This window comes from Haloferax sp. DFSO60 (assembly GCF_046557615.1).
GTDB lineage: Archaea > Halobacteriota > Halobacteria > Halobacteriales > Haloferacaceae > Haloferax.
In genome coordinates this window covers 443,096-666,244 of sequence record NZ_JBKIII010000002.1, presented here as the reverse complement: position 1 = coordinate 666,244, position 223,149 = coordinate 443,096, and the positions used below count along the sequence as shown (strand labels likewise).

The following is a 223,149-nucleotide window of genomic DNA, read 5'->3' as shown; positions in this document are numbered from 1 at the left end:
GTCGTGACGCTCACACTCCCGGTCTTTCCGGCCAAGCGCGTCCCAAAATCGACCATCGCGTGTGCAGTGTCGCCGGGGCGGGCGACGAGGACGAGTACCCGTCGCCACTTTTCACGGTCCTCGACCGACCGAAATGCGACCGTGTCGTACTCGCCACCGAAGAGGCCGCGAATATAGTCAGAGAGAAACCCTCTATCCTCTTCGTACGGACACGCCACGAGGTCGCAGTTGGTCCCTTTCGCGGTCTCGAGTGTCGTCGGCAGTGGTTCGCCGCGAGCGACGACGACTTCGACCGGGACGCCGATTCGCGTTCGAATCTGATGTGCCACCGTGTTCAAGCGTTCAACCGCGGCGTCGGCAGTTGGGTTTCCGGTGCTTTCGGTCGCAGGTTCGTCCGGAAGTCTATGCACTTCTTCGCTGGGGTCGATTGGTCGTGCGCCTTCAGTCTCGCGTGGCTCGAGTACGTCGAGGAGGACGACTTTTCCAGCCGTGTGGGCGGCCGCGAGCCGGGCCGCAAAGAAGGCAGTCCGGCGGGAGGTATCGCCCCGCATCGGCACGAGTACGTGGTCGTCACCGCGGACGGTCTCGTAGAGGTACTCTGCCCGTCGTTCGTAGAACTCGTCGCGCCACACCCAGAAGAACAGGGCGATGACAACGCTGGCGAAGAAGATACTCACCACGTACTCGACGGGTTCGACATCACCCGTCACCAGCGTCAGCAGTGCGGTCGAAAACGCCGAGGGCGCTTCCACGTCCAGTGCCCAGGTCGCCGCTCCGGCGAGGAGAATTGCGAGTGCGGCAGATGTGGGATGGACAATGACCGTCTCCGTGGGCGCGTAGGCCCACTGGGTGAACGCGAAGGCGACGAGTCCACACAGTGCGCCGACGGTGAGTGCGACGACGAACCGAACCGGCGATGCATAGCGACCTTCTGGGTCGGCAAAGAGCGTGTACGTCCCCGCCGCGAGCGGTGGAAACAACAGGAACGACAGTTCGGTAATCGCGTTCGAGACGAACGTCACCACCCCGATGAGGAGCGGAATGACGAGCAGACTCGTCAGGTGAAGGAGGTTGTTCGTGTTCTCTATCCAGCGTCGAAACGCCGACAGTTCCCGTCGCTCTGCCCGTCGAATTCGGGTGCGAAGCGATTTCGCGCGAGCGATGAGTTTCACGGGAATGCGGCGCAGACGCATCGCGGAGTTAGTTCAGGTCGGCGACGGCGTCGAGCGAGATTTTGATGGCGCGCTCGACGTTGTTCTTCGCCTTCTCTGGGAGTTCTTCGTCGGAGTCAGCACCCTTCTGCGTGCCAGCGACGAGGTTGCCATCGACGGTGCAGATGGCACCGGCGCGGAGGCCCTTGCGGCGAGCGAGCGAGAACACCGTCGCAGCCTCCATCTCGATAGCGAGCAGTCCGGCGTCGTTCCAGTCTTTGACGTACTCGTCGGACTCGTTGTAGAACGCGTCGTCGGAGACGATAGGGCCGACGTGTACGTCTTCGTCGTTGGCTTCCGCCGCGTCAACGAGCGAGGTGAGGACGTTGTAGTCCGGGACAGCAGGATAGACTTCGGACTCGTAGCGCTTCGAGGTTCCTTCCTCTTTGGCCGCGCCGGTTGCGACAATCATGTCGCCGATTTCGATGTCCGCTTGGAGTGCGCCGATGGTGCCGACGCGAATGAACGTCTCGACGCCGACCCGAGCGAGTTCTTCGAGCGCGATAGCGGCCGACGGACAGCCGATACCTGTCGAAGAGATAGTGAGTGGGACGCCCTCGTACTCCGCGTTGACGATTTTGTACTCGCGGTTTTCTGCGACTTCTTCGACGTTCTCACACTGCTTGGCGATGCGGTCCACACGACCCGGGTCGCCGGGGATGAGCGCAATGTCGTTTACGTCGCCTTCTTCAACGAGGAGATGGGGCTGTTTCGCCATAGTCGAACGTCTCGTGTCGCGGTGAAAAACGACGCGGTTCGATGGGTTCGGGTGTTACAGAATTGGTGTGTATTCTCGACGCATCCTACCTGACGGGTCACTCTTGCGTACGACGGTCAGGCGATGCCCGCGAACACCGCTGGAGCGAGCAGAAACATCGTTACGCCGAAGACGAGCGACGAGCGAAGCCACTGGCCTCTAACGGCAGTCGCCCGCTCCTCGTAGATACTGCGCCCAGCACGAGGCAAGACGAGGTGGGCAAACAGCAGGTAAATCCACACCATCACGAACAGCGACGAGATGATGTGTGGGAGCGCGTCGGTGCCGAACAGGGGCAACTCTGGAAGAACCCAATCGCTCAGGAGGAAGACAAACGCATACAGTATCCCGGCCATGGCTCCGGCGAGGTGGTGGACGACGTTCGCGTCGATGAAACTCACCTCGTCGGGGCGTGCTCTCCGAAATACCGATGCGGCGATATACGCGGGCGTAAAGCCCTCGTCTTGGCGCCACATCGGGATGTCCATCACCACCGCGGCCGCGACCCCGACGAGTGCGCCGAGTACGACCTTCATGGTGAAAGTCGCCCCCGTTGCAAGCGCCCCGAGTGCGACAACTCCCAAACCCACCAGCGTCAGCATTGTTCCGACGAAAGCAGGGAGGGACTAAAATGTGTGGGGTCGAACTGACCCACTCGACTACGTCGCTTCGAGCAAGTCATCGAGCCGTCGCCAACTGAGTTGCGTTCGTGCGCCGGGTTCGGCAGCAGTGAGCGCGCCGCAGGCGTTTGCAACTGCCAATGCTCGCTCGTAGGTCGCTCCATCGAGCCGTGCCGCGATGAATCCGGAAGCGAATGCGTCACCTGCGCCGGTCGTATCGACGGCATCGACCGGATAGCCGGGGTGGGCGTACTGGTCGTCTCCGTCCCGAACTTCCGCACCCTTTGGCCCGTGTTTGAGGACGAGTGTCGTCTCGTTCAGTGCGTCGCTGATATCGCCGTTCCCTGCGGCCTCGTCGAGTGCGGTTGCCGCTTCACGGTCGTTGAGAAAGACGAAATCGACGTTTCGAATCGCATCGGCGTAGCCGCGGTCACCGATTCGTCGGCCAGGGTCGAAACTGACGGTCGTTCCCGAATTGGAGGCGCGCGACGCGAGAAGCGCCGCCGTCTCGGGAGATTGGCTCGTCAAATGTAGATGGTCGGCCTCGGCGAGCGCACTCTTCGGCAAGTCGTCGGCGCGGAAGGATTCGTTCACGCCCGGCGACCCGAGGACGAACACGTCGCCCGCGGCATCGACGACGATGTACTTGACCGTCGTCGGGCCAGTATCGACGTTCATCACGTAGCGGCAATCGACGCCCTTCGAGGCCAATTCGGCGACTGCCCCACGCCCGTGGCTATCGTTTCCGACGCTTCCGAGCAGTGCTGCGGGAACGTCTAATCCGGTGAGTCCACTGGCGACATTGGCGGCGCTTCCACCGCCCGCTCCGACGCGGGATTTGACTGTCGCTTCGCCATCTGGGTCGGGAAGTGAATCGACGCGAAGCGTCACGTCCCAGTTGACGTGACCGGCGCAGATAACTCGGGACATGCGTCCGTAAGTGTCGGATGGGCGCGCAGATAACTCCACGGGTCTCTTTCACAATCCAGCAGTAGGCTGTCGAACCCCGTCAGACGCCCGAGACGGCGAACAAGAGCAAGTTGTGGACGCCCGGGCCGAGGCCGACGGCGGCGACGAATCCGAGAAGGAGCGAGCCTTCGGTCGGTTCTTCGCGCACGTAATCGGCGAGAAAGACGACGACGAGGCTGGCGATGGCGATTTTCACGAGGACGAAGAACCACCCGACGCCGAGAACGTCGGCCGTCGGGAGCGCCGCGCCAACGTCGAGGATGACCTGTGAGAGCGGCGTTCGCTCGCCGAAGCCGAGAACGTCGATGCCGACAGCGGTCGAAACGGCGTCGAGGGTGTGGCCGAAGAGTGCGAGTACACCTAACGGCCCGGCCACGCTCACCTCGGGGTCGATTCGCTGAAGTACCACCCACGCGACGGGCGCGAGGACGACGGAGACGGCGAATCCGACTGCTGGCCAAAAGATGGCGAGCGTTCCGGCTTGGAAGCCCGCAACGAGGGTGACGGCGACGAGCAGGCCCGCGAGCGCGACGCCGAGTATCGCCAGCAAACGAGCCGAGAAGGCACCGACAGCGTCGAGGCCGAGCCACGTCACTCCGGCGAGAACAGCAACAGAGAGATACACCGCGGGTGTCCCGGCGAATGGCCTGATAAGGGGTGGGAGAAGCCCGGTCACGTACTGAACGTGAAGTGCAGAACCGGCGACCATCCACGGGACGAGCGCGAGGACGTGGTCGGCCGAAACGTCCGGGCGGCGACGGCTGAACCCGACACCGACGCCGACGAGTCCGGCGACGAGGACGAACAAGTAGGGAAGCGGCGGAAGCGCGAATCCTTCGGGGAGGATGGCCATGCAGGAGGCGCGGCCGGGCACAGTGAAAGCCTTACGTTCTTTAGCCCGCCCGGATTTGAACCGGTATGAACCAATCTGACCTCGCCGCCCGTATCGACCACACCGTTCTCGGACCCGAGACGACGATGGCCGACGTCGAAGCCGTCCTCGACGAATCCGACGAGTGGGGCATGAACGCCTGTATTCCGCCGTGTTTCGTCGAAGAAGCGTCCGAGTATGCACCTGAGGTCATCCTCGCAACCGTCATCGGCTTCCCACACGGCCAGAACACCACGGCCGCAAAGCGCGAAGAAGCAGTCGATGCGTGGCGAGCAGGCGCGGACGAACTGGACATGGTCATCAACATCGGTCGTCTCAAAGCAGGTGAAGACGAACTTCTGACAGAGGACATCTCCGAAGTCGTCGCTGCCGTGCCGATTCCCGTGAAGGTCATCATCGAGACGGCACTGCTCACAGAAGAAGAAAAACACCGCGCCTGCGAGGCGGCCGCCGAAGCCGACGCCGCGTTCGTCAAGACCTCGACTGGGTTCGCCGACGGTGGCGCGACTATCGAAGACGTGGAACTGATGGCCGAGTACCTGCCCGTCAAAGCCTCCGGCGGCGTCGGTTCCTACGAAGACGCCGTGGCGATGTTCGAAGCCGGTGCCGAGCGTATCGGTGCCTCCTCGGGTGTCGAAATCGTCTCGGGCGCACCTGAAGAATAACCGGTCTGAATTCGTCGGTCCTCGCTATTCTGCGCGAAGCGCGACGAGTCGTGCTGACTCGTTTTTATCACCTGATTCGACCACGAAGAGCGCATCGTGGGCGGGTGTCGGGCCAGTCTCCGCACCACCATCGAGAGCGTAGCGCCAGCGACGTACACCGAACCGAAGGCTATCGACGCCGACGCCGCCCGAACGGTCGAAGGCGATGACGCCGCCGTCTTCGCTCGTCTCGGAGACGAAAATCGTGTCGCCAGCACCGGCGGGCGGGGCGAAGAAGTCGCCCTCGGCAAACCACGAGTCCTCACCCGTCCGTTCGTTGTAGGCATGGAGTCCGAGACCATCGGTTGCAAAAACACGCTTCGGGCCGACGACGACGGATTTGTGAGGGGATGGTTCTTCTTGATGCCACCGAACCGCTCCCGCATGGAGGCCCTCTTCGAGACGAGCGACGCCGCCACCGAACGCCCCGGCAAACACGTCTCCGGCCCTGCCCGCAGAGAGTGCTTGAATTCCGCCGGGGAGTTTCGTCCGCCAGAGGCCAGTTGGCTCTTGGTCGGGGCCTTCATCGAGGAACATGCTGACTTCGCCACCTTCGGTACCCACGGCGAACGCGCTGTGGTTGCCTGCTAACGCACGGATTGGACCGAACACGCGGGTCTTCCAGTCGATTCTCCCGTCAGTGGTGCGAATTCGAAAGATGTAGCCATCTGTGTCGGCGGCGAACAGATGGTCCGAATCGGGGGCAGATTTAATAATCGGTGCCCACACGCCCGATTCGGTCGGTGCGTGCCACACTTCTTCGCCGTCGTGTGACAGCGCGAGGACGCCGGGTCGAGTCCCTGTTTGTCCGATGTAGACGTGGTCGCTATCGACGGTCAGCGGCGAACGAAATCCGTAGTCAATTTCGGTTTCGAAGGCCCACAACTCGGTTCCGTCTTCCACGTCGAACGCACGGATTCGCCGGTCACTTGCGTAGTAGACTGTCTGCCCGTGGACAATCGGTCTTCCCCTCGAAAAGCCGGTGACTTCGACGCCCCACGACTCACTCGGTTTCGACCGTGGACCAACCAATGCAGGGTTGTAGCTCGTCCCCTTGGCGGAAAAATGAGGATATGGCCAATCTTGTGGGCCTGCCTCGCTGTTGCCCCGCGGTTTACTGACACACCCGGCTACACCGGCGAGCATACCTGAACCGAGTGTTTTGAGGAGGACACGCCGCCGAAGCGAATTCGATGCAGCGGCCATCCGAGAGCCTGACCGCTGGCTGGGTGAACCGTCTTGGGAGGGCATTTATTGGCGATTCTCAATCGGGTGACAAGTACCTTGTCGTTACCACGGAGCAGTCGCTCGGTGGCGGTGACAAAATCGGAAGGTCAGGAGGAACGAGACGTTTAAGCCACGGGTCTGCTGCGCCGGGCTTCGGAGCGGTCGTGGAGCATGCTTCCGAGTGCGCCACCGACGACACCGGGAATACCGGCGAGGGCGATGACGACGATCGAGGCGGCGAGTGTCGTCAGGCCGAAGAACACGCCTGTGAACAGGACGTTGAACACGACGAGACCGATGGCGACGATAATCGCACCGAGCATCGTTGCGACGAGGCCGTTAATCGCACCGTCTGCCATGCCTGTTGCAACCATATATCCAGCCACGAGGCCACCGAGAACGCCAACGAGGGCGTATCCGAGGACCGGGAGGGTGAGGTTCGTGAATGGAATGGTGAGTCCGCTAATTATCCCGAGAAGGATTGTAGCACCGAAACCGTATGCTATTGCACGCATGTTAAGCTCCATAGCAATTCTATATTCGCTTTATAAGGTGATGAATTATATTCGTGAAAAAGAGTACAATACGCCCGCCGAGAGCGTCCTTATATTCGTTTTATCCGGTTTTCAGACCAATTAGATTCCAATTCAAGTATCCGTGTCACTCCGGAGTTTCGATTGCTGAGTCTGCAACGACGGTCAAACCGACACCCGCCCCGTCGCGCATGACCGGACAGAACACCCGCCGGTCGGTGGAGGCGAGCGAGTTGCCGACGTAGGTGCCGAGCGAGAGCGACCAGCGTTTCTGTTCGTCGAATAAACCGCCGCCGGTTCGGTCAAGTGCGGCCAATTCTCCCTTGCTCGTGCCGACGTACACCGTGTCGTCAACAACCGCCGCTGCCGAGACGGTTCCCGATTCAATCGAGTACTTCCACTGTTGTTCGCCGGTTTCTGCGTCGAGGACGCGGAGATTCCCGTTCGAGGCGTAGATTCGCTCGCCGTCGAAGGCGAGCCGGTACCGTACGCCAGTGTCGTCCTCCCAGACGAGACGTCCGGTTTTTCGGTCGAACGCGGCGATTCGGTCCCGTCCGGCAACATAGACTCGCTCTTCGCCGACGACAGGCGCGACCGGTCCAATCGTTTCCAGCGCCGCCTCCCAGATTCCGGTGCCATCCTCGGCGAGCGAGTAGAGTTTCTGTCCGGAAGTCACAGCGAACACCTGTCCGAGATTGATCGCGAGCGGTCCCACGACTTCGCCGAAGAGGTCACGAGTCCACAGTACGTCGGCGGAATCGACATCGACGGCGCAGAGTTGTTCGTCTCGAAGGCCGACGAACATCGTCTTTCGGTCGTTGGAGAAGGCAGGTGATGTGGTTGGAAAATCGGGAAGGCTGGCCGACCAGAACGTCTCACCAGTTTGGGCACGGACACCGCTGATATCCTTTGCATTCGGCCCATAGGTCGTCGCGTAGGCTGTGTCGTCGAGTACAGTCGGTGGTAGTTGGCCGGTGGCTGAACGTGCCCACTTCAGTTCCTTCGTCGTGTAATCGACGGCCCACACGGGGTTACCCGCCATGAACAGCACGTCGCCGGAGACGGTTGGTTCCCTCGGCGGCACGTCTGGGTGGGTGTTGGCCCCGGTCCACCTGTCAAAATCAATTTCGTACTCTACCACTGGCTCAGAAACGGCACGTCCCTCTCGAAGAAACGCCGTGTTCGCGTCGTCGTGGGCGTAACTCGGCCAGTCCACGTCGAAGCGGACGCCTTCGGGAAAGTCGTCGCCTGCTTGGCCGCCGCTTCTGGTTCTTCCAAGACACCCCGCGAGCGCGACGACACCGAGTCCGCCAGCACCAGCGAGAAACGCGCGACGATTGCACCGCCAATCTCGATTCCGAGACGAGGGAGAGGGCATTATCTGTGAAATTATCTTTGTGCTGACAAGTCTTTTTGGGCGAGAGACGACCGATACCGCGGCCCTTTTGGCCGCCCAACTGGTACGTGGGATAACCGAATGGCCCGATACCACATCGAAACGTACGGCTGTACCTCGAACCGCGGCGAGAGCCGAGCCATCGAGAGCGCGCTCCGCGATGCTGGGCACTACCGCGTCGACGGTCCCGAGGAAGCCGACGTTGCCATCATGAACACCTGTACGGTCGTGGAGAAGACGGAGCGCAACATGCTCCGACGGGCCAAAGAACTCGAACAGGAGACCGCGGACCTCATCATCACGGGGTGTATGGCCCTCGCGCAGGGCAACGACTTCCAAGAAGAGGGCATCGACGCCCAGATTCTCCACTGGGACGACGTACCCACCGCCGTCACCAACGGTGAGTGCCCGACACCCGGACCCGGCGTCGCGCCCGTTCTCGATGGTGTTGTCGGCATCCTCCCTATCGCCCGCGGGTGTATGTCGAACTGTTCGTACTGCATCACCAAGTTCGCGACTGGTCGTGTCGATTCGCCGTCTGTCGATGAGAACGTCGAAAAGGCTCGCGCACTCGTCCACGCCGGAGCGAAGGAACTCCGAATTACGGGACAAGACACCGGTGTCTACGGGTGGGACAAAGGCGAGCGAAAGCTTCCCGAACTCCTCGATAGAATCTGTACCGAAATCGAGGGCGACTTCCGCGTTCGTGTCGGCATGGCCAACCCCGGCGGCGTCCACGGTATCCGCGACGAACTCGCCGCGGTGTTCGCCAAGCACGACAAACTCTACAACTTCATCCACGCCCCGGTCCAGTCCGGGTCGGACGAGGTACTCGAACACATGCGCCGCCAGCACCGCGTGGACAAGTTCAAGCAAATCGTGGACATATTCGACCGAGAGTTGGAGTACTGGACGCTCTCGACGGACTTTATCGTCGGCTATCCGACCGAAACCGACGAAGACCACCAACTCTCGATGGACCTCTTGAACGAGGTTCGCCCCGAGAAGATCAACGTCACGCGCTTCTCCAAGCGACCCGGCACCGACGCCGCCGACCTGAAGGGTCTCGGTGGGACTCTCAAGAAGGAACGCTCGAAGGAGATGTCCGAGGCGAAGATGGACATCGTCGCCGCCGCCTACGAGGAGATGATTGGCACCGAACACGAGGTTCTCGTGGTCGAAGAGGGCCACGGCGACTCGGTGAAGTGCCGCGACGAAGCCTACCGCCAAATCATCGTCCAGAACGCCTCCGAATACGGTCTCGAACCCGGCGACTTCACGACTGTCGAAGTCACCGCCCACCAGACCGTCTACGCGTTCGCCGAACCGGTCGAGACGAAGAAGAAACAGGCCGCCTAACTCGGCAGTTAGCGTCTCTGACTACTCCCTCTTTTCAGGGTCGAATCGACCACACGAGTTCGTCCTGCGTCGATTTCGGAACCTCACCGTCGAAGTTCGTCAATCTCCACGACGACGCCCCGACGAGTCGCAACAGCAGTTCGAACTCGCGTTTCGTAATCGACTTGATTCGATAGCTCTCGGAGACGACGAGTTCGTCGCTCGCATCGAACAGTGCCTTCTCGCCGCGGACGATGCTTTCTATCTCGTCTTCGAAGTCGGCGCGGTGCATGACTCGATACTGCTCGCCCTGGATTTCGACCTGCTCGGTCTCTTCGCTACCGTAATTCTCCACGACGAACTCGCAGTCCGGCGCGTAGAAGTTGAGTACTAACTCACCGTCGTCCGCAGTCGCCGCGAACAACGACTCGAGTGCCGCCAACTGGTCGTCGATAGTCAAATTGTGGAGGAACGCCCGAAACGGAACGATGACCAATTCGTAGGGGTCGTCCACGACGAAGTTCCGCATGTCGGCGTGCCACACTTGCGGGTCGAGTCCTTCGCTCGCCGCGTTCGTTCGGAGTTGTTCGAGCATTCCAGTCGAGAGGTCGATACCTGCGGCATCGACGCCCGCACGGAGGAGTTCGAGATAGATTCGCCCCGTTCCACACCCGATTTCGAGGACGCGACCATCGACCTCGCGGGCGCGCTGGAGGTAGTACGACACGTCTGCTGTCGGCGACGATTCCGCGTCGTACACCGAGGCCCACGTGTCGTAAAAGTCGGCGACATCGCTCGAATCCATAGACGGACTGTGGCCGAATCGTGCTTAAACTTTCGCACGGCTTAGAGGAATAGAAGTGGTAATCGAAGTAAAAGGACAGGTCTCGATTCCCTTCTTGGGAGAAGTTCGACTCACGCTCGAAACGCTACGCTAGGATTTTCCGTCCCCGCCATCCGGCGTGAACGTCGTGAATCGCCCCGATTCGGTGTCGTCTTTCCACTCACCGAGTTCTTTGGGGTCCACGTGGACGAACACGTCGTCCACCTCGTCGATATTTCGAATCGCTTGGACGACCCACGTCTCGATATCGTGGGCTTCGGTCACCGTCATGTCACCTTCGACTTCGATGTGGAGGCTCACGTCCACCTCTGGTCCGACGTAGTGGGCGACTACGTCGTGTGCGCCTTTCACGTCGGGGTGCGACAGCGCCGTCTGGATGATGAGCGCCCGAAGGTACTCCGGCGGGGCCGCACCGACGAGGTAGTTCACGTTGTCGCGGACGATTTCGTAGCCCGTGTAGACGATGCCGATAGAGACGACCATCGCCGCGAGCGGGTCGAGGATTGGATAGCCGACTTGCGCGCCGATGACGCCGACGAGAGCGGCCCCAGCAGTCAGGATGTCGTTGCGGTTGTCGAGTCCCGCGGCGACGAGCGCGGGTGAATTTCGAGTCCGACCGACTCGTTCACAGTACCGGTAGAGACCAAACTTGATGACGGCGGCGGCGACGAGGACGAGGACGCCGTAGACGCCTGCGGGACTCCCATAACTGCCTTCGAGAATCCGCACCGTACTCTGCCAGAGGATTGCACCACCGGCCGCGAAGACGCCGACAGCCACGAACAGCGAGACGAACGGTTCGATTCGCTCGTGCCCGTGTGGGTGTTCGAAGTCCGGTGGTTTCGTGGTGAGATAGAGTCCTGCGAGAATGATGATGCTGTAAATCGAGTCAGAGACACTGTTGACCGCCTCGGACCCCACCGCGAGACTGCCCGTCGACCACCACACCGCACCCTTCCCAACGGCGAGCAGGAGGTTCGCTGCGAGGACGACAAATCCAACCCGACGAATCGCCTGCTTTCGTTCCATTACTCGTCATTCGGGGGAGGGATTGAAATGCGCTTCGGGCGAGAGCGACCGTTTAGACGCGGTTTACAAGAGTTTTAGACTCAATCAAAACTAAATCGAACGGCAGTCTGGTCGTCGTCGAAACCTGCGCCCTCAAGCCCTGCAAACGCCTCGTGGAGTTGGTCGTACGACTCTTCGAGTGCCTGGACGATGACCTTCGTATCCGAGAGGACCGGCATGAAGTTCGTATCACCGTTCCACCGCGGGACGACGTGGGTGTGGAGGTGGTCGTCGATAGAGCCACCTGCTGCCGACCCGCCGAGGTTCTCGCCCGCGTTGAATCCGGCAGGGTCGAACGCCGCATCCAGTGCATCGATAGTCAGTGACTTGAGTCGGGCGTGGTCGAGGAGTTCTTCGTCCGTGAGGTCGGTGAAATCCCCGGTGTGTGTATAGGGAATGACCATCACGTGCCCGGGCGCGTACGGGGCGTTGTTGAAGATGACAAAGGAGTGTTCCGAGCGCGCGACGATTTTGCTCGCTTTGTCGTCGTCCTGTTCTGGGAGGGCACAGAATGGACACGAGTAGTCCTCGTCGTCGCGGTCGCGGGTCACCCACTCGATACGCCACGGGGCGAACAGTTGGTCCATGCGTGTTCGAAGACCCGAGAGGTGCAAGGCGTTTCGGTCGATAGAAAGCCATCTTCATGCATCGGGGGCCCAGAGCCAAGACATGGTCCTCAATGATGGGATGTTGGTGTATCTCTTTGCGCTCGTCCCCGCCGTCATTTGGGGCTTTACTCCCGTCTTGGATAAGCGGGGGATGTCATACGACGGCACTGCCTTACAGGCGTCGCTCGTCGTGGTCGTCGTCGACCTCACGCTGGTCACCTCGTTGCTCGTGCTTCGAGGTGGGTCTCTCCTCGCAGGAATCGACGTTTCCCTCGCGGGGCTATTCCTCTTCGCGGGCGCGACGGGGACGGCACTCGGTCGGTTAGCTATCTTTATCGGCGTCGACCGAGTCGGCGCGAGCATCAACAGCGCAGTTGTGAGCGCCCGACCGTTGTTTGCGACGGCGTTCGCCTTCGGTCTGCTCGGTGAACCAATCTCGCTCGAGACGGGCGTCGGCATTGTCGTCCTCGTCACCGGACTCGTCGTCCTCAGTCTCGCAAAGGGCGGAGACCTCTCCGGGTGGGAATCTCGTGACCTCATCTACCCACTGGGTTCGGGCGCACTCTTCGCCTTCGGGAACGTTCTCCGACGGTTCGGACTGGAGATGGGCGGCGCAGACGTGCTTCAGGCCGTCGCCCTCAACGAAGCAGGCGCACTCCTCGTCTTTCTCGGCTACGCCGCCGTCCGGGGGACCAAGGGCTTTCGCTCGGCCGACCGTCGGTCGTATGGGTACTTCGCCGTCAGCGGTGCGCTCACCGCCATCGCCTTAGTCTCACTCTTCAGTGCACTCGCGCTTCCAGCAGGGCAAGTGGCAATCGTCGAATCGCTGGCCTCGACTGCGCCGCTGTTCACGACCGTCTTCGTGTACTTCCTCCTGCAAGACCTCGAACGAGTCACCCGCGGCGTCATCGCCGGAGCGGTTCTCGTGGTCATCGGAACCGCGTTGGTGACGCTCGGACCAGCAGGTGCGCTCTGAAAAGCGAAGACGAGAAGAAAAACGAATCCGAGTGCTGAACTACTCGGTCAGATTCACGTAGCCATCTTCGGTGACGATGACGGTGTGTTCTGCTTGGCCGACCATCGCACCTTCTTCTTCCTTCAAGACGGGGTAACCACGGAGGACGCCCTGTTGGACGAGACGGCGAATCGCCATCTCGGAGCGGCCGCCTTCGAACCAACGGGCTGAGAAGGGAAGCAGTTTGTAGTCTTCTCGAATCTCGTCGAGAAGCTTTCGGGACATTCGGTCGCGGACCGAGCGGTCGTTAACGAGGCTGTAAATCTCGTTCTTCGAACCTTCAGTGACTTTTCCAGACCCGTCGGTTGCGAACGGCTCGATAGCGATGACGTCGCCGACTTCGAGTTCGACGCCGCGGTCTGCGCCGCGATTCGGAATGCTCGGGTCGGTGTGGGCGTCCCACTGCTCGACGCCGTGACCAGAGAGGTTGAGAACTGGCGTGTAGCCGTAGCCGCGAACCACGTCTTCGATTTCTGCGCCGATTTTCCCGGTGTGTGCGCCCGCTTCAACCATATCGAGTGCGGCATCGAGCGCCTCTTCGGCGGATTCGACGAGTTCGTCGTTGCCCGAGAGGTCCACCGTCACGGCGGAGTCGGCGATGTAGCCATCGACGTGGACGCCGAGGTCCAGACAGACCATATCTTCGCCAAATTCGGTGTCGTCGTTGCGACCCGGACTCGCGTGAGATGCCTCTTCGTTGATGCTGATGTTGGCCGGGAAGGCACAGCCATCGGCGAGTTCGCAGATTCGCGCTTCGGCGTACTCGGCGACTTCGAGGTGTGTCACGCCGGGTTCGACCATCTCGGCAGATTCGTCCATCACCGTGCGGAGGACCTCCCCTGCTTTTCGATACTTTTCGACCGTCTCCTCGTCGAGGGGTCCGATACTCATGGCCGCGAGTTAGTCACCCCGCGGGAAAGCGGTTGCGGGATACGAGGGCTCACTCTCGACCCTCTCCGACCTCTGTCGCGTGACTATATAGCACATACAACATCTACTAGCAACGTTTTCTAAAGTAGAGCGGTATCTTACAGGAAGACTGACTGATATGAGCGCACTCACATTCCACCCTGACGTTGCCGACAAGCACCTTCGTGTCAACCTCAACGAATGGGACGATGTCTACGTCGTCGGCGACGTTCACGGGTGTCTCTCGGCGCTCGAACAACTCGTCGAACGCCTCGACCCCTCGCCGGAGGACTTGGTGGTCTTCGTTGGTGACCTCGTGCGCAAAGGTCCCGACAGCAAGGGAGTTATCGACTACGTCCGCGAACGCGACAACTTCCTCTCTATCCGCGGCAACAACGAAGAGAAACTCATCCGCGGGAATAAGGAAATCGACGCATTGACCGACGACGACCTCGAATGGATCGAGAACCTTCCCGTGGCCATCTCGTGGGAAGGCGGCCTCGTCGTCCACGGTGGCGTCCACCCAGAAAAGCCACTCGCTGAACACGATATCGACGACCTCGAAAACACCCGCGCGATGAACCCCGGCGATAGCTACGACGGCCCGTTCTGGTTCGAACACTACGACGGCCCACAGCGCGTCTTCTTCGGCCACTCTGTCATGGCCCGCCCCGCAGTCTACGAGTACGCCATGGGTCTCGACACGGGTGCCGTCTACGGCGGTGCGCTCACCGCCTACGACCTTCGTGCCGACGAACTCGTCGCCATCGACATGGACGTGACCCACGAGGAACGCTCCGACTCGAAGATTATCGAACCCCGCCAACCGGCCCTCGTCTGAGCGTTTCCTCCTCGATTCTCGTTTTTCGCTCGTCTGTTCCAGCGAGCGTCGCAGTAAAGACCACCCGTGACCCACTTCTGAGTACGAAATGTCTGAGGAAGATGGGGTACCCGACGAACACCCACGGCTCTCACTCGATGGCGGCGTCACAGACCCCGTCAGCGTCGAGCAATCGACGCAGGCAGTTGCGACTCCCGATATCGACCTCTCGGATTCGTCGCTGTATCTCAACCGCGAACTGAGCGAACTCGCCTTCCACGAGCGCGTGCTTCACGAGGCTATCGACGACCGAAATCCGGTACTCGAACGGGTGAAGTTCCTCTCGATTCTCACCTCGAATCTCGACGAGTTCTTCATGAAACGCGTCGGCGGCCTCAAACAGCAAATCGACGCGGGTGTGACCGAACTCTCACCCGATGGCCGAACACCGAACGACCAGTGGCGTCTCGTTCTGGACCGAACCCGCGACTTGCTCGACCAGCAGAGTGAGTGCTATCACGAACTCGTCCACCCCGCGCTGGAAGACGCAGGGATTCACCTCGTCGAATACGACGACCTCACCGCGGAGACACAGACCGCGCTCCGCGACTACTTCGAAGCGTCCGTCCTCCCGACACTCACGCCGCTGACGTTCGACCCGACGCACCCGTTCCCGTTCATCTCGAATCTCTCGCTGTCGCTGGCGGTTCTCACCCGCGAACGCGACGACGACTCGCTGAAGTTCTCACGGGTGAAAGTTCCCGGCAATCGACCGCGACTCGTTCGCGTCGCCGACCACGTCGAGAGGGATTCTGAAGGCGAACAGTTCGTTCCCCTCTCTCGCGTCATCGAAGCCAACCTCGACTTGCTCTTTCCGAACGTCGAAATCGTCGATACCTCGCTCTTCCGAGTGACGAGAAACGCCGAAGTCAGGCGCAACGAGGAGGTCGCAGAGGGCCTCATCGACATGATAGAGGACGTGCTTCGACAGCGCCGGTTCGCAACCGTGGTTCGCGTCGAAGTCGAGGAGACGACTCCCAAGCGAGTCCGCGACCTCCTGGTCGAACAACTCTCGTTGTCTCCCGACGAACTGTTCGAGCGCGACGGCCCGCTGGATTACACCGGCCTCATGCCACTGCTCGACCTCTCGCGACCCGACCTCACACTCGACCGCTGGCGGCCCCAGCCTCACCCACGGTTCGCTGGACTTTCGGCGGAGAAACCCGGTGAACTCTTCGCCGAAATCGCCCGAAAAGACGTCCTCGTCCACCACCCGTACCACTCCTTTACGGGCACCGTCGGCACGTTCCTCGAAGCCGCCGCGAACGACCGGAACGTCCTCGCTATCAAGGCCGCAATCTACCGCACTGCCCCCGATTCGGAGGTCATCGAGACACTCATCGACGCCGCGAAAAACGGCATCCAAGTCGCCGTCATGGTCGAGCTCAAAGCCCGGTTCGACGAGGAGAACAACCTGCGCTGGGTCCGCCGCCTCGAAGAAGAGGGTATCCACGTCGCCTACGGGACGCTCGGCCTCAAGACCCACTCCAAGACGGCACTCGTCGTCCGCGAGGAGTCTGATGGCGTTCGACTCTATTCGCACGTCGCCACCGGCAACTATCACTCGCAGACGGCGAAGCTCTACACGGATTTGGGACTCTTCACCGCCGACCCCGACGTGGGCAACGACCTCGTGCGCCTGTTCAACTACTTCACCGGCCACTCGCGGCACGATACGTACCGAAAACTGCTGGTCGCGCCCACCAACCTCCGCGAGGAGATGACGCGACTCGTCCACCACGAGGCTGAGAACGCCCGCAACGGCAAGCCAGCGCGCATCGTCGCCAAACTGAACGCACTGGAAGACCCAGAGATGATTCGAGAACTCTACCGAGCGTCGATGGCAGGCGTCGAAATCAACCTCGTGGTTCGGGGTATCTGCCGACTTCGCCCCGGCCTCGATGGGGTCTCGGAGAATATCTCCGTCTCCAGCGTCGTCGGGCGGTTCCTCGAACACTCGCGTATCTTCTACTTCGAGAACGATGGTGACCCCGAATACTATCTCGGCTCTGCCGACTGGATGGTGCGAAATCTCGACCGCCGTGTCGAGGCTATCACCCCCGTCGAAGACCCCGAACTCCGCATCGAATTAGAGGCTGTTCTCGACGCCCTCCTCTCGGACAATCGCAAACGCTGGGTGATGGACGCAGAAGGAAGATACGAGCAACTCCGACCCGAGGGCGACGAGCAAGAAGTCGAAGCCCACCAAGTCTTGATGGACCGGGCGCTCGCGGCGACCCATCGGGCCGAGTTGTTTGGTGAAGTGGACGACGACTGAGAACTCACTGACAGAAGACATTTATCGAGACTCCTCACAGTCCAGACGATGCCCTCCTTCGAATCACGGCGACGGATTCTCGCTCGCGCTGGCGGTACGCTCGTTTTCTGTGTCTCGCTCGCAGGCTGTCTCGGTGGCGCACCGAGTGCGAGTGACGAGACGACTCGAACGACCGTCAGGGAGACGACCGAGGAGACCCCAGCGACGACTGCGACGGCCACCGAGACACCCGTTCCATTCGCCGAAATCACCAACGGAACGGCGGCACAGCGGGCGCTCGCCGCAGAAGAGTCGTATCTCAAATCACAGCTCCAGAACGCGTCGTGTCTCACCAGTTGGGGGACGCTCTCAACGACGGGGAGCAAGGAGGTGAACGTCGTCAATCGGACGAGCGACGGAATCGCCGTCGAAGTGCAACACCCCTACTCGTACGGAAAAGAAGACCCGCTCGTGGAAGCAGACGGTTACTCACGAGCGACCTACCTCGTCACCGAGGAACGTGTCGAGCGAATCGCTGGCAGAGAGATATCCCCCTGCTAACTCTCTCTAGTCACTCGGTTCGATTCGAGCGAGTACGTCACCACGGTCGAAATCCCCGCCTTCGGCGACCAGAACTTCCGAGATAGTTCCGCTCGCTGGCGCGGGCACATCGACGCTCACTTTCTCGACTTGAATCTCGCAGACGGTCTCGCCTTCGGAGACCGATGACCCTTCGTTGACGAACCAGTTGGCGAGGTAGCCTTCGTCTACATCCGCGGCGTCGTCCGGCCAAACCGACGCCGAGGTGACCTCGACGCCGTGGTTCATTCGTGGAGTTCCCGAATCGCTTCGGCGATGTCCGCGGTGCCGGGGTTGATTTCGTCTTCCAGCGAGCGGGCGTACGGAATCGGCACGTCCGGAATCGCCAGTCTGCGAACCTCTTTCAGGTCGTCGAGAGCGTGTTCGGCGACGCGAGCGATGATTTCGCCGGTCACGCCGAACGACTGGTAATCTTCGTCCACGACGAGGAGTTTGCCCGTCTTCTTCACCGATTCGAGGATGGTCTCGGTGTCGAGTGGGACGAGCGTCCGCAGGTCGATGACTTCGGCTTCGATGCCGTCTTCTGCGAGGTCTTCTGCGGCTTCCAGTGCGCGGTGGACGTGCAGGCCGAGCGAGACGACAGTCACGTCGCTGCCGACGCGTTTCACGTCTGCTTGGCCGAACGGAATCGTGTATGCTTCCATCGGGACACCGGTCTTCGGGCCGCTGGGCGAGGGCATCCAGCCGAGGCCCATCAGACGCTTGTGGAACATGAAGACGACCGGGTCGTCGTCGCGGATGGCGGTGTGCATCAGGCCCTTCGCGTCGTAGGCGTTGCTCGGGACGACGACTTTCATGCCCGGCAGGTGGGCAAAGGTCCCATAGAGCGTCTGGGAGTGCTGACCGGCGTCGTTGTAGGTGCCGCCAACGGCCGTCATGAGAACCATCGGAACGGAGACGGAGCCGCCGCTCATGTAGGTGTTCTTGGCCATGTTGTTGTAGATCTGATCCATCGCGACGCCGAAGAAGTCCACGAACATCAGTTCGGCAATCGGGCGCATGCCGGACATCGCCGCGCCGACAGCGGCACCGATAAAGGCCGTCTCGCTGATGGGAACGTCCATCACGCGGTCACGGCCGAACTCGTCGAGAAGACCGGTCGTACTGGAGAAGATGCCGCCGTAGTCGGCGATGTCCTCGCCCATGAGGAACACCTCGTCGTTGTCGCGCATCTCCGTGGCGATGGCTTCGACCATCGCCCGGCTCATCGTCAGTTGTCGCTCGGTCTCTTTCGCTTTGCTCGCGTCTTGTGGTTCAGTGGACATTATTGCTCACCTCCGTCGGTTATGGCGGGTGCCGGTGGGTTCGTGAATACGTCTTCGTAGGCCGTCTCTGGTGCTGGTTCTGGCTGGTCTTTCGCCCACTCGATTGCTTCTTCGACCTTCTCGTGTGCACGCGCTCGAATCTCGTCTATCTCGTCGTCGGTGACGTCGTGCGCGCGCAGGTCGTCTTCGAGGCGCTCGATAGAGTCGAGCCTCTTCGCGCGTTCGATGTCGTCTTCGGGGCGGTAGGCTTCCGCGTCGCCCATGAAGTGACCCATCCGGCGGTGGACTTGGACTTCGAGGAGTGTCGGGCCGTTGCCGTCGCGGGCGCGGCCGATTGCCCGTTCGGCGGCTTCGTAGACGGCGACTGCGTCGTCGCTGTCGATGCGTTCGCCGGGCATGTCGAAGCCCTGTGCGCGCTTCGACCCGTCTTCGACGTCGGTCACGCGGTCTTTGGGCATGCTGATGGCCCAGTCGTTGTCTTCGATGACGAAGACGACCGGGAGTTTGTGGACGGCAGCGAGATTGAGCGATTCGAAGAAACCACCTTGGTCGATTGCGCCGTCGCCGAGGAAGGCGACAGCGACGGCGTCCGTGTTTCGTTTCTTCGCGGCCATCGCCGCGCCGACGGCGGGGGGACAGCCCTGAGCGATGATACCCGAGCAGGCGAAGTTCACGTCGGTATCGAACAGGTGCATGTGCCCGCCTTTCCCGCGGCACAGCCCTGTCTCACGCCCGAAAATCTCGGCTGTCATCTTCTTGAGGTCTACCCCTTTCGCAATAGCGATGTGGTGCGGTCGATGCGGGGCAGTGACGGTGTCGTCGTCTCGCAGGTGAATACACACACCCGCGCCCGACGATTCGTGCCCGGCGGCGAGATGAAGTTCACCCGGAATCGGTCCTGCTGAGATGTCGAATGCGGGCTGTTTTCCGACGAGGTACTCTTCCATCAACCGCTCTTCATAATGTCGAGCAGTCACCATGTTTTCGTACATCGTCTTCAGCTCGCTCACACTAGGCATAGCACTGAAAGTGTTCTCTAGAAAATCTATTAACATTAATTGTGATAATTATGAGTGTCACAAATGCTGAAATACTGATTCACGGCATCTGAAGGGTTGTAGCGCACGAAACTAAGTCGCTCAACGGAGTATTTGCAGGTATGACTGACACGATTGTGGCCCCGGTCATGATACCCGCAGATGGGGTCAAACTCGAAGGAGAGTTGGCCTTACCAGCAGACGCCACCGGACTCGTCGTGTTCGCACACGGGAGTGGAAGCAGTCGCAAGAGTCCGCGCAACAACTACGTTGCGAGCGTCATCCGGCAGTACGGCGTCGGGACGCTTCTCTTCGACCTGCTGACCGAAGAAGAAGACGAGACGTACGAGACGCGGTTCAACATCCCACTGTTGACCACGCGACTCCTCGCTGCGACCGAGTGGTTACGCCACCGAGAAGACACGAAAAGCCTCGAAATCGGCTACTTTGGGTCGAGTACGGGCGCAGGTGCCGCACTCCTCGCGGCGGCCGAACTCGGCGACGAAATCGGTGCTGTCGTCTCCCGCGGCGGTCGAGTCGACCTCGCTGAGTTACGACTCGGTGACGTGATGGCACCGACGCTGTTCATCGTCGGCGGTGCAGATTCGGTCGTCCTCGAACTCAACCGCGACGCGTTCGAGTACCTCACGTGTGAGAAATCGATTGAGGTCGTGCCCAGAGCGGGCCACCTCTTCGAGGGACCGGGACAGTTGGAAGCGGTCTCTGATGTGGCCGCCGAGTGGTTCGCTGGACACCTCTCGAAAGCCGCTATCGAGCGAACTTGAGGTCGCGGGCGGGGTCTTCGACGACGACCCACCACCGAACGTCGTCTTTCGGATGCCGCATCTCGACGTGACGGTTCAGTTGGTCGCCCGTATCGAAGTCTTTTCCACAGAGATTGCAGCGGTGATGTCGCTTTGCCATAGTTTAGAGTACGCTCGCAGAGGGCAAGAATTAGCACGCGGCCGTCTTCGAAGATACGCCCAAAACCAAGATGTTTCGGGGCGGAACGAATCGCGTTAGAAGCCTTCGACCAGCCGTTCGAGTTGTTCTGGTGGAACTGCACCCCGCGCAGCGTAGCCGTCGTAGGCGAACGTCGGCACACCCGTGACGCCGTGTTGTTGTGCCTCTGTGAATCGCTGGCGAACTTCTGCCTGCAATGCGTCGTCCGACAGCGCCGACCGAATCTCGTCGCCGTCGATTCCGGCGTCTTCGGCGAGTTCGACCAACAGGTCTTCGTCACCGATGTCGTTGCCCTCCTGCCAGAGTGCCTCGAAGATGGACACGTCGAATTCCAGCCACGTGTCGTTGTCGTAGTGCTGTTTGACGTAGTAGGAGGCGATTTGAGCGGGCAGTGAGTCGATGTCGGTGGCGATGTCGAGTGTCATCTCCACGCCGTATTTTTCTTGCAAGCGGCGGACGCCTTGCTTCGCCTGCTCGTAGTATTCGTCGTCTTTGCCGTCATCGACTGAGAAGTCGATGCTTCCGTCGGGGCGGCGCTTCTGACTTCGGAGGTCGAACGGATGCCAGTCGATATCGAGTGTTTCCTCGCGCGAGTCCTGATAGCGCTTCAGCGACTCGCGGCCGAGGTAGCAAAACGGGCAGACGTAATCTGAGTAGACCGTGATTTGCTCTGGTTGAGACTCGCTCATACACACTCGTATCGACTACGGTTACAAAAGAGCATTGGGTGGCTGTGCGGCGCTTCTTCTCACCCGACGACGCCCCGCAACATCTGCCGGATGGCGACTTCCATCTCCTCGAACTCCGAGAGTTCGAGTTCGTCTGTCGTGACGAGGACGCCCTGGGCACCACTGACGACGCGGCCAATAAAGCCCTCGGAGAACACGCGAAGGGTGAATTCGTAGTCACCGAAGTCGGGCCGTGATTCGGCTTCGTACGTCTCCTTGTTGTAGTGTTCGTCCGGGCCGAACGCGACGCGCTCTGCTTCGACCAAGGCGGCTTTCGCGTCGTGAGTCTGTTGTGTGTCTCCACCGTACAGGTCGCGCCGGACGTAGAGTAACTCGAACTCGTCGGGCGTGAAGTACACCACGCTCCGGAGGGAGTCGCCCAGTGTCGCTCGGCACGTGCTGACGAGCGCATCTGCAAAGGCTGGTGTGTTAATATCTGACGCAGAGGACATGACTCAGATAGCACTTCGGACTACTTTATTTCTCCTCTAATTTGGAGAAAGAGACAGAGGATGGAAAGAAAGTCAGGCGAGACGGAATTGAGTCTCAGTCAGGTCTTCGGAGACCGACCAGAGTTTCTCCGCAGCGGTCTCGTCTTTCGAACGCTCGCTCGATTCGGCTTTGCCGGGGTAACCACGCATACCGAAGGCACCCTGCGGGCCGATGTAGTCGCCACTTTCGACGGTGGATTCGGTCGCGGCGTAGAGTGTGGGCAGTGCCCCCATCTCGGCGGACTGAGCGATAACGGTGTTTGCGAGTTTGTTCATCAATAGCCGAATTCGAGAGCCAGACGCCTCGGGTCCGCGATACTGGAGGTTCGTAGCGGCGTAGCCGGGGTGTGTGCCGATGCTGTGTACGTCGTCGATTCCGGCCGCGTCGAGTCGGCGGTCGAGTTCGTAGGTGAAGAGGAGATTCGCCAGTTTGCTCTGCGCGTAGGCCTCCCACTTGTCGTAGTCGCGCTCACTCTGGAGGTCCTCGAAGTCCATCTTCCCGCGCTCGTGGAGGCCGCTGGAGGTGTTTACGATGCGCGTCTCGCCCGGTGTGTCGCGGATGCGGGCGAAGAGGTCGGCAGTCAGCGCGAAGTGGCCGAAGTGGTTGACGCCGAGTTGCATCTCGAAGCCCTGTTCCGTCTCGCTTCGGGGAATCGCCATCACGCCCGCGTTGTTGCAGAGGACGTGGAGTTCGTTGTGATTCTCTTTGAACTCCTCGGCGAACGAGTGTACTGAATCGAGGTCGGCAAGGTCGAGTTCCGAGACGGTGAGCGACGCCGCCGAAACGTCCGAGCGAATCTCGCTTGCCGCGCTCTCTGCACGACCGAGGTCGCGGCAGGCCATGACGACGTGCGCACCGTTCTGTGTGAACAGTTTGGTCGCCTCGAACCCGAGACCACTGTTCGCGCCAGTGACGACGACGGTCTTGCCCGAGAGGTCGGGGACGTTTTCGGCAGTCCAGTCTGTCATAGGCTTGGCAACGAACGCGGGCGGCTAAACAGTGGTGCTGGCTTCGAAAACTGCTGGTTCTCGCTATTGCTCTGCGGTACTCGTCTGCATTCCTTCGGAGTTGAACGCCGACCCGAAGCCTTCGTCGTCGAGGAGGATGATACCCGCATCGGAGCCGGTGAGTTCGCCGAACTCTTCGATTGCGAGGTCGGCGGCAGTCTGGGCGTCACATCCGCGTTCGAGGTGGCGAACTGCTCGGCGTGCGAGCGTGACGCGAGCGATGTCTTCGCCTGCACCGGTCGTGGAAGCCGCGCCAGCAGGGGAGGCGTAGAATCCAGAACCGACCTGCGGTACGTCGCCGACGCGGCCTGCGAGTGCGAACCATCGCCCGCCCGTGGAGGTTGCCGAAGCGAACGTTTCGCCGTCGGTGGCGACAGCGCCGACCGTATCAAAGCCCGGCAAGTCGCCCGAAGTCAACGTCCCGTCGCTCGCCTTCGCCGTCGGGTCGCTCGTACTCCCACCGAATCGGTCGGCGAGCCAGTCGAGATGCTCGGTTGGTGAGCCAGTCGGTGCATCGGCGTTCTCCCAGCGCTCGCGCGTCTCGTCGGTGAAGAGGTCAACGTCGGTTTCGACGCCAACGTCGGCCGCGAAATCCACTGCTGGCGCTCCGGCGAGGAGGATATGTGGTGTCTCTTCGAGAACTGCACGAGCGACCGAAACAGCGTGTTCGACGCCATCCATGCCGCTCGCCGCACCGACTGCTCGGTCGCTGATCATCACGCCCGCGTCGGTTCGGACGACGCCATCCGATTGGACTGCGCCACCGACACCGGCGTTGAATCGGCGGTCAGATTCGAGATGTCGAACCGCAGATTCGACCGCAGAGAGGGGGTCAGACTGCTCAACGCCACGTGCTGCTGCATCGTCGAGTACTCCCTGTCGTGGGGCGGGTTCGTCGGGGACGCCACCGGCCCCGCCGTGGACGATAATTCGCATACCAGTGGCGATTCGGTGGGTGTGGGTAAACGTACCGAACCGCAGTGAACGCGGTGATACTTGCGCCTCTGGGGCGAGAACGGCAGGACTTTTACCCCCTATTCAAAACCCCTTATTGTTCATGAGCTACGACCAGATCGAGGTCCCTGCAGAGGGAGAAAAGATCACGCTCGCTGACGAGGAAACCGGCGAGCTTTCTGTACCGGACAACCCGATTATCCCCATCATCTACGGCGATGGCATCGGTTCTGACGTTGGTCCGGCCGCACAGAAGGTCCTCGACGCAGCCGCAGAAGCCACAGGTCGCTCCGTCTCGTGGATGCGCGTCTACGCTGGCGCATCCGCCCGTGACAAGTACGACGAGAACCTTCCGGAAGACACCGTGAGCGCCATTCGCGAACACCGCGTCGCAATCAAAGGCCCGCTCACGACGCCTGTCGGTGCAGGCTTCCGCTCGCTGAACGTCGCGCTCCGCAAGAAGCTCGACCTCTACGCGAACGTTCGCCCGACCTACCACCTCGACGGCGTTCCGTCGCCCGTCAAGAACCCCTCGGCGATGGACATGGTCACGTTCCGTGAGAACACCGAGGACGTGTACGCTGGCATCGAGTGGGAAGCAGGCACCGATGAAGTCCAGGAAGTCAAGGAGTTCATCGAAGACGAGATGGGCGCAACGGGCGTCATCCACGACGGCCCTGTCGGTATCGGCATCAAGCCTATCACCGAGTTCGGGACGAAGCGTCTCGTCCGCGAGGCAATCGAATACGCCCTCGAAAACGACCGTGACTCCGTTACCCTCGTCCACAAGGGCAACATCATGAAGTTCACGGAAGGCGCATTCCGTGACTGGGGCTACGAACTCGCCGAAGAGGAATTCGGCGACGTCACCATCACCGAGGACGAACTCTGGGAAGAGTACGACGGCGAGAAGCCAGAGGACAAGGTTGTCGTCAAGGACCGCATCGCCGACAACATGCTCCAGCAACTCCTCACCCGCACCGCCGACTACGACGTCATCGCCACGATGAACCTCAACGGCGACTACATGTCCGACGCCGCAGGCGCACAGATTGGTGGCCTCGGCATCGCACCCGGTGCGAACTTCGGTGAAGGTCTCTGTCTCGCAGAACCCGTCCACGGCTCGGCACCCAAGTACGCCGGTCAGGACAAGGTCAACCCGACCGCAATGATTCTCTCCGGCCGTCTCATGTTCGAGTACCTCGGCTGGAAGGACGCCGGTCTCCTCATCCGCGACGCAGTCGAGAAGACCATCTCCGACGGCGACGTGACCTACGACCTGCACCGTCAGATCGAAGGCGGCAACAAGCTCGCAACGAGCGAGTTCGCCGAGAAGATCGTCGAGAACATCGAAGAGCTGGCGTAAGCCAATTAGTGAGTCTGCCGAGCATTGCTCGGCACTATTCAGGAACTCGCGTAAGCGAGTCACCCCTCACAGGGATACTATCTGAGGCCATCTGGCCTCGTTTTTCACACCGTGAGCGACGGCGCAACGCTCGGTGGTCAGCATGTGTCACCTACAGACTGTTCAATAGTCGTATTTTTGACCTGTTCACACGACTGGACTGTTGGAATGGGAAGTTCAGTGTGGGGTGCGGTCGAAGTGAATATCTCTCCAGAAAGTGGTGTAGACCCGTGGAGTCACGCGCTTTCAGTGTACCCGTTCGTCCACACGGGGTGGTTGGGATGGCACACGCTGTTCGGACGGTTCCCGAACGACGACTTCAGTGCGGTCGCACCTGAAGAACGAGGGCTCCCTGAGGAACTGTCGTATACAGTCGAAGCGATGGTTCCCAACGATGCATACAACGAGAGCTATCTGACACTGACTGAACTCCTGACTGTCGATTGGAAGGAGGTGACGCCAGATGGAACACGCGTGTGGCAGTACCGCGAAGGCTCAGAGACCGGTTCACGCATGTCATCTAGGGAATTCGACGAACTGCCGACCGAACACCAAGAGAAAGTGATGAACGGCGAACGCGTGCAGTGGGAAGACCACCTTGGCCGCGATATCGAAATCAGAGAGGAACTGCACACGCGGGAGTTCGTCTGCCGACAGTCCGGGTGGTGGTGGGTGATACACGAGGTGATGGGAAAACTGCAACAAAAACACTATCCAACGGACGGGATTCGAGTCGTCACGTGGGAGTGGTAAGCGATAGAATCAGATTTTACGCTTCCCGAAAGTGCCGAGGAAGTCGACAGGGGACTTACTCCTCGCAGTCGAACCGCTGTGTTCCTTCTTCGATAGTGACGCGCTGATTCGTCGTCGCCACTACGTCTCCCGACGTTCGAACTTGCGCAGTGAGAGTCGTCGTCTCCCCGACCGAGAGCGTCTCGTCGTCCTCGACGAGCCAGGACGCGTCCCACTGCTCTTCACCCGTGTCGCGGAATGTCTCGGTTCGGGTCTCTTCGACACCATCCAGACTCACCTCGAGTGTGTACGGTGTGTCTCCGTCGCGGTCGAAGCCAGTCGGCAAGCCGAGCGTTCCTTCCACCCGAATGTGCAGACTGTCGCCGGGTGTCCCGAACGACATACACGAGTATGTCTCTCCGGATTCGGCACCCTCCGGGTAGTCCATCTCGTCGTTGAGTTTGACGGAGGCGTCTGCTATCTCGACGGTCACCTCGTCGGTCGAAAGTTCGTCGGTGACCGGAGCGAAGAGGATGAGCGTCCCGACGCTGAAGGCCGTCAGAACGACGAAGGTGAGAATCGACGCGGGACGCGGGGGCCAATCGAGTAACCACGGGAGGAGGTTCACAGCCGACAACTCTCGAAGACGGCCCTAAAATTGTCGGCCTTTCATCACTCCTATTCCTGCCAGTCGGCGAAGTCTCGGGGTGGCGAAAACACGTCGATGCCGGTCACCGTTTCATCTCCTCTATTTTCGGCGCTGTGCGGTTCGTTTCCGGCGAGTGAGTAGGCGTCGCCGGGGCCGAAGACGAGCTCTTCCTCGTCGTCGCCGACGATGAAGGTCAACTCGCCAGCGACGATGTAGCCGACCTGTTCGTGGTGGTGGTCGTGCATGGGGACGACTGCGCCGGGTTCGATTCGGAAGTGCTGGACGTTCATCTTCTCGCCGCCAGCGAGTACACTCAGGAATACGTCGTCTACGGCTTCGGTCGCTTCTACGTCGTCGAGGGATACGCGGTCCATGATGACAGCGCGCGCGGGAAGTGGATAAAACCGACCCCCAAAAGCGAACCTCAGTTCGTCCCTCGAGCGATTCGTCCAAACGTTCAAACCCGATGCCGCAAAACTCCCAGACATGTACGCGGTGGTCGGTTGTACGAACTGTTCGAACATGTGGCTCCTGTCGGACCCGAAGGCGTCGAAGACGGCGACGTGCCCCCGGTGTGGCCGTCGCCATCAGACGAAGAAACTCCGGCACTTCTTCGAATCCGACGACAGGGACGCGGCACGACAAGCCCGCGCCGCACTCCTCGCCAAGAAACACGGTGACAGCGCGGAGTTTGCACAGGTCGAACACGTCTCCAAATTAGGTCGCCAAGCCGACGAATCGGGTATCGACGACCGCGAGTATCTGGAAGCGTCGGGTCTCGACGCCGACGAGGTGTTCGACGCGGGCGACCGTGTCAAAAAAGAAAATCAGAGCGGGTCGTCTGACCGCGTGACGATTGTTCGAGACGCAATTCGTGACGGCGACCGCCCGACCGAAGACGAAATCGTCGAAGTCGCGGTCGAGCGCGGCGTTCCTGACGAAAAAGCGCGAGATGTCCTCGAAAAACTCCGACGCCGAGGAGAGGTGTCGGAGTCTCGCGGACGGTATCGGGTACTCTAACGCGCTTAGAGCGCGCCGAGTAGCTTCGCAATCGAGAGCGCCGCGGCGACGACACCGAGCGCCAACTTGAGCAGTTTGAGGGCCAGTGCAAGTCGGCGCATCTTTGCTTCGCTTTCAGCCTCGGGGTCAGAGCGGTACAGGGGGACGTTCATAGCGGGTTGGAGCGCTCGCGGATGCTCTCCAGACGAGCGCATTACAGTCATACTTTGGAAAAGTGAATAAAATCGAGCCATGGGTGCGCGGTGAAAGTGAAATTCCACGTCAGTTGTCTGAAATACAGTAACTGCCATCGAGGTCCGCCCTGTCACCCGATTCAGTCTATTTGCCGCCGCGAAAGTGGTCTGAAAGTAGTCTGTGCTATCGACCGTGTTCAGCGTGCGCACTCGCGAGGTGCCGCGAGGCGAGCGCCGAGAGGAGCGAGAGTTCGCCCGCGAGCGAGCCGACAGCGATACACTCTGCGAGGGCGTCGGCGTTCGAACCGGCCGGGTCGCCGCCACCACGGACGCCGATGATGTCCAGCCCTTCGGACTGCGTTGGGAGCTTCGTGCCGCCACCGACGGTACCGACTTCGAGCGACGCGAGCGAGACGGAGACGTAGAGGTCGCCGTCCTGTACGTCGGCGGTCGTGATGGCGTTCGAGCCTTCGACGACCTGCGCTTCGTCCTGCCCGGTTGCGAGGAACATCGCGGCGACGACGTTGGCGACGTGGGCGTTGAAGCCGAAGCTTCCAGCCTTCGCAGAGCCGATGAGGTTCTTTCGCGTGTTGAGTTCGGAGATGGCTTCCGGCGTCGTGTGGAGTCGTTCTTCGACGACTTCGCGGGGAATCAGCACGTCGGCGGTGACGCTCCGACCGCGGCCTTCGACGGCGTTGATAGCGGCGGGCTTCTTGTCCGTACAGAGGTTGCCCGAGAGGGCGACGAGGTCTGCGGTGGTCTCTTCTTCGACGACTTCGCAGGCCGCACCGGTCGCAATCGTCGCCATGTTCATTCCCATCGCGTCTTTGGTGTCGTAGCGGAAGCGCAGGTAGACGGAGTTGCCGACGACGTACGGCGTCACGTCGAGGAGTTCGCCGTGGTTCGTCGTCTCCTCGGCGGCGTCTTTCAGCGTCTCGAAGTTGTTTCGCGTCCACTCGACGAGAGCCTGGGCTTCGGCGACGTCCGCGACGCGGAAGACGGGTGCGCGGGTCATCCCCGATTTGAGGACGCGAGCGGTTGCACCGCCCGCAGAGTCGATAACCGAGCAGCCACGGTTGACACTGGCGAGGAGCGCGCCTTCGGTAGTTGCGAGCGGGAGGTACTTGTCGCCCGAGACGGCCCCACCGTCGATACTCACTGGTCCGACGACACCCATCGGCACCTGAATCGCCCCAATCATGTTCTCGATGGCCGAGTCGGCGACCTCGGCGGGGAAACCGTAGTTTCCAACGGCGTCGAGGGAGGCACCCGACTGCTCGTTCACGAGAATCCGGCGTGCTTCGGTTGCGACGTCGGCGTCGGCGTGTGCTTCGAGTTCGTGGAATCGGAGTTCGCCTTCCCGAACGCGGTCGGCGAGAGACGCGGCGTCAGTCATGTCTCAGGCTACCCAGTCGCGGCCCTAACGATTTCCGGTTCCTGTTCAACCGAGCCGCTCGGGAGAGACCTTCGACCGCTCATCCGACCTTTTTTGCTCTCCCGCATCGCGGTCACAGGTATGACTGCGGCAGCGGACCTCGTACTCACGAACGCCGAGGTTCACACGCTGGAATCGCCTGACGAGACGTACGAGGCACTCGCCATCCGTGACGGGCGTATCGTTCGAGTCGGTCGTGCCTCCGACGTGGAACTCCTCGCGGGCGTCGAAACGAAGGTCATCGACTGCGAGGGGCGCGTCGTCCTCCCCGGATTTATCGACGCCCACACGCACCTCCCGATGGTCGGAAAGTCGCTCGTTCACGCCAATCTCTCGGGCGCGAAATCAGTGGATGAGGCGCTCTCCCGTCTTCGAGAGCGGGCCGAAGCAGTCGAAGAAGGCTGGATTATCGGCTTCGGCTACGACGAGAGCGCGTGGGACGAGACACGGTATCTCACCCGCGACGACCTCGATTCGGTCTCCGACTCGGCCCCCGTCGTCGCCTTCCGTGAGGATATCCACACGGCGGGCGTGAACTCGGCCGTCCTCGAAGCGTACATCGACGAACTCCCCGTGGACGACGTGCAGAAAAGAGGCGGTGAACCGACCGGCGTCATCGTCGAAGAGGCGGTCGATGTCATCCGAGAGGCAACAGAACCCGACCGCGAGGAGATGGAGGCCCTCGTGCGTGCCGCCCAAGACGATGCGACCGCAAAGGGCGTCACCGGCACCCACGACATGATTCGCGGGTCGTACGCACCAGAAGTGTACCGTGACCTCGCCGAAACAGGTGAGTTGGACCTTCGAATTCGAACGAACTACTGGTCGGACCACCTCGACGCCCTCGAAGAGGTCGGCCTCCGAACCAACCACGGCGACGGACTCGTCCGGATAGGTGCGATAAAGTCGTTCACCGACGGGAGTTTCGGCGGTCGAACGGCGAAACTCAGCGAACCGTACGCAGACGCTCCCGACGAGACTGGCCAGTGGGTAGTCGGACCTGCGACCTTGAAACAACTCGTCGCCGAGGCCGACGGCGCGGGCTACCAACTCACCACTCACGCAATCGGCGACGAAGCAATCGACGCCGTCCTCGACGCGTACGAAGACACCGAAGCCCGCGACGCTCGCCATCGGGTCGAACACGTCGAACTCGCATCTGACGAGGCGATCGAGCGCTTTGCCGACCTCGGCGTCGTCGCCAGCGTCCAACCGAACTTCCTGAAGTGGGCAAGCGAAGACGGCCTCTACGATGCACGACTCGGCGACAGACGGTTGAAGACGAATCGCTACCGTGACTTCCTCGATGCGGGCGTTCCACTCGCGTTCGGGAGCGACTGCATGCCGCTCGACCCGCTGTTGGGTATCGACCTCGCGACCGACCACCCGAACCCCGACCAGTCACTCACGGTCACCGAAGCCCTCCGTTCCTACACGAGTGGAGCCGCCTACGCTGGATTCGACGAAGACCGACTGGGAACCATCTCGGTCGGGAAACTGGCAGACCTCATCGTCCTCGACGAGTCACCGTGGGAGTCGGATTCGATTCGGGCTATCGACGTGTCGATGACTGTCGTAGATGGCCGAGTCGTCTACGAGGCAGCCCGCTAAATGGAGAGCGGCCTCCGCTCGCCGGTCGCGAAATACTACGCCTACAAAGCGACCGAGTTCGTCTCCTTTACCGCCGCGATTTGGATTCTGTTCGTCCGGTCTCGGGGACTCACGTTCGCCGAAGTGGGGGCGCTCAACAGCGTTTGGTGGGTCGCACTCGTCGTCAGTGAAATCCCGACTGGTTACCTCGGTGACCGAATTGGCCGCCGGTCGGCGATGGCGTTGGGGACTGGAATCATCGCAGTTTCGACCGCTGCAATGGGCGTCTCATCGACCTTTCTCCAACTCGCAATCGTCTATGCGACGTGGGCGGTCGGCCAAACGTTCCGAAGTGGGAGCGACGACGCGTGGCTCTACGATTTACTGGGTGAGACGAACGAGACGAGCGAATTCGCGAACATCAAAGGTCGGGCCGCTGGCATCGGCCTCGCAATCGGCGCGCTAACGACGTTCGCCGGTGGGGTGTTCGCCGACTGGGCGAACTACTCGGTGCCCTTCTTCGCCACCGCTATCGTTACCGCACTCGGCATTCCAATCCTCCTGTCGGTCCCCGAGTCCAGCGATGGCGGTAGTGATTTCTCGCCTCGGATGGCGGTGCAGGTCATCCGCGACAAACCCGCAAAACCGCCGCTTCGAAGCTTCGTACTCTACTTCGCGCTGCTCTTCGGCGTGGTCAACATGGCATACATCTTCGACCAGCCAATCATCCGCGACGTGGTACTCGAGTTGGGAGTTCCCGAGGCGGCGACGAACACCGCTGTCAGCGCCTCGTATGCCGTCTTCTCGCTCTTCGGTGCGGCCGCAAGCTATCGCGCTGGATGGATTCGAGAGCGAGTCGGGACTCGAAATTGGTTCGTCGGCGCACCAGTGTTGCTCGGTCTTTCGTACCTCACGCTCCCAATTTTCGGCCCGCTCGCGTTTCCCGTCTTCATGCTCGCTCGCGGTATCACGAACGTCTCGACCGCACTCGGTAACCAGTACGTCAACGACCACGTGGACTCGATTGGCCGGGCGACAGTTCTTTCGGCCGCTGGGATGCTCTACTCACTCGCCGTCGTCCCGTTCGAACTCGCGGGAGGCGTCGTCGCCGACGTGATTTCGCCGACTGGCGCGCTCGCGCTCTTTGGTGGTGTCTTGCTCGTCGGAGTCGGCATCTCGTGGGTCGTCGAGCATCCGGTCTGACTCTCGTTCCCAAGCCGAAGGGAAAACCCCTTACTCCCGGTCGTCGCACTCGGGTTCAATGGGCTTCTTCGACGACGTTGCCGACCGCATCGAGCAGGTGGATAGTGTCGTCTGTGTCGGTCTCGACGCCGACATGGACCGGATTCCCGAACACCTCTTAGACAAGGACCTCCCGCGCTGGGCGTTCAACCGCCGCATCATCGACGCGACCCACGAACACGCGGCGGCCTACAAACCGAACGCCGCGTTCTACGAAGACGCCGATGGCTGGCGCTCGCTCCGCGAAACTATCGCCTACGCCCATGGGAAAGGTGTGCCCGTCCTCCTCGACGCCAAGCGCGCCGACATCGGAAACACGACGCGCCAGTACGCCCAACTCCTCGACGAAGCCGACGCGATAACCGTGAACCCGTACATGGGACGCGACTCGATTCAGCCCTTCCTCGCCCGCGAAGACAAGGGTGTCTTCGTCCTCTGTCGGACCTCGAACCCCGGCAGTGCCGACCTCCAGTCACTCACGCTCGAAACCGGTGAACCGCTCTACGAGCGCGTGGCCGCGCTCTGTGACCTCTGGAACGAACACGGAAACGTCGGTCTCGTCGTCGGCGCGACCGGCCCCGAAGAACTCGAATCACTCCGCGAGCAGGTTCCAGACCTTCCCTTCCTCGTCCCCGGAATCGGGGCACAAGGTGGCGACGCCGAGGCCGCAGTCGAGTTCGGACTCGCAGACGGCGTCGGTCTCGTCAACTCCTCACGCGGCATCATCTTCGCGGGTGAAGGCCAGGGCGAAAACTTCCACAAAGCCGCCGGACAGGCCGCCAAGAAGTTAAAGAATCGGCTGAACCAGTACCGCTGAGCCGAGTTCTGCATTTCTTACCCTTCGGCGAGACGTTTACCCGCATCGACTCCTAATCTCGGTCGTGGACCGCGACCGACTCGTCTTGGGCCTCGCGGCGGTGTTTGCGGGTCTCACCATGCTCCTCGTCGTGTTGGCCTTCGTCTATCAGCCCTTCTTGCTGGCGTTAGCTCTGCCATTCGGCGCGACGACCTACTTCATGTACTCCTCGGTGAGCGGTCGCCTCGAAGAGCAGTTCCGACGCCAGCGTGCCAACGCCGACGAATTTGGCGGATTCGGCGCGCGACGACAGCGCGAATCCTCGACCGGGGGGTTCGGTGCAGGCCCACGCGGCGACCCGCGAGAAGGGCCGCGCGCCGGTCGCTATCGCAACGTCGGGGGTCGAGAGTACCAGTACGAATACCAGCGTCGCCAGCGCCCGCCACAGCAACCCCGAAACGGCATGAGTCGAAAAAAGGCGCTTCGAACACTGGGGCTCGACGCCGACGCGACCCAAGAAGAGATAAAAGACGCCTACCGGAGACTCGTCAAAGAGACGCACCCCGATTCGAAATCGGGCGACCAAGAGGCGTTCAAGCGCGTCTCGAAAGCCTACGAGCGGCTCTCTGAGTGAGCGAACGACCTCGTTTTCGCCGAAATTTACATCCCACTTACTTGTGTGTTCTATAGTACCACGGGTATTGGTACCGCGGAAAGCGTTTTCACGGTTGGTTTCCTACGCCCGCCCATGAGCGCCGATCGGGCCATCCTCAACGAGGCCCTTGAGCGTGGTGAACAGGAAGGTGGGAACGTCGAGTTCAAAGAGCGTCTCACCCGCGCCGTCCACCTCGCAGATGGTCGCATGGAGTCGCTCGCCGCCCAACTCCGACACCGAGTTCTCTCCGGAGACGGAGTCGCAACCTACGTCGTCGGCGTCACTGACGACGGCGGCATCGCCGGAATCGCTCCCGAAGACTTCTCCGAGACACTCGATGTACTCTCGTTGCTCGCTGAAGAAGCGGGCGCACACATCGAAGACGTCGAGACGTGGGGCGTCGGCGACGGCGCAGAGCGCGGACTCGTCGGTCTCGCAACCATCCGCGAAGGCGGCATCCTCGACGTGGACGACGACCACATCGTCGTCGGTACCGCAGGCCACGTTGACCACGGTAAGTCCACGCTCGTCGGGTCGCTCGTCACCGGACAACCCGACAACGGCAACGGCAGCACCCGCGCCTTCCTCGATGTACAACCACACGAAGTCGAGCGTGGCCTCTCGGCTGACCTCTCGTACGCAGTCTACGGATTCAACGAGGACGGGCCGCTGCACATGCAGAACCCCCACCGAAAATCCGACCGGGCGAAAATCGTCGAAGACGCCGACCGACTAGTCTCCTTCGTCGATACTGTCGGGCACGAACCGTGGCTTCGAACGACGATTCGAGGGCTCGTCGGCCAGCGACTCGACTACGGCCTGCTCGTCGTCGCCGCGGACGACGGCCCGACGCGAACGACGAGAGAACACCTCGGTATCCTCCTTGCCATGGAGTTGCCGACGGTCGTCGCCATCACGAAAGTCGATGCGGTCACGACCGAACGCGCCGAAGAAGTCGAGCGTGAAGTCGAGCGCCTGCTCCGCGATGTTGGACGAACGCCGCTTCGAATCGAACGGTACGGCGTCGAGGCCGCTATCGAAGAGATTAGCGAGTCGGTCGTCCCCATTCTCCGGTCCAGCGCGGTGACGATGGAGGGCATCTCCGAACTCGACCAGTTGTTCGAATCGCTCCCCAAGCGACAGGCCGACGAAGGCGACTTCCGGATGTACATCGACCGAACCTACTCGGTGACCGGTGTCGGGGCCGTCGCCTCGGGGACGGTCAACTCCGGAGCAGTCGAAGTCGGGGACAAACTCCTCGTCGGGCCGATGACCGATGGCTCGTTCAGAGAAGTCGAAGCCCGCTCTATCGAGATGCACTACTACCGCGTGGACCGAGCAAACGCCGGTCGAATCGTCGGTATCGCGCTCAAGGGCGTCAGAGAAGAAGAACTAGAGCGCGGGATGGTACTCGTCCCCGCCGACTCGAAACCAACTCCAGTGTACGAGTTCGAAGCCGAGGTGATGGTCCTCAACCATCCGACTCGAATCCGAGACGGGTACGAACCCGTCGTCCACCTCGAAACCATCTCCGAGGCATCAATCTTCCACCCAGAGGGTGGTCAACTCCTCCCCGGCGACACGGGCACCACGGCAGTAGAGTTCAAATTCAGGCCGTACTTCGTCGAAGAAGGTCAGCGATTCGTCTTCCGTGAAGGTCGGTCGAAGGGCGTCGGCACCGTGACGAAAGTCCGGTAATCGAGAGCTGAATTAGGCGTCGGCAACGACGTAGCCCGATTCTTGCTTTTCTGCGAGTTCGAACAACACTGCCCACTCGAGCAGTCGCTCGACTCGCGTCCGCCAGCGGAGTTCCCAGCCTTCGGGGTCGCGGTGACGCTCCCACCGTGGTACGTACTGCTCGAACTGTTCGAATATCTCGTCTGTAGACTGCGGGTCGTCACCCAGTATCTCGATGGCCTCCCGTGCGCCGAAGACGTGTTCGACGAAGGCATCCCGAAGGTCGCCGGTCGATTGCTCGTCGCGGATGCGTTCGAACCCGCGACTGGCCTCCCGAGCGAGCCCGAGTGACTGGCAGAACACCAGCCAATCGCGACCCTCATCGCGCGACACGTCCAGTCGGTCGGCGATGCGACTACAACAGTCGTCTTCCGACCCCGGAATGAGCGGCACGCCACTGTGTGCGTCCTCCAAGCGGTCGAGCGACTCCGGTGCTGGCGGGACGGGCTTGCGTCTCACAGGTCGAACGAGTCGGCGAGAATCGCTTCGTCAGTCTCGCCGAGGGTGTAGGTGGGGCCGTCGATAACGTCGATTGTGGCCTGTGCAGGACCGAAGACGCTCGGGTCAACCTCCGAGAAGTCCCACTCCGCATCCTCGAAGAGGTCCACGAAGGGCACGCTGTATTCCGACCCAGCACTGGAGACGACTTCGTCGAAGTGGTCGAAGTCCTCGCTGACGGTCATGTGGACCTTCCCGCCGTAGGCCACGGCGTCGTTGGTTCGACCCATGGCAACGCTCTCGTTGTAGCTGACGGGCGCGAGTGGGGCGCTTCCACTGATGGAGACCACGTTGGTTGGGTCGTACCCGACTTCGAAGAGGTTGAACATCGCCAGTTCGGCGGTGCGAGCGGCACCCGTGACGCTGCCGACGAGCGAGCCAGTCGCGTACGTCGGAAGGAACAGGGCGCTCGGTTCGAGGTCCGTCATCTCGGCGACGTGTTCGGCAACCTCGTCGGTCGGCAGGTCGATACTCTCGACAGCGAGGACGCTCAGGTCGAACTCGTCGTAGTAGCCGAGTTCGTGGAACTCTGCTTCCTCGCCGACGAGGGCGCGGGCGGGACCGGAGCCGAGTCCGTCGAAGTCGTCGAAGACGAGTTCCCAGCCTGCTTTCTGCGAGCAGAGGAGTGCGAGCGCCGGTCGGTCGGTCGAAACTTCGACGTAGGGGCGGGGTGTGTCGGCAACGTCGCCCATTCGAGTCTGGACCGTCGCGAGTCCAGCAGTCTGAATCTCCGTGAGGAGCATCCCCGCTTCGACACCGCCGTCCGCATCGACGCCGAAGTCGATGACCGTCGCTCCGGAGTCGAGTTCGTAGCCCTCGATACCGAGTTCCGCGGCGAAATCGAGCGCCTCGTCAACCAGTTCGATGGCCATTCGATTGATGCTGTCCATGCGCGCCGATTGCGCGTCTTCGCCTAAAGGGTTTGTCAGTCCCCGTTGGCTTGGTTGGCCTTCTCACCCCCTAGCGCTCGCGTTTCGCGGCCCGACCGAGGTGTTCTTCGACGGCCGCCACTTTGTCGCTCGCCGACTGACTCACGGTTCGCTTGTCGTCGATTTTGAGGAACGTACTCACTCTGTCGCCATCGACTGCTTTGTGTGCCGCGCCGACTGCGGCGAGCAACTCGTCGATGTCGTCGGCTTCGATAATCGTCCCCATCGGATTCGTCTCGTAGGAGACGTCGAAGTCGTCGAGCGCGGCCACGGCCTTGGCGACTTCGCCCGACATGCTCGTTTCGATGACCGGTGCGACACTCAGCATTGCAATGACCGTCATGACTCACTCATCGAGGCCGAGTGAGGTAAAATCGAGGTGTGAGAAATTCAATATTTCGTGAAGAAAATCGATGCGGATATGAGTGGGATTACCCTCGAAACACGATATGTTCCGCTCGACATCATCCCGCCGAACACTCTTTGCACTCTCTGCTGTCGCAACTGCAGTTGGTGTCTGTGCCCTGATTGGTGTACTCGTCGGCTATCGCATGGAGTGGACGGCGACTGGCGCGCTCCTCGGTGTCGCGGTTTTTCTTTTCGTCTCACAGCGCTAACGTGCGGTTCCAGCCGGGTTTTTCTCGTTGGCTGATGTATGTGAGATATGAATCCACGCGTTGAGCGAGCGCTCATTTACGGTCGAGCAATCGCGTTTGAGGTGCGTACCGAGCGGTTGACGTTCATGGCCGGTAGCATCGCCTACGGCGCGTTCGTCTCACTGCTCCCGCTGTTCCTTCTCGTCCTCACGGCCGTCTCGGTGACCGGTAACGTGGGCCTCCGTGACAGTGTTCTTCGTCTCATCCAGTCAGTTCTCACACCCGGTGCGAGCGAAGTCATCGTCGCTGAACTCGAATCTTCGAGTCAGCTCACTGGTCTCTCAATCGTCGGCATACTCGTCCTCATATGGGGGACGCTCCGCATCTTCCGCGGCCTCGACACCGCATTCTCTGATATCTACGAGTCGGAGGCCGCTAACACCTTCACCGACCAGGTATCGGACGGCATCGTCGTCCTCGTCGTCGTTTCAGTCACCGTCGTCGCTGCCGCCCTTATCGACTCAGTACTCACGTCTTTCGGTGGCCCAGTCGGGTGGATTCTCCACCGGGGTGTCCTGATAGCCGCGCTCGTGGCGACGCTCTATCCGATGTACTACATCTTCCCCGACGAGGACGTGACGTATCTCGAAGTTCTCCCCGGGACGGTCGTCGCTGCCGTCGGATTGGCGGTTTTCGAGGGGCTCTTCCGATTCTACATCGGGGTTAGTAGCCAATCGACCGACCCCAGCGTCATCGCTGGCGTACTCGTCCTCCTGACGTGGCTCTACTTCAGCGGCCTGGTCATCCTCTTCGGCGCAGTCGTCAACGCCGTCCTCTCGAATCGCTCGCAGGACGTGAACGTTCCACCACTGTTCGGTGGTCTTCCCCCGCGAGAGAAAGCTGTCCTCGCCGACCGAACGACTGTCTCGGATGCCCTCTTCCGAGCGAACCGTCTCATCGAGTCGTCGAACGGTGAAATATTCGTCCGAGTCGGTGACGAAGAGGTACCCATTCCGCGGCCGGAAAAGGTCGTCCTCGATACGGATACGAACACATTCCTCCCTGACGGGCCGGTCCGTCTCGAACTCAGATGGTCGTCGTGGCCTGACAATCAGGAAAAGTGAGAACAGCGATTATGCGTTCGGCGCGCGAACGTTCGTCTATGGCAATTAGGACATCTTCCCAATCGACCAAAACAGTCGTTCCAGAACGCGAGTCGTGGGACGACGTTGAAGTGAGCCCGACGACAACGTCGCGGGCAGTGCGACCACCGACCGTCGTGGAAAATCGGCGGATGGTTGACCATCGCCTCGCCGAGTCCCGTCTCACCTGGCGGTGTGACGACTGCGGCGAACTCGGGATGCTGACTGCATTCCCCGCCTCCTGCCCGAACTGTTCGGCCCCACGAGAAGCACTGTACTACTTCAGAGAAGATTGAATCGCCGACCGCGACCGTTTTTTTCCTCCCCCACGCACCACAGGTATGTATCTCTCTCACCCCGTTCGGCGCATGCGTGACGACCCCTTCGAAGACGAGCGAGCGGAACTCCGAGTTCATCCGGAGACCGACGAGGCCCAGTCGGAACTGACCGCACTCGTCTCCGAACTCGGCGGGACTGTCGGGCGCGAACTCCAGTTCGGCGGCGTCATCGTCGTCGTCGAGGAGGCCGATGTCTCGGCACTGTGTGAACTGGATGCCATCGAACGAATCGAAACGTCGGACACACTCGGTTACTAGTTTCTACTTCGCTCGCACACGTGTGGCAACAACAGATATGTACGTTCAGCCGAGAGCGACGCGTATGGCATCTGCACCGCTACCACTCTCGCGACTCGTCGGCCTCGTGATGGCCGTCGTCGCAGTCGGTGTCGTGGTCTCGCGCAATACCCTCGAGACGGGTTCCAGCACTCGCACCAACCCGCTCGAGTTGTTCTTGACGACCACCGAAACGCAACCACTCTTCATCGTTGGCGTCGTCGCCGCTGTCGTTGGTATCCTCGCAGTCGTTCGATTCAGGGTGTGAAGGAGGGTGGTACAGGCGATGAAGTCTCTCGAAGAGTCCTTGGTGAACCGTTGGTACGGGATTTGAACCTCACTCACAAATCGGAGATTTGCTCGCTAGTTCAAATCGCCAGCGGGCACATTCACTCACTCAGAAGGAGCGACGCGACGAGACGCGTCGCTTGGTGAGTTGAGTTCGAGAGAAGTGCGTCGGCTGGGATTTGAACCCAGGTTGTGACCATGGCAAGGTCACGTGATACCACTACACTACCGACGCGTTCCGAAAGTGCGCTGGCTGGGATTTGAACCCAGGTTGTGACCATGGCAAGGTCACGTGATACCACTACACTACCAGCGCGTATCGCGGCGTTTGCTGCGTTTTTGGATAATGCCGGGTTGATAAATAAGACTTGCGAATCTGGGGGAGAAATCGGGCGACAGCGCGCCAACTGCTACCACATCAGTGGCATCCAATTGGATGTTTCAGATTTCCTGTTAATTTGTACCATGGGTCATTCGCTAATTCCTCACAAACAGGTGCGTGGGAGGCTCTATCACCCCAGAAACGATTCGCTACTCTTTTAGGTTGCCCCCCGGTACAAACGCCACAGTCTAGATGAGACGAGGATGAATTCGGCATGACACACAGCGTACTCGTGCCGTCCTCACTCGTCCGGGAAGCCGAAGACCAACGCGAGGCAACTCGCAAACTCGGCTACATCGCCCGTGCGGCGGTGATCTTCCGGGCAGACCGACTCGTCATCTTCCCCGACGAAGATGGCGAGACGCGATGGGGCGGTGAGTTCGTCGAAACCATACTTCGGTATGCCGCAACGCCACCATACCTCCGAAAAGAGGTGTGGGGCAAGCGGGACGAACTTCGCTACGCTGGTATCTTGCCGCCTATGCTCGTGTCGTCTACGACCGCAGGTGACTCAGACGAGTTGCCTGCGTTGCGAGAAGGAATCGTGACCGAGGTCGGACCTGACGACCGCGTTCGGGTCAATTGCGGAATGCAACACCCGATCTCCCTGTTCGTCCCGCCAGGGATGGACGTTAACGAGGGAGAGCGCGTCGCTGTCAGGATCTCTTCGCGAGAACCGGTCCGTGCGAGGATTGTCGATGAGCCCCTTCCCGGGTTCACGGTCTCCCGCATGGACCTCACGGAAGCACTCGGCCTGCCAGATGCTGGCGTGCGAATCGCCACGTCTCGCTATGGCGAGTCGCTGTCGGTCGCCCGACTGGGCGAACTGACGGCCCGCATCGCCGACGCCGACGGAATGACCGTCGTCTTCGGTTCGCCGGGCCGAGGCCTTCCGGACATCCTTGGGTTGGACCCCGAGGGTGTCGCAGACGTCGAACCTTCCGGTGGTCCGGGGTTCGACCTCTGGCTCAATACGATTCCGCGACAGGGCAGCGAAGTGGTGCGAACTGAGGAAGCGATGTTCGCGTCGCTCGCGTCCCTGACACTCACGGAGTGAATACATGCCACAACCAAGCAGACCACGAAAAGGCTCGATGGGCTTCAGCCCACGCAAGCGCGTGACCAAAGAGGTTCCGCGCATCAAGTCGTGGCCAAGTGACGATGGCTCCCCTGCACTGCAGGGCTTTGCTGGCTACAAAGCCGGTATGACCCACGTCATGATGGTCAACGACGAGGCCGACTCCCCCCGAGAAGGGATGGAGGAAGCCGTTCCGGTGACCGTCGTCGAGACGCCACCGATGCGTGCTGTCGCCATTCGTGCCTACAAGCAGACGGCGTACGGACTCAACCCGGAGACTGAGGTCTGGGCGAGCGAGTTCCACGACGAACTCGACCGCGTCCTCGACCTTCCGGCAGAAGATACGTTCGAAGAAGATGCCGACGAACTTCGCGCAGCCGTCGAGGCTGGCGAGGTCGATGACATTCGCGTCATCACGCACACGGTTCCGTCGGACCTCAAGAACGTCCCGAAGAAGAAACCTGACGTGATGGAGACGCGCGTTGGCGGTGGCTCGCTCGCAGAGCGCGCCGACTTCGCACTCGAACTCGTCGGTGAGGGTGGCGTCCACGAGATGTCGGACGTCTTCCGCGCTGGCGAGTACCTCGACGCCGCTGGTGTCACGAAAGGTAAGGGTACCCAAGGTCCCGTCAAGCGATGGGGCGTCCAGAAGCGGAAGGGCAAGCACGCCCGTCAGGGCTGGAGACGCCGTATTGGCAACCTCGGCCCATGGAACCCGTCGCGCGTTCGCTCGACGGTTCCGCAACTCGGTCAGACCGGGTACCACCAACGCACCGAACTCAACAAACGCCTGATCGACCTCGGTGAGGACGACGAGGCATCCGTCGAGGGTGGCTTCGTCAACTACGGTGAGGTCGACGGCTCCTACGCGCTCGTCAAAGGCTCGCTTCCGGGCCCCAACAAGCGCCTTCTGCGGTTCCGACCGGCCATCCGGCCGAACGACCAACCGCGCCTCGATCCCGAGGTGCGCTACGTCTCTACCGCATCGAACCAGGGTTAAACCATGCAGGCAACTATCCGCGACCTGAACGGCGACGACGCAGGCAGCATCGACCTGCCTGAGGTCTTCGAGACGGCTTACCGTCCGGACCTCATCAAGCGCGCAGTCATCGCCGCACAGGCCAACCGAAAACAGCCGTACGGTTCCGACCCCTACGCTGGCATGCGTACGCCAGCAGAGTCCTTTGGGAGCGGCCGCGGCATGTCGCACGACCCACGTCAGAATGGTGTCGCTCGACGTGTTCCGCACGCCGTCTCCGGCCGCCGCGCCCACCCGCCGAAGGCCGAGAAGGACCAGGGGAAGAGCATCAACACGAAAGAGCGCAAACTCGCAGTCCGCTCGGCACTCGCCGCAACGGCGAATCCCGAACTCGTCGCAGAGCGCGGCCACCAGTTCGACGACGACCTCGAACTGCCGCTCGTCGTCTCTGACGACTTCGAGGACCTCGTGAAGACGAAGGAAGTCGTCGAACTCCTCTCGTCGCTCGGCGTCTACGCCGACATCGAGCGCTCGGAAGACAACAAGAAGGTCAAGGGCGGTCAGGGCAAACTCCGTGGCCGCAAGTACACGCGTCCGAAGTCGATTCTCTTCGTGACGTCCGAGGAGCCATCGAAGGCTGCTCGCAACCTCGCCGGTGTCGACGTCGCAACCGCGGCGAACGTCTCGGCCGAGGACCTCGCACCCGGTACCCACGCCGGTCGCCTGACCATCTTCACCGAAGGTGCACTCGCAGAGGTGGCTGACCGATGAGCACGCTCATCGAACACCCACTCGTCACTGAGAAGGCGATGAACATGATGGACTTCGACAACACGCTCCAGTTCATCGTCCACATCGACGCGAACAAGCCCGAAATCCGTGAGGAGATCGAGTCGCGTTACGATGTGACCATCGAAAACATCAACACGCAGATTACGATGAAGGGGAAGAAGAAAGCAACCGTCCGTCTCTCTGAAGACGACGAGGCGCAGGAAGTCGCCTCCCGAATTGGGGTGTTCTAACGATGGGACGCCGAATTCAGGGCCAGCGTCGTGGTCGCGGTTCCTCCACGTTCCGTGCACCATCGCACCGCTACAAGGCCGAACTGTCCCACAAGAAGTCTGACGACGATGGCACCATCTCCGGTACCGTCGTTGGCATCGAACACGACCCCGCTCGCAGTGCGCCTATCGCACTCGTCGAGTTCGAAGACGAACAGCGCATGATCCTCGTTCCTGAGGGAGTCAGCGTCGGTGAGGAGATCCAGATCGGTGTCTCCGCCGAAATCAAGCCCGGCAACACGATGCCGCTGGCTGAGATTCCCGAAGGTGTCCCCGTCTGTAACGTCGAGCGCCAGCCCGGCGACGGCGGGAAGTTCGCCCGTGCATCCGGTGTCAGCGCACAACTGCTCTCGCACGACCGCGAGGTCGCAGTCGTGAAGCTCCCGTCGGGCGAGGTCAAGCGCCTCAACCCCACGTGCCGTGCAACCATCGGCGTCGTCGCCGGTGGCGGTCGAACGGAAAAGCCGTTCGTCAAGGCAGGGAAGAAGTACCACAAGATGAAAGCGCGTGGTATCAAGTGGCCGCGCGTCCGCGGTGTTGCTATGAACGCCGTCGACCACCCGTTCGGTGGCGGCGGACGGCAGCACCCCGGTCAGCCGAAATCTGTCTCGCGGGACGCCCCGCCGGGACGGAAGGTCGGTGACATCGCCTCTAAGCGCACCGGTCGCGGTGGCAAGGGAGGTAAGTAATCATGAGCACGCAATACCGTACCGGCCGCGAAGGTGACTTCACCTACCGTGGCTACACGCTCGAAGAGCTGCAGGATATGGAGCTCGACGAAGTCGCGGAACTGCTCCCCGCTCGACAGCGGCGAACTATCACCCGTGGCCTCTCGACGGACCAAGAGAAACTGGCTGCGAAGGCCGAAGACAAGACGGAAGAAGGAACGGCGAACGCGCCAATCCGCACGCACCTGCGTGACATGCCGATTCTCCCGTCCTTCGTCGGACTCACCTTCGCTGTCTACAACGGCCAGGAATTCAAACGTGTCAAGATTCAGCCCGAGATGATCGGACACTATCTTGGCGAATTCCAGCTTACTCGGTCGTCAGTGACCCACGGGCAGGCCGGTATCGGCGCGACCCGGTCCTCGAAGTTCGTGCCGCTCAAGTAAAACCATGGGAATCAACTACAGCGTCGAGGCCGACCCGGAGACCACCTCCAAGGGGATGCTCCGCGACCGGCCCATCAGCCTCAAGCACAGCAAGGCCGTCTCCAAAGCGATCAAGGGGATGTCCGTCGCCGACGCCGAGGAATACCTCGAAGCCGTCATCGACGGCGAGCGGTCGGTTCCGTTCAAGCAGCACAACTCGGGTGTTGGTCACCGGAGCGATATCGATGGCTGGGACGCAGGACGATACCCCGAAAAGGCGTCCAAGGCGTTCCTCGAACTCCTCGAAAACGTCCGGAACAACGCCACCGAACAGGGCTTCGATGGTCCATCGATGGAAATCATGCACGTCGCAGCCCACAAAGTCGGAGAACGACCAGGCCGGAAACCCCGCGCATTCGGTCGTGCCGACCCGTGGAACACTCCAATCTGTGACGTCGAACTCATCATCGAAGAGGTCGAGGAATAATGGCTGACGAACACCAATTCATCGAAAACGGACTGCAGCGGTCCCAGATCGACGAGTTCTTCGCAAAGGAACTCGGTCGTGCAGGCTACGGCGGCATGGACGTCGCCAAGACGCCGATGGGCACCCAAATCGTGCTCAAGGCAGAGAAGCCTGGTATGGTCATCGGGAAAGGCGGGAAGAACATCCGCAAGGTTACCCGCGAACTCGAAGACCGATTCAACCTCGACGACCCGCAGATTGACGTACAGGAAGTCGACGAGCCGGACCTCAACGCCCGAATCGTCGCCGACCGCCTCGCCAACGCACTCGAGCGTGGCTGGTACTTCCGCAAAGCAGGCCACACGACCATCGACCGTATCATGGACTCCGGCGCACTCGGCGCCGAAATCGTCCTGTCCGGCAAGGTCACTGGCGCTCGCTCGCGCGTCGAGAAGTTCAACCGCGGCTACATCAAGCACAACGGCGAACCCGCCCAGGAAATCGTCGACGAAGGCCAGGGCGTCGCCGTCATGAAGCTCGGCACCATCGGTGTCACGGTCAAGATCATCCCGCCGGGAGCGCGACTCCCCGACGACTTCGAAGTCGAAGAAGGCGCAGAGCCTGAAGCGGTCGAACAGATCGAAGAGACCGAGAGCGTCGAAGACCTCCTCGAAGAGGAACCGGAAGAAGTTCCGGACGTCTCCGAGGATGCCGACGCCGAAGTCGACCTCGAAGAGGACCTCCTCGAAGAGGAAGCCGTCGAGGAAGATGCTGACTCCGACGAAGAGGAAGCAGTCGAGGAAGAAGTCGTCGAAGACGACGAAGAACTCGACGAAGAAGTCGCTGAGGAAGCGGCCGACCTCGTCGCCGAGATGGAAGCAGAAGACGACGAAGAAACGGAGGAAGAATAAATGGCAATCCTCTACACCGAAGAAATCCGCGACATGACGCCCGCAGAGCGTGAAGCCGAGCTCGAAGAGCTCGAAACTGAACTGCTCAACGCGAAGGCTGTCCAAGCGGCAGGTGGCGCACCGGACAACCCCGGTCGTGTCTCCGAGCTGAAGCGGACCGTCGCCCGAATCAAGACGATTCAGGGCGAAGAAGGCGACTTCGACGACGAATAATGTCACTCACACCCGAGACCCTCACACGACACGAACTCAACGGCCTCCACGTCGAGGTCGTCGACGCGGCGAACCCCGACTTGGTCGGGATAGCCGGTCGTATCGTCGTCGAGACGATGCAGACGTTCCACGTCGATGACGGGACTCGGGTGCGACAGGTGCCCAAACACGGGGCAACATTCGAATTCACGATTCAACGCACAGATGAAGCCGCCGACGCCGAGAAGGCGTCGGGGACCACGTCCAAACTTCGGTCGGATACTACTGGCGGATTAGATGCCAGTCAGTCTGGTCGGCGCGCCGAGACATACTCGGCGGCTTCTCGGGACTCCGAGAATTGCGAGGGCGTGGCCTACGTTACGGTGGATGGCTCACAACTGCTCTCACGACCCGCATTGCGCACCGAAACAAGAGGTAGCTCGAAATGGCAATAGGACTTGACGTTCCAACGCCTCCGGAACCCGAAAATCCGGAGGACTACGACTACGATAAATGTCCGTTCTACGGCTCGCTCTCCGTCCGGGGTCAGACCCTGGAAGGGACAGTCGTCTCGACGGACATGGCAAAGACCGTCATCGTCGAGCGGGAGTACGACGTATTCGTTCCGAAGTACGACCGCTACATGAAGCGACGTTCCCGCATCCCGGCACACGTGCCGGGCGTGCTCGACGAACTCGCTGTCGGTGACGAAGTGAAGATTGCGGAGACTCGCCCGCTTTCGAAGACCAAATCCCACGTTGTGGTGGAGGTCATCGGAGGTGACGACTGATGGAAGCTCTTAAAGCAGACATCACGAAAGGCGTCGCCCGCGGTTCGCTGATCACGTGCGCTGACAACACCGGCGCACGCGAACTCAAAGTTATCAGCGTCGCAGGCTACTCCGGCACGAAGAACCGCCACCCCAAAGCAGGCGTTGGTGACAAGGTGACCGTCTCGGTCACGAAGGGTACGCCCGAAATGCGCCGCCAGGTACTCGAAGCCGTCATCGTTCGACAGCGGAAATCCATCCGCCGTCCGAACGGTACGCGCGTCAAATTCGAGGACAACGCGGCCGTCATCATCGACGAAATGGAAGAACCGCGCGGGACCGAAATCAAGGGTCCTGTCGCGCGTGAGGTGGCCGAACGCTTCGGAAGCATCGCTTCCACCGCGACGATGATCGTATAGAATGACTCGACAACCACGCAAACAGCGAAACAAGACTCGCGACGCACCGCTCCACGAGCGGCACAAGCAGGTCCGCGCAACGCTGTCCGACGACCTCCGTGAGGAGTACGGACAGCGCAACGTCCGCGTCAACGCGGGCGACACCGTGGAGGTTCTCCGCGGTGACTTCGCCGGAGAAGAAGGCGAAGTTACCGAGGTTGACCTTACGGACGCCGTCATCTACGTTGAAGGCGTTACCGTTGCCAAGGCCGACGGTGAAGAGGTCCAACGACCCCTTCAGGCCAGCAACGTTCGCGTGACCGAGCTGGACCTCGAGGACGACGTCCGCGAGGCCCGACTTGAGGAGGATAACTAATGACTCGACACCAGAAACGACTGTCCGTACCGAAATCCTGGCCGGTCGAGCGCAAGGAAGGCACGTTCACGGTCAAAGCCGGTGCCGGACCGCACGGCGAAGCGGGGGTTCCCCTGCTCATCGTCCTGCGCGACGTTCTCGGCTACGTGGACTCCAAGAAGGAAGCGCAGTACGCGCTCAACCAACAGAGCGTCCTCGTGAACGGTGACGTCGTCTCCGACGTCCGCCGTCCCATCGGGATGTTCGACATCCTGGCGTTCACCGAGCGTGAAGACTACTACCGTGTCTTCCCCGACGAAGGTGGCCGCCTCGCGCTCACCCCCGTCGATGCTGATTCGGCATCCAGCCGGCTCGGGAAGATCGTCCGCAAAAACCAGGTCAAAGGTGGCAAGTTCCAACTGACCCTGCACGATGGCTCGACGCTCGTCATCGACGACGCCTCGGAGTACAACAACAAGGACTCCATCGTCATCGACAACGAGACGAAAGACATCGTCGCTCACTTCTCCTACGAAGAGGGCGCACTCGTGACGGCTATCGCCGGCTCCCACGCTGGCGAAATCGGAGAGGTCTCCGAAATCATCGTCACCGCAGGCAGCGGAAACAACTCGGTCGTCGTCGACACGGAAGACGGCGGCTTCGAGACCATCGAACCCTACGTGGTCACCATCGACGAGAAGTTCGCAGGTGATGACGAATGAGCGAGAGTGAAGTCCACGAGATGCGCCAAGCGCGTATCGAGAAGGTCGTCGTCCACATGGGCGTCGGCGAAGGTGGTCGCACGCTCGCCAAAGCCGAGGACATCCTCGAAGAAGTCACGGGCCAGCAGAGTGTCCGTACGGTCTCTGGCCGTGCTTCGCAGGACTTCGGCGTCCGCCGCGGCGAACCCGTCGGCGCAAAGGTCACGCTCCGCGGTGAGAACGCAGTTTCGTTCCTTGAGACTGCACTCCCCATCGCAGACCTCTCCACGTCGTCGTTCGACGACACGGGGAACTTCGGATTCGGTGTCGACGAACACACCGCATTCCCAAGTCAGGAGTACGACCCACAGATCGGTATCTTCGGGATGGACGTGACGGTTAACCTCGTCCGACCCGGCTACCGTGTGAAAAAGCGCGACAAGCGCGCTCGTCAGATTCCGGCTGCACACCGCATGACCGTTGACGACGCCGTTGCGTTCCTCGAATCCACGTTCGACGTGGAGGTCACAGAATGAGCGACAGCGAAACCGAACAGACGGGCGAGCACGCAACCCAGCGCACCGGCCAGGAGAACGAGTGCCGACGCTGCGGTCGGAAACAGGGACTTGTCGGCAAGTACGACATCAACCTGTGCCGCCAGTGCTTCCGAGAGATTGCCCGTGAAATGGGATTCAAGAAGTACCGATAATTCATGGCTGACAACGACCCACTCAGTAACGCACTCTCCGGCGTGGACAACGCCGAGAGTGTCGGACACCTGTCCCACGAGATCCAGCCCGCTTCGAACATCATCGGCTCCGTCCTCGAAGTCTTCTACGACCGAGGATACATCGACGGCTTCGAGTTCGTCGATGACGGCAAGGCCGGTCTGTTCGAAGTCGAACTGAAAGGCGCTATCAACGAATGTGGCGCAGTCAAGCCCCGCTACTCTGCGGGTGCCGACGACTTCGAGAAATGGGAGAAGCGATTCCTCCCTGCCCGTGACTACGGCGCTCTCATCGTCACGACGAGCCACGGCGTCATGAGCCACTACGAGGCCCGCGAAGAGGGCATCGGTGGTCAGATCATCGCCTACGTCTACTAGAACAATGAGCCGAATAGAAATCCAAATCCCGGACGACGTATCCGCCGAGGTCTCGAACCTCGAACTCACCGTCGAGGGTTCCAACGGAAGCGTCACCAAGCGCCTCTGGTACCCCAACGTCTCGGTTTCCGTCGAGGACGGTTCCGTGGTCATCGAGAGCGATGTCGAGAACGCGAAAACGAACGCGACCATCGGCACCTTCGAGAGCCACGTGAACAACATGCTCTACGGCGTTACCGACGGCTGGGAGTACAAGATGGAAGTTCACTATGCTCACTTCCCGATGCAAGTGAACCTCGAAGGTGACGATGTCGTCATCAAGAACTTCCTCGGTGAGCGCTCTCCCCGACGGACTCCCGTCCGCGGAGACACCGACGTACAGATCGACGGCGAAGAACTGACCCTCTCTGGCCCCTCGAAAGAGGACGTTGGTCAGACCGCCGCTGACATCGAACAACTCACGCGCGTCAAGGACAAGGACACTCGCGTGTTCACCGACGGCGTGTACATCACGCAGAAGCCAACGACTGGTGATGCCTAATGTCTGAAGAAATCACTGAACTCGAAGACATCAGCGGTGTCGGCCCATCGAAGGCCGATTCGCTCCGCGATGCTGGCTTCGAATCCGTCGAAGACGTCAAGGCCGCAAGCCAGTCCGAACTGGCCGAAGTCGATGGCATCGGCAACGCGCTCGCTGCGCGTATCAAGGCAGACGTCGGCGGCCTCGAAGTCTCCGAAGAGACGGAGGCAGAGGTCGAAGACGAAGCCGAAGAAGCCGAAGCCGAAGAAGCCGAAGCAGAAGACGTCGAAACCGAGCTTCAGGCCCGCGGTCACGCGGACAAGAAGCCCGAGCTCGACGCCGACACTGCCAAAGCACTGACGCAGAAACTGCGCGAGGGTAAGCCGCAGTTCAACCGTCAGGACTACCACAAGAAGATTCGCACGCCCACCTCGTGGCGTCGCCCCCGTGGTGGTCTCTCGAAGCAGCGTATCGGCATCAAGGGCAAAGGCCCGAAAGTCGAAGCAGGCTACCGCACGCCGAAGGCGGCACGCGGTCTGCACCCGTCCGGCTTCGAGGAAGTCCGCGTCCACAACGTGGACGACCTCGAAGGCGTCGACGGCGACGTTCAGGCTGTACGCATCGCATCGAAGGTCGGCGCTCGCAAGCGCGAGCAGATCGAAGACGAGTGTGAGGACCGCGAGATTCGCGTCCTCAACCCCACCTACGTCGAAGTTGAGGTGGACAACTGATGACGGACCTGAAAGCACAAAAGCGAATGGCTGCTGACGTCCTCGACGTTGGCAAGGGTCGTGTTTGGTTCGACCCCGACGCACAGGCCGACATCGCGGAGGCCATCACGCGCGACGACATCCGTGAACTCGTTGACGACGGTGTCATCGCCGCCAAGGACGCAAAGGGTAACTCCAAAGGCCGCGCCCGCAAGCGCGCTGCCAAGCGTTCCTACGGTCACCGCAAGGGTGCTGGCTCCCGCAAGGGTCGCTCCGGCGCTCGACAGAACAAGAAAGACGCATGGGTCAGCCGAATCCGCGCCCAACGCCGTCGCCTGAAGGAACTTCGTGACGAAGGTACGCTCGACCGTACCCAGTACCGCGAAGTCTACAACAAGGCGTCCGGTGGCGAATTCGACAGCGTGGACCGGCTCGAAGCATACATCCAGAACAACTACCAGGTGGAGATTCAATAATGGCGACCGGACCACGATACAAGGTGCCGATGCGTCGTCGCCGCGAAGTCCGAACTGACTACCATCAAAGGTTGCGCCTGCTGAAATCGGGTAAGCCCCGCCTCGTTGCTCGCGTGAGCAACAAGCACATCAGGGCGCAGCTGGTCACGCCGGGCCCACAAGGCGACGAAACGCACGCTGCATCGACCTCTGCCGACCTCGCTGAGTACGGCTGGGAAGCCCCAACGGGCAACCTCCCAAGCGCGTACCTCACGGGGTACCTGGCAGGCAAACGGGCACTGGCCGCCGGTATCGAGGAAGCAGTCCTCGACATCGGCCTGAACACGGCCTCGCCCGGTAACAAGGTCTTCGCAGTGCAAGAAGGTGCAATCGACGCTGGCCTCGAAATCCCCCACAGTGAAGCTGTACTCGCAGATTGGGACCGCAACCGCGGTGTCCACATCGCAGAGTACGCAGAGCAGCTCGACGAGCCGCTCTACAGTGGAGACTTCGATGCCACGAACCTTCCCGACCACTTCGACGAAGTGCTCGGGAAACTTCAGGAGGACGAATGAGCAGAAACAACAACGGCTGGGAGCCGCGAACGCGGCTCGGCCGCATGGTGCAGAACGGCGACGTCACGTCGATGGACCAGGCGCTCGAATCCGGGCTTCCCCTCAAGGAACCCCAGATCGTCGACCAACTCCTCCCCGGACTGGAGGACGAAGTACTCGACATCAACATGGTTCAGCGCATGACCGACTCTGGCCGCCGGGTGAAGTTCCGGTGTGTCTGTGCTGTCGGTAACCGTGACGGCTACCTCGGCTACGCTGAAGCCCGCGACGACCAAGTCGGCGGCGCAATCCAGAAAGCCATCGAGGTGGCGAAACTGAACATCATCAAGGTAGACCGCGGCTCTGGGTCGTGGGAAGACCGCGCAGGCGGTGTCAACTCCCTCTCGCGCAAAGCAGAAGGGAAGGCTGGCTCCGTGACGGTCAAAATCATCCCCGCCCCGCAGGGTCTCGGCCTTGCGGCAGCAGAGACGGTCCGTAACATCCTCGAACTCGCAGGCGTCCAAGACGCTTGGACCAAGAGTGACGGGAACACCCGGACGACGGTCAACCTCGCCAAGGCAACGTACAACGCGCTGAAGAACGCTTCGCAGTCTCGGACGCCGCGCCGCGCGCGCGAAATCCGACGAGAGGTGAACGAATAATGCAAGCCATCGTCCAACTTCGCGGTGAAGTCAACATGGCACAGGACGTTCGAGACACGCTCTCGATGCTCAACATCAACCGTGTCAACCACGCGACGTTCGTTCCCGAGAACGACGCCTACCGTGGCATGATCACGAAGGTCAACGACTACGTGGCACACGGTACGCCGAGCCTCGAAGTCGTCGAGACGCTCATCAGCACGCGTGCAGAGCCCGAACAGGGCTCGGCCACGATTGACGATGAGTGGGTCTCCGAGAACACCGACTACGACGACGTTGCCGCGCTCGCGCAGGCAGTCGTCGACGAGGAGACGACCCTCCGCGAACAGGGCGTCTCTCCCGTGCTCCGTCTGCACCCGCCACGTGGCGGTCACCGCGGACAGAAGCACGTCACCAAGGAAGGTGGCCAGCTCGGTAAGCACGAGACCGACCAGATTGACGAACTCCTGGAGGCAATGCGATGACGTCGAAGAAACGACGACAGCGTGGCTCGCGCACCCACGGCGGTGGCACTCACAAGAACCGGCGTGGTGCCGGTCACCGTGGTGGCCGCGGCCGTGCCGGACGCGACAAACACGAGTTCCACAACTACGAACCCCTCGGCAAACACGGCTTCACGCGCCCCGACGTCCTTCAGGACGAGGTCGCCGAAGTCAAAGTCCAGAAGCTCGACGAGGACGCCGCACTCCTCGCTGCTGACGGAGATGCTGAGAAGGACGGCGACGCCTACACCATCGACGCTCGCGACGTGGCAGAAGACGGCCACGACGTCGACGTCGTGAAGGTACTCGGTGGCGGACAGGTCCGCAACGAACTTCACGTCGTTGCAGACGCGTTCACCGCAGGCGCCGTCGAACGTATCGAATCGGCTGGTGGCAGCGTCGAACTTACTGAGCGCGCTCAGGAAGCAGAGGCAGCCGCCGAAGAAGCCGAAGACGACCAGGAAGACGAGGAATAACTCATGGGATGGAAGGACGCCGCTGAACCTGTGCTGACGCGGATGCCCGCAGTTGCGCGACCGGAGGGACACGTACCGTTCCGCCGGAAGCTCACCTGGACGGGTGGCATCCTCGTCTTGTACTTCTTCCTGACGAACGTGACGCTGTTCGGCCTCGATGCCGGTTCCGCGAACGACCTGTTCGGTCAGTTCCGGTCCATCTTGGCAGGCCAGCAGGGGTCGGTACTCCAACTGGGTATCGGTCCCATCGTCACGGCGAGCATCGTCCTGCAACTCTTGGGCGGTGCTGACCTGCTCGGGCTCGACACGAACGACCCGCGTGACCAGATCCTCTACCAGGGTCTCCAGAAACTGCTCGTCGTGGTCATGATTGTCCTGACGGGCCTCCCGATGGTGTTCGCTGGCGGATTCCTGCCGGCAGATACGCAGGTCGCCCAGTCGCTGGGTATCGGCGTCGGTGGCGTGAAAACGCTCATCTTCGCCCAAATCGCCGTCGGTGGTGTCCTCATCCTGTTCATGGACGAGATTGTCAGCAAGTGGGGCGTCGGCTCCGGTGTTGGTCTGTTCATCATCGCCGGTGTCAGCCAACAGCTCGTCGGTGGGCTGTTCAGCTGGCAGGGACTCGGCGGTGCGTCGGGCTTCTTCCCGACGTGGCTCGGCATCATCACTGGTGCGGTCCAACTGCCATCGTCGCCGACTGATCTCGCATCGACGCTGGTCCTCGGTCAGGGCCAGTTGCTCGCGCTGCTCACCACGGTGCTCATCTTCGGCATCGTCGTGTACGCCGAGAGTGTCCGCGTCGAGATTCCCCTCTCGCACGCTCGTGTGAAGGGTGCTCGCGGACGCTTCCCGGTGAAGCTCATCTATGCGAGCGTTCTGCCGATGATCCTCGTCCGCGCCCTGCAAGCGAACATCCAGTTCCTCGGGCGCATCCTCGACAGCCAGTGGGCGGGTATGCCCGCATGGCTCGGCCAGTACACGCAGGGTACCGTCACCGGTGGCCTGTTCTACTACCTCGCGCCGATTCAGTCGCGTGCCGACTGGATGTGGTTCCTCGGGCTCACCTCGGCCGACCCGTTGGACATCATGATTCGCGTCGCCATCGACCTCATCTTCATGATCGTTGGCGGTGCAATCTTCGCAGTGTTCTGGGTCGAAACCTCGGGAATGGGTCCCGACGCAACCGCACGGCAGATTCAGAACTCCGGGATGCAGATTCCCGGGTTCCGCCGTAACCCGCAGGTCATCGAGAAGGTCATGGAGCGGTACATCCCGCAAGTGACCGTCATCGGTGGCGCACTCGTCGGGCTGCTCGCCGTCATGGCGAACATGCTCGGCACCATCGGAGCCGTCTCCGGGACGGGGCTGCTCCTTACGGTCTCCATCACGTACAAACTGTACGAGGAGATCGCTGAGGAACAGCTCATGGAGATGCACCCGATGATGCGCAACATGTTCGGTTCGGAATAACCGACACCTGCCTTCTTTCATTTCTCGCACTCGGTGAGAGGCATCACTCTACGAGCCGCCTCACCATTCCCGGTAACACCCACGTCAGCGGATACTCAAGTCCTTCCAGTCCCTACATCCGCCCAATGACGACACCCACACCGGGCATTCACCACGTGACCTGCATCGCCAGCGACCCGCAGGAGAACCTCGACTTCTGGGTCGAAACGCTCGGTCTCCGATTGGTCAAGCGCTCCATCAATCAGGACGACCCGAGTACCTACCACTTCTTCTTCGCCGATGCGGAGGGGAACCCCGGCACGAGCATGACGTTCTTCCCGTGGGAGAACATGTCCAGCGGGAAGGTCGGCACGGGACAGGTCTCCCGCACGGGATTCCGCGTCCCCGAAGGCAGTCTCGGCTACTGGGAAGACCGATTCGACGAATATGGTGTCGAGTACGGCGACCGAATCGAGCGATTCGGCGAGACAGTCCTGCCCTTCGAAGACCCTGACGGCCTGCCAGTCGAGTTGGTCGAAGTCGATATTCCCGACGACGACCCGACGGTACCGTGGACCGAGTTCGTCCCCGAAGAGTACGCCATTCGTGGGTTCCACGGGGTGACCTTGTGGCTGGCCGACCCGCACCGCACGAAAGAACTCCTCGAAACGATGGGCTTCGAAGAAGTCGGCACCGAACAGACCGAAGGTGACGTTCCCGGCGACGAACGAACTCGGTTTGCGGCCGCTGGAACGGTCGGCAAGTACGTCGATATCGTCCCGACAATCGAGAGCGGGCGACAGGGCCACGGCACGGTCCACCACGTCGCCTTCCAGACGCCGACCGACGAAGACCAGTCTGCGATGCGGAGTGCGGTCATGTCGAAGGGCCTGCGTCCGACCCAGCAAATCAACCGTCACTGGTTCCGGTCGGTCTACTTCCGCGAATTTGGTGGGGTGCTGTTCGAACTGGCGACGAAAGACCCCGGCTACGACAGCGACGAGCCCATGGACGACCTCGGTGGGCGGCTCGTCCTTCCCGGCAAGTTCGAAGGCCAACGCGAGCAAATCGAAGCGGGGTTGACGGACGTGACGATTCCACGAGCTGAGTCGGCAGAAGCGGACGACTAAACCTCGCACGACTCGCCGAGTTCTCGGCGACGTATCCGTCCACTTTTTGAGGTGCCACGCGCACGCCCGGAGTATGAACACGGGACGACTCGCGCTGGATATCGAAACCGCCAGCCCTCACGGCCCGCCGCGCGACTTTCAGAACACAGAAAAATTCGAACTAGTCGCCGTCGGCCTCGGCTACTGCACGGACGCGAGCGACGTCGAAGTGACGGTGTGTCGCCGACAGGGCGATTGGAGCGTCGAGTACACCGCAGACCTCCTCCGTGAGGTCGTCGAGTGGTGCGACGCGCGCGACGGCCCGCTTCTCACCTACAACGGGACACACTTCGACGAACATCACCTTCGAGCGTGGGCAGACGACGTTGCCGACGCGGGTGTGTGGGAAGACGCACCCGCTCGCGTCGATGACCTCTTCTCGTCTCATATCGACCTCGGCCCACTCGCCGCGACAGCGTTCCCCCACACGGTCAATCCCGGCCGCGACATCCCTGCGCTGTGGAAAGCTTGCGACGAAGCGGGAATCGACCAACCGAGCGTCTGGTACGACGACTACGACCTTTCTGTGGACTACCTCGAAAATTTGGGAATCGACGACTCGGCGGTCAAAGGCGCACACATCGGGAAGGCGCTCGGCGAAGCCTACGTCGAGGGTGTCGCTGCTGGAATCGACGGGACACAAACCTACGACGAACTCGTGCGGTTGCTCGTAGACTACACGTCGGGGGATATCGCTCCGCTGTTCGAGTTACACGACGCACTGGAGCGAGCGACGCCAGAGCAGTAACTGAGTTCTCTGTACTCTCATCGGTGACGTGTCGCGCGGTAAACGTTTAGCCAACGGGTGCCGTATCATTTCGCATGAACGACCTCAAACCGAAAGCCGCGGTGGAGGAGGAACTCCGTGGCAACGGTATCAGCGTCGAGTCGGTGTCGCTCGGCGAATCGGTGTCCATCGTCTATCTCACCTCGTTTCCCGACATACACGCCGACCACGGCGAAATCGGCCGCGCCGTCAAGGCATTTCTCGAACTCTCGCAGGGAGAGTGGGAACCGACGACCGTTGAGGCGACGGTACTCCGTAGCGACGACGACGTGCAGGCGATGTGGGAACTCAAAGAAGCGTGGGTTCACGGCTACAACGAGTACCGACTGGACGACTACGAGCTGACCGACCTCGTACTCGACACCCTCGTCGAGGAGGACGCACCGTGAGCGCGTGGCGTCACCGAGGGCCGGTCACCCGCGAACGCGGGCCTCGACGCCCCTCCCACTTCGATTACTCACGGGTGACGCTCACCTTCGACAGCGAGGGAGTAGCGTGTACTGGATGGCTCTACCGTCCGGACGACGTGGAATCACCACCAGTACTCGTCTTGGCTGGTGAGCTCGCCGCCGAGCGTCGGTTTGGTCTGCGGCGGTACGCAGAGCGCCTCGCAGAAGCCGGGTTCGCGGTCTTCCTCTTCGACTACCGAAATACCGGCGACTCCTCGGGCGACCCGCGCAACCTCGTTGACCCCGACTCACAGGTCGCAGACTGGCACGCGGCCATCGACGGCATCCGCGAGCAGGCAGAAATTGACACTTCACAGGTCGTCTTGATGGGCATCGGTCTCTCCGGAGGCTACGCACTTCGTACCGCCGCCGAAGACGGAAACGTCGCGGCCGTCGTCGCCCAGCATCCGATGCTCGATGGGAGCGCAGTGTTCGCTGGCCGTGGCCCGAAAGGAACGCTCTCGGCGCTCGTCGCGGGCGTCCGAGACAAACTCCAGTCCCGAGTACTCGGCCCGTATCGTGTCCCCGTCGTTGGGGATGGAACGACCATTTCGGTCTTCGAAGACCCGGGCGTCCGGGCCTCGTTCCGCCAACTCGTTCCGCCGGGGAGTACGTGGAAAGACGAGACACCGGCGCGAATCTTCCTCTCGCTGTTCCGGTATAGCGCTGTCTCGGACCCCGAGGAGATTCACTGCCCGACGCTGCTCATTTCGGGCACCCGTGACGACGTTGCGCCCGCGGACGGCATCGCTGACCTCGCCGACGACCTCCCCGATTCGACCCTCGTCGAACTGCCAGTCGGCCACTTTACGCACTACGACCGTGGCTTCGAACAGACGTTCGGCCACCTCGTGACGTTCCTGCGGGCCAACTTGTAGTTTCGAATTCGAGTCGCCGCGTCCGTAACCCACTTGACCCCCTCGGTCAATTTTCCGTCAATGACGAAGACGCGCACCGTCGAACTCGAAGGCCACATCATCGACTCGGGGATGATGCAGCAGGCCATGGGTATCGTGATGGACCTCGGTGGGAACTTCGACATCGAAGAGTTCGATGTTGGCCGACAGAAAGACAAGACTTCCTACTGCCGGATGGCGGTTCACGCCGACGACGACCGGGAGTTGCAGGAAATTCTCCACGAACTGCACCAAATCGGTGCGAACCTCACCGACCCGGTAGACGCACACGTCGAACCCTCGCCCGCCGACCAGGTCGTCCCGCTTGGCTTCTATTCGACGACCAACCACCCGACTGAAGTTCGATACGACGGTGAGTGGCTCCCGGTCGAAGATATCGAGATGGACTGCGCAATCGTCGTCGAGCCGGGTGACGACGACGAGCCAGCCCGCGCCTACACGAAAGTCCTCAACGGCATCGAAGAAGGCGACCTCGTCGTGACCGACGAAGCAGGTATCCGCGTCAAGCCCCCGGAACGCCCCCGCGACGCATCTGGCCCATTCGGGTTCATGCAAGGCGGTGTCTCCTCTGAACGCCCATCTGACTCACTCATCGAGCAGGTCGCAGACGCGATTCACGAGACGAAAGACGAAGACGGTAACGTCCTCGTCGTCGCTGGCCCGGCACTCATCCACTCCGGCGGCGGCGACGCACTCGCCGACCTCATCCGTGAGGGCTACGTGGACATGATTTCGGCAGGCAACGGCTTTGCCACCCACGACATCGAACGCGGTCTCTACGGAACTTCGCTCGGCATGGACATGGAGACGATGGAACACCCCCGAAAAGGCCACAAACACCACATCTACACCATCAGTGAGGTCATCCGCGCGGGCGGTATCGCCGAGGCCGTCGAGGACGGACTCATCAAAGAAGGCGTGATGTACGAGTGTGTGAAAAACGACGTACCGTACGTCCTCGCGGGGTCGATTCGTGACGACGGCCCACTTCCAGACACCATCACCGACACCATCGAAGCCCAGAACGCCATTCGCGAGCAGGCACACGAGGCCGACATGGTCCTCATGCTCTCGACGCTCTTGCACTCTGTCGCCGTCGGTAACTGTCTGCCCTCGACTGCGAAGACGGTCTGTGTCGATATCAACCCCGCAACGGTGACGCAACTGCTCGACCGTGGGTCGTCGCAGGCGATTGGGATGGTCACCGACATTGGTACCTTCGTCCCGACGCTCGCCGAGAAAGTCCTCGACGGCGAGTAAACAGCGACGAAATTCTATTTTGCCTGCCAGTTCGCGATGGGATTATCTAATCGAGTCCCGATGAGCGCGTATGAACCGACTGTGGAGCATACTCGCCGTGTCGCTACTCGTCCTCCTCGCAGGGTGTGGCGGTGGCGTCGGTGGTGGACAAGACCAATCGGCCGCGACGACCGCGGTCGATGGGACAGCAACCGAAACAGCAACTGACGCTGACGGTGGCTCGCAAGAGGCGATGAGTACGACCGAGTTCGATTTCAATCAGTCGTGGGAAACCCAGTACCGTGCGGGCCAGTACTACCGCTACGAAATCACGAGTCCGAACATCGAAGAGACAGCGACCTACGAGTGGGAAGTCATCGAGGCGAACGAGACCTCGGTCACGATTCGAACGACCGTCGTCACGTCCAACCAGACGACCGAACAGACGGTGACGGCCTCGCGAGACGAGTTGTACTCGGAACTGTCGGGGACGCCCTCCGGGTCGATTGCGACGCTCGGGTTCGACTCACCGTACTACACGAGTGTCGAGGGTGAGACGCTCGAAGTCGGCGACACGTGGGAACTGTCGAGTCCGAATGGGAACGTGTCGGTGACTGTCGACGAAATCAACACGTATGCCGACCTTCGGTGTGCGAACTTCGTCGTCACGATGAACGATAGTCTGTTCTGGGAGAGTTGTGTGACGCCAGAAAGTCCGCTTCCGGGTTACGTCGCGTTCTACGACGAGGACACGACCGAACCCGCATTCGAGATGACGCTCGTCGAATACCGCCGCGGAAACTAAGCCCTACACTTTTTCGAGCGGAACGACGGCCATCGGGACGTTCGAGTTCAAGAGGATATCCTGTGCGGTACTCCCGAAGACGATTTTCGAGGTGGGATTGCGCTTGCGGATACCGATGACGAGTTCGTCGGCATCGACCTCTTTGACGTAGTCGAGAACGTCTGTCGCCGGTTCGTTCCCGCGAATCAACTGGTGTGTCTCGACGGTTACGAGGTCACCGAGTCGTGAGGCGACCACGTTGAGCGCGTCGTCACCGTCGCGAACGTCGTCGCTGTTGGTTTCGTCTCCGCCGAAATGAGAGTTCACAGCGTGAACAACGTCCCCGTCCTTGATACGTCGAGTGAGGTAATCACAGAGCTTTGCGCTGTTGGTGACCGAGTTGGTTGCGACGACGTACGTTGCCATGCCACACATCCTCAGCCAATGAATAAAAATGCAACTCTACAGCCACGGTGTTCGAGTTCGACTCGAGAACTGTCTACCACTCTCGTCGCTCACTAGTCAGACACAAAACATATACATTATCCACAAATTTTCAATCTATGGATAGGAATGCCCTCCTCGCGGGTGGTGCGATTGGCATCGTTGCCATCGCCCTCGTCACCGCCCTCGTCGTCCCCGGCGTCCTCGCAGACCCGACAGACGACGGCCCGGTTCGACCGGGGCGAATCTCCGTCTCTGAAGTCTCTATCGCCGCCGGAGAGGCGACCGGAGAGACCGCAACACTGGATATCGAGACACGAATCGACCACGCCGGAAATCCGACCCACAACGTGACCGTCCTCGTCCGCGCCATCGACGCGGAGTCGGGACTTCGAACCACCACAGAGCGTGTCTCGGTCGGCAATCTCACCAGAGATGGTGAGGTATCCGCCGGGGCGAACCTCACCGTTCCGCGTGAAGGTGGCTACGACATCGACGTGATTCTCTACCGAAACACCGAGCGCGTCGATACGACACAACAGCGTATCCGCGGCGTCGAGGCAATCAAGCCGCCATATCTCCGGACGAACACGGAGTTCACCGAGAGCGAAGCCCTGCCACCCGTCTCGTTCTCGATTATCGAGGCTGACGACGAGCAGACGACGCTGGACGTGGGTGCGACGCTCACGAACACTGGCGACACGCCGACCGACGACCTGAGCGTTCGATTTGTGCTTCGACAGGCCGAGTCGAACATCGTGGCGTCGCAGACGACGGTCGATGTCGGCGAGGTCCGACCCGGCCGAACAGCGACGGTTGACGCACCCGTCACCGTCCCGAACGACTACAACTACTACATCGACGCGGTGCTGGTGCGCGATGGCGTCGTCATCGACACCGCCCGCGGCGCGGCAAACCTGAACCCAACGAGGACGATTAGCGTGAACGAGACGACAGAAGAAGTGGAACTAGAAGTGAGCGATTTCGAAAACAACGGACAGACGGACGGTGACGATGACTACCAGAACGAAGAAGCCAGCAGTAGAACCGGCACGGCCGCACCCGGCTTTGGCCCAGTCGTCGCGCTCGTGGCACTCTGTATGAGTGTCCTCGCCATTCGGAGGTGGAACCAATGAGCGACGAAGCCACGACGAACACTGGCTCACAGCCCACGAAGCGCCAGCACGCACCAGACCCCGATGCCGACATCGACGACGACAACCGCGCGTTTGCGAACCGTCTTCGTCGCTATCTCGACTACGCGGTCCTCGCAGGCCTGTTACTGCTCGCGCTCATCGCAGTGTTGCAGTTCTACCTGAACGCCAGCCAGACGATTTCGACGTGGGTCACGCCCGAGTACCGCGCGCCCTTCCAGGCCGTTTTCAACCTCGTGATACTCCTCGTCTCGGGTCTCGGCATCTCGATTCAACTTCGGCGACTGACCTGAACACACTGCGAGAGTCAATCAGTCAGCGTACATTTTTCACGCTCCCCTGAGAGTAACAGTCTATGAATTACCTCTTCGTCTCGATAGACGGACTCATCGGCGATATCGCGTGGCGCGTTCGCAACGAAGGCCACGAGGTGCGCTACTGCATCGAGAACGAAGACGAAGCCGAAATCGCTGACGGCTTCGTCGAGAAAGTCTACGACTGGCAGGAACACACAGAGTGGGCCGACACCATCGTCTTCGACGACATCTTCGGCTACGGCACCCACGCCGAGCGACTCCGCGAAGAAGGGAAGGCAGTCGTCGGCGGAACCGCCTACACCGATCGTCTCGAAGACGACCGAAACTTCGGCCAGCGTGAGTTGAAGAAAGCCGGAATCGACGTGCTTCCGCACGCGGAGTTCACCGACTTCGACGAGGCCGTCGAGTGGGTTCGACAGAACCCCGACGCCTACGTCATCAAACCCAGCGGAAACGTTCAGAACGTCAAGCGCCTCGTCTTCGTCGGCGAGGAAGACGATGGCTCCGACGTGGTTCGCATCCTCAAATCCTACAAGCGTTCGTGGGGCAACAAAATCGAGCGATTCGAGATTCAGCGCCGCGCCGACGGCGTCGAAGTCGCGGTAGGCGCGTTCTTCAACGGCGAACAGTTCGTCACACCCATCTGCATCAACTTCGAGCACAAGCGCCTGTTCCCCGGCAACGTCGGCCCGTCCACGGGTGAGATGGGAACCAGTATGACGTGGATTGGAAAGAACGACATCTATCGCCGAACGCTCGAACCCCTCGAATCGAAACTCGCCGAAGAGGGCTACGTCGGCTACATGGACCTCAACTGTATCGTCAACGCCGAGGGCGTCTATCCGCTGGAGTTCACCCCACGATTCGGTTATCCGACGATTTTCCTCATGGAAGAGGCGATGAAGACGCCGATTTCGAAGGTATTCGCGGATATCTCGCGCGGACGCGACCCGGGAATCGAGGTTCACTCGGGCTTCCAAGTCGGCGTTCGCGTCTGCCTGCCGCCTTTCCCCTTTACCGACCCGCAGACCTTCTCGGAGTTCGCCTCGAACGCGCCAATCGGATTCGAGTCCAAACCGCCGCGTGAATGGACCGAACGTCACCTCCTCGAAAACGCATCCGAAGGTATCCACATCGAGGACGTAAAATGCGTCTCCGACCAGTGGCGGGTCGCCGGAACCTCGGGCGTCGTCATGCTCGTCGCCGGAATGGGCGAGACGATGGCCGACGCGCGGACACAGGCGTACGAACGCATCGACGACATCCTGCTTCCCAACATGTACTACCGCGACGACATCGGCGAGCGTTGGATAAACGGCGAGGGCGACAGACTCCACTCGTGGGGGTACTTCCGAGGCTGACTGCCGAACGAGAACGCCGTCCTATAATTTTCTGTGAATTTTACAACAAGTTCCTTGACCTCCACGTCGTAACGGGAGGGTATGCAGGCAACGTCCCACCACGCACGTGTTCGTGCGGTCGTCCGACCGCTCGGTGCGATTATCGTTGGTGTCGTCGCCTTTCTCCTCTCGATTCGCTTGCTGAGCGGGGCGTCTGCGGCGCTCGTCCCCGCGTTCACTCCCATCTTGAATCGAGTCATCATGGGACCGTTGTCCGCACTCGGCTCGAGTTGGTTGGCGACCTATCCGGTACTCAACGGCACGGCCATCGCCGCGCTCGCCATGGTCTTGTTCACCGACGCGCTGGTGACGCCACTCGAACTATTTCTCATGATTTGTGGGTCGCGGTTCGGGTCGGTGACAATCGTCCTCCTCGTCGGGTCAGTCGAGTACATTCGTCGGACTGATGTTTCACTTCGAGACGCGATGTGGTTCGGCGTCCTTTCGTTTCTCGTCACGTGGACCATCTATATCCCGGTGACCGTACTCGGCTACGCCGCCCTTGGCCCCCTCATTCCCCGTCTCTCTGCGGTGGCTTCTCGATTCACCATCCGATTCGCCGCACTCGATTCGCTCGAACCAATCATCCGAAGCCTCGTCGAAACGGTCGGCCCACTCGGGGCCGGTGTACTCGCACTCGGACTCCTCTTGGGGAGTCTTCGACTGTTCGACTCGGCGTTCAACGCCATCGATGGTGACCGGATTCGTGAGTCGCTCACACGGCACGAGAGAGACCACTGGTTCTTGTTCGTCCTCGGGTTCGCGGTGACGGCACTGAGTACGAGTGTCGCGTTCTCACTCGGTGTTATCGTTCCGCTCTCGGTCCGTGGCTACGTCGACAGAGACGATTTGCTCCCGTACATCCTCGGGGCGAACGTTGGGACGCTCATCGACACTGTTGCCATCGCGGTGGTTCTCGACGAACCGGTTGGGCTTGCAGTCGTCCTCTTTACTGCCGGACTCGCCACGCTGATTTCGGTGGTGTTCGTCGCCATGTACCCGTGGTACGAGACCACAGTCGAACGTCTCTTCGAGATGGCGGTCAAGACCCGTCGGCATTTTATCGTCTTTCTCGGCCTCTTGGTCGCACTGCCGGTACTCCTCCTCGTCGTCGAGCGAATTCTCTGAGAAAATCGAATGTATTCAGCCGAGTGCGAGCCACGCCGCAAAGACGACGAATCCGCCGACGAGCGTACTCGCCGCGGCGTGGAAACGAAGTCGGTCGAGGATGCCGTGGGCGTGTTCGTCTTCCACAGAGAGCATGTCGTGAATCTCGCTGCCGATTTCACACCGTGGCAGGAAGTCCATCGCCACGTGGAGGAAGACACCCGATGCGAAGCCGAAGACGAGACCTCGAACGGCACCTGAAGCAGGGACCGAAATCGCACTGGAGATGATGGCGGCGATACCGAGACCCGCCGCAGGGAGCAACAACGGCGCGACTGGGCGATTGTTCGCTGTGAGTCGGCGGGCGGCGGCGTAGCCAGCAGGACCCTTGTGTGAGACGATTGCGAGGCCGAGACCGACGCCAACGTCGATGTTCCCGTAGATGAGACCGATAATCGCCCCTGCGGAGATGGCGTGGGCGGCTAGTTCTGTCACCGTCCGGTCGATTGGGAGGTCCATGTGTGCAAATCGGTGTCCCACAGTGTGAGACCCGAACCCAGCGAGGATACCGAAGGCAATCCCAAAGCCGCCGTACTGTGGGTGGTGACCGAGTGCCTGCGGGACGAGAAAGACGGCGGCACTCGTCACCATCGCACCGCTTGCGAGCCCGTAGCTCCAGACGAGTCCCTCTGCGTGGTCGCCACGGGAGCGAACCCCGAGGGGGGCGGCGAGCGCCATCGCAGCAAACGCGGCCCACGAGACGACGAGCAGTTTCCATGCCTCCGTGGTCAGCGCGTACGCAGACAGCGCGAGGAGAACGACGACGCTGCCGACGCCGATGGCTGTTGACCGATTCATGTTATGAACAATCTTGTTGTCGTTAATAAGTTACCCGATTCGAGTTCTCTCGTAGCTCGACAGGCGATTCTGTGGCTCGAATCGAACTTACCGAGTCGCTTGCTTCCACGCTTTCAGGTCGATGACGTCGCCATCGAGGGCGTCGGCGTCGGCTTCGACGCCAGCCCACACGAACATCGGTGCAACGTCGTCTGGGTCGCGGCCGTTGCCGCCGGTGAGTTCTGTCGCAACGAGGCCGGGGTCGACGATCCCCACTGGCTGGTCGAGTTCGACCGCAAACTGTCGAACGACCGCTTCGGCGGCGGCTTTCGAGACGGCGTACGCGCCCATTCCGGGTTTCGCGTCGCGGGCGATTCCGCCCGAGGGGACGAGAATTCGGCTGTCGTCGGCCATGTGTGGAAGGGCTTCCTTGATGGCGGTAAAGACACCCCGAACGTTGGTTCGAAGCGAGTCGTCGAAGGCCGCATAGGAGTCGTCGGCCAGCGGCATCTCCCCGGGCGACCCGTGGATGACGGCCGCGTTGGCGACGAGTACGTCTATCGGGCCACCGAGACGGGCGGCCGTCTCCATCAGGCGCTCCATGTCGAACTCGTCGCGCACGTCGGAGCGCAGGCAATGGGCAGTCCCGCCTGCGGCTTCGATATCTTCGAGAACCGCGTCGAGGGCGTCTGTATCGCGTGCGCAGGCGACGACAGTCGCTCCTTCTGCGCCGAATGCGCGGGCGACTGCGGCCCCGATACCGGAACTCGCGCCCGTAACCACGACGGTGGTGTCGTCCATACGCGCCATTGGGAGTGGCCGTGCTAAAGCTATACTACTCGGAACCCCGCTTTGGTCAGTCGATTTATGTGAACGTCGTTCTTACACTCTTGCATGAATTCTGTCTCGGACCTTGACTCTCTGTCAGGCGAATCGGTCGTCGTCATCGGCGGTGGGTTTGGCGGCCTCTCGACGGCCTGTTATCTCGCCGATGCGGGTGCCGACGTCACCGTCTTGGAGAAAAACGAGCAACTCGGTGGCCGTGCCAGCACCCTCGAACGCGACGGCTTCAAGTTCGACATGGGTCCGTCGTGGTACCTCATGCCCGACGTGTTCGAGCAGTTCTTCGAGTACTTCGGGAGGTCTCCGGACGACTACTACGGGCTGACGCGACTCGACCCACACTATCGCATCTTCTTCAAAGACGGCGACCAGGTGGATATGGTCCCCGACCTCGACAAAAACAGAGAGGTGTTCGAGTCCTACGAACCCGGTGCGGCCGACAAGTTCGACGACTACCTCCGAAAGTCCAAGCGCAACTACGAGATTGGCATGGAGCATTTCGTCTACACCGACCGGCCAAATCTGCGCGACTACATCGACCTCGACGTACTCAGATACTCGTGGGGCCTGTCGCTCATCGGGTCGATGCAGGACCACGTCGAGAACTACTTCGACCACCCCAAACTCCAGCAAATCATGCAGTACACGCTGGTGTTCCTCGGCGGCGCACCGGACAACACCCCGGCGCTCTACAACCTCATGAGTCACGTCGATTTCAACATGGGCGTGTACTACCCCGACGGCGGACTCGCTGGCGTCGTCGAAGCGATAGTCGAACTCGGCGAAGAGTTGGGCGTCGAATACCACACCGACTCACCAGTGACGAACATTTCGGGGCTCCGCGGTGGCTTCGCTGTCCGAACCGAAGACGGCCGCGAGTTCCTCTGTGACCAGGTCGTGAGCGACGCCGACTACGCCCACACCGAGCAGGAACTCCTCCCCGAGCGCAAACGCCAGTACAGCGAGGACTATTGGGAATCGCGTACGTACGCGCCCTCGGCGTACCTCCTCTATCTCGGCGTCGAAGGCGACGTGGACGAACTCGCCCACCACACGCTCGTCCTCCCCACGGAGTGGGACGACCACTTCGAGACGATTTTCGACGACCCCGCGTGGCCAGAGGACCCCGCCTACTACCTGTGTGTTCCCTCGAAGACCGACGACAGTGTCGCCCCCGAAGGCCACAGCAACCTGTTCGTCCTCGTCCCTATCGCGGCAGGACTCGAAGACACGCCAGAACTCCGCGAGTCCTACCGTGACCTCGTACTCGCAGACATCGCGGAGAACACCGGCGTCGATTTACGAGACCGTATCGTCCTCGAAGAATCCTTCTGCGTGAACGACTTCGCCAGTCGCTACAACAGCACGCAAGGGACGGCGCTCGGCCTCGCCCACACGCTCACCCAAACCGCACTGCTCCGGCCCGGTCACGCCTCAAAGAAGGTCGATGGCCTCTACTTCACTGGGTCGTTCACGACTCCTGGAATCGGCGTGCCGATGTGCCTCATCAGCGGGCAACTCACGGCGGAGAAGATGGCTGAAGACGCGCGATGACGGAGACAGAGATGGCATCGACTTCGACCGGCGGCCTTCGTGACCGACTCGCCTACCTGTTGGTCCTCTCGCGTCCTCGATTCTGGCTCTACTTGGCCGGTCCCGTCATCGTCGGCGTCGTCACCGCCGCCACCTCGATTTCGGACCTCTTCTCGGTCGAAGCCATCGCACTCTTTGCGTACTTTCTCGTCCCGGCGAACGTCTTTCTCTACGGCGTCAACGACGTGTTCGACGTAGACGTAGACGAAGCCAATCCGAAGAAAGACGACCGGGAAGCGCGCTGGCGTGGTGACCCACTCAACCTCGCACTCGTCGTCGGAAGCGGCCTGCTCGGCCTCGGCCTCTTCGTACTCACGCCGCAACTCGCGTGGCCGTGGCTCGTCGCCCACTTCTTCCTCGCTATCGAGTACAGTGCCCCGCCGTTCCGATTCAAGACGACGCCGATTCTGGATTCGGTTTCGAACGGTCTCTACATCCTTCCGGGTGTGGCCGCCTACGCGACAATTGCAGGCGTGAATCCCCCTGCGCTCGCTATCGTCGGCGCGTGGCTCTGGACGATGGGGATGCACACCTTCTCGGCGATTCCCGACATCGAACCCGACCGAGACGCAGGGATTCAGACGACGGCGACGATGCTCGGTGAGCGCCGGACGTACTGGTACTGCGCGCTGGTGTGGGCGGGTGCCGCGCTCGCGTTTGCGACGGTTGATATCCGCCTTGGTGCCTTACTCGCGGCGTATCCGCTGGTCGTCCTTGGAATCGCTCGTTCGGACATCGACGTCTCGAACGCCTACTGGTGGTATCCCGCACTGAACACCGTCGTCGGCATGCTCATCACCTTCGGGGCACTCTGGAGCATCGTGTATGGTTGAGGGACTTCGACTTCCTCGAACGCGTCGAGCCGCCGAAGCGGCACTCGACCGACTCGTTCGAGAGAATCGCTTTACGATTTCCGTGTTCTTCCCGTTGAACGGTGCGGTCCTCCTCGTCGCGAGCGCGATGGGGTGGCTTCCGGACCCACTGGCGTTCAACGCGTTTCTCATCCTCCTCGGAACCGTCGTGATGCGCTCGCCGCTCATCGTCGGCGTTCTCCCACTGTTCACCCGCCGGGCCGTCGTCGGCGTCGGCGCACTGACCGCCTACGCCTACGTCATCGAGTACACCGGTATCACGACTGGCTGGCCCTACGGGTGGTTCTACTACGGCATCGACCTCGGGCCGACTGTCGCGGGCGTCCCCATCGGCTTGCCGGTGTTCTTCATCCCACTCGTGATGAACGCCTACCTGCTGTGTCTCTTGTTGCTCGGAAGTCGCGCACAGAATACAGTGGTTCGACTCGTCGCCGTCATCCTCACCGTCTTGGCGATGGACGTCGTCCTCGACCCCGGTGCGGTCGCACTCGGCTTCTGGGAGTACTACAGACTCGGCGAAGGTGCTACCCTGTTCTACGGCGTTCCCCTGTCGAACTACGCCGGGTGGGTCGTGAGTGCGACGATTGCTGTTCTCGCACTCGACTGGGCGTTCGACCGGACGGCCTTACTCACGCGCCTCGATTCGACCGAGTTCATGCTCGACGACTTGGTGAGTTTCGTCATCCTCTGGGGCGGTATCAACGCGTGGTTCGGCAACTGGGTTCCCGTCGTCGTAGCCGGACTCTTCGGCATCGGACTTCTCAAAACAGACCGCTTCGACTCGCGTCTCCTCCGGATTCCACGGCGGTTCCCGTGGCAATCCTAGCGTTCCACGGACGACTTCTGTGGCAGCCCTGACGTTCAGTCCCAGCCCCACCGACTCAACGCACGACGCCAGCCAGCGAACCGACCACGACTCCGGATTCGTGCGGTGGGCGTCGAACCCGGTCCAGCCTCCGCGTCGAACTCTTCGTCTTCCGGATATGGGACGACACTCACGGCTTTGAACACCGCAACCGGGTCGCGCCACACGGCCCAGTAAGCCCCAGTTTTGAGGAGGAGGGCAACTTTCCGTGCGGAACTCAGTTCCGGCGTCGTCGAGAGCGTGTCGTAGCCGAGTTTGCGAATCGACCGATGGTGGTCGGCGTAGAGAATCGCCGAGAGCAACACCGGGAACTGGCAGTCCGCCGGGAGGTACTCGATACCGGCGACACCCTTGCGGTAGAGCGACTCCGTTCGGCGGAGTTCGTCCTGCATCACGTTCATCATCCGATAGTCGAATTCGAGGTCGAGTACCTCGTCGTGAGTGAGGTTGTAGCGCTGGAGCGTCGTCTCCGGGAGGTACACCCGGTCGCGCTCGATGACGTCCTCGCCCACGTCGCGGAGGAAGTTCGTCATCTGAAACGCCTGTCCGAGTGCCGTCGCGTGCGGGAGCGCACCTTCGGGGTCGGCCGGGCGCATCACACAGGTCATCATCCGCCCCACGGCGGATGCAGACCCGTCCATGTAGGCTTCGAGTTCCTCGTAGGTCGCATATTGCGCCTTTTCGATATCGGCCTCCATCGCGTCGATGAAGACGTTTACGTCGTCAGGGTCGATGCCGTAGCGCTCCCGAAGTTCGGCGAACGCCGACAAGACAGAGTCGTCCGACTCGACTTCACCCAGTGCTTCCGCACGGAGGCGTTCGAGTTGTTCTCGCTGTTCTTCTGGGGGTGCAGTCTCTGCTGCATCGACAACTTCGTCGGCAACCCGGAAGAACGCGTACAAGACGTACGTCGCGTGCCGAACACGCTGTGGGAGGAGGCGCGTCGCAAAGTAGAACGTCTTGCCAGTTTTCTGTTGGATTTCTTTTCCGGCTTCGACCTGTGATTCATCTACCATCGTTTCGTTACTGAGAGACCTGTCGGTCCAGCGCCGACAGTGTACTCGGATTCGTGTTCAGTTCTTGGGGTGCAATCGACATAACACTTCGTGCCGTCGTGAAATCAACCGGGAAACCCATAGCCAATGAGACTACGCTCACGCAGTGCTAACGTGTCAGACATTCTCACCAGAACGTGTCGCTACAGTCGTAGACGACGCCGTGTTCGGGACACACGTACTTGCAATGGCGATGGTCCATCGATGCACCACAGAAGGGACACGGACGGCCTTGTGTCACTTCGATTGTGCATGCGTCGCCATCGGCCTCGTCTTCCATACATGTCGTTCGTAGGACGCGATTGGCATATGGTTTACTGCCGTTCCCCACCGTCTGCTGCCGATTTTGCCGGATTCTACCCAGATTTGGAAGTGAAGTGGAACAACGCTCATACGCGACGAGGACTGAGATTCAGCGGATAGCGAGCAACGAACCCGTGGGAATATTACGCACCCCGACAAATCAGCAGCAAGAAGCGTCGATGGAAAAGGCCCTCTGGTATTTACTCACGGCAACACGGGGCGGGGCGAACCGCGTTCGCATCATCCGATGTCTCTCTGACCACCCGATGAACGCGAATCGACTCGCCGAAGAGCTTGACGTCGGCTACAAGACCGTCAGGCACCACCTCGACATGCTTGAATCACACGGCGTCATCGAAGGCGGCGACAACAAGTACGGGCGGTTGTACTTCCTGACCGACCAGTTCGAGTACAACCGAGAGACGTTCGAGAAAATCGCACAACAACTGGAGTAACACGATGGCAATGGGAACCCAAATCATGGCAGCAAGCGCCCTCTCGGGCGTGAATATCGTCTTTCTCGCCGCACTCTGTGTGGTGTGGATACGAAACTACCGCACCTTCCGGACCGCACTCGTCCTCGGTCTGCTCGCGTTCGCAGTGGTAATGCTCCTCGAAAACGCCTTCGCGCTCTACTTCTTCTTCACCATGCAGAGTTTCTACTCGGGTGACCCACACGTCCAGCAAGCCGTCCTCGTTCTCCGTGGCTTGCAACTCGTCGCGCTCGCTACGCTGACGTACGTGACACTTCGATAACGACGACGTCAATCACGTTCCGAGAACTGTCTCACCTTCTCACACCGAGTCGACGAGTGTTGACTGCCGAGTCGCTCGACGACCAATCGATGAGAGAAAAGAGCGGAAAAGAACCGAAGAACGCTACGGTGTTAGTCCCGTGCGCTTAGCACTCGGACCAACCGCAGCTCTGGCAGGTCTTACACCCTTCAGAGTAGTAGAGTTCCATTGCACCGCACTCGGGACATTCGGGGCTCTCACCGGCCGCGAGCAGGTCGGCGATTGCATCCGAGTCGTCCTCGGCGTCGGCGTCGGCGGCCTCGTCAGCCTCGACTTCCGGGCTCTCTGCGGCCTCGGCTTCGACTTCGGTCAGGTTCTTCTGACGCGGGTAGCCCTTGTCGATGTCGCTATCGAGGTAGCGGCGCATGGCCGTGCCGATGGCGTCCGGGATGGAGTTAATCTGCTCGCCTTTGTCCCAGGCGACCTTCGGGCTCCGAATGCCCTTCAGCTCGTTGGCGATTTCCTCTGGGTCCACACCGGAGCGGAGCGACGTGGAGATGGTCTTGGCGAGCGCCTCGGTGAAGGAGGCGGTAAAGCCACCGGAGTTACCGATGTTGGCGAACAGTTCGAACGGTTCGCCGTTCTCGTCCTCGTTGATGTTGACGTAGAGCTTCCCGTAGCCCGTGTCGATGCGCTGGGTAACGCCGTACAGCACGTCGGGGCGTGGGCGCTTCTTGCCAACCTCACTGGGCGAGTCGGCGAAGGCGAGTTCGAGTTCGCCACCGATGAGGTCGGCGACTTCCTCGGATTCGAGGAAGGCCGACACGTCGCCGAAGACGTCGCGAATCTGCGAGACGATGGCCTCTGCGGCCTCTTCGTCGTCGGAGAACTCGGCGTTCTTGGCGCGGGTCGTGAGAACCTGCTTCGAGCGGGTGCCGTCGCGGTAGACGGTCACGCCCTTGCCGCCGTGGTCGTAGATGTAGCGGTAGACCTCGTCCATGTCGGCTTTCGAGGCCGAGTTCGGGAAGTTACAGGTCTTGGAGATAGCGGAGTCAACACCCTCTTGGAGGGCGCACTGGACACCCGCGTGTTCGAGACCGGTCAGGTCTGCGGTGACGACGAACAGTTCGGAAATCGCGTCCGGAACCGACGAGAGCGAATCGACGCCGTCGAACTCGTTGTTCGCCATCTGCTCTTGGGCTTCGCGCTTGACCGACTCGACGTCGATGTCGTTGGCCTCCAGCGCGCGGAGGAAGTAGTCGTCGAACTCGACGAGCATCTCGTCGCCCTGCACGTCGTCGGAGACGTTCTTGTAGTAGGCGACGTTGTAAATCGGCTCACAGCCACCGGTGGTGTTGGAGACCATCGAGGTGGTTCCCGTGGGCGCGATAGTCGTCGTGTTGTGGTTGCGGATGGGGAAGCCGTCTTCCCAGTCGTCGGCGGACTCGCCGGTGTGGTGTTCGAACCAGTCGCGGTACTCGGTCGGGTTCGCGTACTTGGAGTCTTCCCACGCGTCGAAGGGACCGCGCTCTTCGGCGAGTTCGTGGGAGGCCCACTTCGACTCGTGGTTGATGTGGGTCATCAGCTGTTGGGCGATTTCGTTCCCTTCGTCCGAACCGTAGCGGACACCGAGCTGGATGTAGAGCTGTGCGAGACCCATGATGCCGAGGCCAATCTTACGAAGTTCGCGGACCTTCTCCTCGATCTTCTTCACGGGGAAGTCCGACATCGTGACGACGTTTTCGAGGAAGCGCGTGCCGTTCTCGATGCGGTGGTCGAACTCCGACCAGTCGATTGCGTCTTCGAGGAAGGCATCGACGGCCGCCGACATGTCGTCGTACTCGTCGCCGTGCTGGTCGTACCAGACGCGCCAGTCGGGCGAGTCCATCGCGACGAGCGTCGAGAGGTTGATGTGGCCGAGGTTACACGCCTCGTACTCTTCGAGTGGCTGCTCGCCACACGGGTTGGTCGCGAGGATGCGGTGGTCGGGGTGCTTCTCGACGTCGAAGGAGTGTTCCTTGTTCGCGCGTTCGAGGTAGACGACGCCAGGCTCGCCGTTCTCCCACGCACCGTCGATAATCTGTTCCCAGAGTTCCTCGGCAGGTACAGAGAGGACTTCGCCGACTTCGACGTGGTGGCCGAGACCGAACAGGTCGTAAATTTCCTTGGTCTGCGGCGTGGCGACGTGCGGTTCTTCCGTGCGCGGGTTGGTGAAGACGAACTCTTCGTCGTTGTAGAGTGCCTCCATGAAGTCGTCGGTGACGCCGACGGAGATGTTGAAGTTCGAGAGGTGGCCTTCGACGGCGTTGCGGAGGTGCTTGGGGACGCGTCCGTCCTCGTCGATGAGTTCGCGCGCTTCGTCGAGCGCGTCGGCGAACTTGGTGTGCGTGAAGTCGTCCGGGTCGTTCAGGCGAAGCGTGTGTGCGAGCGAGACGTCCTTGTTCTTCGCGTGGAGGAACTGGATGACGTCGGGGTGCGAGACGCGCATGACGCCCATCTGGGCACCGCGTCGGGCACCGCCCTGTGCGATGGTCTCACACATCTGGTCGAACGTCCGCATGAAGGTGATTGGGCCGGAGGCGATACCGCCGGTCGAACCGACTGCGTCACCATAGGGACGGAGGTTCCAGAAGGCATAGCCCATGCCACCGCCGGACTGGAAGACCTCTGCGGCCTCCTTCGCGGTCTGGTGGATGTCCGTGATGTCGTCGCCCGGAGAGTCGACGAAACACGCCGAGAGTTGCTGGAGTTCGTCGCCAGCGTTCATCAGGGTCGGCGAGTTGGGCATAAAGGAGAGTTGGTTCATCATCTCTTCGAACGTCTCGCGCTTCTCGACGACGACGTCGGCGACAGAGTCGGGAAGTTCGGGTACGAGCGTCTCGTACGCGAACTTGTTGACGTTGTAGATGGAGAGGGCCGCTTCGGCGTCGTCGGCGGCGGTGACGCCCGTACCGAAGACTTCCTCGGCGAGTTCGTCACGGCGTGGGTGGTCGGGCTTGATGAGGTCCGGCGTGACGGTGATTTCGAGGCCCTGTTTCTCGGCTTCGAAGACGGCTTCGGCGAGTGCGATGTTCTTCGCAACACGGGGGAAGAGGTCCTCCTGGGTCTCGATGAGGTCCCCGTTTGCGTCTTTGCGCAGGTAGCGCGCGGGCAGAATATTGTTGTATGCGTTGCCCGTCATGCGCTCGGCGAGCGTGTCGCCGTCTGTGCGTTTAATCGGGAGGACGAGTTCGTCCGCAGAGAGTTCAGCGTCGCTCATAGACTATTCCTCCTGCCCGAATCGTGTTCGGGCAGTGTTGGGTTCGTAGGTTCGTGAAAGTCCGCTCATTTGTGACGATAGTTGTGTGTGTGATGTGGTCGGTTAAGGCTTCGGACTCTGCGCCAATTGCGCCCCAGAAGTATCAGATTGAGTTTGTATATTTCTGAGGGGCCTGCCGTTGCCCATTACGTACAATTTCAATGGAGGCACGCTGGCCACATAACGGTAGTTAGAGCGGAGTGGAAGTGAAATTAAACACCGAAAAACCGCTAGACGTGACTGTCTTATCCAGTAGAATGTGAGGGGGGACTAGCACACGCTGAAACACTCTCATGGGGCGCTGTCTCGCATTCCATGGGACATTATAAAGGAATCACGTCAAAATATAGTCTGTAAATGTGTCAGAATCCATATGTTGGATAAAATGCCCACAAAAAGGGAGTGAAATTCGCCGATTTCGGGCGCGCTGAGCCAACTGTTCTCGGTGGTCGATAGCGTGCCGCAAACTTATTCGCTCCCCCGGTGTCATATCTAGATATGGTACTGACTCCACTGCTCCTCGTTATCCTCCAAGCTGGGGGGCTTCTTGCGACACCGCTCGGGCAACTTCTCGCCGTCATCGTTGGCATCGCAATCGTCGTTCTCGTGGGCAGAGTCGTTCTCAAAGTCGCATGGCGACTCGTGACCATCGCGGCCATCGTCGTCGGGGCGCTGTTGCTCCTGTCGTTCTTCGGTATCAACGTCATCTAACGGCCGCGACGACGGATTTTCAGAAAAGCCTTCGAAGTGTTAGTGAGTGGCGACTTCGAGCCCCGCAACCGACGAGAGGAAGTTGCCAACGATACCGTGTCCGGACCCAGTGAGTACGCTCTCAGGGTGGAACTGGACACACTCGATTGGGTACTCTCGGTGACGGACGCCCATGACCAGGGCCTCGCCGTCGTGATTCGTCGTCGCCGAGACTTCGAAACAGTCGGGGACCTCGGTTGCGACGAGCGAATGGTAGCGCCCGGCGGGGAAGCCCTGTTCGAGCCCGGAGAAGACGCCGATGTCGTCGTGGTCGATGGGATAGGCCTTCCCGTGGATTGGTTCAGGTGCGTGGCCGATGGTTCCCCCGTAGGCGTAAACGGCAGCCTCCAGCCCGAGACAGACGCCGAGTGTTGGAATCTCAGTCGAGAGTTCACGGAGGACGTCGTTCGTCACACCCACGTCGCGGTCGTTTTTCGGGTGACCGGGGCCGGGCGAGATGACCAGTGCATCCGGTTCCAGAGCCCGAATTTCGTCGAGCGAAGCAGTGTTCTTCCGAACTTCGATATCGAGACTATCGCCTGCGACCGTCTGCTCGGAGAAGTACTCCACGAGGTTGTACGTAAACGAGTCGAAGTTGTCGACGATGACGAGTCGGGTCATTGGCGTGGCTCCTGTGGTTCGTACTCGATGCGGCGGAGTGCGTCCAACACGCCGCCCATCTTCTGTTCTGTCTCTTCGTACTCGGAGGCTGGGTCGGAGTCGGCGACGATGCCCGCACCTGCACGAACCGTGATTTCGTCTTCGTCACCCGCGGTATCGACTGTCGCCGTCCGAATGACGATGGCCGTGTCGGCGTCACCGGTCCACGAGTAGTATCCGACGCCGCCGCCGTAGACGCCGCGCGGGGAGGATTCGAGGTCGTCGATAATCTCCATGGCGCGGACCTTCGGTGCGCCGGTGAGCGTCCCCGCAGGGAACGTCGCGCGGGTGGCGTCGAACGCGTCGAAACCGGCATCAAGAGAGCCCGTGACCGTCGATTCGATGTGCTGGACGTGGCTGTACTTGACGACGCTCATGAACTCCTCGACGCGGACGCTCCCGGGCGAAGAGACACGGCGAACGTCGTTGCGACCGAGGTCCACGAGCATCGTGTGTTCTGCGCGCTCTTTGTCGTCGGCGAGGAGTTCGCCCGCGAGTCGGCGGTCTTCGACCGGGCCCGACCCGCGCTGGCAAGTTCCCGCAATCGGGTTGACGACGACTCGGTCGCCGCGAACGGAGACGAGCGTTTCGGGACTCGCACCGACGACGTGTCTGTCGCCGTGGCGCAGGAGGTACATGTACGGCGAGGGGTTGACTTCGCGGAGTGATTTGTACAGGCCAACTGGGTCGATTTGCCCCCGAAGTCGCCGCGTGCGCGAGAGAACACCCTGATAGATGTCGCCGTCGCGGACGTGTTCTTTGGTCTTTCGAACCGTCTCTTTGTACGACGCACTCGATTCGCTCTCTTCAGCAGTTCGTTCGAACCCACCGAGCGTCGGCAGGTCGGCGTCTTCGAGTCGTTCGGCGACGCGCTCTGCTTCGGCGACGACCGAATCGTACACCTCACCGGGGTCGTCGTCGGGAGTGATGACCGGGGTGCAAACCAACTGCACGGTGTCTTCGCGGTGGTCGAACGCGAGCGTCCGTGTGGTCAGCACGAACTCGGCGTCTGGATTTTCTGTCTCCGGGCGAGTTCGACCGACTTCTTCCAGCCAGAGGTCGTAGACGGCTTCGTAGGCGAGAAAGCCGACCAAGCCGCCGGTGAGCGTCTGTCGGTCGTGTTCGGGGAAATTAACTCTGGGGAGTGCAGGAAGCGCACCGCGGAGCGAGTCGAGTACATCTCCTTCGGTTTCGCGGATGAACTCGGTCGCAGGACCGCCGAGGTCGGTCACGTCGAAGCCGTCGGGGCCGACCGTCACGACCGCTTCGGGGTCGTAGCCGACGAACGAGTAGCGAGCGTGTGATTCTGCGGCTGTATTCGCCGACGAAAACGCACCCTGTGGGTTACTCGAAGAGACCTTCTCGGCGCTCTCCAAGAGGAATCCGTAGTCGCTTCGGTCGGTGAGCGTCGTGTACGCCGCGAGCGGTTCGGCGGTGATGTCGAGGTCGGTTGCGAGGTGTGCAACGAGTGGTTCGTCGTACGCTTCGACCTGTTCGACGAACTCGTTTCGAAGAGTCTCCGGCGTCATGCGAACACTCCTGCGTTCTTGAACACGTCTGCCTTCGAGGACTCGTCTTTCGCCCGTGAGACGAATTTCGAGACTGCACTCTGGTCTTTGATTCCTCCCTCTCGTTCGACGCCACTGGCGACATCGACACCGTACGGAGCGGCCGTTTTCACGGCGTCGGCGACGTTCTCGGGTGTCAGGCCACCGGCGAGGATGACCGGTGTTTCGACTGCTTCGACGAGTTTGCGGGCGGCGTCCCAGTCGTGGGTCTCGCCGGTTCCGCCCGCACCGGATTCGGAGGGCGTGTCAACGAGGATGGCATCGGCGACCGAATCGACTTCGCGGGCACGTTCGAGGTCTGTGGCGGCGACGACGGGAACGACGCGAACGCCCACCTCGCTGATGGACGCGAGTTCAACGACCGAGAAGTCAGCGTGGAGTTGCAGGATGTCGGGGCGGACCTCGCGAGCGAGTTCACGAGCGTGTTCGACCGAATCGGGCATGGTGACGAGCGTCGTCGCGACGAACGGCGAGACTCCTGAAACGAGTTCACGGGCGCGCTCGACTGAGACTTCTCGTGGGGTATCGACTGGCACGTCGGCGATGACGCCGATAGCGTCCACACCGGCGGCCTCGGCAGCGTTCAGGTCTTCTTCGCGAGTGAACCCGCAGACTTTCACGCGGACCATTCAGGCCTCCCGGAGTGCGTCGAGCTTTGCGGCAGCCGAGCCGGAGTCGATAGCGTCGCGTGCGGCGCACACACCGCCTTCGAGCGATTCAGCGAGTCCCGCAACGTAGATTGCCGCGCCCGCGTTGGCGAGAATGAGGTCGCGTTTTGGGCCGGTCACGTCGCCGTTCAGGATGCCTTCGAGGTCGCGGGCATTCTCTTCGGGAGAACCGCCCGAAACGGCGTCGATTGGGGCGGCTTCGAGCCCGAGGTCAGCGGGGGTCAGAACGTATTCGGAGATGTCGTCGCCATTGACTTCGGCGACGGTGGTCGCATCGTGGAGGGCGATTTCGTCCATGCCGGAGCCGTGGACGACGAGGGCGCGCTCGACAGGCATGTGAGAGAGGGCGCGCGCGATGATTGGGACGAGGTCAGGGTCGTAGACACCCAGTACTTGGGCGTCTGCGCCAGCGGGGTTGGTCAGCGGGCCGAGGACGTTGAAGATAGTGCGCATGCCCAGTTCTTTGCGCGGGCCGATGACGGCTTTCATCGCTGGGTGGAACACCGGTGCGAGCATGAAGCCGACACCGTTGCGCTCGATGGATTGCTCGACAGCATCGGGTTCGGCCTCGACGTTGACGCCAGCGACTTCGAGTACGTCCGCACTCCCGGAGGAAGAAGAGACGGAGTAGTTGCCGTGCTTGGCGACTGCCGCGCCCGCGCCTGCGGCGACGAGTGCACTCGTGGTCGAGACGTTGATAGTGTCGTAGTCGTCGCCGCCGGTCCCACAGGTATCGACGAGTGGTTTACGCGACGGCGAAATCGTTCGGGCGGCGTCGCGCATGCCCTGTGCGAAGCCTGCGATTTCTGCTTCGGTCTCACCTTTCGCACGGAGGGCCGTCAGCAACCCGCCGATTTGCGCCTCTGTCGCGTCCGAAAATACTGTACGGGAGACCGTTCGCGCCTCTTCGACCGTCAGGTCAGCGCCAGCCGTTACCCGTTCGATATAATCCTGCATTGGTAGTCACCGATGTACGAGTTCGTGTTATGATGTACAAATATGCACATCGACTTAAACATGTCGGGGTGGTGAATTTCGCCGCGACTCAGAGGTCGTCTCACAGAGGAGAGTCAGAAGAGGCGTTTTGCAGCGTCTACGCACATCGTGTCGAGAATCGCCACACAGGGTTTGATTCGAAAGCTTAAATTGTACCCCCGGACAACTGAGAGATACGTCCGAACGGGCGTGGGAAGCAACACACCGGGTTGGTGGTCTAGTCTGGTTATGACACCTCCTTGACATGGAGGAGGCCGGCAGTTCAAATCTGCCCCAACCCACTCACTTCTCACGTAATGCGGGTTTGGACGAGTTTGCACAATCGGGTTGGTGGTCTAGTCTGGTTATGACACCTCCTTGACATGGAGGAGGCCGGCAGTTCAAATCTGCCCCAACCCACTATCTTCTACCGACGAACTACACTTCGAGCACCGCGTAGCGTGTGTTCGACACTCGTGAGTCGCGTGAGTCGTGCCGGTGGGGTAGATTTGAACCAGCGAGCAACGCAGAAGCGTTGCGAGTGAGGTTCAAATCTGTCTCAACCCTCTTCAGAAGCTACACTGTACGTGAGAGTGATGCACCGCTGGACCCGCTTCTTTCTCCCCTGGAAACTCCTCTTCGGCGTGTTTCTTCCGGCCTGCTTCCTGGCGGTGGCTCTTGCATTCGATACTCCACTTCGAGCAATTGGCGCGGTCGCGTTGGTCGCAGCCGCTCTCAGCGTTGGCTACCTGTTCATCCGTTTTGCAAACGAGGGTGCCTAAACAGAACTCCCCAACCGCCCTACCGAAATCGCCTATTCGACTCCCACTTCTTCTTTAAATCGATCATCTCGCCGACGCCGCGAGCGACATCAGACACGTGGAAGGCGATATCAGTCGCGGTGATGACGCCGACCATCTTCGCGCCATCGACGACGACGAGTTTCTTCACGCGTTCGTCTTGCATCTTTTTCGCCGCAACACGAACTGTCGAGTCGGGACGAATCCACTTGATTGGACTCGACATGACCGCCCGTGCTGGAATTTTGTGTAGTGGACGACCGCTTTTAACACCCGCTCGAAGCGCGTCTGACTCAGTGATGATGCCTGCGGGCGTCTTGTCGATTTCGACGACGACACTTCCTGCACCGTGTTCGAGCATGGTGCGGGCACAGTCCGCCACGGAGGCGTCATCTCCGACCGTGGCGACCGGTTTGCTCATTATCTCCTCGACTTGCATCTTAGTGTTCCACCGCCACTGGGTCGAACAGGTGTGCGTCGGTGTCCACCTCGGTCGATTCTTCGTGCGTCTCAACGGACGAAGCACGAACTCCATCGAGCGATGCGTCGGCCACCTCGTCACTCGACACGTCGAACTCGTCGAGGAGGTCATCGAGGTGCGTGACGTAGCTCGACAGTTCGCGGACGTCGTTGTTGACGCCGAGGAGTGCAGCACTCTGCTGTTGGGCGGCCGCCGAGACGTTCTCCGCTTCGGCCGTCGTCTCTTCGGAGATACCAGCGATTTCGTCGGTCATCGACAACACCTCTTGTGAGGAATTCGCCTGACTCTGCGTCGCATCGGAGATCTCGCGGACGCTCGCGCTCGTCTCTTCGACGCGCTCGACGATGCCGTCGAAGGAGGCGAGCGCATCATCGACGGACTCTGCACCCTCTTCGACGCGGGTTTGCATGCGTTCGATACGCGCGATAACGGCATCGCGCTGGACTTCGATTTCGTCGATGAGCGACTGAATATCTCCAGCAGAGGATTTCGTCTCCTGTGCGAGCGATTTGACCTCGTTGGAGACGACAGCGAACCCTTCTCCTGCTTCGCCTGCGCGGGCGGCCTCGATGTTGGCGTTGAGCGCGAGGATGTCCGTCTGCTCGGCGATTTCCGTAATCACGTCCACAATTTCGCCGACGCGAGAGAGTCGCTCGTCGAGTTCGTGGACTTCTTCGACGGTGGCATCGGTTTCGGAGCGAATCGTCTCGATGTCGGAGAGTGCCTCGGTTGCCGCGCCCTGTCCGTCACGCGAGCGTTGTTCTGCCTCTTCGGTGAGTCGGACGAGTTCGTCCGCAGAGGAAGCGATTTGCTGGACCGACGCCGAGAGGCCGTTGACCTCGTTGGTGACCGCGACGAGGCTATCGGTCTGTTCGCCAGCACCGGCAGAAATCTGCTGGACGGATTCGGACACCTCTTCGCTCGCGGTGGCCACTTCGTCGGCGCGCTCGGCGACGCGATTAGCGAGTGACGAGACGTCTTCGCCGAAGGCCGTGACGGTTGCAACGGTCTGTTCGATATCGTCCATCATCTCGTTGTAGGCGTCGGCGACCATGCGCATGTCCTGGCTGTCGGAATCGTCGGGGAGGCGAACCGTCAAATCACCATCGGCCGCCGCCGACATCGACTCGCTGTATCGACGGGCGTCCTGTCGCTGGTCTTTGAGGTCGTTCCGGAGGTTGTCGATACCGACAATGACCTGTCCGAGTTCGTCGTTTCGCATTGTCTCCACGTCGACGTCCAAATCACCGCTTCGGAGCGACGAGACGGTTTCAGAGAGGTCGATAAGTGGGACGGCGGTGCCCACACGGATGAGGAGCGTAAACGCGACGAAGCCGAGGAGACTCAAGATGATGAGCGTCGCAATTTGGATACCGACAGATTGGGAGAGGGCGTACACGTTGCTCGCGGGTGCGTGAAGAAGCAATACGTCGCCTCCTTCGAGCGGGACGTGCGCGACGACGTGCGGTGACGAAACGAACCCCTCGACGGGAGCGAGACGCGAGACGTCCGTGCTTCCGGCAAATGCGCCTTGTAGTCCTGCCGAACCGAACGCCGGGTACATGACACCGGCTTGTCCGCCGCCGCCATCGTAGAACACGTTACCGTCGGACGAGACGATTTGCGTGAATTCGCCTTCGATGCTCCCCTCGAACGCAGTGCCGAGCGAGGATGCTTCGGCGACTAACACGATTGCTTGCGGTTCGACAGACGAGAGCGGGGCAACGAAGCCGATGTACGCGACGCCATCCGAGACGTAGACGTTCGTCCTATCGACTTTGTCGTCTTGGAAATTCGTCCCGCCGGAAACGGGGAGCGACCCGCTTTCGAACAACTGCGACCCGATGGCCCCGTCTTCCGAGGAACTGATGACTTCCGTCGTCTCGGTGTTGATTAGATAGAGACCAGCGACGTCTGCGGGCATGTCCGCTTTCGCATCGGCGAGTGCGCCAGATGCACGCTCTTGGACCGCACTACTAGTCGAGGGGTCGTCGGCGACGATCGTTGCGAGTCGCGTGCGCGTCTCGAACCACGACTCGACCTGAACCGACTGGCGCTCTGCTTCGGTCAGTAGGTCTTCGCGAGCGTTTTCGTCTAACGTGGTCGCAGTCTGCTGGTACTGAATAATCCCAATACCAGCAACGAGAATTGAAACGAGAAGTAATATCGAAACGAGCTGTCTCATGTAGCTCTGTGTAATCGCATCTGGAAGCCGAATTTGGGCTTCATCGACGAGATTTCTACTCATTAGCAAACGGTCCAGAATCCGCTCCATAAATCCACGGCCTCGAATATCAGCACCGATAATCAACTACGGGGTCGAAAAATCGAATAGTTATCAGAAGCGTCACACATAGGTTCGCTGGGCGCTAGCAACCCCCATGGAAGTCGAACTCCGCCTGTTGGTGGCGGGCTTCTGTATCGTTGCCCCATCCCTCCTCTTCGTCGGCTTCGTTCGCCTCCTCGACGGCATGCGAGAAGGCGACTTCGTCGAGCGAGTACTCGACCGGCTGGACGAGAATGTCGATGAGACGGGTACCACACTCGACCCGACGCTGTTTCTCAGAACTGCCCAAGAGAAGTCGCGTCAGCGGATGGTTCCCTGTGCAGACTGCGGCGCGCCGAACGTGGCTGGAAGTGCGCGTTGTGGGTTGTGCGGGATGAAGTTGCAGTCGTAAACTGTGGACCTGTCCGACGAGCTATTCAATCAGCAGCTCACTGGGTCGTTCAGGATGTACCCCATGGAAGAGCGGTTGAAATGACCCCGCTTCTGTCGGGTCTTCGAGGAGCGTCTCCATCAGTTCGTCTTCGAGGTCGTGGAGTGGATGTGTCGAATTCGCCCGTGCCTCGATGAGTTGTTCCATATCTTCGGCTTCGAGGTACCAAACCAGATAGTCCGCATCGTCGCCGTACTCCACGAAGAGAGAAATCGTATAGAGCGACTCGGCACGCCAGATATCGAGAACGCCGTCAGTGTCGGCTTCGGCCACCGTTCGAAGTTCATCGACCCACTCGACGAGTTCGTCGGTCTTGCCGGGTTTGATACGCTGTTTTCTGACGAACGTGTCAACCATATGTGATGGTTGAAGACGGCGGAGATAACACTACTGGCAGAGTGAGTACTGAAAAAACGAAGGCGATTCCTCGAAGCTTAGAGGAAGTCTTCGATGTAGTCGGCGACTTCGTTCGGGGTGTCGCCGACGGGGACGCCTGCGTCGTTGAGGGCGTTAATCTTGGACTCTGCGGTGCCCGTACCGGAGCCGGAGACGATTGCGCCAGCGTGACCCATGCGCTTGCCCGGCGGTGCCGTGCGGCCTGCGATGAAGCCAGCGACCGGCGTGTCCATGTTCTCTGCGATGAACTTCGCGGCCTGCTCTTCGTCCTCGCCACCGATTTCGCCACACATGACGACGGCGTCGGTGTCGGGGTCGTTCTCGAACGCTTCGAGCGCATCGACGAACGACGTGCCGATAATCGGGTCGCCACCGATACCGATTGCGGTGGTCTGGCCGATACCGCGCTCGGTCAGGTTGGAGACGACTTGGTAGGTGAGCGTCCCAGAGCGGGAGACGAGACCGACGTTACCCTCCTCGAAGATGTTGCCGGGGAGGATGCCGAGTTTGGCCTCACCGGGGGTGATGATACCCGGACAGTTGGGGCCGATGAGACGGGTATCGACCTCTTCGAGGCGCTTGTTGACCTTCGCCATGTCCTGCGTCGGGACGCCTTCCGTGATGGCGACGACGAGGTCGAGGTCCGTATCGAGTGCCTCGAAGATAGCGTCAGCGGCGAACGCTGGGGGCACGAACACGACGGATGCGTTCGCGTCCTCTTCTTCGACTGCCTCGCTCACGGTGTCGTAGACGGGAACGCCTTCGACTTCCTGACCGCCCTTGCCGGGGACTGCGCCCGCAACGACGTTCGTTCCGTATTCGATCATCTGCTGGGTGTGGAACTTACCTTCCCCACCCGTGATGCCCTGTACAACCACGCGCGTATCGTCGTCGACGAAAATGCTCATTGGGAGACCTCCTGTGCGTTCTCAACAGCCTGTGAGACTGCGTCTTCCAGCGTACTTTCGACCTGAACAAGGTCCGTGTTCAGAATCTCCATGCCCTCTTCGGCGTTCGTCCCTGCGAGACGCACGACGACAGGCTTTGGAATCTCGTCGAAGCTTTCGAGTGCTTCGTTGATACCCTTGGCAACTTCGTCGCCACGGGTGATACCACCGAAGATGTTGAACACGACGGAATCGACGTTCTCGTCGGAGAACACCATGTCCAGTGCGTTTGCGACACGGGACGCCTTTGCGCCGCCACCGATGTCGAGGAAGTTGGCTGGCTTGCCACCGAAGTAGTCCACGAGGTCGAGTGTCGTCATGACGAGACCGGCACCGTTGCCGATGATACCGACGTTACCCGACAGACGGACGTAATCGAAGCCGTACTCGCCTGCTTTGGCTTCGAGGTCGTTCTCGTAGGAGTCCTCTTCCATCGCCGCGAGGTCGTCGTGGCGGAAGAGTGCGTCGTCGTCGATGTTCATGACTGCGTCCGCGGCGATGATGTCGCGGTCCGACGTAATCATGACAGGGTTGATTTCGATGTCAGACGCGTCGTTTGCCTCGTAGAGGTCGTAGAGCGTCGTGAGGAAGGATGCGACGTCGAATGCAACGTCGCGGGGGATGCCTGCTTCGAAGACGACCTTGCGGGCCTGGTATGGGTGCAGACCGAACGCGGGGTCGATATGTTCGCGGGCGATTGCGTCGGGGGTCTCTTCTGCGACTTCCTCGATGTTGACGCCACCTTCCGTCGAGACCATGGCCACAGGCTTGCCCTCGCTGCGGTCCATCGTGATGCCGACGTACAGTTCGTTCTCGAAGTCGACGCCTGCTTCAACGAGAACCTTCTCGACCGTGTAGCCTTTGAGGTCCATTCCGAGAATGTCCTCGGCCGCCTGCCGAGCCTCGTCCTCGTCCATGGCGATCTTGATACCACCGGCTTTGCCACGCCCACCGACGTGAACTTGTGCCTTGATAGCCGCGGGGTATCCGATGTCCTCGACCGCCTCCATGACCTCGTCGACGGACGACGCGAGACGGGACTCTGGAACTGGAATCCCTGCTTCTGCGAAGATGTTCTTCGCCTGATATTCGTGAAGCTTCATTACCATCCGTGGGAGGGGAAGGCACGCGCTTAAATCCCATTCATCTTCGTTCACGAAGAACCGGCACAAACGGCCGAGAGAAGTTTACTCGAAGCCGAATTAACACACGTCCAATTTTGGTTATTCGGCGTAGAAACGAATCAAACCGCACGACCCACAGACGTACGCCTGCGCGTAGGAACCCTTGAGGTTGAGTGCCCCAAGTATGCCACCGTCGGTGTCGATGCGAACGCCGTCGCCGCTGTACGTCGTCATGTGTTCGACTGCTTCGAGAGATACGTCACAGTCAGGACAGGTTCGGGAGGGCATGCCTGAAAGTTGACAACACTCAGTAAATGCATTCCGGTGGAATCGACGCCGACCACTGGGTATCAAAACACCGCGATTCTCTCCGAGTCGTCCGAATTTATCACGAATGAAGACACACCACACACCATGCGCGCAGTCAGATTTCACGAACACGGCGGACGCGACGTACTCCAAGTAGACGACATCGACACGCCCGAACCACAGTCGGGCGAGGTACTCGTTGAAGTCGTCGCGGCGGGCGTCAACCCCGTGGACACGTACTTCCGCGAAGGCTCGTACACGCCGTTTGCGATGCCGATGATTCCCGGCGTCGATGTTGCGGGTGAAGTCGCCGCCGTCGGCCCCGGCGTCACCGGATTCGAAGTCGGCGATTCAGTGGTCGGAACCGGCATCGGAAAGGACCACTACGGCGGCTATGCCGAGTTCGCCGCCGTGCCGACAGACCGACTCGCCGTCGTTTCCGACGACGTTGACCTCGTTGCTGCGGGCGGTGCGGGCGTCGCTGGCGTGACCGCGTGGCGCGCGCTAGTGGACCACGGAGAGATGCAACTCGGCGACACCGTACTTATCCACGGTGGGTCCGGCGGCGTCGGCCACGCTGCCGTCCAACTCGCTTCGGCCGCAGGCGCACAGGTCATCACCACTGCCGCCCCGAAGTACCACGACCGAGTGGCCGAACTCGGCGCAGATGTCGTCCTCGATTACAACCGCGACGACCTCGCAGACGCAGTCCTCGAAGCCGCGAAGGGCGACGGTGTGGACCTGACGCTCGACCACCGACTGGACGACTACCTCCAGTTCGACGCCGACGTGGCGACCACCGGCGGCCGCGTGGTCGGTATCGGCGAGAACGACCCACAGGTCGGCTTCGACCTCTCCTCTTCGGCTCGTGGAAAAGACCTCCAGATTACGATGATGAGCATGTTCAACACGCCCGACCTCTCGGCCCCGCTACGCGAATTGGCGGGACAGATGGGTGTGGGTGAGTTCGAAATCGACGTGGCCCGGACCTACGACCTCGACGACGCCGGAGAAGCACACCGCGCCGTCATGGAAGATAGCTTCCTCGGCAAGTTGGTCATCACACCCTGAACGTCGGATACGTCGCGGTCTCGGTCCCGTATTTGCCCCGCGAATTATGTGACGTGACAACGTAGTACCATTCTATGAACGTCGAGTTCGATTTCACCGACCGAGTTGCACTCGTAACCGGTGCCAGCGGCGTCCTCGGTAGTGCAGTCGCGCGAGCATTCGATGCTGCGGGCGCAACGGTCGCGGCCGCGGACGTGGTCGAACCGGACGAGGACGACGATTTCTTCCAGTTACAGCGAGTCTCGTTCTACGAGGGTGACTTTACCGACGAACCGTCGGTCGAAGCGGTCGTAGAAGCGGTCATCGCAGACCACGGCGAAATCGACTTTCTGGCCAACATCGCAGGAACGTGGAAGGGCGGGACGCCGCTCCACGACACGGACGTCGAGACGTTCGACTTCCTCTTCGACGTGAACCTGAAGACGATGTTCCTCGCGTCGAAGTACGCGATTCCGTCGCTCCGTGAGACGGAAGGAGCAATCGTCAGCGTCTCTGCCCGGTCCTCACTCGAAGGCGGTGAGGGCGACGGCATCTACCGTGCCTCGAAAGCGGGCGTTCGCCTCCTCACCGAAACGATTGCCGAGGAGCATCGGGGCCGGATTCGCGCGAACGCGGTGATGCCGAGCGTCATCGACACGCCCGCGAACCGCGAGATGATGCCCGACGCCGACTTCGACCGATGGGTAACACCCGAGGAGATAGCACAGACAGTGCTGTTCCTCTGTTCGGACGCTGCCGCCGCAACGAGTGGTGCGGCAGTTCCGGTGTACGGTGAGGCCTGATAGCGTTCGACGTGTGAGATAATTTCATACATGCGCGCACAGATTTTTACACACCACGTGAGCGATTCACGAACACGACACACGTTAGAAAATAGAGGATACTTTGGACCGAGATTCGGACAACCGTGCTATCATATAAGAGGGGTTGGAGAAATGTGTGAATTTTTCATCTGTTATGCGACGACGTACCGCGTCATTTATCACACCCCTATCTGCAAGACGTGATAGACATGAGCGAACGTGAAACATGGGCGACTCGGGCAGGGTTCATCCTCGCCGCCGTCGGCAGCGCCGTCGGCCTCGGGAACATCTGGCAGTTCCCCTTCAAGACCGCACAGTTCGGTGGGGCATCCTTCCTGATAGTCTACCTCATCGCCGCACTCGGCATCGGCCTCCCGGCCATCCTCGCCGAGTTCGTCATCGGACGCAAAACCAACCTGAACACCATCGACGCCTTCGAGAAACTCGGGTACAAGAACTGGCGCATCGTCGGGGCGCTCGGACTCTTTACGGGCTTCTGGATTCTCTCGTACTACAGTGTCGTCGGCGGCTGGGTGCTTCGCTACATCGGCGGGAGCCTGACTGGCGCGTACTTCGGTGCACCTGCTGAGTACTTCGTGGAGATTTCTGCTGGCATGGACGCCCTCGTCCTGCACGCCGTCTTCATGGCGCTCGTCGTCGGTATCGTCGCAGCCGGTATCGAGGACGGTATCGAGAAGGCGACCAAGCTGATGGTCCCGAGTATCATCGTCATCCTCGGCGCACTCGCCGTCTTCGCCTTCACGCTCCCCGGGGCGTCCGAAGGCTACGCGTACTTCCTCTCGCCCGACTTCGACGCACTCGCCGCGAACTTCGGCGACATCGTTCCGTTCGCTGTCGGTCAAGCGTTCTTCTCGCTCTCGATTGGGATGGGCGCGATGATTACCTACGCCTCCTACATCGACGGCGACCAGAGCCTGTTCGGTGACGGTATCACCATCGTCTTCCTGAACAGTTTCGTCGGCATCCTCGCCGGTCTGGTCGTCCTGCCGCTGCTGTTCGCACAGGGTATCGACCCCAACACGAGCGGCCCCGGAGCGGTGTTCATCAGCGTCGCTGGCGCGTTCGGCAACCTCCCGGCTGGCCAGATTCTCGGCTTCGTCTTCTTCGCGGTGGTCCTCATCGCGGCACTCTCTTCGGCGATTAGCCTCCTCGAAGTCGTCGTCTCGTGGGCTATCGACAACTACGACGTGAGCCGTCCGCAGATGGCAGTCGGCCTCGGTGGAGTCATCTTCCTCCTCGGCATCCCGTCGGCCATCGACACGGCGTGGCTCGGTTGGTTCGACACGCTCGCCTACAAGTTCCTCCTGCCGGTCGGTGTGCTGGGCATCCTCATCTTCGCGGCGTGGGTCTACGGCGCACCCGCAGTGAACGAACTGATGAAAGGCAGCGGACTGGGCGACGGCATCGGCCTCACGTGGCTGTGGCTCGCGCGCACCCTCGTCCTCATCGCAGTCGTTGCGACCCTCGCACTGGGTCTCAACACGTTGTTCCTCGGCGAGAATCCCGCAATCATCCCGCCTCTCTGAGGCGGCGAGTTAGTCTCCATTTTTGAGAGGTTACGAATCGTAGGTAGCCGCGCATATTTTCCGACCAATCATTAGCAAATCCCACGTTTTAGGCCTTTCAAACCGTTAAATTTCTGCGATGACGTTTCGTTGGTTCGAAAGACCTTTTAGGGGGAGACTGGCAATGGCAGTCAATGGCACGAGAAACATGGGCAACACGGCTTGGATTTATCCTCGCCGCTGTGGGAAGCGCGGTCGGCCTCGGGAACATCTGGCGTTTCCCGTGGCAAACCGCTGAAAATGGCGGCAGCGCCTTTCTCATCGTCTATCTTGCAATCGTCCTGCTCGTCGGTGTCCCTGGACTCCTCGCTGAGTTCGTCATCGGGCGCCGCTCGAACAAATCACCTGTCGGCGCGCTCCGCGACCTCTCGGGGTCGAAAACGTGGGGGGCTGTCGGCGTCTTTTCGGTCGTCACCGGCATCACACTCCTGTCGTTCTACAGCGTCGTCGGCGGCTGGATTCTTCGCTACCTGCTCGAAAGTGGCGTCTCACTCGTCGGCTCGAATCCCGCGTACTTCGCTAACCCCGGCCAGTACTTCGGCGGCGTCTCCGCCGGTGTTGACGCGGCGCTTTACCACCTCCTCTTCCTCGGACTGACCGCACTCATCGTCTTCGCAGGCGTCCGAAAGGGCATCGAATTCGGCACCAAAATCATGATGCCCGCCGTCGTCGTCCTGCTCGTCGGCCTCGCCGCGTGGGCCGCAACCCAACCCAACGCCGCCGCAGGCTACAGCTTCTTCCTCCGATTCGACCCCTCCGTCCTCTCGGAGAACTTCTTCGCAATCCTCGGCCCCGCCGCCGGACAGGCGCTCTTTACGCTCTCGCTCGGCGCAGGGACGATGATTACCTACGCATCCTACCTCGACGAAGACCGTTCGCTCCCCTTCGATGGGAGCGCCATCGCCGTCCTCAACACGAGCGTCGGCGTCCTCACCGGTCTCGTCGTCTTCCCGCTCCTGTTCTCGCAGGGCATCAACCCGGCTGAGACGGGCACTGGGCCGGGCGCACTGTTTGTCGGCCTCGCGGGCGCGTTCTCACAACTTCCCGCTGGGACGCTCATTGCGACGGCATTCTTCGCCGTCGTGACGCTCGCGGCGCTGTCGAGTTCCATCAGCATGCTCGAAATTCCCGTCGCGTTCCTCGTGGACGAGTACGAAATCGAGCGCCGAAACGCCGTCATCGGCATGGGCGTCCTCATCGCCATCACCGGCTCTATCTGTGCATTCCGCCCCGACATCTTCGGCTTCGTCGCTGGCACGCTCGTCAACGCTCTGCTCACCGCTGGTCTCGCCGCCTTCCTGCTCTTCGTTGGCTGGGTCATGGGCCGCGATGCAATCGACGAGTTCACTTCGGGTGTTGGCTCGTTCGGCGAGTCGCTCGCCACGCCGTGGCTCTTCGCCGTCGGCGTCATCCTGCCGCTCTTCCTCGTCTTCACACTCCTCTCGCAGTTCGGCGTGGACGCAGCAATCGGCTTCTGGAAGACCGTCGGCATCGCCGCTGTCGCAAGCGTCGCCGCCTTCTTCGGCCTGCGAAACGCAAACTCCGTCATCTAACGGCGGAAATTCTCTTGTTTTTCCCTCGCAGAGAGGCGTCGCTATCGAGCCCATGACCCACGATTATTCGACATGATTTACGTCGAATGTCGAAACCAGGGTTGCGAGATTGCGGAACTCCTTTGTTCCCGGACTGCGCACCGATGTTCCAATGAGTGAAGGTGGTCTGTTGTGACCATGGATGACCGGATTGACGAACTCCGGGAGAAGCGCGAGGAAGCCCAAAAGGGCGGCGGCGAAGAGCGAATCGCCTCCCAGCACGACAAGGGCAAGATGACCGCCCGCGAGCGCATCGAGTACTTCCTCGACGACGACTCCTTCAACGAGTTCGACCAATTCCGCACCCATCGGAATCACAAGTTTGGCATGGAGGAATCGAAACTCCCCGGCGACGGCGTCGTCACGGGATACGGAACCGTCGATGGAAGAACTGTGTTCGTGTTCGCCCACGACTTTACTGTCTTCGGTGGCTCCCTCGGTGAAGTCTTCGCCGAGAAGGTTTGCAAAGTCATGGACAAGGCGATGGAAGTCGGCGCGCCTGTCATCGGCCTGAACGACTCCGCCGGTGCGCGGATTCAAGAGGGCGTCCAGTCGCTCGGTGGGTTCGGCGAAATCTTCCGCCGCAACACCGAAGCGTCTGGTGTTATCCCGCAGATTTCGGCCATCATGGGACCGTGTGCAGGCGGTGCGGTGTACTCCCCTGCCATGACGGACTTCACGTTCATGGTCCGCGACACGAGTCACATGTTCATCACCGGCCCAGACGTCATCAAGACGGTCACGGGCGAAGAGGTGACTTTCGACGAACTCGGCGGCGCGACGACGCACACCTCGACCAGTGGGGTTGCGCACTTCGCAACCGACACCGAAGAGGAGGCACTCGACGACATCCGCCACCTGCTCTCGTACCTCCCACAGAACAACGTCGAAGACCCGCCCCGCGTCGAGCCGTGGGACGACCCTGAGCGCGTGACCGACGAACTCGCCGATGTGGTTCCCGACCAACCGCGCAAGCCCTACGACATGAACACCGTCATCGGTGGCGTCCTCGACGAACACTCGTTCTTCGAGGTGCAGGAAGACTTCGCCAAGAACATCGTCGTCGGCTTTGGCCGCCTCGATGGACACTCGGTCGGTATCGTCGCCAACCAACCGCGCGTGAACGCGGGCACGCTCGACATCGAATCCTCCGAGAAGGCCGCACGCTTCATCCGCTTTTGCGACTCGTTCAACGTCCCGATTCTGTCGTTCGTGGACGTGCCCGGATTCCTCCCCGGAACCGACCAAGAACACAACGGCATCATCCGTCACGGCGCGAAACTCCTGTACGCCTACTCCGAGGCGACCGTCCCTCTCATGACGGTCATCACGCGCAAAGCCTACGGTGGCGCATACGACGTGATGGCGTCGAAGCACCTCGGGGCAGACGTGAACTACGCGTGGCCGACTGCCGAAATCGCCGTCATGGGCCCACAGGGCGCGGTGAACATCCTCTACCGCGACGAACTCTCCGAAGCCGACGACCCGGACGCCCGGCGTGACGAACTCATCGAGGAGTACCGCGAGGAGTTCGCCAACCCCTACACTGCCGCCGACCGTGGCTACGTTGACGACGTCATCGAACCGGGTGAGACGCGCTCGCGGCTCATCGCCGACCTTCGCATGTTGAAGTCGAAGCGCAAGTCGCAACCCGACAAGAAACACGGCAACATCCCGTTATGAGCGACGACATCGTCGAGAACCTCTCGATTCCCGACGACGCGGACCCCGAAGAAGCGGCCGCCATCGTCGCTGCCGTCGGCGCACACATCCGCGACCAACTCGCCGTCGCGGCGGCGAACGGAGAGAAAGAGCCGACGTGGAACGACAAGAAGTGGCAGTACGCTGGCCGTCTCGATTCGGTCACCGGATGCGCACAGCGCGTCCCGAACGGCGCGCCGACGAACGCGTGGGCCGCCTCTGGACGTACTGACCGGTTCTAACTCTCCACAATTTTCGGGTCGTCTACGATGACCCCATCGACGCCCCACTCGCTGAGCCGACGGACCACTCTTCGATTCGGGACGGTCCACGCATTGATTTCGAATCCCCTGTCGTGGGCCGCCGCGACGCGCGTCCGAGAGAGCAAATCGTAGTGGGGATGAATCGCAACACAGTCCAGTTCGTCCGCCATGCGAAGCGACTGGTTCCACCACTTGCTGAACAACACCGCAATCGGAAGCGGCGATTCGGCTCTCACCTCGCCAAGCGCGTCGCGCTCGAACGACGATATCAAAACCTCGTTCGGAGCGTCGGCGACAACGGCTTTCAAATCAGATGCCATCCCCGCGTGCTTCAGTTCGATATTGACGCACGTCGAATCTGGAATCGCGTCGAAGACGTCTTCGAGCAGGGGAATCGACTCGTTTGAGTCGCCGATAGTGAGCATCTTCAACTCCGAGAGCGGCGTGTCGGCGACGCGTCTTTTTGTTCCGGTCAACCGAGAGAGTGTCTCGTCGTGAAAGACGACGAGTTCACCCGTTCCACAGCGCCGAACGTCCAGTTCGAGACAGGGGAGAACCTCGGCGGCGGCCTCGAACGCCGCGAGGGTATTTTCGGGGGCGAGTGCGGGACACCCGCGATGGCCAAAGACGCGCATAGTCGTACCTAGGCGTGCGGAATGTGATAGAGAGAACGGAGAATCCTGTTCGACGAATTACGCGGCCTGCCCGCCTTTCTTGCGGGTGATGTAGCCTGCGATGCGGTTGCGGACGCTCTTGGACTCGACGGTGGTGAGCTTCGAGACGCTTTCTTTGTTCGTGTCGAAATCCGTGTTGAACGCTTCCGGGTAGCGCTCGAGCAGGATGGTGCCGAGCTGCTTGACGTACTTGGGCTTGATTGCCATGTCGGTGATTTCCTTCGACGCACACTAAAACGATTCGTTCCGTCTCTCTGCGGCCCGCTCTCTCCACCCCGTTATCTCACTGATATGCTCGAACGCCTCACGCTCGATAGCCCCTCCACACTTTTCGACTGTCTCGTCGAAGTACGCGAGTCTCGCAAGTAACTCGTCAGTGTCGAACGCGGGCACGTCGAGTCGTGAGGCGGCCACCGTCGCGTCGATGACCGCGCCGAACCCGCGGTTGATGGTGAACGGTCGAGTTCGTTCGATACCCGAATCGACGACCGAGAGTTCCCACGCCTCCCACTTCGTTCCACCATCTTCGCCCGAATCGACTAACTCGGCTTCGACTTCTGCCCACGCGTCGGCCGATTCGAGAACAGGACTCTCCTCCTCTCGAATGGTCATCGCCGCCGAGACGAACGTTCGGGGGTCATTGACGAACTGCACGACACCACCCCCCTGTCGGTGAAAGTTTCGGCGCGTTCGGGTGTTCCCCCACGTCGTCGCCGTCACCGGCTCGCCGGGGTCGTCGGGCGCGTGGAGTCCGAGCGCGGCCATGTTCCACAGGTCGTTCGGGCCGAGTGTGGCGACGACCGATTCGGTGACGCCGCGGAGTTCGACGGGCCACTCGTTTTCTCCTGTCACAGTCGAACCCCCTTCTCCAGTGCGATGAACGTGGCCGCACAGACGATATCCGCGGTCGTTCCGGGGTTGATACCCTCGGCAACGAACTCGTCTGCGAGTGCTTCGGCATCGTCGCGGTCCGATACCTCGGCCGCGCGCGTCATCACGTCACGGGCGACTTCCTCGCCGTGATTCGTGACGACGAGCGTGTCTGGTTCTTCGGTCAAGAGGTCGATGAACGCACGCGCGACACGGTCGGTGACGGGGCCTTCGTCGTCCAAAATCGACGCTGCGGCCCGGAAGGAACGAGCGAAGCCGTCAGTCCACTCGCGAGCGTTCGCATCGCGCTCGGCACTGAGTACCATCACGTCGTACAGCGTGAGTTCGCGCTCTCGGAGTGCAGACTCGGCATTCGACCCTCGGCGTACATCCAATTCGTGCGCGTCTTCCGGTGGGTCGCCAACCGCGACATCGACGTGTTCGAACGCGCGGTAGAACGAGACTGCATCGTCGATAGTCGTTTGCTCCACGACTGTTCTCCCACCACCGGGCGAGAGGTCGCCTGTGGCCGCGGCTTTGACCAGCGGAACGAGCAAGAGCAGACACCCAAACTGGGTGTTGCCGCCGCCTTGCTTGCCCATCCCTTCGACTGCGGTTTCGAACGCCTCGCCGACTGAAGCGCCTTCTTCGGCGAGTCGAAGACCCTCGGCAGAACCGACCGCTCCGGTGAGAAAGTGTTCGAAGTGGAGGTCAGACAAGTCGTGACGGCGGTCCACGTTTCCCGGTTTTGGCGTCCCGGCGACTTCCAAGAGAAGCGCGAGTTCGGCGTGTCGTGCCGGGCCGAAACCACGATTCGAGACCGGAGCAGGCATCAGACTGGCACCTCCCGGTCGTCGTTGTCTCTCTCGGAATCGGCATCGAACCACTCAGTCGTCGCCGCCTCGACTCGGCGGAGTACGGTCGGGTTGTCGCTCGGACGACCAACGCTCACGGCATCTGCGCCGTAGTCGAGGTACTCGTGGACGGTCTCTCGGTCCCGAACCCCGTTGTTGGCGACGAGATAGAGGTCAGATTCGGCGTCGGCAATATCGGCGACGACAGACTCCGAATCCATCGCATCGACGTGGAGCCACGTCGCCCCGGCGTCGGCCAGTTTCGAGGCCAGTTTCGGGAGTTCGATGCCTTCGAGTTCTGCCCGGGCTTTCACGCCGACCGGCGTTCCCGATTCGGCGGCGGCCTCGACGTACGCACACAGTCGTTCCTCGTCGCGGAGGAGTGTCTCACCACAGCCAATCTCCCGAAGTTCTTCTTGCCGACAGTGGGCGTTTATCTCGATGCCAGCGCCGTATTCGGCGCAGACCGCAGCGGCCTTCCGAATCGGGTCAGCATTCGTCGCGCGAACGTTGACTGCGACGAACAGGTCTGAGTCGCGGAGTTCAGCGAGTTGCGAGTCGATGAAGCCGAATGGGTCGTCGGTGAGAAACTCCGAGCGCCCGCGGGCGACGAGTGCCTGTGCCGCTTCTTGGGACGCGTCGTCGAGCGCGACGCCGCCGAGGATTGCCGCGCCGACGTACGATTCTGCCGCAGTGGCCCACTCCGCGTCGGATTCACCGCTGAGGCTAGCGATGGCGACACGTGGCTGGAACATCACGACACCTCCTGAAAGGCGTCTGCGACTGCCCGTGCGACGCGAGCGGCGTCTTCCGGGCCGTCGATTTTCGTGTCCGTCTTCACGACCGGTCTGTCGAGGTCTGTTCCGTCGTCGGTGTCGAGGACGAAGGCGTCCGCGAAGGGATAGGCCTCGGCGACGCCCGCGGTCGATGCGTCGTAGCCGACGCCTTGCATCAAGTCTGCGGCGGGGCCGGAGAATACGGTATCTTCGATAAAGGGCGAGACGGCGACGACCGGCGTCTCGTAGAGCAATTCTTCGAATCCATCGAGTGCGAGCATCGGGCCGATGCTGGTGATTGGATTCGAAGGCCCGATGACGACTGGGTCGGTGAGTGCGTCACGGACGTGGGGCGTGATGAGTGCGTCCTCTGCACCGCGAAATTCGACTTCCCTCACGGTCGGTTCGGCCCGTCGGTAGACCCAGTACTCCTGAAAGTGCATCACGCCCTCGTCGGTGTGAATCATCGTCGCCACCGGGTCGTCACTCATCGGCAAGAGAGAGATATCGAGGCCGAACGCGTCGGCGAGCGTCTGAGTGACTTCGGTGAGTGAGTGGCCCTCGTCGAGAAGTGACGTGCGGGTGATGTGGACGGCACGGTCGCGGTCGCCGATTTCCATGAACTCTGCGATACCCGAGAATCGACGCCAGCGGGCGATTTCTCGCCCCGTCGTTTGGGCGTCTTCTGCGAGGTATCGAGGCCCGGATTCCAGGTCTGCGGCGTCGGCGAGGCGATGGAGTTCGTCGTCCGTCTGGGTCGTGTCGTCGGCGATGCCCCACCATCGCTCTGTGTCGAGGACGCCGCCGCCGTGAAAGAGAACCGTATCCACGTCGGGACAGACGAGGTGGCCGCCGAGTTCGACGTCGTCACCCGTGTTGGCGACGACGGTCGTTTCGGCGGGGTCGAACACCTCCGCGGCCCCATCGAGGAGTTTGGGGGTGCCCGTGCCCCCGGCGAGAAACGTAACCATACTCGGCCTATGACGAGAAGCGGTTTGAAAGTTCTCTCACAGGGAAAAGGGACCGGTGTTACAGGCCGCCTTGCCCACCGCGATACGCGATAGACCGGTCGAACGAACTCGGCATCACTTGGCCTGCGAGCGCCTTCCGGATGAAGTAGCCAGTGAACCCAGTTGACAGTGCGCGAGGCCGAAGGTGAACATGACCGCCATCACGCGGAACGCGGTCACACCGACCCAGATGCTCTCGACTATCAGCCACAGGCCCCAGAGTGTAAGGAACCCCGCGCTGAGGAAGAGCAACGACGCAAATGCGTTTCCGAGCGTCGATTTCAGACCCATACAGGCCGTCTGGCCGCTTCGAGGAAACCATTTGGGGGCACTCATCCTGTCACTCGAAGCAGATAACTCGCTCCGCACTCGATTCGAGTCAATGACTGCCGTCAAGGATAGCGTCCACGACTACATCTCGCTCGACCCCGTCGCCGCCGACCTTGTGGACACCCCGGAGTTTCAACGCCTCCGCCACATCAAACAGCTCTCGACGGTGCGCCTCGTCTATCCCTCTGCGAACCACACCCGGTTCGAACACAGTCTGGGTGTCTACCATCTCGCGTCCCGTGCCCTCTCGCATCTCGATATCGACGGTGACCGTGCAGCACACGTCCGCGCTGCCGCGCTCCTCCACGACATCGGTCACGGTCCCTACGGTCACCAGACCGAGGACCTCATTCGCCGACGAACCGGTCTCGACCACGACGAGATTCACGACCTACTGGCAGACTCGCTCGCTGGTGACGTCCTCGAATCGCATGGCCTCGACCCGGTACGCGTCGCCGACCTCGTGGACGGAAACGCCGGTCTTGGCCAACTCGTCTCGGGGGAACTCGACGTGGACCGCATGGACTACCTCGTCCGCGACGCCCACCACAGCGGCGTTCCCTACGGCACTATCGACCACGGACGGCTGATTCGAGAACTTCGCTATCGAGATGGAAATCTCGTCCTCGCCGAGGGGAACGTCCAGACCGCAGAGTCGCTTTTACTCGCGCGAGCGCTCATGAACGCAATCGTCTATCGGCATCACGTCTCGCGTATCGCCGGGGCGATGCTCGAACAGGCATCTGAGCGCCTCGTCGAAGATGGCCTTCCTATCGAAGAGTTCGCTCGAATGGCCGACCACGACTTGCTCGTCGCACTCCGCGAGCGCGTACCCGAACTCGGCGAACGAATCGAGCGCCGAGATCTCTACAAGCGCGCCGTCTGGGCACCTCTCGAGGCTGTCCCTGCCGACGTGGTCGAACTCACACACGCCGAGACGCGTGCCGCCGAGCGCGAGATTGCAGATATCGCGGGCGTCGAGTCGCGCTCGGTACTCGTGGACGTCCCGCCCCGCCCCGGAATCAAAGAGTCGCGGAGTCGCGTCGTCGTCAACGGCGTCATGCAACGTCTCGAAGAGACGTCGGAACTCGTCGGCGCGTTGCGGTCGGCCGAGCGAACACAGTGGCGACTCGGCGTCTACGCGCCGAGTGACGTGCGCGACGAGGTTTCGGTCGCCGCGGCCGACGTATTCGACCTCTCGGCACACAGACTCGACCAGTGGGCGCTCTCCTGATTGCTCGATTGGTCTCATTTACTGACCACCAAGAAACGGGGACATATCGATGACAGAAATATTATTCTTTTTCTGGTCAATTCCTAGAAAGTGCCCTTTACCCCCAAAATGAAGGAGTTTGATGGAGATTCGGTACTGTCTTCGGTTCAGTACGTTCTGACAAATTGTGAAAGGTGATTATCCCTTTACACACCGTCATTATCCAGTGTAATGGATATCAATTGGCGCGCCGTCCTATACGGACTTCTAACCAGTATCGTCATCGGAATCCTCAGCGGTCTCGCAGTCCCGTATACAGACCTCTCGCTGCCAGTCGTAGGAGCGTCGCTGACGGGTCTCATCGCGGGCGCAGTCGCTGGATACTACAACAACCGTTCGACGACGAGTGATGCCACGCATGGCGCACTCGCAACCGTAATCGGTGCCCTCGTTATCGCAGTCATCCTGACCGTGGTCGGGACGCTCCTCGCGGGTATCTTCGGCCTCGGCCTGGGACTGGGACTGCTCGTCCTGGTCGTCGTCGCCGGTATCCCCGGTGCAGTCGGCGGCATCATCGGTGGCTACCTCCACCGTGGCCGCGAAGACACCGTTGGCCGCCCCGCCACGTGAGCGGGCGAACCACATTCATCTTATCTGGAATCGAGTACTGAGACCACAGTCTCGCCCCGGAACCCCCGTTGGCTTTTATTCGATGACGGCCGAACGTCACCTATGACAACCATCAAGGACAGCGTCCACGACCACATCGAGGTCGAGGGCGTGGCCGAGTCCCTCCTCGATACGCCGGAGATGCAACGTCTGCGGCGAATCAAGCAGTTAGGGACGGTCCAATTCGTCTATCCCTCTGCGAACCACACTCGGTTCGAACACAGTCTGGGTGTCTACCACCTCGCGTCTCGTGCCCTCTCACACCTCGGTGTCGAAGGCGACGCCGCCGCCCACGTCGAGGCCGCCGCGCTCCTCCACGACGTTGGCCACGGCCCGTACAGCCACAACATCGAAGACGTGACCCACCGCCACACCGGAAAGTACCACGATGACGTTGCCGAACTCGTCACTCGTGGCAACGTCGGCCAAGTCCTCGAAGACGAAGGATTAGACCCAAAGCGAATCGCTGGACTGGTCTCTGGTGAGGGAAAGTTCGGCCAGTTGGTCTCGGGGGAACTCGACGTGGACCGCATGGACTACCTCGTCCGCGACGCCCACCACACCGGTGTCCCCTACGGCACTATCGACCACGAACGCCTGATTCGCGAACTCACCTTCGTCGACGGCGAACTCGTCCTCGGCGAAGGCAACGTCCAGACCGCAGAGTCGCTCTTGCTCGCACGGGCGCTGATGAATCCGACCGTCTACGCTCACCACGTCGCCCGCATCTCGAAAGCGATGCTCAGACGCGCGTCGGAGCGCCTCTTAGAGGAACCCGACATTGGCGCTGAGAAACTCCGCCGCATGGACGACGCCGACCTGCTCGTCGGTCTTCGACTCAACCCCTCCACGTCCGAGTTCGCCGAACGACTGGCGACGCGAAATCTGTTCAAACGCGCCGTCTGGGCCGAACTCTCTGACGTCTCCGAAGAGATTCTGACCGCCGACCACGAGGAAATCAGCGAACTCGAACACGATATCGCCGACGACGCCGACGTAGACCCAACGTCGGTCATCCTCGACGTGCCTTCTCGCCCGTCGATGAAAGAATCCACGTCGCGGGTGATGGTCAACGGCGAGATTCGACAGTTAGAGCGCGAATCGCCGCTCGTGCAGGCGCTCCGAACCGCACAGGAACAGCAGTGGCGACTCGGCGTCTACGCACCCCAAGCGTCCACCAAGCGCGTCGGCCGCACCGCCGCCAATCACCTCGGACTCGATATCGACGGCGCACTCGTCAAAGACGTTCGCCGCGGCATCCACGCGACACTCGACGAGTTCGAATAATCCAGACCGAGATTCGGGGGCTTCAAGGCCGACGGACTCTGATTCGTGGGCAATGAGGTTGGAGGGAACTGTACTTCGTGGGCCGGAACTGGAGCCAATCCGCGGGCGTGTCGTCGTCGAGGACGGCGAAATCGTGTCTGTCGAGGAGACCGACACCGATTCGACCGATATCGTCCTCCCGGCGTTCATCAACGCGCACACACACATCGGCGATTCGATAGCCAAAGAGGCCGGGGAGGGACTTTCGCTCGACGACCTCGTCGCCCCACCGGACGGACTCAAACACCAACTCCTGCGCGCGGCCAGCACCGACGAGAAGGTCGAAGCGATTCGCCGCTCGCTCTGTATGATGGAGAACGCCGGGACTGCCGCGTGTCTCGAATTCCGCGAAGGCGGCGTCGATGGCGTCGGTATCATCCGACAGGCACTCACCGGCCGCGATATCGAGGCCGTCGTTCTCGGTCGTGAGACCGAAAGCGCGATGGAAGTCTCGGATGGCTTCGGTGCATCCGGTGCCCGAGACGCCGAGTTCGGCGCGCTCCGCAATGCGACCGAGAAGGCTGGCAAACTCTTTGGTATCCACGCAGGCGAGCGCGACTCGCTCGACATCAACGCGGCACTCGACCTCGACCCAGACTTTCTCGTCCACATGGTGCATCCCGAGTCGCTCCATCTCGAGCGCGTCGAGGACAGCAAAATCCCCATCGTCGTCTGCCCGCGTTCGAACCTCGTGACCGGCGTCGGCGTCCCACCGATTCGCGAACTCGTCGAGCGAACCACCGTCGCACTCGGCACGGACAACGTGATGCTCAACAGCCCATCGATGTTCCGCGAGATGGAGTTCGCCTCCAAACTCGCTGACGTGCCCGCAAAAGAGGTACTCAAGATGGCCACCGTCAACGGTGCCGAGATTGCAGGACTCGACTACGGCGTCGTCGAAGAGGGCAAAGAGGCGAAACTGCTCGTCCTCGATGGTGAGTCGGACAACCTCACCGGGACGAAAGATATCGTCCGCGGCGTCGTTCGTCGCGCCGGAATGGCAGATATCAAAGACGTCTACCTCTGAGAAACGTCCGGACGCTCGGTTTTTCACTGCACCGTCGCAAACGGTTATTACACGGGGAGTAATACGTTATCATGTGTCATGGTAATGTACGACCGGATTATCGTCCCAATCGACGGGTCTGATGGGTCCGAACGCGTCGCGACCCACGCCGCCGCCCTCGCCGCAGTCCACGGTGCGGAACTGCACGGCATCTACGTGGTGAACGCCGGAAGCTTTGCAGGGCTTCCGATGGAGTCCTCGTGGGAAGGACTCGACGACCTCTTGCGCGCCGACGCAGAGGCCGCCGTCGAATTGGTCGAACGCGCCGCCGAGGCGCAAGACGTCCCGGTCGAAACACACATCCTCGAAGGAACACCCAGCCGCGAGATTGTGAAGTTCGCCGAGCGAGGACAGTGCGACCTCATCGTGATGGGTACACACGGTCGCGGCGGTATCGACCGCCTCCTTCTCGGCTCTGTCGCGGAAAAAGTGGTCCGCGCATCGAAGGTTCCAGTGCTTACTGTCCGTATCGAAGGCGACGACACGGAGTCACCTCGACTCGACGTCGAAGCCCCGGCTACCGCAGACGCGACTGACGGCGCTGAGGTAACAACCGAATCAGAAGCTGTCACCGCCGACGGCGACGAGTAGTTACGCCGGTCGGAGGTGTTCGCAGTCGCCCGCGTGGACTCGTTCTATTCCATTCTCAGTCTCGACGACGAGCGTGCCCGGATGTTCCACATCGACAGCCTCGCCTTCGATTACTCCCGAGGCTGTGTGGACGCGAACTCGTTGCCCCAGTGTGTCTGCTCTGTCGCGCCACGCCGGAAGGACGGATTCGAGGTCAGAAGCGAGTTCGCTGAATCGTTCGAGTACGCGCTGGACGAACACACGGCGTTCGACTTCGCCCGCCTCTGCTGAGATGCTCGTCGCACCCTCGGGGAGTGTCGCCGGGTCGAGGTTGACGTTGATGCCGGTCCCGATGACGAGCCACGAGACTCTGTCTGCCTCGCCTTCCATCTCGGTGAGGATGCCGCAGAGTTTGCGGTAGCCGCGGTTTGATTCGTCGGCAGTTGCAGACGAGTTATCGCTCGCTTCGCTCACGATAACATCGTTCGGCCACTTTATCCCCACATCCACACCTGCTTCTCGCGCCGCATCACACACCGCCACAGCCATCGCCAAGGTGTACAACGGCGCGTAGGCTGGTGGTTCGTCGGGCCGGATAAGCAAACTCATCCAGACGCCGCCGTCGGGAGCGGTCCACTCGCGGTTTTTTCGCCCACGACTGGCCGATTGTTCGCGGGCGACGACGGCGACGTTCTCTCTCCCGTCGCTGGCGAGTTCGCGAGCGCGGTCGTTCGACGACCCGAGAGCCTCGTGAAACTCGATATCGAAGTCGGCATCGAGTCCGTATTCGATTGCGCGGCCGCCGTACTCTGGGACTGCGGTGACGGCGTACCCGTCTCCCGTACTCTCGATTTCGAATCCCTCGCTGCGGAGGGCTTCGACGTGTTTCCAGACCGCCGCTCGGGAGATGCCGAGTCGGTCGGCGAGGCCTGGACCGGAGACCGGACCGTCGGCGAGTGCAGAAAGCAGGGCGCGCCGGCTATCGCTCATACGCTGGCTACTCAGGCGCGCAAAAAGAGGTTCGCGGTTCGCGTCTTATTCGAGGACGAGCAGCACGTCGCCCATGTCCACGCTGTCGCCTTCGCCGATGAGAACCTGCGAGACGGTGCCACCGCGCTCGGAGACCACGTCGTTCTCCATCTTCATCGCTTCGAGGACACACACCGTGTCGCCGGGTTCGACTTCGTCGCCCTCTTCGACTTCGACAGAGAGAATCGTTCCCTGCATCTCGGCGGTGACCTGCTCGCCATCGCCTTCGATGACTTGCTGGCTGTCGTTGCCGGATTTGTTTCGCTTGCGCGGACCGGACGGCTTCGAGTTACCCGAGGCGTTACCGAGTGGAATTGCAGGCGCACCACGCTCTTCGAGGTTGACCTCGAATCGCTTGCCGTTGACTTCGACGGTGAACGTGCGCTCGGTGACCTCCTCGTCGTCGTCCGACGAGATGTCCTCGGACGACCAGCGTTCGACAGCGGCCTGAATGCGCTCGGATTCGAGTTCTTCGTCGAGGTACTTCGTCGTGTGCGTACCGTTTCGGAACTCCTCGTCGGTGAGCATGAGGCGGTGGAACGGAATCACGGTGCGAAGGCCTTCGATGTCGAACTCGGCGAGTGCGCGCTCACCACGGATGATGGCCTCTTCGCGGTCCGACCCGGTGACGATGAGTTTCGCAATCATCGAGTCGTAGTCGCCACCGATTTCGTCGCCCTGACGCACGGCGTCGTCCATGCGGACGCCGATACCGCCCGGCGGGTCGTAGGTGACGAGTTTGCCCGTTGCGGGCGCGAAGCTCTTCTCGGGGGCTTCCGCGTTGATACGGAACTCGATGGAGTGGCCTTCGATTTCCACGTCGTCCTGCTCGAAGTCGAGTGCTTCGCCAGCGGCGACGCGAATCTGCCACTTCACGATGTCGAGGCCGGTGACCTGTTCGCTCACCGTGTGTTCGACCTGAATCCGCGTGTTCACTTCCATGAAGTAGAACTCGCCGTCCTCGACGAGGAATTCGACCGTCCCCGCGTTGGTGTAATCGGCGGCCTTGACGCCGCGGCGGGCGGCCTCACCGATTTCCTCGCGGAGTTCGTCGGTGAGCGCCGGAGAGGGAGCCTCCTCGATGACCTTCTGGTGACGGCGCTGGAGCGAGCAATCACGCTCACCGAGGTGACGGACGTTGCCGTGTTCGTCGGCGAGAATCTGGACTTCGATGTGGCGCGGCGCTTCGAGGTACTTCTCGACGTACACAGAGGCGTTGCCGAAGTAGGCTTCACCCTCACGCTGTGCCGTCTCGAACTGGTCGTCGACTTCCTCTTCGGAGCGAACGACTTTCAGACCGCGGCCACCGCCACCACCTTCTGCCTTGATGGCGACCGGATAGCCGTACTCGTCGGCGACGTCTTTCACTTCGTCGGCGGACTCGGCGGGTTCGGTCGTGCCGGGGACGACAGGCACGTCGGCATCCTGCATCAGCGCGCGCGCCTTCGTCTTCTCCCCGAGACGCTCCATTGCATTCGCACTGGGACCAATCCAGACGAACTCGCTCTCTTCGACCTTGCGCGCGAACTCCGCGTTCTCCGCGAGGAACCCGTAGCCGGGGTGGATGGCGTCTGCGCCTGCTTTGCGCGCGGCCTCCAAGACGGCCTCGTGGTTGAGATACGAGTCTGCTGCACGAGCGGGACCGATGTTGTACGCCTCGTCGGCGTAGCGTACGTGTCCACCGTGTTTGTCAGCCTCGCTGTAGACTGCCACGGTTCGGACGCCTAACTCCTCGCAGGCCCGCATTACTCGGACTGCGATCTCGCCTCGATTGGCGACGAGAACCTTGCTGAACATTTGCGGTAGTCTTTCAGGGAACTACACGTTATTCTATCGGTTAACAACGCACGTCGGACAGCCGTTCGACGATTGACGTTTCACGTGTTCGACCATGAGGAAATACCTGAAAATCGTGACGCTCAGCCGCGATATCCTGCGATTATCGGCAATTACTGCGCCGCAAACCCAAACGGCCTTATGTGTGTGATACACTACGTCACGGCTAATGGCAGTACGAGTCGGAATCCTCGGCGCGACCGGCGCAGTCGGACAGCGATTCATCCAACTACTCGAAGACCACCCGGTCTTCGAACTCGCCGCGCTCACCGCGAGCGACGCGAGCGCAGGAAAGCAATACAAAGAAGCCGCGAAGTGGCGCGTCAATACGCCAATCCCAGACGAGATTGCCGAGATGGAAGTCGTCGGCACCGACCCCTCGGCAGTCGGTGACGACGTTGACCTCCTCTTCTCGTCGCTCCCCTCGTCGGTCGCCGCCGAGGTCGAACCCGCCTTCCTCGAAGCAGGCTACGTCGTCTCTTCTAACTCTTCGAACGACCGCATGGCACCCGACGTGCCGCTGACGATTCCCGAAATTAATCCTGAACACCTCGACCTCATCGAAGTCCAGCGCGACGAACGCGGCTGGGACGGCGCGCTCGTGAAGAACCCGAACTGTTCGACGATTACGATGGTTCCGACCCTCGCCGCACTCGACCAGTTCGGCCTCGACCGCGTCCACGTCACGACCCTCCAAGCCGTCTCCGGTGCTGGCTACGACGGCGTCAGCTCGATGGAAATCATCGACAACGCTATCCCACACATCGGCGGCGAAGAAGAGAAGATGGAGACCGAATCGCGCAAGCTTCTCGGTTCCTTCGATGGTGCAGAAGTCGCGCTTCACGACGCCGAAGTCAACGCCTCCTGTAACCGGATTCCGACGCTCGACGGCCACCTCGAAAGCGTGTTCGCCGACCTCGCTGAGGACGCCACGCCCGAGGATGTCGCGACCGCGATGCGCGAGTTCCCCGGTATCGACCTCCCGAGCGCACCCGAGCAACTGATTCACGTCTTCGAAGACGACTTCCGACCACAGCCACGTCTCGACCGCACCCGCGGCGACGGCATGCAGATTTCGGCTGGCGGCATCCAAGAGACGCCAAACGGTGTCAAGTACAACTGCCTCGCCCACAACACGATTCGCGGCGCGGCAGGCGCGTCTGTCCTCAACGGCGAACTACTCGTCGAAGAAGGCTGGATTTAGACTATATCCAACTGTCGAGGCCGTCTTCGGTCTGAGTGTTCTCCTCCATCCACTCGTCCACGAGCAGGCCGTATCGCAGCACGTCGATGTGTTCGCCTTCGACGAACCCTTGCTCGCGGTGGACGCCCTCTCGTTCGAACCCTGCGTTCTCTAAGACCGCCGCGGAGGCTGGGTTCGTCTCGTAGACGTTCGCGTACACTTTGTGGAGTCGGCGCTCTTCGAACGCGTAGCCACACATGGTTCGCAGGGCGTCGGTGGCGTAGCCATTGCCCCACTGGTCTGGTGCAATCATGTAGCCGACTTCGGCGACACCCGCATTGTTCGGCGGCTTGAGTCCTATCGTGCCGACGGCCTCGCCTCCGACGCTCACGATGAAGTTGATGCTGTCGTCCTTTCCACGGGTTTCGACCCACTTGCGCTCCTGGCTACGTGTGATTGGGTCGAGTGCGGCGATTCCACGCCGAATCTGTGGGTCGTTGACCAGTTCGTGGAGAAAATCGACATCACTCCCATCGACGGTTCGGAGTTCGACTTCGTCGCCTTCGAGGAACACTGCTCCGGGCATGCCCAACCTGTTTCGCGGCCGACTACTTGAATCAGATAGCCACCGTTTTTATCCAGTACACACAGACACGCAGGTGTGTCACGTCGAGGCGTCGAAACAGGAGTCGTTGCAGGCGGCCTCTTTGCCGTTCTCGGTGTACTCGCGTGGGCCACAGGCCAGCCCTTTATTTTCCCGAGCCTCGGCCCCTCGGCGTTCGTACTCGCGTTCGAAACACAGCGCGAGAAGGTCCGCCCTCGACGCGTCATCGGCGGTCATCTGATTGGTGCGCTGGCGGGGTTTGTCGCCTACTCGGTGCTTGCGTCGGGTGTTTCGCTCACTGCTGTTCCGCCAGCTCTCTCGATTGAAGGCCTTCGTTTAGTTCTCAGCGGCATCGTCTCGGTTGCTGTGACTGGATGGGGGATGCTGGCGACGGATACGGTTCACCCACCCGCGTGTGCGACGACGTTGATTGTGTCGCTCGGGTTGCTGTCGTCGGTTGCGGAGGTTGGGGTGATTGTGGTGAGCGTCGGTGTGTTGGTTGCGGTGAGCGAACTACTCAGATAAAAATAGGCCGTCACCGAGTCTCGACCAAATTGTACGGATTGCCGTACAGGTCTACGATATTGGCGTGGACGCCCCACGGGACTTCTTCTGGCTCTCTCGTTATCTCGACGCCACGCTCTTCCAATTCTGCAACGGTCGCTCGGCAGTCGTCCACGGCGAGAACCGTGGTCGTGCCCTTTCCGATTCTGTCGCGCATCTCGGCGGCCATCCCTTCGCCGTATTCGTCGCTCGGTTCTTGCAGTGCAACTTCAACGTCGCCACCTTCCGGCGCGACAGTCACCCAGCGCATTCCGGGTGCGAACTCCTCGTCGTCACGGAGTTCGAAGCCTAATTTGTCGGTGTACCACTCGATTGCGTCGTCCACGTTTTCGACGAGTACTGTCGTGTGTGTCAGGTCTGAAATCATCGAGATAGTGTAGGTTGGCTGAGAGGGTAAGGTGGATGTAGGGAGTGAGAGTGAACGAGATGTCACCCACTATGAGATGCATTAATTCAAACAAGGGTAATTGAACAACAGAAGCCAGTTCCACTTGCTCCGCTCATGGACTGCGACCTCCTGGCTCAATGCTCAGCGTCCATCACCATACACGCAACACAGTGTGTCTCGCCGAGGTCCTAACGGACCCACGGCTCGAAGAATTGTGTTGCGAGAAATGTATGGGACCGCTGAGAATTGAACTCAGGTCCTACCGACCCCATCGGCAGAGGATACCACTACCCCACGGTCCCGGGGTTGCATTCAAAGCGATGCGTGTCTCGCGGTTAAGCCCTTCGTTTCGTCGCAAGAGCGAGACGCCATAGCGTGCGATTACATTTCACAGCGGGTAGGCGACAACACTGATACGCACACCCCACGTCGTGACAAACGAATGCCACTCGTGCCCGAAGCGATTCCGTTCGACCTCCTCTACATCGTGGGTGCCGTGATACTCGTCGGTGCAGTTGGGTACGGTGTCGTCAAGTGGCTCGTCAGCGACGACGACTCGCCGCCACCAGAGTCGAAACCGGCCGAGTCGTACGGCTACCCTCTCGCCTCGTGGCGATACATCTACGACCTCGACAAAGCAGGCGCAAACCGCGAGATTCAATCGGTTCACGAGCAGGCCGAAACGCTCGCAGAAGCCGAGAAAAATCGACGGTAACTAGATTAGAACGCGTTCGAGCGAGACGACCTCGCCTTCTTCTTGGTCGGCGTCACCGACGAGGCGACCCAAACAAACGACAGCGCCATCGTCGGTGTAACAGGCCACGAGGTCGCCGCGAGATGCGCCCGCTTCGACATCGAACACGCCGGGGGCGTAAATCGGCGCGCCGTGAGCGACTTCGCGGGCGGCGCTTCGGGCGATGGTCACCGAAGGAAGGTGCGTGAGTGCGCGCTCGGCGGGCGAGACAACGTCTCGAATCCACGACTCGTCGCCCTCTTCGGCGAAGACGAGTGCGTCTTGCAGGTCGTAGAGCGTGACGAGCGTGGAGTCGTCGAACGGGTCGGTCGCGGTGCGGCGGAGGTGACCCATGTGGCCGCCGGTGCCCAGTGCGAGGCCGATATCGTGACACACCTTGCGGATGTAGGTTCCAGATTCACAGCGAATCCGAAGGAGTGCCTGTCGGTCCTCGACTTCGAGCAAGTCGAGGTCGTAGATTTCGCGGGCGCGGAGGCGACGCGAGACGGCGGATTTGCGAGGCGGCTTTTGATAGAGTTTGGTCTCGAATTCCGCAACCGTGGATTCGATATCGACGGGTGCCGGGCCGTGGAGTTCGAGGACCGAAACGTACTCTTTGGTTCCTTCGAGGAACACCTGTGCCATGCGGGTGGCATCGCCGAGGAGAATCGGCAAACAGCCCGTGACTTTGGGGTCGAGCGTGCCGGAGTGGGCGGCGCGGTCAACGCCAGTCATATCGCGGACCCACCCGGTCACTTGGTGGGCCGACGGCCCCGGTGGCTTGTCGAGATTGACGACGCCGAACGAGAGCAGGTCGTCGAGCGTCCGTTCTTCGGGTGGGTCACGAAGCATGGTTAGAAGTCGTATCGAACGCCTTCGACTGGATACTTTCCTTCGTCGTCTGCGGGGTCGTAGGATTCGACCGCGGCGGTGATGATTGCGGGCACTTCTTCTTCGCCCCAGCGTGCCGTGTTGAGCGCGATATCGTAGATAGAGAGGTCGGTGATGTCGATGCCGTAGTACTCCTGATAGCGCATTCCTTCGCTCTTTTCGCGGGTCGTCGTCTCCTCGCGGGCGAGTTCGACCGACTTGTTCTCGCGGTCGGCGATACGCTCGGCGCGGACAGAGACAGGAGCGTCGAGCCAGAATCGAAGGTCTGCTTCGTCGCCAGCCAACCAGCCAGCGAGTCGAGATTCGAGAAGAACGTCGTCGCGTTCGACTGCGATAGTGCGAAGTCGGCGGTCGAGGTCGCGGTCGATTTGGTCGTCTTCTTCGGCGAGTTTGTTGAACTCGACGGCCGTCATATCGCGCTCAGCGGCAAGTTCTCGGAAGATATCCCCACCGCTGATGTGTTCGAGGTCGAACGCCTCGGCGAGGGCGGCGGCCGTCGTACTCTTTCCGCTTCCCGGTGGCCCGGAGACGGTCAATAACATATGCATGCTGAGAGCGGTCGGCTAAAAGGTGTTATCGTTAGCGTCTACCCCTGTGGGGGCTTCTCACGGCGGTCTTCGAGAGCCGACGCGTCAGTTCGAGAAAGAGAAAAGCGAGTTTACGCGCTCGTCGGCGTCATATCGATGTTGAGGCCTTTGCGGATGATCTGGGTGAAGCCCATCGAACAGAGGAAGTACCAGATAATCCACGCCTGCATGGGTCCGAGGACCGCGTCCTTCCACGCGACTTCACCGACCATCGGGAGGACGAGTGGGTCGAGTGGAATGTGTGGGTCCGACCCGCCGACGCCGATGGCCCAGTACATCCAGAGGAACACCGGAATGGTGAGGAACATAATCCACACCATCGGGCGGAACTGCTCTTTGAACATACCCATCTGGTCGCCCATGGCTTCCATCTGCTCTTCTTGAATCTTTTCGAGCGCTGCGTCGTCGCCGCGCTCTTTGGCGTCTTTCTGTCGCTGCTGGATTTCCTTCATCCGCTCTTGGTACTTGCCCATCTTCTCCATGTCCATGAGGTTCGCCTGCAAGAGCGTCGAGTAGAGACCCGTCGCCAGTGCGAGGACCATCACGACGGCGTAGAATGGGAGCATGCTCGCCAGCGGGCCGAGGAACACGTCCATGATATTGCCGATGACGTCCCGAACCTCGGAGACCGAGTAACCGAGGAAGAGTCCGACCGTCACGACCGCCGCACCCTTGTCGTACTTCGACCACGAGGAGTCGCCGGTATCGACGGACTTCGAGGAGGAACTCGAAGCAGAGTCCGAGTCGGTGTCGGGCGCTTCGAGTCCAGCGCGGGTCGCATCGACATCAGCCAATTTGAAGCCTTCGTCGCCATCGACGAGGATGCCCTTCTCAATGAGGCGGCCCCACTGACCGCTCGTTAGCTCGTCGCGGACGTCCGCCCACGCGACTTCGCCGTCGTCCGCCCGTTCGAGGACGGTTTCGACCGCGTTGCGCATGTCGGCGTCCGAATCGATGAGCTCGCGCACCTTCGATTCGATTCGTGCCATTACCAGCCCTTGGCAACCGGGCGTTATCAAGTTTTTACTCTGCGGATGGCGCCTCCGCACGGCTACGAAGCGGGTAATCGACCCAAAAAAAACGGACGTCCTCGCTCGATTACGCGTCGTCGACGACGGTCGCGATGTCGTCGAACACGTCTTCAGGAGTCTGCTCGCCGTCGATTTCCACGAGAACACCCTCGTCGCGGTAGTGTTCGATGACGGGTGCCGTGTTCTCGTCGAAGACCGAGAGCCGCTCGCGGACGGTCTCTTCGGTGTCGTCGTCGCGCTGGACGAGTTCGCCACCACACTCGTCACACACGCCCTCTTCTTCGGGTTGGTTGAACTTCACGTGGAAGTTCGTGCCGCACTCCGAGCAGACGCGGCGGCCGGTGAGGCGCTCGACGAGTTCGTCTTCGGCGACCTTCAGGTAGAGTACGGCATCGAGGTCCGTGATTTCGGTGAGGTACTCCGCCTGCGAGAGGTTGCGCGGGTAGCCGTCGAGGACGTAGCCGTCGGCGTCTTCGAGCGCGGCTTCGACGATTTCGTTGACCATGCCGTCGGGAACGAGTTCGCCCTTCTCCATGAACGAACGCGGCGTGCCGTACTCCGTCTCCATGTCCTTGTTCGCGCGAAGCGCGTCACCGGTCGTGACGTGCTCTACGTCGTACGTTTCGGCGAGTCGCTTCGACTGAGTGCCCTTGCCAGCGCCGGGTGCGCCGAGCAGAAGGATGCGCTTTCCCATACCCGACCCGTCCCGGCGAGAGCATATAGTGTTGAAGAAAGCAACTCACATCTGCGAAACCTTGTCCGAGAGAAAGAAGAAATGGTTGCCGCATCTTCGCACATTGATACGTTCCTTCGCCGATTCGGTGGTGATTTAGGAGCCAATATTGCTGATTCTCCCGACAAAGAGCGACACGTTCAACGCATCGGGTCTCTTGGCACCAATCGATGCGTGATACATCGACGGACTTGGGCACCCTCACGCAGATGTGTGCTCGGTGGTGTGTACTGGAGCGAGGGTGGCGAGCGACGCTGCTTGGACTCGTACTCGTGACCATCGTTGTCGTAGGGACGCCGTGAGCGTCGCCGGACCCACTCGAATCCGGCGTCTGCTCCCCGGCCTCGGTCTCCTCGTCGCGCTCGCGGGCGCGTCGATGCTCGTCGCTGGTGTCGTACCCGGTGTCAACGCCCTCCTCCTCGGTGTCTTCTTCGGCGCGCTCGTCGCCAATACGGTCGGTGTCCCCGACTGGGCCGAACCCGGCGTCGGAACACAGAAACTCCTCCTCGAAACGGGTATCGTCCTCCTGGGCGCGCGTATCGCTCTGGACGAACTCGTCGCCTCCGGCCCGGTCGTCCTCGGACTCGTCGTCGCAACCGTCATCGGCGGCTTGCTCTTCGTCGAAGTTCTCGCCGGGCGGGTATTCGGCATCGCCGAGAAGACGAGTTCGCTCCTCGCCGCGAGCGCGAGCGTGTGTGGTGTCTCGGCGGCCACTGCCATCGCTGGAACCATCGAGGCCGACGGCGAATCGCTCGCACACGTCGTCGCCGCAGTTCTCCTGTTCGACGCGGTCACGCTCGTCCTCTTTCCCATCGCTGGGGACGTGCTTCCCCTTTCGAGCCAACAGTTCGGCGTCTGGGTCGGATTGAGTATGTTCAGCACCGGGCCAGTCACCGCCGCCGGTTTCGCTCACTCGGCAGTCGCAGGCCAGTGGGCGACCGTAACCAAACTCGCTCGCAACTCGATGCTCGGCGGCGTCGCCCTCTGGTACGCAGTGCGATACGCGGGCGGCGAAACCGACAGCCTTCGCGGACTCCTCGACGGCGTTCCGCGTTTCTTGGTCGGATTCGGTCTCGTCGCCGCTCTCGCGAACAGTGGTCTGCTCTCGTCCAGTGCGCTCACCGCCATCGACACTGCGGGCGACACACTGTTCGCACTCGCCTTTGTCGGACTCGGCCTCGAAGTCCGCCTCGCCGCGATGCGCGATACCGGTCTCGCCCCGGTTGCCATTCTCGCCGCACAACTCCTCGTCGTCAGCGCCGTCTCGCTCGCACTCGTCGTGACGATGCTCTGAGCCCACTCCCGGCGACGACGCGGGTGGCTTTTGTACCGAGACGGAGTACCCGCCAGTATGACGAGATTCGAGGCGGCCACTACCCGTGAACGACGAAAACTCTTCGCCGACGCCGTCGTTGCCCACCGCAACCGCGGCAGCGCGTTTCTCACCGTCGAAGCCGAGTACGACCCCGAAATCGACGGCGAAGACGCACCTGCTCCGTGGGTTCAGTTCGCCGACCGCACGTTCAACATCGACGTAACCGACGAGGAACTTTCGAAATTAAAGGAGATGCTGTCGTCCTACCCTGAGTTCCGCATCGACCAACTCGAAAGCCCAGAAACGGCAGAAGGGACGAACGTTCGAATCACCGCACGGTCCGATGCGAACCGACTCGCCGGATTCATCGACACCGTGTTTCAGCGTGTCTACGGCCGCGACGAGGACTATCGCGCGTGGGTCGTCGCGGTTTGAACTGAGAATCTAACGAACGTCTATTTTCTCGCCGAATTTCCCCGACGCGTCCGGCAGGTTTGCGAACTTCTAAAGCATTTCACGTTCAAGCCGACAGTATGAATTCCCGACGGTCACATTGTATTTGTGGGCTACACGGCACCGTGCGGTCCGCTTCCGCCGGGTTGAATCGCGCGATGAACACCAACTGCGACCGCTCTATAGGTAATGACTGAGGCAGTCGAGCCACTGTTCGAACGACCGTTGCTCCCGCTTGCGAACGAAGCGGATGCGACAGCGACGTGCCGGGCAGCATTTCCACGTATCGTCGCCCAAGAGGGGCAGGCAACTGTCGTCCACGTCATCGAAAAAGCGGGCGGCGCGCCGGACAAAGCCGGTGTCGAACAACGCGAAGAACTCGCAAACGACGTGTTCGATATCGTCGGTCGAATCGCCGACGAGTTCGACCTCGACGTCGATACCGAGCTTCGATTTGCGACCGACGTTTCCGAGGCAATCATGGGCGTCGCAGACGAAATCGACGCAACGGCCATCGTCTTCTCACCCCGCGAGGGGCGCGGATGGTGGGACCTGTTTTCGGGCGAGACACGCAAACACCTCGTCCGAAACGATGAGTGGCCGGTCGTGATTCTCCCCGGTGCCGACGCATCAACTGACGGTGAACGATGACTGACGAAGAACTCGCCAAAGACCTTGGTCCGCTCGCGGCGCTGACAATCGGCGTCGGGACGATGATTGGTGCGGGAATCTTCGTTCTCCCACGCGAAGCCTACGCTACTGCCGGACCCGCAATCGCGCTGTCGTTCGTCGTCGGTGGCATCATCTCGCTCTTTACTGCGCTGTCGGCGTCTGAACTCGGGACTGCGATGCCGAAAGCCGGTGGAAGTTACTACTACGTCAATCACGCATTGGGGCCACTCTTCGGTTCTATCGCCGGTATGGGCAACTGGATGGGCTTGGCCTTCGCGTCGGCCTTCTACATGATTGGATTCGGTGACTTCCTCGTGAAGCTCGTCGGTGTTCCCGCTCTCAGCCTCGGGTTCTTCACCCTCTCGTCGGTCCAAGTCGCCGCGATTCTCGCTGGACTGCTCTTTATTGGTGTGAACTACGTCGGGGCCAAAGAGACGGGAGCGATTCAGGTCGTTATCGTCGTTACCCTCGTGTTGATTCTCACCGCGTTCTCGATTCTCGGCTTCCTCCAAGCCGACTTGACGACACTTCGCCCCTTCGCACCGAGTGAACTCGGTGGGTACGGTGCCATCCTTCCGGGGACCGCACTCGTGTTCGTCTCGTTCCTCGGGTTCGCGAAAATTACGACCGTCGCAGAAGAGATTAAAAACCCAGGCCGAAACCTCCCGCTGGCAGTCGTCGGGTCGGTACTCATCGTCACGACGATGTACGCAATCTTGATGGTCGTCATGGCGTCGGTGAAGCCGTGGCAGGAACTCTCGGCGATTGGTGCCGACCCTGTCATCGAAGTCGCGGAGTTGTCGTTCGAAGCGGCCCTCGGACTGGGTGGCGTGGGTTTTGCTATCATCGTGTTCGGTGGCCTCCTTGCGACCGCATCGAGTGCCAACGCGTCTATCCTCGCCTCCTCTCGAATCAACTTCGCGATGGGCCGGGACAAACTCGTGACGACGTGGCTCAACGAGATTCATCCGCGGTTCGCCACCCCGTATCGCTCGATTGCAGTGACGGGGTCCATCATCGTCTTTCTCATCGCAATCGGCGATATCAAGACACTTGCGAAGGCAGGAAGTGCCCTGCACCTCATCGTCTATGGTCTTCTCAACCTCGCACTCATCGTGATGCGTGAATCGGAAGTCGCCGAGTACGACCCCGCGTTCACCGTGCCGCTGTATCCCCTTACACCCATCCTCGGTGCGGTGTTCTCCTTTGGCCTCCTCGCGTTTCTCGCACCAATCGAAATCGCCCTCTCGGTGCTGTTCGTTGCCTTCGGTATCGTCTGGTACTTGGTCTACGCACGTGGGAGGACCGAAAAAGTCGGGATTCTCTCTCGGTACATCCTCAGGCGCTCCGACGAACTCCCGGACGCCGCGGTTTCGGCCGCGAGCAGTGTCCAACCCGACGGCGGCTTCCGCGTCTTAGTCCCGCTTTCGAACCCCGAGAGCCAACGTGACCTCGTGCAACTCGCCGGGTCGCTCGCGAAGAACCGTGGTGGCACACTCGTCGGCGTCCACATCGTACAAGTGCCGGACCAGACGGCACTCGCCTCGGCGAAAGCCGAGTACGACTTCTCCGAGGCCGACCAACTCCTCGAATCCGCGCGATTGAGTGCCCAAGAGTTGGACGTGCCGTTCGAGACTCACACCGTCCTCTCGCACCGCTCGTTCGAGGAAGTGTTCGACGCCGCAGAGACGTACAACGCCGACCTGATGGTGATGGGTTGGGGTCCGACCCACGGCTCTCCCGGTCGCGCAGAGAGCGCACTCGACGAGATTACGAGTTCGCTCCCCTACGACGTGCTGGTGCTGAAAGATCGTGGCTTCGACCCTTCGGACATCCTCGTGCCGACCGCAGGCGGGCCGGACTCCGACCTGTCTGCCTCGATTGCACACGCCTTCCGCGAGGTGTACGATTCGAACGTGACGCTCCTCCACGTCGCCGACGACGTGCAAGCGGGTGAATCGTTCCTCAGTGAATGGGCCGCCGAGCGCGACTTGGCCGATGCACGACTCGCTGTCGAATCCGGCGACGTCGAACACATCATCGAGTCGTACGCGGAAGACTCGTCGCTCGTCATCATCGGTGCAACCGAGCGCGGACTCCTCTCGCGTCTCCTCAGCGGCACCCTCGTCATGGACGTGGTGGACGACGTGTCCTGTTCGGTCCTCCTTGCCGAACAGACGCGAACGCGCAAGCTGAGCGAACGCCTGTTCGGCTAACTCGTCGCCGGACCGCCATTTTTACTCAATTTTTCTTTCATTTTTCCGCGGCACATTTGACGCCTGGCGACGTACCGTGTTGCATGTCAACGTCATTGGGGCTAGGGTGCAACGATATCGCACTCCCGACGGAGGCGACCGGACGCACAGTCGACGTCGGCGACGTCTCGCTGTACGTCGTCGAAGCGGGACCGAAAGACGGAGAACTCGTCGTTCTCCTCCACGGATTTCCAGAATGTTGGTACGCGTGGGCAGATTACGTTCGCCCGCTCACCGAAGCAGGCTATCGGGTCGTCATTCCCGACCAGCGCGGCTACAACCGAAGTGACAAACCGGACGAAATTAGCGCCTATCGTATCGACGAACTGTCAGACGACGTCGTCGGCCTCATCGACGCCCTCGACCGAGAACGCGCACACGTCGTCGGCCACGACTGGGGTGGTGCAGTCGCGTGGTGGACTGCACTCCATCACGAAGACCGTCTCTCCTCACTCTCGGTTATCAACCTCCCTCACCCGAACGTATTCGCCCGACACCTTCGCCGCGACCCGCGTCAACAACTTCGCAGTTGGTACGTCCTGTTCTTCCAACTACCCAAGATTCCGGAACTCCTCGCGCCACTCCGAAACTGGGAGACACTACATCGCGTGATGGCCGACTCGGCACTCCCTGGAACGTTCTCACCGTCGGATTTCGACCACTACCGAACAGCGTGGGATACCCCCGATGCCTACAACGCGATGGTGAACTGGTATCGCGCAGTCGTCCGAGACCGACCAAAGCCACGCCGCCAAACAGTCTCCGTCCCGACGCTCATCCTCTGGGGGGCGAAAGACAGATTCCTCTCTCGGCAGATGGCTCGCGAGAGTCTCGGCTACTGCGAAGATGGCCATCTCAGAGTCTTCGACGACGCTACTCACTGGGTACACCACGAAGAACCAGTCGCCGTTGCCCACAGCCTCGTCGAACACCTCGACGACCGATGGCGGACCCCTAACAACACTCCCGACGAGACTGGCCACCACGTTATTTAATCTAAGTAAGAAACTAGCAAACTGTTTCTTTGGTATGATTTTCCTATAAAGGTCCATCGAGAAAACTTAGCGAGTTACTTGTACTCCGAGCGAAATAATGCAATTGACGCGGTATCAGTCCGGTGGTGGGACTTTTCATACCCCTTCGAACCGAGTCCGCGTCGTTCTTCATGAGCATGGGACGGGGGACCGTCCCATCTTCCCACACACGTAGCGAGGCGTAGTACTGTCTCGACCTCGAAGTCGATGAGTACGTTCTTACTCGCCCGTCACCGAACACGCCTATGACAGACCTCGGAAAGGTCGACCGCGACTTCTTCGCCGAATACATCTTTCCCAGACTCGGCGCGTCCCGCGACGACGTGGCACTCGGTCCGACACACGGCGTCGATTTCGGACTGCTCGACCTCGACGGTACGGCCGTCGCACTCGCGACCGACCCCGTCTCGATTCTTCCCGAACTCGGATTCGACAGAGCAGCACGCTTCGCCCTCGATATCATCCTCACCGACGTTGCCGTCTCGGGGCTCTCACCCTCTCATCTCGCTATCTCGTTCACGCTCCCGCCCGAGATGACCGACGAGGAGTTCGCAACCCTCTGGACCGCCCTGCACGAAGAGGCCGACGACCTCGGTATCTCTATCGTCACTGGTCACACCGCCCGCTACGGCGGGTGTTCGTACCCGTGGATTGGCGGTGCAACCGCGCTCGCCGTCGGCGACCACGAAGACGTGATTCGCCCGGACGGTGCCCGCCCCGGCGACGATATCCTCATCACGAACGGCCCCGCCGTCGAGACGACCGGCCTGCTCACGACGCTCTTTCCCGAGGGCTTCGACGGCCTCGACGCCGAAACGCTTGCAACTGCCCAAGAACGATTAGACGAAACTGGTGGCGTCCGCGACGCGATGACCGTCTCCGCGGCGGGCGGGCGTGGCGTTCACGCCATGCACGATGCCACCGAAGGCGGTGTCCACGGCGCACTCAACGAAATCGCCGCTACCGCCGGTGTCAAACTCGACCTCGATTCCTCGAGCATTCCCATGCGTCCGGGCGTCCGCGAAGTGTGCGACTATCTCGATATCGACCCGTGGCACTCGACCACTGCCGGGACACTCATCATCGCGACCGACCCCGACGTGACCGACGACGTGTGCGATGCACTGGCCGAACACGGAACGGCGGTCGGCATCGCCGGAACAGTCACCGACGGCGCTGGTGTCGTCATCGACGGCGAGGAAATCGAAGTACCGAGTAGCGACCCGTCGTGGGACGCCTACGAACGACTCGCGCACAAAACTGAGTAATTAGAGCCCAGTTTTCATGGCCGCCGCAACGCGGTCGAGGGCGGCGTCTGCGATATCCACGTCGGCGGTCAAACTCAGGAATCCGTGTGGCATCGCTGGTTCGTGGTCGTGGACGACTTCGACGCCTGCCTCGCTGAGTGTATTCGCGTAGGCCGCGCCTTCGTCTCGAAGCGGGTCGAACCCCGCGGTGACGACGTAGGCTGGCGGCAACCCCGTGTGCGACGATGCTCGAAGCGGTGCCGCGAAGGGGTTGTGTCGATGATAGGGAGACTCCAGATACGTCTCGTGGGCCCACGCCACGTCGCGGCGGGTGAGAAGCGGCCCCTCCGAATTTTCTTCGAGCGAGGGATGTTCCAGTGAAAGGTCGGTCATCGGATAGAGGAGAAATTGGCTCGCAATCGCTGGCCCGTCGAACTCACGTACCGAGAGACACGTCGCGGCCGCGAGGTTGCCACCGGCACTCGTCCCCGCGACGGAAATCGAATCGGTATCCGCACCAATCGACGACCCGTGTTCTGCGACCCATTCGACCGCAGCAACGCAGTCTTCGAGACCGGCAGGAAACGGGTGTTCGGGGGCGAGTCGATAATCGACGGAGACGACGACGCACTCTGCGCGCACGGCGAGTCGCCGACAGACTCCGTCGATGGAGTCCAGCGTTCCCATCGCCCAGAGGCCGCCGTGGAAGAAGACGAGAGTTGGACGGTGTGCTGCGGGAGCCGGATGGTACACCCGAATCGGAATTTCGTCGTCTGGTCCCGGGATGGCGAGGTCGGTGATGCGGGCGACTTCCGGGGCATCGCTCGCCGAGAACACCTCGTCTTCGATTCGTCGGGCACTCTCGACATCGAGCGCAGACCACTCGGGGATACCCAACTGCGAAACCTCGTCTACCACCGCTTGTGCCTGTGGGTCGAGTGCGTCCACCGCAGGTGCAGATGCGAGACCGAAACCCTCGTCCATACACGTAGCGCGGAGCGAATACAAAAAAGCGCGACGGCGCGGGGTACAAAGCTACTTCTCGCGCGCATCCGTTGCTCGACCATGGACGGCGAGGACGGTATTTCTCTCAGCGATGCCCGCGAGCGCGACGCATCAGACCCGCTTTCTGACCTCCGCGAGCGGTTCTCGATTCCGGACGGCGAGTTGTACATGGACGGGAACTCCCTCGGCCTGCTTTCAGACGACGCCGAAGCGGCACTCGACCGGGCGGTCGAACAGTGGCGCGACCTCGGCATTCGCGGGTGGACCGACGCCGACCCCGACTGGTTCACCTACGGCGAGCGACTCGGTGAGCGACTCGCACCGCTCGTTGGGGCCGACTCCGAAGAAGTCGTCGTCGCCAACTCCACGACGGTCAACATTCACGCCCTCGTCGGCACCTTCTACGACCCCGAACGCGGCGAGAAAATCGTCGTCGATTCACTCGACTTTCCGACCGATCACTACGCGATTCGCGGGCAACTCCGGAGCCACGGCGTGAACCCCGACGACGCCCTGCGCGTGGTCGAGAGTCGAGACGGTCGAACCATCCGAACCGAGGACGTACTCGACGCTATCGACGGCGACGTGGGGATGGTGTTTCTCCCCTCCGTACTCTACCGGAGCGGCCAGTTGTTCGATATCGAGGCCATCACCAAAGCGGCCCACGACGCGGGCGCACTCGCCGGATTCGACCTCGCGCACTCGGTGGGCGTGATTCCACACGACCTCTCGGATATTGGTGTGGACTTCGCCGTCTGGTGTCACTACAAGTATCTCAACGCCGGTCCCGGCGCGATTGCCGGTCTCTACGTCAACGAGCGTCACTTCGGAACCACGCCCGCACTGGCCGGGTGGTGGGGCAACGACAAGGAGACGCAGTTCGACATGGCGCTCACCTACGACCCCGCGCACTCGGCGGGCGCGTTCCAAGTCGGGACGATTCCGATTCTCTCGTCGGCACCGCTCGACGGCGCGCTCGACATCGTCGAGGACGCTGGCGGCGTCGGCCCACTCCGCGAGAAATCGCTCGAACTCACCGACTACCTCATCGAACTCGTGGACGAACGATTGCCGGGGTGCGAAGTCGGCACCCCGCGCGACCACGACGCCCGCGGCGGCCACGTCGCCGTCGAACACGACGAGGCCTATCGCATCAGTCTGGCGCTGAAAGAACGCGGCGTGATTGTGGATTATCGCGTCCCCAACGTCGTTCGAATCGCCCCGTCGCCTGCGTACATCGGGTTCGAAGACGTGTACCGAACGGTCGAACATCTCCGCGAGATTCTGGACGGGGAGGAGTACGAGGAATTTGAGAGGCGCGGTGCTGGCGTGACGTGAGAGGCCGCAGGGCCGCCGGGGATTTCACACCAAACGACGGTCCCATTGGAATGGCTAGCAACGAATGGTGTGACAAGTAACGGATGGTTTCATGCGTCTAGGTAACGTATTACGTGGCAGTCATGTTACGCACCGTACTTAGGGTAGTCGGTATCGTCGAACTCTTTCGACCAGGTGCGCTCGTCCGGACTGCAGAGCGACTGGCGCTCGAAAACCCAGACGAGTGTGAGATGCGACCCTGGATGACCCCCGTGATTCGGAGTGAAGGAGCGATACTCATGGTCCTCGCGCGTCGGGGTGGGTCGTTGTCGTCGTTCAAGAAGTTCGTCGGCGTCATCGGAGTACTCGCCATGCTGTTCCCACGCGCGTACGTCGATTACGGGAGCAAAATCGCCTACACCGACGCAGAACACTGCGAGTGGAAACCGTGGGTGTACCCGGCGACACGACTCGTCGGCGTGTACTACGTACTCGTCGCGCTGAACGAATTCAGAAAGGGCACTGCTGAACCCGCTGTGGACGAAGATTCGAACGACCGCGAGTTCACGAATCGACTCCGAAGCGCCGTACCGCTACCGATTACCAGTCGATAACCTGCTTCTTCCGCCAGAATTTGCCCGAGGGACTGCCTGGTTTGAACCGCGAGAGCCACGTCGGCGTCTCCGCACCGTCTTCGACCGACCGAGATGCGTTTTCGCCGCCCATGTCGGTCCGAACCCAACCGGGACACACCGAGTTGGCAATCAGGCCGTCGTCGCCGTACTGGCCTTCGAGATACGCAGTGAGACCGTTGATTGCAGTCTTCGAAATTCGATACGAGGGCGACCCACCGGACTGTTCCTCGCCAATCGCGCCCATGCCGGAGGAGACGTTGACGACTCTTCCGCCGTCGTTCTGGAGGAGAAGTGGCACGGCGTGCTTGCACATGAGCATCGGCCCGCGGACGTTGACGCTCAGGGTTCGGTCGATGGTTTCGGTCGGTTCTGCGACGATGTCGTCACCAAACTCACCGATTCCGGCGTTGTTGACGAGGATATCGAGACGGCCCTGGTCGGCGAAGATACCGTCTACGACCTCTTCGATGTCGCCTTCTTGGGTTACGTCGAGGATGACGCGCTCGGTTCCCTTTGGCGTCTCGTTCATCATGCTTCGAGACCCGGCGTAGACGGTTGCGCCGAGGTCACGGAGGTTTTCGGCGATTTGGCGGCCGATACCTCGATTTGCGCCCGTGACGAGGGCGACCTGTCCCGTCAGGTCGTCGTAGAGTTCGGGTTCCATAGGGGTGTGTGAGAACTCGGGGCGGTTATTCTCACCGAAGGCGGGCGAGGTCAGGAGAGGTGGATTTGCTCGAAGTCGTCACCGGTCCACTCGTACGCATTAATCCGCCCATCTGGCGAGCAGATGAGATACACGTAGCCCCGCCACGACGCCTGTGCTCTGTCGGTCGCACTCGGAAGCGGAGCCGTCTCGGGGTGTGAATGGTAGAATCCGACCACAGAATCGCCCGACTGCTCCACGTCTTCGATTATCGAAATCGTCTCTTGGGGGTCGAGTTCGTACGCGACGCGTGGCTCGTCGGCGACGTTCGAAACGGGGAGAGTCTGAGAGATAGTGTTCGCACTGCCAGCGAGGATGCCGCAGACTTCTGCTGGAGGCTCCCGAGATGCGCCCTCGCGGACGTGTTGGAGGAGTTCCTCGCGGGCGCGAGAGTCGAGTGTGAGTTCAGTCGAAGTCACGACGCATGGCGATTTCGAACCACGGGCACAGGCGCAGTTGACGGTACCACTTGGGGTGGTCGTTGAGGTGTTCGTAGTCCACCCAGAGCATTCCAGCGATTTCCTCTTCGTCGGGGTTGAGCGTGGTGTCTTCGAGGGTGACCTTCAGGACGGCACAGACCTCCCATTCGAGACCCGAGTTGCCGTAGTAGCGCTTGTACTCGAACTTGTCCGTCACACGGAGGTCAGAGTACTGGTCGGGCGTGATGCCGAGTTCGTCTTCGAGGCGCTCTTTCGTCGCGTCCTCTTGGCTCTGACCTTCGACGGGGTGAGAGGCGACGGTGCCGTCCCAGTAGGTGTCCCACAGGCGCTTGTTGGGTGCGCGCTGGGCGAGAAGAAGTTGCCCCTCTTCGTTGAACACGAGACACGTGAAAGCGCGGTGGCGGATGCCGTCGCCCGTGTGGGCGTCGAGACGGTTCACCATCCCCTCTTTGTTGTCGTCAGAGTCGACCGCGATGACATCTTGCATGGCGTTCTTGTGGAGTTCCGTGGCCTCGTCGGCCTGTGCGTCGCTCATGTGCGTTTCGTCGGAGGCGGGGGTCAATTATGCTTCGATGCGAACCGGAACCTTACCCGAGTCGCTCGTCGAGAATGAGTCGCGTTTTGGTACTCTTCACGTCGTCGTGTTCGCGCGCACGCGTAATGAGGTCGTTCACGGCACGCGTGTCGGCGGCGTCGACGACGAGGACAATGTCTTCTTCACCCGAAACCTGCCACACGAAGTCCACATCTTTCCACTCGGCCATCAACTCGGAGACGTTGTTGGTGTCCACGTCCACCGCGACGGTCACCTCTATCATCGCTTTCAGATTCCCGGTTCGGGTGGAGATGGTAAAGCGCTCGATGACCCCACTCTCGACCAAGCGTTCGACACGGTTTCGAACGGTCCCCTCGGAGGTCCCGACTTCGGCCGCAATCTCGGTGTTTGGCGTCCGAGCATCCCGTCGAAGGATATCGAGGATACGCCGGTCCAGGTCGTCCATATTTCATTTGCCACCTCAACACTCTTACCGATTACGAATTTCGTAACTCGGCTTCGAAAGTAACACTTATGCGCCCGCCTTCCGTTCGTATCTCGTAATGTCGGACGCCTACCTGGCTCTGGAGGATGGTCGCGTTGTCGAAGCGCGTGGCCGTGTTCCGGGACGCACACGCGGTGAACTGGTGTTCACAACTGCATACACTGGCTACGAAGAAAGTCTAACTGACCCTTCGTACGAAGAACAAGTTCTCACCTTCTCGTACCCCCTCATCGGTAACTACGGCGTCCGAGCCGAGCGATTCGAGTCCGACCGAATCCACCCCCGTGCCGCTATCGCTCGTGAGTTCACCGACGAAGTGGTCGAATGGCTCGCCGACGAAGGCGTACCCGCGGTGGACCACATCGACACCCGTGACCTCGTGACCGCGGTCCGCGAAGAGGGTGCGATGAAAGTCGGTATCGTCGTCGGCGACGACGCGACACCCGAAGCCGCAAAGGAAGAACTTGCGAAGTGTAAGGGCATGAGCGAACACACCGACATCGGCGCGCAGGTCACGACGACCGAGCCTGTGACCTACGAAGGCGACGGCGACACCACTGTTGCACTCGTGGACTGCGGTGCGAAGAAATCCATCGCCGACTCGCTCGTCGAACGCGGTGCGACCGTTCACGTCCTCCCGTACGATGCGACTGCGGACGACGTGTCGGCACTCTCGCCCGACATCCTGTTCATCTCGAACGGCCCCGGCGACCCCGAGAACTACATGGCTGCACGCGAACTCGTCTCCGAGTTCGCAGGCGAAATCCCGCTCGCAGGCATCTGTCTCGGCCAGCAAATCATTGCCAGCGCACTCGGTGGCACTACGGAGAAGATGGCGTTCGGCCACCGCGGCGTCAACCAACCCGTTCGTGACCTCGATACGGGTAAGGTCATCATGACGACGCAGAACCACGGCTACACTGTCGCCGACCCCGGCAACCTCGACGTGACGCAAGTCAACGTCAACGACGGCACTGCCGAAGGACTGGCTAGCATCGACCTCGATGTCATCACACGCCAGTACCACCCCGAGGCACACCCCGGCCCCCACGACTCGCTTGGCTTCTTCGACGACGTCCTCGAGATGGCATCGGCGGGAAATGGACATAAGCGGAAAGCCATCGTCTCGGACTAACCGCGTACCAACCTCGGTTTTCGATACGAGAGTGACCTTCTAGCGACGTGTCTCTCGTTTTTTTCGCCTGATGGTAGATATCCGGTCACGTCGTTTTTCAGAAGAAAGCGTCTATTCGTTGTAGTGCGTATGGGTGCGCATGTCAGAGGTGTCGCTCATCGAACGTGGGTTCGATGAACTCCCGACGGAGGTGGCACTTCTCAACACCTCCGGCGATATCGTCTACACGAACAGAGCGTGGCGGACCTTCGCCGAGGCAAACGGCTACGAAGGCGACGTCGACTCGGTCGGGGTCAACTATCTGGAGGTGTGTGATGCCGCTCGTGACGAAGACGAACTCGCGGGCGTCGTGGCCGATGGTATTCGGTCGATACTCACCGGGATGCAGGACATCTTCACTGCCGAGTACCCCTGCCACTCGCCGTCTGTCTATCGCTGGTTCTTGCTGATTGCAGTTCCCTTTACGACCCAGCGCCACGGCCAGTTCGCTCTCGTGATGCACCTCGATATCACCGACAGGCGACTTGCCGAACTACAGGTAAACGAGAAGAACCAGCATCTCACGATGCTCATGCAGTTGTTCTCGTCTGAACTGAGCGAAGAACTCGACAAGGCCCGAAAACTGGCTGAAAAAGTCGCCGAGGGCGACGGAGAGGATGCCGAAGCACTCGCAACCATACTCGAACACATCGAGGCGGTACTCGGACGGAGTATCGCGCTCGCCGACCAGACGCGGACGGTCGAATTAGAGCCAATAGACTTCAGAGACGCCGCCACATACACGTGGAGCGACATCGAGAAAACGGACGACGTTTCGGGTCACATCGTCGGAAACGGCACGTTCGCTGCGGACCGACACCTGTTTGGGCTTCTTCTCACGTCGATTCTGGTCAACCGAATCGAAGGGACACCAGTATCGAGCGCCCCATCCTACATCGTTATCGGAACGACCACAGACGGAATTTTCGTCGAAGACAACGGCACGCCACCATCGAAAGAACAGCGAACGATAGCAACGCCAGAAGGGCAGTTACTCGGTGTCGATTACGAATCGGTCGGTCTCTCGATTGCAAGCCGAATCGCCGACCTCCACGGGTGGTCGTTCACGGTTTCGGACTCGGAACTCGGCGGAATTCGCGTCGAAATCGGTGAAATCACGTGGGAATGACGCCGATTACGGCAACTCGGCGACCTTACGACAGTTCGGCGTCCATGACGAACGTCGGTTCTTCGGCAAGCCCACTGTACGTGTAAGCGACGTCGGATACCCAGTCGATACCTTCCGGTACGAGAACACGAGTTCGGTCTGCACCGACTGCTGCTGCATCCTTTCGAACCGCATCCATGAGTGCCTGACACGCGGGTTGTGAGTCCCACGCCGCGACGGCGTACTCGGCCCACGTCACCGTCTCGCCGTCGATTTCGCGCGAGTAGGTTCGGTTGCGGTAGGTCATCCCCGAGACGTGGTCGTCGCCGACGACGAGCAGGCGACCATCGTCGGCCACCTCGTGCAGGCGTTCGCGCGTCAGTTCCGAAACGGCCCACGACTCGACCGGGTCGAGCGCGAGTCCCTTCAGTTCGTGGCGCGTGTCGCTGTCGGTCCAGAACGCCCACGCGGCGTCGGCATCGGCGCTGACGCGCAGGTCAGATTCGGACTCAGCATTCGGTTCGGGCGTCGCCCACCGGAACTCGATTCCGGGTTCGAATCCCGCGGCACGCGCGGTGGAGAGACTCGGGATGTTCCACGAGTGAATCATGTTGCGGACGCGCTTTGCACCCCGTTCGCGCGCCCAGTCGAACAGCGCGTCGTTGAGCTTCGTCGCGTAGCCCTGTTTGCGGTGGTCGGATGCGACACGCATTCCCTGTGCCCATGCCTCGTACTCGGAGAGCATGACTATCTGCGCGATAGCGACAACCTCGCCAGATGGCGTCTCGTCGCCGATATCGACGAGAAGCGTCACTTGCGTCCGCTCGCCGGGGTCTATCCAGTCGTGATAGATGTCGGGGATGTAGTCCGACCCGCCGCGGTCGGACCACGTATCACTCGTGAAGGCCACGACGGCGTCGTAGTCTTCGGGGCGTGCGGGTCGTATCTCCATCAGGTTACTCCCAGGGAACCGACCGCTCGGTCAACTCGCCTTCGAGGTTCCGACCCATCGCATCCGTAGGATTGGCGAGGTTCGCAAGCGCCCACATGAGCTTGACCTTGGCCGTCCCCGGAAGCGTGTCGCCCGCTTCGACGACGCCTGCATCGAGCAGGTCGCGGCCGGTGTCGTAGACGCGGTCACAGACGCGGCCTTCGAGACACTGCGAGGTCATGGCGACGACCGTCCCGTCTTCGATGAGTCCCTCGATGCGGGGAATGAGGTCGGTGTGGATGTGTCCCAGACCGGTTCCTTCGATGATGAGGCCCGACTTGCCGTCGAGGTAATCGAGTGCCGCAGGGTCCATCCCCGGCGTGAACTTGATGAGTTCGACCTCGCTGTCGAGGTCGGCGTGGAGCGCGAGGTCCACAGACCCGCGCTCGGCGTAGTCACGGCGGTAGGTGACCTCCTCGGACTCGTAATCGACTTCTCCCAGCGGTTTCGCGCCGATGGTCTCGAAGGCGTCGCGCCGCGAGGTGTGATTCTTGCGGACGCGCGTGCCTTCGTGGAGCGCGCAGGCGTCGTCGGACTCGGAGGCGTGCATGCAAATCATGACCTCTGCGGCGTCGGCTTTCGCGGCTTCGACGGCGCAGACGGCGTTCATCACGTTGTCCGAGGACGGTCGGTCAGCCGAGCGTTGACTGCCGGTGAAGACGATGGGAACCGGCGTGTCGAGCATGTAGGACATGGCAGACGCAGAGTACTGCATCGTGTCGGTGCCGTGCATGACGACGACGCCGTCCGCGCCTGCTTCGACTTCTTCGACGATTGCTTCGGCGAGGTTCACCCAGACTTCGGGCGTCATGTTCTCTGAGAGGATGTTGGCGACGACGCGCCCGCGGTAGTTCGCGCGCCCGGCGAGGTCCGGCACGGCGCGAAGGACGTCTTCGGCGTCGAACTGCGCGGTCACCGCGCCCGTCCGGTAGTCGACCGTCGATGCGATGGTGCCGCCGGTCGAGATGAGCGAAATCGTCGGGAGGTCGTCGTCGAACTCGATTTCGGATGCGCCGCCCGTCTCAGACTGTGCGTCTTCGACGTCGTACACGTCTGTTTCGAGTACTTCCACGTCCGCATCGTCGCGGTCGATACCGATGTTGTAGCCACCTTCTAACTTGATGACGAGATGGTCCTCGGTCGACGACGGCATCAAGACGCCTTCGTTCGTAACGTCTCCGCGCGTGGCGCGGACACGGTCGCCTGCATTCATATCGCGGGATAGCGTGGCGGCAGACTTCAAACCCACCATTCCACCTTTTTCCTCCACGGGGTCGCTACGCGACCCGCTCACGTCATCAGAACGCTCTGCGTTCTGATTGGCTAACGAGACGCTTTGCGTCTCGTGAACGGCAAAAACCTGTCTTCGTGAGCGCCAGCGAGCGAAGGCTCGTGAGGCGCGAAGCGTCTCACGGTGGACCAAAAAGGCCGAGAGGTTCGATACCAGACCGCGACTGTGACCACTTCCAGCACAAGAGCCATCCTCTTCGCCCACGATTCGTAACGCATGCAACGGTCCGACCAACGCGAGTCCGAATCGTCCGTGGACGACATCCTCGCAGGGCTGAATCTCGACGACGACGAGTCGGCCCCAACGAAATCAAAATCGAGTAGTGGTCGCCTCGGCGGTCTGTTCTCGGTCAGGACGTTCCTCGTGGCGCTCGTCCTCTCCATCGGCGGGGTCATCGTCGGCGGGGCGATTCCACTCATCGGATTCATCGGCAACTTCCTCGGTATCGCCATGGCCGGGTTTCTCCTCGGCATCCTCGGGTCGAACCGACGGTACGTCGAAGTCGGTCTCGCCGGAGCGATTGCCGCCGGGTTCGCGTTCGTCCTCTCGACGCTCCTCTCGGTGTTCGCACCCTTCGCCCTCCAGTTGCTCGCCGACTACGGACTGGCAATCGCTGGCGTCGGCTCTGTGACTGGCGCGCTCGCCGGACTCGTCGGTCACTACTTCGGCAGAGACCTGCGCGACGGGTTGACGCGAGAAATCTGATTAATCGATGTGCCAACCGTCGGTTCGGCGGCTCACGAGACCGCCTTCGGCGAGGTGGTGGAGCGCCGCATCGACGATTCCGGGGTCGGCGTTCAGCTCTTTTGCGATGGTTCGAACCGACCGCGACCCGTGGGCGATGGCGGCGAGAATCTGCGCGTAGAATCGACTGTCTGCATCGACACCGAGTCGGTCGTTGATTCGGTCGAGAACGTCGGTGAGACGGCCCTGAACCCACCGCTGGGCGAGCGAGAGTTCGTTATCGAGTTCTTCTAAGTTCCCGAGTTCGCGCGCGAGGTCGGCGATGTCGTTGGTGTCTGTCTGTTCGACTTCGAGCGAGACGTGCGGGCAGCGACCCTTCATATCGAGCGACGGACTCGGTGGATACGCGCTCTTGGCCCCGAATCCGTAGGGAGAGACGTTCACCTCCAATCGAAGGTTGCGCGAGATGTGGAAGTACTTGCGCCGCTGGTCGTCGGTGTGTGACTCGATGAGCCCCGCCTCTTCGAGTTTTCGCAAGTGGTCGATAACGGCTTTTGGGCTGACGCCGAGGTACTCGCTAATCTCGGTGACGTAGCACGGTTTGTGCGAGAGTAGCCGCAGAATGCGACGGCGGTTTTCGTTCCCGAGTAGGTCAAGCAGTACCGCGGAATCCATTACCCAACCATAGTCGGTAGGTGGGGAAAAGCCTGACTCATAGTGAATGCTACGCAGTCGCCCGATTAGCGTTGCGACCGCTCACTCAAGGGTAAAAACAGTTGCGCGGCGAGGTAGACCGAGAGGAACGAGAGTCCGACCGTGATTCCGGCCAGCAACAGGCCCGCGTCGTACTTCAGTGGCGGATAGAACCCGAATCCGTAGTCGTACACGTCGTTGACGAGCGCGAGGACGAGCGCGAATCCGAGTGCGCCGCGCGTCGTCGCGCCGTACTTCGGGATGAGGAGTGCAAGCCCGATGAAGCCGATGTGGGTGAGCATGATTCCCCAGTAGTCCCAGAGGAGCGACCCAGTGAATCCGAAGTACAGGTCGGGTCTGAGATTGAGCGCGACGGCCGTCCAGATGCCGTACTTGACGAGCCAGACGAACGCGAGCGTGTGAAGGTACGCAAGTGGGCGATTCACGGGCGCGTCCGCGACGCGGCGGCCGAGGTTCGGGAGCAACGTCGCCGCCGAGAGCGTCATCAACGCGAGCGCAGTCGGCGAGTCGCCGAAGAGTGGGTAGAGAAACGTCGGAATGTCCGCGAGCGACGGGTCGGAGTGGACGTAGAAACTCACGCCGACGAGAAAGGCCGAAGCGTTGAGCAAGAGAAACACGACGAGGCTGGGCCCGTTGCCGAGGTAGTACTCTACCCAGTCGTCGAGTTTCGAGTCGAACTCCTGTGCGATGTCGCGGAGACGCATCGCCGAGTCGAACGGTGCCCCCGGAGAAAAGGCCGTCGGGACGGTATGCGCCAGATTCACACGGCCAAACGGGCGAATCACTGCCGAGAGCAAAGGACAATTACCGCGGGACGCCGAAGCACCGAACATGGACGCAGCACTCATCATTCTCGATGGCTGGGGACTCGGCGAACACGACCGCCGAAACGCCATCGAGGCCGCAGAGACGCCGAACTTCGACCACTACCGTGATTCTGGTGCGTTCGGAACGCTCATCGTCGATGGCAGACGCGTCGGTCTCCCCGAAGGACAGATGGGAAACAGCGAAGTCGGCCACCTCAACATCGGCGCTGGCCGGGTCGTCAAGCAGGCTTACACCGAAATCGGAGATAGCATCGAAGACGGGTCGTTCGACGAAAATGAGGCAATCACCAACGCGCTCGAACACGCCAAAGAAAACGGTGGGCGCGTCCACTTCATGGGCCTCGTCTCCGACGGCGGCGTCCACTCCGACCAAGAACACCTCCACTCGCTCATCAGACTCGCCGCAGAACACGATGTGGAAGCCGTCACCCACGCCTTTACCGACGGCCGCGACACGAGCCCGACCGGCGGCGAGCAATACCTGACCGACCTCGAAGCCGCCATCGACGAACACGGGACGGGACAAGTCGCCACCGTATCCGGACGCTACTACGCGATGGACCGCGACCAGAACTGGGAGCGCACCAAGCGCGCCTACGACGCCATCGTCGAACGGGAGGCTGAGTGGACCGCCGACAGCGCCGTCGAAGCCGTCACCGACTCCTACGACCGCGACGACACCGACGAGTTCATCGAGCCAACGCTCATCGACGACGCGCCCGCGCTCGAAGACGGCGACAGCGTCGTCTTCTTCAACTTCCGGTCTGACCGCGCGCGCCAACTCGTGCGCATGCTCTGCGACATCGAACCCGCGTGGGACTTCGAGACCACGCCACCGGAAATTTTCATGACGACGATGACGCAGTACGACAAGACCTTCGACATCCCGGTCGCGTTCCCGCCGAACCAACCCGAGGATACGCTCGGCGAGGTACTCTCGAATGCCGGGAAGACGCAGATGCGACTCGCGGAGTCCGAAAAGTACCCGCACGTCACCTACTTCCTCAACGGTGGCCGCGAAGTCGAATTCGACGGCGAAATCCGAAGTATCGTCAAGAGTCCGGACGTGCCGACCTACGACCTTCAACCCGAGATGTCGGCCGAAGAACTCACCGACACCGCCATCGACATCATCGAATCCGACGACCCGAACGTGATGGTACTCAACTACGCCAACCCCGATATGGTCGGTCACACGGGAGATTTCGACGCCGCAATCGCCGCCGTCGAAGCAGTTGACGACCAACTGGGCCGTCTCGTCGAAGCGGTCCAATCCCACGGCGGGCACGTCTGCATCACCGCGGACCACGGCAACGCCGACGACATGGGCACCGAAGACGACCCGAACACTGCCCACACCTACAACCCTGTTCCGTTCACCTATCTCACCCCAGAAGCGACCGACACCGAGAGTGAACACCCGTTCTCGGGTGGCCGCACGATTCGAGCAGATGGCTCGCTGTGCGATATCGCTCCGACGATGCTCGAATTAGTCGGCGTGGACCAACCGTCTGCGATGACCGGCGAGTCGCTCTTGGATTAAGACCGAAGTACGCCCTCTCTAACTGTTTCTGTCTGATTTTACTGGTGCTGACCGCGGTTCGGCTGACGGGTTTCTCGATAGTACCGATACGCAGGCCCGACGAGCAACGCGACACCACCGAGTGCGATGAGTGCGATGAACTCCGGTCGCAAGACCGCATCCAGCGACTCGGTGGTGAGCGTCTCGACTGACGCGCCCGCGACGACGCCTGCGACTGCCCACGGGATTTCTCCGAGTGCAGTCCCGACGACGAACGCACCGAACGGAACGTTCGCAACTCCGGAGGCAATCGAAACCACGTCGGAGGGGAGCGGAAACAGCCGACTCGCGGTCACGCCTCGGACCGTCCCCGTCACTGAGATAGCTTCTTCACCAATCGCTGCGAGTCGCCCGTCGCTTCCGTAACGGCGCGCAACCAAGTAGGGTGGAATGCTCGTCGCCACGATGAGTGCGAGCGCGAACGGGATACCAATCGGTCCGAAGCCGTAGCCAATCAGCAAGGCGAGAATTGTCGTCGGCCACGCCACAAATGGGCGAACGACGGCGAGGCCGACGGTGACCGCAACGAGTCGAACCGGGTCGGCAACGACCCACGCCGCGTGCGCAGTGACCGCGGCCGGTGAGACGAGAAATGCACCGATACAGACGGCGGCAATCACTGCTCCGAACGCGAAACGAGTGCGAGACACGGCGATGACTGTCCATGGATGTGCGGTCGTCAAACGCTTTGTGCTTCGGAGCGTTTTAGCCGTCTGCGCCTCGATTGTGTGGCGAGTCGTGACTGAACGAGAGCCCGCGCGCGTCGAACTCGCGCTCGAACTGCTCGCCCACCTCGAAGCCGACGAACTCTCGCTCGCAGAGGTCGTGGACCGTATCGAGACGGTGACCACCGACCCGACGCTCACGCGAGACATCCTCGATACCGCCGAAATGCGCGGCATCATCGAGCGCGACGGTGCGAACGTTCGCCATCGGCGCGGTGGCACGTTCGTCAGGTTCGAGAGCCAGGTCGTTCAGCGTGAAGGCGACTTTTCGTGTCGTCGGTGCGGCACGTCGATTTCGACCGGCCACTTCGTGAAATTCGAATCCGGCGAACTCGGGCCGTTCGGCTCGTCGTGTATCAGAAAAGTACTCGGGCGCGAGTGACGAGCGAGGACGGCATCCCACCTGTCTCGCCGTGAATGATTCGCCGTTGTCGTTAGCGCCCGCGACGAAGTTCCTCGATGAGTTGTTCGAGAAGCTTCTGCTGCTGTTGAATCTGTTCGGTTTGTGCCTGGACGACGTCTTTGAGCGCGTCGATTTCGGCTTCGAGGTCGGTGTGGGTTGGCTCGGCCGCAGATTCGAATCCAGAATTTTCGAATCCGAGGTCCGCCGCATCGGCGATGGCCTCTTCTGGTGCTTCGGTCGCTTGCGCCGCACTCCCGCCGGATGTAGCGGTCGCTTCGACCGCTTGGCCGACTGCTTGTGACTGTTCGGCTTCTTCTGCGCGCGTCGCGTTCTGTGGCTCGTCAGCGAGTTCTGCGGGGTTCGCACTGAGTGGGTCCGGTCCAGCACCGAAGTCGGTGTTGTCGCGTTCCGAGTCGGCTTCGTCTTCCTCGTCAGGCGCGACACTCAGGCGGAACTCTTCGAGACTGCTGACGCCGTGATACTCACAGAGCGCCGACGAGAGGCTCTCACGGACGAGACGTTCTTGTTCGTTCGGCGTCTTGAATCGCTCTTGTCGGCCGTTGGTGGTGAGTACGACCGTCGTTGCGACGCTTCCGGATTCGAATTCGAGGTTGGTGACGTCGTCGTAGTGGTACGATTCGTAATCTTCGTCCCACACGGCACTCCCGATGTGGCGAACGACACGGTTGTCGGTGACAATGAGTGTGAGTTCGCTGAAGCGGAACGCCTGAACGACACCTTCGCCTTCGTCGAGGACGCCCGCGCTCGTGAGGACTCCTTCGAGAATCGGCTGGAGGGCCTCGTCGAGACGCTTTACTGAGAGTCCGAACTTTTGACTCCCGTCGAGTCCGTAATCGAGGAGAATTTTCCCCTTGCGACGCCCCTCACTCACCGAGAGGCGCTCGGCATTGTGCGGAAATTCATCGACTGACTCGTCGGAGAGCAGGCCTTCAGCGCGATAGACCAGCGTTCGTGATGGGGTCACGAACAGTTCGTCCTCACCTCCGAGATGGATGCGCGAAACCACGGTCTCGCCGTCGAGGGTCGACTGGACGATCTCCGGTTGGCTCATGCGTGGGACCACCCAGTGTTAGGGCATAAATCCGTGGGTGATTCATCCAATCGAGCACTGTGGTGACGCGGCCCGAACTCAGACAAGATGAGAAGGTTAAATACTACCACCGCACAACGCCAAGTTGAGCCCGGGTGGCTTAGCTGGACATAGCGCCGCACTCATAGGGTTTCACAATCGGTGCGGAACGCCTTGGAAGCCTCCGCCCCTCGCGAAGTCATGCCGGCTTCGCACCTGGGACATGCGGAGATCGTGGGTTCGGAGCCCACCCCGGGCATTACTTTGATTTTACAACGACATTAGCCAGATATCTAGTTGCGTTACAGTCTACTACTTCTGTGCTGAAATCGACACAGTCTGCTCAATCAGCAAGCATCGAAGTGGTTAAGTGTTTGATTGAGTCGAACTCTCCCACTTCAGTACTGACCCCGTCAGAAAATATGATTCCGCGTATCTCTGGAACATTGACCTCATTAGAACCATACAGAAACTCTGCGTTGTGTTGAAGGAAGTAGAGATACTCGCATAGTTCACGAAGCCCGCGTGCAAATGTTTGTTTCGACCTTGTATATTTGACTTCACCAATGGTTATCTTCTCAATACAATCGTTTGGCCCATACACAATCGCGAGCAAATCTGGTCTTCCCGAGTAGAGTCCACTATTCGACGACTTGTCCAGAAATTCACTAACTACCCCCTGATATTCCTCATAAGCCAAGACCATACGCTGGAGTGGTTCAGGAGTTCCACGCTGTCTCAAAGAATCGCTATCTGGGAACTGTTCTGAAAAGGAGAGCGGACCTGTCCGGTCGTAATAGACTTCTACCCGTCCATTGGTTGCTTCGAAGGTCGCAAATGCACCCATACCGGGTTGAATTCGTTGAATTTTGTACCCCTGAACCGTATCAAACCGTCTCAAGTACTGAATAACACAGTATAGTTCGAACAGTTTAGCATCTGAAGCCGGGGTTACGAGCGTCTCGACAAACAGTTTTTGCACATCTGTGTTCTCATATCGGTCATTCACGAAATCATCAAATAGTCGATGTAATTCGTAGCAATCAACGTAGAACTCGTGCCGAGAGCACCTTGCTGCGTTGAGGTCCCGAGCTGAAAGAGTGATCTCGCTAACTGAAGGAAGTCTGCTCAGGTACACATTCTCTTCTAGCTGTCGGATGACCCACTCTGGACTCGGGTCGTCCCATCCTTTCCACCACGGTTGGTCAACCTCTTTGAGGAGTTTAATTCCATCAGCGAGTACAGAGAGTACGCATTTGAGAACACGGTTTTCAGGAGTGTTGGACTCTACTGCAGGCGTATTAATGGTGAATAAGGTGGGGTCATCGTAACCGCGGGCGGCACGTGATTCAAGGGTTTGCTTCCAGTCAATCTGACCCCGCACCTCACCCTGCGTCTGCACCGTTTGGCTTCGAGTTGTTGTAGAAATACGCCGGAGACGTTCTGGAAGTACAGACACGAAATTTTGGACTCTTTCGGACAACACAAAATGCAGCGTCTTTAACTCGGTGACAGTATCCAAACTTTCAAACTGTGGCGTATGTGTCTCTGCAAGTTGGACCGCGTTAATTTCTCCATTACCAAGATATGCTAATAACTCATTGGCTACTGAAGACTCCAAATCTGCACGGGGTGTTTTTAAGGCCATGCGTTAGTCAGTTAAATCCAGATTTTGGATATTGAATCGGTCACTCGCTTGCCGTTCAAGTACAGTTCGGTCAATATCCAGTGAGACAGTAGTTTGCTCACCATCACTCTCGATTGGGTGTGGTTTCACTAGTTCTTTCAGTAGCTCACGTTGCTTAGCCTGCCTCAGGCCCTCCAACTGCGGGAACACGTATGTCGTAATAGCAGACGTGAGAGGAGAGTCCCGGTCGCCACCTTGGTAGGCAGCAAGGTGTTGGAAAATATCGAAAATAATCGCTGGACCAAGCTCGCGGTGATTATTCACCACTGCCCAGAGCACGGATACTTGCTCGTGGTAGGTCTCAAATGCATCCCTCATTTCCTCTGTCGCATCTTCAGCGAGCCATTTCTTGGAATAATTTGTCATTCCGGAGGGATCTAATAGAGTCACATCAACAACTTCTCCGTCGTACAATTCCGGTACTGGAACATGTACAAACGCAAAGCGGCGCATGAAAGCAAACGACAGGTCGTATAAACTGGACTTATCTTTGGTATTCATCGTGGCGAGTAGTCGCCAAGATGGTGTTACAGGGTAGCGATCTCTAGACTGAACTATTGACGCAATCTGCTCACCAGAGCTATTGCTGTCCACCCACTCTATTTGAACTGGTTCGTCTCGTTCAAATGGGAGTTGTACTGAGTCTCCTGCGAGAACCGAGAATAGTTGGCCAAATGCATTGTCGATGTTCGCCCGGTTCATCTCATCGATTACCAGCCACCGGTTTCGGATAGTATCGTTAGTTGGGTCGCGGAAACACGACAAGAAGAGCCGTGGGTCGAACTCCAATGCGTTAGCAGTATTCTCTCGGCTTGGAACGTACCCACCAATGGTGTCAAAAGTCGTCCACGAGTCAGTCGCAGTGGTGAAGATGTGATCTCCAATGAGATCTGACTGTTCAGAGCTTTGTTCAGCGATGGACGAAGCAATCTTACTTTTTCCAGTCCCCGGTGGCCCAGTCAAAATCAAATGTTTCCCTGCATTCAATGCTGCTTGAATCTCTCTTCTGAGACGTGCCTCATCACCCCCAGGATAATAGAGTTCTTCGGGGAACTCTATGTCAAACGATGGTTGCTTGAGGAACGCGCCAAGGACTGGTTCGACGTGGTTTTCGAGTAGCTCATAGTACTCCCGGACTGCGCCGCTCTGATGAAGTATATAATCTCCACCGGCCTGAGACATGTTAAACAGGTACCGTGGGTTGATTCCGGACTTATTGAACGGGTAGTACTTGTCAAGTCTGACTTCGGGGCGGTACAGCGATTTAAAGATGTCTGCCATTTCCAGCGGTTCATCGAACGGATAGACATCGATATCGACGTTTAGTGAGGTTCCTTCGTCGACAATATAGGCTGACTTCGAGACAACAGAGAATCCACGAACTGCCCCATCGATGTAATTGAATACGATATCACCCTCCTGTAGCTTTGCAAGGTCGTGCGACGGCTGAGAGTCATTGGGTGCCGAGAGGAATCCCTTATCGAACTCTTCGAAATTATGAGTTACCCAGTAGTATGGTGCAGGCTCTGTGGTACTCTCTATATTTCCATCTACGTCATCGAGAATGTCACTTACATTGAACTCGTACTGTTCACCAGTAATATACTCAAAAAGTGCGTTCCAATTATCAACAAATCCGTTGAAAGGTGCGTCATATTGTCCTGGTTTATCTGTATCTATGTGTACATCACCGTTTGGTGTTAGTTCAGTTCGAATCAAGTCCTCGGTGACAACAATAAAATGGTCGGTACTGAGATTGAATTCGTCCTTTGAATTTACATCTAATTGGATTGCGAATACGCGTTCTCCTGTATCTTGGTCAACTCTGGACTGCTCCTGGTCGAACCGTACCCAGATGTGGTTCTCTTTTCGCGGGTACACGGAGTGGTGAACTTTTGCAATTACTGGCGGATCGCCGTCGTAAGTGAAATGGAATATCTCAGTCGAGTTGATTTCGACATACACACCAATTGAGTCGGCTATTTTCTCAAAATAAGCAAGCCAATCTTTCACCGTTTGAGAGGGCATGCAAACTGGTTTGTTTACTTATATTTGAATGTGTCTCTGAATCTATATTGTCACACAACCCGTCACGAAATTGGTCCGATTCTCTACTACTCGAAAATCAAACTATGCCTTGGCTTCCGCCAAAGATTCTTCACATCCCTAAGTCAATCACACCTGAATCACGTAGGCCGACGAATCTCGATATTCGTTCGGTAAGTCACCGATTCCCCAGCCTTCGCCGGTCGTCTCGATGTAGTAGTATTTGCGGTCCTCGTGGGTCCAGTAGTAGCCCGGGAGGTCCGACCCGTAGATGCCGACGGCCATGTGTCCCGGCGGCTGAATCAACACCATGTCGTAGCCGAACGGTTCGCTCTGGAGGATTCCGGCGAGCATGATACTCGTGTCTTCGCAGTCGCCACCGAGTTCGACCAACGTCTCGATGCTGAACTTCGTAAAGTCGTCGTAGCCTGTGGAGACGCTATCGGGAACGTAGGGGAGGCGCTGGACGAAGTCGATGACGAACTCGATTTTCATCCGTTTTTCTGTGAAGCCGATATCCTCCGCGATGCCGTCCAATAGGTCTGCGAACTCTGCGGCGAAGCCGTTCTGCATCTCGTACTGGACGAACTCTGGGCGACTCCGTCCGTGGTCTCGTCTCCACGCCTGCGCGTAAGCACTCTTGAAGATGTAGTAGGACGCTTCCCAGTTTTGCCCTTCTGTACGGCCATAAATCGTGAAGTCGAAGATTCCCTCGGCGCTGGTTCGCGTGTACTCGTCGGTTTCCTCGGTTCCCAAGCCCGACAATTCGTCCGGTGTCACCCGCGAAATTTCGGTGTCGCCTGACCCAAGCGTGAACGGGTCGCTCTCGCCGACGTGCTGAACGTCGCTCGAACTGAGGCTATCGACTGATTCGCCTTCTGGGACGAGAAGCGCGATGTAGTGGAGGGTTCGGTCTCTTGCATCCTCTGGGAAGTCGATATCGACGGTTATCGACTTCGAAACGTCGTTTCCCATCTCGACACGTGTCCGCCCAGACGCAAACGAGCCAGAACGGGGGAACTCGACTAACGAGACGTATAGGTCCGTTCCCGACGAGGTGTACCCTTCGACGCTTTCGGCCCACAGTTGCACGGTAACCGAATGCTGTGAGTACGCCGAGATGTGATTTTGCCGCTCGAAGACGTCCGAATTTCGTGCGGTCAACCCTTGAACGTCTTCGGAAGAAACTGTCGTCGGTGCCGTGGTCTGCTCGGGTGTCGATGTTGGCGTTGCAGTCGCCGTCGTCGTGGTCGGTGCAGTCGTCGTTGCGGTCGTCGTCTTTGCCGCCCTCGTCGTCGTTTCGAGGTCTGAACGGCGTGAGACCGACGAATCTCGGGGTGCGTAATCCTTCGAGTCGATGACGCCATCGCCGTCGGTATCTTGAATCTGTGAGCCCCCACCGCCAGTACAGCCTGCAAGCCCCACCAGTGCGACAGACCCAATCCCAGCGAGAACAGACCGTCGTGAGGGTCCGACTGTCTCCTCACCTGTTCTATCCGTCATACCTACTATTTCGTCTGTAATCGTGTTGAATCCTCCTGCTCTTCAGCAGGCGACATCTGGGCCAACTAGTGTGCGAAAAACAGCGCTGCCGCTCACCAGTCGAGCGTCGAAAGAAATGAAAAAGCCGGGAAAATCCCGGTGGTTAGCTATCGTCGTTAGTCGCGACGGATCGCGAGGAGTGCCGCAGCGACGAGTGCGACGAGGGCAACAGCGACACCGAAGCCGGGCGTACCGGTCGAGGTCTCGCCGTCACCAGTCGTGGCTTCCGTGGTTGCCTCAGTCGTGGCTTCCGTGGTTGCCTCAGTCGTCGTCGTTTCGGTTGGCTCCTCAGTCGTCGTCGTGGTGTCAGTCGGCTCCTCCGTCGTGGTGGAGGTGTCGACAGACTCGACAACGTTACCGTCAGCTTCGACGTCAGCAGCGACGCCGCCGTCAGCGGTCACGGTGAACGTGTCGTCGACAGCCTGCTCGCTGAAGTCGAACGTGCCGGAGAACGTACCGTTCTCGGTCACGAAGACGGTTGCCGTCTTGAGGAAGCGAGGCTGGGTGTCACCCGAGGAGCGCACGCGGAGCGTGATCTCCGTACCAGGTGCCGTGTTCGACGTACCCGAGATGCTCACGTCAGCCGTGTTGGTGACGTTGATCGGGTCACTGTCGAAGTCGTGTTCAGCCTCGACGTTCTCGTAGGACGTCGATGCCGAGGAGTTGTCCTCAACGAGCGCGGTACCCGTCGATGGGTCCTCGAACATCACGAACTCAACGTCGTACTGGTCGTCGTCGGCGGTCGAGACGCTGTCCGTCTCGCTACCGTCGATGACACCGTTGTCGTTCTCGTCACGGATTGCCGGGACGTCTTCCGAGTTGAAGACAACGAAGTACGTGTCGTTGCTGCCGTCAGCGACGACGGTTGCGTTCGTCAGGTTGAGGATCTTGGGGTCGCGGTTCGGGCCAGGGTTGCTCTGGTTGACCGTCAGGCGGTAGGAGTCGCTGTCGAAGAAGTTCGACACCGTCTCGTCACCTTCTGGGTCGACCGTACCTTCGAGACCCGATGCCTCGATCTGGATGACAACCTGGTCGCCGTAGGCGATTTCGGAGTCTTCGGTCAGGTTGGCCGTTTCGAGTGCTTCAGTGACCTCTTCGAGGTCGCTGAGGCTCTCTCCGTCAGGAGCGGTCCACGTGCGGACGGTCTGGACGCCGCCATCCTCGAGGACGAGGGTTGCGACGTTCTCAGCGTCACCCGCGGAGGCGCCGGTCTGGACTTCGAGGTCGTAGTCGCCAGCGTCGATGAGGTCGCTCGTTGGCTCGGTGACGTTCGTTACGCCATCGTCGCCGGTGAGGACGTCATCGTCGCTGTCTTCGACGCTGAAGACGTCGTCGACGTTCATCGAGGTGGACTCTGCGGAGTTCCAGAGGATGACGACTTCGCCGTCGTCGTTACCGTCCTCGACGGTGACGTTTGCTTCGTAGCCCTGACTGTCCGAACCGATCGTGACGGTTGCGGTGTCAGCGTTCGAGAGAGTCACCGGGATGGCGACGACGTCACCACGCTCGTCGGTGACGACGCTCTCGGTGAAGTCTGCGCTACCGTCTTCGGCTTCGGAGACGGTCACCGTGTCGGAGGTGACCGTGACACCGGAGTTGTCTGCGGTGGCTTCGACGGTGTAGTCGCCAGCGTCGATGTCTTCAGCAGCAACGTCGAAGGAGAATTCGTATTCACCCTGTCCGTTGAGTTCAGCATCGTCGTCGCTTGCGACTTCGTCACCATCTTCGTCGACAATTGCGACGTCGATGGCTTCACCGCCAGCGTTGGCGGAGACCGTACCTTCGATGGTTTCTTCGGTCGTGACGTTCAGGTCGTCGACCGTAAGTTCGAGACCGAGGTCGAGAACGTCAATCTGTCCCGTGGTACTGCTACCAACGGAGTAGTTGTACGTTTCGAGTTCGCGGTTCTCGGTGTTGAAGACGAAGACTTCAGAGTTAGGACCGGTGGAACCGGAGAACTGGAAGTTTTCGCTGTCGTCCTGACTGTCGTCGGACTCAACGCTAACATCCGCGTCAATCGTACCATCCGTGATGGCGACGACTTCGCCCTGGTATGCGTCAACAGAGCCACCGTCTGCGGTGACCGTTGCGACCGTCACGGATGCGTTGTTATCGCTGTCGAGGCCGTCGGAGACAGAGTTGCCGTTTCCGTCCTGAACCGATTCAGGAACCTCAACGACGATGTCGCCAGTGTAGACGCCGTTGACACCGAGGACAACCTGGCCGTCGGCAGTTTGGCTACGGTTCTGAACGATCGAGGTCGCGTCACTATCGTCTTGGTAGACGTTGATGTTACTGATGTTCGAGACCTGTTCACTGAATGCAAGTTCGATGACCGGAACGCCGGAATCGTTCACGTAGTGAACAGCCGAGTAGAGTTCAGGAGTTTCGCCGTTGGAGACGCTGACAGAGTTGCCAGTGACAACAGTGGTGCCGTTCGTCTGAACAGCAACAGTGTACGTGTCGTCACTAAGAGAACTCACGTCAACGCTCTCGTTGAGCTGAGTCGCTCCACTGGGTGAATTGTTGGTTGCATTCGGTTCGCCTGTGTCGAATTGACCGTCGCCGTTAACGTCAACGAAAGCAGTATAGCTCGTTTCGTTGCCGGCGAGCGTCGCGTTGATGAGTACGTCGTTACCGTCGACAGTACCATCAACGTTAGACGCATCGGCAGCGGCAGTTCCCGTAAACGCGATGGACCCGGCGAATACCGAGAAGACCATCAGCGCAGCGAGAAGTACCGCGCGGATTTGCTTGTTACGTGTCATGGTTTGATGGGTGTTGCAGTCGGGGACATCGTTTTCGTCTTTCCTCGCGTTAAACCACTCCGAGCAGAACTCGGGCCGAGGGAGAGTTACTCACTGATGCCTCCATGGGCAGGGGTACAGTTCGTCTTGTTGACCCTTTCCGGTAAATACTTTGTGTGATTGACGCGATTCAAATCATTTAGAATCGGGACATATGAGCCTCGTAATACCGGTCTGTCCCACAAAGGTTTTGTATGGTTATTGTGTTGTCATCTAGCGCGTGCGCACGCCACCTTGGGTAGAAACGGCGTCCCCCATTTTCGGGGGACATCTCCGTTTTCAGTGACGATTAATCGACGAGTGACGAGTGCGCGCGCGAATTTTCGGATGCTTTCTCTCGGTGTTCGAATAGACTTAGTTCTCGAAGCAGACCTCACGATACAGTCCGTCTACTCGCGTGCGTACGTGAACGCGCAACGTCACATGGAACTCTGGCTCACCTCGACCTGCCAAGGAAACGACGAACAACGTCTTAGTAGTTCTAAAGGAACCACCCAAATTGGGTGACATTGCCTACTTAAACAAGGTATAAAGACTATATTAATGACTAAATTAACCCCCTAAATCTGTTACTAAATTGTCACCCACATTTAAGTTAGTTGGGAGATACGTGGCGAGTGGATACACGAGACGGATGCCGGGCAGGGACGGGGGAACCCCCCACCCACGCGCTGTGCGCGACGGCATGCGACCCCGTCATGCGTGTTCGGAATACAAACTATGCAACTCAAACAGCTCTTCACGGAAGACCGTGCAGTCAGCCCAGTTATTGGGGTCATCCTGATGGTGGCCATCACAGTCATTCTCGCCGCCGTCATCGGCACGTTCGTGCTCGGCCTCGGCGACCAGGTGAGCGAAACTGCACCGCAGGCGAGTTTCAGCTTCGACTACGACGGTAATGGTGCACTCACTATCACTCACGAAAGTGGTGAGGCTATCAACGCTGGTCAAGTGACCATCACGGGAGATATCAACAACTCAACTGACACGTGGGCCGACTTCGCTGCTGGCACACCCACTGACATTTCTGCAGGTAGCAGTGTTGTTGTCAACTCTAGTACGGGCGGCGGCTTCGCTGAAGGCGAAGGTGTCCGCGTCGTCTGGGAATCCGAAAGTGGCAGTTCCTCTTCGACTCTCCAGAAGTGGACTTACAACGCGTAAATGAACTTCAAACAGTTCCTCGCTGACGACGACGCGGTGTCGCCGGTCATCGGGGTCATCCTGATGGTAGCTATCACGGTCATCCTCGCCGCAGTCATCGGCACGTTCGTACTCGGTCTCGGAGACCAAGTAAGCACGACCGCGCCTCAGGCGAGTTTCAGTTTCGACTACGTTGATGGTGCGTCAACGGACAACCTGACTGTCACTCACGACAGTGGTACTGCAATTAACTCAGACAACCTCAACCTCACTTCAGGTACTTCATTTGAAGTCATTTCCGGTGGGGTCCCTGTTGGAGCCAGCAATCAATCGAAGTCGTTCACAGATATGGGTGTTTCAGGCGACGTGACCGCAGGAACGTCTGTCCAAGTTGGAAACAGTAGCTTCAACAGCGCAACCGTCCGCATCGTCTGGACCGACGAATCCGGTTCCAACTCTGCTACCCTGCAGAAGTGGAGCGGTCCTGACGCGTAAGTAATCAACCGCCCTTCTTTCCAGCATCTTTCGACAGCCCCGATAGTATTACAACCAACCCGCGAGACACATCAGTCTGTAGTACATTCAGAAATTATGAAATTAAAAGCCCTACTCACAGACGACAGTGCTGTCTCGCCGGTTATCGGCGTCATCCTGATGGTGGCAATCACCGTCATCCTCGCTGCAGTCATCGGTACGTTCGTACTCGGTCTCGGTGAGCAAACCGCGACTGCACCGCAGGCGAGTTTCGGATTCGACTACAACGGTAGCAACGACAATCTGACAATCACTCACGAAACTGGCCAGACGATTACTGCAACGCAACTGAACGTGACGGCTGGAACCGCCTTCTCAGGTGGAAGTGAAAGCCCAGCGGCAAAAACGTCGCTCTCTTGGAAAGCACTGACAAATGATGACGAAGTTTCTGCAGGCTCGACAGTGGGCATCGAAGCCGACTCAGGCAATCTTGATGCGGAAACTGTCCGCCTCGTCTGGACCGACGAAGCCGGTTCCACATCGGCGACGCTCCAGAAGTGGAGCGGTCCTGACGCATAATCCGCAGAATTCGATTTTTTACGTGAGTCAGACTTCAGACAGCTCGGCCGCCTTCAGACGTACCGACCATCCAGGTTCCGAGGACGATAGCGGCGGCAGCGGGCACGAGCGCGTAGGTCAGAACTTGCGTTTGTGCGACGCTGGGAAGCGCGCCGGGAAGGAGTCCAACCGTTCCGATGATCATCAATACGAGGCCAAGGAGTACTTGGCGCGAACTGAGCAGTCCCATGTTGTCTCACTCTGAGGAATGAGGGAATATGGAACTTGCGCTTTTCGTCGCTACGGCGACTCGTACTTCAGTTCACCCGCTTGGACGACGACCGGGAGCCAGTTTTCTTCCGGCGGGAGTGGGCAGTCGAAGGCTTCGGAGAACGCACAAAACGGATTGTAGGCGAGGTTGAAATCGACGACAATCTCGTCGAGGTCCGAGAGTGGACCGCTGGGCGTCAGTTCCATGTACCGTCCACCGGGGTAGGTCTGTTGTCCCGTCGTCTTGTCGCGGAAAGGCACGAAGAGCGTGGGCGACTCGTCGTGTTCTTGTCGGTAGGCACCGAGTTCGAGCGATTGGTCGCGCAGGTCGAAGTGGAACGTCGCAACTCGAAGATAGCGCACTTCTCGGTCGGCAGAAGTGTCCATCGTGACTGGTTCGGGGTCGGTGTGGGTCTCGACGCGTGCAGTCACACGGGCGTCGGGATTTGGCTCGAAGTAGTCGAGGCCGTCGAAGTCGTCTCTGTCTTCCGGTGGAATCGGCGACTGCGGATGGCTTCCGAAGAAATCGTCTTTCTCTTGGCGCTTTGCCCGGAGTTCGGAGACGTACGCGTCGGAGTCGAACGCGTCAGCGTCGGTCATGGGCGGTCGTTACGCTCCCGGACACCTACACCTGACGGTTCAGACCGAACGGCGATGTTTGGCGCTGGCGATGCGTTCGAACTGGTCGTTCGTGAGGTCGATTTCGGCGGCGACGAGGTCTTCTTCGAGTTGCGTGGGGGTCCGCGCACCGATGATGGGGGCCGTAATTTGAGGATGGTGCATGAGCCATGCGAGACTAACCTGTGCGGGCGAGGCACCGACGTCCTCGGCGACAGATTCTACGACATCGAGTACGTCGAAGTTATCCGAGACCAGATAGGAGTTCGCAAAGCGCTGGTCGTTCGCGGCGCGGGATTCGGCTGGTGGCGCTTCGTTTCGGCGGTACTTTCCGGTCAAAAAGCCGCCTGCGAGTGGCGACCATGGAATAACGCCGATATCGTAATCTGCACACATTTCGAGGTAGTTTCCTTCGACCTCTCGGTTGACGGCGTTGTATCGGGGTTGGGCGAGACGAAAGGGTTCGTAGCCGCGTCGGTCGGCGAGTTCGTTCGCTTTCACCACCTTCCAGGCGTTCGGTTCGAGCGTCGAGGTGCCGAGGTAGTTGACTTTCCCGTCGCGGACGAACGAGTCGAGCGTCCGCATGAACTCTTCGACGGGGGTTTCGTCGTCCCAGCGGTGAATGTAGAGCAGGTCGATGTAGTCGGTCCCGAGTCGGTCGAGAACGAGGTCGATTTGGCGACGGAGGTGTTTACGATTGAGTCCGCGGCCGTTCACGTCGTCACGGGTCGGCCAGAAAATTTTGGAGGCGATGACGAAGTCCTCGCGGTCACGCGTCTCCAACCACTCGCCGATGTACTCCTCGCTGGCACCGTCGCCGTACATGTCGGCGGTGTCGATGAATGTACCACCTGCATCGGCGAACGTGTCGAGCAGTTCGTGGGCGCGCTCGGCGTCGACTTCGATATCTCCGGTGTCGTTTCGGCGGCCAAAGCGCCACGTTCCGAATGCAATCTCCGAAACTTTCGTCCCGGTGTGTCCGAGCGGGACCGTTTCGAGCGACATACGTCAACTCACTCGGTGGCGATGATAAAGCGCCTCGATTCATCGTCGAAGCCGCGTCGCTCGAAAATCGAACCAAGAAAAATGAAAAGCGGGGACTGAGGGGCCGTGAATACGAGACGAGTAGTCTACGCGCGTGCGTGGTTGTGTCCGACGACGAGTGCAACGACGTTGAGCGCGACGAGCGCGGTGAAGACTGTGATTTCGCTATTCCCGAGGCCGTTAAACAACAATGGAAGGTACAAGAACGGCAGTGCGACGGCGGCCCAGAATCCAACGAATCTGAAAGGCGCAGTCACAACCTTCATACTGCTGTTTATGTGCTGTTCGTTCAACATTTCTCTGAGTTCGACGAGGCGCTCACGTGGGAGCGTGGATGGGGAATTCGACATGGGTGGGGGGCACACCTCTACACACAACATGGACGTGAGGGGTCATAACTACACCTGAGGATTAGCATCATTTCATACTCCTTTACCCATGATATTCAATATAATTTGAATTTTTATTTTCATACATGCGGCAATTTAACCCTTTATTTCCACACCTGACGTTTTTATTCCGGGCGACAACACGTGATTTTTGATTATCTTATTGACAAGATAGTCAGTGAACTCTTGTTTTCTGGCTAATAAGTTTGTTAATCCAAAGATTCGACACGGATGGACGGTTAATCTCTCCATATGACCCACATTCGCGTCGTCAGTTGCGGCGGGACCATCGCAAGTGAGCCAGGTTCGGCGGGGGCCGCCCCCGCAAAGTCAGCGAACGACCTGCTCGAACGGGTCCCATCGCTCGAATCGCACGCGACACTCTCGACAGTCGATGTCGCATCTGTCCCGGGATTCGACGCCGATTTCGACTCGATTTTCGCCGCTCGAGACGCAATCGACGCGGCATTCGAGGCAGGTGTCGATGGCATCGTCGTCACCCACGGAACCGATACACTCGCAGACGTCGCATTCGCTCTCGAACTGCTCTGTGACCCAGAGGGGCCGGTCGTCGTCACCGGTGCGCAACGCCGCTTCGACGAACCCGGAAGCGACGCTCCATCGAATCTATTGACAGCAGTTCGGGCGGCCACGGATTCGTCGTTCGACGGAACCGTGACAGTGGCGTTCGACGACGAACTCCACCGCGCCCGCGACGTGGTGAAAACCCACACGAACGCCCTCGATACGTTCCAATCGCCGGGAATCGGTCCAGTTGCGACGTTCACCCGCGAGACGGTTCGCTATCACCGCCCCGCCGAGAGTGACCTTCCACAGTTCGAATCGCTCTCGTTCCCGGTCGAAGCATCGGTCCCGGTCCTCCATTCGGGCGTTGCAGTAGACAGCACGCTCTTCGACCACGCACTCGCCGATGCTGATGGTATCGTTATCGAAGGTACTGGTCTCGGGAACGTGACTGGCACACTCGGCGAACGAATTGCCGAAGTAGCGGACGAAACACCCATCGTCGTCTCCTCGCGGTGTCACGCCGGACCGACAGAACCTGTCTACGGAACGCCCGGTGGCGCAGTGTCACTCGAACGCGCGGGTGTTCACTTCGCTGGAGACCTGCCAACGTCGAAAGCCCGGCTCTTGCTCGCGCTTTGTCTCGCAAGCGGTTCCGAACCAGCCGACGTCTTCGAGTAACTGCGCGCTTCCCGTAGCGATTTATCTCCCGGGGACGACGGTCAGATTATGGCAGACCTCAATCGCACGGCGAAGCGAATGTACAACATTCACCCGAAGTCGATGCACCTCGTCATCGGTGAGGGCATCGACGGGACATTCACACTCCGGAGTGCCGAGTTCTTCCAGACCGAATTTCAGGCAGAAGGCACGCGAGCAGACGACGATGCGACCTACCGATTCACGACGACAGAAGACAACGAGGCGGTCATCGTTGGCCGACAGAAGACAGGAGAAAGTGGCTGGAAGATGGTCGGCGAAGTCGAGCGTGTCGAACGCGTCGGCGACGTAGACGATTAGTCGTTCGTTCGCTCTACGCGGCTATCGAACTGATGTCTGAGTTCTTCTCGAATCGCATCTCGTTTCAGCAAGACGAAGCCGAGAAAGATGAGTACGAATCCACTCGCGGTCGATGCGTTCGGCACTTCACTCAAGAACAGCCACCCCGAAAGCGCGGCGAAGATGGGTGCAACGTAGGAGACGAGGCTGATTTCGACCGCCCCGAGTCGCTCCAAGAGGTCGAAGTAGATGAGGAAACCGAGCGCACTCGCACCGAGCGCGAGATAGCCAAGCGCGAGAACCGCTTCTGTGGAGAGTACAACATCGCCAATCGACTCGCCGAGGCCGACCGACACGACGTGCATCAAGAGCGCGCCGAACAGCATCGACCACGCCTCCATCGTCTCGATAGGCATCTCAGAGTCGATACGCCGAGTGAGGACTGCTCCGAAGGCGAACGCCGCCGTCGCACCGAAGATGAGGAGTTTCGAAACGGTCCCACCGGCGAGGAGGTTCGACGGGTCGAGTTCGGAGAGGACTGCGACTCCGGCGAGGCCGAAAAGCAAGCCAACGATGCCAACCGCAGTGAGTCGCTCTTCGGGGAGGAGTCCTTGGGCAAACCCCGTCGTGAGAACGGGATTGAGACTCACGATGACGGCGGCGGCGGCGCTGGTCACCGTCGGGTCGGTCTGGCCGATAAACAACAGTGCGTGATAGGCCGCGATGAGCAGCACAGCACCGATTCCGACTTCCATCCAGTCTGCACGACTTCGTGGGAGTGGCGCGCTCGTCGCGTAGAACGCGTATGCGAGCATGATGATACCCGCGATGTCGTAGCGAACCGCGGCGAAGAACACCGGTGGGAAGTACGCCAATCCAGCCTTGATAGCCATGAACGCCGACCCCCACACTGCCGCGAGGACTATGAACAGTCCAACGTTTCGATACCGGGTCACAGCGGTGATGCGCTGGCGGAGTGTGTCAACGTTTCGTTATGCGGACCACTCGCTGGAGTACTCGAATAACAGTCGGTGAGAAAAACCGAGTGGCGGTCAGTCGTCTGCTTCTGCGACGACGCCGTTCGTCTCGATGACCGTCACCTGATCGGTTCCTTCGTAGAGGTGGCACGCGGCGGGGTGTTCCGTGTCGCCGACGGCGGGGCGTCGAATCTCACACGGACTGGCGAAATGCTCGCGGAGGACTTCCTGTGCCTCCTCGCTGTCTCCCTCTGCGAGGTGACTCAACGCGGTATCGACGTAGCCTGCAATCGCCCCTCTGAGTTCGACGTCGACGAAGCGTGACCGGGCTTCGTCGATGAACGCTTCTTCGTCGATGCGCTCGGGGTCTGCGGCCTCCCAGATGTGTTCTGGGTTCACGTCGCCCGCGGCGAACGCGTCGCGGAGGTCCATCACTGCGCGATAGGTTTGCTGGTCGATATCGAGGCCGTCCGGTGCGATGACTTCGGGACAGCGCGTCCGGAAGCGACACCCAGATGGCGGGTTTTTCGGCGATGGAACGTCGCCGGACAGGGCTTCGACGCGCCGACCGTGTTCTGCCATCCCTGCTCGCGGGACACTTTCGAGAAGCGCCTGCGTGTAGGGGTGTTTTGCCGAGTCGAACAACTCGTCGGTCGGTCCGAGTTCGACGATGTTGCCGAGGTACATCACGGCCACGCGGTCACAGATGTGGCGAACGACAGAGAGGTCGTGGGCGATAAAGAGGTACGTCAACCCGAACTCGTCTTGCAAGTCGTCGAGGAGGTTGAGAACCTGCGCTTGGACACTCACGTCGAGTGCCGAGACCGGTTCGTCGAGGACGATGAATTCGGGTTCGAGTGCGAGCGCACGGGCGATGCCGATGCGTTGGCGCTGACCACCGGAGAACTCGTGTGGGTAGCGGTCGAGGTGATTCGCCGACAGGCCCACGCGTTCGAGTAGGTCGCTCACTTTGTCTCTGCGCCACTCGCGTTTCGACTGCTCGCCGGACTCTTCCGGAACCCCGTGAATCTTGAGCGGTTCGGAGACGATATCACCAATCGTCATCCGTGGGTCGAGACTCGAAAACGGGTCTTGGAAGACGATTTGGACGTCTTTGCGGAACTGCTTGAGTTCGGACGAGTCCATGTCGAACACGTTCTCGCCGTTGAACAGCACCTCCCCGTCAGTCGCCTCGCGGAGTCGCAAGAGTGTCTCACCGGTCGTAGACTTCCCACAGCCGGATTCGCCGACGAGACCGAGCGTCTCGCCCGGTTGAATGTCGAACGAGATACCATCGACTGCCTTCACGCTCTTGGCGTCGCGTCCGAGGAGGCTGTCGATGAACGTGTCGCGCTCGAAGTAGTACTTCTGCAACTCACGCACTTGGAGGATTGGCTCAGTCATTGGCCACCTCCGGTGCTTCGACGGCGTCCGTCGGGTCGTATTCACGTTTTGCGAGTACACACCGGACGCTGTGGCGGTCGTCGACGTCGTACTCTGGGATGCGGGTGAGACAGTCGTTCATGGCCTTCGGACAGCGGTCTGCGAAGTAGCAGGCGTTGGGCATCTCGGATTCGAGCAGGCTCGGGACGTTCCCCGAAATCGGTTCGAGTCGTGCCGAGGGTGCATCGAGGTCGGGAATCGACCCGAGCAATCCTTCGGTGTACGGATGAACCGAGTTCTCGAAGATATCTTCGAGCGTCCCGCGCTCGACGATTTCACCGGCGTACATGACGCCGACGCGGTCACACATCCGGGCGATGACGCCCAAGTTGTGCGTAATCATCAGGATGCTCATGTCCTCTTCTTCTTGGAGGTCACGAAGCAGATTCAGAATCTGCGCTTGAATCGTCACGTCCAGTGCCGTCGTCGGTTCGTCGGCGATGAGGATATCAGGTTCGCCAGCGAGTGCTTGGGCAATCATCGCGCGCTGGAGCATCCCACCGGAGAACTGGTGTGGATACTCGTGTGCGCGGTCTTCTGGGTCAGGAATGCCAACCTGCTCGAGCAGTTCGACGGCGCGGTCCATACTCTCGTCGGAGACGTAATCCTGCGACGGCACGAGCGTATCGAGGATGTACGACCCAAGTCCGTAGCCTTGTGTCCGCGAGCGCGTGCTTCGCGGGTTCGACCGAGCACGTTGTTGTGCCTCGACTGCTTCGGCGATTTGCTCGCCAACGGTAATCGAGGGATTGAAACTGCTCATCGGGTCTTGGAAGATCATACTGAACGACGGTCCGCGGAGCGACCGGCGGACTCCCTTGGGGAGTTGCCGGATGTCCACGAACTCGCCGTCGACCGCGTCTGGTTTGCTCTCGCGGAACTCTTCAGCGAGTTCGGTGTTCCGGTACCAGATTTCGCCGCCGGTGATTCGTCCCGGCGAGTCGATGAGGTCGATAACCGACAGTGCCGTCACCGACTTGCCGGAACCCGATTCGCCGACGATGCCGAAGATTTCCCCGTCTTCGACGTCGAACGAGACGCTCTCGACGGCGTTGACCTGTCCATCTTCGGTGAAGAAACTGGTCGAGAGATTGCGAATCTTGAGGATTGCGTCTGCCATATTAGACACCCCCTTCTCCTTCGATACCGGGGTCGAGTGCGTCACGCAGCCAGTCGCCGACGAGGTTCAGGCCGATGACGGTGATGACGATTGCGAGACCGGGAACCGTCGAAATCCACCACGCGGTCGATTGGTACTGCCGACCGAGTGCGATGTCGAAGCCCCACGAGACGCTTGCTCCCGAAAAGCCGAGGAACGAGAGTGCGGATTCGAGGAGGATAATCGCGGCCACCTGAATCGTCGCCAGGACGAGAATCGGCGTGATGGCGTTCGGGAGGACGTGTCGAAGCAGCGTCCGACCGTCGCTCGCACCGAGGGCGCGGGCGGCTTTCACGTACTCTTCTTGCCGAATCGAGAGTGCTTCGCCGCGGGCGACCCGCGCGAACCACACCCAGTTGACGAGTGCGACGACGAGAACCACGGTTCCCGGCAAGATGATGTTACTCGGCATTCCCAACTGGAGGCCGAGTGCCGAGCGGAATGCGCCTGCAATACCCGTCACCACGAATGGGTCGGGAATGGCCACTTTCGCTTGTCCCCACACTCCGACGAGGGCGATTGCGAGAACGAGCGATGGGAACGCGAGCATGATGTCGGCACCGCGCATCAGCACGTCGTCCACGCGTCCACGGTAGAACCCGGCGCTGAGGCCGACGGTGACGCCGATAAGTGCGGCGAGTGTGGTCCCGAAGAGACCGACGAGAATCGACGTTCGCGCACCGTAGATGACGCGCGAGAGGATGTCTCTCCCGTTTGCATCAGTCCCGAGCGGATGGGCGGCACTAGCGTTGGTGTAGACGGTTCGCTCTTCGGTTTGAACCACACCGTTCTCGATGACGACACTGCCATTCTCCGTGACTGTGACCTCTCGGGTCTCTTGGGTACTGAACCCGAGCGGTGGTTGGCGTGCGTTTTCGAGATTCTGTTTCATTGGGCTGTACGGCGAGATAAACGGTGCGAAGATTGCCATCGCTAGGATAAGGACGACGACGACGATGCCAATCTTCGCGAGGACGCTCCGCTTGAGTTCCCGGCGGAGATTCCGAATTGTGCGTTCTGATATCATCAAATAACGACGGGGTTAGTCGTAGGCCACCTGTGGGTTGACGTACGCGTACAGGGCGTCTACGAGGATGTTCACGAGGACGAAACCAACAGCGACGATTATGAGCGACCCTTGCAGGACCGGCCAGTCGCGTGCGTTGATGCTGTTGATGATGAGCGTCCCCAGTCCGGGCCACGCAAAGACTGCTTCCGTAATCACTGCCCCCCCGATGAGCGTCCCGAGTTGTAACCCGATGACGGTAATCACGGGGATGAGCGTGTTACGGAGTGCGTGTTTGTACCGAACGAGCGTCTCCGGGAGTCCCTTCGCGCGAGACGCTCTGACGTAGGTCTGCCCGAGTTGGTCGAGCATCCCACTTCTGGTCAACCGCGTAATGAGTGCGGTAAAGTACGTCCCGAGTGTGATTGCCGGAAGGGTAATGTGCCACACCCAGGTTTGAAAACCATCGACTGCCGCGCCGAGGTTCCCACTAGCTGCTAGCCCTAAGATACCATCCAGTCCGATGGGGCGCTGACTCGTCGGGAAGACGTTGAATTGTACCGCGAACACGATGATGAGCATCACGCCTAACCAGAAGTTCGGCGTACTGATGCCGACGAGCGAGAACACCGTCGAGCCGTAATCGGCGGGTTGGTGTCGCCGCGTCGCCGAGATGACGCCGAGCGGAATCGCGATGATGACTGCCACGACTGTCGCCGCAATGGCGAGTTCGAGTGTCGCTGGCAGTTTCGTCACGACGCGTGATGCAACTGGTGTCCGGGTGACGAGCGAGACGCCCAAGTCACCGACTGGAATTCCGGAAATGAAATTCCAGTACTGGACGTGCAGAGGTTGGTCGAGCCCGAGTTCGGCGATAACCTGTGCTCGGACTTCCGGTGTCACGTCCGGTGGTAACAGGACGTTTGCCGGGTCACCCGGGGAGATAAACCGCAGTCCGAAGACCACGGTGATGACCCCCCAAATGACGAACAGCCCTTGGAGCGAGCGTTTGATGAGGAACCTCGAGAGTGACATCGACTACTTCTGACTCATGTCGTACACGTCGATACGCTCGTCAGAGCGGGCTTCCCACTCGATAGCGTCGTTGACGCCGTAGACACTGAACTGCTGGTTGAGGTAAATCCACGGTGCCTGGTCGTGTGCGTAGGCGTTTGCCTCCTGAAGCGTGGCATCGCGCTCGTCGCCGGTCTGGTTGCCCGCATCTTCGAGGTAGGAGTCGAACTGCTCGTCCTGCCACGTAGTGAGCGTACCTTCCGAAGCGAGGAGTGCTGCCATGACGAGACCGCCGTCGAACGTGGCTTCACCCCATCCGATGAGGAACCAGTGCGGACGTGCTTCGATAGAGCCTGCGAGCAGTTCGTCGACGAGCGAACCGAAGTCACGCTCGCGGACCGTCGCAGAGACGTTCGGCAGTTCGTCGATGTAGCCAGCGACTGCCTGTGCGATTTCGAGGTCTTTCAGGTATCGACCGACTGGCGTGTTGAGTTCGATTTCCGCGCCTGCGTAGCCGGACTCTTCGACGAGCCGCTCGGCCTCTTCGGGGTCGTATGGGTAGTCTTCCAGACTGTCGTCGTGGCCGACGAACTCGGGGAGGGTCGGTTGGTTCGTCGTCGCACCGAAGCCACCGAGGATGTTCTGGACGATGCTTTCGAGGTCGATTGCGTAGTTCATCGCCTGACGGAACTCGACGGAGTCGAACGGCTCGACGTCGTAGCGCATCGCGTTGTAGATGATACGCGTCGATGGTGCCGCGGCGACACGGGTGCCTTCGTTGTTGTTGACACGTTGGACTTCCTGCGGTGGGACGTTGACGACGACGTCTGTCTCACCGGCGAGCAGTTGGTTGACACGCGTACTTGCTTCGGCCGCTGCACGGAAGGTGAGCGTCGAGACTTCGGCGGGTTCCTGCCAGTAGTCTTCGTAGCGCGTGAGGACGACTTCCTCGTCTTCGGTGTACGATTCGAGTTGGAACGGACCGGTACCGTTCATCTCTTGGCCGACTTCGGCCTTGCTGCGCTCTTCGACCCACGACTGCTGCATGACGTCGAGGTAGGTCGCGAACTCGGAGAACACGATTGGGTTCAGCGAGGAGTTGGTGACCGTGACGACGCCCTCGCCGGAGGCTTCTGCGCCTGCGACGCCTGCGAGCTGGTCGCTCTGTGGGCTGGCGAAGCTCACTTCTGGGTCAACGACGCGGTTGATGCTGTATGCGGCGTCTTCTGCGGTCAGTTCGTCACCGTTGTGGAAGGTGACACCTTCGCGGAGTTCGAACTCGACGGAGTTCTCGCCGTCGACACGCTCGTAGTTCGTTGCGAGTGCGGTCTGAACGGCACCCGTCGCGTCACGGGTCAGCAGACCTTCGTACGCGTGAAGTACGACGATGTCAGTCGGCGTTTCACGGTGGTCTTGTGGGTCGAGACCCGAGGGCATCTGGCCCTGCGTGATGGTGACTTCGAAGTCGCCCATCGTCTCGCCACCGGACTCGGTGGTCGTCGTCTCTTCCATGTCGGTCTCTTCGCCACCGGACTCGGTGGTCGTCGTCTCTTCTTCACCACCACCGCTGGTACACCCTGCAAGAGAAGCGGCGGCCGCCGCGCTGCCTGCTAGCTTGAGGTAGGACCGTCGGTTAATATGAGAATCGCTATCACTCATCGAAGGTAGATTGCGGCCACCATTTATATAATCTTTGCAAAATCCTAGCATATTGAATTTTAATCTACATATATACCAGTATGGTGTGACAGATTGCCTGTCCGAATGGTACCCGGGGTACGTTTATTACCACCCCTGACTGAATGTCTGGTATGGCCGTTACCGGCCGTCCAACGCTCAGAAACCTGTTCGATGAGTCGCCCACCCCTCACATTGCGCATCCTCCGCGCACACATCAACGGCACTTCTACGTTGCCACAGATGGGTCATATCGACCCGATGGTGGCGGTTTGGGCGTCGTCATCGAGGCCCGCGATGGCGAACGAGTTGCCCGTCTCTCACTTCCGGATGTCGCGCCGAACAACAACGTCTCAGAGTATCGAGCCCTGCATCTCGGTCTCGACGTACTCGCAGACCGCGCGCCACCGACCGCACGAATCGGAATTCTCCTCGACCACGACGACCTCGCGGCGAACGTGAACAACGCGGTACTCGCCAGTGCGCACCCGAACTGGAAGCCACCGAAGCCGATTTCGGTGCCCGAAGGGAGCGAACACCACTGGCGCGGCATCCGTGCGCGGATTGCTGGCTTCAACGAAGTTCGCGCTGCCCGCCTCGACAGTCGAGAGAACCCTGCACACCCGCTCGCGAACTCGCCGTACGAGTACGAACACGTCAACCGCCAACCCGCGCGGTGTGTGCTTCCCGACCCACTTGAGTTCGACACCGAGCGCGATGCGAGCTATCTCCCGCCCTCGCGGTTCGAAGGCCGCGCAAGCGACTGAACCACTGCATCGTCTCCATCCAGAGTTGGAGAGCGGACCCTCGCACGCGGAGTAAATTACTTAGTGGTCTCTCACTCACCTAGCGTCTCCCCCCTCGACAAAAGATTGACAACAAATTCGAGTGAGTGACGGCTATGGACGCCACCAGTGAGACAGTTGAGGGGGCCGCCCCACGTCAGTCCGGCCTCTCACCGCTCGGTGGCACACTTCGTCGCCACTGGGCACGTCTCGCGTTCAATGGCCTTTTGATAGGATTTCTCGCGTATTACGTTCTCCAAGACCCCGGAATTTTGTCGCTAACTGTGGGCCGACAGCAAGATGTCGCGTTCACAAAGACCGATTACCTCGTCCGATTCGAACTCGGACTTCTCGTCGGGATTCTCGCCAGTGGACTCCACCTTCTCATCTTGACCAGTCGCCATCCGCGCGTCTCGTTCCGTGGTGAAACTACCTCTCTGGCCGCCGCCACCGTGCTTGCCGGTGGTGGTCTCTTGGTCGGACGAGCGATTGCACCGACACTCGTCTCGACACTCGTCGCCGCCGACCGACTTGCACCCGGTGCGCGGCAGTCGATTCTCGAACCCGAACTGTTCTTTCCGGTCGCCGTCGCACTCGGCCTCGCGGCGGGGCCTGCACTCGTTGCACTGACGCGCTCCCGGACTGTTGCCCCGCGGCTCAGCGGGCAGGCACGAGGAGTGTACGTCCTCTTGACCGTCGTGTTCGCCTCGCTGTGTTCGCCACCGGACCCGACGACCTTTGCACTGTTCGCCGTACCGCCGCTCGCAGGGCTTGGCGTGGCTATCGCGTGGGTCGAGTTCAGATAAAAGAAAGGCCGTTGCCTGAACGAATTATTCGTTCTGTGCGTCCACAACCGCCGTCGCCGCCAGATTGACGATGTCTTTCACTTCGTCGCCGCGCTGGAGGACGTGAACTGGTTTGCTCATGCCGACGAGCATCGGGCCGATTGCCTCTGCGCCGCCGAGACGCTGGAGGAGTTTGTAGCCGATGTTGCCTGCTTCGAGGTTCGGGAAGATGAGGACGTTCGCAGGCGTTTCGAGGTCGGCGAAGTCGTAGGTGCCTTCGAGGATGTCCTCGACGAGCGCCGTGTCGGCCTGCATCTCACCATCGACGGGGAAGTCCACGTCGGGGTCGTTCTGGAGCATCTTCACGGCGTTTCGGGGTTTCGCGGTGCCCTCGTTGCGAACACTGCCGAAGTTTGAGTAGCTGAGGAGTGCCGCGCGGGGTTCGACGTTGAACCGGCGGGCGACTTCGGCGGTGTGCTTCGTGATTTCGGCGAGAATCTCCTCGTCGGGGTCGAGGTTGACCGTCGTGTCGGCACAGAAGACGACGCGGTTCTTGAACGTCAGCATGTAGACACCAGCGGCGTAGTTGGCGTCTTCGGCGGTGCCGATGACTTGCAGTGGCGGGCGAAGACCGGTCGGGTAGTGGTGGGTCAGACCGGTGAGCATCGCGTCGGCGTCACCGATTTCGACCATCACACTGGCGAAGTAGTTGGTGTTGCGGCGGATGGTTTCGGCCGCTTCGGACTTGGTGAGGCCCTTGCGCTTGCGGAGTTCGTACAGCCGGTCGGCGTAGTGGTCCCACTCGCCATCGCGGGGATTGGCAATCGTCGGGCTGAAGTCGAGTCCGAGTTCTTCGGCCTTCCGGAGGATGGTCTTGGTGTTGCCGATGAGGATGGGTTCGGCGATACCTTCTTCCTGCATCTGGTAGGCCGCACGGATGATTTTCTCGTTCGTTCCTTCGGACAGCGCGACGCGCTTGGGGTTGGACTTCGCCTTGTTGAGGACGACGCGCATCATCTCGCGCGATTTTCCCAGACGGGCTTCGAGGCGTTCGCGGTACTCGTTCATATCGAGGCGGCGTCGGGCCGCACCGGAGGTCATCGCGGCCTGCGCGACAGCAGGTGCGACTTCGAAGAGGACGCGGGGGTCGAGGGGTTTGGGGATGAGGTAGTCGGGACCGAACTGGAGCGGGTGGTCGCCGTAGGCTTTGACGACGGCATCGGGAACGTCTTGGCGGGCGAGTTCGGCGAGCGCCTCGGCGGCCGCACGTTTCATCGCCTCGTTGATTTCGGTCGCACGCACGTCGAGTGCGCCACGGAAGATGAAGGGGAATCCGAGGACGTTGTTGACCTGATTCGGGTAATCGGAACGACCGGTTGCCATGATGACCATGTCGTCGCGGGCGTCTTTGGCGTCCTCGTAGGTGATTTCGGGGTCCGGGTTCGCCATGGCGAAGATGATGGGGTTGTCGGCCATCGACTGGACCATCTCTTGGGAGACGATGCCGCCGATAGAGAGTCCGGCGAACACGTCTGCGCCTTTCATGGCGTCTTCGAGCGAGCCCTCTTCGACGGGTTGGGCGAACTCGGCTTTGTACTTGTTCACGTCGCCCGCTTCGACGCGGGATTCGGTGATGATGCCCGAGGAGTCGCACATGGTGATGTTCTCTTTGCTCGCGCCGAGTGAGACGTAGAAACGAGCGGTTGCGAGCGCCGAGGCACCTGCACCGGAGAAGACGATATCGAGTTCGTCGATTTCCTTTTCGACGATATCGACGGCGTTCAGGAGGGCCGCACCGGAGATGATTGCCGTCCCGTGTTGGTCGTCGTGGAAGACGGGAATATCCATCTTGTCACGGAGTTGTTGCTCGATTTCGAAGCACTCCGGCGCTTTGATGTCTTCGAGGTTGATGCCACCGAAGGTCGGTTCCATCGCCTTCGTCGCGGCGACGAACTCATCGACGTTCTCCAAGTCGAGTTCGATGTCGAAGACGTCGATGTCGGCGAATCGCTTGAAGAGGACACCTTTGCCCTCCATGACGGGTTTACCCGCCTGTGCGCCGATGTTGCCGAGTCCGAGGACGGCCGTTCCGTTGGAGACGACACCGACGAGGTTCCCTTTCGAGGTGTACTCGTAGGCGGCTTCTTCGTCGTCAGCGATATCTAAACATGGTGCGGCGACACCCGGCGAGTACGCGAGACTCAGGTCACGCTGTGTGTTCGTCGGTTTTGTCGTCGCAATTTCAATCTTACCCGGCGGGTCTTGCCGGTGGTATTCACGAGAATCGTCGTCCAATCCCATTGTCCTGTGATGCAGTCTGCGTAGGCAAAAAACTATGCAACGGCGTCGAATTTGGTTTCGACGATTGCCGAACTGTCGCAAGACGGAATCGAGGTGTGTGTCTGAAAATTACTCCACTTCGAGGTGAAGAATTCCGTGGCGTTCCAGTTCGACCTCTCCGGACTCGTCGCTTACTGTCTCGGTCGGCCACGTCCCCGTCGAGGTCATGATTTCGATATCGGCGGTCGTCACGAGCGCGGTGTCTTCGCTTTTTGCACCCTGAATCGTCGGGTTGTAGGCGTAGCCCATCGGCGAGTGAACCTCGTGTTCGACCTCGGGCGTGGCGAACCACTCTCGGCCTGCGAATCCAGCGGCCCCACCTTGGTGGTGATTCAGCCACTCGTCCGATTCGCCGACTGCGTCGTAGGCGTCGCGGATGTCGTCGAAGACGTCGACGCTCGTTCCACCGTGGCGGGCGACACGCTGGGTTCCAGCGAGTGCGTTGACTTCGACGCGCATCGCCTTCTCGTGTCGTTCTTCGAGCCACTCCGGGGCGTCGAAAGCGACCGTTCGCGTACAACTGGCGTAGAGACCGTTGCGCTGTGCAGTCACCGAGATGAGCGCGTAGTCGCCGAGTTCCTCCTGCGTGGGCGTGTAGTGACGATACTTCTGTGCGCGGCGTGCGCCGCCGACGAGTGCGACGGGGACTTCGATTCCCATCGCGTGAAGGGTGACGCGAAGGCCCGAAGCGACCTCGTGTTCGGTGTCAGTCGGTTGGACCTGGCGCGCAACGCGTTCGACGGCGCTGGCGACGTCGCTACACAGGTCGCGGTAGGCGTCGATGTCGTCGTCGGTCAGTGGTTGCCTGACCTCGGACGCGTCCACAGATTCGAAGCCCGGAACGTCGAAATCGGCCGCCGCAGGGGTGGGCGAGACGGCTTCGACGCCACTCGCAAGTGAGCCTTCGTACCACTGGAATTGGTGCATTCGCACGTCTTCGTGGGGGACTTCTTCGTGGAGCAGTCGCTTTGCTTCGATGTTGTCGGTCACGACGTGAAATTCGTCGCCGTCGTACCCAGCGGCCGCGATACCGAGTGGCGAGTCGCGGGAAACGACGTTGTCGCCGCCGACGAGCCACGCAAACGAATTCGGGCGAGCAAACCAGACTGCTTCGAGGCCGCGTTCGTCGAGGAACGCGTCGAGTCGGTCTGCCCGAGATGCGAGTCGGTCGTCCATACCTCGGCCTCAGACTGAATCGACTTGAATCGGACGGCTTGGGGGGCGCTCCCACGTTACTCCGGTGACACCTTCGACGCTCGTACCTGCGAGATATAAGTTTGCGCAGGCCTGAGCATCGCGTATGACACCACGGCTTCGCCGCCTCCTCGTCGGGGCCGCCGCGATGACTGGCGTCTTGATGGTATTAGGCGTCTACACGGCTGCCTCGGGTGCTGGCCTGACGTGTGCCGGTCGTTGGCCGTTCTGTGATGGATTCTTGGGACTGTTCCCCGCCAACTGGGGGAGCTTCATCGAGTGGTTCCACCGCCTCGTCGCCATGATTACTGGCTTCGTCATCCTCGGAACGACGGTTCTCGCGTGGCGCGAAGGCGTCGCCGCACGCATTCGCTACGCACTCGTCGTCGCGACGGTCATCCTCCCGTTCCAAATCGTCCTCGGCGCGCTCACCGTCACCGAGTACGAGTGGATTATCCTCACTGCACACTACGTCGTCGCCACGTCCATCTTCACGGCCGTCGCCGCCGCCGCGTCGTGGGGCGTCATCGACCGGGGCGTCTCACACCTCAGAGAGACGGTGACGGTCGCTGCACTCGGGATGCCCGTGTTGGTCCTCCTTGCCCCGCACAGTTTCGTCTCCTTCGGCCCAACCACGCAGGCAATCTACTACACTGTCGGTCTCACGACCTACGCCGCGCTCATCGCAGCGACGTTGTGGGGTCGCACGACGCGTGCGCGTGAGAAACACAGTTCTCGTCTCACACTCTTGACTGCCCCTGCGAGCGTCATCGTCGTCGCACTACTCATCATGGGCCGACAGGTGTACGGTCCAGCCCTCGAACTCGTCCACCTCGGTGGGACTGTCGTCGCCGCTGTACTCGTCGTCACCGCAGCAGTCCTCGTTCGGAACACGCAATCCACCCAGCGCGTCCCTGTTAACGACGCCGATTGAGAGAGGATTTGCCAGATTCTCTGACTCCAGGGAGTTTTGACAAACACGAATTCAACAACTTCGGTTTTTCTTAGAGGAATATTTCAATATTCACTAATTGTCCGCGATAGTCTCCGTGCGGCGTTCATTCCACAAATTCTGTGGCAAATTTCACGGAGAATGCTCGATAATCCCACGCGCGTACCGAAGGAGTGTTATACGCCCGTGAATTAAGAATCGCTTGTTATGAAACGACGTACCTACCTCAAAGGTGCCGCAGGTGCCGGAGCAGCCTTCACGCTCGCTGGCTGTCTCGGTGGCGGCGGCGACAGCGAAACGATTACCATCGGTTCGGACATCCCGTACCGCCCGTTCGAGTACGAGACGACCGAAGGCGAACTCGTCGGCTTCGACGTGGACATCGCACAAGCCATCTTCTCGGACCAACTCGGCTACGAACACGAGTTCCAGCAGACGAGCTTCGACGGTATCATTCCCTCGCTCAACAACGGGAACTTCCGTGTCATCATGTCGGCGATGACCATCACCGAAGAGCGCGCAGAGCAGATTGACTTCTCGGACCCGTACTTCACGGCGTACCAGACCATCGTCGTCCTGAACGACAGCGAGATCGCCGCGAAAGAGGACCTGCAGGGCAAGACGGTCGGTGTCCAGAAGGGTACGACGGGTGCAGCGGCCGCTGACGAACTCGCAGAAGAGTTCGGTGGCGACCTGAGCATCCAGCGCTACGACCAGATTACTGGGGCGTTCGACGCGCTCATCAACAATCAGGTCGTCGCAGTCATCAACGACAACACGGTCAACGCCGAGTTCGTCGAGCAGAACGAGAACGTGAAATTCCTCGAAGGCGAGGGCGCAGCGGCCGAGCAGGGCAAGAACGCCCCGCCGTACCTCACGCTCACCGTCGAAGAGTACGGTATCGGCTTCCGCCAAGACGACGACGACCTCCGCGAGGAAGTCAACGGCGCACTGCAAGCAATCCGCGACGACGGCACGTACGACGAGATTTACTCCGAGTACTTCTCCGGATAACTCGTCCCGCCGCGCGTTTTTATACCAACACCGTGATAATTACTACCAATGGCTGAATCATACTCGGAGGCGCAGTCCACTGACGACTACCGAGAGAGCTTTCTCAACGACAAGACGCTCAAACTCGTCGGCGCGACAGTCGCGGGACTGTTCACACTTGCTGTGGGTACTTTCATCGCCGCGATTGTCTTCACGCAGGTGGATTTCGAACTCTTCGTCGAAATCATCTACCCGCAGTTCGTCTTCGCGTACCTTCGGGTACTCGGCATCTTCCTCGCGGGGAGTGTCCTCTCTATTATCGCCGGTATCTTCGTCGGTCTCGGACGTGTCTCGAAAACTCGACTCACGAATACGGTCGCAAGTGGATACGTTGAGTTCTTCCGTGGGACACCGTTGCTGTTCCAACTCATCGTCATCTACTTCGGTATTCCTGCGTTCTGGCCACCGGGTCAGTTCCCCATCTCTAACTGGGCAATTCCGGCCGCGATCATCGGCCTGACGCTGAACCACGCCGCCTACGTCGGCGAGGCAATTCGTGGCGGTATCAACGCCGTCCCCGATGGGCAAATGGAAGCCGCGCGTTCGCTCGGAATGTCCTACGTGCAATCGATGCGCGAAGTCGTCCTGCCGCAGGCGTGGCGCAACGCGCTCGCCGCAATCGGGAACGACCAAGTCATTCTCGTGAAGGACACCTCGCTCTTGACGGTTATCGCCGTGCCCGAACTCATCAGTGCATTCCGGCAAATCAACTCCGCGACGTTCGACCCGTGGACGCCGATTCTGCTGGTCGCTATCGCCTACCTCGGCATCACGCTGCCGCTCGGACGGGTCGTCAGATATCTGGAAGCCCGCGCCGAATGGGGAGGTGACCGCCAATGAGTCTCGTAGAGTTCGACGAGGTAGACAAGTTCTACGGCGAGACGCACGTCCTGAAAGACGTCGACCTCAACGTCGAAGAGGGCGAAGTGTGCGTCATCGTCGGTCCATCGGGATCCGGCAAATCGACGCTCCTTCGCTGTGCCAATCGCTTGGAGGAGATTCAAGACGGAGAGATTCGCCTCGAAGGCCAATCTATCTCCGACCCCAAAGCCGACATCAACCGACTGCGCCAGCGCATCGGCATGGTGTTCCAGAGCTTCAACCTCTTCCCACACAAGACGGCCCTGGAGAACGTAACGCTCGGGCCCATGAAAGTAAAAGGTGAGAGCGAAGAGTCCGCGAATAAGCGCGCACGCGCACTCCTCGACCGAGTCGGTCTCTCGGCACAGGAGAGTTCCTACCCGAACCAACTCTCGGGTGGACAACAACAGCGCGTCGCTATCGCCCGCGCACTGGCGATGAACCCGCGTGTCATGCTCTTCGACGAAGTGACGAGCGCACTCGACCCCGAACTCGTGGGCGAGGTTCTCGACGTGATGCAAGGGCTCGCCGAGGAAGGAATGACCATGCTCGTCGTCACCCACGAGATGGGCTTCGCCCGTGAAGTCGGTGACCGCGTCGTCCTCATGGCTGATGGTAAGGTCATCGAAGACTCGCCGCCCGAAGAGTTCTTCACCAACCCGAAGACCGACCGCGGCAAGCGCTTCCTCTCGAAATTACTCTGAGTAACGAGTTGGGCACACGCCCGACGACGTTCTTTTTTTAAAGCTACGAGCGACAGCACTCCGACCGAACAATCACGTGAGACGTACGGCTGAACTCAAATCCACAGTAAGTATCTAATTTCAAACAATATTCTGTTGCGAATGAGTCGCTGGTGGATGCACCGAATTAATTCAGCAATTGCCAGCACACAGACATTCTTCGAAACTATCGTTCGCTCATCCATACTGTGGGAATGCAGACACCCTCGTTTGACATTTCGGGCGTCTTGGCGACATACGTGATAGAAGTCTAATGTTTCATGAGGGTCAAGAAAGTCATATGAGGGAACAATTCATAAGCATCCTCTGAATATCCAGAGGTGCGCATGGAACAGTGGCTCACTCCAGAAATTGCAATTCTTCTGATGTATCTTGGAGTGGCGCCATCGATTGCGATTTGTTACTTCGTCTGGGACGACCGCCGCAAACCCGGTGTCCTCTGGTTCATCATGTCGATGGCGACTGGTGGTGCGTGGGCGTTTTTGTTTGCGACGTTCACACTCGTCAAAGACCCCGGAATCACGCTCGCGCTTGCGAACTTCTTCTGGGTAATGATACCGACGGCGGCAGCCACGATGTTCTTGCTCGCCTACGAGTTCGTGTTCAAACACAACGTCTCTCGTCGGGTCGCCGCCGTCGTGTTTTTCCCAATCGTCGTGTTGTTCGTCCTGTCGTGGTTCAATCCCGACAACCTGGTGTTCACCCCAGAATACCACGTTGGCGCAGACGGATTCCTCTATTTCCCGAACTTCGGTGGCCCAGTCAAAATATTCGTCACGAAGATATACGGCTACCTTCTGGTCTTCTTGGCCGCGGGGATGTTCGTCGGCGAGATGCTTCGAACCAATGGCGTCCATCGACGACAGACGCTCTATCTCTTGGTTATCTTCTCGATGCTCATCCTCTCGACGATGGTCAAAGTCGCAGGATTGGTTCCGGTGTACTTCGACCCGACGTCTGTCGTCTATTCGCTTTCAGGAGTGTTGTTCGCCTTCTCTATCACCAAACACGGGTTGATGAAGTTCGTCCCAGTCGCGCGCGAGCAGACGTTTCAGGAGGTCTCTGATGCGATTTTCGTCATCGACACCGAAGGGACGGTCGTCGACCTCAACCACGCTGCAACCGGACTGTTCGGGCGGAAAATCATCGGGTTGCAGATAGCAGATGTCTTGTGCGGCTACGTGACCACGACCGAGGGCGGGTCAACGAGAACGCTCGAAATCGAACACAACGACGAGATGCGCTACTTCTCGATGCAGACCTCGACGATGGCCTACGGCAGAGGCCTCGAAGGTGAGATACTGGTGCTGAGCGAAATCACCGCGCTGAAAAAGCGAGAAAGCGAGTTAGACCTCCTCAAACAGATTCTCTCTCGCGTGTTTCGGCACAACATCCGAAACGACCTCAACGTCATCGCTGGACACGCACAAATCATCAGAGACACTGGCGATAGCGATATCGCTGCGTGGGCAACACGAATCCACGAGCGGTCGATGAAAATCGTCAATCAAGCCGAAAAGGCAGGGAAAATCGAGTCGGTATTTTCGTACGACGGGACTATCCAGCGGTCGCTCAAAGACTTCGTGGAGAAAGCAGCAGACAACTACCCAACTGACCGGATGGGCCGCATCATGTTCGACGTTGCTGACATCCCCGTCGATGTCCACCCGCGTTTCGACCTTGCAGTACAGGAACTCATCGACAACGCACTGACTCACCACACCGGTCCCGCGGCACCGAACATCGCCGTCTTCACTGAAGAGACAGATACCAGTGTCACCCTCGTCGTCAAGGACGATGGCCCCGGACTCCCACCCGGCGAAATCAACGTGCTGAAAGCCGGAGAAGAGACGAACCTCAAACATGGGTCCGGAATCGGGTTGTGGTTGGTCCACTGGATTGTCATCCGCTCGAACGGCGAACTGCTCGCCAACGTAACCGACTCGGGGTCCCGAGTCTGTATTCGTCTCCCCAAGCCCGAAAGAGAGAACGAACAGTGAAGAGCGTCTATCGACACCTGAGAACTGAGGCTCGATTTCAGGGCAATCTCGAAGAATCTACCATCGAAACTCCGATGAAATGACTGACAATAGCCTTATCAGACCATATATTAACCATTTCGTATGGGAGTAGCCGAATTTCGTTTCTTGTTTTTAAAGTTAAACATCTGGCTGTGTCTCGGGTCTTCGGTGATGGTTGCTATCTCTGCACTGGCGTTGTCGATTCCACTCGCGTCGGTCGGAGTGGGGTTGGTCCTCCCGCCGTTGTTGTTCTACTTCATCTACGTCGAAGACCGACGGAGCGTCTCTCCAGAAGACGAAGTGAACCAACCGTACCGAACTGCGTTGGTTCGCCGCTATCAGAGCGCCCTCTTCGTAACCGAATCTGTCGCCTTGGCAGGCTACACGGTTCTGCTAGGGTTGCTCGTTCTCGAGCGCCCGGACCTCGGCGTCCTGTATTTTCTCTTGGGGCAACTCCCACTCGGCGTCCTCGTCATCTACGGACACCTCAAACGGCATCCAACGTTCGACTCGCTGGCAGTTGGCGCGACGTGGGCGTTCGTAGTCGTCTTCGCACTCGTCGTTTCGACGACCCAACGCGTGTCGTGGGAACTCGTCGGCGTCTTTCTGGGGTGGTTCTTCATCACGTTCGCCGGAGTCGAATCGCGAAATATCCAAGATGTCGACGGTGACACGCAGTCAAACAGAACGACGCTGGCGGGCTATCTCGGCCGTCGGCTAACGATTGCGTTCGTCGCCGTGATGAAGTCGCTCGGCGTCGTTACGTTCTGGGTCGTCGCAGGGAGGTTCGTCGCCGCGTTGGCACTCGGCTATCTGTTACTCCTTCGGCTATTTCGGACGTTGACTCAGCGAGAAGATGGGCAAGTAGGCGAGTAACGCGCAAATCGGCGACTCAGAAGAAGTCAGACAGACCGGCCTGCCCGTCGTCCGAGGATGCAGATTCTTCCGCGTCGTCGGCCTCGTCGCGGTCGAACACGTCGGGTTCGTCGTCTTCCGACTCTTCGATTTCAATCGTCTCGGCATCGTCAGACATTGCTTCCATGCCTGCGAACGCACCCTCGGCGTGTTCTTCCATCTGCTCTTCGCGCAGTTCTTGGGCGTCTTCGACGACGGACTGGACTTTGTTCGTCGTCTCGCCACTCCCAGTGATATACGAGACGTGTGACTCGTCGAAGTCGTAGTAGGCGGCCATCGCAACCGTCAGTTCGCGGGGCTTGCAGTGGTGCGTGAGCGCCGAGAGGAACGGAAGCACTTCACGACGGGCACTCGCCGTGCTGAATCCGCCTTTGGTCGCAATCTTCTGGAGGACCGTATCGCGCGTCTTGTTCCGTGTCGAACGGTAGGGTGCGCCGCCGTAGCGCGTCCACCCGCCGCGAGTTCGGTCACGGGAGGCGGCGACACCGGCAGAGAGGTTGTCGGTCGCATAGCGCCAGTAAGAGTAATTCTGCGAGGCACGAACGCGGCCAAGCCAGCGGTCGGCGTTAGCGAGGAACTCGTAGGCGCGGGCGAGTTCGTCGGGTTCATAGACGAGTGACACCTTGTCCTCGACCCACTTGGTGAGGTTGTCGGGCGTCTCGTCCACGTCGTAGGCCGTATAAAGCGACTCTTGGGCTGACTCCTCTTTCAACACGGCGTCGAGGAACTCGAACAGGCCCACGGTTCGGTCGCGGTCACCCATGATGACCATCTCTTCGGTGATTTCGTCACGGCCCTCGGCGATTGCCTGGAGGTCGTTGACCGCAGAGCGCAGGTCGCCGCTGTTCTGGTCGGCGATGCGTTCGAGTGCGTCCGACTCGAATTTGATTCCCTCCTTCCGGCAGATGTCGCGGAGGACGGGAACGATAGAGCGCGACGAGACGTCTCGGAACTCGATTTCGCGGCAGGCATTGCGCAGGCCGCGGCTCATGTCGTAGAACTCGTTGGCGATGAGGACGATGGGTTGGCTCGAAGACTTGACGAGACGCGTAATCGCACTCGTACCACCCCGGTCGTAGTTGCCGTGGATGTTGTCAGCCTCGTCGAGGATGACCAGTTGCCGGGTGGAGGTGCCCGTCGAAGACCCCGAGAGCGTGGCGTTCTTCGCGGCGCGTCCGGCGAATCGCTCGATAACGTCGGCGGTTCGCTGGTCCGAGGCGTTCAACTCGACTGTCTCCCAGCCCATGTCCTGTGCGAGTGCGTGGGCGGCAGAGGTCTTGCCGATGCCCGGACTCCCGTGGACGATGGCCGCCTCTCGGTGGTCGTCCCACGTCTTCGCCCACTTGCCGAAGGCGTCCCGGGCCTTGTTGTTCCCGCGCACCTCGGAAAGTGTGGATGGGCGGTATTTCTCCGTCCAGTCTACCATTGAATCGAGAAAAGAGCGAGGCGCGTTTAGTGGTTGCGGAGCAAGGGTGTTCGATGGGTGACGACTGGCACCCTCCGAAGTACGCCGACAGAAAACGTATACTCTCACCCCGAGTCGCACACGCCATGTTCCCCGACGAAATCCTGACCCCGCGACTTCGCCTTCGGCCAGTTTCGCCGGAGACTGTCGAGCCGTTGGAGATGTACGAGTACACCGGTTCGTCCCGGTCTGAGACTATCGAAGAAGAAGCAGAGTACCTCAACTGGATTCCTCACGAGACACCGACGGAGACACTGGAGTTCTTCGAGTCGTCGGCAAATCGCCGAACGGAAGCGACGGGGACTTCGTACGCTATCTTCCCACGCGAGGGCGAAGACGGTGCAGGCGAACTCGCAGGTAACGCCGCGCTGTTCCCTGAATGGGACAAGCGTCGCATCTCCTTCGGGATGTGGCTCAGAAAGCAGTACTGGGGGCGGGGCTATTCGGGGGAACGGGCGGCGGCACTCTTCGCACTCTCGTTCGACGTTCTCGATTTTGAGGTCGTCAATGTCCACTCTTTGATAGACAACGACAACTCGTGCCGCGCTATCGAGAAGTACGTCACCCGGTTCGGTGGCCAAGAAGACGGCACCTTCCGCAACGACTTCGTCCACGATGGCGAACCCGTCGATAGTCGTTCGTGGTCAGTGACGAACGAACAGTGGTTCGACGCCACCGACGGCGAGTACACCGCCGAGTTCTCTTGGGAAGACCGACCACCGAAGTGACGCCCACAGAGAGATGCTAAGCCCCTTGTTATCAATCGTCAATAGACAGAAAAATTATATAGGGGGCCGAGTTCGCTCAATACCATGTTTCCCGACGAAATTGTGACCCCGCGGCTACGGCTTCGGCCGTACACGCGGGAGGTTGTTGACCCGTTGGACGCCTATCAGTACTTTGGCGCATCACGGTCGGAGACCATCGAAGAAGAGACAGAGTACGTCACGTGGGACCCCCACAACACGCCGAAAGAGACGCTCAATTACTTGGAATACACCGAGAAAGACTGGAACGAGGCGACTGGTGCGGCCTACGCCATCTTCTTGCGCGAGGGTGAAGACGGCGCAGGCGAACTCGCGGGCAACTGTGCGTTTAAACCCGAGTGGGACAAGCGGCGCGCCGTCTTCGGCATGTGGCTCAGAAAGAAGTACTGGGGTCGCGGCTACTCTGGCGAGCGAGCGGCGGCGTTCTTCGCATGCGTCTTCGATATACTCGATTTGGAAGTCGCCTACGTCCACGCGCTCACGGAAAACGAAAAGTCGTGCCGAGCGATCGACAAATACATCACCCGATTCGGCGGTCAAGAAGACGGCACCTTCCGCAACGAAGTCGTCCAGGACGACGAGCCGGCAGATAGCCGAGCGTGGTCGGTGACGCGCGAACAGTGGGAAGAAGCCACTGGTGGCGACTACGAGGCAGAATTCCACTGGGAGGACCGCAAATGAGCGACCTCTACCCGACGAAAATCGAGACCGAGCGCCTGCGATTCGTGCCGGTCCACACCCAACACGTCCTCGATGCGTACGAGATTTGCTCGCGTCCCGAAATGGAAGACGTGACCCGGTTCATGCCGTGGGGCCGTCACGAGACGCCGAAGGTGACCTTCGACTTCCTCTCGATGCAGGAAGAGAATTGGAACGAACACAAGGGTGTTGACTACGCTCTCTCCCTTCGGGAGGGCGAAAACGGTGCAGGCGAAATCGCTGGTTTCGGCGGCCTCAGCACCGAATGGGACCGCCGCGTCGGTGGCCTCGGTCTGTGGCTCCGTCCCAGATTCTGGGGTCGTGGCTATTCGGGCGAACGAGCAGAAGCACTCGCGGCGCTCGCCTTCGATGTCCTCGACTTGGAAGTCGTGACGGTGAGCCACGTCGTCGAGAACGAGAAATCACAGCGTGCAATCGAGAAGTACGTGGACAAGCTCGGTGGCCGACGCGACGGCACCAAACCGAACAACATCATTATCGATGGCGAACCACGCGACGAGTATTTCTACAGTATCTCACGTGGGGAATGGCTCGAATCGACCGGCGGCAAGTACGACGCCGAATTTTATTGGGACTGACCCAGTTCGGTTCTACTGATTTTTCGGAAGGTTTCCTGCGACGATTTCGCCACCCTTGAGGACTGTCGTTGGGTCGTTCAGCACCGTCAGGTCAGCCAGCGGGTCGTCGTCGAAGACGAGAATGTCGGCGTACGCGCCGGGTTCGACCACGCCGCACCCGTCCAGTCCAATCGCCTGTGCCGACGTTTCGGTCATCGCACGGATGGCCTCCTGTGGCTCCATCGCGTGCTGTGCCATGAACTGAATCTCGGAGGCGTTGCCCCCGTGGAAGTTGAACGGTGTTCCCGCGTCGGTGCCGCCAGCGATGGAGACGCCTGCTTCGACGGCCATCCGGAAGGATTCGAGGTGTTGCTCGTAGACGACTTCGGTCTTCGCCACGTCTTCCTTCGTCGCCGCTTCGGTGTTGCGGACGATGTGATACGGGGCCGAGAGTGTGGGTACGAGCGTCGTGTCGGTGTCGAGAAAGAGGTCGATTGCCTCGTCGTCGAGGAACGTCCCGTGTTCGACCGTATCGACACCGGCTCTGATAGCGGCTTTGACGCCTTCTGCGCCGTGGGCGTGGGTTGCGGTGTGGACGCCCCGTTTGTGCGCCTCGTCAACGAGAGCGTGGAGTTCGTCGTCGGTGAAGGCAACTGCACCGGGGTCGCTACCGGGCGTCGTCACGCCACCGGTCGTCATGAACTTGATGAAGTCTGCACCTTGCTTGACCTGCTCTCTGACCGCTTTGCGGGCATCGACCGGGCCGTCGATTTCTCGGCCCATGTGGTGACCGTGGCCGCCCGTGATGGTAATCGACCGACAGTTCGCAATCATTCGCGGGCCGGGGACGTCGCCAGCGTCGATAGCACGCTTGAGTGCCACGTCGAGGTCGCGCGCGCCCATGTCTCGAACCCCCGTGATACCCGCTTCGAGTGTCTTTCGGGCGTTCCGGGCTTCGACCAACGTGAGTTCCGCATCCGACATACCGACTACGTCGACGACGCTTCGCTCACCGGAAAGAGAGAAATGGAGGTGTGCATCGACGAGTCCGGGCGTTACTGTCTTGCCCGCGAGTGAGACGACACGCTCGTCGTCGTACGGGTCCACGTCGCCAACAGCGCCGATTCGACCGGTCTCCTCGTCGATTCGGATATCCGTCTCCTCGAAGATGTCGTCGCCCGAAATCAGTCGTCCGTCACGAAGTAACATGAAAAACGCTCTCGCCGCTCACCTCTTGAACGTAGCTGTCTGTGTCTTCGCGTGTCACGAGACGGGTGATATCGCCCCACACGACGGCCACGAGACATATAACCCGGACCTTCATTCGGTGCAGATACCATGTCAGTGGCAACTGCATCGGCCTCTGATTCGAATCGAACGCTCAGAACCGCCGCGGTTGGCGCAGCCACCGGTTTCGGTGCCGCCATCCTCGGCTACCTCGCAACCTATCTCGCCACTTCCTCGACTATCGAGAACTCGACGGCGAGCCAAGTACTCGAAGCCCTCGGGCAAGGTTTCTCGACATGGAAAGTCGTCGGCTGGGTCTTCATGAACGCCCACGGCGTCGTGACGAAGTTCCCCGCTCTCTTCGGTGGCACCTCGGCAGTAAACCTCATCGAGAACGTCGACGCGTTCTCGGCGGTGCTGTACGTCGTTCCCGTCGTCGCACTCGTCGCCGCGGGCGTCCTCGCCGTCGTCGTGAGCGGCGCTCACTCGACGAAAGCTGGCGCTATCGCTGGCGCATCGACCGTCCTCGGCTACCTGCCGGTCGCACTCGCGGGCATCGCGCTCTTCGCCATCACGATTGGCGACTCGGTTGCTCGTCCGGACCCCGTGACGGCGATTCTCCTCGCCGGTGCGGTCTACCCTGCTTTAGTCGGCACGCTCTCGGGCGTCGCAACGGCGGCCCTCAGATAACCTGCGTTCGGTCTCGGTCTCTTTTCACAAGTCGCGGGCGACGAGTTCGCCCCAGTGGTCGAATCCATAGCGGTCGTAGAACGCCTGCGCTCGCTCGTTTTTGCGGTCCACGTCGAGGACCATCCGGTCTAACGGGAGGTCCTGCGAGCGTGCGTGGTCGAGAACGGCCGTCATCAACTCGTCGGCGACCCCCGTGCCGCGATAGTCGGGCGCCAGAAAGATTTCGTTGAGGACGGCGGCATCCCAGATGAAGGTCATCTCTTCGGGGAGCGCGAACGCGTAGCCGACGAGGTTCGGGTCGTCCACGTCTTCACCTTCTGTGTCGGTGAATTCCGCGTTGGCGTCTCCTGTCGCGGAGGCGACGACCACGCATCCGGGGTCCGACTCCGCACAACGTTCGACCCACGCGAGATATCGCGCGCGGTAGTCGTCGGTGAGTTTGGCTTCGTACTTCGCCAGTTTGTCGTCGCCACCAGTTCCGTCGCCGATGCCGAGTTCGAACCCGCGTTTGAGTTCCCAGAACGCGTCTGCGTCGGTCGCCTCGTAGCCTCGAATATCGACCCCTTCGGTCGTCTCGCTCATGGCATCTCGTGTGCCGTCATCGGATATGAACACTCGGACTCACTGCTCTGGGTCGTGGCTCGATTCGGGCGTCGCGTCGGCCCGTGACCGAACTCGGTAGGACGTCCGAGCAGACAGGCGTTCGATTGCGAGCCGACTCGTCACCACACCCGTACTGATGATGACGAGCATCAACTCCAAGCCTGAGGATGCGAGTGGGGCAATTCGCTCCACGTCTTCGGGGTCAGCACCGGGCGTCGGGTCCACGACGGTACTGTAGTGGAAATCGGAGGTCGTTGGAGCCGGTGACGCCGTTCGGACTTCGAAGAACGTCTGGACGAACCCGCGCGTACTCGACCACTCGGCGTGTCCGTTCACTGCGTAAAAGGCGTCGTGAACCGGATAGAAGGCGTTGACGCCGTTGGTGAACAGGTCGGGGAAGATGCCGCCACCGAGCAGGGCGGCGATTGCGACCCACGAGACCACGACGCCTCGCGTCCCCCATCGCCCCTTAATCACCGAGTAGCGACGAATCCGCGTGTCGTAGACGACGAAGGCGACGAGAAGCAGTGGCAAGAGCAGTGTGTGGAAGAGCGCACGATGGCTTCCCGGTAGAATCGTTGTGGTAAAGGAATCGAGGTCAGGGATGGTGGTTGCGACGAGAACGACCGCGAGAGTTCGCGCGTCGAACCATCGCCCGAGGAGGGCGACCCCGATGAGTCCCCCAACGGCGACGTGAACGAGGGTCGATGGCATACTACACACTCTTGGCCCCGGATATTGAGCGTTTCCGGCAGGTTCGTCAGGCGACGAATGCCCCTTTCGACACGCTTTTGCGGTGGACTCTCGCACCGTTTCGTATGCCTGTTTCGTCCGTCGTACAGAGGTGTACCCTATGACGGCGACTCCCCGCGACGACCTCGCCCGCCGAATCGCAGGCGAAATCACACTCTCGTCCGACCCCGGAGCGACACTCCGCAAGTGGCGGACCGACTTCGATATCTCGCAGACTGCGCTCGCCGAGCAACTCGACGTGTCGTCTTCGGTCGTCTCCGACTACGAGAGCGGCCGACGCGAGAGTCCCGGTATCGGCGTCATTCGGCGCATGGTCGAAGCCCTCCTCGACATCGACGAGGCCCGCGGCGGTAGTCGAATCCGTCAGTACGCACGCGTCCTCTCGGCCGGGTTCGAGAGCGATATCGTCCAAGACCTCCGCGAGTACCCTACGTCGATTCCGCTCGATACGTTCTACGACGCTATCGGCGCGACCAAAATCGTCGATGGCGACCAAGACCGCATCAGCGGCCACACCGTCATCAACAGTATCCAAGCGATTACCCGACTCTCTTCCGAGGAGTTCTATCGCCTCTACGGCCAATCGACCAGTCGCGCACTCGTCTTCACCGACGTGACTCGTGGTGAGTCCCCACTCGTGGCGATGCGTGTGGTCACCCCGACGCCGAATGCGGTCGTCCTCCACGGACTCACCGAAGACGAACTCTGGGAACACGCGCCGTCGCTGGCAACTATCGACGGATTCGCGCTTGCCGTGACCAACGCCGACCTCGACGAGATGCTGGCGAATCTCCGAAAACTTCCCTAATCCAGACCACCCTGGTCTCCTGATTGTCTGCCAGAGGGCGAAAAAAGCCGAAAGGGAACCCCAGCGAATGGCAGTGTATGCATATCCATCGCCTCGAAGCGTACCTTTCGACCGAGTTTTCCTACCCAGTCACCACGCAGCAGGTCATCACGCAAATCGGGTCTATCGAAGTTGACGCCCCGGACGCCGACGATTCCGAGACTATCGAGACGATTCTCGAACCACTGGGCGGTGTCGTTTGTGACTCACCGCAAGACCTCTTCAATACGATTCTCGGCAACCTGAGCGACGACTTCATCGGACGGAAGTTCTACGACGACCGCGGGGCGAATCCGATGCCGACACCGAAGTCGGCGACGGACCCCGAAAATCAGTCGTTCTGAAAATTGAGTCGCTACTTTTTCGGTGTGAGCGTCTACTCGACGTAGTCGTAAGCTCGGAGCAATACATTGCTCCGGCTCCACATTCACTGCGTTCGTGTGGACGGTTCGCGTTACTCGACGTACTCGTGATTCCGAAGCGACAAGTCGCTTCGTCTCTGCGTTCGCGCTGCTCACGCAGACGCAACCGCTACTCGACGTCTATTCGACGTACTCGTAGCGGCGCTCGTTCATCCGGCCCCATCCGGTGAAGACGAACTCTTCTTCGGGTTGGGTGAGTTCCTCGACTTCGACTTCCTTCTCGTGGTTGTGGACGTCGTGGATGAGTTCGTACTCGTCGAAGGAAATCTCGTAGCGGGCGTCGAGTTGCTCGTCGATGTTGAGCGCGTCCATCTCGTCGAGCCAGTTCTCTTGGACGGTTTCGGCGTGAATCTCAGCCTGTGCGCCCGAGCCATAGGAACCGACGAGGAGCTTCTTGCCGACCATGTCCGTGCCCGCTTCGGCGGCGGATTTCAGTGCCGAAGTGCGGGCGATGTGGACCGACCCGGTGTACCAGTTGCCGACGACACTGGAGATATCGAGCGTCGGGTCGATGACGCGGTCGTACCACTCGCGGTACGCGTCGGTCGTCTTGAGTTCGTCCATGTAGCCGCGGATGGCCTCTTCGTACTCGTCCCACGTGTCGAACTGCTCTTCGCGGGGCTGGCGTCCAATCTCTTCGGCGAGTTTGTCCTCGATTTCCGTGTCACGGCTCATGTGCCGGAAGCCGAGCAGTGCGGCCTTTCGGACCATGCCGGGGAACGGCGTGTGGAACGGGATGTACTCGAAGTCCTCTACTCGGGTCCGACCCGCCATGCTCTCGTAATCTTCGAGCGCCTCGCGCATGCGGGCGAGATAGACCTGCATCGAGCGCTTGCCGTCCACAGAGGGGAACTGCTGGTTGGGCTTGAGGAAGTCCGTCTCGTCCATGCTGCCGTAGCCCTGTTCGGTCGAGAGTTCGACGATGTCGGGGTCTTCGTCGATGAGCATCGCGACTGCGCCCGCGCCCTGCGTCGCCTCACCGGGATCGCCGCGCTCGTAGAGTGCGGTGTCGGTTGCGATGACGAGCGCCGCGCGGCCACGGTTGCGTCCGGCCTTAATCCAGTTGTACGCGTCGTCGAGACTCTGCGTCCCGGCGATACACGCGAACTTGCGCTCGCCCTTGTTGGCGTGGCGGAAGTCGCCTTCGAACACCTGTTCGAGACAGCCAGCGATGTACGTCGAAACCGGCTTGGAGTTGTCGAACGCGGACTCCGTTGCCACGTCGATGCGGCCGATGTCGTCCGGCGTGAGGCCCTTTCGAACCATCAGGCGCTTTGCGGCGTTTGCACCCATGGTCACGATGTCCTCGTACACGTCCGGGAAGGACGATGTGTAGAGTCCCAGCCCTTTGGTGTACTTCTCTGGGTCTTCCCCCTTGACCGGTGCGAAGGTGTTGGGAAGGTCTAAAACGAGGTTACCCGTCCAAATCTCGATGGCGTCGATGCCGACGGAAGTCATGGTCGGAATTACAGAATGGGGGGATAAGATTTTGTCGATGGTGAGTTACGTCGGTTGTCGAACTTCTCAGCTGTTCTTGTCACCTGCTACGTCACTGATGACGTATCTATCGACGACGATTCCGTCGGTATCGACGACGCGAACTTCGATATCGTAGGTGTTCCCCGTGCCGTAACTCTTCGAGAAGGTGAGTCTATTTTCGCTCGTGGCGCTACTCCGGACGACGCCGCTCGCGGAGGGTTGCTGTCGGTTGCGGAAGTACACTTCGACTTCGGCGAATTCGGTCGCTCCCGTGACCTGGTAGCTGACCCAGTATTCGACCCGATTTCGGTTCGAATTCGATTTATCTGAGACGGAGACGCTATCCAGTGCGGGACTTTGGGCTCGGGAGAGTCCGTCGTTGCCCGACGGGTCGAACCAGTCCGCAGTGTCGGTGACGATGCGCTCGTCTACGACGATTCCGTCGTCGTCAATCAGTTGCGCGCGGATTCGATACGTCGAACCGAGCGTTCCACCGTTGTCTTCTACGGCGAAGTCGGCGACGGTATCTCGGGGAGAGACACTCGAATACGTCCCTTCTGCGTACGACTGGTCTTCGTTCGAAATCCACACTCGAACGCGGTCGAATTCGGCGCGGTCAGTGACGTTGTACGACACCTCGTAGTCGGCCTCGGTGATGCTCAGGTCGTCGATGGCAGTGCCCGCAAATACGGGGCTCGACGAAGTCGAGAGGTCGTCGTTCGAGGCGGGGTCGAGACCATCCGCCACGTCGGTTATCACCTGCTCGTCGACGACGACGCCATCGTCGTCGAAGACGCGAACAGTCACCTCGTAGTCGTGCCCATCAGTGCCATCGTAAGCGGTGTACCCAGTGATGCTCCCGCGTGCGTTCGTGTTACTGTACTCCGCGGTTGTCGATGAAGCATCTCGATTGGCGAACTCGACGCGGACTTCCGAGAGGTTCGAGCCGTTCGTCACGGTGTAGCCCAGTTCGTACGCCGCACCTTCCTGCGACAGATCGACGAGGGCGACACCATCGAGTTGTGGGTCGTTCGCTTCGGAGAGGTCGTCGTTCCCCGATGGGTCCGAACCATCCGCGACATCTGTCATCGACTCCGAGTCGAGAACGTTCCCATCGGCATCGAGTGCTTCGACCGTGATACGGTACTGGTCGCCGACACCGGACCCGATATCGTAGGTCACGTACCCGCGCGCGGCGTCGTTCGTGACCGTTTGGGTCGCCCACGTCTGGTTTTCGTTTTCGAAGGTCACTCGAACGCGGTCGAAGTCGGTACTCGGAGAGACGTCGTAATCGAGACGATACGATGCACCTCCAGAGCTTGTGGTTCGGTCGTTCAGACGAACGCCGGTAATCGACGTTGACTCCGGTTCGGGTGGCGTTGTCGTCGGCGTTGCAGTCGTCGTCGAGGTGGGTGTCCCCGTCGTCGTTGCTGTCGTCGTACTGGTCGTTTCAGATGGCGATTCCGTCGTCGTCGGTCGGGGTGTCGGGGCTGGCGGCGGCGTTTCAGTCACCGCATCGGGAGACCGCTCGCTCCGGTACAGCACGCTGCTGCTGGGTTCGTGAACGACGAGGATGAGATACTCGTCCGACTCGTTGAATCCAAGTGGGGTCGTTGGCCGCCAGTCGTCGCCCGGCCCATAGGATGTGTCGCTCGTAACTGGTTGGCCGTTGATTTCACCGTCGCTTCCGAGTTCGTATCTGGTGGTCGTATCACCACTCCGAGTGACGACGGCAAGGTCCCCCGCTCGAAGCGAGTCGCCAGCGCGGTGTGAGAGCGTCAATTCTGCTCCATCGACCGTCGCTTCGAGTTCGACGAGCGGGGCGTGTTCTTGATTGCCGCCGACCGTCGCGCCGAGTGCGACAGCACCACCGACTGTCACGACGACGACGACGAGACCCAACAGGAGGACCATCCCAACGGTCTCCGTTTGGGCGCGTGAACCAACCTGCACAGGTGAAATCAGGGAAGGTTGATATAAAAACGTACACGGCAATAGACCTTTATCAGTCCAACCAGTTGACCTTCGCAATGGAATTCCTCGACAACGAGCGGGGACAGGCAGTCCAGGTGGGTGCGATTCTCCTGTTCGGCTTCCTCGTTATCGGCCTCTCGCTCTACCAAGCGACGGTCGTTCCGCAAGAGACGAAGTCGGTGGAGTTCGAGGCCTATCTCGACGCCTCCGACGACCTCGTCTCACTCCATAACGATATTCTCGCCAGCGCGACACGCGGCGTTCAGTCGGGGACCTCCGTCCAGACGGGTATCCAATACCCACCGCGAGTCCTCTTCGTGAATCCGGGCCCTTCGACCGGCAGCCTCGCACTCTCAGAGTCACATCCAATTACTATCGCAGGAGCCGAGGCAGTCGATGGCGAACCCGAATCGGTCGAGGCACTCTGGAACGGGAGCGCCCGCACCTACGAGAGCAAAGTCCTCCGGTACTCGCCGGGCTACAACGAATTCGACGGCACCCCGGTCTCGATTACCGGTTCGACGGTTCAGCGCGAGACCGAAACTCGCGTCGTTCCACTCGGCGGGCAAACACTCATCTCGGGCAATCGAATCACTGTTATTTCACTCGACGGCCAAATCGGTCAGACCAGTACCCAGACAGCACTGACTGTCGCACCGATTTCGTCGGCCACGCGGACGGTAACCGTGACGAACACGAGTGATGGTGACATCACCCTCACGGTCCCAGTGGGGACGAATGCGACCGCATGGACTCGCTCGACGACGGCCGACCGAATGATGGAGAACGCCCGCGTCGAATCGATAACTGACCTCGACGACGCAACAGACTCGACGAATACGCTCGCCCGTGTCGTACTCAACGGTTCGTACACGTACGAACTCCGCCTTGCGAAGGTCGAACTCTCGTCGTCGTCGGCCGCTTCGACGGTTGGGAGTCCACCGGCTGAGTACCTGGTTCCGGTGACCACGGGGGCCGTCGCATCCCGTGGTGACTCCGCCGAAGTCGTCGTGGAAGCACGTGACGCCTACAACAACCCTGTCGAAGGCGAGTCAATCGAGTTCACCGTCTCTGGTAATGCATCACCCGCGAGTCGGACGATTACTACGACCGACGAGGGGCGAGCGACCTTCGAATTCACGGTCAACGATGGCGCGACAGGAAACATCAGCATCGAAGCGACGAACGACTTCGACGACAGCGGCGATATCGACCCGATTCGAGAACAGGTCACCTACTCCGTCCCACTCGTGAGCGGTGATGGAACCGGCACGGGCGACGGTTCGACCGGTGAAATCAACCCGCCGAACAATAGAATCGGAGATGTCATTCTCGAAGATGTCACGACCGACTCGAAGACGAGTGTCGAAGTTCAACTCAACAACACGGGAGACTTGCGGAACATCACACAGTTCCGAGTCTCGTTCTACTACCCTGACCAAGGGAGTCCAATCGCGGAAACGGTGACGTTCAACGGCTCTGACCCGCAGCGAATCGGTGGACTTCAGTACGAGTTAGGCGCTGACAGCGTGGAGATGAACTCGAATACCACAGTCCCCGTCGAGTTGGTGTTCGACGATAACGACGACGCGGGAGATGGCAACAAGATGGACGTCAATAGCGACTTCTTCATTCTCACCGTGCGATTCGACACTGGCGAGTCGGCGACGTACTTCGTGGCGGTTCCGAAGTAGTCCCGCCGGTCGCCGGACGAGAGTTCGTGGTCGATACTCCGCAGAGAGAAAGACGAAAACTGCGAATGTAGGAGAGACCGAATTTACTCGTCTTCTTCGACGACTTCTGGCTCCGAGAGACCGCTCTGGAGACTGTCGAGTCCGTTGACCCACTCGGTCACGTAGCCGAATTCGAGTTCGTCGAGGATTTCGATGTCGAGTTTTTCGCCGTCGATGATGACGGTGCCAGCCTGTACGAGGTAGCCGAGTGCGGCGTCCATGTCTTCTGCGGCCTCAGCGTCCGCCGCGGCGAGGACGTACGCCTCGATGTCGTCTTCGAGTTCGGTCGGGCCAGCGACGATGTACTCTTCGGCGGCGAAGAAGGCACACGAGAGACTCGTCTGGACGCTCCCGATGAGCATCACTGCCTCTTCTCCTCCCTCTTCGAACTCGGGTTCGCTCATGACGATGTCGTGGACCGTCGAGAGTTCGTCGAGTGCTTCCTCTTCGTCGAGCGTACCGTCGTCGTACGCTGCCAGAATCTTCGCAATCGCAATTGCGGCGTCGTTCTGGACGTTCATCAGCAGGCGGCCGGTGTCCTCGCTTTCGAGGTCGAGGTCCTCTTCGGAGACGCGAGTCAACCAATTTTGCCACCGTTCTGGTGAGTAGTACCGTTCTTCGGCCTCAGTCATACCTACACCGTCCCGTGCCGGACTCAAATGCCTTTCTTATCTCTGGTTGAAATCATGCCACTGACAGGCGTGCGGGCGTGTGGCGAAGAACAAACGAGGGGCTCGGATGTCCTGCTATCGGTCGAGCGTCGCTTCGGTGTCGATATCGTACACGTGGGCGGGCGTTTCGACGTGTGCATTTCGAACCGCATCGCTGTGGCCCTCTTCGAGAAGCCAATCGACGCGCCGGGGGACGGTCTTCGGACCCATCACCGCGCCGGGTCGGTCCGGATCGTCGATGAAGTCGGTCTCCATGAGGAACGGCTTTTCGCGCGCGACGGCCTCACGGAGTCGGTCTTTGTCGCTCATCACACTCGGGGTACCACCGGTGAGGTGTCCTTGCGCGTAGTGCTTGACGACGCGCTGTTCGGGAACGCCGCGTTCGGCCGCCCACTCGGTGACGTCCGAGAGGTCCGTCGTCGATTCGGTGTGGAGTTGGAGCGCGCAGTCGTGTTCGGCCGCGAGGTCCAACCCATGTCTGAGGACGGCGTTCGAGGCATCCCACACCGCGTCGGTCACGTCGTAGTGTGGGCGACCGGATTTGAGTGCCAACGCCTCACCAGATTCGACGTACTCGGCGGCGGCAGAGAGACCATCGCACATCAGGTCGCGGGCGTCTTCGGGGTCGTAGCCGCGGTCATCGACGAGTTTCGAGACGAGTCCGGGGTGGACACCCAAGACCGGCCACGCGCGTCCATCGAGGAGTTCGGAGGCTTCGCGGACGACGCCGATGGTCGTCTCGAACGTCGGTCGGAAGTCCTCGCGCGACTCGACCTCGTGGCCGAGCAACCACGACGGTTTGTTGACGACGAGCAGATGCGTGCCCCCGCTTCGCGCGAAGTCCTTGACGGCCTCCAGACCCCGTCCGTGGTCTGGGTCGAGGTGGAGGTGGTTGTCGAGAACCGGTGTATCGAACTCCTGCATGTGCGCAGGGTGCGCCCGTGAGGAAAAAAGCGAACCGTTCTGCTACTCGCTGGTCGTCCGTTCGGCTACTCGTCGCTCGTCACTTCGTCGAGCGTCATCGCGTGCGTGGCGGCGTTTTGGAGGGCATCGGAGCGGCCGTAACTCCCCGGTGCGAGTGCGACCGTCTTGAGACCGTACTCGTTGGCGACTTCCAGTGCGGGCTTGAAATCGGTGTCCCGTGAGGCGATGACGATGGCGTCGGCGAGGCCTTCGATGGCGTATCTGGTCATGTCGATAGCGAGTTTCACGTCAACGTCGCCGCTGGTGATGACGACTTCGAAGCCACGTGCTTCGGCCGCCTGAATCAGTCCGGGCGTCGCATGTTCGTCGAGATACAGTCGAGTTGCGCTCATCTGCCCGCCGAGTGCCCGTGCCGCCTCACGGATGTCGTCGAGGTCGACGTCGAACTCGTCGCGGAGGACGTTCGGTCCGTCCACGAAGAGCGCGACGCGGTCCGAAGGGGCGGCACCGGGACCGAATAGCCGGCGCAAGAGGTCCATACTGTGTGTGAATGCGTGCCGGGTAAATCTGTGCTGGTTCGAATCCACAGACCTGCCCGTGAGCGAGCCTTCGACTGCGTGTTGCGAGCGCACTTGTGTGAGTCTCTCTCACTCGATTTTTGATAATCTGAATAAATATCCGATAAATATTCCAAACATATTGTGAAATCTGAATTTCAGTCAAGCGAACCAATATCTACCACACATCCGAAGCCGTGAATGCCCATGGCAGGCACTCCAAACTTCGAACGACGAACGTTCATGAAACTCGCCGCCGCCGCAGGGCTGGCCAGTACGGCTGGCATCACGGCGGCGACGCCCGGACGGTCCCCCGGGCCGAAAGAAGACGAGATCCTCGTTGGCGTCTCGAACGCAGCAGCGGGTCCCCGAAAGGCAGTCGAACAACACGTCCCCAGTAGTGCGGAGATTGTTCACGAGAACAAGACGCTGAGCTACGTGGCGGTTAAGTTCCCGTCGTCGGCTCCTGACGTCGCCCGCGAGAGCTTCATCGCGGCGATTACGAAACAAGCGGACGTGAAGTATGCCGAGCGGAACCTCACCCACGAAGCCCTCTATACGGCAAACGACCCACAGTACGGAAACCAATACGCACCCCAGCAGGTGAACGCAGACGTGGCGTGGGATACGACCCTCGGCAGTTCGAGCGTGACGATTGCAGTCGTCGATCAGGGTATCAAGTACGACCACCCTGACCTCTCAGCACAGTTCGGAACCGACACCGGGTACGACTTCGTCGATGCCGACGACGACCCGTATCCAGACGTTCTCGCGGACGAATACCACGGAACCCACGTTGCAGGTATCGCAGCAGGAACGACAGACAACAACGAGGGCATCGGAGGAATCAGCAACTCGACACTCCTCTCCGGGCGTGCCCTCTCCGAGGAAGGAACCGGTTCGACCAGCGACATCGCAGACGCAGTCGAGTGGGCCGCAGACCAAGGCGCAGACGTCATCAACCTCTCACTCGGTGGCGGTGGCTACACCTCCACGATGAAGAATGCCGTCTCGTATGCGACTCAACAGGGGTCGCTCGTCGTCGCCGCCGCAGGCAACGACGGAATGGGCCAAGTGTCCTATCCCGCGGCGTACAGCGAATGTGTCGCTGTCTCCGCGCTCGACCCCGACGAGTCGCTCGCGTCGTACTCTAACTACGGGTCGGAAATCGACCTCGCAGCACCGGGAACCAACGTACTCTCGTGCTGGACGACGAGTACCGAGTACGAGACCATCTCGGGTACGTCGATGGCGACGCCAGTTGTCTCCGGCGTCGCTGGACTCGCACTCGCGGTGTACGACCTCTCACCGTCCGACCTTCGGTCGCACCTGAAGGCCACGGCAGTCGATGTCGGCCTCTCGTCCAGCCAGCAAGGTTCCGGGCGCGTCGATGCCGCAAACGCCGTCGAAACCCAACCGGGTAGTGGTGGTGGCGGTGGCGGTAGTGGCGAAGAGACGACGACCAGCGTGGACGACTCGCTCTCGAACTCTGCGGACTCCGACTGTTGGACCTACGCGTGGGAGTACAGCTCGCCGTCGCAGGTCGTCATCGACCTGTCCGGTCCATCGAGCGCCGACTTCGACCTGTACGCGAACGAAGGTTCGGGCACGTGTCCATCCACGTCCTTCTTCGACTACCGGTCGTGGACGACCAGCAGCACGGAGCAAATCGTCATCGACAACCCCGACACGTCGGCAGACCTGTCGGTGTTAGTCGATAGCTACAGCGGAAGCGGAAGCTACACGCTGACGATTACCGAGAAGCAGTAAGCGACCGAGAAACAGCAATCAACCAACGAGCGATACACGACCGAGAACCAGTACGCGCGCCTGACTCTCGGGTTTTTTGAGACCACGACGAACTGATAGCGTCTGCTGACGTACTACTACCATGGACGGGGAGAAGACAGACGTGACGGTCGGAATCCTCGGGTTTCACGACAGCCGAGAGACGAAGGCAATCAGTAACGCCATCCGCGAGTTGGGCCACACTCCCATATGGCTTCACGAGGACGTCGTCGGTATCGACGTCTCACCGGATGGCGTGATGCTCGAACCCGACGTGGACGTCGTCGTCAATCGACTTCTCCTCTCGAAGTCGCGGATGCCGCTCGAAGACCTCTCGATTGCGAGTTGCTACGCCGCCGTTCGCCCGGTTCTCAACGACCCTCGGAACGTCCTCTTTGCAGTCCACAAACAGGCGACTGCGGCCAGTCTCGCCGCCGAAGGCGTTCCCGTCCCACGTGCGTACCTCTCGACGAGTGAAGCCAAACTCAACGAGACTCGCCCTGAGTTCGGTCATCCAGTCGTCTACAAGACCGCTGTGGGGACGAACGGTGGGGGGACGTGGCTCATCGACGACGACCGACAACTCTCGGGAATCGTCGATGACAAACGGACGTTCCTCCAGTCGTATCTCGAAATCGAAAAACGACATCGTGACCTGCGCGTCTATGTCGTCGGCGACGAAATCATCGGTGCGATGTACCGCTATGCACCCGAAGGTGACTGGCGAACGAACGTCGCACTCGGTGGCGACGTCGAAGACGCAACGGACGACCTGACACCGGAGGCCGCAGACGCCGCACTGGGTGCGACTCGGGCGCTCGGACTCGACTACGCTGGCGTCGACCTCATCGAAGGCGACGATGGGTGGGTGGTTCTCGAGGTCAATCCGACCGCGGGATTCCGTGGACTGTACCGGGCAACAGGCCGGTCTCCTGCGGTCTACATCGCAAAGTTAGCCATCGAGCGAGTCGGTGGTTTCGTGGACGAATCACTCGTCGAACGACTCCAATACGTCCTCGATGGGCGGCCCCCGGAGGACGCCCCTTCGAAGCTCAAAGGCGATAAAACACCGGTCGTGGGCTACACCGAGCGGGTCGTCGTCACCGGTGCGAGTGACTCAAAGACCGTTCTCGCCCACCTCGACACCGGGAGCAAAACGACGAGTATCGACCCCGAGGTTGCGGTCGAAATCGGGGCTGAGCCACCGGCACTCGTCGCAGGCGAGGATGTTGCCCCACGAGTTGCGATTGTCGTCGAACTCGGCGGCCTTCGCCACACAGTCACCGCGACGCTCGACGACGACACCGAAGCGGATGCACCGGTTCGAATCGGGCGAGACGTACTCAGAAATTACTACATCGATGTCCACCGACCGCTCCAGGATGTGGCATCTGTCTAGCGTCGATTCGTCAATAAAATCAACTAGCTAAACTGTCTTTATCTCACCCGTTTCGGATTATTCTTTAATTTATTCGTGTTTTTGTAACTCAACCTTGGGTTTATCACTGTTAGCTTCCCACATAGTTGTGTGTCCCACCAAACAGCAACAGCAGAACCAGAAACGTACACCGTCGTAAGCGAGGTGAACGACCACGGGGCCGCGACACTCCGTGGTGAAAACGGTTCGACGTACCACGTAACGTCGTACGAAAACCCGGCACTTCGGACGTTCTTAGAAGAGTGTCGGACCACCGACCGCGTCCGCTTGGAGATGGAGCGTGCAGGCGTCCGGGCGAACGTGTGGCACGTGACCGGACTCTATCCGGGGGCGGACAGCGACGCTCCGGTGCAGATTCGATAAAAATCGGTTTTAGAAGCCTTATTCGTAGACTTCGAGGACTTTACCTGCCGCGATAGTCTGACCCATATCGCGGATTGCGAAGCTACCCAACTCGGCAATCTCCGAGGATGGCTCGATGCTGAGCGGTTTCTGTGGGCGCAATGTGACGATAGCGGCGTCACCGGCTTTGATGAAGTCTGGGTTCTCTTCTGCGACCTCACCCGACGAGGGGTCGAGTTTCTGGTCGATAGATTCGAACGTACACGCGACTTGCGAGGTGTGCGCGTGGATGACCGGCGTGTAGCCCGCGGTGATGACCGACGGGTGCTGCATGACGACGATTTGCGCCTTGAACGTCTTTGCAACAGATGGCGGGTCGTCGGCGGGGCCGCACACGTCGCCGCGGCGGATGTCGTCCTTACCGACGCCGCGGACGTTGAAGCCGATGTTGTCGCCGGGGCCTGCCTCACCGACTTCCTCGTGGTGCATCTCGATGGTCTTGACTTCACCGCCAGCGTCGGAGGGCATGAAGACGACGTTGTCGCCTTTCTTCACGATGCCAGTTTCGACGCGTCCGACCGGAACTGTTCCGATACCGGAGATAGTGTAGACGTCCTGAATCGGAATTCGAAGCGGGGCGTCTGTCGGCGGCGACGGTTCAGGCAGGTTGTTGAGCGCCTCGAGTACTGTCGGGCCGTCGAACCACGACATGTTGTCGGAGTGTTCGGAGATGTTGTCCCCCTCGAACGCCGAGATGGGGATAAAGCGCGCATCGTCGCTGTCGAAGCGCACCTGTCCGAGGAGTTGCTGGACTTCTTCTTTGACTTGCTTGTAGGTGTCTTCGCTGTAATCGACGACGTCCATCTTGTTGACGGCGATGATGAGCGTCTCGATGCCGAGCGTACGGGCGAGGAAGACGTGTTCGCGGGTCTGCGGGGCGACACCGTCGTCGGCGGCGACGACGAGAATCGCGTGGTCGGCCTGCGAGGCACCCGTAATCATGTTCTTCACGAAGTCGCGGTGACCGGGGGTGTCCACGATAGTGAAGTAGTACTTGTCCGTGTCGAACCGCTGGTGGGCGATGTCGATGGTCACCCCACGCTCACGTTCTTCGGCGAGGTTGTCCATGACGTATGCGAACTCGAAGCCCGATTTGCCCTTGGACGCAGCCTCTTCACGGTGCTGTTCGATGATGTGTTCCGGTACACTCCCTGTCTCGAACAGTAATCGGCCAACGAGTGTCGATTTCCCGTGGTCGACGTGTCCGATAATAGCGAGATTCTGGTGTGGTTTGTCTGCCATAGGGTATCAGGGCGATGTTCGCCCAGTTTGGTAGGATATGACACGCAAGCGTATATCCTTTTTTGCGAGACACAGACCTCAAAAAGCACGAATTCAGGAGAATTAGTATGTCAGTAAAAGTGTAGTGTCTGAATGGATACCACCGCAGTCCGCTGGCTTCGAGGCGAGCGTAAAACCGGCTACTGAGAAACGGAATAGAAGACAGTCGAGGAGGTCATCAAAGGCAATTAGAGCGTCCGCATCGCGGCTTGCATCTCTGCAAAGGTCGCCGTGCGGCGAACGGACGAGGAACGAGCTTCAGTGTCGCGGCCGGGAGTTTTCACAACTATCATAGTAACTATTTCGAGAGCATGGGTAATAAAGCTATCCCCGGCCGCGACGAACCAGCGACGGGAGAGCCTCTTTCTGGGTTCGGGGCGTAATCTCTGTAATGCGCTACGAGTCAGTCCTCGTCTCTCTTTCGCCGACAGAAGTCCGTGATAGGATTCGAAAGCGGGTCGAAGGCATCCAATCGTCGAAGGCTGACGACGGGTTCGAATTTCGGACGAATTCGGGGATTCTCGTCGGGAGCGTCTCGCCAGCAACCCTACCCGACGGGAGTGATGGGTCGCGTCTACGCTATCGGACGAGCATCCTCTCGGCGACTGCCGCGCACGCGAAACGAACCGGAACTGCTCTTCGAGACGCCGTCTCGTCCGCGCTCGTCACCGACTAATCGGAGTACTGTTTCACGCGCGCACCCCCGGTCAGTAGTAGAAAAAACCGACCGAGCCGACACCTGGAGCGGCCAGCGGGTATTCCTCAAGAAAGTCGATACCAACCCCGACATAGTGAATTTTCGAGCCTAAATTCTAGTCGTACTAGTATATATTAGGATTAGTTTATTCAGGAAATCCTGAGAGTCTAACGTATGGCCCCAACAGCCAAACCACTGTCCCGAACAGTGTTGACGATCACGATACTGGTCAGTCTCATCGCACCTGTAGGAGTAGTTGGGGCCTACGACGACTACAATAACGATGAGCAGTGTGACGAAGCGGACATCCCAGGACCAACCAAAGGATGCCCCGAAGAACGCGACTACTCAAGCTCGAGTAGCCAGTCTTCTGCAATGAACGGAGAACAATACTCATCAGAGGAAACCGGTGTCTGCGAAGCAGACGAACCCCTCGAACCCCCGAAAGCCAGTTTCACCACGACGCTCCAATGCGTTGAAGCGGCAGGCTGGTGGGTCGGCTGCGCTGGCTCAGGTGGTGTGGCATTCGTAGACTCCACAGCAGGACTCATGGTTCCAGCAGAGCCAATCACCTACTCAGCCACAGCATACACGTGTGGTGGAGCGATGGTCCAAACTGGCGAGTGCCACGCAAACTTAGCCAAAGACGCCGCAGAGTCCGCCGCAGAACAAGCAGGTGAACAACTCGCGTGCCAGTAAGCCCCTACTGACACACGCAGCTTTCAGACCACATTTTTCGTGCGATAGCCCGCGACCGCGACTTCGAGTCTTTATCACCGACTCCGTGACCGACTAACTCCAAGAGAGGGATGACCGACGCAACAACCCTATCGTGAGTATCGTTGCTGTCCCTGCAATCACTACCGCGAAATCTCATGAATGCCATCATGATGAAACACGTCTCTTGCCTGCAATTGGCTTCTGACAGTGTACTGCGAACCGTTGCCATTCAGGCGATTGAGAGTGACATTGCCATCTTTAGCACCAACAATTCATATCGCGGCAGAAAGTTTATCGAGTAAACACGCCACAAACCCACCAGTTCGCATAAACTGCCAATCTGTTACTCATGTATGTCTTTTTTCAGCCTCAAAAACCCAAATTTACTCACGGATGTGTACATCCACAGAGAACAGATACCAAAGCATTACTTACCGCAGTTCACAGTGCAGGTATGGGCCTTCGCAAGCCGCCGTTACATTCCGTCCACGACTCGCTGGGCGCGAAGTCCACGGCGTTCGGCGGATGGGACATGCCGGTGGAGTACGACTCCATCAAGGCAGAACACGCGGCCGTCCGCGAAGAGGTCGGCATCTTCGACGTTTCGCACATGAGCGAAATCGAGGTGTCCGGCCCGGACGCAACCGCGTTGATGCAACGCCTGACGACGAACGATGTGACGGCCCTCGAACCCGGTGACTCGCAGTACGCTGCGATCACCACCGACGAGGGAATCATCATCGATGACACCGTCGTCTACCGACTTCCCGACCGAGAACACCCTGTCTATCTCTTTATCCCGAACGCGGGTCACGACGAAGAGATGTACGACCGGTGGACCTCGTTCCGCGACCAGTGGGGTCTCGACGCGACTGTCGAAGACGTCACCGAAGAATGGGCGATGTTCGCCGTTCAGGGGCCGGACGCACTCGAAACCGTTTCGGAGACGACCGACGCGGACCTCGGCGACCTCTCGAAGTTCCAAGCGACGTTCGCTGACGTGGCTGGAATCGAGTGCTGGGTCGCTCGAACGGGATACACGGGCGAGGATGGGTTCGAAATCCTCTGTCCGTGGGACGACGCCGAAACCGTGTGGGAGTCGCTCGATGCGACCCCCTGTGGACTCGGCTGTCGCGACACCCTCAGATTAGAGATGGGATATCTGCTCTCCGGCGAGGATTTCGACCCCGAAGAGCAGCCTCGAACCCCGTACGAGGCCGGAATCGGCTTCGTCGTGAAGTTAGACACCGAATTCGTGGGCCGCGACGCCCTCGAACGACAGAAAGAAGAAGGGCTCGCCGAGAAATTCGTCGGCTTCACCCTTCTCGACCGGGGAATCCCCCGACACGGCTACGACATCGCAAATGAGAACGGCGACGTTATCGGCGTCGTAACTAGCGGGACGATGAGTCCGACGCTCTCGGAACCCATCGGCCTCGGTTACGTCCCCGTCGAGTACGCAGACAGTGACACGACCGTCACAATCCTCGTTCGTGGCCGCGAAAAGCGCGCACAGATAGTCACACCACCCTTTATTGACCAATAATGTTCGAAGTTCCAGACGACCGCAAGTACCTCGAATCGCACGAATGGACCACCACCGACGGCGACACCGTTCGCATCGGTATCACCGACTTCGCACAGGACGAACTGGGCGATGTCGTCTTCGTCGAACTCCCCGCCGAGGGCGACGAAGTAGACGCTGGCGAGGAGTTCGGCGTCGTCGAGAGTATCAAAGCCGTCTCCGACCTCTACTCGCCCGTGTCGGGCACCGTTTCGGCCGTCAACGAAGACCTGTTCGACGCACCCGAACTCGTCAACGACGACCCATTCGGCGACGGATGGATGCTCGAAATCGACCTGTCGAATTCCGACGAACTCGACGGACTCCTCTCTCCGGAAGAGTACCGCGAGCAGACGGAGTAAGATGACCGCAGGAAACGGACGGCGGGTCGGAAGCCCGTACGCACCCCACACCGACGCCGACGAGGCCGCGATGCTCGATGCAATCGGGGCCGAGAGTGCTGAAGACCTGTTCGACATCCCCGAGGACGTTCGCTTCGACGGTGAATTTGGCATCGAACCGACCGACGAGCAGGAACTCCGGCAGTCGATTGCAGACCTCTTTGCGAAGAACGACGACCTCGTGGAGTTCCTTGGACGCGGCCATCACGCACACTACGTGCCCTCGCTCGTCTCTGACCTCTCGCGTCGCTCGGAGTTCTTGACCTCCTACACGCAGTACCAACCCGAAATCACGCAGGGATTCCTGCAAGTCCTCTTCGAGTACCAGTCGATGCTGGTCGAACTCACGGGCCTGCCGGTTGCGAACTGTTCGATGTACGACGCGGCGACGGCACTCGCAGAGGCCGCACTCCTCGCAAACCGCCTGCGACGCGGTGCGAGCGGCCATCGCGTGCTCGTCCCAGAGCACATCCACGAAGGCCGACTCGGTGTCCTCGAGAACTACCTCGACGGCGCAGCGATGGAAATCGGCGAGTACCCGATGGACGACGGCGCGGTCGATATCGACGCCCTCGCCGACCTCGTGGACGACGAGACGGTGATGGTCTACGCCGAAAGCCCGACCGTTCGCGGCGTCATCGAGGAGAATCTCACCCAAATCGGCGACATCGCCCACGAGAACGAGGCGCTGTTCTGTCTCGGCAGCGACGTCGTCGCACTCGCACTGCTCGAAGAACCAGCGAGTGTCGGCGCGGACGTCGTTGTCGGCGAAGCAGGCGCACTCGGCCTCGGAACGGCATACGGCATGGGCCTCGGCATCTTCGCCACCCGCGAGAAGTTCCTGCGGCAGGTTCCGGGCCGTCTCGTCGGCGTTTCGGAAGATGCAGCCGACATGCGAGCCTTTACGCTCACCTTGCAGACGCGCGAACAGCACATCCGTAAGGAGCGTGCGACCTCGAACATCTGTACGAATCAGGCGTGGGTCGCCCTTCGAACGGCGATGCACATGGCGTGGCTCGGCCCGGACCGCCTCGTGAAGCTCGCGACGAGCGCCGTCACCGACGCCCGCGACCTTGCACAGCGATTAGACGACATCTCGGGGATTCAGGCGCCGGTCTACGGCCGACACCACTTCCGCGAGTTCGTCGCCCACACCGACCAGCCTGCACCCGCAATCGTCGAAGACTTGGCAGACCGTGGCTTTGCGGTCCACCTGCTCGACGACCACCACGTACAGGTGTGTGTATCGGACGTGAACGCCAACGCCGTGGACGACCTCGTCGCGGCCTTCGAGGAGGTGGCCTAAGATGGATTTCGACCAAGCGCGATACAGCCGAGACGACGTGTACGAACCGCTCCTGTCCGAAAAGGACAGCACCACCGTCGAAGTCGATTCCGAGGGTGTCCTCCCCGACGACCTGACGCGTGACGAACTCACGCTTCCGGGGCTCTCTGAGCCACAGCTCGCTCGGCACTACACGCGACTCTCGCAGATGAACTACAGCGTCGAGACGGGACCCTACCCGCTCGGGTCGTGTACGATGAAGTACAACCCCTCGTTTACCGAGGATGTCGCGGCCGACCCGAACGCCGCGGTTCACCCGGACCGTGCTGGAAGCACCGTACAGGGGTCGCTCGAACTGCTCTACGGCCTGCAAAACTACCTCGCCGACATCGGCGGCATGGACGCTGTCACGCTCCAACCGCCAGCAGGCGCAGCAGGTGAATTTGCAGGGATTCTCGTCGCCAAAGCGTACCACGAATCGCGTGACGACGACCGCTCGGAAATCATCATTCCCGCGTCGGCCCACGGGACGAACTTCGCCTCGGCCGCGATGGCGGGCTACGACGTGGTCGAACTCCCCTCTGACGAGGATGGCCGCGTCGATATGGAGGCGCTCGAAGCCGCCATCTCCGAGGAGACGGCGGCGCTCATGCTCACGAACCCGAACACCATCGGGTTGTTCGAGCGTGATATCGTCGAAATCGCCGAGATGGTCCACGACGCAGGCGGTCTGCTCTACTACGACGGCGCGAACCTCAACGCACTCCTTGGCCGCGCTCGCCCCGGCGACATGGGCTTCGACATCATGCACTACAACGTCCACAAGACGTTCGCCACCCCGCACGGCGGCGGTGGCCCCGGTGCTGGCCCAGTCGGTGTAGTCGAAGAGTTAGCAGAGTTCCTCCCGAGTCCGATGGTCCGCGAGAGCGATGCGGGCTACGAACTCTACGACCCCGAATCGTCGATTGGCAAGGTCCACGGCTTCGCCGGCAACTGGCTGGTGTTGGTCAAAGCCTACGCCTACATCGCCCGACTCGGCGACGAAGGCCTCGCAGACGCGAGTGCAAAAGCAGTGTTGAACGCCAACTACCTCGCCTCGCAGGTTGACTTGGAGGTTCCGTACGGGCCGTTCCACCACGAGTTCGCGGCGACCGCGGGCGACCGCGACGCCGCAGACGTGGCAAAACGCATGCTCGACTACGGCGTTCACCCGCCGACGACGAAGTGGCCCGAGATGGTCTCGGAAGCGATGCTCACCGAGCCAACAGAAGTCGAAGACAAAGCCTCGCTCGACGACCTCGCACACGCCTTCAACGAGGCCTACGCCGACTCAGACGAAGAGATAGAGTCTGCACCGTCGAAGACGAGTGCGCGCCGCATCGACCAGGTGTCGGCCGCACGCAACCCACGACTCTCGTGGCAGGCGCTCGGCGACGACGAATAGAACGAAAAATTTTCCTTTCTTAGGCTTCGGCGTAGGTTTCTACGTCGTCCGTGATGTGGATGTAACCGTAGTCGCATTCCGTGCAGTGCCACTTGGTTTTCGTGCCGAGGTGAACCTGCATGCTCGCGGCGAGGTAGAACGTGTCGTTGCCGCACACTGGGCACTCGCGTTCGATTTCGAGGTCGCTCATAGCAGCGAATCCGTGGTGGTTGTTGTTGAAGATATTGGTTCGTGGCTGGGGTTTTGAAGAGCAAATAAACCACATAGTGCGATATAGAATGTCGGGTTTGGGTGCAAACGCGGCGCTGACACGCAACGAGGCCCCAGAAGAGATTTACACCATCTCAGAGAGCCACGATTAATGGAATCGTTGACACGTCGGCATTTCCTCCAAGTCGGCGGTGTGGCACTGATGGGTGGCGTTGCTGGGTGTTCAAGCGCAGAAGAACCACCGCATCCAACCCTCGGCGAACTCGACGTCGTGAACTTCGATTCGACGTCGTACACGCTTCACGTGCTTCTCTTCCGTGCGGGCGATGCCGTGTACTGGGCCTCCGAACCAGTCAGCCCAGCAACGGACCACAGTCCCGGTGGAGCGACATTCGACGGCTACCCGACAGAGTCGATAGACGAACTCGTCGTCCGCCGCGACGACCAACCGAAACCCGAGTGGGAGCGATTCGACCTCACCGAATACGAAACCGACTGTCTCGGCTTCTCGATTCACATCGGCGACATCGACGGACGAACTCCGGGTGAGGTGTCGATTTGGAAGACGAGCAATCCCAGTGCGTGTGAACGAGACGAGTGACCACGATGGAACCACGAATCTTCCCGCTGACGCTCTTGGCGATTCCACTCGGCTACGTCCTCACAGTGTGGGCCGCGGTACGGCTCAATCGACGACTGGCAGCTCACTCACTCACAACGCGCTCAGTACTTGGGGCACTTCCTGCTGCGCTCGTCGGCGTAGTCGTCGCATTCGTCACCGCCCCAGCCACTGGCCTCGTTGCCGGATTCGCATACGCGGCGACGACGACCGCGTTGTGGGTCGGAATGGCAGTCCGTCGCAGAGTGTTCGTGGCGGCGGTTCCGACACTCGCCTGCCTGCTCGGAACGTGGCTCACAGCGGGAAACACTGCAACGGGTGTCGTCGCCGTCGTCGGCATCGCATCGCTTCCGGTTGTGCTTCTCGGCTATCGGTTAGCACCACCAGACTCGTCGCTCCAGTGCGAGTGAAACTCCCCAAACTAGCTGACTTTCTCTGTTATTAAAATGTTCCTTCAGAGTTAATAGCTCAAGTGATGAATGAAGAACAGTAAATGGTCGTTCCCCGCTGGACGGTCCGAGTGTTCCTCGTGGCGCTCATCCTACTTTCGGCCACAACTCTCGCCGTCGGATACGTCGAAGCTGAGCGTTCGAGTCAACAGGTGACTGGTGACCCGAGCGTCGAGCAAGCATTCCGGACAGGAGACAGAAGCCCAGTCGTCGACGAACGCAACGGAATCACCGTCGTCGGTACCGACTCGAACGCCTACATCGGCGACGAGAGCGACGGTGCCCGCGCGTTGGCCGAACTCGTCGCGTTCGCACCCGACGGGAGTATCTTCTACTACCAGAACGACCACACCCGCTACTGGGACGTCGACCCCGTCGAAGGCACCACCTCGACAATCGAGTTCGTCTACGCCGACCACCTCGATGCCAGTCAGTGCGGTGGCGAGACCGACTGTACCCGAAACGGCATCGAACGCGTCGATTTGATGACCGGCGAGCGAACCCACATTTACAGTCGCATCACTCCCGGCAAGCACTCCACGCGCTGGCACGACGTGGACCGCATCGACGAGGAACACCTCCTCGTCGCCGACATCTACCAAGACCGAGTGTTCGTCGTCAACACCACGAGCGAGATTATCGAGTGGGAATGGGACGCCCAGACCGACTACGACGTGGACGAGACCGGCGGGCCGTTCCCCTCGGACTGGACCCACCTCAACGACGTGGAGTACATCGAAATCGACGGTCGCCCCGTCGTGATGGTGAGTCTTCGAAATCAGGACCAAGTCGTCTTTATCGACATGGAACAGGGCCTGATGGAAGAGTGGACGCTCGGCAGCGAGGACGACTACGACATCCTCTACGAACAGCACAACCCCGACTTCATTCCCGAATCACAGGGCGGCCCGGCGGTCCTCGTCGCTGACTCTGAGAACGGGCGTGTCGTCGAGTACCAGCGCGACAACGGGTCGTGGGTGCAGTCGTGGACGTGGACGGACGAGCGGATGCGGTGGCCACGCGATGCCGACCGCCTGCCGAACGGAAACACGCTCATCACTGATTCGAACGGTGACCGCGTCCTCGAAGTTGCGCCGAACGGCAGCGTCGTGTGGTCCGCGACGATTGGCTTCCCCTACGAGGCAGAACGCCTCGAAACCGGCGACGAGAGTGCGAGCGGACGGAGCGCGGTGGCACTCGGTCTGCCCTCACAACGACTCTCGGACCTCGATACATCCGTGCAGACGAAAGTGACCCAGACACTTCCACCGAACATCGTCAACGCCATCTACTACGTGTTCCCGCGATGGGTCGGAACCACGGAACTGTTGGCCGTGTTCGTGCTTCTCACCACGCTGGTGGCGTGGGTCACGCTCGAATACCGGTGGACGGGCTATTCGGTCGGCCTTCGAATCCCGATTCGTCTGCGGAGGAAGCAATCGTGACCGTTCGAGACACCTCGGCACAGTCGCCGGTGGCGACGACGATTCGGTCGCTTGCGCACGCCGCACCTCTCACCTCGTCTGACCGCTACTGGCTACTGTTGGCGCTGCTTCCCGGATTCATCGCGGCGGGCATCTACCTCTTCGTGATGCCGTATCCGGGGTACGGGGCCGGGTTGTACGCGAAAATTGCACTGGAGATACAGGCGAACGGTTACCTCCTCCCAGAGCGGATTCCGGGCTATACGGTCGAAGGCGTTCCATTTGCGTATCCGCCGTTCCAATTCTACGTCCTCGCAGTACTCTTCGACCTCGGATTCAGCCCCATCGCAGTCGCCCGGTTCTTGCCTGCGATTGCCGTCATCGCGACGCAAATTCCGGTGTATCTCCTGACGCGCGATATGACCGATTCACGTCCGACAGCGGCGATTGCCACCGCGCTTGTGATGCTCCACCCGCAGGTGTTGCAGTGGCACATTTCGGCCGGTGGCGTCGTCCGGGCGTACGCGTTTCTCTACGCGCTGACAGCCATCTACGCGGGCTATCACGTCTTCACGACAGGCAACAGACGAGCGATGGTACTCGGTGCGGCCGCATTCGGGCTCACCGTCTTGTCCCATCCGACCTACATGCTGTTCGTCGTCGCCACCTACCTCCTCTTTTGGACCGTCTTGGACAGAAGTCTCCTCGGACTGGGACGCGGCGCACTCGTCGGCGTTGGTGGACTGGCTATTTCGGCCCCGTGGCTGTGGTGGGTCGTCCGGACACACGGACTCGACGTGTTCACTGCCGCAGCAGGAACGCACGGCGGAATCGGTGGCGGACTCGACGCAGTTGTCGCGTTTCTGACACCGTATCGGGTGATTATCCTCTCGGTGGTTGGTTATCTGGTCGTCCGACGCCAGTACCTACTCGTCGGCTGGCTGGTCGTCGTGACGGTACTGTTTCAACAACCCCGGTTTGCCTACACGGTCGCCGGTATCGCAATCGCAACCGCGCTCTACGACCTGATGATTCGTGCCCGCGTATTCAGCCGATTACAGGCGTTCAGCCTCGGTCGGATGGACCGCCGGGCAATCGGAACGGTACTGCTCCTCTTGGGCATCGCCGTCGGCGGCGTCTACGTCTCTTCGGAGTTCACAGACCAGTCGGCACCGTTGACGCCAGCGTTCATCGACGATTCGAGTGTCGAAGCCATGCAGTGGGTCAACCAAGAGACACCATCGGGTTCGACGTTCGTCGTCCTCGGCGACGCCGCCGAGTGGTTCCCCCTGATAGCAGACCGGGCGATACTCATCGGACCGTGGGGTGTCGAATGGGAAGGGGATGGTCCGTTCGAGCGGCAGATAACCGCCTACGAGACGAGTTCTGCCTGCCAAACTGCGACGTGTGTCGAACAGATTGCGGCCAGCGTCGGCGGTGCGCCCGACTACGTGTACGTCCCGCGCGGAAAGTACACGATTCGCGGCCACAGTACCGTGACCTTCGGGTCGCTCGAACGGTCGTTCGACACGTCACCGAAGTGGGAGCGCGCCTACGAGAACGACGAAGTAATCATCTATCGGGCGGTCACACCGCTGTTACAACTCTAGAACAGACGACCCCGACGTTAGACGAATCCGAGGAGCGACGCTGCGAGGGTAATCACCCACGCGACGAGTGCCGCCCTTCGCTGTCTACCGTCGTCGAGAGCGACGCCGTAGGCGAACGCCGCGAGGGAACTGGCGAGCGCGGCACGGTGAATCACGAGGTCGACCGAGACGTTCGAGACACCGAGTGCGTTCATGTCGAGGACGAACGCCGCCCCGAGTCCGAGGAACGCGAGTACTGCTGCCCGAATCGCTGGCATGTCGCGGGCGGCATATCGAGCAACCAGTGGCGGCCCTGCGACGAGTACCGGGTAGAGCAGTCCGGCGAATAGTTTCGGCGTGACGCCGGGGAACACGCCTTCGGCGGCGATACCCACGACTCTAACGCCCAAGGCGAGTGCGACGAGCGACAGCGGGAAGGCGATATCGTCGGTGTCCCACTGGGTTCGACTGGCGACTGGGAGTGCTGCGACGGCGATGAGTGCAGCGGGCGCGAGACCGACAACGGTCGTCCAGCCATCGCTTCCACCGCCCCGGTGACCGTGGTACACGCGGTCGACGTCACTCACGACGGGTTGCCGTCGAAGGTCGTTCTCGAGATACTGCGCGGCGGGCGCGACACCGGTCACAGTATGCCGAAGGCGATACCAATCCCAGTATTCGGTGTGGGGTTGGAACGCCGTCCAGTTTCCGGAGGGTGAGGGGTACGCGCGAAGGTGGACTCGGTTGCCGAGGTACGTCCCATCCGCGAGTTGGTACTCGGAATCGACCCACTTGCCACGGTCGTCGCGCTCGGACATGAGGTAGGTGTATCGCGTCGCGCCGTGGGCGGGGTGCCACCGCGAGGTATCGAAGACCGGTTCGTCGCCTTCGGTGGCGGTCCAGTTGAGCGACGAGGGTTCGGTGAGTAACTGTCGGGTGCGGTCGGTGTCACCGTGAACGATGACCGTGATTGCGAGTGTCCGCTCACCGGTCGAATGGTCTCGACTGGTGTAGGGCCAGACGTACGTCCCTTCGGTCGGTTGAACGAGACGGTCCTCGCTCGGGACGCCACTGTTGGCTGTGGTGTTCGGAGTGAGCGCCGCGCTCGTCAGCAGGCCCACCCCGAGGAGAACGGCCAGTACCACTGCCAGTCGATATCTCACAGGTCGGGGGTAGCTACCACCATATAAATATCTCTAGCTTCAGTTTGTTTCATTTACCAGAAATTCACGGAGAAAGCCTGTGTCTGCGAAATTCGATTCGGCGAGAGTGTTCTATCCGCCCGATTATCAGTAGAATTTCAACAATATTTTCGGCGTATCTTAGTCGGAGTTCGAGCGCGTTTCGGCGGCGTCGATACTCCCGATTTCGGGCGCTGCGTCCGACCCCACCTTCGACTGAATCTTGCCGACGATGACGGTGACGGCGTAGATTGCGACGGCGACGAGGACGATCACACCGCCCGCGGTGGCATCGCCGTAGTACGACGTTGCGATACCGAGGATAACCGCAAGTTCGGCGAGAACGACCGACACGAGCAGTGACTCGTTGAAACTGCGCGAGACTTGCGCGGCGGCGGCGACGGGAACGACGAGCATGGCGGCGACGAGAATCACGCCCATAATCTGCATCGCACCGACGACGACGAGCGCGGTCAGCATGACCATCACACGGTTGTACCACGTGACTGAGAGGCCGGAGACGGCCGCGGCGGTTTCGTCGAAGGTGACGTAGAGCAGTTGGTTGCGCGTGAGTGCGACCGTACCGACGATGATGGCGAACAGCACGAGCAAGATGGCGGCGTTCTCGGCAGAGACCGTCGAGAGGTTGCCGAAGAGGTACTGGTTGATACCGACCGCGAGACCGCCTGCGTTGATGCTGATGAGGACCGTCCCGAGCGCGAACCCGGTCGAGAGGACGATTGCCATCGATACGTCGTTGTAGGCGTCGGTCGCCTCCGAGATGAGTTCGATGAGCAGTGCGGCGATGATGGCCACGACGACGGCACTCAGGTAGGGTGAGACGCCGAAGTTTAATACGCCATTGAGGAACAACCCAATCGCAACCCCGGCGAACGCGGTGTGGGCGAGTGCGTCGCCGATGAGCGCGAGTTGCCGGTGGACGAGGAACGTCCCGATGAGCGGTGCCATCACACCGATGCACAGACCGACGAGGATGGCGCGGTGCATGAACTGGTACTGGAGGAGTTCGAGTCCAGTCGAATCGGCGAGGAAGAACATCACCTCGGACCAGAGCGCGAGGAGCCAATAGAGGGGTACGAGTACGGGGTCCAAGGCACTCTGCAACAAGAGCGCGTTCATTGGACGCCTCCAGCGAGGTTGACGGGCGTTCCGAAGGCTCTGCTCAAGGCGTTACTCTCGACGAAGTCGTCGGTCGGACCGTCGAAGTACACCTCGCGGTTGAGACAGACGATTCGGTCGGCGTGGTCGGTGACGGCGTGCAGGTCGTGTTCGATGAGGAGGATGGTGATTCCTTCCTCGTTGAGCGAACCAAGCAGGTCGTAGAAGGCTTCGACCGACTCGGCGTCGACGCCGACGGTCGGCTCGTCGAGGACGAGCAAGTCTGCTTCGCCCGCAAGTGCGCGGGCGATGAAGGCACGCTGGCGCTGGCCCCCAGAGAGTTGCGTCACACGGCGGTCTGCGAACGCGGTCATGCCGACGGTTTCGATGGCTTCGTCCACGATTTCGTTGTCTTCCTTCGAGAGACGGCCAAAGCCGACGTGTGGGAATCGACCCATCTTGACGACTTCGCGGACGGTAATCGGCATCTCCTTCGAGGCGCTGGCGTGCTGGGCGACGTAGCCGATTTTCGCACCCTCGTCGAAGGCGTGCGATGGCTGGCCGAACAGTCGTGCCGTGCCGGAATCCGGTCGAAGCAGGCCGAGGAGCAGTTTCATCAGCGTCGATTTCCCCGACCCGTTCGGGCCGACGATTGCGAGGTACTCTCCGGGGTCGACGCGAAGCGAGATGTCGGAAACCACGGGCGACGCGGTGTATCCGAACGTCACGTCCGAGAGTTCGATAATTGGCTGGTCGGTCATTCGAAGTTTCTCCACTGTTCGCCCCAGCCATCGGGGCCGACTTCGTCGGGCGATTTGTTCCCGAGGACGACCTCGAAGGTGGGCATGTTGATGTTGTACGCAATCTCCTCGTAGCCCCACCCCATCTCGACCCAGTCCTCTCGGACGCCTGCGTAGGGGGTGACAGGGTAGTAGGCTTCGACGCTCGTCTCGGCGAGGAGTTGCTCCGCCGGACGGCGGGTTTCGAAGACGGCCGCCCCGATGTACCTGATATCGTTCTCCTCGATGACGCGCTTTGCTTCGGTGATATCAGAGGGCGTGATGTCGCCGCTGGCGGCGAGGTTGACGACGAGCGGGCGCATCTCGACGCCGTAGCGAACGCCGATATATTGGAAGGCGTTGTGTGCGGCCAGTTGGACGACGTTGCGGTCGGCACTGTCGAAGATTTGCTGGTAGTCGCGGTCGATTCGGTCGAGAACTTCGGTCTTGTAGGTCTCGGCGTTCTCGCGGAAGGCGTCTTCGTGTTCGGGAGCGAGTTCGACGAAGCCCTCGGTGATGTTATCGACCGACTGCTTGGCGCGCTGGGGGTCGAGCCAAAAGTGCGGGTCTTGCCCTCGTCCTTCGCCGACGCCCTCTTCTTCGGGGTCTAAGCTTGCGGCGAGTTCGACGAGTTCGACGTCCTCGCGGACGTTGATGAGTTGGGTATCGATTTCGTCGTCTTTCAGCGTCTGAATCGCGCGGTCGGCCCACGGTTGGAACTTTTCGCCGACGTGGATGAACGCGTCTGCTTCGATGATTTCGCGCGTGATGCTGGCGTTCGGTTCCCAGCCGTGGCCGTGAAGCCCCGTCGGGATGAGGTTCTTGACCGTCAGCGGTGTGTCGGCGGCAACCTTGCGGGCGAAGTCGTAGAAGCTAAAGAAAGAAGCGACGACGACGGGACCGTCTTCGGTCGAGTTCGAGGTAGATTCAGCGTCCGTTTCGCCACCGTTCCCGCCGGATGCACTGCCGAGACAGCCAGCGAGACCAGATGCGAGGAGGCCTGCACCGGCGGCAAGGGCACGTCTTCGAGAGAGACGTGACGACTCAGTTCCGAGTTTCGTATTCATTCGTAGTGAAAACAGCGCTGGGAAAATATTTAGAAGTTATGTTCTAAACCATGAATTAGACTAGTCTAAATTTGACAGGCAAGCGGTTTGGTCGGCGGACGAATAGTGTGCCGATTGCAGTGTCGAATCTCACAGACTCGTCCAACACCGTGCAAATCTCTTTGGCGACGGACTCCAAACGACGGGTATGGGAATTATCCTGTACGCGCTGGATGGCTGCCCGTTCTGTGTGAAGGTTCACGACGCACTCGAAGCGAACGACATCGAGTACGAGACAGAGTGGACCGAAGCCCTCCACTCGAAGCGTGACGAGGTGAAGAGAGTGAGTGGCCAACGCGGTGTTCCCGTACTTATCGACGAGGACCACGGCGTGACGATGGCTGAGAGTGCGAATATTCTCCAGTATATCGACCAGACGCTCGCACGATGAAGGTCTACACCGGACGCGGTGACGAAGGACTGACCGACCTTCGCGATATGACGCGCGTGTCGAAGACGAGTCAGCGAATCGAGGCGTACGGCACGGTCGATGAGGTGAACGCCCTCATCGGGACGATTCGCCCGACGGGCTACGACGACGTAGACGAGCGACTGGAGTCGATGCAGAATCACCTGCACGTCATCCAAGCCGACCTCGCAAATCCCGACCCGGACGACGACGACCCGCAGATTCGCGCCGAACACGTCGAGCAACTCGAAGCGTGGATCGACGAGGCCGACGACGAACTCGACCCACTTCGGTCGTTTATCCTCCCGGGCGGGAGCGAGAGCGGAGCGAAGATTCACCACGCACGGGCGGTCTCGCGCCGAGCAGAGCGCCGCGTCGTCGCGCTCGCCACAGAAGAACCAATCAACGAGCAGGTAGTCGCGTACCTCAATCGCCTCTCAGATGCGCTGTTTACCTACGCGCGACTGGTGAACAAGCGCGACGGCGTGCCCGAGTCGGCACCCACGTACTGATAGCGCGGTTGCTTTCGAGCGTAATAGGAGTTCCAGGACGGTCGAACCATGCCCACGGTAACACCGTCCCGGAAGGACAGACGTTTCGGGAGACCCACCTTCTGGTCGGGTTACCCGTGTTTTAGGCACACCTAAGAATTACTAAAATGTGTCGGTTATTCGCAAATTCATGTTACTTGGTACCGAATAACACAACCGTTTTCTTATTCGCCAGAGTATTTGAGGTATGAACCGACACTTCAGTGACGCTCGATACTACTTCGGACGTGGGTTCGACCACCTTTACGCGGGCCTTAAAGAAGAGACTGCACCCCTTCGTCACCGCCTGATGCGTGCTATCGGCCAAGAGCCCGAAGAACCGGAAGAGATGCCACAGACACGGCGTGAACGAGTCGAACACGGTGCCCGACAGGCGGCCACTCGTGGTCGGAAAGTCGCCGGAGACGTGCGCCGTCGCGTCGGCCGAGCGGGCCAATAGTTCGCCCGCGTAATCGGCTCACAACGTAAGTCTTAATTGACGCGCCGGGGTACGGAAAACGTAGCCGGGTTGGTGGTCTAGCCAGGTTATGACGGCTCCTTCACACGGAGCAGGTCGGCAGTTCGAATCTGCCCCAACCCACTTTTCAGAACACTACACGGCGAGTGATGACTCCGTGAGCGAAGGCGAACGGAGTCTCACGAGGAACTACTGCTCTGAAACGTGGTGACGGCAGATTCGAACCAGCGAGCAATGTGCGACACGGAGTGTCGCAGAAAGACGAACGGCGAAGCCGTGAGTCGATTTGCGAGTGAGGTTCACGTGAACGAAGTGAACGTGAAGACACGAATCTGTGTCTCATGAGTACGTGAGATGACTGATTCCAAACTTCGAATCTACCCCAACCCGGTTCCTTTCGATACCCTGTGAAGCCACTCCCATCTCGGGTGTACGGTCACACGTTACACACACCGCCGAAAGCGTGCAGTTCTTCCGTCAGACTCGAAAAACGATGAGTATGGGTTTTGGAAGCTACGACGAGTCCGAGCAGGAGCGGCAGCAGTCGAACGACGACGAGGATGTCGAGGGCGTCAGCGCCCACGAACACGAACACGAGGGGACGGTCAACGTTGAAAGCGACGTCTCGACGGACGCGCTCGTTGAGCGCCTCGGCGAGATAAAGAACGAAGAGTGACCACAGAGCGCTAGTTTTCGTCGTTGAGACGCCGTCGCATCGCTTTTTGTAGGACTGCCTCCAGGCAGTAAATGATATTTGTGAGTTCGAATCTAGCCTATCACTCGGAGTACGGTTCCAGAGAGTACCCAAACCGTTGTAGCAGTCGAGGCGACGGCAACTCTGGTGACAACGAACCAGTGCAGGTTCGACGTGCCGAAAATAATTCAACTATCAAACATTTGGTGTCAGAACATCGTTTCAAAGAGACAATTTTGACGACAAGTTGTGAGACTGCTCTATTCTTCTGATAATTAATTTGGATCGTCCTCGTGGGACGACATTATCCTAAAAATCCGTTTGGAGCTAAAATACAGATGCATTAATCAAAAATAAATTGTGTATTGGTCATATAGTGGGAGGAACGCCAACAGACGTGTAAAACTGTCGAAACAATCTTGGCTGTTTTTCTTGAATGCTACCGTACTTTGTCATTGATTGTACATGAATACAAGAACAGGCGTCGCTGCCGTGTTCATGGCTGTGCTTCTCATCGCTGCATCCGCAGTAGGAATGGGATTCGTTGCAGCAGAGAACACACAGCGCGCCGATTCAACAGCGGGGTTGGCCATCGATAGCGGAGTCTCGATGCAGGCCGACGACGACACAACCAACGAATCGTTCAACGTGTCGGAACTCATCGCACCGGACGAAGCAACAGTCGGTGACACCATCAACGTCACCGCCACCATCACGAATCCGAACGACAATTCCGCGACACAGGAAGTCGAGTACCGAGTGAACGGTGACGTCGTCGAGCGACGGATGGTCGAACTTGACGCCAACGAGGATGCGACGGTGACCTACGAGGTTGATACGAGCGGCTTCGAACCAGGGACCTACATCCACGGTGTCGAAACGCGCGACTACGGTGAGTTGGCGCTCATCGACATCACCGATGAGTCCGGCGATGGTGGTGGTGATGGTGTGGCGGCACGTACGAACGTGCAAATCACCAACGTGCAGGTCACCAACGTGCAGGTCACCAACGTGCAGGTCACCATCATCGAAGCAGACGACGATAACGAAACGAACGAGACGACCACAACGGAGACACCAACGACGACCACAACGACGACTGAGACGCCAACTACCACCACGACCGAGACGCCAACCACTACGACTACAACAACGACTGAAACGACCACCGAAACCGCGACTGAAACGACCACCGAGACAGCGACCGAGACCGCAACTGAAACTCCGACTGAGACGGCCACCGAAACCGAAACTGAAGCGCCGACTGACGACGGTGAGACGCCAACTGATGGTGCCACCACCGAAGCGCCAGACGGGACCGCGACGCCGTAACTACACGGAGCAGGTAGCAGTTCGTCCCACCTATTTTCTGAACCTTCGAAACTCTGAGCGTTGCATCTGTGAGCGGAGCCATCGACGCAGCAGGAGAAGCCCGTAGAATCGAAACTGGTCACGGCCAGTTCGAACCCGGGAGCGAAGTGAACACGGAGCGACCAACGTTCGAATCAGTCCAGCCCTTCCAGAAAGGTCAGCACATAAACACGAGAAAGCATATACCACTTCTCCAAAAACCGATAGAAGAGATGCCACGACGCGCCCTCCAAACCATCCTCGTCGTATCCTTCCTCCTTCTCGCAGGCTGTACGTCGAGCGCTCCGGCGGCGACAACGACCACGAGTCCCGAGCCAGCGGCAGCCCAAACGGCGACGACCACTGCGACCACGACGACCCAAACGACGACGCAATATCCCGACCCGTACGGGATGCAGTACGTCTCGGTAGACGAAATCTCCCCGAGCAACTGCTCGAACGACGAGACCACTTGTGCGACGTTCGAGAACCTCACGTCGGACCAGCAAGCCGTCTTTCGGCGCGCACACAACCAGAGTACCGTGGAATTTCACCCCGACGAGACGAATCCATTCGATTGGAACAACGCCAGTCGCCCCGACTTCGTGAACTACGAAGGAGAGTGGTACTTCGTCCGGGTAGCGATTAGATGAGGTCTGGATACACTCGCCGGGCAGTCGTCTACACAGTTGGAATCTCTCTCGTGGCTGGCTGTACAGGTGACTCCGAAGGAAATTCGACGACACAACAACCACCCGAAAGTACGTCGCTCGCGACGACCACCGAAAGCGAATCGTCGTGGTACCTCTCAGCCGAAGTAGACCCCGAACTCCCGTCGGATGTCGAACCGATTGCGTATCCACAACCACAACAGGAGAACGAACAGGTCACGGGAGTGCTGGACGAAGCGAAGTCAAGTGCAACTCGAGGCGAGTGGGGTGCGCGAATCTGGATTCAGCGGTCGCAAGCCGAGAAAGTGAGGACGGCACTGGAGCCATACACTCCAGAGAACTACTGGACTGCCGTCGTCGAGAGCGACGGGTTCGTGTTTCAGATGGTCGTAGGTAGCGAGGAGTAACCTCGATGAATCGAGACACACTCGTTCAAACGTCGATAGCCATCTTCTTTCTCTGTCTTGCACTCAGCGGCGCGTGGCTGGGGATTTGGAATCAAGACCAAATACAATCCTGTGAAGCACAGTACGACGACGACCCGAACAATTTCGTCGATTGCAAAGACCAGTTTACAGATATCGTCCGAGGAGTCTCACTACTCGGCCTCATCGTCGGGGGCGGAGCGGTCGCGTCAATTCTCTATCGACGCTATCGCTAATTACTCGTCTCAGTGTGTCTCAGTACGAAATTCGAAAAACGAGCCAGACCAATTCAGACGACACAGTACAAGCATCCCACAATCGGTCTTCTGTCACCCACACCATACCTTCACGTATAAAATAGACAAATTCCGGACACATATTCACAGATCATCACTACAAAGAGACAATTTCTCCGAACAGTTGCAGAACAAATGTGTTTTGATGACAATTAATCCAGTCCCTCACGAGGAGAGTATCAATCCACAGTAAATCCAAAATTACCGGATATACGGCGAAATAAGGCATATTTTCGGTTTCAGTCGCAATTCGCAATCGGTGAACAATCAACAAATGTGTAAAACTGTCGAAACAATCTTCGATGTTTTTCTGGACTACTTGCGTACACTGTCACCGGTTAAACATGAAACCACGCACACGCGCAGCGACTGTGTTCGTTGCTGTGTTCCTCATCACCGCATCGATTGCGGGAGTTGGGTTCGTAGCAGCGGGCAACAGCGCACAGAGCCTCGACACACCAACAGAACAGGTTGTCGATGGTCAACCCTTTGCACAGGTAGACGGTGAAGCAAACGAGTCTTTCAACGTGACAAACCTCACCGCTCCAGCGGAAGCAGAGGCCGGTGAGACGATCAACGTGACCGGGGAAATCGAGAACCCGAACGACGTGGAGACGACACAGCCTGTCGAGTTCCGCTTAGAAGGTGACGTCGTCGAGCGACGCAACGTCACGCTTGAAGCGAACGAGACAGCGACGGTGGCCTTCGAAATCGACACGACGGGCCTCGAAGCCGGAACCTACATCCACGGCGTCGAGACAAACGACTTCGGTGAGTTGGCGCTGATCGATATCGTCGAAGAAGGTGATGGCGATGGCGCAGCACCAGCAGATTCGGAAGACGAGGTGGACGAAGATGACGAAGCCGCCGAGCAAGAGACATCGGTCAACTTCGAAGACCAGACCTCAGATGGCTCGTCTGTCATCGTCGCGAGCGCCGTCCTCTCTGAGGGCGGATTCGTCTCAATCCAGAACGAAGACGGCGAGATTCTTGGTGTCTCCAGGTACCTCGAGCCAGGGGAATCGACGAATATCAAAATGTACCTCATCCCGATATTAGAGGAGTCCCAGACGCTCACGGCGACTGCACACCTCGACACGAATGACAACGAGCAAATCGACTACATTGGTCCAGACAGTGAGGAGGACGTCCCGTACGAGGAAGATGGCGAACCGGTGACTGACGACGCGTTCATCACCGTCGAAGAAGAGACGGTGACGCCGACGCCGACTACCACGACGGACAACGAAACGACGACGGATAACGAGACGACAGACAACGAGACGACCACGACTGAGACCGAGACGTCAACTGAAACGACCACGACCGAGACCGCCACGGAAACCGAGACTGAGACAGAAACCACGACCGAAACGGCGACTGAAACTGCCACAGAAACGGAGACTGCAACAGAGACCGCGACCGAGACCGAAACCACGACCGAGACGGCAACTGAAACGGAAACCACGACCGAAACCGAGACTGCGAACGGTGACGGAACGGTGACGACCGACGAAGTGGCGTAAGTACGCCACGTTCGAGTCGGTTACCTTTCGACGCCCGATTTTTCTTCGCTTACGGTGCGACCATTCCACGGATTGCGTTGAGCATCTCGTCCGGAACGACCAGTATGCCGTACCAGACGAGAACGACGACGAGGGCGGTGTATCCGATAGAGATGCCGATGTTACGTGCGAGTGTTCGCGGCGTCGTATCCGGCTCTTCTCCCGTCACCGCCACGACTGCGCCTTTGTGGAGGAGAATGAAACCCAGTACGTTCGTGAGCCAGTAGCCGACGATGATGCCCGGGAGGAACCACTCTCGGACGAAGAAGGCGACGAGAAGGCCGAATGCGTACGCGAGTGGAAGGTTGACCACGAGGTCGTTCCACCACGAGAGCGGCGAGAGAATAAACCCGATAAACGCGACAATTCCCCCGGACGCACGCTTTCTGTCCATTCGTTAGAGTCAACGTGCGAGAAGAATACTGTTCGCACCACTCGCTCGAAAAGTCAGCCACCCGTTGCCGCTCGTGTAACCGCGATTAAACGCCCAGCTGGTCCACCAACTCGGTGAGGTTTGGAACCGTCACGTCTGGTTCCGGACCGAATGGCTCCCACGGCGACGACTTTCTATCGACCCAAACACCTTGCATGCCTGCGTGCTGTGCGCCCATCACGTCGAACCATGCCGCAGTCGCGTGCGCAATCTCGTCGATTGGGGTTCCTGTTCGGGCGGCGGCGTGGCGGTAGAGTTCGACATCGGGCTTGAACGTCTCGACCTCGTCGGCGCTGATGACGCCGTCGAGAAGCGAACCAATATCGGCGTGTTCGACCATCGAATCGAGCATCTCAGGATTTCCGTTGGAGACGACGTAGCACCCATAGCCAGCAGACTGCAATCGTTCGATGGAGTCGCGAACGTCGTCGAACACGTCGAGTTCGTGGTAGACCGAGAGGATGCCGTCGCGGTCAGATTCGGAGACAGAAACGTCGGAGGCGTTGAGTGCGTACTGGAGTGCGGCGCGGTTGACTTCGTAGAAGGGTCGATAGTCGTCGATGTGGTTGCCGACGAAGGTGTATTCGAGCGACCGAGCCCGCCACAGTTTCGAGACGGGTTCGGGGTCAGAAACGTGTTCGGCCAGTGCCTTTTCGGCGGCATCGACATCGACGAGTGTACTGTACGAATCGAACGTAACGGTAGAGACGCGAGTTGGGTCGAACGCCATGCCACGTGCTACGATAGCTCGTGTGTTAATGCTACGCCGGTTGTGCAGTGGGGGAAAGAGACGGGAGACTCAGGCCTCGTCGTCTTCCCAGAGGGTCACGAGGATGACCGCATCCTGCATGTCGAACGCGCTGCTGTACTCGTTCGTCGAACCGAGTTCGAACAGGAAGATGGCCTGGTTGTCGTCCAGTTCCATGGTCGTGCCATCGTCGCTGATGTAGGGGGCGACGAACGCTTCGACGTCATCTTGGCCGTCGAAGCCTTTGATGTCCGGAACGGGGTCGCCGTTGCGGAGTACTCGAACCTGTTTGTCGTCGTCGGCCGAACTCGCAGTGACGTACCCCTCTGCTTCGGCGATGACGACGATACCGTCGCCACCAGTACCGGAGGCGTTGAAGGCGCGTTCTTCGCCGTCGTTGACGTTCTCCCAGTCATCTGGGGCGTACGGCGTCCCACCAACGACGAACGTGACACGGACGGGAACGTCGTACCAGCCAGCCTTGATGGCGCTTCCGAGGAGTTCGAAGTCGCCGGTGAAGTCACCCGAAGGGATGACAGTGCCATCTTCGATGTCGAAGTCTTTCTCTGGGGCCGGGTCGGGGTCGGCGTCTGGACTAGCGTCCGGGTCAGCATCCACATCGGGGTCAGCGTTTCTGACGTTGTAAGAGTCACCGACACCGCGGACTTCGAGGTCAATTGTCGTTGCGGCGGCGGGGCCGCCGACGCCAGCGAGTGAGACAGTGACGTTGTCGGGTTGGATGCTGGTTACGTCGCTGCGAGCGGTGTAGGTAAACCGGGCACGCCCAGATTCGTCAGTGCGGGCGGTGGTCGAACCATCGGGTGCCACAACCGTGCCACCGAGTGGCGTTGGGTTGGCGACCGTAACCTGTGCGCCTGCGGCTGGGGCACCGTATTCGTCGAACGCGCGGACGACGAGCGTCTGATTGCCGCCAGCGGGGACGCCCGCTAAGTCGCCTTCTTCGACGACGAGGTACTTCGCATCGGTCGATTCGAGCGCAGTACCGATGCTGATTCGAGCGATGCGCAGGTCGTAGGTTTGGCCTGCGGCGAGTTCGACAGTGACGGTGTTGGGGTTGCCGTCAGGGACGACACTCGCGTACGGTTCGTCCGCGAGCAAGTCGCCCCACACAGCCTCAGAGAGGCTGGTTGGGACGGTGATGCGGATTGGGGAGCCGTCGTCCGAAACCGGGAGAGGCTCGGTTCGGGTGGAGACAGCACTGAGCGAGACAGTCTCGCCCGCCGTCGTGTGACCATCGAGGTCACCTTCGAGGATGACGAGGTTGACCGTCGTGCCGCTGACGAGCGACTGTCGGTTGACGACGATATCGCCGTCTGCGTCGAGGTAGGAGACCCCCGACTCGATGACGAGCGATTGGCTCTCTCGTTCGGTGTACTGTGGGGCGTAGCGGAGCGTCGTTGCGCCGTCGAAGGTGTAGTTCGTTCCGTTCCAGTAGACAGACTCGGAACCCAGTGCTTTGGCGTTGTCGAGCCTCACCGACTGGGCATCGGACGTGGTGAACACGCCGGTCGAGTCAGGCGGTGACAGTGAGATATACCGGTTTTGGTACGTGAGGTCGGTCTCGACCGCGACGCTGCCCTGCTGGTCGAAGCCAGCCGTGCGGAAGACGGCGCTGTCGAGGGTTGCGAGGTCCGACGAGACCCGAGCGTTGTGTTCTGCTTCGTCGCCCGCAGTCCAGACAGGCGTGCCTGCCATCTGGACGACGGCGATGACCGACACCACGAGGCCGAACGCGAGGATGAGTCCGAGGATTTCGGAGACGCCGCGGGAGTCGCGCGCGAAGCGAGTCACGTTAGACCTCCTCCACTGGCGCGCTGATGTTCACGCTGCCGTCTGCATCGAGCGACGACTGTGGAATCGTGATGCGCGTCGCAGCCGTGATGGTGATGTCACCCTTCGCGGAGATGGATGGCTCACGGCCATCGACCATACCGGCGTCGGACGTGATGATGACGCCAGTTGCGCCTTTCGAGGAGGCGATGTTAGCACCGACGACGTACACGTCGTTTTCGGCGTGGATGTCGATTTCACCGTCGCTGAGCATCACGATGCCGTTGAGGTTGATGCCGCCGGTCGCGGCGTCAACCACGAGGCCGTCGTTGTCTTTGACGCTGCTCATCGCAGCACCAGCGAGATCAACGCCGGTGTCACCGGTGACCAGTACGTCGCCCTTGCCGCTAATGTCGGCGTTGCGGGCACTAACGAACCCGTTGGTCGAATCGACGGTGATGTCCTTCTTGTCTTGGACGGCGGTCAGTCCAGCGCTGTCGAGAGTGATGTCGCCACCGGCAGTCACGATGATATCACCCTGTCCGAGTTGGTTGACAGACGCGCCCGTGAGGTCGGTTCCCCCGTCTGCGCTGATATCGATGTCACCTTTGTAGCCGACAGTGAGGCTCACACCGACCGCTTCGAACGAGCCACCGTTCGCTTCGACGATGATGTCACCATCGGTGTCGTAGGTGGTGATGTCGGTGTGGAGCGAGACTCCCTCACCGCGCAGCGTGACGCTCTTTGTATCTGCATCGGTAATCTTCGTGACACTCGGCGGGACGACGAGACGGTCCGAACCAGCGTCGTAGACGACGTGGCCGTCAGTGCCGGTGTCGTTAATCTGTCTGATAGAGCCGTCTGCGCTCTCGGCGTAGACGTATCCGGGGTCGTAGACGTTCGCAACGAGACCGCGAACGGGGTCTGCAACGCCGTTTTCTCGGACTTGCACACCGAAGGTCATTCGGTCAACTTCTGCCCCCGAAGAGTCCTCGACGAAGATGTCGAACTCGTCTGCGACGACGCCGTTGAGGGAATCTTGTGCGCGGTAGACGAACGTCGCACGACCGTTCGAGTCAGTGACAGTGGAGACAGCGCCGGTGTCGCGTGCGAAGACACGACCATCGGCGTCGTCCACGGTTACAGCGGCGTTCGAGACGGGGTTGTTCTGCTCGTCGCGGATTTCGACGACGATGCGCTGGGTCGCACCTGCGGGGAGAACCTCGTCAGCACCTTCGATATCGACCATGTAGGCGGGTTCCTGAGTGGAGCCAGCGGTGTTGATGCCGACACGCGAGATGTGCAGGTCGTAAGTCTGTCCGGGCTTGAGTTCGACCGTCAGCGTGTTGGAATCCGTGCCGTTGGTGTACGTAATCGACTGGACGTTTGGTTCGTCAGCGAGGAGGTTCTGCCACGTCTCGTTCGAGAGGTGGGTTGGCACCGAGATGGTGATTGGCGTGCCGTCGTCGGTGACGGTGATGTAGTCAGTCCCAGCACTGACGGGGGTTACCGACAGCGTCGATGCATCCGAACTTCCGGTGTTGAAGTCACCTTCGAGGAGGACGAGCGAGATGGTCGTGCCATCGACGAGGCGCTGGGTCGCGCCGACTTCGTTGGTCTCGTTGCCGTTCTCGTAGGCCGTGTACTGGACGAACCCCTCGTGAGCGAGGGTGGGTTGGTTGAGCGTGTTGTAGCTCGGTTGGTAGACGAACGACTGGGAGTCGAACGATTTCGAACTGCCGTCCCAGTACGTGCCAGTCTCACCGGTCGCCACCGCGTTGTCGATGCTGGCGACCTGCTCGTCGGTCATCTTGAGGATGCCGACGCCCGCGGTTGGCGAGACGAAGAACGCGCGGGTTGGGTAGGTAACACTGCCCGCGACCGTCGAACGGCTCATTCGGCCGTCAGCGGCGAGTGAGACACTTTCGTCGAGGGCGGCGAAGTCGGCCTCCGCTTTCGTGAGGTGGTCGAACTCGGCTTGCTGGTTCCACGCGGGAACGGCCGAGACTTGCACCATCGCCAACAGCGAGATGACCAGACCGAACGCGAGGACGGTTCCGAGAACCGCAGATGCGCCTCGCTCGTCACTGCCGAAGTGCGGACTCGTCAGTGAGCGGAGTCCGCGGCAGACGTGCCTGAGGGGCGTTTGAACGTATGAGAGTGATTGTGAGGGGGTCATTTTTTACACCAGTGCGAATGCGACGAGCGCGAGTGCCGACAGCCCGAGCGCGTATTTCAGGCCGCTCAGGGCGCTGTTGTCGGCGAGTTTGCCTGCGAGGAGGCCACTGCCGACTGCTTGGATGAGCGCGGAGTGGAGGAACACCACGTTGTAGCGGTCGATTGGGACCGATGAGATGCCCATCGGGAGGCTCGATGCACCTGCTGAAGTCTCGGGGAGCGACAGTTCGGCGAGGGGCGCGAGGTAGCTCGCACCGAGCATCAGGATGACAAAGAGGTACACGAAGTACCCAATCACCACGATGGCGATGTACGAGCCCATGGCGCGACGGCGCGACTTTTCGAGTTTGTAGCGGTTGCGCGTGTCTTCGGCGGCGACACTCAGGATGCGCGAGAGGTCACCGCTGGTTCGACCACCGCTTGCGATGAGGCGAATAACGCGGGAGAGTTGCGGCACGCGGAGGCGCGCGGCGAAGGCCATGAGCGCCTTGTTCGTGTCGTGGTTCCACGTGATGTCGTTGCGGAGGGTTTTGAGCTCGGACGCCAGCGCACCCGAGGACCAGCGCGAGACGAGCGCGAGCGATTCGGTGAGGGAGATACCCATCTGGTTCGCACTCGACAGCAGGTTGAGCGTGTCGGGGAAGCGGCGTTCGAGGCTCTGTTCGTAGTGGCGGCGAGTCTCGTGGAAGACCATGAGTGGCACCGCGACGATGGCGAACGGAACGATGACGAACCAGAGCGTCGTCCCGTACGGGTCGGCGAACATGGCGTCGAGGGTCGGCGAGGCCAAACCCAGTACCGCGATTGCGACGATTGCCGCGATGGCCGCCGGGACGGTGACGAGCGTCGTCAGGTATGGCTGTTGTTTCAGCAGTTCCAGCGGGTCGTCGACGAGTTCGACGAGGTTGTGGACGACCATCGTGCGGCGGTAGTCGTCCATGCGAACGTCTGCGACGCCGCCGTCGGCGGCGACATCGGCGTTGCCCCAGCGTTCCTCGCGGGCACGCTGTAACTCGTGTTTCGCTACGATGTACGCGTCAGTGAGGACCGTCTGAATCTCTTGGATGACCGTGGTGTCGTCTTTCGTCCGAACCGTGTCCTGCGTGTAGGGCGACGAGAGTACGTCGATGAGCAGGAGGAATATCGCCATCCCGAGTGGGAAGACGAGGTAGCTCAATGCGTACAGTTGGACGAGGGTGTTTCCACCGAGGAAACTGATGACCATCAGCGTCACGATGAGCAGGAGTGGCGCGGCGACGAACGCCGCGACGAACACTTCCGAGAGCATCGAGAGCGTCTCGATGAACTCTTCTTGCTCTTCGCGGGCCTCTTCGAGGTAAGTCGATGATTCCCGGTCGAGGAAGGCGGACACGTCGCCACCGGAGTCGATGACCGACAGGAGGTCGTCGAGGAACTGCTCGAAGTTGAGCGACGGGGTCAGATTGCGCGAGTTGCGCAGCGCGGTGAACAGGTCGTTCCCGAACAGGTCCATGTCGCGGATGATCATCTCGAACTCGCCGGAGACCTCTCCGTAGTCGTCGGCTTCGGCGACGGCGCGGATGACTTCGAGGAAGCTCATGCCACCGTGGCTCAGCGCGTACATGTAGACGATGGCGTGCGGGAGCAGGATGTCGATGTTCCGGCCGCGCATCGTCGCGCGACTCTTGGGGAGGTAGTACCGGGCGTAGTAGGTTCCGAGTGCGAACGCCGCGCCGACCAGAGCCGTCAAGAGGAACCCGAGGACGGGAACCTTCAGGGGGCGCATAGTGTCGGCGAGGTCGGCCGAGACGACCGCCGGGAGCGACAGTCCAGCGAGGACGCCGGTCTGGGCGAGGATGAACGCGACGAGCGTACCGATGAATGCACCACCGAGCGCGGCGAGTGCCGCGAGTTTGACCGACTCGGTAAGGTACACGTCGTAGGTCGTCCCGACGCGGGCCTGGTTCAACCAGCGCTGTAAGTCGCGGTGGGAACCGGGGTTGCGCTTGAAGTACGTCCGGATGTAGCCGTAGCGTTCGCGGAGTTGGCGAATCTCTTCGGGCGATTCCTGAATCGACTCGCGCGGGAAGTACTGCTCGACTTCGTAGTCGGGAAGGGGCATTCCCATCTCTGGGTCAGCGCTCATCTGCGTCCTCCACGACACCGCTGGCGGATTCATCCGCGACGGCGTCGTCAGTCTCTACTTCATCTACTGCGTCGTCCTCGGCATCGACTTCGTCAGTTTCAGCGTTGGCTTCGTCAGCGTCGGCGTCAATCGCTTCGTCGTCTGATTCCGAGGAATCGTCGTCGACGTCTTCGAGGTCGATATCGAAGAGTTCCGATAGAAGGTCGGCCGTCTCTTCGGAGACTTCGACCACTTCCTGACTATCGAGGTCGAATGGCGTGTCGTCAGCGTCGAACTCAGTTTCCGCGTCGTGCCGCGAGTCTGCCTCGGCGTCGGCATCGACTGCGTCATCCGAGTCGTTTGCACCCGAGTCGTCGTCCTCGACGGTGACGAGCGAGGTGTTCTCGTAGACGAGTTCGAGGAGGCCCTGTCTGTCGCGTTCGAAGCGGCGGATGACCGCGGCCACGTCGAGGTAGTGGGTGACTTCTTGGGCGAGCATGTAGCGGAGTACGTCGGCACGAATATCCAGTTCGTACTGGAGTTCGTTCATCGTCCAGCCACGTTCGGTGGCGATGTCGTTGAGGACTTTCGACGACTCGGCTCTGTTGTGCGTGTCGCTCGTGGGGTCGCGGGTGAACGCGTCGGCGAGGGTTACTTCACCGTCTTCGTCCACATCGACGACTTCCGTCACCGCGACGTTGCGGCGAGTTCGGTCGCCGTCGAGGTAGATTTGCTTTTGGACCGAGATGATGTCGAGTTCCGACAGCATCTGCGACGGCACGCCGAGCGGTTCGTTGCGCATGCGGTGGATGACACCCTCCGAGGAGTCGGCGTGGAAGGTGGTGTAGGCGGTGTGGCCCGTCGCAATCGCGTGGAAGAACGTGAGTGCAACGCGTTCTTCCGTGCGAATCTCACCGACGAGGAGGTACTCGGGGCGCTGGCGCAGGGCGGCCTGCAAGAGCGCGTACATCGAAACCTCGCCGCGGCCGTCCGCGGTGAAGGTGTCGCGGGTAACCGACTGAATCCAGTTGTCGTGTGGAAGGGTGATTTCGCGGGTGTCTTCGATAGAGACCACTTTCGCGTGGCCGGGAACGAAGAACGAGACCGCGTTCATCGAGGTGGTCTTGCCTGAGCCAGTCCCACCGGCGAACACCAGCGAGCGGTTGTTCTCGATGGCGAGCCAGAAGTACGCCATCTGTTCGACGCTGAAGGTGTTCGACTGCAGGAGGTCGATTGGCGAGAGCGGTTCGTCCGAGAATTTGCGGATGGTGAAGTTCGACCCGCGGGTGGCGATGTCAGAGCCGAGGGTCAACTGGACACGAGAGCCGTCTGGGAGGCTGGCGTCAACGAGGGGGTCAGAGACCGTGAGTTGTTTGCCTGCGCGCTGTGCGAGGCGAATCGTGAACGACGAGAGGTCACCGTCTTCGAAGCGGATGTTCGACGGCATGTCGCGGTAGGCACCGTGGAAGACGTAGACTGGAATCTCGTCACCGTCGCAGGAGATGTCCTCGATGAGCGGGTCGCGGATGATTGGGTCGATACGACCGTAGTGGATGAAATCCCGCAGGAGGAAGTAGTACAACTTCCAGAGCGAGCCGTCTTCGACGGTTGCGGCGTGGTCGTTGATGATATCGCGCGACTCGTCGTCGAAGACGTCCTCGCGGTCGCCCTCGTGGTCGAGGTCGCGGTAGAGCAGGCTGTTGCGGAGAATCTTCGTCAGGTCGTCGCGCACGAACGATTCGAACGAGTCGAGTGTTGGTTCGGTGACGTGGTAGCGGTGTTCTCGCGCCTGCGAGTCGTACACGATAGAGACGAACGCGAACGGTTTGTTCACCCAGTAGTGCTCGATGTCTTCGACGCCGTCGAGGAACGAGAAGTCGAAGAAACGCTCCTCGATAAACTCGTCCGACGGGGCCGGAGCGAACGCCGTCTCTGGGTTGAGTTCAGCGAAGAACGCTTTGACTTCCCGAAGGACCGCCTCGCGGAGGGTTTCGGGCCGTGGTTCGGACGCTTCGGTCGTCTCTGCTTCGATATCGTCGGTTTCGGGGTCGCCGAACTCGATTCGCTCCGAGACTGGAATGGGGAGTTCTCTCGCGCGTGCGGACATCGCATCGATTCCCGTCGTCGGGACCAGTTCGGTCACACCGCTTCCGTCAGTTCTGACTGACTCATCGTTCTGCTCCGAGTTTGTGTTCATTTTGTCAGATGGCATCATTCTCTGGATACACTGAACGACTGGAAACTGTGTAAGTATGGAGAAGCTATATGTCCGAATCTCACGGGTTAGGGGCTAGTTACCGGCGAATTTAGGACATTCAAGATATCGGGTAAGGATGCGAATTATGACTTCACAAACTCGAAATGACTCATTTAGCAGGCTGATTTGTGCGCCCGGCATGTGTGGGAGACATGAAAAACACGTCAACTTTCGTGTGTTAGCACGAACCATGACAAACAAAACCAGTGACACACTACGTCAGTCGTCCAAATTCGACGCTTCCGCCCCGACAGGGCCTTGCGATTTCATGATTCTCAGACATGAAGAAAAGGGACGAAGCTTCAAGACAGGACGGGTTGTATATGAAAATGTATTATGGATATTGCTGATATCGCGACTCCCGATTACGTCGAGGTCAATGCCACCGAGCGATTAGGCAAGGTCCGCTCTCTCTTTGAGCGTGAAAATCCGAAGGGTATCATCGTGATGGATGATGGTGACTACGCGGGGGTTATCGGTGAGAAACAGCTCATCAACTCGCACGTCGAAGACAACACCAAAGCCGCGGCGCTGATGAAGCCCGCACCCAAAATCGACCGTCACGAGAACGTGCGCGAAGTCGCGCGTATGCTCGTCGAAGGCGATACGAAAATCGCGCCAGTCTACGAGAACGGAGACCTCTACGGCATCGTCACGCAGGATGCCATTCTCGAAGCCGTCCTCGAAAATCTGGACGCGCTCACCGTCGAGCAAATCTACACGGACGACGTGATTACCATCGGCGAGCGCGACCACCTCGGGCAAGCCATCCACAGCCTCCGCGAAAACGGTATCTCGCGGCTCCCGGTCGTCAACGGCGACAGCCGACTGGCTGGTGTCTTGACCACTTACGACCTCGTCGAGTTCATGGTGCGCGACGAGGGCCGACAGGGCAAACAGGACCGCCGTGGCGACATCGACCGGATGCTCGACTTGCCGGTCTACGACCTCATGACGAGCCCCGCGCTCACCGCGACGCCCGCGGAATCGGTGCGCGATGCGGTCGCTCGCATGCTCGAAAACGACATCGCCGGTCTCGTCATCACTCCTGCCGACGACGACGGCGAGGTACTCGGTGTCCTCACCAAGACGGACATCCTCCGCGCGCTCACTTACACCGAACAAGAGCGCATGGACGTGCAGGTCACCAACATCGACCTGCTCGAAACGCTCACCCGCGAGAACATCATCAACGCAATCACCGAGGTTGCCGACAAGTACCAGCGGATGAACGTCATGCACGCGCACGTTCGCTTCCACGAGCACAAGGAGAAACTCCGCGGCACGCCGCTCATCCAGTGCCAGATTCGACTCCGCACGAGTCACGGCCAACTGGCAGGCAGTGGGGAAGGCTACGGTTCAGAACACGCGTTCCACGTCGCACTCGACAAGCTCGAACGCAACGTCCTCGAACAGAAAGGGTTCGAAGCAGACGAACGCTACCGTGGTCAACTGCTCCGTAAACTGAACGAACTCTAAGTCGAAATTGCAGAATCCGCTTTTTTAGAACTCAGTACCCGCCAGCCCGCGGTCCGTGATTTTGAACGTCGCCGTCTCACCGGCGGGCTTGGCGCGGTGTTTTTCGAGCGTCGCCCGGCGGTTGCCGCCGCGGAAGCGGTCGAGTCGAAGAACTGTCCCGGTCCAGTGTTCGAGCGTGTGGCCGCCGAGTGCGCGGGTTCGGTCCGTGTCGGGGTCCGAATAGACCTGATTCGTCAGAACGACTGCGAGGTCGTGTTTGCGGGCGAGCGACAGCAGATGCGTCACCTGACGGGCGACGCGACGGAGCGATTCACCGCCGTCACCGTCGGCGGTTCGTTCGAGTCGGTAGAAGCCAGTCGCCGAATCGACGACGATGAGGTCGGCTCGTTCGACGAACTCCTCGGCGTCGCGGACGGCCGCCTCCTGGTCTTCGAAATCGAACGCCTCGCTAATCATGAGTCGGGAGGTGACGCCCTCGACGTCACCCGGTGCGACGGCTTCAGCGAGTTGGCGGAAACGGTCGATAGACAGTCCCTCCGTATCGATGTAGACGACGGTTCCGCCCGCAGCGGCGACGCGAACGGCCGCCGACAGCGCGACGTTCGTCTTGCCTGCGGCAGGCGGCCCGTACACTTGCGTGACGGTCCCTCGCTCGAACCCACCGTTGAGCAGGTTGTCGAGCGGCGAACACCCGGTCGAGACTGGCTCTGTCACACCGGAGGGTCCGCGCTACCACCCGAAAAAGCCCCCGGTCCGTGGAGGGAGAATCCACGATACCCTTTATCTTGCAGGTCACCAACGTCACGTGTGATTGTCGTCGCCACCGCGGACTTCGAACTGTATCACGAAGCCGTCGCTGAATTACGAAATCGAGGTGTCGATTTTACCACTGTCGAACCCGGCGACCCACTTCCCGAGCGGACGACCGTTCTCATCACCGGACCAGACGATGACGTGAGTGAGACGGATATCTCGCGTGTGACCGCGAGTGGCGACGAGGCACGTCGTGCAGTGGACGAAGCACTCGCACTCCTTCGCGGCGGCGACGGGCGGACGATTATCGGTATCGACCCCGGAACCAGACCGGGTATCGCAGTCCTCGCGGGCGAGACGATTGTCGCCGCGTTCCACGTTCCGCTCGCGGATGCAGTGTCGGTCATCGAACGCGAGGCGAAAGACGCCATCGACCCACTGGTCCGCATCGGTGACGGCGCACGACTGCAAGGCGCGAAACTCATCAACGAACTCCAAGGCATTCCCATCGAACTCGTGGATGAAACTGGGACGACGCCGTATCTCGGCACCGGCGCGCGAGGCATGGGCGACGTTCTCGCCGCAGTCAACATCGCACAGATGGCGGGTGAACCAATCGAGTCGCGGGAGATTACGCCGACCGATGGCGAACTCCAACGAATCAAATCTCGCTCCCGCGAGGAATCCGAAGACAATCGAACCATCGACGAAGAACTAGCCCGGCGCGTCGCGGCCGGAGAGTTAGATATCCACGAGGCGCTCGACGAACACCGTGAGCGAGATTCCTAATAGTTGGATAGTGCGCTCTGTGAGAAATTGATTTCATGCCGTTTGCGCGCGTAGTTCTCCTACCATGACATCCATGAGCAAGCGCGCACTCGACAAGGCCGTCGAAGATTTCGACAGTCTCGGGGCGACCCACATCGGAACCGACTGGGTAGACCGGTCGGCATACCCCTTCGAATCCAAGTGTCTCGGCCTCTCTGACGGAGCAGTGCATTACGTCGATGAAGGCCCCGACGGCGGCGGGCGCGGGACACTGCTCATGCTGCACGGAAATCCGACGTGGTCGTTTCTGTATCGCCACCTGATTCGACACCTTCGCGGCGAGTACCGCTGTATCGCGCTCGATTACCTCGGGTTCGGGCTTTCGGAACGCCCGCCCGGATTCTCCTATCTCCCCGAAGACCACGCCGACGTCGTCGAGGAGTTCATCGAAGCGTTGGGACTGGAGGATGTCGTCCTCGTCGTCCAAGACTGGGGCGGCCCAATCGGACTCTCGTACGCTATCGACCATCCCGAGAACGTCCGCGGACTCGTCGTGATGAACACGTGGATGTGGCCGGTCGGTGACGACCCACATTTCAGTCGATTCTCGCGTCTCCTCGGCAGTCGAGTCGGTCGCCTCCTCTGCGAGCGATTCGACCTCTTCACGCGCGTAGTGATGCCGATGGGCTTCGCCGACCGGTCGGCGTTCACTCCGCAAGCACGAGCGCAGTATCTCACTGCGAACCGTGCCGGGCGGACGGCAACCGGCGTGTTCCCGCAGGCGATTCTCACCTCGTCGACGTGGCTCTCGTCGCTGTGGGAGCGCCGCGAACACATCGCCGACATTCCAACACGACTCATCTGGGGGATGGAAGACCGGGCGTTTCGACCCGCCGAATTGCGGACGTTCGAAAGCCTCTTCGAGAATTCGTCCACCGTGAGACTCCACGGTGTCGGCCACTACGTGCAAGAAGAGTTCGGCGTGAAACTCATGCCTCTCGTCCGGAGTTTCCTCGATGATTTAGAAGAGACGTAGCTGCTCGCACTATTTATCAAGAATCCAAGACTCTATTCTCGAATGGACCCTCGAATCACAGTCGTAACCCTCGGCGTCTCTGACCTCGACGCGTCGATTGAATTCTATCGAGACGGTCTCGGACTCCCGCTCCGTGACCGCGAACCGGACAGCGACATCGCCTTTTTCACCCTCGAAGGGACGTGGCTCGCACTCTATCCGAGAGAACTCCTCGCCGAAGATGCAACCGTTCCAGCGGAGGGCCATGGGTTTTCAGGCGTCACAGTTGCGCACAACGTCTCCACGAAAGCGGCCGTCGAGGAGGTACTCAAGGAGGCGGAAGCCGCTGGTGGGAAAATCGTCAAAACAGCCCAAGAGGTGTTCTGGGGAGGGTACTCGGGCTACTTCGCCGACCCCGACGGTCACCTGTGGGAAGTCGCGTATCCGACGCTCTCAGACGACTGAGTAGGGGTAGTGGTCTCTTACTGGTCAGTCACGACTG

The 223,149-nt window shown here is 60.2% G+C and carries 243 protein-coding genes and 7 tRNA genes (2 of these 250 only partly in view); 139 read left to right on the top strand and 111 right to left on the bottom strand.

What is annotated here, in order from left to right; all coding sequences use genetic code 11:
• From ACK509_RS12945 to ACK509_RS12925, 5 genes are all read right to left on the bottom strand, one after another.
• Positions 1-1,193, bottom strand: partial view of an HPP family protein gene (locus ACK509_RS12945; protein ID WP_410766955.1) — the 5' portion only. It extends 268 nt beyond the left edge of the window; only the first 1,193 of its 1,461 coding nucleotides appear in the window; the start codon lies at positions 1,191-1,193; its stop codon lies beyond the left edge, outside the window.
• Between the two features lie 7 nt (positions 1,194-1,200).
• Positions 1,201-1,929 (bottom strand): nucleoside phosphorylase, encoded by a 729-nt coding sequence (locus ACK509_RS12940; protein ID WP_410766954.1) that lies wholly within the window; start codon positions 1,927-1,929, stop codon positions 1,201-1,203.
• Positions 1,930-2,045: 116 nt separating this feature from the next.
• Positions 2,046-2,570, bottom strand: a complete 525-nt coding sequence (locus ACK509_RS12935; RefSeq protein WP_410766953.1) for a hypothetical protein — start codon at positions 2,568-2,570, stop codon at positions 2,046-2,048.
• Positions 2,571-2,627: 57 nt separating this feature from the next.
• Positions 2,628-3,518, bottom strand: a complete 891-nt coding sequence (locus tag ACK509_RS12930; RefSeq protein WP_410766952.1) for a carbohydrate kinase family protein — start codon at positions 3,516-3,518, stop codon at positions 2,628-2,630.
• Between the two features lie 79 nt (positions 3,519-3,597).
• Complete coding sequence (locus tag ACK509_RS12925) at positions 3,598-4,410, bottom strand: DUF63 family protein (RefSeq protein ID WP_410766951.1); 813 nt, start codon at positions 4,408-4,410, stop codon at positions 3,598-3,600.
• Positions 4,411-4,475: 65 nt separating this feature from the next.
• On the opposite strand from ACK509_RS12925, the gene deoC reads away from it, so the two are divergent.
• Positions 4,476-5,114 carry a deoxyribose-phosphate aldolase gene (gene deoC, locus ACK509_RS12920; RefSeq protein WP_410766950.1) on the top strand — a complete coding sequence of 213 codons (639 nt, stop codon included), beginning with the start codon at positions 4,476-4,478 and terminating at the stop codon, positions 5,112-5,114.
• Positions 5,115-5,138: 24 nt separating this feature from the next.
• On the opposite strand, the gene ACK509_RS12915 is transcribed toward deoC, so the two are convergent.
• From ACK509_RS12915 to ACK509_RS12905, 3 genes are all read right to left on the bottom strand, one after another.
• Positions 5,139-6,359, bottom strand: a complete 1,221-nt coding sequence (locus ACK509_RS12915) for a PQQ-binding-like beta-propeller repeat protein (RefSeq protein ID WP_410767261.1) — start codon at positions 6,357-6,359, stop codon at positions 5,139-5,141.
• Between the two features lie 146 nt (positions 6,360-6,505).
• On the bottom strand, positions 6,506-6,895 hold the full coding sequence (locus ACK509_RS12910; RefSeq protein WP_410766949.1) for a DUF5518 domain-containing protein: 390 nt from the start codon (positions 6,893-6,895) through the stop codon (positions 6,506-6,508).
• Positions 6,896-7,040: 145 nt separating this feature from the next.
• On the bottom strand, positions 7,041-8,291 hold the full coding sequence (locus ACK509_RS12905) for a PQQ-binding-like beta-propeller repeat protein (RefSeq protein WP_410766948.1): 1,251 nt from the start codon (positions 8,289-8,291) through the stop codon (positions 7,041-7,043).
• Between the two features lie 99 nt (positions 8,292-8,390).
• On the opposite strand from ACK509_RS12905, the gene ACK509_RS12900 reads away from it, so the two are divergent.
• Positions 8,391-9,668, top strand: coding sequence for a tRNA (N(6)-L-threonylcarbamoyladenosine(37)-C(2))-methylthiotransferase (locus ACK509_RS12900; RefSeq protein WP_410766947.1), 1,278 nt, complete (start codon positions 8,391-8,393; stop codon positions 9,666-9,668).
• 34 nt (positions 9,669-9,702) lie between these two features.
• On the opposite strand, the gene ACK509_RS12895 is transcribed toward ACK509_RS12900, so the two are convergent.
• From ACK509_RS12895 to ACK509_RS12885, 3 genes are all read right to left on the bottom strand, one after another.
• The gene (locus ACK509_RS12895; RefSeq protein ID WP_410766946.1) at positions 9,703-10,452 is read right to left on the bottom strand and encodes a class I SAM-dependent methyltransferase; all 750 of its coding nucleotides are present in this window, start codon (positions 10,450-10,452) and stop codon (positions 9,703-9,705) included.
• Positions 10,453-10,581: 129 nt separating this feature from the next.
• Positions 10,582-11,520 carry a cation diffusion facilitator family transporter gene (locus ACK509_RS12890; protein ID WP_410766945.1) on the bottom strand — a complete coding sequence of 313 codons (939 nt, stop codon included), beginning with the start codon at positions 11,518-11,520 and terminating at the stop codon, positions 10,582-10,584.
• An 80-nt stretch (positions 11,521-11,600) separates the two neighbouring features.
• The gene (locus ACK509_RS12885) at positions 11,601-12,146 is read right to left on the bottom strand and encodes an HIT family protein (RefSeq protein WP_410766944.1); all 546 of its coding nucleotides are present in this window, start codon (positions 12,144-12,146) and stop codon (positions 11,601-11,603) included.
• Positions 12,147-12,228: 82 nt separating this feature from the next.
• On the opposite strand from ACK509_RS12885, the gene ACK509_RS12880 reads away from it, so the two are divergent.
• Positions 12,229-13,143, top strand: coding sequence for an EamA family transporter (locus tag ACK509_RS12880; protein WP_410766943.1), 915 nt, complete (start codon positions 12,229-12,231; stop codon positions 13,141-13,143).
• 39 nt (positions 13,144-13,182) lie between these two features.
• Here the strand turns inward: ACK509_RS12880 and map are convergent, their stop codons facing one another.
• A complete protein-coding gene (gene map / locus ACK509_RS12875; RefSeq protein WP_410766942.1) occupies positions 13,183-14,073 on the bottom strand; it encodes a type II methionyl aminopeptidase in 891 nt (296 codons plus the stop codon).
• A 157-nt stretch (positions 14,074-14,230) separates the two neighbouring features.
• Between map and ACK509_RS12870 the strand changes: the two genes are divergently transcribed.
• From ACK509_RS12870 to ACK509_RS12860, 3 genes are all read left to right on the top strand, one after another.
• Complete coding sequence (locus ACK509_RS12870) at positions 14,231-14,932, top strand: metallophosphoesterase family protein (protein ID WP_410766941.1); 702 nt, start codon at positions 14,231-14,233, stop codon at positions 14,930-14,932.
• Positions 14,933-15,020: 88 nt separating this feature from the next.
• Positions 15,021-17,249: a polyphosphate kinase 1 gene (gene ppk1 / locus ACK509_RS12865; protein ID WP_410766940.1), complete on the top strand. Its 2,229-nt coding sequence runs from the start codon at positions 15,021-15,023 to the stop codon at positions 17,247-17,249.
• A 48-nt stretch (positions 17,250-17,297) separates the two neighbouring features.
• Positions 17,298-17,789 (top strand): hypothetical protein, encoded by a 492-nt coding sequence (locus ACK509_RS12860; protein ID WP_410766939.1) that lies wholly within the window; start codon positions 17,298-17,300, stop codon positions 17,787-17,789.
• Positions 17,790-17,795: 6 nt separating this feature from the next.
• Here ACK509_RS12860 and ACK509_RS12855 read toward each other — a convergent pair whose 3' ends face one another.
• The 3 genes from ACK509_RS12855 to ACK509_RS12845 are packed head-to-tail and all read right to left on the bottom strand — an operon-like array spanning position 17,796 to position 20,085.
• On the bottom strand, positions 17,796-18,056 hold the full coding sequence (locus ACK509_RS12855) for a lipoyl domain-containing protein (RefSeq protein WP_410766938.1): 261 nt from the start codon (positions 18,054-18,056) through the stop codon (positions 17,796-17,798).
• Positions 18,053-19,093 (bottom strand): alpha-ketoacid dehydrogenase subunit beta, encoded by a 1,041-nt coding sequence (locus ACK509_RS12850; protein ID WP_410766937.1) that lies wholly within the window; start codon positions 19,091-19,093, stop codon positions 18,053-18,055. The genes ACK509_RS12855 and ACK509_RS12850 overlap by 4 nt, the downstream gene beginning before the upstream one ends.
• Positions 19,093-20,085 carry a thiamine pyrophosphate-dependent dehydrogenase E1 component subunit alpha gene (locus tag ACK509_RS12845; RefSeq protein ID WP_410767260.1) on the bottom strand — a complete coding sequence of 331 codons (993 nt, stop codon included), beginning with the start codon at positions 20,083-20,085 and terminating at the stop codon, positions 19,093-19,095. Before ACK509_RS12845 ends, ACK509_RS12850 begins: the two co-directional genes overlap by 1 nt.
• A gap of 167 nt (positions 20,086-20,252) precedes the next feature.
• Between ACK509_RS12845 and ACK509_RS12840 the strand changes: the two genes are divergently transcribed.
• Complete coding sequence (locus ACK509_RS12840; protein WP_410766936.1) at positions 20,253-20,915, top strand: dienelactone hydrolase family protein; 663 nt, start codon at positions 20,253-20,255, stop codon at positions 20,913-20,915.
• Here the strand turns inward: ACK509_RS12840 and ACK509_RS12835 are convergent.
• The 5 genes from ACK509_RS12835 to ACK509_RS12815 all read right to left on the bottom strand — a co-directional run bounded on the left by ACK509_RS12835 (position 20,899) and on the right by ACK509_RS12815 (position 24,256).
• Positions 20,899-21,054: a hypothetical protein gene (locus ACK509_RS12835; protein ID WP_410766935.1), complete on the bottom strand. Its 156-nt coding sequence runs from the start codon at positions 21,052-21,054 to the stop codon at positions 20,899-20,901. The two genes, ACK509_RS12840 and ACK509_RS12835, sit on opposite strands and share 17 nt — an antisense overlap.
• Positions 21,055-21,149: 95 nt before the next feature.
• Positions 21,150-21,782 carry a DsbA family protein gene (locus ACK509_RS12830; protein ID WP_410766934.1) on the bottom strand — a complete coding sequence of 211 codons (633 nt, stop codon included), beginning with the start codon at positions 21,780-21,782 and terminating at the stop codon, positions 21,150-21,152.
• A gap of 59 nt (positions 21,783-21,841) precedes the next feature.
• On the bottom strand, positions 21,842-22,273 hold the full coding sequence (locus ACK509_RS12825; protein WP_410766933.1) for a hypothetical protein: 432 nt from the start codon (positions 22,271-22,273) through the stop codon (positions 21,842-21,844).
• Between the two features lie 72 nt (positions 22,274-22,345).
• The gene (locus ACK509_RS12820) at positions 22,346-23,281 is read right to left on the bottom strand and encodes an oxidoreductase (RefSeq protein ID WP_410766932.1); all 936 of its coding nucleotides are present in this window, start codon (positions 23,279-23,281) and stop codon (positions 22,346-22,348) included.
• A gap of 63 nt (positions 23,282-23,344) precedes the next feature.
• Positions 23,345-24,256, bottom strand: coding sequence for an isoaspartyl peptidase/L-asparaginase (locus ACK509_RS12815; protein ID WP_410766931.1), 912 nt, complete (start codon positions 24,254-24,256; stop codon positions 23,345-23,347).
• Between the two features lie 121 nt (positions 24,257-24,377).
• On the opposite strand from ACK509_RS12815, the gene icd reads away from it, so the two are divergent.
• Positions 24,378-25,640 carry an isocitrate dehydrogenase (NADP(+)) gene (icd, locus tag ACK509_RS12810; RefSeq protein WP_410766930.1) on the top strand — a complete coding sequence of 421 codons (1,263 nt, stop codon included), beginning with the start codon at positions 24,378-24,380 and terminating at the stop codon, positions 25,638-25,640.
• A 207-nt stretch (positions 25,641-25,847) separates the two neighbouring features.
• Entirely contained in the window at positions 25,848-26,432 is a 585-nt protein-coding gene (locus ACK509_RS12805; protein ID WP_410766929.1) for a hypothetical protein, read from the top strand.
• 55 nt (positions 26,433-26,487) lie between these two features.
• Here the strand turns inward: ACK509_RS12805 and ACK509_RS12800 are convergent, their stop codons facing one another.
• Both ACK509_RS12800 and ACK509_RS12795 read right to left on the bottom strand, forming a co-directional pair.
• Positions 26,488-27,039, bottom strand: coding sequence for a hypothetical protein (locus ACK509_RS12800; RefSeq protein ID WP_410766928.1), 552 nt, complete (start codon positions 27,037-27,039; stop codon positions 26,488-26,490).
• Between the two features lie 50 nt (positions 27,040-27,089).
• A complete protein-coding gene (locus tag ACK509_RS12795) occupies positions 27,090-27,434 on the bottom strand; it encodes a cupin domain-containing protein (protein WP_410766927.1) in 345 nt (114 codons plus the stop codon).
• A 112-nt stretch (positions 27,435-27,546) separates the two neighbouring features.
• Here ACK509_RS12795 and ACK509_RS12790 point away from each other — a divergent pair, with 112 nt between their 5' ends.
• Entirely contained in the window at positions 27,547-28,080 is a 534-nt protein-coding gene (locus tag ACK509_RS12790) for a DUF5817 domain-containing protein (RefSeq protein WP_410766926.1), read from the top strand.
• Positions 28,081-28,085: 5 nt separating this feature from the next.
• Here the strand turns inward: ACK509_RS12790 and ACK509_RS12785 are convergent, their stop codons facing one another.
• Complete coding sequence (locus ACK509_RS12785; RefSeq protein WP_410766925.1) at positions 28,086-28,274, bottom strand: hypothetical protein; 189 nt, start codon at positions 28,272-28,274, stop codon at positions 28,086-28,088.
• Between the two features lie 163 nt (positions 28,275-28,437).
• Positions 28,438-29,649: a hydroxymethylglutaryl-CoA reductase (NADPH) gene (gene hmgA / locus ACK509_RS12780; RefSeq protein WP_410766924.1), complete on the bottom strand. Its 1,212-nt coding sequence runs from the start codon at positions 29,647-29,649 to the stop codon at positions 28,438-28,440.
• Between the two features lie 120 nt (positions 29,650-29,769).
• Between hmgA and ACK509_RS12775 the strand changes: the two genes are divergently transcribed.
• From ACK509_RS12775 to ACK509_RS12755, 5 genes are all read left to right on the top strand, one after another.
• Positions 29,770-31,299 carry an amidohydrolase gene (locus ACK509_RS12775; RefSeq protein ID WP_410766923.1) on the top strand — a complete coding sequence of 510 codons (1,530 nt, stop codon included), beginning with the start codon at positions 29,770-29,772 and terminating at the stop codon, positions 31,297-31,299.
• On the top strand, positions 31,300-32,481 hold the full coding sequence (locus ACK509_RS12770) for an MFS transporter (RefSeq protein ID WP_410766922.1): 1,182 nt from the start codon (positions 31,300-31,302) through the stop codon (positions 32,479-32,481).
• A gap of 58 nt (positions 32,482-32,539) precedes the next feature.
• Positions 32,540-33,337, top strand: coding sequence for an orotidine-5'-phosphate decarboxylase (gene pyrF / locus ACK509_RS12765; protein WP_410766921.1), 798 nt, complete (start codon positions 32,540-32,542; stop codon positions 33,335-33,337).
• Between the two features lie 64 nt (positions 33,338-33,401).
• Positions 33,402-33,950, top strand: coding sequence for a J domain-containing protein (locus tag ACK509_RS12760; RefSeq protein ID WP_410766920.1), 549 nt, complete (start codon positions 33,402-33,404; stop codon positions 33,948-33,950).
• 114 nt (positions 33,951-34,064) lie between these two features.
• Positions 34,065-35,669, top strand: coding sequence for a GTPBP1 family GTP-binding protein (locus ACK509_RS12755; protein ID WP_410766919.1), 1,605 nt, complete (start codon positions 34,065-34,067; stop codon positions 35,667-35,669).
• A gap of 12 nt (positions 35,670-35,681) precedes the next feature.
• Here the strand turns inward: ACK509_RS12755 and ACK509_RS12750 are convergent, their stop codons facing one another.
• The 3 genes from ACK509_RS12750 to ACK509_RS12740 all read right to left on the bottom strand — a co-directional run bounded on the left by ACK509_RS12750 (position 35,682) and on the right by ACK509_RS12740 (position 37,478).
• Positions 35,682-36,167, bottom strand: a complete 486-nt coding sequence (locus ACK509_RS12750; RefSeq protein ID WP_410766918.1) for a hypothetical protein — start codon at positions 36,165-36,167, stop codon at positions 35,682-35,684.
• Complete coding sequence (gene mch, locus ACK509_RS12745; protein WP_410766917.1) at positions 36,164-37,096, bottom strand: methenyltetrahydromethanopterin cyclohydrolase; 933 nt, start codon at positions 37,094-37,096, stop codon at positions 36,164-36,166. The genes ACK509_RS12750 and mch overlap by 4 nt, the downstream gene beginning before the upstream one ends.
• 70 nt (positions 37,097-37,166) lie before the next feature.
• Positions 37,167-37,478, bottom strand: coding sequence for an MTH1187 family thiamine-binding protein (locus ACK509_RS12740; protein ID WP_410766916.1), 312 nt, complete (start codon positions 37,476-37,478; stop codon positions 37,167-37,169).
• A 106-nt stretch (positions 37,479-37,584) separates the two neighbouring features.
• Here ACK509_RS12740 and ACK509_RS12735 point away from each other — a divergent pair, with 106 nt between their 5' ends.
• The 5 genes from ACK509_RS12735 to ACK509_RS12715 all read left to right on the top strand — a co-directional run bounded on the left by ACK509_RS12735 (position 37,585) and on the right by ACK509_RS12715 (position 39,755).
• A complete protein-coding gene (locus ACK509_RS12735; RefSeq protein ID WP_410766915.1) occupies positions 37,585-37,752 on the top strand; it encodes a hypothetical protein in 168 nt (55 codons plus the stop codon).
• Between the two features lie 47 nt (positions 37,753-37,799).
• Complete coding sequence (locus tag ACK509_RS12730; protein WP_410766914.1) at positions 37,800-38,855, top strand: YihY/virulence factor BrkB family protein; 1,056 nt, start codon at positions 37,800-37,802, stop codon at positions 38,853-38,855.
• 38 nt (positions 38,856-38,893) lie between these two features.
• A complete protein-coding gene (locus ACK509_RS12725; protein WP_410766913.1) occupies positions 38,894-39,169 on the top strand; it encodes a hypothetical protein in 276 nt (91 codons plus the stop codon).
• A 45-nt stretch (positions 39,170-39,214) separates the two neighbouring features.
• A complete protein-coding gene (locus ACK509_RS12720; RefSeq protein WP_410766912.1) occupies positions 39,215-39,469 on the top strand; it encodes a hypothetical protein in 255 nt (84 codons plus the stop codon).
• 64 nt (positions 39,470-39,533) lie between these two features.
• A complete protein-coding gene (locus ACK509_RS12715) occupies positions 39,534-39,755 on the top strand; it encodes a hypothetical protein (protein WP_410766911.1) in 222 nt (73 codons plus the stop codon).
• Between the two features lie 184 nt (positions 39,756-39,939).
• On the opposite strand, the gene ACK509_RS12710 is transcribed toward ACK509_RS12715, so the two are convergent.
• Both ACK509_RS12710 and ACK509_RS12705 read right to left on the bottom strand, forming a co-directional pair.
• Positions 39,940-40,010, bottom strand: a tRNA-Gly gene (locus tag ACK509_RS12710).
• A 10-nt stretch (positions 40,011-40,020) separates the two neighbouring features.
• A tRNA-Gly gene (locus ACK509_RS12705) sits at positions 40,021-40,091 on the bottom strand.
• Between the two features lie 280 nt (positions 40,092-40,371).
• Here ACK509_RS12705 and ACK509_RS12700 point away from each other — a divergent pair.
• The 31 genes from ACK509_RS12700 (at position 40,372) to ACK509_RS12550 (ending at position 59,939) form a co-directional block, all read left to right on the top strand.
• Entirely contained in the window at positions 40,372-41,214 is an 843-nt protein-coding gene (locus ACK509_RS12700; RefSeq protein ID WP_410766910.1) for a putative RNA uridine N3 methyltransferase, read from the top strand.
• Positions 41,215-41,218: 4 nt separating this feature from the next.
• A complete protein-coding gene (locus tag ACK509_RS12695) occupies positions 41,219-42,235 on the top strand; it encodes a 50S ribosomal protein L3 (RefSeq protein WP_410766909.1) in 1,017 nt (338 codons plus the stop codon).
• Between the two features lie 3 nt (positions 42,236-42,238).
• Positions 42,239-42,985 (top strand): 50S ribosomal protein L4, encoded by a 747-nt coding sequence (gene rpl4p / locus ACK509_RS12690; RefSeq protein ID WP_410766908.1) that lies wholly within the window; start codon positions 42,239-42,241, stop codon positions 42,983-42,985.
• Positions 42,982-43,236, top strand: a complete 255-nt coding sequence (locus ACK509_RS12685) for a 50S ribosomal protein L23 (RefSeq protein WP_410766907.1) — start codon at positions 42,982-42,984, stop codon at positions 43,234-43,236. The genes rpl4p and ACK509_RS12685 overlap by 4 nt, the downstream gene beginning before the upstream one ends.
• A gap of 2 nt (positions 43,237-43,238) precedes the next feature.
• Positions 43,239-43,964, top strand: a complete 726-nt coding sequence (locus ACK509_RS12680) for a 50S ribosomal protein L2 (RefSeq protein WP_410766906.1) — start codon at positions 43,239-43,241, stop codon at positions 43,962-43,964.
• Positions 43,965-43,966: 2 nt separating this feature from the next.
• Complete coding sequence (locus ACK509_RS12675; protein WP_410766905.1) at positions 43,967-44,389, top strand: 30S ribosomal protein S19; 423 nt, start codon at positions 43,967-43,969, stop codon at positions 44,387-44,389.
• A 4-nt stretch (positions 44,390-44,393) separates the two neighbouring features.
• A complete protein-coding gene (locus tag ACK509_RS12670) occupies positions 44,394-44,855 on the top strand; it encodes a 50S ribosomal protein L22 (RefSeq protein WP_410766904.1) in 462 nt (153 codons plus the stop codon).
• Positions 44,855-45,745, top strand: coding sequence for a 30S ribosomal protein S3 (locus ACK509_RS12665; RefSeq protein ID WP_410766903.1), 891 nt, complete (start codon positions 44,855-44,857; stop codon positions 45,743-45,745). Before ACK509_RS12670 ends, ACK509_RS12665 begins: the two co-directional genes overlap by 1 nt.
• Entirely contained in the window at positions 45,746-45,958 is a 213-nt protein-coding gene (gene rpmC / locus ACK509_RS12660; RefSeq protein ID WP_390221562.1) for a 50S ribosomal protein L29, read from the top strand.
• The gene (locus tag ACK509_RS12655) at positions 45,958-46,392 is read left to right on the top strand and encodes a ribonuclease P protein component 1 (RefSeq protein ID WP_410766902.1); all 435 of its coding nucleotides are present in this window, start codon (positions 45,958-45,960) and stop codon (positions 46,390-46,392) included. Before rpmC ends, ACK509_RS12655 begins: the two co-directional genes overlap by 1 nt.
• Positions 46,383-46,727 (top strand): 30S ribosomal protein S17, encoded by a 345-nt coding sequence (locus tag ACK509_RS12650; RefSeq protein WP_410766901.1) that lies wholly within the window; start codon positions 46,383-46,385, stop codon positions 46,725-46,727. The genes ACK509_RS12655 and ACK509_RS12650 overlap by 10 nt, the downstream gene beginning before the upstream one ends.
• Positions 46,727-47,125, top strand: coding sequence for a 50S ribosomal protein L14 (locus ACK509_RS12645; protein WP_410766900.1), 399 nt, complete (start codon positions 46,727-46,729; stop codon positions 47,123-47,125). The genes ACK509_RS12650 and ACK509_RS12645 overlap by 1 nt, the downstream gene beginning before the upstream one ends.
• 1 nt (position 47,126) lies before the next feature.
• On the top strand, positions 47,127-47,480 hold the full coding sequence (gene rplX / locus ACK509_RS12640) for a 50S ribosomal protein L24 (RefSeq protein WP_410766899.1): 354 nt from the start codon (positions 47,127-47,129) through the stop codon (positions 47,478-47,480).
• The gene (locus ACK509_RS12635) at positions 47,480-48,181 is read left to right on the top strand and encodes a 30S ribosomal protein S4e (protein ID WP_410766898.1); all 702 of its coding nucleotides are present in this window, start codon (positions 47,480-47,482) and stop codon (positions 48,179-48,181) included. The genes rplX and ACK509_RS12635 overlap by 1 nt, the downstream gene beginning before the upstream one ends.
• The gene (locus tag ACK509_RS12630) at positions 48,178-48,696 is read left to right on the top strand and encodes a 50S ribosomal protein L5 (protein WP_410766897.1); all 519 of its coding nucleotides are present in this window, start codon (positions 48,178-48,180) and stop codon (positions 48,694-48,696) included. The genes ACK509_RS12635 and ACK509_RS12630 overlap by 4 nt, the downstream gene beginning before the upstream one ends.
• Positions 48,693-48,869: a 30S ribosomal protein S14 gene (locus ACK509_RS12625; protein WP_410766896.1), complete on the top strand. Its 177-nt coding sequence runs from the start codon at positions 48,693-48,695 to the stop codon at positions 48,867-48,869. Before ACK509_RS12630 ends, ACK509_RS12625 begins: the two co-directional genes overlap by 4 nt.
• Positions 48,870-48,872: 3 nt before the next feature.
• Positions 48,873-49,265, top strand: a complete 393-nt coding sequence (locus tag ACK509_RS12620; protein ID WP_410766895.1) for a 30S ribosomal protein S8 — start codon at positions 48,873-48,875, stop codon at positions 49,263-49,265.
• Between the two features lie 4 nt (positions 49,266-49,269).
• Positions 49,270-49,806, top strand: coding sequence for a 50S ribosomal protein L6 (locus ACK509_RS12615; RefSeq protein ID WP_410766894.1), 537 nt, complete (start codon positions 49,270-49,272; stop codon positions 49,804-49,806).
• Positions 49,806-50,516: a 50S ribosomal protein L32e gene (locus tag ACK509_RS12610; RefSeq protein WP_410766893.1), complete on the top strand. Its 711-nt coding sequence runs from the start codon at positions 49,806-49,808 to the stop codon at positions 50,514-50,516. The genes ACK509_RS12615 and ACK509_RS12610 overlap by 1 nt, the downstream gene beginning before the upstream one ends.
• Positions 50,516-50,971, top strand: coding sequence for a 50S ribosomal protein L19e (locus ACK509_RS12605; protein ID WP_410766892.1), 456 nt, complete (start codon positions 50,516-50,518; stop codon positions 50,969-50,971). The genes ACK509_RS12610 and ACK509_RS12605 overlap by 1 nt, the downstream gene beginning before the upstream one ends.
• Positions 50,971-51,525: a 50S ribosomal protein L18 gene (locus tag ACK509_RS12600; protein WP_410766891.1), complete on the top strand. Its 555-nt coding sequence runs from the start codon at positions 50,971-50,973 to the stop codon at positions 51,523-51,525. The genes ACK509_RS12605 and ACK509_RS12600 overlap by 1 nt, the downstream gene beginning before the upstream one ends.
• A complete protein-coding gene (locus ACK509_RS12595) occupies positions 51,522-52,166 on the top strand; it encodes a 30S ribosomal protein S5 (protein ID WP_410766890.1) in 645 nt (214 codons plus the stop codon). Before ACK509_RS12600 ends, ACK509_RS12595 begins: the two co-directional genes overlap by 4 nt.
• Entirely contained in the window at positions 52,166-52,630 is a 465-nt protein-coding gene (locus tag ACK509_RS12590) for a 50S ribosomal protein L30 (protein ID WP_410766889.1), read from the top strand. The genes ACK509_RS12595 and ACK509_RS12590 overlap by 1 nt, the downstream gene beginning before the upstream one ends.
• Entirely contained in the window at positions 52,627-53,124 is a 498-nt protein-coding gene (locus ACK509_RS12585) for an uL15m family ribosomal protein (protein ID WP_410766888.1), read from the top strand. Before ACK509_RS12590 ends, ACK509_RS12585 begins: the two co-directional genes overlap by 4 nt.
• 3 nt (positions 53,125-53,127) lie before the next feature.
• Positions 53,128-54,594 (top strand): preprotein translocase subunit SecY, encoded by a 1,467-nt coding sequence (secY, locus tag ACK509_RS12580; protein WP_410766887.1) that lies wholly within the window; start codon positions 53,128-53,130, stop codon positions 54,592-54,594.
• 125 nt (positions 54,595-54,719) lie between these two features.
• Positions 54,720-55,703 (top strand): VOC family protein, encoded by a 984-nt coding sequence (locus ACK509_RS12575; protein WP_410766886.1) that lies wholly within the window; start codon positions 54,720-54,722, stop codon positions 55,701-55,703.
• 73 nt (positions 55,704-55,776) lie between these two features.
• Positions 55,777-56,490, top strand: a complete 714-nt coding sequence (locus ACK509_RS12570) for a hypothetical protein (RefSeq protein WP_410766885.1) — start codon at positions 55,777-55,779, stop codon at positions 56,488-56,490.
• Positions 56,491-56,564: 74 nt separating this feature from the next.
• Positions 56,565-56,918 carry a hypothetical protein gene (locus ACK509_RS12565; RefSeq protein ID WP_410766884.1) on the top strand — a complete coding sequence of 118 codons (354 nt, stop codon included), beginning with the start codon at positions 56,565-56,567 and terminating at the stop codon, positions 56,916-56,918.
• Entirely contained in the window at positions 56,915-57,856 is a 942-nt protein-coding gene (locus ACK509_RS12560) for an alpha/beta hydrolase (protein WP_410766883.1), read from the top strand. Before ACK509_RS12565 ends, ACK509_RS12560 begins: the two co-directional genes overlap by 4 nt.
• Before the next feature lie 60 nt (positions 57,857-57,916).
• Positions 57,917-59,155 carry a TIGR00300 family protein gene (locus tag ACK509_RS12555; protein WP_410766882.1) on the top strand — a complete coding sequence of 413 codons (1,239 nt, stop codon included), beginning with the start codon at positions 57,917-57,919 and terminating at the stop codon, positions 59,153-59,155.
• 70 nt (positions 59,156-59,225) lie between these two features.
• Positions 59,226-59,939 (top strand): hypothetical protein, encoded by a 714-nt coding sequence (locus ACK509_RS12550; protein WP_410766881.1) that lies wholly within the window; start codon positions 59,226-59,228, stop codon positions 59,937-59,939.
• A gap of 3 nt (positions 59,940-59,942) precedes the next feature.
• Here ACK509_RS12550 and ACK509_RS12545 read toward each other — a convergent pair whose 3' ends face one another.
• Positions 59,943-60,344: a universal stress protein gene (locus ACK509_RS12545; protein WP_410766880.1), complete on the bottom strand. Its 402-nt coding sequence runs from the start codon at positions 60,342-60,344 to the stop codon at positions 59,943-59,945.
• 137 nt (positions 60,345-60,481) lie between these two features.
• On the opposite strand from ACK509_RS12545, the gene ACK509_RS12540 reads away from it, so the two are divergent.
• The 4 genes from ACK509_RS12540 (at position 60,482) to ACK509_RS12525 (ending at position 64,361) form a co-directional block, all read left to right on the top strand.
• Positions 60,482-61,498, top strand: a complete 1,017-nt coding sequence (locus ACK509_RS12540; protein WP_410766879.1) for a PGF-CTERM sorting domain-containing protein — start codon at positions 60,482-60,484, stop codon at positions 61,496-61,498.
• A complete protein-coding gene (locus ACK509_RS12535) occupies positions 61,495-61,809 on the top strand; it encodes a hypothetical protein (RefSeq protein ID WP_410766878.1) in 315 nt (104 codons plus the stop codon). Before ACK509_RS12540 ends, ACK509_RS12535 begins: the two co-directional genes overlap by 4 nt.
• Before the next feature lie 62 nt (positions 61,810-61,871).
• Positions 61,872-63,194 (top strand): phosphoribosylamine--glycine ligase, encoded by a 1,323-nt coding sequence (locus tag ACK509_RS12530; protein WP_410766877.1) that lies wholly within the window; start codon positions 61,872-61,874, stop codon positions 63,192-63,194.
• A gap of 81 nt (positions 63,195-63,275) precedes the next feature.
• Positions 63,276-64,361 (top strand): sodium:phosphate symporter, encoded by a 1,086-nt coding sequence (locus tag ACK509_RS12525; RefSeq protein WP_410766876.1) that lies wholly within the window; start codon positions 63,276-63,278, stop codon positions 64,359-64,361.
• Positions 64,362-64,376: 15 nt separating this feature from the next.
• Here the strand turns inward: ACK509_RS12525 and ACK509_RS12520 are convergent, their stop codons facing one another.
• Both ACK509_RS12520 and ACK509_RS12515 read right to left on the bottom strand, forming a co-directional pair.
• Positions 64,377-65,198, bottom strand: coding sequence for a ZIP family metal transporter (locus tag ACK509_RS12520; RefSeq protein WP_410766875.1), 822 nt, complete (start codon positions 65,196-65,198; stop codon positions 64,377-64,379).
• An 87-nt stretch (positions 65,199-65,285) separates the two neighbouring features.
• Positions 65,286-65,978 (bottom strand): SDR family NAD(P)-dependent oxidoreductase, encoded by a 693-nt coding sequence (locus ACK509_RS12515; protein ID WP_410766874.1) that lies wholly within the window; start codon positions 65,976-65,978, stop codon positions 65,286-65,288.
• 93 nt (positions 65,979-66,071) lie between these two features.
• On the opposite strand from ACK509_RS12515, the gene ACK509_RS12510 reads away from it, so the two are divergent.
• From ACK509_RS12510 to cruF, 3 genes are read left to right on the top strand one after another with little or no spacing between them, the layout of a single operon-like run.
• On the top strand, positions 66,072-67,574 hold the full coding sequence (locus ACK509_RS12510) for a phytoene desaturase family protein (RefSeq protein WP_410766873.1): 1,503 nt from the start codon (positions 66,072-66,074) through the stop codon (positions 67,572-67,574).
• Complete coding sequence (locus ACK509_RS12505; protein WP_410766872.1) at positions 67,571-68,446, top strand: prenyltransferase; 876 nt, start codon at positions 67,571-67,573, stop codon at positions 68,444-68,446. Before ACK509_RS12510 ends, ACK509_RS12505 begins: the two co-directional genes overlap by 4 nt.
• A complete protein-coding gene (gene cruF / locus ACK509_RS12500) occupies positions 68,439-69,311 on the top strand; it encodes a bisanhydrobacterioruberin hydratase (protein ID WP_410766871.1) in 873 nt (290 codons plus the stop codon). Before ACK509_RS12505 ends, cruF begins: the two co-directional genes overlap by 8 nt.
• 35 nt (positions 69,312-69,346) lie before the next feature.
• On the opposite strand, the gene ACK509_RS12495 is transcribed toward cruF, so the two are convergent.
• Together ACK509_RS12495 and ACK509_RS12490 are read right to left on the bottom strand one after the other, a co-directional pair.
• Positions 69,347-70,366 (bottom strand): phytoene/squalene synthase family protein, encoded by a 1,020-nt coding sequence (locus tag ACK509_RS12495; RefSeq protein ID WP_410766870.1) that lies wholly within the window; start codon positions 70,364-70,366, stop codon positions 69,347-69,349.
• Positions 70,367-70,532: 166 nt separating this feature from the next.
• Positions 70,533-70,685 carry an HVO_2523 family zinc finger protein gene (locus tag ACK509_RS12490; protein WP_410766869.1) on the bottom strand — a complete coding sequence of 51 codons (153 nt, stop codon included), beginning with the start codon at positions 70,683-70,685 and terminating at the stop codon, positions 70,533-70,535.
• Positions 70,686-70,887: 202 nt separating this feature from the next.
• Between ACK509_RS12490 and ACK509_RS12485 the strand changes: the two genes are divergently transcribed.
• Together ACK509_RS12485 and ACK509_RS12480 are read left to right on the top strand one after the other, a co-directional pair.
• Complete coding sequence (locus tag ACK509_RS12485) at positions 70,888-71,163, top strand: ArsR/SmtB family transcription factor (protein WP_410766868.1); 276 nt, start codon at positions 70,888-70,890, stop codon at positions 71,161-71,163.
• Positions 71,164-71,167: 4 nt separating this feature from the next.
• Positions 71,168-71,464, top strand: coding sequence for a hypothetical protein (locus ACK509_RS12480; protein WP_410766867.1), 297 nt, complete (start codon positions 71,168-71,170; stop codon positions 71,462-71,464).
• Between the two features lie 145 nt (positions 71,465-71,609).
• On the opposite strand, the gene ACK509_RS12475 is transcribed toward ACK509_RS12480, so the two are convergent.
• Positions 71,610-74,702 (bottom strand): adenosylcobalamin-dependent ribonucleoside-diphosphate reductase, encoded by a 3,093-nt coding sequence (locus ACK509_RS12475; RefSeq protein ID WP_410766866.1) that lies wholly within the window; start codon positions 74,700-74,702, stop codon positions 71,610-71,612.
• A 537-nt stretch (positions 74,703-75,239) separates the two neighbouring features.
• On the opposite strand from ACK509_RS12475, the gene ACK509_RS12470 reads away from it, so the two are divergent.
• Positions 75,240-75,452 carry a hypothetical protein gene (locus tag ACK509_RS12470; protein WP_410766865.1) on the top strand — a complete coding sequence of 71 codons (213 nt, stop codon included), beginning with the start codon at positions 75,240-75,242 and terminating at the stop codon, positions 75,450-75,452.
• A gap of 39 nt (positions 75,453-75,491) precedes the next feature.
• On the opposite strand, the gene trpG is transcribed toward ACK509_RS12470, so the two are convergent.
• The 4 genes from trpG to trpD are packed head-to-tail and all read right to left on the bottom strand — an operon-like array spanning position 75,492 to position 79,344.
• Positions 75,492-76,112, bottom strand: a complete 621-nt coding sequence (gene trpG / locus ACK509_RS12465) for an anthranilate synthase component II (protein WP_410766864.1) — start codon at positions 76,110-76,112, stop codon at positions 75,492-75,494.
• A complete protein-coding gene (gene trpE, locus ACK509_RS12460) occupies positions 76,109-77,680 on the bottom strand; it encodes an anthranilate synthase component I (RefSeq protein ID WP_410766863.1) in 1,572 nt (523 codons plus the stop codon). Before trpE ends, trpG begins: the two co-directional genes overlap by 4 nt.
• Positions 77,677-78,348 carry a phosphoribosylanthranilate isomerase gene (locus tag ACK509_RS12455; RefSeq protein WP_410766862.1) on the bottom strand — a complete coding sequence of 224 codons (672 nt, stop codon included), beginning with the start codon at positions 78,346-78,348 and terminating at the stop codon, positions 77,677-77,679. The genes trpE and ACK509_RS12455 overlap by 4 nt, the downstream gene beginning before the upstream one ends.
• Positions 78,349-79,344: an anthranilate phosphoribosyltransferase gene (trpD, locus tag ACK509_RS12450; protein WP_410766861.1), complete on the bottom strand. Its 996-nt coding sequence runs from the start codon at positions 79,342-79,344 to the stop codon at positions 78,349-78,351. It abuts the gene before it with no gap.
• Positions 79,345-79,589: 245 nt separating this feature from the next.
• On the opposite strand from trpD, the gene ACK509_RS12445 reads away from it, so the two are divergent.
• Together ACK509_RS12445 and ACK509_RS12440 are read left to right on the top strand one after the other, a co-directional pair.
• Positions 79,590-79,664 (top strand) — tRNA-Val (locus tag ACK509_RS12445).
• 43 nt (positions 79,665-79,707) lie between these two features.
• Positions 79,708-79,782 (top strand) — tRNA-Val (locus tag ACK509_RS12440).
• A gap of 381 nt (positions 79,783-80,163) precedes the next feature.
• On the opposite strand, the gene ACK509_RS12435 is transcribed toward ACK509_RS12440, so the two are convergent.
• Positions 80,164-80,601, bottom strand: coding sequence for a CBS domain-containing protein (locus ACK509_RS12435; protein WP_410766860.1), 438 nt, complete (start codon positions 80,599-80,601; stop codon positions 80,164-80,166).
• 1 nt (position 80,602) lies between these two features.
• Entirely contained in the window at positions 80,603-82,891 is a 2,289-nt protein-coding gene (locus tag ACK509_RS12430; RefSeq protein ID WP_410766859.1) for a methyl-accepting chemotaxis protein, read from the bottom strand.
• Positions 82,892-83,024: 133 nt separating this feature from the next.
• Between ACK509_RS12430 and ACK509_RS12425 the strand changes: the two genes are divergently transcribed.
• Positions 83,025-83,321, top strand: coding sequence for a zinc ribbon domain-containing protein (locus ACK509_RS12425; RefSeq protein ID WP_410766858.1), 297 nt, complete (start codon positions 83,025-83,027; stop codon positions 83,319-83,321).
• Positions 83,322-83,342: 21 nt separating this feature from the next.
• Here the strand turns inward: ACK509_RS12425 and ACK509_RS12420 are convergent, their stop codons facing one another.
• The 4 genes from ACK509_RS12420 to ACK509_RS12405 all read right to left on the bottom strand — a co-directional run bounded on the left by ACK509_RS12420 (position 83,343) and on the right by ACK509_RS12405 (position 86,115).
• Positions 83,343-83,717 (bottom strand): DUF6176 family protein, encoded by a 375-nt coding sequence (locus tag ACK509_RS12420; RefSeq protein ID WP_410766857.1) that lies wholly within the window; start codon positions 83,715-83,717, stop codon positions 83,343-83,345.
• Between the two features lie 77 nt (positions 83,718-83,794).
• On the bottom strand, positions 83,795-84,664 hold the full coding sequence (gene sucD, locus ACK509_RS12415; protein ID WP_410766856.1) for a succinate--CoA ligase subunit alpha: 870 nt from the start codon (positions 84,662-84,664) through the stop codon (positions 83,795-83,797).
• Positions 84,661-85,806, bottom strand: coding sequence for an ADP-forming succinate--CoA ligase subunit beta (gene sucC, locus ACK509_RS12410; protein WP_410766855.1), 1,146 nt, complete (start codon positions 85,804-85,806; stop codon positions 84,661-84,663). Before sucC ends, sucD begins: the two co-directional genes overlap by 4 nt.
• Before the next feature lie 120 nt (positions 85,807-85,926).
• Entirely contained in the window at positions 85,927-86,115 is a 189-nt protein-coding gene (locus ACK509_RS12405) for a hypothetical protein (protein ID WP_410766854.1), read from the bottom strand.
• A 126-nt stretch (positions 86,116-86,241) separates the two neighbouring features.
• Here ACK509_RS12405 and ACK509_RS12400 point away from each other — a divergent pair, with 126 nt between their 5' ends.
• The 6 genes from ACK509_RS12400 (at position 86,242) to ACK509_RS12375 (ending at position 93,131) form a co-directional block, all read left to right on the top strand.
• Positions 86,242-87,207 (top strand): NADPH:quinone reductase, encoded by a 966-nt coding sequence (locus ACK509_RS12400; RefSeq protein ID WP_410766853.1) that lies wholly within the window; start codon positions 86,242-86,244, stop codon positions 87,205-87,207.
• 74 nt (positions 87,208-87,281) lie between these two features.
• Positions 87,282-87,989 (top strand): SDR family oxidoreductase, encoded by a 708-nt coding sequence (locus tag ACK509_RS12395; RefSeq protein ID WP_410766852.1) that lies wholly within the window; start codon positions 87,282-87,284, stop codon positions 87,987-87,989.
• Positions 87,990-88,219: 230 nt separating this feature from the next.
• A complete protein-coding gene (locus tag ACK509_RS12390; RefSeq protein WP_410766851.1) occupies positions 88,220-89,557 on the top strand; it encodes a sodium-dependent transporter in 1,338 nt (445 codons plus the stop codon).
• A 173-nt stretch (positions 89,558-89,730) separates the two neighbouring features.
• The gene (locus tag ACK509_RS12385; protein WP_410766850.1) at positions 89,731-91,149 is read left to right on the top strand and encodes a sodium-dependent transporter; all 1,419 of its coding nucleotides are present in this window, start codon (positions 89,731-89,733) and stop codon (positions 91,147-91,149) included.
• A 177-nt stretch (positions 91,150-91,326) separates the two neighbouring features.
• Positions 91,327-92,871 (top strand): acyl-CoA carboxylase subunit beta, encoded by a 1,545-nt coding sequence (locus ACK509_RS12380; protein ID WP_410766849.1) that lies wholly within the window; start codon positions 91,327-91,329, stop codon positions 92,869-92,871.
• The gene (locus tag ACK509_RS12375; protein ID WP_410766848.1) at positions 92,868-93,131 is read left to right on the top strand and encodes an acc operon protein; all 264 of its coding nucleotides are present in this window, start codon (positions 92,868-92,870) and stop codon (positions 93,129-93,131) included. Before ACK509_RS12380 ends, ACK509_RS12375 begins: the two co-directional genes overlap by 4 nt.
• Here the strand turns inward: ACK509_RS12375 and ACK509_RS12370 are convergent.
• The 7 genes from ACK509_RS12370 to ACK509_RS12340 are packed head-to-tail and all read right to left on the bottom strand — an operon-like array spanning position 93,128 to position 97,547.
• Positions 93,128-93,787 carry a glycerophosphodiester phosphodiesterase gene (locus ACK509_RS12370; protein WP_410766847.1) on the bottom strand — a complete coding sequence of 220 codons (660 nt, stop codon included), beginning with the start codon at positions 93,785-93,787 and terminating at the stop codon, positions 93,128-93,130. The two genes, ACK509_RS12375 and ACK509_RS12370, sit on opposite strands and share 4 nt — an antisense overlap.
• Before the next feature lie 57 nt (positions 93,788-93,844).
• Positions 93,845-94,033 carry a 30S ribosomal protein S17e gene (locus ACK509_RS12365; RefSeq protein WP_410766846.1) on the bottom strand — a complete coding sequence of 63 codons (189 nt, stop codon included), beginning with the start codon at positions 94,031-94,033 and terminating at the stop codon, positions 93,845-93,847.
• A gap of 24 nt (positions 94,034-94,057) precedes the next feature.
• The gene (locus tag ACK509_RS12360) at positions 94,058-94,678 is read right to left on the bottom strand and encodes a DUF447 domain-containing protein (RefSeq protein ID WP_410766845.1); all 621 of its coding nucleotides are present in this window, start codon (positions 94,676-94,678) and stop codon (positions 94,058-94,060) included.
• Positions 94,675-95,529: a triphosphoribosyl-dephospho-CoA synthase gene (locus ACK509_RS12355; RefSeq protein WP_410766844.1), complete on the bottom strand. Its 855-nt coding sequence runs from the start codon at positions 95,527-95,529 to the stop codon at positions 94,675-94,677. The genes ACK509_RS12360 and ACK509_RS12355 overlap by 4 nt, the downstream gene beginning before the upstream one ends.
• On the bottom strand, positions 95,529-96,305 hold the full coding sequence (locus ACK509_RS12350) for a tRNA-dihydrouridine synthase (protein ID WP_410766843.1): 777 nt from the start codon (positions 96,303-96,305) through the stop codon (positions 95,529-95,531). Before ACK509_RS12350 ends, ACK509_RS12355 begins: the two co-directional genes overlap by 1 nt.
• The gene (gene cofD, locus ACK509_RS12345; RefSeq protein WP_410766842.1) at positions 96,305-97,297 is read right to left on the bottom strand and encodes a 2-phospho-L-lactate transferase; all 993 of its coding nucleotides are present in this window, start codon (positions 97,295-97,297) and stop codon (positions 96,305-96,307) included. Before cofD ends, ACK509_RS12350 begins: the two co-directional genes overlap by 1 nt.
• Before the next feature lie 58 nt (positions 97,298-97,355).
• Positions 97,356-97,547 (bottom strand): hypothetical protein, encoded by a 192-nt coding sequence (locus ACK509_RS12340; RefSeq protein WP_410766841.1) that lies wholly within the window; start codon positions 97,545-97,547, stop codon positions 97,356-97,358.
• A 171-nt stretch (positions 97,548-97,718) separates the two neighbouring features.
• On the opposite strand from ACK509_RS12340, the gene ACK509_RS12335 reads away from it, so the two are divergent.
• From ACK509_RS12335 to ACK509_RS12315, 5 genes are all read left to right on the top strand, one after another.
• A complete protein-coding gene (locus ACK509_RS12335; protein ID WP_410766840.1) occupies positions 97,719-98,900 on the top strand; it encodes an HD domain-containing protein in 1,182 nt (393 codons plus the stop codon).
• Positions 98,901-99,110: 210 nt separating this feature from the next.
• Positions 99,111-99,509, top strand: a complete 399-nt coding sequence (locus ACK509_RS12330) for a DUF5518 domain-containing protein (RefSeq protein ID WP_410766839.1) — start codon at positions 99,111-99,113, stop codon at positions 99,507-99,509.
• Positions 99,510-99,611: 102 nt separating this feature from the next.
• Entirely contained in the window at positions 99,612-100,835 is a 1,224-nt protein-coding gene (locus ACK509_RS12325; protein WP_410766838.1) for an HD domain-containing protein, read from the top strand.
• A gap of 52 nt (positions 100,836-100,887) precedes the next feature.
• The gene (locus ACK509_RS12320) at positions 100,888-101,901 is read left to right on the top strand and encodes an amidohydrolase family protein (RefSeq protein WP_410766837.1); all 1,014 of its coding nucleotides are present in this window, start codon (positions 100,888-100,890) and stop codon (positions 101,899-101,901) included.
• A 78-nt stretch (positions 101,902-101,979) separates the two neighbouring features.
• Entirely contained in the window at positions 101,980-102,531 is a 552-nt protein-coding gene (locus tag ACK509_RS12315) for a universal stress protein (RefSeq protein WP_410766836.1), read from the top strand.
• On the opposite strand, the gene ACK509_RS12310 is transcribed toward ACK509_RS12315, so the two are convergent.
• Complete coding sequence (locus tag ACK509_RS12310; protein ID WP_410766835.1) at positions 102,532-103,500, bottom strand: biotin--[acetyl-CoA-carboxylase] ligase; 969 nt, start codon at positions 103,498-103,500, stop codon at positions 102,532-102,534.
• 45 nt (positions 103,501-103,545) lie between these two features.
• Complete coding sequence (gene pccA, locus ACK509_RS12305; RefSeq protein ID WP_410766834.1) at positions 103,546-105,336, bottom strand: propionyl-CoA carboxylase biotin carboxylase/biotin-carboxyl carrier subunit; 1,791 nt, start codon at positions 105,334-105,336, stop codon at positions 103,546-103,548.
• Between the two features lie 208 nt (positions 105,337-105,544).
• Between pccA and asd the strand changes: the two genes are divergently transcribed.
• The gene (gene asd, locus ACK509_RS12300) at positions 105,545-106,579 is read left to right on the top strand and encodes an aspartate-semialdehyde dehydrogenase (protein ID WP_410766833.1); all 1,035 of its coding nucleotides are present in this window, start codon (positions 105,545-105,547) and stop codon (positions 106,577-106,579) included.
• Between the two features lies 1 nt (position 106,580).
• On the opposite strand, the gene ACK509_RS12295 is transcribed toward asd, so the two are convergent.
• On the bottom strand, positions 106,581-107,144 hold the full coding sequence (locus tag ACK509_RS12295) for a GNAT family N-acetyltransferase (RefSeq protein WP_410766832.1): 564 nt from the start codon (positions 107,142-107,144) through the stop codon (positions 106,581-106,583).
• 75 nt (positions 107,145-107,219) lie between these two features.
• Between ACK509_RS12295 and ACK509_RS12290 the strand changes: the two genes are divergently transcribed.
• Positions 107,220-107,687 carry an HPP family protein gene (locus tag ACK509_RS12290; RefSeq protein WP_410766831.1) on the top strand — a complete coding sequence of 156 codons (468 nt, stop codon included), beginning with the start codon at positions 107,220-107,222 and terminating at the stop codon, positions 107,685-107,687.
• Between the two features lie 10 nt (positions 107,688-107,697).
• Here the strand turns inward: ACK509_RS12290 and ACK509_RS12285 are convergent, their stop codons facing one another.
• Together ACK509_RS12285 and ACK509_RS12280 are read right to left on the bottom strand one after the other, a co-directional pair.
• Positions 107,698-108,093 (bottom strand): VOC family protein, encoded by a 396-nt coding sequence (locus ACK509_RS12285; RefSeq protein ID WP_410766830.1) that lies wholly within the window; start codon positions 108,091-108,093, stop codon positions 107,698-107,700.
• A 252-nt stretch (positions 108,094-108,345) separates the two neighbouring features.
• Positions 108,346-108,416: transfer RNA gene (locus tag ACK509_RS12280), tRNA-Pro, on the bottom strand.
• Positions 108,417-108,556: 140 nt separating this feature from the next.
• On the opposite strand from ACK509_RS12280, the gene ACK509_RS12275 reads away from it, so the two are divergent.
• Entirely contained in the window at positions 108,557-108,829 is a 273-nt protein-coding gene (locus ACK509_RS12275; RefSeq protein WP_410766829.1) for a hypothetical protein, read from the top strand.
• On the opposite strand, the gene ACK509_RS12270 is transcribed toward ACK509_RS12275, so the two are convergent.
• The 4 genes from ACK509_RS12270 to ACK509_RS12255 all read right to left on the bottom strand — a co-directional run bounded on the left by ACK509_RS12270 (position 108,830) and on the right by ACK509_RS12255 (position 112,050).
• Complete coding sequence (locus ACK509_RS12270; RefSeq protein ID WP_410766828.1) at positions 108,830-109,699, bottom strand: RNA-guided pseudouridylation complex pseudouridine synthase subunit Cbf5; 870 nt, start codon at positions 109,697-109,699, stop codon at positions 108,830-108,832.
• 2 nt (positions 109,700-109,701) lie between these two features.
• Positions 109,702-110,280: a (d)CMP kinase gene (gene cmk / locus ACK509_RS12265; protein ID WP_410766827.1), complete on the bottom strand. Its 579-nt coding sequence runs from the start codon at positions 110,278-110,280 to the stop codon at positions 109,702-109,704.
• A 116-nt stretch (positions 110,281-110,396) separates the two neighbouring features.
• Positions 110,397-111,314, bottom strand: a complete 918-nt coding sequence (locus ACK509_RS12260) for a DUF106 domain-containing protein (RefSeq protein WP_410766826.1) — start codon at positions 111,312-111,314, stop codon at positions 110,397-110,399.
• Positions 111,315-111,423: 109 nt separating this feature from the next.
• Positions 111,424-112,050, bottom strand: a complete 627-nt coding sequence (locus tag ACK509_RS12255; protein ID WP_410766825.1) for an adenylate kinase — start codon at positions 112,048-112,050, stop codon at positions 111,424-111,426.
• Between the two features lie 337 nt (positions 112,051-112,387).
• On the opposite strand from ACK509_RS12255, the gene ACK509_RS12250 reads away from it, so the two are divergent.
• The 6 genes from ACK509_RS12250 to ACK509_RS12225 all read left to right on the top strand — a co-directional run bounded on the left by ACK509_RS12250 (position 112,388) and on the right by ACK509_RS12225 (position 119,086).
• Entirely contained in the window at positions 112,388-113,383 is a 996-nt protein-coding gene (locus tag ACK509_RS12250; protein WP_410766824.1) for a YeiH family protein, read from the top strand.
• A 57-nt stretch (positions 113,384-113,440) separates the two neighbouring features.
• Positions 113,441-113,839, top strand: coding sequence for a hypothetical protein (locus tag ACK509_RS12245; protein ID WP_410766823.1), 399 nt, complete (start codon positions 113,441-113,443; stop codon positions 113,837-113,839).
• Between the two features lie 207 nt (positions 113,840-114,046).
• Entirely contained in the window at positions 114,047-114,508 is a 462-nt protein-coding gene (locus tag ACK509_RS12240) for a universal stress protein (RefSeq protein WP_410766822.1), read from the top strand.
• Positions 114,505-116,745 carry an amino acid permease gene (locus ACK509_RS12235; protein ID WP_410766821.1) on the top strand — a complete coding sequence of 747 codons (2,241 nt, stop codon included), beginning with the start codon at positions 114,505-114,507 and terminating at the stop codon, positions 116,743-116,745. Before ACK509_RS12240 ends, ACK509_RS12235 begins: the two co-directional genes overlap by 4 nt.
• Positions 116,746-116,828: 83 nt before the next feature.
• A complete protein-coding gene (locus tag ACK509_RS12230) occupies positions 116,829-117,779 on the top strand; it encodes an alpha/beta fold hydrolase (RefSeq protein WP_410766820.1) in 951 nt (316 codons plus the stop codon).
• A 284-nt stretch (positions 117,780-118,063) separates the two neighbouring features.
• Positions 118,064-119,086 (top strand): AIR synthase family protein, encoded by a 1,023-nt coding sequence (locus ACK509_RS12225; RefSeq protein WP_410766819.1) that lies wholly within the window; start codon positions 118,064-118,066, stop codon positions 119,084-119,086.
• On the opposite strand, the gene ACK509_RS12220 is transcribed toward ACK509_RS12225, so the two are convergent.
• Entirely contained in the window at positions 119,087-120,049 is a 963-nt protein-coding gene (locus ACK509_RS12220; protein ID WP_410766818.1) for an alpha/beta hydrolase, read from the bottom strand.
• 81 nt (positions 120,050-120,130) lie between these two features.
• Between ACK509_RS12220 and kynU the strand changes: the two genes are divergently transcribed.
• A complete protein-coding gene (gene kynU, locus ACK509_RS12215; RefSeq protein WP_410766817.1) occupies positions 120,131-121,408 on the top strand; it encodes a kynureninase in 1,278 nt (425 codons plus the stop codon).
• Positions 121,409-121,530: 122 nt separating this feature from the next.
• Positions 121,531-122,001: a hypothetical protein gene (locus tag ACK509_RS12210; RefSeq protein WP_410766816.1), complete on the top strand. Its 471-nt coding sequence runs from the start codon at positions 121,531-121,533 to the stop codon at positions 121,999-122,001.
• Here ACK509_RS12210 and ACK509_RS12205 read toward each other — a convergent pair.
• Genes ACK509_RS12205 through ACK509_RS12190 form a run of 4 tightly spaced genes read right to left on the bottom strand, consistent with a single transcriptional unit; the run spans position 121,988 to position 124,166 of the window.
• Complete coding sequence (locus ACK509_RS12205) at positions 121,988-122,686, bottom strand: SDR family NAD(P)-dependent oxidoreductase (RefSeq protein ID WP_410766815.1); 699 nt, start codon at positions 122,684-122,686, stop codon at positions 121,988-121,990. The genes ACK509_RS12210 and ACK509_RS12205 overlap by 14 nt on opposite strands.
• 50 nt (positions 122,687-122,736) lie before the next feature.
• Positions 122,737-123,144: a desampylase gene (locus ACK509_RS12200; RefSeq protein WP_410766814.1), complete on the bottom strand. Its 408-nt coding sequence runs from the start codon at positions 123,142-123,144 to the stop codon at positions 122,737-122,739.
• Positions 123,131-123,700, bottom strand: coding sequence for an NUDIX hydrolase (locus ACK509_RS12195; protein WP_410766813.1), 570 nt, complete (start codon positions 123,698-123,700; stop codon positions 123,131-123,133). The genes ACK509_RS12200 and ACK509_RS12195 overlap by 14 nt, the downstream gene beginning before the upstream one ends.
• A 52-nt stretch (positions 123,701-123,752) precedes the next feature.
• Positions 123,753-124,166 carry an Lrp/AsnC family transcriptional regulator gene (locus tag ACK509_RS12190; protein WP_410766812.1) on the bottom strand — a complete coding sequence of 138 codons (414 nt, stop codon included), beginning with the start codon at positions 124,164-124,166 and terminating at the stop codon, positions 123,753-123,755.
• A 97-nt stretch (positions 124,167-124,263) separates the two neighbouring features.
• Between ACK509_RS12190 and carA the strand changes: the two genes are divergently transcribed.
• The gene (gene carA / locus ACK509_RS12185) at positions 124,264-125,340 is read left to right on the top strand and encodes a glutamine-hydrolyzing carbamoyl-phosphate synthase small subunit (RefSeq protein WP_410766811.1); all 1,077 of its coding nucleotides are present in this window, start codon (positions 124,264-124,266) and stop codon (positions 125,338-125,340) included.
• 139 nt (positions 125,341-125,479) lie between these two features.
• On the top strand, positions 125,480-126,508 hold the full coding sequence (locus ACK509_RS12180) for a PAS domain-containing sensor histidine kinase (protein ID WP_410766810.1): 1,029 nt from the start codon (positions 125,480-125,482) through the stop codon (positions 126,506-126,508).
• Positions 126,509-126,533: 25 nt separating this feature from the next.
• Here ACK509_RS12180 and ACK509_RS12175 read toward each other — a convergent pair whose 3' ends face one another.
• Both ACK509_RS12175 and gatD read right to left on the bottom strand, forming a co-directional pair.
• Positions 126,534-127,439 (bottom strand): GNAT family N-acetyltransferase, encoded by a 906-nt coding sequence (locus tag ACK509_RS12175; RefSeq protein ID WP_410766809.1) that lies wholly within the window; start codon positions 127,437-127,439, stop codon positions 126,534-126,536.
• 4 nt (positions 127,440-127,443) lie between these two features.
• A complete protein-coding gene (gene gatD, locus ACK509_RS12170; protein ID WP_410766808.1) occupies positions 127,444-128,691 on the bottom strand; it encodes a Glu-tRNA(Gln) amidotransferase subunit GatD in 1,248 nt (415 codons plus the stop codon).
• 294 nt (positions 128,692-128,985) lie between these two features.
• On the opposite strand from gatD, the gene ACK509_RS12165 reads away from it, so the two are divergent.
• Positions 128,986-129,474 (top strand): hypothetical protein, encoded by a 489-nt coding sequence (locus tag ACK509_RS12165; protein WP_410766807.1) that lies wholly within the window; start codon positions 128,986-128,988, stop codon positions 129,472-129,474.
• Here ACK509_RS12165 and ACK509_RS12160 read toward each other — a convergent pair whose 3' ends face one another.
• Both ACK509_RS12160 and ACK509_RS12155 read right to left on the bottom strand, forming a co-directional pair.
• A complete protein-coding gene (locus tag ACK509_RS12160; protein WP_410766806.1) occupies positions 129,475-130,128 on the bottom strand; it encodes an ArsR family transcriptional regulator in 654 nt (217 codons plus the stop codon).
• A gap of 65 nt (positions 130,129-130,193) precedes the next feature.
• Positions 130,194-130,871, bottom strand: coding sequence for a DUF1405 domain-containing protein (locus ACK509_RS12155; protein WP_410766805.1), 678 nt, complete (start codon positions 130,869-130,871; stop codon positions 130,194-130,196).
• Between the two features lie 127 nt (positions 130,872-130,998).
• On the opposite strand from ACK509_RS12155, the gene gpmI reads away from it, so the two are divergent.
• A complete protein-coding gene (gene gpmI / locus ACK509_RS12150) occupies positions 130,999-132,537 on the top strand; it encodes a 2,3-bisphosphoglycerate-independent phosphoglycerate mutase (RefSeq protein WP_410766804.1) in 1,539 nt (512 codons plus the stop codon).
• Between the two features lie 38 nt (positions 132,538-132,575).
• Here gpmI and ACK509_RS12145 read toward each other — a convergent pair whose 3' ends face one another.
• Positions 132,576-133,226, bottom strand: coding sequence for a TVP38/TMEM64 family protein (locus ACK509_RS12145; RefSeq protein ID WP_410766803.1), 651 nt, complete (start codon positions 133,224-133,226; stop codon positions 132,576-132,578).
• A gap of 88 nt (positions 133,227-133,314) precedes the next feature.
• On the opposite strand from ACK509_RS12145, the gene ACK509_RS12140 reads away from it, so the two are divergent.
• Entirely contained in the window at positions 133,315-133,683 is a 369-nt protein-coding gene (locus ACK509_RS12140) for a DUF5830 family protein (protein WP_410766802.1), read from the top strand.
• Positions 133,684-133,735: 52 nt separating this feature from the next.
• On the opposite strand, the gene ACK509_RS12135 is transcribed toward ACK509_RS12140, so the two are convergent.
• Entirely contained in the window at positions 133,736-134,776 is a 1,041-nt protein-coding gene (locus ACK509_RS12135) for a hypothetical protein (protein WP_410766801.1), read from the bottom strand.
• Between the two features lie 128 nt (positions 134,777-134,904).
• Between ACK509_RS12135 and ACK509_RS12130 the strand changes: the two genes are divergently transcribed.
• Positions 134,905-135,053, top strand: a tRNA-Met gene (locus ACK509_RS12130).
• Positions 135,054-135,137: 84 nt separating this feature from the next.
• On the opposite strand, the gene ACK509_RS12125 is transcribed toward ACK509_RS12130, so the two are convergent.
• From ACK509_RS12125 to ACK509_RS12110, 4 genes are all read right to left on the bottom strand, one after another.
• Positions 135,138-136,442 carry a hypothetical protein gene (locus tag ACK509_RS12125; protein ID WP_410766800.1) on the bottom strand — a complete coding sequence of 435 codons (1,305 nt, stop codon included), beginning with the start codon at positions 136,440-136,442 and terminating at the stop codon, positions 135,138-135,140.
• 3 nt (positions 136,443-136,445) lie between these two features.
• Complete coding sequence (locus tag ACK509_RS12120; RefSeq protein WP_410766799.1) at positions 136,446-138,509, bottom strand: AAA family ATPase; 2,064 nt, start codon at positions 138,507-138,509, stop codon at positions 136,446-136,448.
• Positions 138,510-138,656: 147 nt separating this feature from the next.
• The gene (locus tag ACK509_RS12115; protein WP_410766798.1) at positions 138,657-140,030 is read right to left on the bottom strand and encodes a hypothetical protein; all 1,374 of its coding nucleotides are present in this window, start codon (positions 140,028-140,030) and stop codon (positions 138,657-138,659) included.
• A gap of 155 nt (positions 140,031-140,185) precedes the next feature.
• On the bottom strand, positions 140,186-142,837 hold the full coding sequence (locus ACK509_RS12110) for a BGTF surface domain-containing protein (RefSeq protein WP_410766797.1): 2,652 nt from the start codon (positions 142,835-142,837) through the stop codon (positions 140,186-140,188).
• A 759-nt stretch (positions 142,838-143,596) separates the two neighbouring features.
• Here ACK509_RS12110 and ACK509_RS12105 point away from each other — a divergent pair.
• The 3 genes from ACK509_RS12105 (at position 143,597) to ACK509_RS12095 (ending at position 145,069) form a co-directional block, all read left to right on the top strand.
• Complete coding sequence (locus ACK509_RS12105; protein ID WP_410766796.1) at positions 143,597-144,037, top strand: type IV pilin; 441 nt, start codon at positions 143,597-143,599, stop codon at positions 144,035-144,037.
• Complete coding sequence (locus ACK509_RS12100) at positions 144,038-144,511, top strand: type IV pilin (RefSeq protein ID WP_410766795.1); 474 nt, start codon at positions 144,038-144,040, stop codon at positions 144,509-144,511.
• 96 nt (positions 144,512-144,607) lie between these two features.
• Positions 144,608-145,069, top strand: coding sequence for a type IV pilin (locus ACK509_RS12095; RefSeq protein ID WP_410766794.1), 462 nt, complete (start codon positions 144,608-144,610; stop codon positions 145,067-145,069).
• Between the two features lie 34 nt (positions 145,070-145,103).
• Here the strand turns inward: ACK509_RS12095 and ACK509_RS12090 are convergent, their stop codons facing one another.
• The 4 genes from ACK509_RS12090 to ACK509_RS12075 form a co-directional block, all read right to left on the bottom strand.
• Positions 145,104-145,298, bottom strand: a complete 195-nt coding sequence (locus ACK509_RS12090; protein ID WP_410766793.1) for a hypothetical protein — start codon at positions 145,296-145,298, stop codon at positions 145,104-145,106.
• A 50-nt stretch (positions 145,299-145,348) separates the two neighbouring features.
• On the bottom strand, positions 145,349-145,918 hold the full coding sequence (locus ACK509_RS12085) for a DUF1684 domain-containing protein (protein ID WP_410766792.1): 570 nt from the start codon (positions 145,916-145,918) through the stop codon (positions 145,349-145,351).
• A 39-nt stretch (positions 145,919-145,957) separates the two neighbouring features.
• The gene (locus tag ACK509_RS12080; protein ID WP_410766791.1) at positions 145,958-146,941 is read right to left on the bottom strand and encodes an aldo/keto reductase; all 984 of its coding nucleotides are present in this window, start codon (positions 146,939-146,941) and stop codon (positions 145,958-145,960) included.
• Between the two features lie 125 nt (positions 146,942-147,066).
• A complete protein-coding gene (locus ACK509_RS12075; protein ID WP_410766790.1) occupies positions 147,067-147,330 on the bottom strand; it encodes a hypothetical protein in 264 nt (87 codons plus the stop codon).
• 291 nt (positions 147,331-147,621) lie between these two features.
• On the opposite strand from ACK509_RS12075, the gene ACK509_RS12070 reads away from it, so the two are divergent.
• Together ACK509_RS12070 and ACK509_RS12065 are read left to right on the top strand one after the other, a co-directional pair.
• Positions 147,622-148,575 carry an asparaginase gene (locus ACK509_RS12070; RefSeq protein WP_410766789.1) on the top strand — a complete coding sequence of 318 codons (954 nt, stop codon included), beginning with the start codon at positions 147,622-147,624 and terminating at the stop codon, positions 148,573-148,575.
• Between the two features lie 48 nt (positions 148,576-148,623).
• Entirely contained in the window at positions 148,624-148,914 is a 291-nt protein-coding gene (locus tag ACK509_RS12065; RefSeq protein WP_410766788.1) for a transcriptional regulator, read from the top strand.
• Here ACK509_RS12065 and ACK509_RS12060 read toward each other — a convergent pair.
• From ACK509_RS12060 to ACK509_RS12035, 6 genes are all read right to left on the bottom strand, one after another.
• Entirely contained in the window at positions 148,911-149,849 is a 939-nt protein-coding gene (locus tag ACK509_RS12060) for a DMT family transporter (RefSeq protein WP_410766787.1), read from the bottom strand. The two genes, ACK509_RS12065 and ACK509_RS12060, sit on opposite strands and share 4 nt — an antisense overlap.
• Positions 149,850-149,945: 96 nt before the next feature.
• Positions 149,946-151,274, bottom strand: coding sequence for an ABC transporter ATP-binding protein (locus ACK509_RS12055; protein ID WP_410766786.1), 1,329 nt, complete (start codon positions 151,272-151,274; stop codon positions 149,946-149,948).
• A complete protein-coding gene (locus ACK509_RS12050; protein ID WP_410766785.1) occupies positions 151,267-152,433 on the bottom strand; it encodes an ABC transporter ATP-binding protein in 1,167 nt (388 codons plus the stop codon). Before ACK509_RS12050 ends, ACK509_RS12055 begins: the two co-directional genes overlap by 8 nt.
• A 1-nt stretch (position 152,434) precedes the next feature.
• Positions 152,435-153,499 (bottom strand): ABC transporter permease, encoded by a 1,065-nt coding sequence (locus ACK509_RS12045; protein ID WP_410766784.1) that lies wholly within the window; start codon positions 153,497-153,499, stop codon positions 152,435-152,437.
• Between the two features lie 15 nt (positions 153,500-153,514).
• Positions 153,515-154,513 (bottom strand): ABC transporter permease, encoded by a 999-nt coding sequence (locus tag ACK509_RS12040; RefSeq protein WP_410766783.1) that lies wholly within the window; start codon positions 154,511-154,513, stop codon positions 153,515-153,517.
• 3 nt (positions 154,514-154,516) lie between these two features.
• A complete protein-coding gene (locus ACK509_RS12035) occupies positions 154,517-156,151 on the bottom strand; it encodes an ABC transporter substrate-binding protein (protein WP_410766782.1) in 1,635 nt (544 codons plus the stop codon).
• A 152-nt stretch (positions 156,152-156,303) separates the two neighbouring features.
• Here ACK509_RS12035 and ACK509_RS12030 point away from each other — a divergent pair, with 152 nt between their 5' ends.
• On the top strand, positions 156,304-156,936 hold the full coding sequence (locus tag ACK509_RS12030; RefSeq protein WP_410766781.1) for a ribonuclease H: 633 nt from the start codon (positions 156,304-156,306) through the stop codon (positions 156,934-156,936).
• Positions 156,937-157,070: 134 nt separating this feature from the next.
• Positions 157,071-157,760, top strand: a complete 690-nt coding sequence (locus tag ACK509_RS12025; protein WP_410766780.1) for a hypothetical protein — start codon at positions 157,071-157,073, stop codon at positions 157,758-157,760.
• A 24-nt stretch (positions 157,761-157,784) separates the two neighbouring features.
• Here ACK509_RS12025 and ACK509_RS12020 read toward each other — a convergent pair whose 3' ends face one another.
• Positions 157,785-160,040 carry an NADP-dependent malic enzyme gene (locus ACK509_RS12020; RefSeq protein WP_410766779.1) on the bottom strand — a complete coding sequence of 752 codons (2,256 nt, stop codon included), beginning with the start codon at positions 160,038-160,040 and terminating at the stop codon, positions 157,785-157,787.
• Positions 160,041-160,148: 108 nt separating this feature from the next.
• Positions 160,149-161,255: a M24 family metallopeptidase gene (locus ACK509_RS12015; RefSeq protein ID WP_410766778.1), complete on the bottom strand. Its 1,107-nt coding sequence runs from the start codon at positions 161,253-161,255 to the stop codon at positions 160,149-160,151.
• 124 nt (positions 161,256-161,379) lie between these two features.
• On the opposite strand from ACK509_RS12015, the gene ACK509_RS12010 reads away from it, so the two are divergent.
• From ACK509_RS12010 to ACK509_RS11985, 6 genes are all read left to right on the top strand, one after another.
• Positions 161,380-162,207, top strand: a complete 828-nt coding sequence (locus ACK509_RS12010) for a COX15/CtaA family protein (RefSeq protein ID WP_410766777.1) — start codon at positions 161,380-161,382, stop codon at positions 162,205-162,207.
• A gap of 225 nt (positions 162,208-162,432) precedes the next feature.
• Positions 162,433-163,239: a basic amino acid ABC transporter substrate-binding protein gene (locus ACK509_RS12005; RefSeq protein ID WP_410766776.1), complete on the top strand. Its 807-nt coding sequence runs from the start codon at positions 162,433-162,435 to the stop codon at positions 163,237-163,239.
• A gap of 48 nt (positions 163,240-163,287) precedes the next feature.
• Complete coding sequence (locus ACK509_RS12000; RefSeq protein WP_410766775.1) at positions 163,288-164,118, top strand: amino acid ABC transporter permease; 831 nt, start codon at positions 163,288-163,290, stop codon at positions 164,116-164,118.
• Positions 164,115-164,843 carry an amino acid ABC transporter ATP-binding protein gene (locus ACK509_RS11995; RefSeq protein WP_410766774.1) on the top strand — a complete coding sequence of 243 codons (729 nt, stop codon included), beginning with the start codon at positions 164,115-164,117 and terminating at the stop codon, positions 164,841-164,843. Before ACK509_RS12000 ends, ACK509_RS11995 begins: the two co-directional genes overlap by 4 nt.
• Before the next feature lie 365 nt (positions 164,844-165,208).
• The gene (locus ACK509_RS11990; RefSeq protein ID WP_410766773.1) at positions 165,209-166,882 is read left to right on the top strand and encodes a histidine kinase N-terminal 7TM domain-containing protein; all 1,674 of its coding nucleotides are present in this window, start codon (positions 165,209-165,211) and stop codon (positions 166,880-166,882) included.
• Between the two features lie 192 nt (positions 166,883-167,074).
• Positions 167,075-167,779 carry a UbiA family prenyltransferase gene (locus ACK509_RS11985; protein ID WP_410766772.1) on the top strand — a complete coding sequence of 235 codons (705 nt, stop codon included), beginning with the start codon at positions 167,075-167,077 and terminating at the stop codon, positions 167,777-167,779.
• A gap of 16 nt (positions 167,780-167,795) precedes the next feature.
• Here the strand turns inward: ACK509_RS11985 and ACK509_RS11980 are convergent, their stop codons facing one another.
• On the bottom strand, positions 167,796-169,244 hold the full coding sequence (locus tag ACK509_RS11980) for a replication factor C large subunit (protein ID WP_410766771.1): 1,449 nt from the start codon (positions 169,242-169,244) through the stop codon (positions 167,796-167,798).
• Positions 169,245-169,369: 125 nt separating this feature from the next.
• Here ACK509_RS11980 and ACK509_RS11975 point away from each other — a divergent pair, with 125 nt between their 5' ends.
• From ACK509_RS11975 to ACK509_RS11965, 3 genes are all read left to right on the top strand, one after another.
• Positions 169,370-170,011, top strand: a complete 642-nt coding sequence (locus ACK509_RS11975; protein WP_410766770.1) for a GNAT family N-acetyltransferase — start codon at positions 169,370-169,372, stop codon at positions 170,009-170,011.
• Positions 170,012-170,095: 84 nt separating this feature from the next.
• Positions 170,096-170,731 carry a GNAT family N-acetyltransferase gene (locus ACK509_RS11970; RefSeq protein WP_410766769.1) on the top strand — a complete coding sequence of 212 codons (636 nt, stop codon included), beginning with the start codon at positions 170,096-170,098 and terminating at the stop codon, positions 170,729-170,731.
• On the top strand, positions 170,728-171,348 hold the full coding sequence (locus ACK509_RS11965) for a GNAT family N-acetyltransferase (RefSeq protein ID WP_410766768.1): 621 nt from the start codon (positions 170,728-170,730) through the stop codon (positions 171,346-171,348). Before ACK509_RS11970 ends, ACK509_RS11965 begins: the two co-directional genes overlap by 4 nt.
• A 12-nt stretch (positions 171,349-171,360) precedes the next feature.
• On the opposite strand, the gene ACK509_RS11960 is transcribed toward ACK509_RS11965, so the two are convergent.
• A complete protein-coding gene (locus tag ACK509_RS11960) occupies positions 171,361-172,536 on the bottom strand; it encodes an amidohydrolase family protein (protein ID WP_410766767.1) in 1,176 nt (391 codons plus the stop codon).
• A 129-nt stretch (positions 172,537-172,665) separates the two neighbouring features.
• On the opposite strand from ACK509_RS11960, the gene ACK509_RS11955 reads away from it, so the two are divergent.
• Positions 172,666-173,244: a transporter gene (locus tag ACK509_RS11955; RefSeq protein WP_410766766.1), complete on the top strand. Its 579-nt coding sequence runs from the start codon at positions 172,666-172,668 to the stop codon at positions 173,242-173,244.
• Positions 173,245-173,268: 24 nt separating this feature from the next.
• On the opposite strand, the gene ACK509_RS11950 is transcribed toward ACK509_RS11955, so the two are convergent.
• Positions 173,269-173,826, bottom strand: coding sequence for a GNAT family N-acetyltransferase (locus ACK509_RS11950; protein ID WP_410766765.1), 558 nt, complete (start codon positions 173,824-173,826; stop codon positions 173,269-173,271).
• Positions 173,827-173,865: 39 nt separating this feature from the next.
• Positions 173,866-174,561: a metal-dependent hydrolase gene (locus ACK509_RS11945; protein WP_410766764.1), complete on the bottom strand. Its 696-nt coding sequence runs from the start codon at positions 174,559-174,561 to the stop codon at positions 173,866-173,868.
• Between the two features lie 139 nt (positions 174,562-174,700).
• Between ACK509_RS11945 and ACK509_RS11940 the strand changes: the two genes are divergently transcribed.
• Both ACK509_RS11940 and ACK509_RS11935 read left to right on the top strand, forming a co-directional pair.
• Positions 174,701-175,408, top strand: a complete 708-nt coding sequence (locus tag ACK509_RS11940) for a helix-turn-helix domain-containing protein (RefSeq protein ID WP_410766763.1) — start codon at positions 174,701-174,703, stop codon at positions 175,406-175,408.
• Between the two features lie 77 nt (positions 175,409-175,485).
• Positions 175,486-175,791, top strand: coding sequence for a hypothetical protein (locus tag ACK509_RS11935; protein ID WP_410766762.1), 306 nt, complete (start codon positions 175,486-175,488; stop codon positions 175,789-175,791).
• Positions 175,792-175,989: 198 nt separating this feature from the next.
• Here the strand turns inward: ACK509_RS11935 and hmgB are convergent, their stop codons facing one another.
• Both hmgB and ACK509_RS11925 read right to left on the bottom strand, forming a co-directional pair.
• Positions 175,990-177,327 (bottom strand): hydroxymethylglutaryl-CoA synthase, encoded by a 1,338-nt coding sequence (hmgB, locus tag ACK509_RS11930; RefSeq protein WP_410766761.1) that lies wholly within the window; start codon positions 177,325-177,327, stop codon positions 175,990-175,992.
• A 66-nt stretch (positions 177,328-177,393) separates the two neighbouring features.
• Positions 177,394-179,301: a type IV pilin gene (locus tag ACK509_RS11925; protein ID WP_410766760.1), complete on the bottom strand. Its 1,908-nt coding sequence runs from the start codon at positions 179,299-179,301 to the stop codon at positions 177,394-177,396.
• Positions 179,302-179,378: 77 nt separating this feature from the next.
• On the opposite strand from ACK509_RS11925, the gene ACK509_RS11920 reads away from it, so the two are divergent.
• Positions 179,379-181,016: an Ig-like domain-containing protein gene (locus ACK509_RS11920; RefSeq protein WP_410766759.1), complete on the top strand. Its 1,638-nt coding sequence runs from the start codon at positions 179,379-179,381 to the stop codon at positions 181,014-181,016.
• Positions 181,017-181,099: 83 nt separating this feature from the next.
• On the opposite strand, the gene ACK509_RS11915 is transcribed toward ACK509_RS11920, so the two are convergent.
• The 3 genes from ACK509_RS11915 to ACK509_RS11905 form a co-directional block, all read right to left on the bottom strand.
• Complete coding sequence (locus tag ACK509_RS11915; RefSeq protein ID WP_410766758.1) at positions 181,100-181,687, bottom strand: DUF2150 family protein; 588 nt, start codon at positions 181,685-181,687, stop codon at positions 181,100-181,102.
• A 114-nt stretch (positions 181,688-181,801) separates the two neighbouring features.
• Positions 181,802-182,650, bottom strand: coding sequence for a TatD family hydrolase (locus ACK509_RS11910; protein ID WP_410766757.1), 849 nt, complete (start codon positions 182,648-182,650; stop codon positions 181,802-181,804).
• A 65-nt stretch (positions 182,651-182,715) separates the two neighbouring features.
• Entirely contained in the window at positions 182,716-183,189 is a 474-nt protein-coding gene (locus ACK509_RS11905; RefSeq protein WP_410766756.1) for an NYN domain-containing protein, read from the bottom strand.
• A 225-nt stretch (positions 183,190-183,414) separates the two neighbouring features.
• On the opposite strand from ACK509_RS11905, the gene ACK509_RS11900 reads away from it, so the two are divergent.
• From ACK509_RS11900 to ACK509_RS11890, 3 genes are all read left to right on the top strand, one after another.
• Positions 183,415-184,977, top strand: coding sequence for a S8 family peptidase (locus tag ACK509_RS11900; protein WP_410766755.1), 1,563 nt, complete (start codon positions 183,415-183,417; stop codon positions 184,975-184,977).
• Positions 184,978-185,098: 121 nt separating this feature from the next.
• Positions 185,099-186,394: a RimK family alpha-L-glutamate ligase gene (locus tag ACK509_RS11895; protein ID WP_410766754.1), complete on the top strand. Its 1,296-nt coding sequence runs from the start codon at positions 185,099-185,101 to the stop codon at positions 186,392-186,394.
• A gap of 129 nt (positions 186,395-186,523) precedes the next feature.
• Positions 186,524-186,796, top strand: coding sequence for a hypothetical protein (locus ACK509_RS11890; protein ID WP_410766753.1), 273 nt, complete (start codon positions 186,524-186,526; stop codon positions 186,794-186,796).
• An 18-nt stretch (positions 186,797-186,814) separates the two neighbouring features.
• Here the strand turns inward: ACK509_RS11890 and tuf are convergent, their stop codons facing one another.
• Positions 186,815-188,077, bottom strand: a complete 1,263-nt coding sequence (tuf, locus tag ACK509_RS11885) for a translation elongation factor EF-1 subunit alpha (RefSeq protein ID WP_410766752.1) — start codon at positions 188,075-188,077, stop codon at positions 186,815-186,817.
• Positions 188,078-188,507: 430 nt separating this feature from the next.
• Here tuf and ACK509_RS11880 point away from each other — a divergent pair, with 430 nt between their 5' ends.
• The 6 genes from ACK509_RS11880 to gcvPB all read left to right on the top strand — a co-directional run bounded on the left by ACK509_RS11880 (position 188,508) and on the right by gcvPB (position 194,227).
• Positions 188,508-188,792, top strand: coding sequence for a hypothetical protein (locus ACK509_RS11880; RefSeq protein ID WP_410766751.1), 285 nt, complete (start codon positions 188,508-188,510; stop codon positions 188,790-188,792).
• Positions 188,793-189,188: 396 nt separating this feature from the next.
• Entirely contained in the window at positions 189,189-189,512 is a 324-nt protein-coding gene (locus ACK509_RS11875) for a hypothetical protein (protein WP_410766750.1), read from the top strand.
• A 475-nt stretch (positions 189,513-189,987) separates the two neighbouring features.
• The gene (gene gcvT, locus ACK509_RS11870) at positions 189,988-191,079 is read left to right on the top strand and encodes a glycine cleavage system aminomethyltransferase GcvT (protein ID WP_410766749.1); all 1,092 of its coding nucleotides are present in this window, start codon (positions 189,988-189,990) and stop codon (positions 191,077-191,079) included.
• Positions 191,079-191,459 (top strand): glycine cleavage system protein GcvH, encoded by a 381-nt coding sequence (gene gcvH, locus ACK509_RS11865; RefSeq protein ID WP_410766748.1) that lies wholly within the window; start codon positions 191,079-191,081, stop codon positions 191,457-191,459. The genes gcvT and gcvH overlap by 1 nt, the downstream gene beginning before the upstream one ends.
• Before the next feature lies 1 nt (position 191,460).
• Positions 191,461-192,804: an aminomethyl-transferring glycine dehydrogenase subunit GcvPA gene (gene gcvPA, locus ACK509_RS11860; RefSeq protein ID WP_410766747.1), complete on the top strand. Its 1,344-nt coding sequence runs from the start codon at positions 191,461-191,463 to the stop codon at positions 192,802-192,804.
• Between the two features lies 1 nt (position 192,805).
• Positions 192,806-194,227: an aminomethyl-transferring glycine dehydrogenase subunit GcvPB gene (gcvPB, locus tag ACK509_RS11855; RefSeq protein ID WP_410766746.1), complete on the top strand. Its 1,422-nt coding sequence runs from the start codon at positions 192,806-192,808 to the stop codon at positions 194,225-194,227.
• 19 nt (positions 194,228-194,246) lie between these two features.
• Here the strand turns inward: gcvPB and ACK509_RS11850 are convergent, their stop codons facing one another.
• Positions 194,247-194,417, bottom strand: a complete 171-nt coding sequence (locus ACK509_RS11850) for a hypothetical protein (protein WP_410766745.1) — start codon at positions 194,415-194,417, stop codon at positions 194,247-194,249.
• Between the two features lie 171 nt (positions 194,418-194,588).
• Here ACK509_RS11850 and ACK509_RS11845 point away from each other — a divergent pair, with 171 nt between their 5' ends.
• From ACK509_RS11845 to ACK509_RS11830, 4 genes are all read left to right on the top strand, one after another.
• On the top strand, positions 194,589-195,038 hold the full coding sequence (locus ACK509_RS11845) for a hypothetical protein (RefSeq protein WP_410766744.1): 450 nt from the start codon (positions 194,589-194,591) through the stop codon (positions 195,036-195,038).
• A gap of 5 nt (positions 195,039-195,043) precedes the next feature.
• Positions 195,044-195,466: a hypothetical protein gene (locus ACK509_RS11840; protein ID WP_410766743.1), complete on the top strand. Its 423-nt coding sequence runs from the start codon at positions 195,044-195,046 to the stop codon at positions 195,464-195,466.
• Between the two features lie 83 nt (positions 195,467-195,549).
• Positions 195,550-196,950 carry an aryl-sulfate sulfotransferase gene (locus ACK509_RS11835; RefSeq protein ID WP_410766742.1) on the top strand — a complete coding sequence of 467 codons (1,401 nt, stop codon included), beginning with the start codon at positions 195,550-195,552 and terminating at the stop codon, positions 196,948-196,950.
• Positions 196,947-198,539 (top strand): ArnT family glycosyltransferase, encoded by a 1,593-nt coding sequence (locus ACK509_RS11830; protein ID WP_410766741.1) that lies wholly within the window; start codon positions 196,947-196,949, stop codon positions 198,537-198,539. Before ACK509_RS11835 ends, ACK509_RS11830 begins: the two co-directional genes overlap by 4 nt.
• A 17-nt stretch (positions 198,540-198,556) precedes the next feature.
• Here ACK509_RS11830 and ACK509_RS11825 read toward each other — a convergent pair whose 3' ends face one another.
• From ACK509_RS11825 to ACK509_RS11810, 4 genes are all read right to left on the bottom strand, one after another.
• Positions 198,557-199,681, bottom strand: coding sequence for a hypothetical protein (locus ACK509_RS11825; RefSeq protein ID WP_410766740.1), 1,125 nt, complete (start codon positions 199,679-199,681; stop codon positions 198,557-198,559).
• Between the two features lie 159 nt (positions 199,682-199,840).
• On the bottom strand, positions 199,841-200,839 hold the full coding sequence (locus tag ACK509_RS11820; RefSeq protein WP_410766739.1) for a metal ABC transporter permease: 999 nt from the start codon (positions 200,837-200,839) through the stop codon (positions 199,841-199,843).
• On the bottom strand, positions 200,836-201,579 hold the full coding sequence (locus ACK509_RS11815) for a metal ABC transporter ATP-binding protein (protein WP_410766738.1): 744 nt from the start codon (positions 201,577-201,579) through the stop codon (positions 200,836-200,838). Before ACK509_RS11815 ends, ACK509_RS11820 begins: the two co-directional genes overlap by 4 nt.
• Positions 201,576-202,664, bottom strand: a complete 1,089-nt coding sequence (locus tag ACK509_RS11810; RefSeq protein ID WP_410766737.1) for a metal ABC transporter substrate-binding protein — start codon at positions 202,662-202,664, stop codon at positions 201,576-201,578. Before ACK509_RS11810 ends, ACK509_RS11815 begins: the two co-directional genes overlap by 4 nt.
• Before the next feature lie 187 nt (positions 202,665-202,851).
• Between ACK509_RS11810 and ACK509_RS11805 the strand changes: the two genes are divergently transcribed.
• The 10 genes from ACK509_RS11805 (at position 202,852) to ACK509_RS11760 (ending at position 209,082) form a co-directional block, all read left to right on the top strand.
• Positions 202,852-203,094, top strand: coding sequence for a glutaredoxin family protein (locus ACK509_RS11805; RefSeq protein ID WP_410766736.1), 243 nt, complete (start codon positions 202,852-202,854; stop codon positions 203,092-203,094).
• On the top strand, positions 203,091-203,624 hold the full coding sequence (locus tag ACK509_RS11800; protein ID WP_410766735.1) for a cob(I)yrinic acid a,c-diamide adenosyltransferase: 534 nt from the start codon (positions 203,091-203,093) through the stop codon (positions 203,622-203,624). Before ACK509_RS11805 ends, ACK509_RS11800 begins: the two co-directional genes overlap by 4 nt.
• Before the next feature lie 226 nt (positions 203,625-203,850).
• Entirely contained in the window at positions 203,851-204,102 is a 252-nt protein-coding gene (locus ACK509_RS11795) for a hypothetical protein (protein WP_410766734.1), read from the top strand.
• A gap of 66 nt (positions 204,103-204,168) precedes the next feature.
• Positions 204,169-204,243, top strand: a tRNA-Val gene (locus tag ACK509_RS11790).
• 376 nt (positions 204,244-204,619) lie between these two features.
• Entirely contained in the window at positions 204,620-204,796 is a 177-nt protein-coding gene (locus ACK509_RS11785) for a DUF5786 family protein (RefSeq protein ID WP_410766733.1), read from the top strand.
• A gap of 483 nt (positions 204,797-205,279) precedes the next feature.
• Positions 205,280-206,146 (top strand): hypothetical protein, encoded by an 867-nt coding sequence (locus tag ACK509_RS11780; protein ID WP_410766732.1) that lies wholly within the window; start codon positions 205,280-205,282, stop codon positions 206,144-206,146.
• 68 nt (positions 206,147-206,214) lie between these two features.
• Entirely contained in the window at positions 206,215-206,817 is a 603-nt protein-coding gene (locus ACK509_RS11775) for a hypothetical protein (RefSeq protein WP_410766731.1), read from the top strand.
• Positions 206,814-207,242 carry a hypothetical protein gene (locus tag ACK509_RS11770; RefSeq protein WP_410766730.1) on the top strand — a complete coding sequence of 143 codons (429 nt, stop codon included), beginning with the start codon at positions 206,814-206,816 and terminating at the stop codon, positions 207,240-207,242. Before ACK509_RS11775 ends, ACK509_RS11770 begins: the two co-directional genes overlap by 4 nt.
• A 5-nt stretch (positions 207,243-207,247) precedes the next feature.
• A complete protein-coding gene (locus tag ACK509_RS11765; RefSeq protein WP_410766729.1) occupies positions 207,248-207,496 on the top strand; it encodes a hypothetical protein in 249 nt (82 codons plus the stop codon).
• Positions 207,497-207,900: 404 nt separating this feature from the next.
• Positions 207,901-209,082 (top strand): hypothetical protein, encoded by a 1,182-nt coding sequence (locus ACK509_RS11760; RefSeq protein ID WP_410766728.1) that lies wholly within the window; start codon positions 207,901-207,903, stop codon positions 209,080-209,082.
• Positions 209,083-209,131: 49 nt separating this feature from the next.
• Here the strand turns inward: ACK509_RS11760 and ACK509_RS11755 are convergent, their stop codons facing one another.
• From ACK509_RS11755 to ACK509_RS11730, 6 genes are all read right to left on the bottom strand, one after another.
• On the bottom strand, positions 209,132-209,515 hold the full coding sequence (locus ACK509_RS11755; RefSeq protein WP_410766727.1) for a hypothetical protein: 384 nt from the start codon (positions 209,513-209,515) through the stop codon (positions 209,132-209,134).
• A gap of 85 nt (positions 209,516-209,600) precedes the next feature.
• Positions 209,601-210,284, bottom strand: coding sequence for a haloacid dehalogenase type II (locus ACK509_RS11750; protein ID WP_410766726.1), 684 nt, complete (start codon positions 210,282-210,284; stop codon positions 209,601-209,603).
• Between the two features lie 69 nt (positions 210,285-210,353).
• On the bottom strand, positions 210,354-212,114 hold the full coding sequence (locus ACK509_RS11745; protein ID WP_410766725.1) for a hypothetical protein: 1,761 nt from the start codon (positions 212,112-212,114) through the stop codon (positions 210,354-210,356).
• Position 212,115: 1 nt separating this feature from the next.
• On the bottom strand, positions 212,116-214,272 hold the full coding sequence (locus tag ACK509_RS11740) for a hypothetical protein (protein ID WP_410766724.1): 2,157 nt from the start codon (positions 214,270-214,272) through the stop codon (positions 212,116-212,118).
• A gap of 3 nt (positions 214,273-214,275) precedes the next feature.
• Positions 214,276-216,396 (bottom strand): type II secretion system F family protein, encoded by a 2,121-nt coding sequence (locus ACK509_RS11735; protein WP_410766723.1) that lies wholly within the window; start codon positions 216,394-216,396, stop codon positions 214,276-214,278.
• Positions 216,386-218,587: a type II/IV secretion system ATPase subunit gene (locus ACK509_RS11730; RefSeq protein WP_410766722.1), complete on the bottom strand. Its 2,202-nt coding sequence runs from the start codon at positions 218,585-218,587 to the stop codon at positions 216,386-216,388. The genes ACK509_RS11735 and ACK509_RS11730 overlap by 11 nt, the downstream gene beginning before the upstream one ends.
• 381 nt (positions 218,588-218,968) lie before the next feature.
• On the opposite strand from ACK509_RS11730, the gene ACK509_RS11725 reads away from it, so the two are divergent.
• On the top strand, positions 218,969-220,111 hold the full coding sequence (locus ACK509_RS11725; protein ID WP_410766721.1) for a CBS domain-containing protein: 1,143 nt from the start codon (positions 218,969-218,971) through the stop codon (positions 220,109-220,111).
• A gap of 24 nt (positions 220,112-220,135) precedes the next feature.
• Here ACK509_RS11725 and radB read toward each other — a convergent pair whose 3' ends face one another.
• On the bottom strand, positions 220,136-220,825 hold the full coding sequence (radB, locus tag ACK509_RS11720; RefSeq protein ID WP_410766720.1) for a DNA repair and recombination protein RadB: 690 nt from the start codon (positions 220,823-220,825) through the stop codon (positions 220,136-220,138).
• Positions 220,826-220,918: 93 nt separating this feature from the next.
• Between radB and ACK509_RS11715 the strand changes: the two genes are divergently transcribed.
• The 3 genes from ACK509_RS11715 (at position 220,919) to ACK509_RS11705 (ending at position 223,112) form a co-directional block, all read left to right on the top strand.
• Positions 220,919-221,653 carry a hypothetical protein gene (locus ACK509_RS11715; protein ID WP_410766719.1) on the top strand — a complete coding sequence of 245 codons (735 nt, stop codon included), beginning with the start codon at positions 220,919-220,921 and terminating at the stop codon, positions 221,651-221,653.
• 64 nt (positions 221,654-221,717) lie between these two features.
• Entirely contained in the window at positions 221,718-222,668 is a 951-nt protein-coding gene (locus ACK509_RS11710; protein WP_410766718.1) for an alpha/beta fold hydrolase, read from the top strand.
• 42 nt (positions 222,669-222,710) lie between these two features.
• Positions 222,711-223,112 carry a VOC family protein gene (locus tag ACK509_RS11705; protein ID WP_410766717.1) on the top strand — a complete coding sequence of 134 codons (402 nt, stop codon included), beginning with the start codon at positions 222,711-222,713 and terminating at the stop codon, positions 223,110-223,112.
• Positions 223,113-223,129: 17 nt separating this feature from the next.
• On the opposite strand, the gene larC is transcribed toward ACK509_RS11705, so the two are convergent.
• Positions 223,130-223,149 carry the 3' portion of a nickel pincer cofactor biosynthesis protein LarC gene (gene larC / locus ACK509_RS11700; protein ID WP_410766716.1) on the bottom strand. The gene runs 1,438 nt beyond the window's last position, so the window shows 20 of its 1,458 coding nt (coding positions 1,439-1,458); its start codon lies beyond the right edge, outside the window; its stop codon occupies positions 223,130-223,132.

Bases quoted from the DNA above. Each gene is read 5' to 3' on its own strand.
- ACK509_RS11915 (WP_410766758.1), bottom strand. From the start codon at position 181,687: ATGACTGAGGCCGAAGAACGGTACTACTCACCAGAACGGTGGCAAAAT.
- ACK509_RS12685 (WP_410766907.1), top strand. From the start codon at position 42,982: ATGAGCACGCTCATCGAACACCCACTCGTCACTGAGAAGGCGATGAAC.
- ACK509_RS12025 (WP_410766780.1), top strand. From the start codon at position 157,071: ATGGACGCCACCAGTGAGACAGTTGAGGGGGCCGCCCCACGTCAGTCC.
- ACK509_RS12435 (WP_410766860.1), bottom strand. From the start codon at position 80,601: ATGCAAGTCGAGGAGATAATGAGCAAACCGGTCGCCACGGTCGGAGAT.
- ACK509_RS11710 (WP_410766718.1), top strand. From the start codon at position 221,718: ATGACATCCATGAGCAAGCGCGCACTCGACAAGGCCGTCGAAGATTTC.
- ACK509_RS12190 (WP_410766812.1), bottom strand. From the start codon at position 124,166: ATGGACGACCTGGACCGGCGTATCCTCGATATCCTTCGACGGGATGCT.
- ACK509_RS12915 (WP_410767261.1), bottom strand. From the start codon at position 6,359: ATGGCCGCTGCATCGAATTCGCTTCGGCGGCGTGTCCTCCTCAAAACA.
- ACK509_RS11740 (WP_410766724.1), bottom strand. From the start codon at position 214,272: ATGACCCCCTCACAATCACTCTCATACGTTCAAACGCCCCTCAGGCAC.
- ACK509_RS12845 (WP_410767260.1), bottom strand. From the start codon at position 20,085: ATGTACGAAAACATGGTGACTGCTCGACATTATGAAGAGCGGTTGATG.
- ACK509_RS11760 (WP_410766728.1), top strand. From the start codon at position 207,901: ATGAAACCACGCACACGCGCAGCGACTGTGTTCGTTGCTGTGTTCCTC.
- ACK509_RS12240 (WP_410766822.1), top strand. From the start codon at position 114,047: ATGACTGAGGCAGTCGAGCCACTGTTCGAACGACCGTTGCTCCCGCTT.
- ACK509_RS11945 (WP_410766764.1), bottom strand. From the start codon at position 174,561: ATGCCATCGACCCTCGTTCACGTCGCCGTTGGGGGACTCATCGGGGTC.
- ACK509_RS11845 (WP_410766744.1), top strand. From the start codon at position 194,589: ATGGAATCGTTGACACGTCGGCATTTCCTCCAAGTCGGCGGTGTGGCA.
- ACK509_RS11735 (WP_410766723.1), bottom strand. From the start codon at position 216,396: ATGAGCGCTGACCCAGAGATGGGAATGCCCCTTCCCGACTACGAAGTC.
- ACK509_RS11780 (WP_410766732.1), top strand. From the start codon at position 205,280: ATGAATACAAGAACAGGCGTCGCTGCCGTGTTCATGGCTGTGCTTCTC.
- gcvPB (WP_410766746.1), top strand. From the start codon at position 192,806: ATGGATTTCGACCAAGCGCGATACAGCCGAGACGACGTGTACGAACCG.
- ACK509_RS11820 (WP_410766739.1), bottom strand. From the start codon at position 200,839: ATGAACGCGCTCTTGTTGCAGAGTGCCTTGGACCCCGTACTCGTACCC.
- ACK509_RS11805 (WP_410766736.1), top strand. From the start codon at position 202,852: ATGGGAATTATCCTGTACGCGCTGGATGGCTGCCCGTTCTGTGTGAAG.
- ACK509_RS12840 (WP_410766936.1), top strand. From the start codon at position 20,253: ATGACTGACACGATTGTGGCCCCGGTCATGATACCCGCAGATGGGGTC.
- ACK509_RS12515 (WP_410766874.1), bottom strand. From the start codon at position 65,978: ATGGACGACACCACCGTCGTGGTTACGGGCGCGAGTTCCGGTATCGGG.
- ACK509_RS12595 (WP_410766890.1), top strand. From the start codon at position 51,522: ATGAGCAGAAACAACAACGGCTGGGAGCCGCGAACGCGGCTCGGCCGC.
- ACK509_RS12395 (WP_410766852.1), top strand. From the start codon at position 87,282: ATGAACGTCGAGTTCGATTTCACCGACCGAGTTGCACTCGTAACCGGT.
- kynU (WP_410766817.1), top strand. From the start codon at position 120,131: ATGGACGGCGAGGACGGTATTTCTCTCAGCGATGCCCGCGAGCGCGAC.
- ACK509_RS12135 (WP_410766801.1), bottom strand. From the start codon at position 134,776: ATGAGCCAACCGGAGATCGTCCAGTCGACCCTCGACGGCGAGACCGTG.
- ACK509_RS11785 (WP_410766733.1), top strand. From the start codon at position 204,620: ATGGGTTTTGGAAGCTACGACGAGTCCGAGCAGGAGCGGCAGCAGTCG.
- ACK509_RS12470 (WP_410766865.1), top strand. From the start codon at position 75,240: ATGGTACTGACTCCACTGCTCCTCGTTATCCTCCAAGCTGGGGGGCTT.
- ACK509_RS12260 (WP_410766826.1), bottom strand. From the start codon at position 111,314: ATGGCACGAATCGAATCGAAGGTGCGCGAGCTCATCGATTCGGACGCC.
- ACK509_RS11895 (WP_410766754.1), top strand. From the start codon at position 185,099: ATGGACGGGGAGAAGACAGACGTGACGGTCGGAATCCTCGGGTTTCAC.
- ACK509_RS12035 (WP_410766782.1), bottom strand. From the start codon at position 156,151: ATGAGTGATAGCGATTCTCATATTAACCGACGGTCCTACCTCAAGCTA.
- ACK509_RS12210 (WP_410766816.1), top strand. From the start codon at position 121,531: ATGTTACGCACCGTACTTAGGGTAGTCGGTATCGTCGAACTCTTTCGA.
- ACK509_RS12570 (WP_410766885.1), top strand. From the start codon at position 55,777: ATGAACACGGGACGACTCGCGCTGGATATCGAAACCGCCAGCCCTCAC.
- hmgA (WP_410766924.1), bottom strand. From the start codon at position 29,649: ATGACTGACGCCGCGTCTCTCGCCGACCGCGTTCGGGAAGGCGAACTC.
- ACK509_RS12230 (WP_410766820.1), top strand. From the start codon at position 116,829: ATGTCAACGTCATTGGGGCTAGGGTGCAACGATATCGCACTCCCGACG.
- ACK509_RS11835 (WP_410766742.1), top strand. From the start codon at position 195,550: ATGGTCGTTCCCCGCTGGACGGTCCGAGTGTTCCTCGTGGCGCTCATC.
- ACK509_RS12575 (WP_410766886.1), top strand. From the start codon at position 54,720: ATGACGACACCCACACCGGGCATTCACCACGTGACCTGCATCGCCAGC.
- ACK509_RS11975 (WP_410766770.1), top strand. From the start codon at position 169,370: ATGTTCCCCGACGAAATCCTGACCCCGCGACTTCGCCTTCGGCCAGTT.
- ACK509_RS12540 (WP_410766879.1), top strand. From the start codon at position 60,482: ATGGATAGGAATGCCCTCCTCGCGGGTGGTGCGATTGGCATCGTTGCC.
- cmk (WP_410766827.1), bottom strand. From the start codon at position 110,280: ATGTTATTGACCGTCTCCGGGCCACCGGGAAGCGGAAAGAGTACGACG.
- ACK509_RS12655 (WP_410766902.1), top strand. From the start codon at position 45,958: ATGTCACTCACACCCGAGACCCTCACACGACACGAACTCAACGGCCTC.
- secY (WP_410766887.1), top strand. From the start codon at position 53,128: ATGGGATGGAAGGACGCCGCTGAACCTGTGCTGACGCGGATGCCCGCA.
- sucC (WP_410766855.1), bottom strand. From the start codon at position 85,806: ATGAAGCTTCACGAATATCAGGCGAAGAACATCTTCGCAGAAGCAGGG.
- ACK509_RS11725 (WP_410766721.1), top strand. From the start codon at position 218,969: ATGGATATTGCTGATATCGCGACTCCCGATTACGTCGAGGTCAATGCC.
- ACK509_RS11970 (WP_410766769.1), top strand. From the start codon at position 170,096: ATGTTTCCCGACGAAATTGTGACCCCGCGGCTACGGCTTCGGCCGTAC.
- ACK509_RS12620 (WP_410766895.1), top strand. From the start codon at position 48,873: ATGGCTGACAACGACCCACTCAGTAACGCACTCTCCGGCGTGGACAAC.
- ACK509_RS11840 (WP_410766743.1), top strand. From the start codon at position 195,044: ATGGAACCACGAATCTTCCCGCTGACGCTCTTGGCGATTCCACTCGGC.
- ACK509_RS12010 (WP_410766777.1), top strand. From the start codon at position 161,380: ATGACACCACGGCTTCGCCGCCTCCTCGTCGGGGCCGCCGCGATGACT.
- ACK509_RS12565 (WP_410766884.1), top strand. From the start codon at position 56,565: ATGAACGACCTCAAACCGAAAGCCGCGGTGGAGGAGGAACTCCGTGGC.
- ACK509_RS12615 (WP_410766894.1), top strand. From the start codon at position 49,270: ATGAGCCGAATAGAAATCCAAATCCCGGACGACGTATCCGCCGAGGTC.
- ACK509_RS12295 (WP_410766832.1), bottom strand. From the start codon at position 107,144: ATGCCCGGAGCAGTGTTCCTCGAAGGCGACGAAGTCGAACTCCGAACC.
- ACK509_RS11965 (WP_410766768.1), top strand. From the start codon at position 170,728: ATGAGCGACCTCTACCCGACGAAAATCGAGACCGAGCGCCTGCGATTC.
- ACK509_RS12850 (WP_410766937.1), bottom strand. From the start codon at position 19,093: ATGTCCACTGAACCACAAGACGCGAGCAAAGCGAAAGAGACCGAGCGA.
- ACK509_RS12475 (WP_410766866.1), bottom strand. From the start codon at position 74,702: ATGAGCGACGCTGAACTCTCTGCGGACGAACTCGTCCTCCCGATTAAA.
- ACK509_RS12380 (WP_410766849.1), top strand. From the start codon at position 91,327: ATGGATGACCGGATTGACGAACTCCGGGAGAAGCGCGAGGAAGCCCAA.
- ACK509_RS12645 (WP_410766900.1), top strand. From the start codon at position 46,727: ATGGAAGCTCTTAAAGCAGACATCACGAAAGGCGTCGCCCGCGGTTCG.
- ACK509_RS11990 (WP_410766773.1), top strand. From the start codon at position 165,209: ATGGAACAGTGGCTCACTCCAGAAATTGCAATTCTTCTGATGTATCTT.
- ACK509_RS12030 (WP_410766781.1), top strand. From the start codon at position 156,304: ATGGCCGTTACCGGCCGTCCAACGCTCAGAAACCTGTTCGATGAGTCG.
- map (WP_410766942.1), bottom strand. From the start codon at position 14,073: ATGAGTATCGGACCCCTCGACGAGGAGACGGTCGAAAAGTATCGAAAA.
- gatD (WP_410766808.1), bottom strand. From the start codon at position 128,691: ATGAATGCAGGCGACCGTGTCCGCGCCACGCGCGGAGACGTTACGAAC.
- ACK509_RS12870 (WP_410766941.1), top strand. From the start codon at position 14,231: ATGAGCGCACTCACATTCCACCCTGACGTTGCCGACAAGCACCTTCGT.
- ACK509_RS12790 (WP_410766926.1), top strand. From the start codon at position 27,547: ATGTACGCGGTGGTCGGTTGTACGAACTGTTCGAACATGTGGCTCCTG.
- ACK509_RS12425 (WP_410766858.1), top strand. From the start codon at position 83,025: ATGGAAGTCGAACTCCGCCTGTTGGTGGCGGGCTTCTGTATCGTTGCC.
- ACK509_RS12925 (WP_410766951.1), bottom strand. From the start codon at position 4,410: ATGGCCATCCTCCCCGAAGGATTCGCGCTTCCGCCGCTTCCCTACTTG.
- ACK509_RS12045 (WP_410766784.1), bottom strand. From the start codon at position 153,499: ATGATATCAGAACGCACAATTCGGAATCTCCGCCGGGAACTCAAGCGG.
- trpG (WP_410766864.1), bottom strand. From the start codon at position 76,112: ATGACCCGACTCGTCATCGTCGACAACTTCGACTCGTTTACGTACAAC.
- ACK509_RS12420 (WP_410766857.1), bottom strand. From the start codon at position 83,717: ATGGTTGACACGTTCGTCAGAAAACAGCGTATCAAACCCGGCAAGACC.
- ACK509_RS12795 (WP_410766927.1), bottom strand. From the start codon at position 27,434: ATGGACCGCGTATCCCTCGACGACGTAGAAGCGACCGAAGCCGTAGAC.
- ACK509_RS12070 (WP_410766789.1), top strand. From the start codon at position 147,622: ATGACCCACATTCGCGTCGTCAGTTGCGGCGGGACCATCGCAAGTGAG.
- ACK509_RS11705 (WP_410766717.1), top strand. From the start codon at position 222,711: ATGGACCCTCGAATCACAGTCGTAACCCTCGGCGTCTCTGACCTCGAC.
- ACK509_RS12095 (WP_410766794.1), top strand. From the start codon at position 144,608: ATGAAATTAAAAGCCCTACTCACAGACGACAGTGCTGTCTCGCCGGTT.
- ACK509_RS11815 (WP_410766738.1), bottom strand. From the start codon at position 201,579: ATGACCGACCAGCCAATTATCGAACTCTCGGACGTGACGTTCGGATAC.
- ACK509_RS12020 (WP_410766779.1), bottom strand. From the start codon at position 160,040: ATGGGATTGGACGACGATTCTCGTGAATACCACCGGCAAGACCCGCCG.
- ACK509_RS12455 (WP_410766862.1), bottom strand. From the start codon at position 78,348: ATGGTCCGCGTGAAAGTCTGCGGGTTCACTCGCGAAGAAGACCTGAAC.
- ACK509_RS12910 (WP_410766949.1), bottom strand. From the start codon at position 6,895: ATGCGTGCAATAGCATACGGTTTCGGTGCTACAATCCTTCTCGGGATA.
- ACK509_RS12665 (WP_410766903.1), top strand. From the start codon at position 44,855: ATGGCTGACGAACACCAATTCATCGAAAACGGACTGCAGCGGTCCCAG.
- ACK509_RS12815 (WP_410766931.1), bottom strand. From the start codon at position 24,256: ATGCGAATTATCGTCCACGGCGGGGCCGGTGGCGTCCCCGACGAACCC.
- ACK509_RS12755 (WP_410766919.1), top strand. From the start codon at position 34,065: ATGAGCGCCGATCGGGCCATCCTCAACGAGGCCCTTGAGCGTGGTGAA.
- ACK509_RS12585 (WP_410766888.1), top strand. From the start codon at position 52,627: ATGACGTCGAAGAAACGACGACAGCGTGGCTCGCGCACCCACGGCGGT.
- ACK509_RS12115 (WP_410766798.1), bottom strand. From the start codon at position 140,030: ATGACGGATAGAACAGGTGAGGAGACAGTCGGACCCTCACGACGGTCT.
- ACK509_RS12900 (WP_410766947.1), top strand. From the start codon at position 8,391: ATGGCCCGATACCACATCGAAACGTACGGCTGTACCTCGAACCGCGGC.
- ACK509_RS11810 (WP_410766737.1), bottom strand. From the start codon at position 202,664: ATGAATACGAAACTCGGAACTGAGTCGTCACGTCTCTCTCGAAGACGT.
- ACK509_RS12700 (WP_410766910.1), top strand. From the start codon at position 40,372: ATGACACACAGCGTACTCGTGCCGTCCTCACTCGTCCGGGAAGCCGAA.
- ACK509_RS12065 (WP_410766788.1), top strand. From the start codon at position 148,624: ATGGCAGACCTCAATCGCACGGCGAAGCGAATGTACAACATTCACCCG.
- ACK509_RS11795 (WP_410766734.1), top strand. From the start codon at position 203,851: ATGAACCGACACTTCAGTGACGCTCGATACTACTTCGGACGTGGGTTC.
- ACK509_RS12670 (WP_410766904.1), top strand. From the start codon at position 44,394: ATGGGAATCAACTACAGCGTCGAGGCCGACCCGGAGACCACCTCCAAG.
- ACK509_RS12520 (WP_410766875.1), bottom strand. From the start codon at position 65,198: ATGAATCGGTCAACAGCCATCGGCGTCGGCAGCGTCGTCGTTCTCCTC.
- gcvH (WP_410766748.1), top strand. From the start codon at position 191,079: ATGTTCGAAGTTCCAGACGACCGCAAGTACCTCGAATCGCACGAATGG.
- gcvT (WP_410766749.1), top strand. From the start codon at position 189,988: ATGGGCCTTCGCAAGCCGCCGTTACATTCCGTCCACGACTCGCTGGGC.
- ACK509_RS12000 (WP_410766775.1), top strand. From the start codon at position 163,288: ATGGCTGAATCATACTCGGAGGCGCAGTCCACTGACGACTACCGAGAG.
- ACK509_RS11950 (WP_410766765.1), bottom strand. From the start codon at position 173,826: ATGAGCGAGACGACCGAAGGGGTCGATATTCGAGGCTACGAGGCGACC.
- ACK509_RS12075 (WP_410766790.1), bottom strand. From the start codon at position 147,330: ATGTCGAATTCCCCATCCACGCTCCCACGTGAGCGCCTCGTCGAACTC.
- ACK509_RS12890 (WP_410766945.1), bottom strand. From the start codon at position 11,520: ATGGAACGAAAGCAGGCGATTCGTCGGGTTGGATTTGTCGTCCTCGCA.
- ACK509_RS12505 (WP_410766872.1), top strand. From the start codon at position 67,571: ATGACGGAGACAGAGATGGCATCGACTTCGACCGGCGGCCTTCGTGAC.
- ACK509_RS12530 (WP_410766877.1), top strand. From the start codon at position 61,872: ATGAATTACCTCTTCGTCTCGATAGACGGACTCATCGGCGATATCGCG.
- ACK509_RS12625 (WP_410766896.1), top strand. From the start codon at position 48,693: ATGAGCGACAGCGAAACCGAACAGACGGGCGAGCACGCAACCCAGCGC.
- ACK509_RS12490 (WP_410766869.1), bottom strand. From the start codon at position 70,685: ATGGAAGACGAGGCCGATGGCGACGCATGCACAATCGAAGTGACACAA.
- ACK509_RS12390 (WP_410766851.1), top strand. From the start codon at position 88,220: ATGAGCGAACGTGAAACATGGGCGACTCGGGCAGGGTTCATCCTCGCC.
- ACK509_RS11730 (WP_410766722.1), bottom strand. From the start codon at position 218,587: ATGCCATCTGACAAAATGAACACAAACTCGGAGCAGAACGATGAGTCA.
- ACK509_RS12105 (WP_410766796.1), top strand. From the start codon at position 143,597: ATGCAACTCAAACAGCTCTTCACGGAAGACCGTGCAGTCAGCCCAGTT.
- ACK509_RS11980 (WP_410766771.1), bottom strand. From the start codon at position 169,244: ATGGTAGACTGGACGGAGAAATACCGCCCATCCACACTTTCCGAGGTG.
- ACK509_RS12650 (WP_410766901.1), top strand. From the start codon at position 46,383: ATGGCAATAGGACTTGACGTTCCAACGCCTCCGGAACCCGAAAATCCG.
- ACK509_RS12835 (WP_410766935.1), bottom strand. From the start codon at position 21,054: ATGGCAAAGCGACATCACCGCTGCAATCTCTGTGGAAAAGACTTCGAT.
- trpD (WP_410766861.1), bottom strand. From the start codon at position 79,344: ATGCAGGATTATATCGAACGGGTAACGGCTGGCGCTGACCTGACGGTC.
- mch (WP_410766917.1), bottom strand. From the start codon at position 37,096: ATGGACAGCATCAATCGAATGGCCATCGAACTGGTTGACGAGGCGCTC.
- ACK509_RS12855 (WP_410766938.1), bottom strand. From the start codon at position 18,056: ATGAACCACGGCGTCGAGGTCACCTCGGCGTCGGTTTGGCCGGACGAC.
- ACK509_RS12165 (WP_410766807.1), top strand. From the start codon at position 128,986: ATGCAACGGTCCGACCAACGCGAGTCCGAATCGTCCGTGGACGACATC.
- hmgB (WP_410766761.1), bottom strand. From the start codon at position 177,327: ATGACTTCCGTCGGCATCGACGCCATCGAGATTTGGACGGGTAACCTC.
- ACK509_RS12050 (WP_410766785.1), bottom strand. From the start codon at position 152,433: ATGGCAGACGCAATCCTCAAGATTCGCAATCTCTCGACCAGTTTCTTC.
- ACK509_RS12735 (WP_410766915.1), top strand. From the start codon at position 37,585: ATGTTCCGCTCGACATCATCCCGCCGAACACTCTTTGCACTCTCTGCT.
- ACK509_RS12510 (WP_410766873.1), top strand. From the start codon at position 66,072: ATGAATTCTGTCTCGGACCTTGACTCTCTGTCAGGCGAATCGGTCGTC.
- ACK509_RS12330 (WP_410766839.1), top strand. From the start codon at position 99,111: ATGGATATCAATTGGCGCGCCGTCCTATACGGACTTCTAACCAGTATC.
- ACK509_RS12820 (WP_410766932.1), bottom strand. From the start codon at position 23,281: ATGACAGACTGGACTGCCGAAAACGTCCCCGACCTCTCGGGCAAGACC.
- ACK509_RS11955 (WP_410766766.1), top strand. From the start codon at position 172,666: ATGTCAGTGGCAACTGCATCGGCCTCTGATTCGAATCGAACGCTCAGA.
- tuf (WP_410766752.1), bottom strand. From the start codon at position 188,077: ATGGCAGACAAACCACACCAGAATCTCGCTATTATCGGACACGTCGAC.
- ACK509_RS12930 (WP_410766952.1), bottom strand. From the start codon at position 3,518: ATGTCCCGAGTTATCTGCGCCGGTCACGTCAACTGGGACGTGACGCTT.
- ACK509_RS12385 (WP_410766850.1), top strand. From the start codon at position 89,731: ATGGCACGAGAAACATGGGCAACACGGCTTGGATTTATCCTCGCCGCT.
- rplX (WP_410766899.1), top strand. From the start codon at position 47,127: ATGACTCGACAACCACGCAAACAGCGAAACAAGACTCGCGACGCACCG.
- ACK509_RS12080 (WP_410766791.1), bottom strand. From the start codon at position 146,941: ATGTCGCTCGAAACGGTCCCGCTCGGACACACCGGGACGAAAGTTTCG.
- ACK509_RS12040 (WP_410766783.1), bottom strand. From the start codon at position 154,513: ATGTCACTCTCGAGGTTCCTCATCAAACGCTCGCTCCAAGGGCTGTTC.
- ACK509_RS12555 (WP_410766882.1), top strand. From the start codon at position 57,917: ATGACGAAGACGCGCACCGTCGAACTCGAAGGCCACATCATCGACTCG.
- ACK509_RS12605 (WP_410766892.1), top strand. From the start codon at position 50,516: ATGACGGACCTGAAAGCACAAAAGCGAATGGCTGCTGACGTCCTCGAC.
- ACK509_RS12880 (WP_410766943.1), top strand. From the start codon at position 12,229: ATGGTCCTCAATGATGGGATGTTGGTGTATCTCTTTGCGCTCGTCCCC.
- ACK509_RS12175 (WP_410766809.1), bottom strand. From the start codon at position 127,439: ATGGAGATACGACCCGCACGCCCCGAAGACTACGACGCCGTCGTGGCC.
- ACK509_RS12715 (WP_410766911.1), top strand. From the start codon at position 39,534: ATGGCATCTGCACCGCTACCACTCTCGCGACTCGTCGGCCTCGTGATG.
- ACK509_RS12935 (WP_410766953.1), bottom strand. From the start codon at position 2,570: ATGCTGACGCTGGTGGGTTTGGGAGTTGTCGCACTCGGGGCGCTTGCA.
- ACK509_RS12550 (WP_410766881.1), top strand. From the start codon at position 59,226: ATGAACCGACTGTGGAGCATACTCGCCGTGTCGCTACTCGTCCTCCTC.
- ACK509_RS12720 (WP_410766912.1), top strand. From the start codon at position 39,215: ATGTATCTCTCTCACCCCGTTCGGCGCATGCGTGACGACCCCTTCGAA.
- rpmC (WP_390221562.1), top strand. From the start codon at position 45,746: ATGGCAATCCTCTACACCGAAGAAATCCGCGACATGACGCCCGCAGAG.
- ACK509_RS11770 (WP_410766730.1), top strand. From the start codon at position 206,814: ATGAGGTCTGGATACACTCGCCGGGCAGTCGTCTACACAGTTGGAATC.
- ACK509_RS12270 (WP_410766828.1), bottom strand. From the start codon at position 109,699: ATGCTTCGTGACCCACCCGAAGAACGGACGCTCGACGACCTGCTCTCG.
- ACK509_RS12485 (WP_410766868.1), top strand. From the start codon at position 70,888: ATGGAAAAGGCCCTCTGGTATTTACTCACGGCAACACGGGGCGGGGCG.
- ACK509_RS11800 (WP_410766735.1), top strand. From the start codon at position 203,091: ATGAAGGTCTACACCGGACGCGGTGACGAAGGACTGACCGACCTTCGC.
- ACK509_RS12125 (WP_410766800.1), bottom strand. From the start codon at position 136,442: ATGGCCTTAAAAACACCCCGTGCAGATTTGGAGTCTTCAGTAGCCAAT.
- ACK509_RS11900 (WP_410766755.1), top strand. From the start codon at position 183,415: ATGGCAGGCACTCCAAACTTCGAACGACGAACGTTCATGAAACTCGCC.
- ACK509_RS12680 (WP_410766906.1), top strand. From the start codon at position 43,239: ATGGGACGCCGAATTCAGGGCCAGCGTCGTGGTCGCGGTTCCTCCACG.
- ACK509_RS12245 (WP_410766823.1), top strand. From the start codon at position 113,441: ATGACGAGATTCGAGGCGGCCACTACCCGTGAACGACGAAAACTCTTC.
- ACK509_RS12110 (WP_410766797.1), bottom strand. From the start codon at position 142,837: ATGACACGTAACAAGCAAATCCGCGCGGTACTTCTCGCTGCGCTGATG.
- ACK509_RS12725 (WP_410766913.1), top strand. From the start codon at position 38,894: ATGGCAATTAGGACATCTTCCCAATCGACCAAAACAGTCGTTCCAGAA.
- ACK509_RS12005 (WP_410766776.1), top strand. From the start codon at position 162,433: ATGAAACGACGTACCTACCTCAAAGGTGCCGCAGGTGCCGGAGCAGCC.
- ACK509_RS12195 (WP_410766813.1), bottom strand. From the start codon at position 123,700: ATGAGCGACGCACAGGCCGACGAGGCCACGGAACTCCACAAGAACGCC.
- ACK509_RS12635 (WP_410766898.1), top strand. From the start codon at position 47,480: ATGACTCGACACCAGAAACGACTGTCCGTACCGAAATCCTGGCCGGTC.
- ACK509_RS12255 (WP_410766825.1), bottom strand. From the start codon at position 112,050: ATGGGAAAGCGCATCCTTCTGCTCGGCGCACCCGGCGCTGGCAAGGGC.
- ACK509_RS12600 (WP_410766891.1), top strand. From the start codon at position 50,971: ATGGCGACCGGACCACGATACAAGGTGCCGATGCGTCGTCGCCGCGAA.
- ACK509_RS12940 (WP_410766954.1), bottom strand. From the start codon at position 1,929: ATGGCGAAACAGCCCCATCTCCTCGTTGAAGAAGGCGACGTAAACGAC.
- ACK509_RS11940 (WP_410766763.1), top strand. From the start codon at position 174,701: ATGACGGCGACTCCCCGCGACGACCTCGCCCGCCGAATCGCAGGCGAA.
- ACK509_RS12310 (WP_410766835.1), bottom strand. From the start codon at position 103,500: ATGAGCGATAGCCGGCGCGCCCTGCTTTCTGCACTCGCCGACGGTCCG.
- ACK509_RS12375 (WP_410766848.1), top strand. From the start codon at position 92,868: ATGAGCGACGACATCGTCGAGAACCTCTCGATTCCCGACGACGCGGAC.
- ACK509_RS11880 (WP_410766751.1), top strand. From the start codon at position 188,508: ATGCGCTACGAGTCAGTCCTCGTCTCTCTTTCGCCGACAGAAGTCCGT.
- ACK509_RS12315 (WP_410766836.1), top strand. From the start codon at position 101,980: ATGGTAATGTACGACCGGATTATCGTCCCAATCGACGGGTCTGATGGG.
- ACK509_RS12545 (WP_410766880.1), bottom strand. From the start codon at position 60,344: ATGGCAACGTACGTCGTCGCAACCAACTCGGTCACCAACAGCGCAAAG.
- ACK509_RS11985 (WP_410766772.1), top strand. From the start codon at position 167,075: ATGGTTGCTATCTCTGCACTGGCGTTGTCGATTCCACTCGCGTCGGTC.
- ACK509_RS12180 (WP_410766810.1), top strand. From the start codon at position 125,480: ATGTCAGAGGTGTCGCTCATCGAACGTGGGTTCGATGAACTCCCGACG.
- ACK509_RS12535 (WP_410766878.1), top strand. From the start codon at position 61,495: ATGAGCGACGAAGCCACGACGAACACTGGCTCACAGCCCACGAAGCGC.
- ACK509_RS12335 (WP_410766840.1), top strand. From the start codon at position 97,719: ATGACTGCCGTCAAGGATAGCGTCCACGACTACATCTCGCTCGACCCC.
- ACK509_RS12495 (WP_410766870.1), bottom strand. From the start codon at position 70,366: ATGGTAGATGAATCACAGGTCGAAGCCGGAAAAGAAATCCAACAGAAA.
- ACK509_RS12055 (WP_410766786.1), bottom strand. From the start codon at position 151,274: ATGACTGAGCCAATCCTCCAAGTGCGTGAGTTGCAGAAGTACTACTTC.
- trpE (WP_410766863.1), bottom strand. From the start codon at position 77,680: ATGACGCCGGAGACTCTTCGAAACGAGTTCGTCGAACAGGTCGAAGCG.
- ACK509_RS12630 (WP_410766897.1), top strand. From the start codon at position 48,178: ATGAGCGAGAGTGAAGTCCACGAGATGCGCCAAGCGCGTATCGAGAAG.
- ACK509_RS12895 (WP_410766946.1), bottom strand. From the start codon at position 10,452: ATGGATTCGAGCGATGTCGCCGACTTTTACGACACGTGGGCCTCGGTG.
- ACK509_RS12730 (WP_410766914.1), top strand. From the start codon at position 37,800: ATGAATCCACGCGTTGAGCGAGCGCTCATTTACGGTCGAGCAATCGCG.
- ACK509_RS12400 (WP_410766853.1), top strand. From the start codon at position 86,242: ATGCGCGCAGTCAGATTTCACGAACACGGCGGACGCGACGTACTCCAA.
- ACK509_RS12325 (WP_410766838.1), top strand. From the start codon at position 99,612: ATGACAACCATCAAGGACAGCGTCCACGACCACATCGAGGTCGAGGGC.
- ACK509_RS11920 (WP_410766759.1), top strand. From the start codon at position 179,379: ATGGAATTCCTCGACAACGAGCGGGGACAGGCAGTCCAGGTGGGTGCG.
- ACK509_RS12775 (WP_410766923.1), top strand. From the start codon at position 29,770: ATGACTGCGGCAGCGGACCTCGTACTCACGAACGCCGAGGTTCACACG.
- ACK509_RS12905 (WP_410766948.1), bottom strand. From the start codon at position 8,291: ATGCCCTCTCCCTCGTCTCGGAATCGAGATTGGCGGTGCAATCGTCGC.
- carA (WP_410766811.1), top strand. From the start codon at position 124,264: ATGTCGGACGCCTACCTGGCTCTGGAGGATGGTCGCGTTGTCGAAGCG.
- ACK509_RS12695 (WP_410766909.1), top strand. From the start codon at position 41,219: ATGCCACAACCAAGCAGACCACGAAAAGGCTCGATGGGCTTCAGCCCA.
- ACK509_RS12355 (WP_410766844.1), bottom strand. From the start codon at position 95,529: ATGCCTGCTCCGGTCTCGAATCGTGGTTTCGGCCCGGCACGACACGCC.
- ACK509_RS12610 (WP_410766893.1), top strand. From the start codon at position 49,806: ATGTCTGAAGAAATCACTGAACTCGAAGACATCAGCGGTGTCGGCCCA.
- ACK509_RS12590 (WP_410766889.1), top strand. From the start codon at position 52,166: ATGCAAGCCATCGTCCAACTTCGCGGTGAAGTCAACATGGCACAGGAC.
- ACK509_RS12285 (WP_410766830.1), bottom strand. From the start codon at position 108,093: ATGATTTCAGACCTGACACACACGACAGTACTCGTCGAAAACGTGGAC.
- ACK509_RS11905 (WP_410766756.1), bottom strand. From the start codon at position 183,189: ATGGACCTCTTGCGCCGGCTATTCGGTCCCGGTGCCGCCCCTTCGGAC.
- ACK509_RS12740 (WP_410766916.1), bottom strand. From the start codon at position 37,478: ATGACGGTCATTGCAATGCTGAGTGTCGCACCGGTCATCGAAACGAGC.
- icd (WP_410766930.1), top strand. From the start codon at position 24,378: ATGAGCTACGACCAGATCGAGGTCCCTGCAGAGGGAGAAAAGATCACG.
- ACK509_RS12275 (WP_410766829.1), top strand. From the start codon at position 108,557: ATGCCACTCGTGCCCGAAGCGATTCCGTTCGACCTCCTCTACATCGTG.
- ACK509_RS12770 (WP_410766922.1), top strand. From the start codon at position 31,300: ATGGAGAGCGGCCTCCGCTCGCCGGTCGCGAAATACTACGCCTACAAA.
- ACK509_RS11850 (WP_410766745.1), bottom strand. From the start codon at position 194,417: ATGAGCGACCTCGAAATCGAACGCGAGTGCCCAGTGTGCGGCAACGAC.
- ACK509_RS12155 (WP_410766805.1), bottom strand. From the start codon at position 130,871: ATGCGTCTCCGCGACATCGCACAGGAGTTCGACTCGAAACTCGACGAC.
- ACK509_RS12405 (WP_410766854.1), bottom strand. From the start codon at position 86,115: ATGCCCTCCCGAACCTGTCCTGACTGTGACGTATCTCTCGAAGCAGTC.
- asd (WP_410766833.1), top strand. From the start codon at position 105,545: ATGGCAGTACGAGTCGGAATCCTCGGCGCGACCGGCGCAGTCGGACAG.
- ACK509_RS11755 (WP_410766727.1), bottom strand. From the start codon at position 209,515: ATGGACAGAAAGCGTGCGTCCGGGGGAATTGTCGCGTTTATCGGGTTT.
- ACK509_RS12860 (WP_410766939.1), top strand. From the start codon at position 17,298: ATGCCCTCCTTCGAATCACGGCGACGGATTCTCGCTCGCGCTGGCGGT.
- ACK509_RS12480 (WP_410766867.1), top strand. From the start codon at position 71,168: ATGGCAATGGGAACCCAAATCATGGCAGCAAGCGCCCTCTCGGGCGTG.
- ACK509_RS12675 (WP_410766905.1), top strand. From the start codon at position 43,967: ATGAGCACGCAATACCGTACCGGCCGCGAAGGTGACTTCACCTACCGT.
- rpl4p (WP_410766908.1), top strand. From the start codon at position 42,239: ATGCAGGCAACTATCCGCGACCTGAACGGCGACGACGCAGGCAGCATC.
- ACK509_RS12830 (WP_410766934.1), bottom strand. From the start codon at position 21,782: ATGAGCGAGTCTCAACCAGAGCAAATCACGGTCTACTCAGATTACGTC.
- ACK509_RS12205 (WP_410766815.1), bottom strand. From the start codon at position 122,686: ATGGAACCCGAACTCTACGACGACCTGACGGGACAGGTCGCCCTCGTC.
- ACK509_RS12090 (WP_410766793.1), bottom strand. From the start codon at position 145,298: ATGGGACTGCTCAGTTCGCGCCAAGTACTCCTTGGCCTCGTATTGATG.
- ACK509_RS11875 (WP_410766750.1), top strand. From the start codon at position 189,189: ATGAACGGAGAACAATACTCATCAGAGGAAACCGGTGTCTGCGAAGCA.
- cofD (WP_410766842.1), bottom strand. From the start codon at position 97,297: ATGGTTACGTTTCTCGCCGGGGGCACGGGCACCCCCAAACTCCTCGAT.
- ACK509_RS12100 (WP_410766795.1), top strand. From the start codon at position 144,038: ATGAACTTCAAACAGTTCCTCGCTGACGACGACGCGGTGTCGCCGGTC.
- ppk1 (WP_410766940.1), top strand. From the start codon at position 15,021: ATGTCTGAGGAAGATGGGGTACCCGACGAACACCCACGGCTCTCACTC.
- ACK509_RS12320 (WP_410766837.1), top strand. From the start codon at position 100,888: ATGAGGTTGGAGGGAACTGTACTTCGTGGGCCGGAACTGGAGCCAATC.
- gcvPA (WP_410766747.1), top strand. From the start codon at position 191,461: ATGACCGCAGGAAACGGACGGCGGGTCGGAAGCCCGTACGCACCCCAC.
- ACK509_RS12015 (WP_410766778.1), bottom strand. From the start codon at position 161,255: ATGGACGACCGACTCGCATCTCGGGCAGACCGACTCGACGCGTTCCTC.
- ACK509_RS11935 (WP_410766762.1), top strand. From the start codon at position 175,486: ATGCATATCCATCGCCTCGAAGCGTACCTTTCGACCGAGTTTTCCTAC.
- ACK509_RS12785 (WP_410766925.1), bottom strand. From the start codon at position 28,274: ATGCGCTCGTCTGGAGAGCATCCGCGAGCGCTCCAACCCGCTATGAAC.
- ACK509_RS12225 (WP_410766819.1), top strand. From the start codon at position 118,064: ATGACAGACCTCGGAAAGGTCGACCGCGACTTCTTCGCCGAATACATC.
- ACK509_RS12160 (WP_410766806.1), bottom strand. From the start codon at position 130,128: ATGGATTCCGCGGTACTGCTTGACCTACTCGGGAACGAAAACCGCCGT.
- sucD (WP_410766856.1), bottom strand. From the start codon at position 84,664: ATGAGCATTTTCGTCGACGACGATACGCGCGTGGTTGTACAGGGCATC.
- gpmI (WP_410766804.1), top strand. From the start codon at position 130,999: ATGGACGCAGCACTCATCATTCTCGATGGCTGGGGACTCGGCGAACAC.
- ACK509_RS12430 (WP_410766859.1), bottom strand. From the start codon at position 82,891: ATGAGTAGAAATCTCGTCGATGAAGCCCAAATTCGGCTTCCAGATGCG.
- cruF (WP_410766871.1), top strand. From the start codon at position 68,439: ATGGTTGAGGGACTTCGACTTCCTCGAACGCGTCGAGCCGCCGAAGCG.
- ACK509_RS11995 (WP_410766774.1), top strand. From the start codon at position 164,115: ATGAGTCTCGTAGAGTTCGACGAGGTAGACAAGTTCTACGGCGAGACG.
- ACK509_RS12525 (WP_410766876.1), top strand. From the start codon at position 63,276: ATGCAGGCAACGTCCCACCACGCACGTGTTCGTGCGGTCGTCCGACCG.
- ACK509_RS12885 (WP_410766944.1), bottom strand. From the start codon at position 12,146: ATGGACCAACTGTTCGCCCCGTGGCGTATCGAGTGGGTGACCCGCGAC.
- pyrF (WP_410766921.1), top strand. From the start codon at position 32,540: ATGGGCTTCTTCGACGACGTTGCCGACCGCATCGAGCAGGTGGATAGT.
- ACK509_RS12805 (WP_410766929.1), top strand. From the start codon at position 25,848: ATGGGAAGTTCAGTGTGGGGTGCGGTCGAAGTGAATATCTCTCCAGAA.
- ACK509_RS11960 (WP_410766767.1), bottom strand. From the start codon at position 172,536: ATGTTACTTCGTGACGGACGACTGATTTCGGGCGACGACATCTTCGAG.
- ACK509_RS11765 (WP_410766729.1), top strand. From the start codon at position 207,248: ATGAATCGAGACACACTCGTTCAAACGTCGATAGCCATCTTCTTTCTC.
- deoC (WP_410766950.1), top strand. From the start codon at position 4,476: ATGAACCAATCTGACCTCGCCGCCCGTATCGACCACACCGTTCTCGGA.
- pccA (WP_410766834.1), bottom strand. From the start codon at position 105,336: ATGTTCAGCAAGGTTCTCGTCGCCAATCGAGGCGAGATCGCAGTCCGA.
- ACK509_RS12350 (WP_410766843.1), bottom strand. From the start codon at position 96,305: ATGTTCCAGCCACGTGTCGCCATCGCTAGCCTCAGCGGTGAATCCGAC.
- ACK509_RS12365 (WP_410766846.1), bottom strand. From the start codon at position 94,033: ATGGCAATCAAGCCCAAGTACGTCAAGCAGCTCGGCACCATCCTGCTC.
- ACK509_RS11750 (WP_410766726.1), bottom strand. From the start codon at position 210,284: ATGGCGTTCGACCCAACTCGCGTCTCTACCGTTACGTTCGATTCGTAC.
- ACK509_RS12370 (WP_410766847.1), bottom strand. From the start codon at position 93,787: ATGCGCGTCTTTGGCCATCGCGGGTGTCCCGCACTCGCCCCCGAAAAT.
- ACK509_RS12085 (WP_410766792.1), bottom strand. From the start codon at position 145,918: ATGACCGACGCTGACGCGTTCGACTCCGACGCGTACGTCTCCGAACTC.
- ACK509_RS12220 (WP_410766818.1), bottom strand. From the start codon at position 120,049: ATGGACGAGGGTTTCGGTCTCGCATCTGCACCTGCGGTGGACGCACTC.
- ACK509_RS12120 (WP_410766799.1), bottom strand. From the start codon at position 138,509: ATGCCCTCTCAAACGGTGAAAGATTGGCTTGCTTATTTTGAGAAAATA.
- ACK509_RS11910 (WP_410766757.1), bottom strand. From the start codon at position 182,650: ATGCAGGAGTTCGATACACCGGTTCTCGACAACCACCTCCACCTCGAC.
- ACK509_RS12235 (WP_410766821.1), top strand. From the start codon at position 114,505: ATGACTGACGAAGAACTCGCCAAAGACCTTGGTCCGCTCGCGGCGCTG.
- ACK509_RS12825 (WP_410766933.1), bottom strand. From the start codon at position 22,273: ATGTCCTCTGCGTCAGATATTAACACACCAGCCTTTGCAGATGCGCTC.